The following is a 230,686-nucleotide window of genomic DNA, read 5'->3' on the forward strand; positions in this document are numbered from 1 at the left end:
GCCAGGTCAAAGCCATCGGCAACCATATCGCCAAGGCGATCGCGGCTGATCAGCTCAAGCTCAAGTTCCGGGTGTTCGGTCATGAAAGCACCCAACTGCGGCCCCAGCAACAGGCTGGAAAACAGCGGGTCGACATTAACCCGTAAGCGCCCGCGTACCGCCATCGCTCCTTGAGAGTCTTCGTCCTGCTGCCACCGGTTTTCGATCCGTCGCCGGACATGGCCGAAGCCCGCGCCACTATCGAAGCCCTGTATCAAGCCCTGCACGCCAGCCGACCGCAACGGGTGGTGTGCCTGTCGACCATAGGCGCCCAGGCCAGCCAGCCCAACCTGCTAAGTGCCCTGGGCCTGATGGAACAGCGCCTGGCTGAACTGCCGATGCCGGTGACCTTCCTGCGCGCAGCCTGGTTCATGGAAAACTTTCTCTGGGATGTCGCCAACGCCCGGGATGCCGGGGTGCTCTATAGCTATCTGCAACCGCTGGATCGCCCTGTGCCCATGATTGCCACGGCGGATATCGGCGCACTCGCCGCCGACTTGCTGCAAGAGACGGTGACGGCCAACCGCGTCGTCGAACTGGAAGGCCCCGAACATTGCAGCCCCAACCACGCCGCCTTCGCCTTCAGCCGCCTGCTTGGCCATACCGTTCAGGCCCAGGCCGTACCCCGGGCAACCTGGGAAGGCGCGTCCCTGGCCCAGGGCATGAAGAACCCGCTGCCACGGATGCAGATGCTCGATGGCTTCAATGAGGGCTGGATCTGCTTCGAAGGGCAGCCGCTGAAGGGCACGACGTCGTTGGAGACGGTGTTGCAGGAACTACTTACACGCGCTTGAAGCCATCCCGAGCACAGATTCACGCGACCGCTCCTACGGTATGGCGCGGTCCTACAGTATGTGGGTACGCAGGCATCTCCTCACCCAGCCAGCAACCCTCCCTTGAGCCAGCCATACAGACTCGCCCCCTCCCGCGACAACTCGCCATCCGCGCGCCGACACAGGTAATAGGCGCGGCCGTCATCCAGTTCATGCTCGAACAACCGAACCAGTTCCCCGCGTTTTTGCAGGCCAGTGATCAAGGGTTCGCGCATCAGCACGCAACCCAATCCATTCAGGGCCGCCGTTAAGGCAAGCTGGCCATCCTCGAACAGCAACCCCTGAAGTGCCCCCGGATGGTTGACCCCAAGGCTCTGCAGCCAATGGTTCCAGGTGCCGCGTTCCTCATCGTGGAGCAATGGCAGGCCCATCAGACTATGCGGCGAATCGATGGGGCCGTGGCGCTGAAGGAATTCGCGGCTGCACCACGCCGTGACCGCCCCTGAAATCAACAGCTCGCTGTGATACCCCGGCCAATGCCCGGTGCCAAAACGGATGGAAATATCCGCCGCATCGCTGGGGTAGCTGCGGTGGTTGGCGTAGGTGACGTTGACATCCACCCCCGGGTTCTCGCCCAGGAACTCACCCAGGCGCGGAATAAACAGGTTAATGCCGAACATGGGGATCAGGCTGATGGTGACCTGGCGCGTTGCGGTCTTTTCCCGAACATGCTCGGTGGCGCTGCGCAGGACGGCAAAGGCTGAGCGAATGGCCCGGTAATACTCGCGGCCGTCCTCGGTAAGGATCAGATTGCGCCCCTGGCGCGTGGTCAGGGCCTGGCCGAGAAACTCTTCCAGCAAGCGCAATTGATGGCTGATGGCCGAGGCTGAGATACCCAGCTCCCTGGCGGCCGCGTTAACACCACCATGGCGAGCGAAAGACTCAAAGGTGCGAACCGCGCGCAGTGGCGGATCGCTGTCAAACTGTTCTGTTTTATTCATGTATTGAGCTTAACCGCTGACCAAAAACTTGAAAAGTAGCCATTTAGCTCATTTATCGCGGAGATCCCCATCGACTTGTTGATATCCACTGGCAATTATTGATAAATACAGAACAAACAAGCGGCAGTCCTCAGTCATACCGACGGCAAGCCCTGCACATAACCGTGAATGAGAGGAATATCGAGATGAGCGCAGTCGAAGGCGAACTGGGCATCCTGGCCCGGCGGCGGATCGAAGCCGAGATTATCAAGCCGATCTACGAAATACTGGTGCGCGACTATGGCAAGGATAAGGCCCAGGCGGTGATCGGCGAGGCGGTCGCCGGAGCGGCGGTCAAGGCCGGCGAGTATTTCGCCGCCCGCGAGCCCAATGGCCCGGACCTGGCCGGCTTTGTTGCCCTGCAGGAGCTATGGGAAAAGGACGACGCCCTGAAAGTCGAGGTCATCGCCAGTGACGCCACCCACTTCGACTACGACGTGCACCGCTGCCGCTACGCGGAGATGTACCGTGAGATGGGCCTGGGCGAGATCGGTCATCTGCTGTCGTGCAACCGCGACGAGCTGTTTATTGTCGGTTACGACCCGCGCGTGCAACTGACCCGTACCCAGACCCTGATGGAAGGCGCCAGCCACTGCAACTTCCGCTATCAGGTCAAGGATGAGGCGTCGAAGCCATGACCCGCCCTGCCCGCGTCAACTCGGCCCGCCTGTGGGACTCGCTGATGGAAATGGCCCGGATCGGCGCCACGACCAAGGGCGGCGTGTCGCGCCTGGCCCTGAGCGAAGAAGACCGCCAGGGGCGCAATCTGTTCGTACGCTGGGCGCGCGAAGCCGGTTGCAGCATCCGCATCGACGCCATGGGCAATATCTTTGCCCGCCGCCCCGGTCGCGATAACAGCCTGGCGCCGGTGATGACCGGCTCCCATGGCGACTCGCAGCCCATGGGTGGCAAGTTCGACGGGATCTATGGGGTGCTGGCCGGTATCGAGGTGCTGCGCACCCTCAATGACCTGGATATCCAGACCGAACGCCCTGTCGAAGTGGTCAACTGGACCAACGAAGAAGGCTCGCGCTTTGCCCCGGCGATGATCGCTTCGGGCGTCTACACCGGGGTGTTTGACCTGGAATACGGCCTTTCGCGCACCGATGCCGAAGGCATTACGTTGGGCCAGGCATTGCAAGACATTGGCTACGCCGGGGACCAGGCCATGGGCGGCCAGCCGATCCATGCTGCCTTCGAGTTGCATATCGAACAGGGGCCGATCCTTGAAGCCGAAGACATCACCATTGGTGTGGTGACCGGCGCCCAAGGCCAGCGCTGGTACGAGATCGAACTGTTCGGCCGCAGCGCCCACGCCGGTACTACGCCGATGAAACATCGCCTCGACGCCCTGCTCGGTTTGTCCCGGGTGGTCGAAGCGGTCAATGAGCTGGGCCTGGCCCAGGGCGAGGAAGGCCGCGCCACAGTGGGTTGGGTCAATGTATTCCCCAATTCACGCAATGTGGTGCCGGGCCGGGTGCTGTTCAGCGTCGAATTCCGCCACCCTGATGAAGCCGTGCTGGAAACCCTTGATGGCCAACTGTGCAACGCCGTCAGCGAAATTGCCGAGGCCATCGGCCTGCAACACAGCCTCAAGCAGATCTTCCAATACGCGCCCATCGGTTTCGACCCGGACTGCATTGCCCAGGTAGAACAGGCCGCCATCACCCTTGGCTACAGCCACAAGCCGATGATCTCCGGCGCCGGTCACGATGCCTGCTACCTGAGCAAAGTGGCGCCCACCTCAATGATCTTCGTGCCCTGTGTCGAGGGGTTGAGCCATAACGAGGCCGAGCATATTCACCCGCACTGGGCTGAGGCTGGGGCGAATGTGTTGTTGTTGGCGATGTTGGCCAAGGCGAGCGTCTAAGCGGACAGCAGAATCCGTTGGAGCCGGGCTTGCCCGCGAATAGGCCATAACACCCGATACATGTTTATCGTTGGTAATACCTTATTCGCGGGCAAGCCTCGCTCCAACGGCTCGTCACCAAAACGAATATTAACTTATGCGTTTTATATCTTTTTCATCGCCAGACCCCTTCCCTAGACTCTTCGGCAATCAAGGACGTGCCGGAGCAGTACATGAGTGTTTTACCCAAGCAAACCCGTAAATGGTGGGCCCTGGCCGGGGTCAGTGTCGGCAGTTTTCTTGGCTGTGTGGACTTCACTATCGTCAACACAGCGCTGCCTGCGCTACAGGCGCAACTGAATGTATCCCTGGCCACCCTGCAGTGGGTGATCAATGGTTTCCTGCTGGCGATGTCGAGTTTTATGGTCCTGGCCGGGCGCCTGGCCGATCTGTTCGGGCGCAAACGCGTGCTCAACCTGGGCCTGGTGGTCTTTGGCCTGGCCTCCCTGATTGCGGGGCTGGCGCAAGGCATCGAGTGGCTGGTAGTGGCCAGGGTCGCCCAGGGACTGGCCTGTGCAGTGCTCTATACGGCGTCGGGCGCCATTGTCGGCCAGACGTTTTCGGCCCAGGAACAGGGCAAGGCCTTTGGCGTACTGTTCGGCGTCAACGGCATCGGCCTCGCGGTCGGCCCGGTGCTGGGCGGGCTGCTGACCCAGGCGTTTGGCTGGCCCTGGATCTTTTTGTTGAACGTCCCCTTGGTGCTGCTCAGCCTGATCCTGATTGCCGTGAACGTGGACGAATCCCGCTCTGACGAGCCGCAATCCCGACTGGATTGGCCGGGCGTGGCGCTGTTGCTGATCGGCCTGCCCAGTCTGGTACTGGTGATCGTCCAGGGCAGCCGTTGGGGTTGGGGCTCCTCGCTGAGCCTCGGCGTCCTGGCGTTGGCGATCATCGCCCTGGGGGTGTTCGCCTGGCAGGAACTGCGTACGCCCTCGCCTATCATCGATCTGCAGTTGTTCGTCAATCGACGCTTCACTGCCGCCGTACTGGCCAGCTTCAGCCTCGCGGTGTTCTATTGCATCGCTTTCTTTGTCATGCCGCTGTATCTGTCCCAGGTACGCGGCGCCGATAGTCAGACCAGTGGCCTGTTACTGCTGCCCACTACCCTGGGCGTCGCGTTGCTGTCGCCCTGGGTCGGCCGACTGGTGGACCGCAAGGGCGCGGCCTTGTTGATTCAGGCGGGATTGCTGCTATTTGCCGTGTCGGCCCTGCTCCAAATCGGTTTTGCCGCAGACACCTCATGGCTGTATGTGCTGAGCGCATTCGCGGTGATGGGCCTGGGCTGGGCCTGCCTGCTGGGGCCGTCGACAGTACTGGGGGTGAGTTCAGTGCCGCAACGCTTCGGCTCGGTGGCCGTGGGTTCCCTCATGACCCTGCATAACGTCGGGGGCGGACTTGGCCTGGCACTTGGGGCGGGTGTGCTGCGCTATCACGTGCAGCTTATGGACGGTTATCGGGCGGTGATGATTGGTCTGTTGGTGGCTATGTTACTGGCCTGGGTTGGCCAGCGTTGGTTGCTATCTGGTGGTAACAGTGGATCCGTTGGAGCGAGGCTTGCCCGCGAAGAATGATGACGCGGTGTGCCTGACACACCGCGCCAGCTGATTCGCGGGCAAGCCCGGCTCCAACGGGCTGGATTCTTCAGCCCTTCCAGTTGCCACCTTCGACGATCACATCTTCAGGCTTGGTGTCATCGCTCAGGGACTTGCGCACATACTGGTCATACAGCTTGAGCAGGTATTTGTCCTGACCCAGCTTGGCCAGTTCAGCGTTGACCCAGTCACGCAGTTCGATATTGCCCTTCTTCACCGCCGGGGCAATCGGTGCTTCGCCGCCGAGCTTTTCCGGCAGAACGCGGTAGCCGGGGTTTTGCTTGGACCAACTGAACAGCACCAGGTTGTCCTGGGCATAAGCGTCGCCACGACCATTGGCCAGGGCTTGCAGAGACTCGGAGTTTTTCTCGAACTTGAGGAGTTTCCAGTCCGGGTGTGTCTTGGTCAGCCACACGTCCGCCGTGGTGCCGGTGGTGACGATGATGGTCTTGTCGGCCAGGTCATCGAGCTTCTTCACCGCACTGGCGTCGGGCACCAAAGCCTGGACCGCCACTTTCAGGTTCGGGTTGGTGAACTCCACCGCCTCCTTGCGCTCCGGGGTAACGGTCATGTTGGCGAGGATGATGTCGACCTTGTCGCTCTGCAGGAACGGAATACGGCTGGCCGGCTCCACGGCGACGAACTCGACTTTGCTTTCATCGCCCAGCAGGTCCTTGGCAAATTGCCGACCGATATCGGTGTCGAAGCCAACGTACTTGCCCTTCTCATCGACAAAGCCGAATGGCGGCTTGTCGGTAAACACGCCGACCACCAGCTTGCCGCGAGCCTTGATCTTGTCCAGGTAGCTGGCAGCAGGCGCGGCGGCGCTGGCAGTGGCTGCGGGTTTGGCGGGTTGCTCGCCCTGGCCGCAACCGGCCAGCAGGCCGACTCCCAGCAGCGGTATCAGTAACAGCGATTTAGCGGTTTTCAACGAGGCAGTGTTCATAAGGTTTCCTTGTTTACGGTCTTTTTAGGCATGGTTTCTACATAAGAGAACTTCTCCAGAAACTGCTGCGCCCGTGCGCTCGCCGGATGGTTGAAGAAAGACTCGGGATGGCTTTGCTCAAGGATGCTGCCGGCATCCATGAACACGATGCGGTCGGCCACCGCCTTGGCGAAGGCCATTTCGTGGGTGACGATCAACATGGTCATGCCGCCCTGGGCCAGGTCGAGGATCACTTCCAGCACTTCCTTGACCATTTCCGGATCAAGGGCGGCGGTGACTTCGTCGAACAACATGACCTTGGGGTTCATGCACAGCGAGCGGACGATGGCGATGCGTTGCTGCTGGCCGCCGGAGAGCTGGCGCGGAAAGGCATCGCGCTTGTCCGCCAGACCGACCCTGGCCAGCAACTGCTCGGCCTGGGCCAGGGCTTCGGCCCGCGCGCGACGCTGCACTTTCAGCGGGCCGAGGAGAATATTGTCGAGCACGGTCATATGGGGAAACAGGTGGTAGCTCTGGAACACCATGCCGATGTCCTGGCGCACCTGGCGCCAGTCGGTCTTGCTGTCTAGCAGTTCGCGCCCGGCAAAGCGCAGATGGCCGCCATGGGCCTGCTCCAGGCCATTTAGGCAGCGCAGCAAGGTGCTCTTGCCGCAGCCGCTGGGGCCCAGCACCACGATCACTTCCCCAGGCTGAACACTGAGATCAACTGCCTTGAGCACCTGGTTGCTGCCGAAAAACTTGTCCAACCCCTGGAATTCGATCAACGCGCTCATGCCTGGCTCCAGCGCCGTTCAAGCACGCGGGACGCGGCCGACAGCGGATAACAGATAAAAAAGAAGAACAGAAACAGCGCGCCGTAGATCAATACCGACTCGTAGGTGCGCTCGATAATCTGCTGGCCGACCTTGATCACATCCACCACGCCGATCAGCACCGCCAGAGAACTGGTCTTGATGATCCGCGTGTAAATATTGATGGTCGGCGGGGTCATGCGCTTGAGGGCCTGGGGCAGCAGGACATAGCCGAACAGCTGCGGTTCGGACAGGCCGATGGACAGCCCGGCCTCACGTTGCCCACGGGGCAAGGACAGCAAGGCGCCGCGCACCACTTCCCCCACTTCGCTGGCGCCCCACAGCGACAGCACCAGTACCGCGCACCAGAAGCTGGGAATGCTGAGGGCGAAGAAAATCGGCAGGCCGAAGAACATCAGGTACAGCCAGACCAACACGGGAATGGCCCTGAACAGCTCCAAGTAGACCCGCAGCAACAGGTTTAGCCAGCCAATGCCCAGGGTACGCAGCGAGCCATACAACACGCCGCCCAGGGTGCTGAAAACGATGCTCAGCAGAGAAATCGACAGGGTCTGTGCAGCGCCGTCAGCCAGCATCGGCAACGACACCCACAGCAGATCAAGACCCGAACTGGCCATGTTGCAGCCTCCTTTCCAGACGGCTGAGCAACAGCGACAGCGGCAAGAACAACAGCACACAGATCAGCGTCAACACCGTGAGCATTTCGTAGGTCTTGTAGTACAGGGCGATATAACTCTTGGTGGTGTAGAGAATCTCCGGCACCGCCACGGCAGACACCACGGTGGTCTCCTTGAGCAGGAAAATGAAATTGGCGAACAACGCCGGCAGGCTTAGGATCCCGGCCTGGGGCAGGATCACATGGCGCAGCAACTGCCAGTCCGACAGGCCGATGGAGCGCCCGGACTCCAACTGCGCCGCAGGCACCGCCTCGACCCCAGCGCGCAGCACTTCTGTGAGGTAAGCGCCGCCGAGGAAGGTCATGGTGATGATCGCCGCAGCAAAACCCGAGACTTTCACTCCCAAAGTCGGCAAGGCGAAGTAGATGAAAAATAGCTGGATCAGCAGCGGCGTATTGCGTGCCAGTTCCACATACAGGCCAACCAGGCGATGCAGCACCGGGGTGCGGAACATGACGATGGCGGTGTTGATCAGCGCCACCAGCAGCGAGGTACAGATGGCGATCAGGCCGACTTGCAGGGTGACACCTATTGCTTTAATAAAGGCTGGCAAGGTACTGATGATAAAGGGGTAATCAAGGGTCATTGGATACGATTTCTTTTCAATGATGGGCGCCGTTGGAGCGAGGCTTGCCCGCGAAGAGGTCGTCATATCCGACACCCCTTCCGGGCATGAACAATTGCTTCGCGGGCAAGCCTCGCTCCAACGGATCGGGCCTGCCGGGAACTACCAGTTGTACGTCACCCGCCCGTAATAAAACGCCCCGCTATACCCGTACGGCGAAAAGGTGCTGTAGGCCAGGTTGCCGCCGCTCGACGCATAGGCATTGAGTTTCTCCGGATACTTGTCGGTGACGTTGTCGCCGCCTACGGTGAACACCCAGTTCTTCAGCTTGTAGTCCAGAGCCAGGTCCAGCAGCCAGGCGGCGCTGAAGGTCTGGTCGTTGATCTTGTCGGCCTGGTAACTGGTGAATTCGCCATAGCGCACCAGATTCGAATGCAGGGCCCAGCCGCCGTATTCAAAGTCGTTGGCCAGGCTCAGTTTGTGCTGCGGGGTGGTGTCGCCCAGCAGGCCGATGCGCTCGCGACGGTCGACCCGCAGCAGGTTGACGCCCAACTGATCGAGGATGGCCGGGTTGGCCTTCACGTCGGTGACTTTGGTGTGGTTGTAGTTGTAGCCGACCGTGCTGTTCCAGCGGATACCGTTATCCAGTTGGTAGCGGTAATTGGCCACCAGGTCGATGCCGTCGGTGCTGGTGTCGGTGGCGTTGGTGAAGTAGCGCGCCGTGGTGTAGTTGATATTGCCCACGCCATTGGCTTGCAGGTAGCTCACTGCGGCGGGGTTCAGCGCAAGGTTGGACGACAGTGAGATGCGGTCCTTGATATCGATGCGGTAGACATCGGCGGTCACCGTCAGATTATCCAGCGGTTCCAGTACCAGGCCGACGCTGTAGTTGTGCGACTTTTCCGCTTTCAGGTCATCGGCACCCAGCAACTGGGCCACCTTGCTATTGGCCGGGAAAGTCCCCGCCTCCTGAATGGTGTTGCCGATCAACTGCGACGAGGTATAGGTGAAGTTCTGCTGGGCCAGGGACGGCGCACGGAAGCCCGTAGAGACGCTGCCACGCAAGGCCACCTGCGGGGTGAAGTCATAACGCGCGGAGAACGAGCCGCTGACATTGGAGCCGAAGTCGCTGTAGTCCTCGTGACGTACCGCAGCGGATACCCCGAGCTTCTCGGTCAGATTGGTCTCGACGTCCAGGTACTGGGCGAAGTTGTGTCGCGAACTGCTGCCGGCATCGTCAGCGCGGAAACCGCCAAGGCCCGAGCTGCCGCTCTGATAGTAGGACTCCGGCTGCCCGGCCTGGATCTGATAGCCCTGGCGCAGATACTCGGCACCAAAGGCCACCGAGACTGGATACGGCAATACGCCAGTGTCGAACTCCCGGGACAGGTCCAGGCTCAGTTGCTTTTGATCGTTGACCAGGGTGCCGTTATCAAAGGAATGCGGCGTGGCCAGCCCCAGAGAGGTATTGATGGTCTTTGTGCCCAGCTCGTAGGAGTTGCGCCCGTAGTTGGCCGACAGATCGTAATGCCAACTGTCCGCCAGCTCGCCGCGCAGGCCGACCACCAGGGAAGTGTCTTCCAGCACACCATCGATCAACGGCAGGTAGCCATTGGGGAAGATCGTCGGATTGTTGTTCGAGGCATTGCTGGCCCGGTAGAAGGCCGCCGTCTCGCCCCGGCGCTTGCTGTAGCCGCCAAAGCCGTACAGCTCGGCGCCATCGTTGAAGCTGTAGGCCGAGTTGAACTGCACCTTGCCTTCATGGGTTTCTGGCTCGCCCTGGCGGAATACGTGCTGGCCATAGGTGGTGGAGCCGATGCTGGCCGTGCGGTAATCATCGCCTGCACGGTCGGTGTAGTCGTTGTTGGCGCCCTCCCCGGCAATGTCGAAGAAACCGTTGGAGCCAATGGCAAAGCCGCTATTGCCGGCGACCTGGCGCTGAATGCCGTCGCCTTTCTTGTACTCGCCGAACTGGGTCGAGATCGAGCCGCCATGGTCGGCGTGCTTGAGGATGATATTGATCACCCCGGCAATGGCATCGGAGCCGTAGCGGGCCGACGCGCCGTCGCGCAGCACTTCGATATGGTCGATGGACGACAACGGGATGGCATTCAGGTCCGCCGGCGCCGAACCGCGCCCCACGGCGCCACCGAGGTTGACGAAGGCCGAGGTGTGGCGGCGCTTGCCGTTGACCAGCACCAGCACCTGATCGGGCGACAGGCCACGCAGCTGCGCGGGCCGGGTCAGTTCGGCGCCGTCGACCAGGCTGGGCCGGGGAAAGTTGATCGATGGAATCAGCCGCGCCAATACCGTGCCCAGCTCATTGGAGCCGGAACTGCGCAGGCTGTCGCCGCTGATCACATCGATGGGTGACAGCGAGCCACTGGCGGTGCGTTCCTGCACCCGGGTGCCGGTGACGATCACCGTATCCAGGCTGGAAGTAGTCGGCGCCTCAGCGCTGTCGTCGCTGGTCGTGGCTGCGATGGCCAGGCCGCTGCTCAGCAGCTGGGCCGAGATGATCGCCGTAGCCAGACGATGTCGTGTGAAGCTCCTCATTCCCGCGTTCCTTTCTCTCTATACGGACCCAGGTCGACTGGTGCGGCAGTCAACGAACGATCCGTATGGCGAACGGTGGCGGTCATCCTTGTTTCATGAATAAGTCGGTGGCCCGATGCCATATACGATAACGAGATATGTAAAATTATTTAAATATCTATATGGAATAAGCAAAGTCATAAGCAGAAAACGCTTTCTAAGCTCGAAATGGAATTACCAAATGCCAACTCAGTATTTCTGGGTCTAACGCGAACGCGCTACCTTGGCTCCATTCACAACGCCATCGAGAGCGCATCATGCAAGCGACCGCCCATATCATCGACCTCACCCGCTATCGCCAACGCCGTCAGGCGCGCCGCAATGCCGAGCTGATGTGGGAAATGTACGCCGCTCGCGCCGGGCTGGCCGAGTGGACCGTGGCCCAGGTCAACAAGGCGCTTGAGTTACGCCAGGTCAAGCCATGACCCTGCTGCGTAGCGCTATCGTGCTCGATGAAACCGCGCCTCCCTCCAACGAACAGAGCCTCACCGATGACGACCTGATTGGTGATCGCGTCTCACAGAACCTGCAACGCCTGCGCAGCAAGCGCTACCTGTCCCTGGACGCCCTGGCCCGCCTGTGCGGCGTGAGCCGGGCGATGCTGGCGCAGATCGAGTCGGGGCGCAGCGTGCCGTCGATCAAGGTGCTGTGCAAGATCGCCAAAGGCTTGAAAGTGTCAGTGGCGGCGTTTCTCGATACCCGCACCTTTGAAGGCGTCGAGCTGCTGCCTGCGCAGCAGAGCAAACGCCTGGTCAGCGCCAACGGCGCCTTTGTCAGCCGCGCGCTGTTCCCCTTCGATCGCTCACGGCAGACCGAATTCTACGAAATCCGCCTCGGCGCCCTGGGTGAGGAAATTTCCGAAGGCCACGCTGCCGGGGTGCAGGAAAACCTGGTGGTGGCCCAAGGGGTACTGGAGATCAGCGTCAACGACGAACGCTACCTGCTGTCACCCGGCGACTCGATCCTGTTCTACGCAGACCAGCCCCACCGCTACCGCAACCCGGCGGACAGTGAAGCGATTGCTTACCTGGTGATTACCCATCCGGAGCAGTTGGATTGAGCCGGTATACACACTGTGGGAGCGAGGCTTGCCCGCGAAGAGGCCATTCCAGCCGATAAATTTCTTGATACAGGAAGAGCGCTTTCGCGGGCAAGCCCGGCTCCAACGGTCCAGGTTTCTCAAGTACACAAAAAAAGCCCCTGATCTCGCGATCAGGGGCTTTTTCGTTGAAGCCCGCAGGCCTGGTCAAGGCCTGGAACAGCCAGCTATCAGCAGGTGCAGCACATCATTGGCATGCCATTGCAGCTCATCATCATCGGCATGCTGCAGTCGTTCATCATTTTCATCATCAGCATGCAGCAGTTGTTCATCATGTCCATGGTCATGCCGGGCATTGGCATCATCTTGCACATCATGCAGTCGGCTTCAACCCTGCATTCCATGACGCATTTCATCATCGGCATCGGCATGCCCATCATCATCGGCATGTTGGTGGTGCCCATCATGTTCATCATGGCCATGCCGTCGGCGGTCATGCACATCATCGACATATTGGCGCAATGCATCATCATCGGCATGCCGCAGTTCATCATCATCGCCATCATATCGGCGTTGTTCTTGAACATGGCCATGTCCATGCCGGCCGCAGGCTTCATGGTGCACATCATGGCGTCGGCCATCATTTCGCATTCCATGGTCGCCATCATCATCGGCATGCCCATCATTGGCATCATCGGCATGGTCTGATTCATTGGCATCTGCATTGCATTCATCATGTTCGAAACTCCGTTATCGAATAGGCTGTGGTGTTGCTTGACGCCGATTCTAGGAGTTTGCGCAGGGGCTACAAGACGCTGGCATTGCGCCGTAAAAAGCCACCCGTAACGCAGTAAAGCTCAGGTTCACGACCTAAAAAGCTGTCATTGCATCTGAATAGGCGCAATCACATCCCTATCAGGGACAGGCACGTCGATATGACTGCGATGGATATCCCTTTGCGATCTATTGACCTTCGATTCATGCATAAACGATCTAACCGGTCAGGCATTTTCCGTAGCCCGACGCGCTGGAGCGGTGGTTTCCAGCAATTGGGTGATGGCGTTGAGTACCTGCTCGGGACGTTCCAGCATCAATTGATGGCCGCATTGCGCCAGAACCTGGAACTCGGCATTGGCCAGATGCCGGGCCAGCGCCTCGCCGCCACTGGCCGGAGTCAGGCCGTCCTGGTCGCCGGACACCACCGAGACCGGCAGTTGCAGGCTGTCCAGTTGCTCGCGGGTCGGCCAGAGCGCCTGGCGGCTCAGGGCCTTGAACACGTAGAGCGGGTTGTTCTCGGTGAGTTTTTCTTCGTAGTCGATCAGCGCCGGATCAGCCGCCGGGTGCCAGGCCCGCTCACGGAATCCCTTGGCCAGCCAGGGCCGCAGCAGGCGCAGGATCCACACCGGCAAGGACAGCACGCCGGGCTTCAATTGAGGCCGGTTCAGCACCGTGCCGAGCAGCACCAGCCCGTCGATGCCGGCGGCCTGTGCTTGCCGGGTCAATTGCACCAGGGCGCTGAGGGTCAGACCGGTGCCAAAGGAATGGGCGATCAGCAGGTTGTGTTCGCCGCGATAACGCCGCAGCACTTCCAGATAGTCCTCCACCAGTTCCTGCCAGGCATAGGCCGACTCGATATCGGGCTTTTCACTGGCACCATGGCCCAGCAGGTCCAGGGCGACCAGCGAGTAACCGGCGGCAGCCAGGGCCTGCCACTGAGCGCGCCACTGGTCCTTGTTGCCTCCGGCGCCATGGCAGAAGAACAGCACCGGAGCATCGGGGCGGCTGCCAGGCTGATAGGCCACATTGAGGCTGCGACCGGGGCGGATTTCAATCGCCTGGCCGACCACGACGGGGCCGAAGGCGGGGATTAGTGGGTCAGCCATGTGGTAGTTCCTTCCAATAAAGACGTCAATGATGCGGCTCGCTCGTTGGAGCGAGGCTTGCCCGCGAAGAGGCAGGTACATCCAGTACATCTTCTGAGTTTGAAATATCGCCTTCGCGGGCAAGCCTCGCTGCAACGGTTATATTCAGATGCTCACGCAGCGTACGCCCGGCGTACTGCCGTCGAAACAACCCGCGCTTCTGCAACTCCGGCACCACCTGTTCGACAAAATCCTCCAGCCCCCCGGCAAGGTACGGCGGCATGATATTGAAGCCATCGGCAGCGCCCTGGGTAAACCATTGCTCCAGGCGATCGGCAATGGTCTTTGCCGTGCCCACCACCACATGATGCCCCCGGGCAGCGGACATGCGCAGGTACAACTGGCGAATGCTCAGGCCTTCCTTGCGCGCGACGTCCAGCAACAGGTGCTGGCGGCTGACTCCGGAGTTGGTCGGTGGCAATTCGGGCAAGGAGCCGTCCACCGGGTAGGCGCCCAGGTCCAGACCGCCTGCGATGTCGGAGAGCAGCGACACCCCCACCACCGGCTCGACCAGTTCTTGAAGTTGTTGATACAGGTCCTCGGCCTGTTGTTCGGTGCGACCGACAATGGGCATGACACCGGGCATGATCTTCAGGCTATCGGGATGGCGGCCAAACCCGGCCATACGGCTTTTCACGTCGGCATAGAAGGCCTGGGCACCGGCCAGTTCGGGCTGGGCAGTAAACAGCACCTCGGCGTGGGCTGCCGCCAGTTCACGACCTTCAGCGGAAGCCCCGGCCAACACCTGCACCGGCGCCAGACCTGCCGTCTGCCATTGCTGGCGCACGTCGCGCAGAAAGCGGCGGGCCGACTCATAGCGATCGCCATGGCCGTAATGCTGCTCACGGCCGAAATTCAGGGATTCCCGGGCATTGCTCGAGGTCACCAGATTCCAGCCACTGCGCCCGCCGCTCAAACGTTCCAAAGAAGCAAAGCTGTCGACCAGGGTCCGCACACTGTTATAGGACGAGGTGGCTGTGGCGATCAGGCCAATGCGCCGGGTTACTGCGGCCAGGGCGGCGAGCAGGGTCAGGGGCTCGAAATGTTCGGTGCGAGCCATGCGTTGCAAGGCCTGGGTCTGGCCCGGCAGCATGGCCAGGGTGTCGGAAAGGAAAATCGCATCGAAGCAACCGCGCTCGGCGGTAGCGGCAAGCCGTTGGTAGTGGGCCAGGTCGAGGCCGCCCGCCGCATGGGCCTGGGGGTGGCGCCAACCGGCTATGTGATGTCCGGTCGCCATGAGAAAGGCGTTGAGGCTCATCTGACGCGTCATACGGGTACTCGCAATAAGGTCTCGGCGTCGCTGACCACCGGATTGACCGGCAGCGCAGCGAGCAGTGCCCGGGTATAGGCATGTTGCGGCTGGCCAAAGACCTGGGCGGTGGGCCCGGTTTCGACGATACGGCCGTGTTGCATCACGGCAATGCGGTCGCTCAGGCGTGCCGCCACATGCAGGTCATGGGTAATGAACACCAGACTGAGTTTCAGGCGCTGTTGCAGGTCCTCCAGCAGCTCGAGGATCTGCACCTGAATCAGCGCATCCAGGGCGGAAACGCATTCGTCGGCGATCAGCACGCGCGGCTGCAGGGCCAGGGCCCGGGCAATGCCGATACGCTGGCGCTGGCCGCCGGAAAACGCCTGGGGATAGCGGTCGAAGGCGGTGGCAGGCAGGCCGGTCAGTTGCAGCATGTCCAGGGCAATGGTGCGTGCCTGTTCAGGCGAGGCGCCGTGGACCAGCGGCCCGGTCATGATGATCTGGCCGACCCGCTGGCGCGGATTGAGCGAGGCGAATGGGTCCTGGAAGATCATCTGCACGTCGCTGCGCCGCTCGCGCAAGCGGGCTTCAGGCAGGCCTGCGACGTCGTCACCGAACCACTCGACCCGGCCACTATCGGGCCGTAGCAAGCGAATCAGATGCCTTCCCAGGGTCGATTTGCCGGAGCCGGATTCGCCGACAATACCCAGGGTCTCGCCTTCGCGCAGGCTCAGACTGACGTCGGCCAATGCCTGGGTCGTGCGCTTGCGCCCCCAGCCCAATGATGCGCGGAAAGACTTGTTCAAGGTCTCGGCATGCAGCAGTACCGGCGCATCGGTGGCCAGCGTACGCGAGTGGCCCTGGACCGGTGCCGATGCCTCGACCAGCCTGCGCGTATAAGCCTCACGCGGGCGGCGCAGGACCTCTTCAGCGCTGCCCTGCTCCACCAGATGGCCCTTTTCCAGAACCAACACCCGGTCGGCCACGGCCCGCACCACCGCGAAGTCATGGGTGATAAACAGCATGGCCATGCCCTTCTCGCGCTGGATGCGTTTGAGCAAGGCAATGATCTGCGCCTGGGTAGTAACGTCCAGAGCCGAGGTCGGCTCATCGGCAATCAGCAACAGGGGGTCGAAGGCCAGGGCCATGGCGATCACCACCCGCTGGCGCTGGCCGCCGGACAATTGGAACGGGTAGACCTGCTGCAAACGCGCAGGATCCGGCAGGCCCACATAGTCCAGCAGCTCGACCACACGCAGGCGTCGCTGCTGTTTGCTGGTCACGCCGTGGTCCAACAACACTTCCTCGATCTGCCGCCCGACACTCAACAGCGGATTAAGCGCGCTCATGGGTTCCTGGAAGACCATGCTGACCTGCCGCCCGCGATGCTGGCGCATCTGTTCTTCGCTGAGGTCGGCCAGGTCCTGCTGCTGGAAGCGGATCTGCCCGGCCTCCGGCGCCATGTCTGCAGGCAACAGGCGCAGGATCGCACTGGCGAGCATGGACTTGCCCGAACCGGACTCCCCCACCACGCACAGGCACTCCCCGGCATTGATATGCAGCGACAGGCCGTGCAGCGCATGGCTGCGGTCAGCCCCTTGGGGCAATGGGATACGCAGGTCACTGACCCGCAACAACGGCGGATTGGCGATTGTCATGGCCGCCCTCCTTGTCTGCCCAATGGCTCGAAAGCGATCCGCAGCCCCTCGCCGATTCGATTGACCGCCAGCACGCAGAACATGATCGCCAGCCCCGGCAGCAGGCTCATCCACCAGGCCTGGCGCAGCATATTGCGCGAGGCATTGATCATGTAGCCCCAGCTCATGGCATCAGGATCGCCCAGGCCGAGAAAGGCCAGGGCCGCTTCGGTCAGGATCGCCGTGCCCATGATGAACGACATGGTCACCAGCAAGGGCGACAAGGCATTGGGCAGGATCTGCCTGAAAATGATCGCCAGGGGTTTCTGCCCCAATACCTGGGCGGCCTGGACGAACTCGCGCTGACGCAGGGTCAGGAACTCGCTGCGCACCAGTCGCGCCACCGGCGGCCAGGCCACCAGGGCGATGCCGACTACCACGGAGGTCAGGGACGGTTCCAGTACCGCCACCAGAATCACCGCCAGCACCAGTTGCGGAATGATCTGGAAAAACTCGGCCAGGCGCATCAGGACTTCGTCGACCCAGCCACCGGCATAACCGGCCAGGCCGCCGATGATCAGGCCCACCAGCAGGGTCGCCAGCGTCGACAGCGCACCTACGGCCAGGGACATGCGCGCACCGTAGACCAGCCCGCTGACGATGTCGCGGCCGAGCATGTCGCTGCCCAGCCAGTGGCTGCTGTCGGCAAACGGCGGCAGCAATGGCTTGGCAGTCATGGACCACGGCGAGTCGATACCCAGCCACGGCGCCGCCACCGCCAGCACAGTCAGCAACAATAAAAACAGGCCGCCGAGCACGGCGCTGCGCTGACCCACGAAGCGGCGCAGTACCGATGGCTGCGCAAAGAATTCAGCTTGGCTCATCAGTTCAGCTCCCACTGCCGGTGCGCGGGTCGAGCCAGCGGCAAATCAGGTCAGTCAGTATGTTGAACGCCACCACCAGCACGGAAATGACCAGAAACACCCCGAGCAGCAAGGGGTAGTCGCGCTGGCTGAGGGCGTCATAGAGCAGGCGGCCGATGCCGGGCCAGGCGTAGACCACCTCGATCAGCAGCGAGCCGCTGGCCAGTTGGCCCAGTTGCAGACCGGCATAGGTCACCACCGGCAACAGTGCGTTGCGCAGGACATGGTCGCAGAGGATGCGCGCAGGTTTGAGGCCCTTGGCATGGGCGGTGCGCACGTATTCCTGGCTCATGGACTCCAGCACCGCCGCCCGGGTCAGCTGCACGTACAGCGCCAGGAACATGAAACTCAAGGACAGCGCCGGCAGCAACAAGTGGCTGGCATAGTCGCGAAACAGCGCCCAACCGTGCAGATCGCCGTCCACCGACGCCATGCCGAAGGCCGGCAACCAGTCCAGCAGCACCGAAAACAGTAGAATCAGCAGCAACGCCAGCCAGAACGACGGCGTCGCATACAGCACCATGGCGGTATGCGAGATCAGCCGGTCCAGATAGCCGCGATGACGCTGGCTGCGGGCTGCGAGCACGCCCAGGCCGACGCCGATCAGCGACGACAGAACAAACCCGGTGCCCATCAGCAACAAGGTCGCGGGCAGGCGTTCGGCGATCAGCGACCAGACGCTGGCCTGATTGCGATAGGAATAACCCAGATCCAGGCGAGCCGCATGGCCCAGATAGGTCAACAGCTGATGAGCCAGAGGCTGGTCCAGGCCCATGTCATGGCGCAACTGGGCAACGTAGCCCGCATCATCGACGCCCGCCTCCCCGGCCATGAGCATGGCCGGATCGCCGGGGGCCAGGCGCACCAACAGAAAACTCAGCACCAGCACCCCGACAATCACCCCCAGCCCGCGCCCCAGGCGACCGCCCAGGTAGGCGAAGAATCCGCTCATGGCGCGCTGCGCTCCAGGTACACGGTGTCGTAGCTTTCGTTCAGGCTGGTGGCGGTTTGCAGCAGGTTCTTGACCTGGGTGTGATAGAGCGTAGGGAAGCGCATCTCGAAGATCGGCGCCAGCGGCAGGTCATCGTTCAAGTGGTGCTCAAGCTCGCTATACAGCGCATTGCGCTCCGGCCCCGGTGCGATATCGGCGACTTTATTCCACAGGGCGTCGACCTGCGGGTTGCTGTAGCCGCCGACGTTATTGAAGGGTGTGCCCTTGACGATATTGTCCGAGCGATAGAGGTAGGACGTGGTCAGGTACGGGTCGCCAATCTGGAAGACGAAGTTGTAGCTCAGGTCGAAATCCCAGCTGCTGACGCGCTGATACCAGGTCGCCGCGTCAGAGGTCACTACATCGACCTTGAAACCCAGGGGTTGCAGGGACTGCTTGGTGTACTCCGCCAGACGCTCCCAGGCGCCGCCCTTCTCGCCATTGAGCAGGCGAATATGGGTCTTGCCGACATCCACCCCGGATTCGGCGATCAGCGCCTTGGCCTTGGCCAGGTCGTAGGTGTATTGCGGCAGCTGGGCATCATGGTACGGCGTGCCGGAAGCGAAAGGCCCTTGGGCGACTTTGCCGGCGCCGAAGAAAATGTTGTCGACGATAAAGGGGCGATTCAGCGCATAGAGGATCGCCTGGCGCACCTTGGCGTTATCCAGAGGTGGCTTGCGCAGGTTGATCTGCAAAAAGGCCAGGCCAGCGTACAGCTCATAGCCTTTGTCGCTGCTGGCCACGCCGGGCAAGGCGCTCAGGCGGGCCAGATCGGCGTAGTCGGCGTCACCGCTGCGCAGTACCTGCACGTCGTTACGCTCAAAGGCGGCGGCCCGTGACGAGGCATCGGGCAGCACATGGAAGACGATTTCGTCCAGGTACGGCAGGCCTTTCTTCCAGTAATCCGGGTTCTTCGCCAGCTTGATATAGGAACCGCGCTTCCACTCTTTGAACACGAACGGACCGGTGCCCACCGGCTTGAGGTTGTAGGGGTTACTGCGGTAGTCGGTGCCCTCGTAGAGGTGCTTGGGCGCAATGGGCCGCAAGCCGCTGCCAAGGGCCGAGAGCAATGGCGCGAAGGGTTTCTTCAAGTGAAACACCACTTGCAGCGGGCCGGTCTTGTCGATGGACGCCACATAGTCATTGAAGATATCGGCCAGGCGCTTGTCGGACTGCGGGTAGAACTCCTTGAAGCTGAACAGCACGTCATCGGCGCTGAACGGCTGGCCGTCATGCCAGCGCACACCGTCTTGCAGATCGAAGGTGTAGGTCAGGCCGTCCGGGGCAATGGTCCAGCTGCGCGCCAGCACCGGCTGCGGTTTGAGATCGGTGTCGAAGGTCAGCAGGCCTTGCAGGACCTTGCCGCTGACGTACTGGGTCGCTACGTGGGTGACCAGGCCGTGCATCAGCGACGGCGGCTCGGGCTGCGACACCAGGTTCAACACGCCACCGGCCTGCGGGTCGGCCCAGGCGGGGCTGGTGGTCAGGCAGGCGCTGGTCAGCAACGCGGCACCCAGGACGCGCAGGGTCTTGCGCCAACCTGATGAGCCGGAGGGCACGGGGCGGGGAAACAAAGTCGGCATGGGAACTCCAGGGCAGAAGGCAATACCTGGAGATAGCAAGGCCTGTGCCACGGGCTGCACGCCCCGCTGTGCAAGGCGTGGGCCTGATTTTGGCCGAGGTAAGTGTAGGAATTTGCACAGCTGTTTTTCCATGTTGTGGGAAAAGCAGCAGTGGCATGGGGTGATTTCTGTGGGACCGGCTTTAGCCGGGAAGGCGCATTCCCGGCTAAAGCCGGTCCCACAGGGATTCCTGCCAACCTTTGAACACTGGCACAACCCTTGCGACAACGCCCTCATCAAGATTGAGAGCACCCACATGACCTACGATTACCTGGGCAATCCCCTCGACAGCGAGCACCCCGCCACCGTCACCGCCATCGATGACTTCGTCGGCGGCTTCCTTGCCTATGAACCCCGCGCCCTGAATATCATCGCGGCCGCCGACGCCAACGCAGGGTCAGCACTGGCCAATGCCTTTGCCGGTTTGCTGATGATGTTCAGCGAATCCCCTGAAGGACCGCAACTGGCGGCGGTCTATCAACAACGCGCCGAAGCGGCCAAGCCCTCTGAAGCCAGCCGCGCCGGGCGGTATCTGCAATTGCTGCGCGCCTGGCGCCTGGATGATCTGCCTCGGGCAATCGCCATCAGCGAAAACCTGGTAACCACCTTTACCCGCGACCTGCTGGCGGTGAAGCTCGCCCAGTATTTCCACTTCAATAGCGGTAACTGGCCAGCGATGTTGCGGGTGGCCGTGCAGGCGGTGGAGCACGCGGCCGATATCGCCCATACCCACGGCATGCTGGCCTTCGCCTACGAACAATGCCATCTGCTCGACCAGGCCGAAACCGCCGCCCGCCAGGCCCTGCATTTGCTGCCCAGCGAACCCTGGGCCCAACATGCCCTGGCTCATGTGATGCTGACCCAGGGGCGCATCGAAGAGGGCACGGCGTTTTTCGAGGAGGTAAGCGAGGGCTGGGACGGTCTGAATTCCTTTATGTACACCCATAACTGGTGGCATCTGGCGCTGTTTCATCTGGCGCGTGGCCGCCACGCCCGGGTGCTGGAGATTTACGACCGGCATGTCTGGGGCATCTTCCCCGAGTACTCCCAGGACCAGATCGGCGCCGTATCGCTGCTGACCCGCATGGAGCTGTCGGGCATCGACGTCGGCGAACGCTGGCAGGCCGTCGGCCACTACCTGTTGGCGCGGGTCGGCGATACCGTGCAGCCGTTTCTCAGCCTGCAATACCTCTATGGCCTGGCCCGGGCCGGACACAAGGATGCAGCGGCGCAGCTGCTCCAGGCCCTCGACGCCCAGGCTGGAGCGGCGCCCGCCTACAGCCGTGATGTCTGGCGCGATATCACCCTGCCCGTCGCCCACGGCCTGCTGGCCCATGCCTATCAAGACGACTCAACCGCGGCCCGCTTGCTGGGCGACACCCTGCCCGCCTTGAACGCCATTGGTGGCAGCCACGCCCAGCGCGACCTGTTTGCCCTGATCGAACTGGACGCCCGGCTCAATGCCGGGGATTGGCAGGCAGCGCAGCAGACCCTGGAAGTGCGCCGTCGCTATGACCCGTGGGATGTTCCGACCAATCAGAGCCTGGAGCGGGTCTATACGGCGTTGCAGTTGCCGGGGGAAGCGCGACGGGCTGCGGGGCGGGTGGTACAGGCGTTGTCGGGGGTGATTCCGGCTTGACCGCGGCCGTCAGGGGCCGCCGAATAACACCACAACCTGATGATCTTTAATACGGCTCTTGTGGGAGCGAATTCATTCGCGAAAGCGGTATCGCTGGCAATAGAGATGTGTCGAACGTACCGGCCTCTTCGCGAATGAATTCGCTCCCACGAGATTGGCCCCCTGCCCCGGTTAGTGTTTGCTGCGTGACAGCGCGGCGTCCTAGACGGGGCGGGATCTCCCACAGAACACCTCACATTTTCAATATTTTCCTCGATAAACCCCGCGCGCAATCGCCCTGGCCACGCAATCCGCCGCTGCCGAGCCCAACCGCCCCACATCCACCTGGCGCCGTGGCCCGCTGGCAATCTCTTGCGCGCCGGAGGCCAGGGCGAACACTGTGTCGCCATCAAACGGCAGATGGGCCGGGCGTACGGCGCGGGCAATGCCGTCCTGGGCCATGATCGCCAGGCGTGTGCATTCGGCAGTGGTCAGCCGGGCATTGCAGGCCACCACCACCAGCGTGGTATTGGCTCCGGTCTGCAAGCGCCCCATTGCATCGAGGCGCGACAGTTCGGGAATCGGCTCGGCGACCTGCTGCTGAAAATCCGGACGATGGCCGCCGAATTCACCGTCCACTTCCCAAGGCCAGGCCCAGAAGGTTTCGCCGTCAGGCATATAGACCGAGCCGATGGGGTTGGCCACGGCCAGGGCGGCGACGATCAGGCCGTCGCCCAGATCCAGGGACGCCGACCCCAGGCCGCCCGGCAGGATCCCCGCCATGGCCCCTACCCCGGCACCCACCCGGCCTTCGGCAATTTCCTTGCCAGCAGCGTTCAAGGCGCTAAAACCCAGACGCCGATACGGCGGCTCCAACCCCCAGTGCTTGTTACCGGCATTGGCCAGGTCATGCAGCACCGCCGCCGGCACGATGGGGATCGCCGGAGCCCCGGCGTGCAATTGCAGACCGACGCCTTCGGCCGATAACGCTGCCGCCACCGCATCCGCCGCGCCCAGGCCAAAGACCGAGCCGCCGGAAAACACCAGGGCATGCAACTGGCCGACCATATTCTGCGGCTCCAGGGCCGCCGTCTCGCGCCCGCCGGGGCCACCGCCGCGGATATCCACCCCGGCGGTCCAGGCGCCAGCGGTGCGGATCACCGTCACCCCGGTCTGGGCGGCAGGATCCTCGGCATGGCCGACCAACAGGCCGGGAATATCGGTAAGCGAATTGCGGGGGCCGGGAAGCGGCATGGACATCTCCATCAACTGAATGCGATGCCTGGGCCAGAGCAAGCGCTGTGCCATGCGCCGATGCGGCGTATCCATGGGTTGGTGCTTGTGTTTATCCAGCAATGCACTGGCCAAAAACCAACAGCCTGATCCGCGACTGTTAAAAAAACACCAATGCACGCCAGCCATATAACGCAACCGACTAATAAATAAGGATTTTCTCGAATGGCACAGCGCTTGCTCTAGTGCAGTACCAGAGCTTGAGACCGCAAGGCCGTCCGATCGACGCGACAGCCCGGCAACAAGCCGTTACCCCACTTAACGCACGACTCTTACGCCTTGCTCCAGAGCAACGCGAGTCAGCCATCGAGGTGGCTCGGCAACCCAACAGGGTACCGACCGCAGACCCATTGGAGTTTCATCTACATGAGCAACATCGCTGCCGGTCCCGCCCGGTCTTCCCGCAAACTGTTCACCCATTCGCTACTATTCCTGGCCGTCTGCGAAGCCTCCGGCTACAGCGCCCTGGCCCTGGCCGCCGACAAGAGCGACAACCCCCTGGACACCGTGGTCGTGGTCGGTAACCGCGGCCAGGCCCGCACCCTGGCCGAAAGCCCGTCGCCGGTGGACGTGATTTCCGGCAGCCAGCTGCAGGCCACAGGGCAAGGCGACCTGACCCGCGCCCTGAGCCGGGTGCTGCCATCGCTGAACCTGCCCGCGTCCTCCGGTTTCGGCTCGACCTCGGTGGTACGGCCGATCACCCTGCGCGGCCTCAATGGCGATCAGGTGCTGGTGCTGGTCAACGGCAAGCGCCGTCACAACAGCGCGCTGCTCAACAACGCCACTTCGCTGAACTCCGGCTCGCAACCGGTGGACCTGGACATGATCCCCACCGCCCTGGTGGACCATGTCGAAGTCCTGCGTGATGGCGCGTCGGCGCAGTACGGCTCCGACGCCATCGGCGGCGTGATCAACGTGGTGCTCAAGCAACAGGATCATGGCGGCAGCCTGTCCACCACCTACGGCCAGAACTACGAAAATGGCGACGGCGAAACCGTGCGCCAGACCGGCAACGTCGGCCTCGCCCTGCCCAACGACGGTTTCATCAACCTGGGCCTGGACGTGAAGAAGCAGCGCGTCTCCGACCGTTCCGACGCGGCGCCCTACACCGACGCCGCCGGCAACACCAGCAGCCAGCACACTTACTACGGCACCGGCCTGCCGGAGGCGCGCAACTTCAGCCTGGGCTACAACGCCGAGCTGCCCATCGGCGACCAGACCCTGTACTCCAACGCCACCTATACCCGGCGCAACTCGGAAAAACCCCTGGCGTTCCACCAGCCATCGAGCTTCAACGGCATTGCCACGCCCTATCCGGAAGGCAAGGAAGACACCTTGCGTTTCATCGAAAACGACTTCCAGTTCACCTTCGGGGACAAGGGCCAGGCGGCGGGCTGGGACTACGACCTGTCGACCACCTACGGCCAGGACCACGCCGAAGCCACCCTGCGCGATACCTATAACCTGAGCTACGGCATCAACTCGCCAACCTCGGTGGACACCGGGGTGAAAACCTTCAGCCAGTGGACCAACAACATCGACCTGACCCGCGCCTTCGACCTCGGCCTGGCCAAGCCGACGCAGATTTCCTGGGGCCTGGAACAACGCTACGAAAGCTACAAGATCGGCAAGGGTGACTACGAGTCCTACGCCAGCGGCCCGTTCACCACGGGCACCAATGGCGCGCTGATCGCACCGGGGACCATCTCCGGCGCCGGTACCACCCCGGCCGACGCCGCCGAACGCGGGCGCACCAGCTACGCCGGTTATGGCGAGATCGGCCAGGACCTGACCGACAAATGGCATGTGGACCTGGCCGGGCGCTACGAGCACTACAACGACGGTTCCGGCGTGACCACCAATGGCAAGCTGTCGACCCGCTACCAGTTGACGCCGATCCTGGCGATTCGCGGCACCGCCAGCACCGGCTTCCGTGCGCCGTCCCTGGCCCAGCAGATCTACAGCTCGACGTCGCAGACCTCGGTCAACGGCAACCTGTTCGACTATCGCAACGTCGCCGTCGACTCCGACGTCGCCAAGGCCCTGGGCGCCTCGACCCTGAAACCGGAGAAATCCACCAACTACAGCCTCGGCCTCACCCTGCAACCCAGTGATGTCACCAGCCTTACGCTGGATGCCTACCAGATCAAGGTCCGCGACCGCATCGCCCAGACCGGCTACCTGGGCGGCACCCCGGCGATCCAGCAGATCCTCGCCAATGCCGGGCTGAATCCGAACCAGGCGGTGACCTACTTCACCAACGCCCTGGACACCACCACCCGTGGCGTCGATATCGTCGGCGACTACCGCCAGGACCTCGGTGCCTATGGCCGCCTGCGCTACACCCTGGGCTTTAACTGGAACACCACCGAGATCGACAGCATCCATGCCTCCAGCGTGGCCCAGGCGGCTCTCGGCCCGACCGGTGGCTACGATCGCCAGCGCCAGGGCAACCTCAAGCACGGCACGCCGGAGTCCCGCACCCTGCTGGGCGCGACCTGGGATATCGACAAGTACACCGTGGGCCTGAACCTGACTCGCTACGGCGAGTACACCGAATACGGCACCGCCGAGCAGTACGACATCACCCATGGCGCCGCCTGGATCACCGACCTCAACGTCGACTACCACCTGACCAGCAACATCACCCTCAATGCCGGGGCCAACAACCTGTTCAACAAGTACCCAGAGCGCACCAACCTGGCCAGCGCCTCCGGCGGCTTCCCCTACGGCACCTTCTCGCCGTACGGCACCACCGGCGGCTACTGGTACACCGGCGTGACCTACAACTTCTAACCCTGCCCGCCCTTGCCACCGCGCGGTGGCAAGGGCCTTTTTTCGAGGGAGACCTGTCATGAGTCGTCGTACCGACCAGATCAAACTGGGTGCATTTCTGGCCAATAGCGGCCATCACGTCGCCGCTTGGCGCCATCCCCTGGCCCAGGCCGATGCCAGCCAGGATTTCGAGCACTTCAAGCACATCGCCCAGACCGCCGAGCGCGGCAAGTTCGATGCGCTGTTTATCGCTGACGTCGTCGCGGTCTGGGGCCATCACCTCGATGCCCTGAGCCGCACCGCCCGGGCCGAGCATTTCGAGCCGCTGACGCTGATGTCGGCCCTGGCCTCGGTCACTAGCCATATCGGCCTGATCGCCACGGCCACCACCAGTTATAACGAGCCGTACCATATCGCCCGCAAGTTCGCCTCCCTGGATCACCTGTCCAAGGGCCGCGCGGCGTGGAACCTGGTGACCTCGGTGGTCAGCGACGAAGCGTGGAATTTCGGCCGTGAGGAGCATATCGACCACGGCGACCGCTATCAGCGCGCCGAGGAGTTCCACGACGTCGTGCAAGGCCTGTGGGACAGCTGGGAAGACGACGCCTTCATTCGCGACAAGGAAAGCGGCCTGTATTTCGATGAACAGAAGCTCCATGTGCTCAACCACAAGGGCACGCACTTTTCCGTACGCGGCCCGCTCAATGTGGCGCGCCCGCCTCAGGGTCATCCGGTGCTGGTGCAGGCGGGCGCTTCGGAGCCGGGCAAGCAACTGGCGGCCAGGGTCGCCGAAGTGATCTTTGCTGTCAGCCATGAAATTCCGCCGGCCCAGGCGTTCTACAGTGATATCAAGTCCCGCGCCGCTGCCCTGGGCCGTGATCCGGATGGCATCAAGATCCTGCCCGGCATCACCCCGTTCATTGGCGAAACCCGCGAGCAGGCCCAGGCCTTGTTCGAGGAATTCCAGGCCCTGATCGATCCGGTATTGGGCCTGCGCCTGCTGGCTGACACCCTGGGTGACGATATCGACTTGTCCGGCCATGACCTCGACGGCCCGCTGCCGCCCACCGAGCCGGGGCAACGCGGCAGCCGCCGGGACAAGGTGCTGGAACTGGCGCGCAGCAAGAACCTGAGCATTCGCCAGCTCTATCTGCATCTGGCGGCGGGCAACCCGGTGATCGGCACCGCCACCGATGTAGCCGATACCCTTGAAGCCTGGTTCGAAGCCCGGGCCTGTGACGGCTTCAACGTGTTCTTCCCGTATTTCCCCGGCGCCATCGAGCTGTTCGTTGATCAGGTCATCCCCGAACTGCAACGCCGTGGGCTGTTCCGCACTGAATACGAAGGCACCACCCTGCGGGAAAACCTCGGCCTGCCGCGTCCGGCCAACACCCTGTCGCAGCGAAGGAAAATCGCCGATGCGGTGGCTTCATGAAGTCACTGCCACTGGCCCTGATCGTCGCCGGGTGCCTGGGCAGCACCCCGGCCTTTGCCCTGAATATCCTGTTGGGCAATGACGATGGCTACGAGCACGCGAACATCCGCGCGCTGTACCAGGCGCTCAAGGCCCAGGGGCATACGGTCAAGATCGCCGCGCCCTTTACCGATCAAAGCGCACGGGGCGGCGCATTCTTTTTTGGCCGTGCCGTGGAAGTCGGCCAGGACAGCGACCCGGCCTTCCCGGATAGCTACTACCTGACCACCACTGAGCAAGGCGTCTGCGCCAGCGCCGAGTGCAATGGCAAAAACGTGGATATGCGCATCAGCGGCACGCCGGTCATGGCGATCCTGATGGGCCTGAAGAAGGTGATGCCCCATCCGGATCTGGTGATCATCGGCCCCAACCCCGGCAATAACCTGGGCGCAATCAACAGCGCCTCCGGCACCTTCAATGCCGCCAGCGTGGCGCTGCTCAACGGCGTACCAAGCCTGGCGGTCAGCACCGATCTGAAAGAAAACAATCCGCACCAAGTGGCCAGGCTGGTCGGGCAGATCGTCCACAGCCTCGACAGCCATCGCCAGGCCGATGGCGCTCTGTTGCCCAAGGGTGTGGGCCTGAATATCAATTTTCCGCCCCTGGCAGCAATCAAGGGCGCACGCCTGACCCGGATCGGCAGCTATGTGCCCTTAGAAGCCACCTACGCTGACGATATCGGCAAGCTGTTTCCCGCCGCAGCGGGCAAGCCGGGAATCACCTTTCAGTACACCCCGGCGGCGACTGCGGCGCAGCAGGACGATGAAGCGGTGTGGCTGGGCCAGGGGTTTGTGACCATCAGCCCGTTCGATGCGACAGTGCCTGCGCCCGAGGTGAGTACTGCGCTGAAACCCTTGTTGGCGTTACCCTTTCATCCATGAACCCGGCCAGCACGAAAAACGCAATCCCGTGGGAGCGAGGCTTGCCCGCGAAAAGGACCGTACACCCGGACCATTTTCTAAATTTGAAAATCGCCTTCGCGGGCAAGCCTCGCTCCCACGGGAGAGTGATCAGTCAGGAAGACCTTGATGCCCCTTGAATTCAGCTGGCAATTACCGCCCATGCAGGACGACACCCTCAGCCAGTGGCAGGCCCGGCCAGGCGACTGGATTCAGCTCGCCCTGGCCGTAGAATATGCCGGCCTTGACGGCCTGTGGATCGGCAACGGCCTCGGCCAGCCGGACAGCCTGGGCGTCGCTGCGGCCTTGTGCGCCCACACCCGCAAGCTGGCCCTGACCGTTAGCGTTGCCCCGCAGGTGATGCTCCCGGCGGCCTTGGCCAGCACCCTGCAAAGCCTGCAATCCATCAGTCAGCAGCGCATTCGCCTGCATCTGCCGGACAGCGGCCGCAACAGCGCTTATCGCGCCTTTGGCGAGTTTCTCAATCGTGACCAGCGCAATGAACGTATCGGCGAATATCTCGACCTGCTCGCTCGCCTGCTGGCGCCCCTCGACGAGCCGTTCGACCATGCCGGGCGCTATTTCCAGCTGGAAAGCGCCGGTATTGCCCGTCGCAACCTTGCCGCCCCGCCCTTGCTGCTCGACGCCAGCCAGGACCCAGAGCTGATGGGGCGGCATGCCGATCAGTGCCTGCTGAGCCTGGTCCCCCTGCCTGCGCTGGCTCAGCAAATCCAGCGCCTGCGAGATTCGGCCAAGGCCCATGACCGCGAGTTGAGCCTGGCCTGTCAGCTTGGCTTGATCCTTGGCGACAGCGAGGATCAGGCCTGGCAACAAGCCGAGCGGCATCTGGCAAGCCTGGGCGTGATGGCTCCCGAGGCCGACCCTCGAGTCAGCGATCTGGCCCGCCCCTTTGCCGAGACCCGGCGCCTGGAGATCCACCCCAACCTCTGGCAGCCTGAAGCGGGCGGCGCGGTGTTTCTCGTGGGCACGGCGCAGCAATGCGCGGCGCGCCTGCAAACCCTGCATGAACTGGGTATCCGCCATGTCGTCATGACTGCCGAACACCCGGTACGGGAAGTGCTGCGTTTTGCCGAACAGATTTTACCGCTGCTGCAAACCCGTGGCCTGCGCAAGGAGTCGCGACACCGTGCCTGATCAATCTGCCCTGGAGCTGAACTGGTTCCTGCCCACCAACGGCGACGGTCGTCACCTGACCAGCAGCGGCCTGCCGAAAATCGGCCTGTTTCAGGAAGGTGAGCGCTCGCCGACCCTGGACTACCTGCGTCAGGTGGTGCGCGCGGCCGAACAGGCGCGCTTCGATGCGATCATGGTGCCCACGGCCAGCGGTTTCGAAGATCCCTGGCTGATCACGGCGGTGTTGGCTCAGGAAGTGCGCCGCCTGAAATTCCTCCTCACCGTACGCCCCGGCCTGGAGCTGCCCGCCTACACTGCCCAGCGCGCGGCGACCCTGCAACTGCTCAGTGACAATCGTCTGGCCCTGCATGTGGTCAGCGGGTCCAGTCGCTTCGAGCAACGCTCCCTGGGGGACTTTCTCGAACACGATGACCGCTATGAGCGCAGCGCTGAGTTCCTTGACGTACTGCGGGCCACCTGGCGCGGCGAGGGTCATTTGCATCACGGGCGCTTTTATCGCGGCGGCCAGCCAGTCCCGGCCCAGCGACACGCGCAACTGCCACCGATTTATTTCGGCGGCGCCTCGGCAGCCGCGGAAAATGTCGCTGCCAGTCACGCGGAAACCTATCTGATGTGGGGCGAGCCACCAGCGATGGTCGCCGAGCGTATCCGCCTGATGAAAGACAAAGCCGCCGCCCAGGGCCGGACCCTGCGCTTCGGCCTGCGCCTGCATGTCTTCGCCCAAGCCACTGACGAAGCCGCCTGGGCCCACGTGGCCGGGCTGTTGCAGGAACTGCCACGGGACGCCATCGACCGCGCCCAGCAACAATTGGCCAACTACCAGTCCGTAGGCCAGACCCGGCAAAGCGAGCTGCTCAGCGGGCGCGGCCACGGGGTACGGGAACTGGAGGTTTCACCCAACCTGTGGGCCGGGGTCGGCCTGGTCCGGGGTGGCGCGGGCACGGCATTGGTGGGCAGTTATCAGCAGGTGGCCGAACGCATAGAGGAATACCGCGGACTGGGGGTCGACAGTTTTATCCTGTCGGGCTACCCACATCTGGAAGAGGCGATTCATCTGGGGGCGGAGTTATTGCCGTTGTTGCGGCGCAGTAGCTGAGGCCATGCGGATGTGTAGGAGCCGCCTTGGTGGCGATCGAGTGCGAAGCGCTCGCAATTGCATCAGTGACTGATCTGACGTCATCGCCAGCAAGCCGGCTCCCACATGATGTCATTCCAACTTTTGGGGCGCACTTCAAGTCCGCTCTCCCGGCTAAAGCCGGTCCTGTGGTCTGTGTATTCCGGCCTCAATCGTCAGCAGCAGACTTCACCCGGCCCTTGAGCATCCCATGATTGACCAGCAAGGTGCGCATGGCATTGCGGGTGATGCCCAGCAGCTCGGCGGTGCGCAATTGGTTGAAACTGCAATGGGCAAAGGACTCGCGCACGATCAGGTCCTCCAGATCGAATAGCAGCGTATCCCCCGGCACCTCGAACAGCCGCTGCAACTGCTCGCGGATAACCTCCTGAGGCACACGAGACATCCGCTCGGCGCTGGTGGCCGTCGACGACAGCCCGGCAGAAAATTTCAGGTGTTCGGGGCGCAGGATCTTGTCCCCCGCCACCAGCAGCGCCAGATGCACAACGTTCTCCAGCTCGCGGATATTTCCCGGCCATGGGTAGGCCAATAGCGCGCTGACCGCCGCTTCGCTGAGCATCGGCTCGGCGATCTTCAAGCGTTGGCTGTAGACGCTGCGAAAGTGTTCAACCAGCGGAATGACGTCCAGCGGGCGCTCCCGCAGTGGCAGCAACTGCACTTGCGCGACATTGATGCGATAGAACAGATCAAGCCGGAAGGTCGCGGCTTCCACCACCTGTTGCAGGTCGATATTGGTCGCGGTGACCAGACGAATATCGATCTTGATCGGCTTGCGCGAACCGACCCGGACGATCTCCTGCTCTTGCAGGGCGCGGAGCATCTTGACTTGCAAAGGCAGCGGCAAGTCGCCGATTTCATCGAGAAACAGGGTGCCGCCATCGGCTTCCTCGAACCAGCCGGCACGCCGACCTGTGGCGCCGGAGAAGGACCCGGCTTCATGCCCGAACAGTTCGCTTTCAGCCAGACTTTCACTGATGGCGCCGCAATTGACCGCGACAAAAGCCCCCTTGCGTCCGCTGGCGGTATGGATGAAGCGCGCCACCAGCTCCTTGCCGGTGCCGGTTTCACCGTTGATCAGCACGGGGGCTTCACTCGGCGCAATGCGCTTGAGGTAGTCCAGCAAGGCTTGTGAGCGCGGATCGGCAAAGACCAGCGCCTTGGCCCTTACGGACAGGGGGTTTTTCTCGCCTTGTGGCAGGGTCAGTAACGTCGCGGCGTTCCCAGGTCGTTCATTCATATCCAGGTATCCGGCAATCGATGGAGAGCCTCAACTCTCGTCAGAAAGCGAATGATCCGGAAAAACGAATATGACTGAAAGGAATTTATAACGATTTATATATTCATTTTAAGTATATGAATAAATAGCCGATTTCAGCCCGCCGCATCAACAGCCACATCGACGCGATTGCGTCCGGAACGTTTGGCCTGGTACAGCGCGGTATCCGCCGCGCCATAGGCATGATCGAAACTGGTCCCGGCCGGGCTGGCGCTGACGCCGAAGCTCGCGGTGATCGCACGGTTTACCGGGTGCTCGTAGACGTGCCCGGCTATCGCCGCGCGCAGCTCTTCGGCCAGGCGATAGCCCTCCTCCAGCGTGGCGCCCGGCATCAGTACCGTGAACTCTTCGCCGCCGACCCGACCGATCAGGCTGCCATCGCCCATGGTGCGATGCAGGCAGCCGACGATGCCCTGGATCACCGCATCACCCGCCGGGTGGCCGAACTCATCGTTGACCTGCTTGAAGTGGTCGATATCCAGAACGATCAGCGCCGCGCCACTTTTCTTCAGGGCGCCCACCGCCAGCTCGATGATCGCGCCGCGATTCAGTACCCCGGTCAGGGCATCGTGGGTGGCGCGGTATTCCAGTTGCCGGGCCAGGGTCTGCAACTGGGCGTTAAGCATGTTCATCTCACGCTCGGCACGGTCGCTGCGGCCGATCAGGCGCCGGGTTTCACGCATCAGGCGCTCGAAATGCGCGGTCATGTCGGCCAGGGACTGCCTGTACAGCGACGCATCAGCCTGGGGCAAGGCCAGGATCGAGCGGGCGTGCTCGATGGCGTCGGTTTCGCTCTTGAACAAGTCCGGAACGGGCTCACCCAGGATGCTGACAGAAGTTGCCGGAACAGGCATGACCGTTTTCCTTCTTAGCTGGCGATGGCGTGATCGTTGAAGATAATGGCGGTGAAGTCGGCTTTCAGCTCTTCGCCGAACTCAAAAATCGTCTCGTCTTCTTCATCGTGATACCAGTTCACTTCAACCCGGTTACCCATCTGGGCGGCCTGATCCAGAGCATCGAAAATGCTGAAGAGCATCTTGGTGCTGGAGCTGTTGAAGTAGGCCAGAGCGATATTGGCAGTGATCTGTGCGTCTTCGCGGCTGCCAAGGTACTCGCGCAATTGCTGGACGATGGGGGCGTAGAACGCTGCGGCGTTTTCCGGGTAGGACTCACCTTTCATAGCCAGCAGGTTCTGGTCGAAGCGAAAGTCGACTTCCGGTGATGTAGCGGTTGCTTCAATGTAAAAATTTTCCATGGCTCACAGGTCACTCTTATCAGGCGTGGCGTCTTAGATGGTGGCTTTGAGGCAGAACAGCGTCGTCTCCGGATCATCCGCGCGCGGGTGGAAGCTGAATTCCAGCGGCGCACTGGCGTCCCGGGCCATGGTCAGAAAACCCAGGCCGGCTCCTTTGCTGTCCGCCGGTGTTTCGGCACGCAAAGACACTTTGTAAGCCTGTTTTATTTCATCCAGAGACATGTGACATAGCGGTTCCAGTTTTTCGCGCAGGCGTTCGACATCACGGGTGGCGATCGGGTTGGCGCAAAGCATGGCATGACGCTCGCCTTCGGCACTGATGCACACCGCGCCCTGGCGCAGGTCGGGGGCCTGCTGCAGCAAATCCGACGAGTAATGAATGATGTTCTGCGACAGCTCGACGAAGGACGAGAACAGTTTGCGCCGGGTCGGCCCGTTGACCCCGGAGATTTCCAGCTGCAACTTCACCACTTCGGCCATGGCCGTGACGATGTGATGAGAGAAATACCCCATGTGATAGAAAATCACGTTTCGTTGTTGGGCCAGATCAAAAAAACTGTTTTCCTGACTGGCCGGATTGATCTTAATCATTCTTGTTCCTAAGACGGGCACAAAATAGGGTGAGGTCGTCGCGTCGAACCTGGTCTCCCTGCCATTCAGCCAGCGTGCGCTGGAGCTCCTTGCCAATGTCGATCGCCGGTTTGTTGCGGTGCTGCACGATGGTTTCAAAAGCCTTGCGCCGCCCGAAAGCGATTTTCTTCGGCCCGCCGATCTGGTCGGTCATGCCATCGGTGGCGATGAACACCAGACTGCCGGTACGCATCTGTACGGTACTGACGGCCCAGCGATAGTCATGATCGCTGTCGACATAGCCCACGCCCATGCGCTGCCCGGCAATGGTGTCCATTTCGTCGGCATCGGGTTGCAGCACATACAGCGACATCCGCGCGCCGGCGAAATTGAGGACATGATCGCGGTTGTCGACCCAAAAGAACGCGGCGTCCAGGCCGTCGTCGGACTCAGGGGTTTCGTCCACGCCCTTGACCTGCCCCAGCAGCTCCTTGACGCTGCGGTTTACCGCCGACAGCAACTGCGCAGGGTCCCGTGGCCCCAACTGGACCAGCGCCTGAGTCAGGGAGGACGAAGCGATCAGGGTCATGAAGGCGCCCGGCACACCGTGGCCGGTACAGTCGGCAATGGCACCGAACCAGCCATCGGGATAGGCGCAGAAATGATAGAAGTCGCCGCCGACCACGTCGCGCGGCTCCCAGACCAGGGCCGCATCATCCAGGGTCGACTTCAGCGCATCCCGGGAAGCGCGCAGCATGGCGCGCTGGATCACACTGGCGTATTCGATGCTCTGCATCATCTGGCGATTTTTCTCGGCCTGCATGGCAGCCACTACCGCCATCAGTTGCAGACCATTGCCCAGACCGACGAAGACGCCGTCGCGGGTCACGATAAAGCCGTCCGCCAAGGCCTTCTCGCCGTATTCAACGGTCTTGAAGGTCAGTTCTTCGATGCTCATCTGGGCATCGACGACCAAGGGTTCCTTGTCCATGAAGGCAATGCAGCTCTTGCGGTCGTACAACTCGCGGTGAAAGGGTTTGCTCATCTGCGACAGAAAGATATTGCGGTTGATCAGACCGATGGGCCGACCCTTCTCGACTACCGCCAGACACACCATGTCTTTCTGGGAAGTGAAGAACTCCATGACCAGGCTATTGGTGCTGTCGGAATCGATCGACGGCACTTCCTTGCACAAGTCACCGGCGCAACGGTGATCGCGTGGCAGTTTTGGACGCATGAAGGGGAAATGTTCGGCGTGCATGCTGGATCAGCCGGGCTGGGATGAAGGCAAAAGGCTATCCCTGAAATATGAAGCTTCCATGACAGTCGACGCATTAATGCAGAAATCTGCTTTGCGCGCACATAACGCGCGGTGATTTATCCGGTCAAATGAAAAACATGTTAACTGCACCATCATCAAACTTTAATAATTAAGCCTTCATGCTTATTGTGCTTCCCTGCAGATTTATTCCCGCCCCGGCGGGTTTTTTATTTATACCCCTACCTATTTATTCTCCATTGTGCAAGCAATAACCCGCCTCACCAGAACGGGGGATAATTACAGATTTCACCTATATAACCCCAGTGCAAAAAACAAGAATCATTTGCATGAAAATCAATCTGAACTTTTTCACGATAGCTCTAGAACAATGGTTACAGAGGATTAATCGTCATCAGTTTGTCATGTTAGAGCAATCAACCTATCACAATGACTCGCAATACTGCCGCTGCTTTCAACATCCCACGAGTTGCTATCTACCGCGCGCTTTTGTCGCAGTAGTTATCGGGACGATTATCGAGCTTTCTCGGCTATGGAGATTAATATGCAACGTGTTACCCAAATGACTGTGGCTGCCCTGTGCGGTGGTTTGTTAATGGCCGCGAGTGTTCCGGCCAACGCTGCAGTTGATGCAAAACTTCTTGAGATGCTCAAGGCCAACGGCTCGATCTCGCAAGCTCAATATGCGGAACTGCAGGCCGAGCTGAGCAAAGACCAGGCCGCTCAAGCGCAGCAACAGCAGGCCATCGCCGCTGCCAGCAGCAAGGCTTCGGACCTGAGCGCTTTCGAGCAGAAAGTGGCCTGGGCCGCCAAGACTCAGTTCAAGGGTGACGTACGCGTTCGTCAGGAAACCATCAAGATCGATGGCCAGAACAACTCCCAGGACAAGGATCGCCAGCGTATCCGTGCCCGTCTGGGTGCCTACACCGAAATCAACCCGCAGGTGAGCACCGGTATCCGTATCGCCACCGGCGGCAGCAACGATGCCCGCTCCACCAACCAGGACCTGGACGGCTACTTCGTCAAGAAAGACCTGTGGCTGGACCAGGGTTACATCGACTACCACCCGGACGCGATCAAGAACCTGCACATCATCGGCGGCAAGATGAACCAGCCGTGGGTGAGCATGGGCGACATCATCTGGGATAGCGACATCAACCCGGAAGGTCTGGCCGTTACCTACAGCCTGCCAATCAGCAAAGGCTTCGAGCTGTTCGGCAGCGCCGGTAACTACACCCTCAAGGACAACATCGACGGCGACGGCACCCAGTTCAAGAACGACCTGCGCCTGAACGCCGGCCAATTGGGTGTCAAGTTCGCACCGATCGACATGCTGAAATTCACCGCCGGCGGCAGTGTTTATCAGTACCAGAACGACAAGGACGCCGCAGCTCTGTCGGTCAACGGCAACAACACCAACCGCTTCCGCCTTCTGGAAGGCTTCGCGCAAATGGACATCAACGGCCTGGCCGTGCCTCTGGCCCTGTACGGCCAGTACGTGGTCAACAACGCCACTGACAGCGACGAAGACACTGGCTGGCTGACCGGCGTGAAAACCAAGGTGTTCGGTTTCAATCTGGACTACAACTACCGCGATACTCAACGTAACGCAGTGGTTGGCGCCTTCACCGACTCCGACTTCGCCAACGGCACCACAGGATCGCGCGGTCACAAGCTGAAAGTGGGCTACGACATCGACAAGAACTTCGCTGTCGGCGCGACCTACTTCCTGACCAAGGCTGACTTCGCCAACACCGCTCGCCGCGATGCTGACGCCAACACCCTGCAGCTGGACGTTGAAGCCAAGTTCTAAGAATGGCTGAGACCCTGCTGCACGCGTGAACCCGGCCTCTAGCCGTTTGCCAGTCATGGCAGGCGGCCAGAGGTTTTTTGTATCTAGACCTCCAGACACGGTCGGCAGCTCCTACACAAGCACCTTATTCCGGGCAGCGATGAATTATTTGATAGGCTTTGCGCTTTCTACGTCTTTATGAAAGATTTCGAATAACTCTTTCTTCCCGGGAGAAAGCATGGACCTGACCCAACTGGAGCTGTTCAAGGCCGTTGCCGAAGAAGGCAGCATCAGCGCTGCGGCCCAGCGCCTGCATCGCGTGCCGTCCAACCTCACCACCCGCATCAAGCAGCTTGAGCAGGAGCTGGGCGTGGATCTGTTTATCCGCGAGAAGCTACGCCTGCGCCTGTCCGCTACCGGCTGGACCTTCCTCACCTATACCCGGCGCATTCTCGATCTGGTGGAAGAGGCCCGCCAGGCCACCTCAGGCACCGAACCCCAAGGCATCTTCGCCCTCGGTTCGCTGGAAAGCACGGCGGCGGTACGCCTGCCCGCCCTGCTCGCCGACTTCCATCAACGCTACCCGAAAGTCGAACTGGACCTGTCCACCGGGCCGTCCGGCGACATGATCGACGGCGTGCTTTCCGGGCGCTTGAGCACTGCTCTGGTCGATGGGCCGCTGCATCACCCGGACCTTGAAGGCATTGAAGTCTTCAATGAAGAAATGCTGCTGATCACCGCTGCCAGCCATGCGCCCGTAGCCCGCGCCCAGGACGTTAACGGCAAGACTGTCTACGGCTTTCGCTCAAACTGCTCCTATCGTCGGCATTTCGAGGAGTGGTTCAAGGCCGACGAAGCGATGCCGGGCAAGATATTTGAAATGGAGTCCTACCACGGCATCCTTGCCTGCGTGACTGCCGGGGCCGGAGTGGCCATCGTGCCGCGCAGCATGCTGGAGAGCATGCCGGGCAGCCGTAACGTCAATGCCTATCCGCTCAATGAAGCCTTTCGCTACCGCACCATCTGGCTGATCTGGCGCCATGGTGCACGCTCGGCGAACCTGACGGCCTTTATCGACATGATCAAACAGCAGCACCCCGAGCCACTGGCCCGGACGGCCTGAACAATCTCAAGGCAGGCGGCGGTAGCGGTAGGCCTGAGTCTGGTAAGGAAAGGCGATGGTCTGCTGCTCGCGCAGGGCCGGATGACTGTGGATCAACTGGCGCAGTTGCCGGGCCACATCCTCGTTCTGCTCAGCGGGCAACGCAGCGATAAAACTCACCGACATGAAGCGCTTGATGATCACTTCTTCGGCCGTGCCAGTATGGCTATAACCGAAACAGCTCAGCTGCGGCTCGGCGAAGTAACGCCCGGTAAAGGCATCGCGCCATTTGCCATTGTGGAAGCGCGGCGTGTCGCCTTCATAAGGGGTGATGATCTCGGTGATCGCCGCCACCCAGTCCACCGATTCATCACGCACGTTCCAGATCAGCCCCAACTGCCCGTCGGGCTTGAGCACCCGATGGATCTCGGCCAGGGCCGCCTCGCTGGCAAACCAGTGAAAGGCCTGGGCGCAGGTCACTGCGTCGGCGGTCTGTGGGTCGCAGGGGATCTTATCGGCGGTGCCTTCGAGGATGCTCAGCTGCGGCAAGCTCTTGACGAACTCATCGCGCATGGCGGCCACCGGCTCGACGGCGAGGATATCGTGACTGACCGAGCTGAGCAGGCGGGTGAACTTGCCGGTGCCGGCACCAAGGTCGATCACAGTCGACTCGGCCTGGATGCCAAGCTCTTCAGCCAGCCAGGTCTTGAGGCCCTCCGGATAGTCAGGACGGCCCTGGGTGTACGTCGTGGCCTGGGTGGAAAAGCCTTTTTGCGCGGATTGGTGGACGCCGGTCATGGTTGCCTCCTGAATCGATTAGCGCGCCTTTCGCAGGAGCGGCTTCAGCCGCGAGGGCGCTCTCCCGGCTAAAGCCGGTCCTACAGGTCATCTGTTGACAGTCCCGTGTCAGCACCTATCCCTTGGATACAACGGCTGCGTTTATACACCTGCGACAAGTCCATTTGCAGGTGGACCATGATAGAACACGGCGTTAACCTGCTGCTTTTCATTTAATCATCTGCCCCTGCCCATCGAGACCGCTATGCCCCTGAATCTGGACACCGTCATCGACCGCCACGCCACCGGCAGCAAGAAGTGGAGCCAGTACCCCGCTGACGTCCTGCCAATGTGGGTGGCTGACATGGATTTCCCGGTCGCCCCGGTCATCATCGAAGCCCTGCAAAAACGCCTTGAGCACCCGATGCTCGGCTATTGCGTGGCCCAGGACAGCCTGCGCCAGACCTTGGTCGAGCATTTGTGGAGCGCTTATGGCTGGCGGGTCGAGCCTCAGGAACTGATCTTCCTGCCCGGCGTGATGCCCGGCGTCAATATGGCCCTCAACGCCCTGGTGCGTCCCGGCAAGCCGGTGATCGTGCAGACCCCCAACTACTCGCCCCTGCTGCTGTGTGCCGCCAACTGGAGTCTGCCTCGGGTTGACCTGCCGTTCAGCGCCGATGCCAATGGCGAGTACCACACCGATATCGCCGCCCTGAAGAAAGCCCTGCCCGGCGCCGGTGCCTTCGTCATGAGCAACCCGCACAACCCGCTGGGCAAAGTGTTCAGCCGCGAGGAGCTGCAACAGATCGGCGACGCCTGCCTGGCCAACGACACGCTGATCATCAGCGATGAAATCCATGCCGATATTCTGTTCGACGGACGCAAACACACGCCGATCGCCTCGCTGAGCCCGGAACTGGCGCGACGCACCATCACCCTGATGTCGGCGAGCAAGGCCTATAACATTGCGGGCCTCAAGACCGCCTTCGCCATCGTCCAGGACCCGGAGTTGCGTCACCGCTTCAACAGCGGTCGCCTGGACATGGTCGACAGCGTCAACGCCATGGGTCTGGAAGCCACGCAGGTGGCCTACGCTCAGGGCGGCGAATGGCTGGCCCAGGTGCAGGCCTATCTGCAGGCCAACCGTAATTATCTGGCTGACGCCCTGAAAACCCGCTTTCCGGGGATCCAGATGCATTTGCCGCAAAGCACCTATCTGGCCTGGCTGGATTGCTCGGGCCTGGGTCTGGTCAATCCGCAGAAGTTCTTTCTGGAAAAAGCCAAAGTCGCCCTGAGCGCCGGGCCTGAGTTCGGTGAGGACTGCAAACAGTACGTGCGCCTGAACTTCGGCTGCCCACGGCCATTGCTGGAAGAAGGTCTGGCGCGGATGGAGCGGAGTCTGCAGGGTCTGTGAGGGATTGAGGCGCAGAATTGAAATGGGATTCTGTGGGAGCGAGGCTTGCCCGCGAAATTAACAGCGCGACACGTCAGACACACCGCGTCATGGCCTTCGCGGGCAAGCCCGGCTCCAACGAATCATCCACCTCATCTGTAGAGGTGCACCATTCACACCCCCACATCATCCTCCACCGGCCGGCTCGCCCGGTAACTCCCCGGGTTCTCCCCGGTCCACTTCTTGAACGCCCGGTGAAATGCACTGGGCTCCTGAAAGCCCACCATCACGGCGATATCGCCAATGCTCAGCCGCGTCTGGCGCAATTTCTGCTGGGCGATGCCGCGGCGCACTTCGTCCTTGATCTCCTGGAAGGCACAGCCTTCGCGTTCCAGTCGGCGGCGGAAGGTCGTCTGGCTCAGGTGCAGTTCCCGGGCCATTTCCACCAGGGTCGGCCACTGCCCGTAATGGCTGTTGCGCAGCCGTTGATAGACCTGGGCGGCCAGGCCTTGCTGGTTGCGGAAGCGGATAATCAACCAGTGCGGCGCGGTGCGCAGGAAGGTCTTCAGGTTGGCCAGGCTCTGCACCACCGGCAGGCGCAGGTACTGGCTGGAGAACTCCACTTCAGTGCGATTGCCGCCAAACGTCAGGTTGAAGCCCCACAGCAACGAGTCATCGGCCATGCGCGGGCGGCCGTGCTGCAATTGCACCCGGTCCAGGGCGATGCGCCGCCCGCTGAGCCAGCACAGCAGGCTGACGATCAGCTGCAGGAAGGTTTCCACGCCAAAACGCAGGCGTTCATCGCCCTCGCCCCAACTGTCGACACAGATGATCGCGCGCTGGCCGCGAATCACCAGGCTGCCGCGAAAATCACGCAGGAACAGGGAGAAGTTGCCCAGGCACTGGCGCAAGGCCTTTTCCAGATTGGGCTCCTGAATCAGCCCACGGCAGATCAGCGCAAAGCTGCCCCTGGGCATGCCGTGGGAATCAAGGCAGAAAAACTCGTCGTCCAGCTCGCGCAGCAGAATCAGCCACAGTTGCGCAAAAGCGCTGACCGACACCCGCCCGTCCGGCTGCTGCAGCACGGCTTCGTCAATGCCTGCCTCGGCCAGCACGGCCTGGCGGCGCAACGGCTGTTCGCGCAAGGCGTAGGTCACGGTCTGCACGTAATAGACCGCGACTGAATCCTTTTCCTGCATGCCCGGTTTTTCCTTCTTATTTGCTCAGAGCCGACCTCTGAGGGTGCCAATGGTAAAGAACGCCAACGCATCTGGACAGTTTCGACATAGGCCCCGACAGGATGCGCGCCCTAGACTGCGCCGCCTGCCGTGAAAGCGTCTTTACTTTTTATTTTCAACAACAGTTCCAGGGAGTCGACATGAGCAATAACGAGGTTTATATCGTCAGTGCGCTGCGCACCGCCATCGGTGGTTTCGGCGGCTCGCTCAAGGACGTCTCGCCCATCGAACTGGGCACCCAGGTCAGCCGCGCCGCCCTGCAACAGTCCGGGCTTGAAGCCGGGCACATCGGCCATGTGGTCATGGGCCATGTCATCCCCACCGAAGTACGCGACGCCTACCTGTCGCGGGTGGTGGCCATCGAGGCCGGGCTGAGCAAGGACACTCCAGCGTTCAACGTCAATCGCCTGTGCGGCTCGGGCCTGCAGGCCATTGTTTCCGGGGCCCAGGCGCTGATGCTCGGCGATGCCCAAGCGGTATTGGCCGGCGGCAGCGAGTCCATGAGCCGTGGTGCCTACATCATGCCGCAAGCCCGCTGGGGTGCGCGCATGGGCAATATCCAGGCGCTGGACTATATGCTCGGCGCCCTGCATGACCCGTTCGCCAATATCCATATGGGCATCACGGCAGAAAACATCGCCGAACACTACGGCATTACCCGTCAGGATCAAGACGCCCTGGCCCTGGTCAGCCAGCAACGCGCCACCCGCGCCATTGCCGAAGGCCGTTTCACCGGTCAGATCGTGCCAGTGGAAATCGCTACCCGTAAAGGCACCGTGCAGTTCTCGGTGGACGAGCATGTGCGCAGCGATGTTAGCGAAGAACAATTGGCGAAAATGAAACCGGCGTTCAAGAAGGACGGTACGGTCACCGCAGGCAACGCCTCGGGGCTGAACGACGGTGCAGCGGCATTGGTCATGGCCACTGGTGCGATGGTTCGTGAACAGGGCCTCAAGCCCCTGGCCCGCCTGGTCGCCTACGCCCATGCCGGGGTTGAGCCATCGATGATGGGCCTGGGGCCAATTCCGGCGACGCGCACGGTCCTGGAGAAAGCCGGGCTGACCGTCGCTGATCTGGATGTCATCGAGTCCAACGAGGCTTTTGCCGCCCAGGCCTGCAGCGTCGCACGCGAGCTGGGCTTCGACCCGGACAAGGTCAACCCCAACGGCTCGGGCATTTCCCTCGGCCACCCGGTCGGCGCCACCGGCGCAATCATCGCCACCAAGGCCATCCACGAACTGCACCGGATCCAGGGCCGCTATGCTCTGGCGACCATGTGCATCGGCGGTGGCCAGGGTATCGCCGTACTGTTTGAACGGGTCTGAACGGAGAAATCATCATGAGTCTGCACAATATTGCCGTGATTGGCGCTGGCACCATGGGCAATGGTATTGCCCAGGTCTGCGCCACGTCCGGCCTGCCGGTCACCCTGCTGGATATCTCCGATGCCGCCCTCGAGCGTGGCATGGCGACGATTCGCAAGAACCTGGAGCGTCAGGTCAACAAGCAGGTGATCACTGAAGATGAGGCGGCCAGTGCGCTGCATCGCATCCACTGCACCACCGACTACGCCTCGCTGAACGACGCCGACTGGGTGATCGAGGCCGCCACGGAAAACCTCGAACTCAAACTGCGCCTGCTCAAGCAGATCGCCGAGCACGTCAGCGCTGACTGTGTGATTGCCTCCAACACTTCGTCGCTGTCGATCACTCAATTGGCGGCCAGTGTGGCCAATCCCGAGCGCTTCATCGGTCTGCACTTCTTCAATCCGGTGCCGATGATGGGCCTGATCGAGGTCATTCGTGGCCTGCAAACCAGCGATCTGACGCACTTCCAGGCCCTGGAAATGGCCGCACGCCTGAACAAGACCGCGATCACCGCCGGCAACCGCCCAGGCTTTGTGGTCAATCGCATTCTGGTGCCGATGATCAACGAAGCCATTCTGGTCTTCCAGGAAGGCCTGGCCAGCGCCCAGGACATCGATGACGGCATGCGCCTGGGCTGCAACCAGCCTATCGGCCCGCTGGCCCTGGCCGACCTGATCGGCCTGGACACCCTGCTGGCGATCATGCAGGCCTTCCATGAGGGCTTCAACGACAGCAAATACCGCCCCGCGCCACTGCTCAAGGAAATGGTCGCGGCCGGTTATCTGGGGCGCAAGACCGGGCGCGGCTTCCACACCTATAACTGACCGGTCTTGTTCTTGAGAATCTCCAGCACCGCATTGGCGGCGTTGGACAGCAATGAAGTCGGTCGGGCGATGACACTGATGCGTCGCTCGACCGGGATCGGCAGTTGCACATAATCAAAAGCGCCACCGGCCTCGGGCAACAGCGCCCTGGGCAAAATGCTCAGGCAATGGCCCTTGGCGACCAGATCGAGCAAGGTATCGACATTGCTCAGCTCACCGCGATGAATCAGGCGCAACGGCACCGAGGCCAACTGGCTGTGCAGGCGCTCGACGCCGGGGTGACGCCAGGACACATAGCGGATCGCCTGGACCAATTCGTGGAAGTTGCGGGTTTGCGGCCATTTGCTGCGCGCCGTGACCAGTACGTAGTCATCGCGCCAGTGATGGTGTTCGAGGTGATGGTCGTCCAGCGTAGTGCTGGGCATGATCAGGATATCGGCCGAGTCCTTGTGCAGGACCTCAAGCGAAGGATTCTGCTCGCTGCTGTGCACAACGCTCAGGTGCACTTCCGGGTAGCGCTGCGACAGCGACTCGATCGCCGCTTCCAGTGTGGTTTCCTGGATATGGGTGAAGTAGTGGACGCTGACACTGCCGCCTACGGCATTTTTTTTAGTTGTTCCAGGGTCGCCATGATCTGCCCCAGGGTCTGGTTGATCACCTGGCCTTCGGGAGTCAGGGTGCAACCACTGCGGCTACGTACGAACAAGCGCTTGTTGAAGAAGTCTTCGACTTCCTTGATGGCGTAGCTGATGTTGGACTGGCTGACGCCGAGGATGGCGGCGGCTTCGGAAAACGAACCTTGCAGCGCGACGGTCTGCACGACTTTAAAGAAGTGGGTTTTCATGGGGCGACTCTCACGGGAGCACGAAGGCAACCGCAGCGGCCACCGCACCCCGAACCGCATGGCGACGGATACACAGGAGCGAGGCGACCTGTCCGGGTTGCCGGATATTGTTCAGAACAGCGGTGGCACGCCCGGCGTCCGGGCGTGCCTTCAGGCATAGGGTCACGGATGGCAATCCGTGCCAACCATTACAGTGTTCTGGTTCCGCAACCCCGAAACCGTGCAGCCTGCATGGCTCAGTCGTTCTCGGTCCAGTCAAAATCCATTTGCAGCGCGGTACGCTCGGCCAACTCGCGGCTGTGCAGACGCTCGACCATATGCAGGCTCATGTCGATACCGGCGGAAATACCCGCCGACGTCACGAAGGCGCCCTCATCGACCCAGCGCAGGGTGCTGAGCACGTCCACTGACGGGAACATCTCCTTGAGGTCGTTGATATCTTCCCAGTGAGTGGTGACCTGCTTGCCCGCCAGCTTGCCGGTCTTGGCTACCAGGAAGGCGCCGGTGCAGACCGCCGCCACGACACGCTCGGGCACCGATTGATCGCTGATCCAGCGAATCACGTCGGGCTTTTCCAGCTCGCCGGTCACCACGCCACCGGGCACGATCAGGCAATCGATGTGCGGGTGATCGGAGATGGAGAAATCCGGGTCCACTTTCAGCCCGGCGCGGGCACGTACCGGCGCGGTGCTGCGCCCTACGGTAAAGACATTGAACAGCGCGCGGTCATCGCGGCTGTTGCGGGCATGCATGCGCGTCGCCGTCGTGAAGACTTCATAAGGTCCGGCAAAGTCGAGAACTTCAACGTCATCAAAAACGTAGATACCAATGTTGATCGACACGAGTGCACTCCTCGGCCTGCTTGCGCGGCCGCCATTCATAGATAATTTGAAATAACTGGATCTGTTGCTGACAGACCTCAGGTTAACGAGTACAACTACGGCCAACCACTGTCCCAAATGCCAATATCCGGTAACATCGCGCCATGAAAAATCATCTCGTCGTTGCGTTGATCTATAACCAGCTTTGCACCTTCGAATTTGGCTGCACGGTTGAAGTCTTTGCCCTGAAAAGGAAGGAACTCGGCGTGCCCTGGTACGAGTTCGCCACCTACCCGGTGGATGAGGGGCCGATCACCGCCGCCGGGGGCATTACCATCGTGCCGACGGGCGAAGTACTGCTGGAAAACGCCGACACCATCATCGTGCCGGGCTGGCGCGGGGTTGAATCAGAGGTGCCGCAAAAGCTGATCGAACAGCTGCAGGCGGCCCATGCCCGAGGCGCGCGGATCTGTTCGATCTGCACCGGCGCCTTTGTCCTCGCGGCCGCCGGGCTGCTCGAAGGTCAGCGCGTGACCACCCACTGGCGCTATACCGATCTGCTGGCCAGCATGTACCCCGGCCTGACCGTGCAGCCCAACGAGTTGTATGTCGATGAAGGCAATATCGTCACCGCAGCCGGCTCGGCGGCGGGCCTGGACATGATGCTGCACCTGGTGCGCAACGATCACGGCGCCAAGGTGGCGAACATGGTCGCTCAGCGCATGGTTATCCCGCCCCATCGCGACGGCGGCCAGTCGCAGTACGCCTCACGCCAACTGGTGTCGAGCGGTGATGGTCAGGTATCCAAGCTGATGGACTGGATCCGCAGCGACCTGCAACACCCCCACACCATCAAGGAAATGGCCGACCGTGCCGCCGTCAGCACCCGCACCCTGCACCGCAGCTTCATGGACAGCACGGGGCTTACGCCTTATGACTGGCTGTTGGGCGAGCGCATCGCCTATGCCAAGGAGCTGTTGGAGTCCTCGCACCGGCGTCTGACGGAGATTGTCGAAGCGGCGGGTTTCGGCTCGGAAGAGTCATTCCGCCGGCACTTCCGGAATCTGGTGGGGATCAGCCCGAGCAGTTATCGCAAGCAGTTTGCGCGAGCTTAGTACTGTTGGAGCGTGGCTTGCCCGCGAAGGCCTCGACACGGTATTTCTGATACTGCGCATCGCCTGATTCGCGGGCAAGCCACGCTCCAACGGGCCCAGTACCTCACCCATAAATCGCGGCTACCAACCCATCCGCCACCTCCCCCCAGGCCCCGGCGACTGCGGTGTTGGTCAGGCACACCAGGCTGATCCGCGCCTCTGGATCGACCCAGTAATGACAGCCATACAAGCCGCACCAGGACCAGGTCCCGGCGCCCTGCCGTTGCCCGGCCACTACCGGATCGGTCAATAACAGCGGCCCCAGGCCGAACTTCCAGCCCGGCCCGCGATGGCTGATTTCGTTATCGCCAATGGCATTGCCCAGCAATAGCGCAGTGCTGGCCGGTTGCAGCAAGGGCGCGCCACCCAGACGCAGGCATTCGAGCACACGCAGGTACTCATCAGCCGTACCCAGCAAACCCGCGCCAGCCGAGGGATAGCCCTGACGATCAGGCGTCAGCCGGGCCTGACACCCGTCGATTTCCAGCACCTCATCGACCGCCATGGGCAGCCCGCCGTCCTTGTAGGCCCGTGGCAGGATTTGACCGGTTTCCCGTTCGAACGAGGTCGCGGTCATACCCAGCGGCCCGGTGACCCAACGGGCGATGGCGTCCGGCAATGCCAGACCACCGGCAGCTTCGATCACCGCGCCAAGCACATCAGTGGCCAATGAGTAACGCCAGGCGCTGCCGGGTTCGAATAGCAGGGGCGCATCGGCCAGACGTCGCAGATTCTCGTCCATTCCGAACGCCACCTGATCCAGCCCATCCGACACCCCTGCCCGCTCATAGGGATTACCCGGCGGCATCTCGAAGCCGTAGCCCAGGCCTGCGGTATGGGACAGCAGATGGCGCAGGCAAATGACCGGCCCACGCCCATCGGCAAGCCGGGGCCGAAACCCCGGCAACCAACGGCCGACGGCCGCGTCGAGTTGCAGCAGCCCCAACTCGCACAGCCGCAAGACACAGACCGAGGTCAGCAACTTGCTCAAGGAGGCCAGGCGAAAGCGCGTTTGCCGGGTAATCCTTTGCCCGGCTTCACGATCCGCCCAACCAAGGGCACCGGCATAGCGCAACTTGCCTTCCTGAGCCACTAACAACACACCGCCGACAATTTGGCCGCGAGCAGTCACATCACGCCAATAGTCGCCAACACGCGCAATCGTGACAGACCCCAATCCTGTGGGCGCGAGGCTTGCCCGCGAAAGCAATGTTTCAGACGCAGGAGATACAGCGGATGTACCGGCCTCTTCGCGGGCAAGCCTCGCTCCCACGGGATGGGTGCGCTTATAAGGCACGCAAAAATATCTCGCTATACACCTGCGCCGAATGCCGAATCGGATTGGTATGGGAGCAACCATCGGCAAACGCCATGCGCCCCACCCGTTCGGCATCCCGATCGTCGATGCCCAGGGCGCTCAAGCGATGGGGAATGCCGATCTGTTCGCGCAGGCCCAGCAACCAGTCCATTACCCCGCTGAAACCGGCGCGAGGCAGGTCGAGGAAACGCGCCAGATCGTTCATCTGCGGCCCCAGCACGGCGGCGTTGGCCTCCAGCACATAGGGCAGCAGAATGGCGTTGAGCAAACCGTGATGGTGATCGTACAGCGCCCCAAGGGTCTGGGCGATGGCATGCACGCCGCCCAGACCGCGCTGGAACGCCGCCGCACCAAGGCTCGAAGCCACCAGCATCTGCTGTCGCGCGTCGAGATCGCTGCCATCGGCCACGGCCAGGGGCAAGTAGTGCTTGATCAACTGCATGCCCTTCACTGCCACGGCCTCGGCCATGGGGTGGTACATCGGCGAGCAATAGGCCTCCATGCAGTGGGTCAAGGCATCGACGCCGGTGGCAGCGGTCAAATGTGCGGGCAGTTCAAGGGTCAGGGTCGGGTCGAGAATCGCCACCCGCGGCATCATCCGCGCGTGCAGGATGGTGCGCTTGACCCGCGCCTCTTCGTCGGTAATGACCGAGGCGCGACCGACTTCCGAGCCGGTCCCGGCGGTGGTCGGCAAGGCCACAATCGGCGCGATGCCCAAAGGGTCAACGCGCAGATGGTTATCGCCGATATCCTCGAAATCCCACAGCGGACGGCTTTGCCCCGACATCAGCGCCACAGCCTTGGCCGCATCCAGGGCCGAGCCGCCACCAAAGGCGATTACACCGTCATGCTCGCCCCGCTGATAGGCCAGCAGCCCCTGGGCGACGTTATGGCCGGTGGGGTTGCCCTTGACCTGATCGAACAGCCCGCAGCTGCCAAGCGCGTCGGAGCAATCGGCAACGGCTGAACGAATCATCGTCGTGCTGCCGAGAAACTGATCGGTGATCAGCAAGGGCCGCGTAATACCCGCCACCCGGCAGGCGTCAGCCAGTTCGCGAACGCGGCCAGCACCCACGCGAATGGCGGTCGGGTAGTTCCAGTTAGCGTTATTCATGGGCTCAGCTCCAGGTGATCAGGCCGACCGGCAGCAGACCGATCAGCAGGCGAATACCGAAGGCGACCATGAACAGCCCGGTGACGATGTCGATAGTCTTTTTCATCCGCGCATAGCGCTGCTGCACCGAAGGAATGGAGAACAGCGTGGCCAGCAGGACGAACCAGGAGATCGCCAGCACGGCAATGATCGAGACCCCGGCGGTGCGCACCCACATCGGCATGCCTGGCGTGGTCACGGTAGTGAACACGCTGGTGTAGAACGCCAGCGCCTTGGGATTGGTCATGTTGGTCAGCAGACCGAAGCGGTAGGCGCGACCGAGGTTTTGAATCCCCAGGGAAGCGATATCCCGAGGCTTGGGCTGGCTGCCAGCATTGCGCAGGCTCTTGGTGCCCAGCCAGGTCAGGTAGGCGCCGCCAAGCAATTGCAGGCCCGGTTGCACCCACGGCAGTTGCTGGAATATCAGGCCCAGGCCGGTGGCGGCCAGCAAGGCCCAGATAATGCTGCCCGATGCGACTCCCAGACCCGCGCAGATTCCCTGTTGCCGGGACTGGCTATACGACAGTTGGGTAATGACCAGAAAGTTCGGACCGGGGCTGATGATCAGCACGATAAAGGCGCCGGCCAGGGCCGTGAGCAAAGTGATCTCGGACATAAGTAGTTTCCTTTCAAGTATGAAGTTGAGTGTTGGCGAAACGAATTAACCGGCCAGGGCGGGCAACACCCTGGCAACGCCCAGCGCCTCAAGGCACGACTGCACCGCTTCGCGCGCCTGCAGGGGCGCGCGGCATGTCGGGTCGAGGGTGGGCACGTAGTGGTTGTAGAAAAGGCAGCCTTCCACCGCCGGCCCCAGCACCCACAGGCGCTCATGCCGCGAGCCGTCGCTGCGCCGGGCGCGGTGATGTCGGTCGATGTCGAGACCATCGGCGGGATAGTCATGGGCAGCGCGCAGCTGGCCCTGACGCAGCAGGTCATCAAGCAGCGGGTGGCGCTGGCAGGACAAACCGCTATGGGCGTTGCGCGCCTGGATCAGGCTGTCCACGTCCACACTCATGAACGCAGGGCCGGACATGGGCTGCAATCGATAGCCCGTGGCCTGCTCGCTCACCCGCATCGGCGGCAGCACCTGCACCACCCCGGCGTCGATCAAGGCCAGCAAGTCCTCGTAGCGTTCCTTTTGCGGACCACCCACCAGGCGGTTGGATACCCCGGACCAGCAGCCGTAGAAATCCAGGGTCGAGTCTTCATCGAGGCCGTCGTGATCCACCGCCAGGCGCAGCAGATCGCGATAATCGCGCCAGACTTCCAGGGCTTGCTTGAGCGGGCTTTGCCGGGTGCCCAGGCGACTGAGGGCCAGATCGCTGTCGATCCACTGACGAAACCAGTCGGCGTAATCCCGGGCATCACCCTGCCAGCCTTCGCTGCTCATCCATTGGTAGGGGTCAAAGTCACCGTAGATCTCGGCCAATTGGCCGAATAGCGCCTCGCGCACCGGTTTCTCCATGGCGCCGCATAAACGAACCTGCAATTGCGCCAGGTGCTGTGCGCCGAATTGCCGGGCCTTGGCCTGGTAGAACCGCGCGCGCATTTCATCGGCGATCAGGGGCAGCAGGTCGCGACGGAAATCCAGACGCCGATCGCCGCAAGCCTTGCGCAAGGTGTCGATGGCTGCCGCAGTGAAATACAGGCGCGGGAGGCCCGGGCTCTTGCCTTCCTGCCACTGCGGCCGGGCATGAAACGGCAGGCCACTGCGAGAAAACAGAAACAGCTGCGGCTCACTCCCCGACGCCTGATAACGCCAACGCTGGCCATCACGCACATAACGCCCGCCCCGCCCCTGAGTCAGGGCGGCCAGAGTATCCATGGCAGTCAGGCCCAAACCCTCAATGGCCACGCGTTGACCGGTGACCGGCCCCCCTGCGGCCATCAGCGCGTCCTGTCCGGCAGTGTCATGGCCTGTCGTAAGAAACATCCCGTCCGCTTCGTAGGAATCGCCATGCTCGTCACGCAGCACATACCCCTCGCCACGGGGACGACAGGCGACGATACGTTCAGCGTGATGGCGAATCTCTATGTGCGCCGGGCACAGCTCCAATAGCAGCCGATAGCTGTCCTGCAGATAACGCCCCAACAGCTTGCGCGGGACAAAATCGCCGTAAGCCACAGGCCGTCCAGCGCTGCCCAGATGGCCGCGCTCATCCAGCACAATGCCCTGGGCATGACACCACTGGAGAAACCCCGGCATTGGCGCCGTGCTGACAGGAAAAGCCGTGGAAAACGCAGTCAACTGCCCTGCCATGGTATTGAGCATCAGGTAGTCCGGCTGCTCGGCCCAATGCAGGCCGCCGCCCGGCTCCTGCGGGTCGAAGATCTCGACCAGCAGACGCTGGCCGGGCCATTCCCGAGCCAGGCCCAACAGTTGTTCCAGCACGCTAAGGCCTCTGGAGCCCATGCCGACGATGGCGATTGTGTGCATGACGTGTTCCTTGTCCATGAAGCGTCCTCACCAACGGTTCGATTCAAAAAAGAACTGCGGCACCGGCAACGCGCTGCCTTCGGCCAGGGCCTGGCGATACAGGCGCTGCCCCACGGCGAGGTCGAGCACGCCGAGGCCGAAGGGCGAGAAGATCGTTGGCAGGTCCGGGTCGAGGGTCACCTCACCGAGCATCAGTTGCGCCAGAGTGCCGGTGATAAAGGCGCGGCTCTGATAGCGCTGCACCGCCAGGTCCGGCGAGGTATTGGCCTTGAGGCAGTGCTCGACGTCATCCAGCAGGTTATTGGCGCTGGCGATGATTTCCGGGCCGAGGTCGCGCAGGGAAATATTCAGCAGCAACTGATCGGCACGGAAACGCCGGTCTAGCACATAAGGGCTGGGCGCGGTGGTAGCGAACAACAGGACATCGGCGTCCAGCGCTTCTTCCAACTCGACCAGGCGGGTTTGCAGACGCCCTTGTCGCGCGCCGTGGGCCATCAGGGCCTGGGCGGATTCCAGGTGCTGGTCGTGGATCATCACCTCGCCCAGTTCCCAGCCATCACTGACGAACAGGTCGACAATGCTGCGGGCGATAAACCCGGCGCCAATCACTGCCAGGCGCCGAACCTGTTTGCGCTGCCCCAAAATCCAGCGCGCCGCCAGCACCGCCGAGGCCGCCGTACGCATAGCGCTGATTCGCGACGCTTCCAGGCAGGCATAGGCATAACCGGTGTCGGCATCGTTGAGGATCAGCACCGCCGATGCTCGCTGCAGCCCCGACTGGATATTGCCGGGGAAGCTGGAAATCCATTTGATCCCGCTCACCGCAGGCGTGCCGGACAGGCTGGCAGGCAGCGCGATAATCCGGTTGGCCGGGGCCTCGGGAAAGCGCAGAAAATAGCTGTCCGGGTTGATCGAGCGCCCGGCATGGTGCTCCAGATAGGCGTGACGCACGTCCTCGATACAGGCATTGGGGTGGGCCGCCAGCAGCCGCGCCACGGTTTGGCCATCGACCACATGAAAAGGCGCCTGCTGTTTTTCCGCGTGCAGCCAGGTGGTGCGGGTTTCATCGATGGGCATGTCGTCCAGGGTCATGCCCAGTACGCCTCGCCCAAAGCGCTGCTCGACCCAGTCATCGTCGTACAGCGTGTCGAGGTAGCGATCGCCCCAGTCCGGCGACAACGCCACCACCACCGAACCCGGCGCGATGCGCTCGCGCCAGGCATGCACCGCCGAAATCACCGTGGCCGTGGAGCCGCCGACCAACAAGCCCTTGTTCCTCGCCAGCAGCCGCGACATGGCCACCGTATGGGCTTCCGGAACCATTTCCAGGGCATGAATACCTTCGACATTGAAGATCGGCGGCCGCTGGCTGGTACCCAGGCCGGGAATGAAGCGCTTGCCCGCCGGGGTGCCGAAAGTCACCGAGCCGATGCTGTCCACGGCAATGATTCTGGTCTGGGGATGATGGCGCTGGAAATACTGTACGCAGCCCATCAGCGTGCCGGTGGTCCCAGCGCCGACGAACAGGTAATCGACATGACCGAATCGCTGACCGATTGAACGCGCCGTCGTGCGGGCATGGGCGCGGGGATTGGCAGCATTTTCGTACTGATTGAGCCACACATAGCGTGGATCAGCCATGATCTTGTCACGAATCAGCGCGATCCGCGTGCCGAGGAATCCGCCATTGGCATCGGCGGTTTCGACCTTGATCACCTCGGCGCCATAGCTGTGCATCATGCGAATGTTATGGGCCGAGCTATTGGGATCGACTACGCAGGTAAAGCGAATGCCGCGCTCGGCGCAGATCATCGCCAGGGCCACACCGAGGTTGCCGGACGACGACTCGATCAGCACGGTATCCGGCTTGATCAGGCCACGGCCTTGCAGGTCATCGACCAGGCCTACGGCGGTCTTCAGCTTGATGGAACCGGCCGGGTTGAGGGATTCCAGCTTGAGATAAAACTCATGGCCCAACCCGGCGACTTTCAGGAACGCCTGATCGTGAACGATATCGGAAAGTTTGTCGTACATGATCAGCGCCTCACTCGGCCAGGGCCGGCTGTGGCTGAGCGACCGACACCGCACGGCCAAGGGCATTGGCGATGCGCTCGGCGCGCAGGGCCATCAGGGAGAACGACTGGCTGTCGCTGATACCATGGCTGCGTTCGGACAAACCATTGACCCACACCTGCACATCGCACTCGCCCTGGGTCGCTACGTGGTAGTCGCGGTCGATGACCAGACCGCCGTCGATATCGGCCTGTAGCCAGGGTTGCAGGTTGCTCAGCAGCGGCGGAATCAGGTGCTGCTGAAAGCCGGTGCCCAGCACCACCACGTCCACTTCCACCACTTCACTGCGCTGGCTGAAGCTGTCAGTGAGGGTCACGCGGTAACCTTCGGCAATTTGCTCGATGGCGCTGATCGCCCGATAGGCATAGGTGCGCAGACGCTCGCGCCCGGTGATGCGGTCCTCGTAAATCAGGGAAAACAGCTTGCTGCTCTCATCCGGATCGATGCCCGCGTAATTGGTCGAGCGGCTCCAGTCGAGGAAGGTGTGGCGCTCGGCGTGGCTGAGGCTATGGAAGTAATCGACATGATCCGGAGCGAACACGCGATTGGGAAACTGGCCCAGTTGGGTGAGCTTGAAGCCCGCAGAACGGTGCACCGAATGCACTTCGATATCGCTGCGACGACTGAGCAATTCCAGCACCGACTCGCTGGCACTCTGCCCCGAACCCACCACCAGCCAGCGCTTGGGCAATTGTTCGCCGAACGCCTGCACGCGGCTCAGGAACTGCGAGGTATGAAACAGACGCGGCCCGAGCAGGCCCTGAAAAGCCTCCGGCACCCGAGGCACGCTGCCCGTGGACAGCACCAGATTGCGCGTTGTGAAGCGGCCCTGGGCGGTATCGACGCGCACCTGGCTCAGGCGGCCGTTACGAATGATCGGCAATACTTCACTGACCGGCGCCGAGAAATGGGTGTGGGCGTCAACCTGGCGGGAGACCCAGGCGACGTAATCCGACCACTCATGACGGCTGGCCGGACGCCCCAGCAGGCCGAAGTCGAACAGCCGGCCCTGGCTCTTCAGGTACATGGCGAAGGAAAAGCGGCTGCGCGGGTTGCGTGGCGTGACCAGATCACGAAAGACGTGGTGATTGATGTCGGTGCCGGTCAGCAGCAATTCGGGGTGCCACTGGGTCTCGGCCGCGCTCTCCAGGTAGCGCAGGGACAGGCGGGCCAACGGCGTGTTGTCGTCCCGGGCGTCCTCGAAAACGCAGGACAGGGCAATGCCGGCCGGGCCGAAGCCAATACAGATTGCATCAGAGTGTTGCGCTGATAAGTGTTCCATACAGAGGTCATCCATCGTGAAGTAATTGGCAAAACAACAGGTTCAATCGGCCACAGGCAGCAGCCCGTCAGGGGTCAGGTGCCAGACCCGATTGCAGGCGCCCCGGCATTCGCCCTGGTCGAAACCGACATCGCCCAGGGGCGTGCGCCAGGTCGAGTGATTCAGGGCATCCAGCAGGCGGGTACGGCGCAGCCCGCGTCCGGCCAACTGGCCGAGAACGTGGAACAGCAGCAGGCTTTCGCGGTAATAGGTCTGCGGCAGGCCATCGAATAGCGCCTGATGAAAGAGCGTCGCCGGGCAGGCAGCGGCGCCCTGCCCGGCCACGCCAAAGCCGATCACCCAAGTGTGCGGGTCGTCGCTGGCGGCAACGCCGAGATAAGGCGACGCAGCGTCATCGGTGAGGATCAGCGGCCGCTGGCTGCCTGCGGTCCGGCGCGCCTGCCAATGCTCGCGGCTGCTGCGCAGGCGTCCGGCAAAGATCTCGACCTCGGCCTGATCGCGCGTGGCAAGCTGCGCTAAACCCGTCTGACTGGCGGCAGCGGCAATTGCCTGGGCCAACGCCTGACCATGGGCGCTTTCGTCAGCATCGATATGCAGCGACTGCCAGCCGCGCTGACCGATAAAACGCAGCAGATCCTTGGCCAATTGCCGATCTGACGGGCAGAAACGGAAGACGTTGTGATGATCCAGGGTCAGGCGATCCAGGGTCGCGGCCGGGGTCAGCAAGGCAATCCCCGCCGCCCGATAGATCGGCACCGCCCCCAGGGCCGCATCAGAGGAGAAATGCCCGACGATCATATCCGCGCCCCACTGCACCATTTCCCGAGCCACCTCGGCGCCACGCTCACGATGAGCGCCATCGTCGAGAAAGTGCCACTGCACCTGAGCCAGCGCCGGGATGCTGTTGCGGGCCGTAGCCAGGGCGCGCATGAAGGTGCGGGCATGGGGCGTGTCGGCCGGATCGAACAGCGCCGATACGCCGACCTTGAGACGTACCCCGCTCATGGCTGCACCGCCGCGAATGCAGGGGCCGTCACGCCGACACGCTGCGGCGAAAACATTGACCAACTGCCGCTCCGGGGCCAGGCACCGGCCAGATGCTGTTGCACCTGCTCCAGGGCAATCTGCGCAACGCCGGGCGCAAACTTGAAACCCAGGCCGCACATGCCACTGGCGAGGAATACCGGGCTGTCTTCGCTGCAGAAGCCGATCAGTGGCCGACCGTTAAGGCTGTAGCTGTCGAAACCCGGTAGCACATCCAACACCGCCGGCTGAGCCGCAGCCCCCAGCAAGCCTTGAACCCTGCTGCGGGCATCTTCGTCATGACGCCGGTCCGACGCCGCCAGTTGCTCGGGATAACGCGCCTCATCGCGCAGGCCACAGCCGCTCTGGACAATGGCTGAGGTCAAGGGAATGGCATAAGACTGGCTCACCGCATCGATCAGCGGCACTGTGCAATGGACCGCCGTGCCAACCCGGGCCAGGGGTATCGAGCGGCTATGCAAGGGCAGATCAGGCAACAGCTGTCGCGTCCAGGCACCGGTAGCCACAACTACGGCGCGGCAGCGCAAGGTGGCCTGGCCCACTGCCAGGCGCACCTCATGTCGCGATACGCAGTCGATGGACTGGATCTCGCAGTGTTCCAACAGCAAACCTTGTTGACGCACTACGTTAGCCAAGGCGCTGCTGGCCTGACGCACGTTGCCGATGCTGGCGTGGGGTTCGTACAGATTGATCCGCTGGCTATCCGCGCTGTTACCCACGCCCATATCGACGACTTCCTGCGCCGACAGCAAACGCATCGGATAATCAGGCCGGGCGAAACTGCGGATTGCCCCGTCAATCGCCTCGGCCTGATCCATGGCCGCCCGATAAATCACCCCGGTACGGCGCAAGGCTTTGCCATAAGTCTCGGCAAACACACCCTCGGCCAGTTGGCCCAGGGACAGCGCCGTGAGCGCCATCAGTGCCGGGTCGGCGTCATACAGACGCAGCAGCCCGCCGGAGTAGCCGCTGGCCCCGCTTGCTCCGGCTGCGCCCCTGTCGATCAGCGCCACGGCAAGCCCGGCGCTGCACAGCCTGGCAGCGATACTGGCACCGATAATCCCGGCGCCGATCACCGCAACGTCATAGTCGATATACATGTACCGAGTCCGTTCAGATGGAGTATTCGGCCGCTGAGCCGCTCATGATGGTGGCCGTGATCCGTGCTTCGGGCAGCTCGAACGCTTCGATCAACCGTGCGGCCATGTCCGGAATCAGCGACTGCCCGGTAATGGCCATGAACGCGACGAAATGGCTGACCGGCCGCCCCTCGGCCAGCCGCGTGCGGGTAATGGCGATCACATCGAGCAACACCGCGGCCATGGCTTTCATGGAGAACCGCGCCGCTTCGCTGGCCGCGATCCATTGCAGGCGCAGGGCTTCCAGCAGCCCGGCATCGGCGCCGCACAGGCCGCTCCACCAGTCGCTGCCCTGCTGCCCGGCACTGTTCAGCAGCGCCGGGAAGAAAGTGCCGAACACCTCCTCGCGCCATTCAAGGAAATGCGCCAGGCGGAAATCGCCTTCGCTGTCTTCCGGCGCGATACTGGCCAGATACAGCCGCGCACTGTCGGCACAGGCCTGGCGCGCAAGGTCACCGACCCAGATCGCATGGTTGCGGCTGGTGGACAGGTTCAGGCCATCGAGCTTGAGGAACTGGTTGGGCACGAAACGCTGATCGACTTTCAGATGATCCAGCACCGCCAGCTGCGCCGGATAGACCACCGCATGACTGAACACGCAGTCGAAACCAAGAAAATGCACCAGAGTGCCCTGCCCCGACTGCCAGTACTGGCGAAACAGCTCCGGCTGGCCGATGCGGTCGGCATATTCGCGGAACGCTGCCATATAACCGGCCAGGCCCATGAACCAGGTATGCACCCGGCAGGAACCGTCTGCGGCCAGGTCCAGTCCGGCATCGCCCGGTCGGGTCACGCCCCAGTCATGCAGGTGTTCAAGGGTCTCGTGCAGCCAGCTGTCCAGGGGCTTGCGCCATTTGCGATTGAGCAAGGTGTCACGCAGATGGGGCTTGAACAGTTCAAGCTTGAGGAACGCCCGATTCGTGCTGCGCCATTGCGACAGCTCACGGCACAGCTTGCAGCGCAAGTCGCCCATCAGTTCGGCGTCCGGGGCCTGAGCGCAGTTTTCGCACTGGCTGGCATCGGATTCGGCGCCGCAGTAATTGCATAGGCCCCGGGCGAAGGCTTCGTAGCCCCAGCGGTCGCAATCCGGGCAATAGGGTTCCATGGAATCGCGGAATTCGATAAACCCAACCTTGTGCGCCTTTTCAAACACGTCGCGTACCGCATCGGCGAAGTACGGATTGCGATAAGGGCGCATCCAGTTATCCGGACGGATATTGATCGCCGCCAGGGACGCTTCGATACGATCGGTATTGCTGCGCGCCAGTTGCACTGGGTCCGTGCCGGTCTCCAGGCCCTTGCGCAGCATGTACGACTGGTAATCGTCGGAATAGGACAGCAACACGCAGTCATGACCGCGCTGGCGTTGTACCCGGGTGAATACATCTGCGCCGAGAAAGGGTCCGGCGATATGGCCGATATGCAGGTCGCCGTTGGGCGTTGGCGGGGTGATGGTGACGACGAACTTAGTCATTAAGGCACCCCGTTTTGTCGTTGTGCCCGGCAACGAAGGCATTGACGTAGGTCATGTCCCACCAGACCACGTAAAAGTGAAAGTCCTCGTCCGAGTCGTTGATCACGTAGTGGTTGGTGTGTTTCGGGATCGCCGCAATATCGCCGACCGCGAATTCCATTTCACGCTCCCCGACCACCAGCTTCGCCCGCCCCTTGATGGCGATGAATATTTCCTGGTCGATCTGGGTGTGGGCCTCGCTGGAGGTGCCTGGGCGCACGACGCACCAGCCTCCGGCAAATGGCATCGGATAGCCCTGCCAGGGCAATAAGCGACTGCCATCCAGTCCATACTCATGGACCAGCCCATCGAAGTTTGTTTTGCGATGTATCTCGAACTTTTGCATTTTCAAGCCCGTGCGCTGTTGGTGGGCTGGAGGATGCAAGTTGCTGATAGAAGGCGGCTATCCGATTAATAGTTATAAGTGATGATCAGCATCGAAATTTTAGATACACCCGCGCAGCACGTGGCCTGCGTGGCACACGCCCGGTTTTTTGTTATTGAACTTTCGGCAATGAATCAGGTACGCGCGGGTATCACTTCTGATGATGGCGCCTATCACTAAGCACCATTTCAGAAGTTGCCAGACAGCGGCCTAGAATTATCCCAACAGCGAAGAAACATGATCACTTCGCGCCTTGCCTGCCGCATTCGGTTGTATCGGAGAATCCCATGAAATACGTAATGTTTGCCGCCTTGTCGATGTTCAGTCTTTTTGCCGCTGCCGCCGAGGCGCCAGCCGCCGCAACCGCTCAGAGCGAGCAGTACAACTACTCGCAGAACCTGGATATCGCCAAGGTGATCAGCATCACCAGCAGCAACGCCAATCAGGCGGCCAGCAGCTGCGGCCCGGAAGAAGCGCATATGGTCTACGTCGACAGCAAAGGTGCGCGCCATGACCTGCAATACACACGCATGGGTGAGAATTGCGAACAGGGTTGAGTGAAGCCCGGAGTTAATTTGCAATGAAATTTTGTAGGAGCTGCCGAAGGCTGCGAACGGGTTTACCTGAGACACCGTCTTCGCAGGCATCGGCAGCTCCTACTGGTGCGTATTACTCATTCAAACCTTCACCGGATTCAACCGCGCCCACATCGCCCGACTGAAGATCCACAACATGGTCACGGTCGCCACCACCGCAATCACCAGGAACACGTCGTTATAGGCCAGGATATTCGCCTCCCGGGTCGCTGCTGTGGCAATCGAGCGCAACCCCGCCAGCTGCTGCGCGCCGGGGTCGGCCAGTACCTTTGCGTAGGCTGACGCCGCCTGCTGCACCCTTCCCACCACCAATGGCTCAGTGCTCGCCAGATGCTCTACCAACTGGCTGGAGTGAAACTTCTCTCGCACCGTCTGGAACGTCCCCAGCGCCGCCGAGCCGACCAGCCCGCCGATGTTCTGGGTCATGCTGAACAACACGGTAAAACTCACCAGATTGCGCGAATCGGCGATCACTCCGCCCAGGCCGGTGATCAGGGTCGGACCGAGGAAATAGGCGCCGCCGAAAGCCAGGAGAAACTGGCTGATATACATGTTCGAGGCACGGGTCAGGTTGGTGGCACTGCTGTCCATCCAGGCCCCCGCGGCCATCATCGCCAGGGAAATCACCAAAGGCTTCATCAAGTGCGCCGGGTCGATGGTCCAGGCACTGGTGACTAGCCCGGCAATACTGGCCAGCAGAATCACGGCAAACAGCGTCTGCAATTGATCGTTCTGCAAGTCAAACAACTGCAGGAAGCCCACGGCACCGATAGCCTGTTCCGACAACACCACGCGAATCAGGACTACCGCCAACGCCAGCTTGATGATATTGGCGCTGCCCAGCCATTGCAGATTGAGCATGGGCCGGGCCCGGTTGCGTTCGATTGCCAGCCCCGCGCAGATGCACAGGATCGAACCGGCACTCGCCACACCAATCCACGGCGCCTCGAACCACCAGTCGATCCGCCCCAGGGACAGCACCGCACAGAACAGCGCCGCGCCACTGGCCAGCAGGATAAAGGTGAGGAAATCCATTTTCTCGAACACCTTGCTGCGATCCCCCGGCGGCAGCTTGAGGGCGAACACGCACGCAAAAGACAACAGCGCCAGACCCAGTTCGAATACATACAGGCCGCGCCACTCATCGATCTGCAACAGGTTCATGGAGACCATGCGGGCAATGGGAATCGCCAGTTGCGATGAGCCAAAGCCCAGCACTACGGCACGCAGGCGCCATTTCCCCGGCCAGGCCTGAATCATGTAGAACAGCCCGAGCGAGGTCAGGGACGCGCCGACCATGCCATGTACCGCGCGCACAGCAATCGCTGAATCCAATGTATTGACGAACAGATGGGCAAAGGTCACCAACACGTACAGCAACAGGAACAGTTCGGTGAACAATTGCAGGCCGAACTGCTGGCGGAACCGCACCAGAATCAGATTCATCGACACATAGGTCATGTAATAGGCCGCAGGCAGCCAGGCAATCTGCGGCGTATCGGCGGACAGATATCCCTGCAGATAGGGCAGATTGACCGTGACCATGGCATTGCCTAGGCCGCCGGTAACCCCCAGCAGCACGCTGATGAAAGCAAAGGCAAAACGCTCAGGCAGGCTGTGCTCCGGGGTCGAGGGCGAGCCAGGGACGAAAGGTTTTTCCGAGGGTAGCCAGTGATGGGGCGCGTATTTGTCCAACGGCGTCGACTCCGCAGTAAATACGCCTTGATCCCATAGAAAACGCGACCGGTATTGCATCCTTGTGCGGGCTTCGAGGACGACGCCAATCCCTGCAGGAGCCGCCGAAGGCTGGGAAAGCGGTGTTACACATGTTCGCAGCCTTCGGCAGCGCCTGCAGAGCCGCGTATCACCTCAATCCGGTAGCGCCCTGCCCCCTTCATCGCTACTCTGGTCAGGTCTTCATTCATCAGCCTCAAGGATGCGCTCGCGTGAATCACTCGTCTCTTGCCGCACTGCTCGTCGATGCCTACCAGAACCGCCGCACCATCAGCCCGGAACAGATCCCCGCAGACAAACCGGCGTCTTACGCCGTGCAGCAGGAAGTCCTGCGCTTGCGCGGCGCTGAAGTCGGGGGCTGGAAACTCGGGTCGAAATCGTCCACGGGACCGATCCAGGGCGCGATGCTGCCAGCCGATTGCCTGTTGGCCAGTGGAGCTGAGCTTGAGTTCGCGGCCTACACCAAGCCGGCCATCGAGCTGGAAATCGCCTTTCGTCTGAACCGCGCCTTTACCCCGCGCGATGAGCCTTATAGCGATGCCGAGGTGCTGGGGGCCATCGGTTCCATGGGCACGACCATCGAGATCGTTGCCAGCCGGATCAACACCTGGCCGAAAGTCGAGCCGCTGCTGTCCCTGGCTGATCTGCTCAACCACGGCGCATTGATAGTGGGGGAATTCATCGATTACGACGCGGCGTTCCCGTTTATCGAGCCCGCGCTGAGCTTTACCTATGCCGGCGAAGACATCGTGCCCGGCGATGGCGTCAACCCGGCCGGCGATCCACGTCGCCTGCTGCCGTGGCTGGTCAATCACTACACCAGCCAGGGCCTGACCCTGACGCCGGATATCGTCCTCACCACGGGCTCCTACACGGGAATGCATTTCCCGACGGAGCCAGGTGTGGCGGTAGCCGAGATCAGAGGTCTGCCGGGTATCGGCTTCAGCTTTATCTAGTCCAACAGCGCCAGGCAGTCATTGCGACCGGCCTGGCGCGTACCGTCACATCAGAAGATGTTGATCGGGTAATCGGCAATCAGACGGAACTCATTGATATCGCCTTCAGCCTGGTCGGCATTGGCACGGTGCCAGGACTGACGCATACGCAATGCAAGATCCTTGACCGGGCCCGATTGCACGACATATTTGGCTTCCAGGTTAATCTCGTGATGTTTGCCATCATCGCCATATCCATAGTTGCGATATGGGCTGTTGGCCGCCATATGGCTGCCGTCGATATCATCACCGGTAATATAGCGAGTCATGAAACTAAGGCCAGGAACGCCATAAGTTGCCATGTTCAGGTCATAGCGAACCTGCCAGGATTTCTCACCCGGACCGTTGAAGTCAGAGTACTGCACGGAGTTGGCGAGGAAGATCGAATCGCCGGTATCGCCAGGGCCGTTATGGCCAAACGCTACATAGTCAAATGGCGTATCGCCATGAACTTTCTGGAACGCCAGGGTCACAGTATGGGCACTCAGGAAAGAGTAAGCCGCAGCCAGGGAAAAGGTGGTGTTGCTGATATCGCCAGCCTTGGCTGAACCGGTATCGTTGGTGCGATAGATGTTGAAATCGAAGTTCAACGATTGCAGATCGGAGATCGGCAAGGTCCAGTTGGTATTGGCGTAGTACTGATCCCAGATATCTTCGAGTTTCGAGCCGTACAGACTGACGGTCAGGTTGTCCGAGATCGCATATTTGCCACCGGCGTAGTCGATGCTCTTGGCCGCGACGTTGGCATAGGAGGCGTACAGCTCCTGATCGTGGTTGGTAGTGACCGGGCCATTACTGCTGGTGAAATGGCCACCATCGAGGTCAAGACCCGCGATCTCGCTGCTCAGCAGATTGAAGCCGGTCGCAGTCTGTGGAAACAGACGCGAACCACCGGCAGCGAAGACCGGCGCGGTAGGTTGCAGGTCGCCGTAGTGCAATTCGGTCTTGGAAATACGCACTTTTACCGAGCCGCCAGCGGTGCCGTACTGGTCTTCAGGCTCGCCGTTATTACGCACTGGCAGGTTACCGGTGCCGCTGGTGCCTGCGCCGCCATCGAGCTTGATGCCCCAGTAGCCGTAGGCATCAACGCCGACACCAACGGTGCCCTGGGTGAAACCGGAGCTGAAATTGCCCAGTACGCCCTGGGTCCAGTCCCTGCGATCGCCACCGCCATTCTTGCCGTCGCGATTGAAGTAGTAATTCTTGAGGTGGATATTGAGGCTGCTACCTTCGACAAAACCTGTGGCCGTCGACTGGTCACTGACCACAGCGGCCATGGCCATTTGACTCACGCCTAGAGAGACCGCGAGCGTGACGAGATTCCACTTCATGAACGTCATTGTTTTCCCCTGTTTCAAATGTGTACCTGTAGCCGTTAATGCCGAGAAACAGGGCTTGTCCCGCAACTCAGGCAACAACGAAATACGGGCAGAAGAACGACGGCAGATGAAAAAATTTTAATGTTGCCGTTATTGAAACGCCACGGCTATACCACAGGTCTTTGACCCGATTCTTATATTCGCTACGGTCGATCCGTATAGGGTTTGCTCACCCTTGCGACAATTTTGTAACATTTTCTATCCGATTTAATCTTGTCGAATTAGTGATAGTCACTATCGATCTTCGTAATAGTTTGATTCTGCACAGCGATGGTAACGTTGGCCCCGATGAATTCAGCAGCTCAATTGCTTTCTGTTATCCGCAGCAGATAAGCGGTTGAGCAGTTGCTCCACTTCATCATTCCTTTGGTAACGCCTTTATAGCCACCCCATTGCTCAGTGAGGTGGCTTTTTTTATGCCCGCAACTTGCGTCTACAGCCCGCCGACAAAGGCTTTGATGCGTTCACAGGCGCGCGCAAGATGGGCCTCGCTGAGGGTAAAGGACAGGCGCACAAAACCCTGGGCCGGCTCGCCAAAAGCCGCCGCGTCGAGCACCGAAACACCGCCTTCACGGTACAGTCGCCAGGCAAAATCCAGAGAGCCGAGACCCGTGCCGCGCACATCGACGAGCACGAACATCCCTGCATCAGGCTTGAGCACCTTCAACTGCGCACATGCTCCCAGGCTCTCCACCACCAGGTCGCGACGGCGCCGATAGACCTCGCACATGTCCCGAGTGACTTCGTCATGGGCCAGGACCGCCGCCAGGGCGCCTTCCATGACGAACCCCGGCAAGCCGTAAAGCATGCTCAGCGACAGGTTCTCGACGTGAGCCACCAACGCCGGCGCCGCCACCAGCCAGCCTATGCGCCAGCCGGTCATCGCATGAGACTTTGACAGGCTGCAGACAATAACGCAGCGCTCTTCCATGCCCGGCAGGCTGGCCAGGCTAACGTGTTCGCGCTCGTAACACAGGCTTTCGTAGACCTCGTCCACTACGACCCAAAGATTATGGGCAATGGCCAGTCGGGCGATGCCTTGCAACTCGTCGGCATTGAGAACGACACCGGTAGGATTGTTCGGGTTGGACAGGAATATCGCCTTCGTATGAGGGGTGATAGCCGCCTCCAGCCTTTGCAGGTCGGGGCGAAAGCCGCTGTCAGCATCGCAGGTCACCCGTACCAACGTCGCACCGGACGCCTTGAGGGTGGCTTCGTAGGTGACGTACATCGGATCGAGCACCAGCACCTCATCACCAGCCTGCAACAGACAAAGCGACGCGGTGAACAAGGCATTCTGCGCGCCTGCCAGGGTAATCACGCTGGCCGCCGACACTTCCCGCCCCAGACGCTTGCTGTAACGTCCGGCGATGGCCTGACGCAGGTCCGGGCGTCCGGCGATATCCGTGTAATGGGTATCCCCTGCCTGCAGGGCGCCCACAGCAGCCTCGGTAATGAAATCAGGCGTGGCGAAATCCGGATCGCCGACGCTGAGAATCAGCACATCACTGCCCTGTCGCTGGGCCTCAAAGGCTTCGTGGTGAATGTCCCAGGCTGCCACACCATACCCGGCGATTCGTTCAACTAAAGGGGAAAAGCGCATGCCAGAGCCTCTGCAGAGAAAAATCGATGGCCCCACGTTACACCTTACAACGCAAGCCCAAGAGACCAACATAGGCAACGATTCACGTTCGATCAATTGTAGGTAATGTCGAATCGATGGCGTTAATAGTTAAAAACAGTGAGCCGATCTTCACTTGACAGTGTAAAAGAGCGACAAAGTAATGGCTTAGTAGAATCACTCAATCCTCTCCCTGTCGTCCGGAAGTCCTCATGTCCAAACAACTTACAATCGCAAAAAGACTCGGGCTGGGTTTCGGTCTGGTCCTGGCGCTCATGATTGCGGTCGCCGCCATTGGCGTGCAGCGCGTCGGGCTGATCGAAAACACGCTGAACAACGTCAGCGAGGACGCCTCGATCAAGCAGCGCTATGCCATCAACTTCCGCGGCAGCGTACACGACCGCGCCATCGCCATCCGTGACGCCGTACTGGTACGCAGCGAAGACAATCTGGCCGTACACCTGCGTGATATCGAGCGGCTCAATGCCCTCTATCAAGCCTCGGCGACGCCCATGGATCAGATCTACCAGAGCAAGGGCGCCAGCAACGCAGAACGCAAGCTGCTGGACGATATCAAGGCCAGCGAACGCGCCGCCCTGGCGGCCACCGACACGCTGCTCAAGCTGCGCCAGCAAGGCGAGCAGGACAAGGCGCAAACGCTGCTGATGACCCAGGTATCCGGGCTGTACAAGGACTGGCTCAACCGTATCAACGCCCTGATCGACCATGAAGAAGCCTCGATCGGCAAAGACGTCGGCTTCGTCCGCGAAACCGCTTCGCATTTTGCCCTGCTGATTTCCCTGGCCACGGCCGTTGCGGTAATCATCGGTGTGATTGCCTCATTGATGATTATCACCAGCATCAAATCGACCCTGGGCGCCGAGCCCCACGAAGTGGCCCGGCTGATCCGCCGCCTGGCCAGTGGCGAGCTCAACGACACCATCGAAACCAAATACCCGGACAGCGTCATGGGTGCCCTGAAAGCCACCACCACGCACCTCTCCGCGACCATTACCCAGGTACGCTCGGTGGCCATGGAACTGATGGGTTCGTCGTCGCAACTGCGCTCGAGCTCGGACAGCAACAGCGAGCAGATGCGCCTGCAAACCAGCGAGACCGAGCGCATGGCGACCGCCATCTCGCAAATGAATGCCACCGTGCAAGAAGTGGCCGGTTATGCCAGCCAGGCGGCCAATGCGACGCAGAACGTCGATCTGGAAGTGGAAAAAGGCAAACAGGTGGTCGAAGGCACCGCCAGCGCCATGGGCGAACTGGCCCAGACCCTCGAAGCCGCAGCACAGTCGGTGGGTCAGGTGGCCCAGGACAGCCAGCAGATCGAAGGCATAGTCGATGTGATCAACTCCATTGCCGAACGCACCAACCTGTTGGCCCTTAACGCCGCCATCGAAGCCGCGCGGGCCGGTGAGGCAGGCCGTGGCTTTGCCGTGGTTGCCGATGAGGTGCGCTCCCTGGCGACCCGTACCCAGGACTCGACCCGGGAAATCCGCGAAATGGTCGGCCAGTTGCAGACAGGCGCTGGCAAGACCGCCGGGCTGATGCATGACAGCCGCCAGATGGCCCAGCGCACCGTGGAGCAGACCCGCCTGGCGCAAAGCGCCCTGATTCAGATTCGTCACGAAGTCAGTGCAATCAACGGCATGAACGCGCAGATCGCCACGGCTTCGGCACAGCAAGGTGTCGCCACTCAGGATGTCAGCCTGAATATCCACCGCATCCACGACTCGGCCATGGAGGCCGCAGTGGGTTCCAATCAGGTCGCACGCTCGAGCCTGGAGCTGTCGAACCTGGCGGATGTGCTGACGGATCGAGTGAGTTTCTTCAAGGTCTGAATTCGTTGGAGCGAGGCTTGCCCGCGAAGACCTTGACTCAGTATGCCTGGTGTACCGAGCCGTTCAATTCGCGGGCAAGCCTCGCTCCAACAAGCGACATCCATAAATATTTACAGATCTATTCGAATAAATCCTCCTTCTGCGGTGTTCACCATCAGACGCCACAGAGGGTTTCCCATGAACGACCTGCACTCCCCCGGCCATGAACGCTATGACCGCCTGACTCAATGGTTCCACTGGCTGACCGCCGCAACCGTGATCTTTCTGTTTGCCAGTGCCCATATCTGGGAAAACCTGGCCAAGGGCACCGACCTGCGCCGTGGTCTGCAATCGGTGCATATTTCCCTGGGGATCGCCCTGGCCGTGCTGATTGTGTTGCGGATCGTCTGGCGAGTGTTCGTCGGTACACACTTGCCCGCCCACGGCTCCCCCGCCACCCGCCTGCTGGCCATGCTCGGTCATCTGGCCCTGTACGGCCTGTTGCTCGCACAAATTGCACTAGGCTTTATGTTTCGCTGGGCTCAGGGTGAGCGCTTCGAATTTTTTGGCCTGTTTGCCATTCCTTCACCGCTGGCCACGGATCACGATTTCGCCCATGTGCTCGGCGGCCTGCACGACAAAGTGGCCTGGGTGATCATCATCCTCGCCGGTCTGCACGCCTGCGCCGCGCTGATTCATCACGCTGTTCTGAAGGACCCGACCCTGCGCCGGATGCTGCCTGTACCACGCCGCTGATTTTTTTTGCAGGGCCGATGAATAAAACCGCGAACAGGGGTGTTTACCTCAAGTGCACGCCCAACTCCTCAGGAGATACGCCGATGAATACTTCACTCTTCAACCGCACCCTGCTGCTGGCCGGCTGCCTCACCGCTGCCATGACAAGCTTCCAGGCCCAGGCTTCCGGCGATGAAGATTCGCCGCCCAAGCCTGACTGCCCGAAAGGCCAGGTTCGCGACAGCAAGACCAACAAATGCGTGCCGCAACTGAGCAAAGCGGCTTCCGACGCCGATCGCACCGACTACGCTTACCGCCTGGCCAAGGCCGAGCGCTACGAGGAAGCCCTGAGCCTGCTCGATACCCTGCAGGAGCCCAATACCGCCAAGGCCTTGAACTATCGCGGCTATGCCACGCGCAAATTGGGGCGTACTGATGAAGGCATCGGCTACTACCTGAAATCGGTGGCGCTGGATCCCAATTACGCCCAGGTCCGTGAATACCTCGGTGAAGCCTATGTGATCAAAGGCCGCATGGACCTGGCCCAGGAACAGCTGCAAACCATCAAGACCCTGTGCAGCACCAGCTGCGAGGAATACCGTGACCTGGCCGAAGCCATCGATAACGCTTCACGCACCTGAAGCCCGCCTGAAACCCTGCGCACCTGACCGGAGGTCGCCATCGCCAGCGATGCACAGCTCAGGACAGAACTGGGCCAATACCTGCCACGCCTGTGGCGCTATGGCATGCTGCTGTCACACCAGCGCCACGTCGCTGACGACCTGGTCCAGGCCACCTGTGTGCGCGCCCTGGAGCGTGCGGCACAGTATCGGCCCGACACCCGGTTAGACCGCTGGTTGCTGGCGATCCTGCACTCGATCTGGCTCAACGAGATCCGCTCACAGCGGGTACGCCAGGGCCAGGGTTTTGTCGAAATCGACGAAGCCCTGGCCGTCGATGGTGAACATATCGCTGAACAGCAGGTATTGGCGGGCCAGGTGATCCGCCAGGTCAACGCCCTGCCCGAGGCCCAGCGGGAAACGGTATTTCTCGCTTACGTAGAAGGTCTTTCCTACAAGGAAGTCGCCGAAGTGCTGCAAGTGCCCATAGGTACGGTGATGAGCCGACTGGCCAGCGCCCGCCTCAAGCTGGCGCAAGGCACGCGTGCCCATGCCTCCCTGGACAGCTCGCCGAGCGTATTGGCAGGAGAACGGCCATGAATGATCTGCCCCTCAATCCGGTCGCCGATGAAGATCTGGTGGCCTATATCGATGACGAACTGAGCCCGCAACAACGCGCCAGCGTCGATGCGGCCCTGCAACAGCAGCCGCAGCTTGCCGCACGACTTGAACTGTTACGCGGCAGCGAACTGCCATTTCGCCAGGCGTTCGACAGCCTGTTGGTCGAAGCGCCCCAGGAACGACTGCACGCCATGCTCGATAATCTGACACCGGCGAAACCTGCCGCTCCTGGTTTGAGTCGACGGCGCTTTTTTGCCGTTGCGGCCAGTTGCATGCTGGCCGGGGTACTGGCTGATCGTCTGTTTCTTGCTTCACGTACACCGCCACCGAACAGCCGCGGCTGGCGCGGTGTGGTGGCTGAATATATGGCGCTGTATACCGCGCAGACCCTGGAAAACCTCAATCCGGATACTGATGCGCAGAACCATCAGTTGGCCTTTGTCGGTCAACATCTGGGCCTGCCCCTGGATGCCGAACGGGTCAATCTGCCGCAGCCACAACTCAAGCGCGCGCAGATCCTCGAATACGACGGCGTGCCCATCGCCCAGATTACTTATCTGGACCCGCAATTCGGTCCCCTGGCCCTGTGTATCACCGCCAACGCGCAGGGCACGCCCACTCGCGGCAGCGAACAGCGACTGGGCATGAACGTGGAGTTCTGGTCCACCGACAGGCATGCCTTCATGCTCATCGGGCACAATCCGCCTGACGAGTTGCGCAGCCTCTCCGAACGCCTCCAGCAGCGGCTTCCTACGTGAAAAAGCGCTACCTGACTCTGGAGTCATGCGGCGCTTTCTGGTCTAGTAGCGCCCTTGTTTCTGCCCATTCGTTTTAAAAAGGTACCCGCATGTCTGCTCAACGCCTCAAGCACACCCTGGCTGCCCTGACCCTGTTCGCAACCCTGGCCGCCGCGCCATCAGTGTTCGCCCATGCGCATCTGGAAAGCCAACTGCCTGCCGCCGACAGCACCGTCCCCGCCGTCAAGGAACTGCGCCTGAACTTCTCCGAAGGCGTTGAAGAGAAATTCACCAAGATCAGCATCACCTCCACCGTCGGCGGCAAGACCGAAGTCGAGGGCACGGCCAATGTCAGCACTGACCCCAACGACAAGAAAGTCCTTATCGTCACCCCTGCCGCGCCCTTGGGTGCAGGTGAGTACAAGATCGAATGGCACGCCGTTTCGGTCGACACCCACAAGAGCGAAGGCAGCTACAGCTTTACCGTCGCCCCGTAAGCGCATCCATGCAAGACGCGCTGATCCTGTGCCGTTTCCTGCACTTTTGCGTGGTGCTGGTCCTGTTCGGGCTGTGTTTGTGTCGGCACGCGCTGTTCGCTGCGCTGCTGGGGCGTAACGGCATCGGACGAAACGATGCACAACTGCAGAAAGGTCTGCACTGGCTCGCTGCTGCAGGCCTGCTCAGTGGCATCGCCTGGCTATCGCTGACCGCCGCCAGCATGGGCGGTAACTGGCAGGATGGTCTCGATCCGCAGACCGTACTGCTGGTGCTGGGCAATACCTTCTTTGGTCATGTCTGGAGCTGGCATCTGGGGCTCAATGCGCTGTTGCTGATTGCCCTGCTGCGCCCGCTCGCAACATTCTGGCGATTGGCGCTGAGCACCCTGCTGCTGTTGACCCTGGCGCCGGTCGGCCATGGCGCCATGTTCGACGGTTTCGAAGGCTTGCTGCTGATCCTCAATCAGGCCGTGCATCTGCTGGCCGTCTCAACCTGGCTCGGCGGTCTGGTTCTGCTGGTGCTCCTGGCTGGCGCGCGCGACACCGACAAACGCGCCCTGCTCCTGCGCTTCAGCGGTGTCGGCTACTTTCTGGTAGCGGCGATCATCGTTACCGGGCTCATCAACGTCCGCGCCCTCAGCGGCGCACTCTGGCCCAGCCCGGCCTTCTCAGGCTTCGGCCTGATCCTGTCGATCAAACTGGCCATGGTCCTGTGCATGCTGGCCCTGGCCCTGTTCAATCGACTGGTTTTGCTCGACCCGCAGCGGCCCATCGGCATTCTCAAGCTGAGTATCGCCGTCGAATGCCTGCTCGGTTTTGCTGCTGTGGCTGCGGTATCACTGCTGGGGACCCTGCCGCCGGTGCTCGCAGGCTGATCAGCGCGCCAGATTGACCACCACCCGCCCACGCACCTTGCCCGCAAGAATCTGCGGAGCCACTTCCAGCACCTCACTCAAGCCGATCTCATGGCTGATCAGCGGCAGCAAGGATTGATCCAGATCCGAGGCCAGGCGTGCCCAGGCTTCCAGGCGGTCTTCCCGTGGCCGGTTGACACTGTCGATCCCGGCCAGAGTGACGCCGCGCAGAATAAAGGGCGCAACCGAGCCGGGGAACTCCATACCCTGAGCCAGACCACAGGCGGCGACGGTGCCGCGATAGCGAGTGCTGGCGCAGATATTGGCCAGGGTATGGCTGCCAACCGAATCGATGGCGCCGGCCCATCGTTCCTTGGCCAGCGGTCGCCCCGGCTCGGACAAGGTGGCGCGATCGATGATTTCGGCAGCGCCCAGTTGCTTGAGGTAATCACTCTCGGCCACACGACCGGTAGATGCCACCACTGCGTAGCCCAAGCGGGCCAGGAGCGCGATGGCAAAGCTGCCGACGCCGCCGTTGGCGCCGGTGACCAGAATCTCGCCCTTGTCCGGGGTGACGCCGTGCTTTTCCAGGGCAATCACACTGAGCATCGCGGTGTAGCCCGCCGTGCCGATGGCCATGGCCTGGGCAGGCGTAAACGCGCTCGGCAGTGGGATCAGCCAGCGGCCCTGCAGGCGTGCTTTCTGCGCCAGACCGCCCCAATGCACTTCGCCGACGCCCCAGCCATTGAGCAGCACCTGGTCGCCGACCTTGAACTCAGGGTCGCGGCTGTCCTGCACCGTGCCGACCAGATCAACCCCCGGCACCATGGGAAAGCTGCGTACCACGGGGCTGGCGCCAGTAATCGCCAGGCCGTCCTTGTAGTTCAGAGTGCTGTAGGAAACGTCCAGAGTGACATCACCTTCCGGCAGCGAATCTTCGCTGATATCTGTCAGCGCGGCGCGATAACCGCCGTCGTCTTTTTCGATCAAAATGCCTTTGAACATGAAGCCTCCGATAATTTAGACCGATCGTCTCTTAATAGGCCAAACAATTCATTGCGGCAACCCGCGCAGGAACCCCGCAATGAAGGTATTCAGGGGAACATCGCTTTTCACCAGCCGGGCGCGCAGTACCGCGCCTTCCCAGCCAATCCAGAAATAGGCGGCCAGCTCGATGCAATCGGCGCTCATGGCCAATTCGCCATGCGCCTGCGCTGCCTGCAGACACACCGTCAAACGTGCCTGCCAGTCGAGAAAAATCGCTTCCAGTCGCGGGCGAAAGACTTCCGGCAGGACACTGACTTCCTGACCCAGATTGCCGACCAGGCAACCGCGTCGATAATCGTAGCGAGCCATCCCGGCCTTGGCGTGTTGGACAAAACCCACCAACCGCTCCAGGGGCGTCAGGCTTTCATCCAGTAACCAGCGATCCAGCCTGCGGGCGAAGAATGCCGCGTAGTTTTCCAGCACGGCCTGGCCGAAGGCTTCTTTGCTGTCAAAGTAGTGATAGAACGAGCCCTTGGGCACGCCGACGCGCTTGAGGATGAAATCCAGGCCGGTGGCCATGAAACCCTGCTCAGTAAGCACCTCGGTGCCGCAGCGGATCAGCAGCTCACGGGTGTGCAGGTTGTCCCGGTCGACACGAGGCGGACGGCCGGGGCGTCGAGGCAGTGGTTGTGTCTGGAGGGCTTCTGTTGTCATATTTTGAATAATAGACTGATCGTCTCTTAATTCAAGTACGACTAAAGAATGCCACGCTGTTAACCTTGTGCCGCTGCTCAACCATCCCCCACGATCATGGAGAGAAGACAATGACTGCCTGGCCCGACACCCGCATCCTGACCCTGTTCGGCATTGAGCTGCCGATCCTCGAAGCGCCCATGGCCGGACCCTCCGGCTCGGCCCTGGCCATTGCGGTGGGCAATGCCGGGGGGCTGCCGTCCCTGCCCTGCGCGCTGCTGACCGAAGAACAGATTCGCAGTGAAGTCGCGCTGATCCGCCAAGGCACCCGCGCGCCGCTGAACCTGAACTTCTTCTGCCATCAGCCACCGGAGCCGGACGAGCACCGCGCCTTGCAATGGAAACTTGCGCTGCGCCCGTATTATCACGAACTCGGTGCCGATTTTGACGCGCCGACACCGGTCTCCAACCGCGCGCCTTTCGAGGAAAGCAGCTGTACCCTGGTAGAAGAGCTCAAGCCGGAAGTGGTCAGCTTCCATTTCGGCTTGCCGCCCAAGGCATTCATGGATCGGGTCAAGGCCACCGGCGCCAAGGTGATTGCCTCCGCGACCACGGTGGATGAAGCCATCTGGCTCGAAGAGCGCGGCTGCGATGCGATCATCGCTATGGGCTATGAAGCCGGTGGTCATCGCGGCATGTTTCTCAGCGATCGCCTGGAAACCCAGGTCGGCATCTTTGCCCTGATCCCGCAGATCGTCGATGCCGTGAGCGTGCCGGTGATCGCCGCAGGCGCCATCGCCGATGGCCGTGGGGTGGCTGCAGCCTTCATGCTCGGAGCTTCAGCCGTGCAGGTCGGCACCGCCTATATGTTCTGCCCGGAAGCAAAATTGACCGCGCCGCACCGCGTCGCTCTGGGCAAGGCCAAGGACAGCGAGACCGCCATTACCAATATGTTCACTGGTCGCCCGGCCCGCGGCATCATGAATCGGGTGATGAGTGAACTGGGCCCCATGAGCGATCTGGCGCCACGTTTCCCCCTGGCGGGCGGTGCCTTGATGCCACTGCGAGCCAAGTCGGAACCGACCGGCAGTGGCGACTTCATGAACCTGTGGGCGGGCCAGGCGCTGGGCATCAAGCATGAGCTGTCGGCAGAGGCGCTGACCCGGCAATTGGCCATATCTGCGCTGGAGAAGCTTTCGGGCCGTTAAAACCGGGCTTCCGCGAATCGTGCCAGCGCTATATATTCAGTTATATAGCCATATCCCGGCACGATTCCCCCCAAAACAACACCCTGGAGCTGTTCATGCGCTTGTCTACCCGTCTGTCCCTTGCTGCGGTCGTCGCCACCCTGGCGATGAATTCAGCCTTTGCCGATGAAGTCCAGGTGGCCGTTGCCGCCAACTTCACCGCGCCGATCCAGGCTATCGCCAAGGATTTCGAAGCAGACACCGGCCACAAACTGGTCGCCGCCTATGGCGCTACCGGGCAGTTCTACACCCAGATCAAGAATGGCGCGCCGTTCGAAGTGTTCCTCGCTGCCGATGACAGCACCCCGGCCAAGCTGGAGCAGGAAGGCGATACGGTCAAAGGCTCGCGCTTCACCTACGCCGTCGGCACCCTGGCGCTGTGGTCGGCCAAGGATGGCTACGTGGATGACAAAGGCGAAGTGCTGAAGAAAAACGCCTACCAACATCTGTCCATCGCCAACCCCAAGGCCGCACCTTATGGCCTGGCCGCCACCCAGACCCTGGCCAAACTGGGCCTGACCGACGCGACCCAGGCAAAAATCGTTGAAGGCCAGAACATCACCCAGGCTTATCAGTTCATCTCCACCGGCAATGCCGAGCTGGGCTTCGTCGCCCTGTCGCAGATCTACAAGGACGGCAAGGTCACCAGCGGTTCGGCGTGGATCGTTCCGGCCAACCTGTATGAACCGATCAAACAGGACGCGGTGATTCTCAACAAAGGCAAGGACAACGCCGCCGCCAAGGCCTTGGTCGAGTACCTGAAAGGTCCGAAAGCCGCTGCGGTGATCAAGTCCTATGGGTATCAGCTGTAAATGTTGAGCGGGGCCGACTTTGCGGCGATAGGACTGACCCTGAAACTGGCGTCCCTGACGACCCTGATTCTGTTGTTGGTCGGTACACCCATCGCCCTGTGGCTGGCCCATACCCGCTCTTGGCTCAAGGGGCCCGTCGGCGCAATCGTGGCCCTGCCACTGGTGTTGCCGCCGACGGTGATCGGCTTCTATTTATTACTGCTGCTGGGGCCTAACGGCGCCGTGGGCCAGTTCACCCAGGCCCTGGGCCTGGGCACCCTGACCTTCAGTTTCACCGGGCTAGTGATCGGTTCGGTGCTCTATTCCATGCCCTTTGTCGTGCAGCCGTTGCATAACGCCTTCGCGGCAATTGGCACACGTCCGCTGGAAGTGGCCGCGACCCTGCGCGCCAATCCGCTGGACACCTTTTTCACCGTCGTGCTGCCCCTGGCCCGACCGGGCTTTGTCACGGCGGCCATTCTCGGCTTCGCCCACACCGTCGGCGAATTCGGTGTGGTGCTGATGATTGGCGGCAATATTCCCAACAAGACCCGCGTGGTCTCGGTACAGATCTTCGATCATGTCGAGGCCATGGAGTACGCCCAGGCCCACTGGCTGGCGGCGGCCATGCTGGTCTTTTCATTTCTGGTGCTGCTGGTGCTGTATTCCAGCGGCACGCGCAAGGCCGGCTGGAGCTGATTCTTGACCTCTCCCATCGAAATCCGCCTGCGCGTGGCCTACCCCGAATTCAGCATCGATATCGACCTGAGCCTGCCCGGTCGCGGCGTTACTGCTTTGTACGGGCACTCCGGGTCGGGCAAGACCACCTGTCTGCGCTGCGTGGCCGGGCTGGAAAAAGCCGGGCACGGCTATATACGGATCAACGACGAAGTCTGGCAGGACAGTGACCGGGGGTTTTTCCTGGCACCGCACAAACGTGCACTGGGTTATGTGTTTCAAGAAGCCAGCCTGTTTCCCCATTTGTCGGTGCAGGGCAATCTGGAGTTCGGCCTGAAGCGCATCGCCGCCAGTGATCGACGCATCCAGTTGCATCAGGCCGCCGAACTGCTGGGCATCGACCACCTGCTGGCACGGCGCCCCGACAAGCTCTCCGGCGGTGAACGCCAGCGCGTCGGTATTGCCCGCGCCCTGCTCACCAGCCCACGTCTGCTGTTGCTCGATGAGCCGCTGGCGGCGCTGGATAGCTTGCGTAAAAACGAGATCCTACCGTATCTGGAGCGTCTGCATGATGAGCTGCAGATCCCCATGCTGTACGTCAGCCATTCCCAGGACGAGGTCGCACGGCTGGCTGATCATTTGGTGCTGCTTGAGCAGGGTCGGGCCATTGCCAGCGGAACCATCGGCGAGACACTGGCACGCCTGGACCTGCCCTTGGCCATGGGCGATGACGCTGGCGTGGTGATCAAGGGGGTGGTCAGCGCCTATGACGACAAGTACCAACTGGTGAGCGTGAATCTGCCGGGCAGTGCCCTGCAGATGCGCGTGGCCCACGCGGCGCTGGCGGTGGGCAAGGCTCTGCGCTGCAAGGTCCAGGCCCGGGATGTCAGCCTGAGTCTGCTGGGCGATGAACCCAGCAGCATCCTCAACCGCCTGCCGGTGACCGTGGTCAGCCAGATCGCCGCTGACAATGCCGCCCACGTCCTGCTGCGCCTGGACGCCGAGGGCACAGCGCTGCTGGCGCGGATTACCCGCTACTCGTTTGATCATTTGCAGATCTGTCCGGGCCAGCGCTTATGGGCGCAGATCAAGGCGGTGGCGGTGTTGGCATAAGCTCCACAGACCCTTTCAGCGCCTGGCAGTCTCCATCGCCACGGTAAACGCCCGTACCGCCATCTCCACCTCCTTGAGCAAGACATCCTGCGGGGTAATAACCGCCTCGGGATTGCGCACATCTTGATCCATGCGCTCGGTCAGCACATAGAGCACATCCACCCCGCCCCTCGCCAGCGCCACCAGATAGTCCGCCTTGGGCAAACGCTCACCACTTTCATACTTGCCCTGGGCATTGGCCGCCACACCGCCCATGGCGCCGAGCGCCTGCTGCGACAATCCCAGACGCTTGCGCTCTGCTCTCAATCGCGTACCTAGTTCTTTCATGGACCTGCCTGCTCCGTTGTCTTGGGCGCGCAAGTCTGGCAAAAAGCGTGGTAGCCGACCCCTATCCAGGCCACTCAGTCGGTTTTTCAGTAAAAACAAAGAGACTATTCCTACAAAAAACCGTCAGAACACAACAGCATTTGATACAAATCAGCCACATGACACTTATTGACTCCCGATGAAGGCCGCCAATGACTTCACAGCACGACGCCCCCGATGACGCCCTCCTTGCCAGCCCGATCAGCCGAGGCCTGGTCCGGGTGCGCGGCGCCCGTGAGCACAACCTGAAAAATGTCGACGTGGATATTCCCCGGGACGCCTTGGTGGTGTTCACCGGCGTGTCTGGCTCGGGCAAGTCATCACTGGCATTTTCCACCTTGTACGCCGAGGCCCAGCGGCGCTATTTCGAATCCGTGGCACCTTATGCGCGGCGCCTGATCGATCAGGTCGGCGTGCCGGATGTTGACTCGATCGAAGGCTTGCCGCCGGCCGTCGCCCTGCAACAGCAGCGCGGTACGCCGAGTACGCGCTCATCGGTGGGCAGCGTCACGACCCTGTCGAGCCTGATCCGCATGCTGTATTCCCGGGCCGGTCACTATCCGGCCGGGCAAACCATGCTGTATGCCGAAGACTTTTCGCCCAATACGCCACAGGGCGCCTGCCCGCAGTGCCACGGTCTGGGTCGGGTGTACGAAGTCACTGAAAAGACCATGGTCCCGGACGACTCTCTGACCATCCGCCAGCGCGCGGTAGCGTCATGGCCTACCGCCTGGCAGGGGCAAAACCTGCGCGACATCCTCGTCACGCTCGGTTATGACGTCGATATTCCGTGGCGCGACCTGCCCAAGGAGCAGCGCGACTGGATTCTGTTCACCGAAGAACAACCCACGGCGCCGGTGTATGCCGGTCTGACCCCGGCCCAGACCCGCGAAGCCCTCAAGCGCAAACTCGAGCCCAGCTACCAGGGCACCTTCACCGGCGCCCGGCGCTACATCCTGCATACCTTCACCCACTCACAAAGTGCGCTGATGAAGAAGCGGGTTTCGCAGTTCATGATCGGCAGCCCCTGCTCACTGTGTGACGGCAAACGCCTGACCCGTGCGGCACTGTCGGTCACGTTCGCCGGTTACGACATCGGCCAACTGGCACAGATGCCGCTGCTGCAACTGGCCGAAATTCTGCGTCCAGTGGCGCAACAGAGCACAGGCAACTCGGACTTGTCCGTGGAGAAACAGCTCGCCGCCCAACGCATCGCCCAGGACCTGCTGGCCAGGGTCAGTACCCTCACCGATCTTGGCCTGGGCTATCTGGCCCTGGAACGCAGTACACCAACCCTGTCTTCAGGGGAGCTGCAACGGCTGCGTCTGGCGACGCAACTGGGTTCGCAGCTGTTCGGCGTTATCTATGTACTGGATGAGCCGTCCGCCGGGCTGCATCCCGCCGACGGTGAAGCCCTATTCAACGCCCTGCAACGGCTCAAGGCCGCCGGTAACTCGCTGTTCGTCGTCGAGCACGATCTGGAAACGATGCGTCGTGCCGACTGGCTGATCGATGTCGGCCCCGCCGCAGGCGAGCATGGTGGCCAGGTGCTGTATAGCGGCCCGCCTGCAGGACTGGAGCAGGTGGAGGCCTCACGGACTCGCCTGCACCTGTTCGCTCAGCCCGATTCCCGTCAGCACACTCGACGCCAACCCAAGGACTGGCTGCGCCTGGAAGGCATCACTCGCAACAATCTGAACAACCTGAGCGCCGAGTTCCCGCTGGGCTGCTTTACCGCCGTGACCGGGATTTCCGGCTCGGGCAAATCTAGCCTGGTCAGCCACGCCTTGCTCGAACTGGTCGGCGAACATCTCGGCCAGACCCGCGCCAACAACGACAGCGAAGCACCGAGCCAGGAAGACGACGCCCCCCAGACCAGCAGTGGCCAGGTAGTGGCCGGACTGCAGGCGATTCGCCGTCTGGTCCAGGTCGATCAGAAACCCATCGGCCGCACGCCGCGTTCCAACCTGGCGACCTACACCGGGCTGTTCGATAACGTGCGCAAACTGTTCGCCGCTACAGCCGAGGCGCAGGCCCGGCAATACGACGCCGGGCAGTTCTCCTTCAACGTCGCCAAGGGCCGTTGCCCGAATTGCGAAGGCGAAGGTTTTGTCAGCGTCGAGCTGCTGTTCATGCCCAGCGTCTATGCGCCCTGCCCGACCTGCCACGGCAGCCGCTACAACGAAGAAACCCTGGCCATCCAATGGCAAGGCCTGAACATCGCCCAGGTGCTGCAACTGACCGTCGATGACGCCCTCCCCGTGTTCGCCGACGAGCCCGGTATCCTGCGTGCCCTGACTGTGCTGCGCGATATCGGCCTGGGCTATCTGCGCCTCGGCCAACCCGCTACCGAACTGTCCGGCGGCGAAGCGCAACGCATCAAACTCGCCACCGAACTGCAACGCAACCAGCGCGGCGCGACCCTCTATGTCCTCGACGAGCCCACCACGGGCCTGCACCCGAGCGACGTCGACCGCCTGCTCAAACAGCTCAACCAGTTGGTTGATGGCGGCCATACGGTGGTCGTGGTCGAACATGAAATGCGCGTCGTGGCCCAGAGCGACTGGGTCATCGATATCGGACCGGGGGCCGGGGATAAAGGCGGCAGGATTGTGGTGAGCGGCACGCCGGAGACGGTGGCGGGCAATAAGGAGAGTCGGACGGCGCCGTTTTTGCGTAAGGTATTGGGCTGAAACGTAAAAAGCCTTACGCTGAAACGACAAGGGCCTACGGAGGAAACCTCACGTAAGCCCTTGATCTTTATGTGGTGCCCCGAGCCGGGGTCGAACCGGCACGTCCAAAGGACGAGGGATTTTAAGTCCCTTGCGTCTACCAATTTCGCCATCGGGGCGGTAGCGCCAAGGCAGGGAATATATACATCCCTCCCCGGTGAAGCAAGCCAACTGGCCAGGAAAGTGCGACAAATTCTTGCATGAGCCTTCATATAAAAACGTTGAAAAATCATCTATCTACGCTGCATTTTTATGTTAACGACCTAACAGTCGCATAACGAACGCCGTTGCTTCCCATCCCCTGACGACGTCTTTAGACAAGAATGCTAAAGTGCGCGCACCGAAGCGTACGCGCAATCAAAACGCCACTATCGCCCAGATTCAGGCTTACACTGCACCACAGCTATCAATCACTCTTCATCGTATTCCCGAGGTTCATATCATGCGTTTGACATTCCCTGCCCTAGTTCTTGGATTGCTGGTCGCGCAAGGCGCACTGGCTGGCGAGGCTTCTACAGCCGTGGGTGGCGGTCTGGGCGGTGCGCTGGGCAATATCGTCGGCCAGAAAATGGGCGGCAGCACTGGTGCAGCACTGGGTGCCGGTGTTGGCGGCGCAGCAGGCAGCGCGGTCGGCGCCAAGAAAGGCACCAAGGTCAAGGCAGCCATCGGCGGTGGCCTGGGTTCGGCAGGCGGTTCGTTGCTGGGCAATAAGCTGGGCGGCAGCACCGGTGGGACGATCGGCGCAGGCCTCGGTGGCGCTGCTGGCGGCGCAATCGCTGGCAGCATGGGCGGTGACAAGAAGTCGCACAAAAGACACGATAACTGAGTAACCCAAAGGCTTTGCAGGCCTGGTCCTGCAAAGCCCATGACCGGGCTACTTGGGTGAAATAACAAGCAACAGCATCAGCAGCACAAGCAAGCCGCCGATCAACCAGTCCCCAACACCGCTTTTACGCCCCGCCCGCCGCAACACCCTGTGCTCCAGACACATCACCTCCTCGACGTACATCTTGATAAACAGCAGCTTTTCGTCCTCCGAGCAGGACGCGAGAAACGCCTGCAATTCCTCCATCTGCTGGTTCTCCAGGCGCAATACGTCTCCGCCCCGCTCATGCACGACTTTGCGCTCGGTGAAATCGCGCAACGCCCTGGCTCTGGCCCTGGTTCGATAAGTTCTTTTTTTAATAGCCATGTCACGCCCCTGACCCCCAAGACCTTTGGGGAGCAGGTGAAAGCTAGCAATTAGCTAGTGGTCATGGGAGGTTCAAGCACCAATCACAGAAACTTCCCACATAACAGAAAGAGAAGACTTACATGCGATCTTCTTTTTGAATTAATAATCCGTGCAAACTCTAGCCATTTGGATATCCCGCCATAACGCCTCAATGCACCGAGAAGCCCATATCAAAAAAGGGGTAGCAACGAGTTAACGCCCCCCGGGAGGCCCTGCAGGACGCAGACTTGCACTAAAAATGAATTCCATCGATGACGATAATTCATGAAAAAGATGTGATTTTTTTGTGAAAATATCGTTATTTAAGCGCCGGGCTGACAAAACGATCAGCCTTCCGGATGGAGCTTTTGACGTGCAATCCCCTTTTGAAGACCTGAAATCAGCATCATTGGGCTTGATCCTCAGGCTTGCCCTGGTTGGGTTGGCACTGACGATGATATGGCTCGACGTCGCGATCTTTCATACAGAAATTCTGGAAATCTCCTTCACCGAAATCAGTCAGGAACTGATGCTTTTTGGCTGTGCGCTGCTCTTCTGGTTTTCGCCGGGTGACGCTAGCCAGAAAGGCTTCAAAATATTGGCAGGCGGCTTTTTTGCCTGCCTGTTGATGCGCGAACTCGACGGCCTGTTCGACCCCATCAGCCACAGCGCCTGGTGCCTGCCCTTCTCCGTCATCGCCATCGTCTGCCTGGTCAAAGGCTTCAACGCCCAACACCGCGACAATACCTTTGCTGCCCTGTCCGCGTTCAGCCGCACACCGGCTTTCGGCACGCTTTCGACCGGGTTGGGTATCCTGGTGTTCTCCCGGGTATTTGGCATGGGCTCGCTGTGGCATATGATTCTTGGCGATGGCTACGCACGCCTGGCCAAGACCACGGTAGAAGAAGGAATCGAATTACTGACGTATTCAATGTGGCTGGCCGGGAGCGTCGATTATTATGTGCGACAGCGGGCATTGGTCGCAGGCAGCAAAAATAAGTTGTCGATGGAAAGCCTCGGGCGCCATGTCTATAGCCCGAGCAAGTGAATCATCGCGGCCTGATTAGTAACCGGGCCGCTATCTGACATGGTGATGCACAGTGATAGCGAGTTAGAATCACCGTCCTCCCCATGAAACGGAATTCCTCCATGTTGCTTCGCGCAGTCTTGATGCTGCTCGCCTTCGCCACCCTTGGCGGCTGCGCATTCGGCCATAAACTCGATTACCGACAATCCACTACCACCACGTCTGCACACACCTCCAAGCCTATCGCGATCAACGTGATCGATCAGCGCCCTTACGTTATCTCCGGCGACAAGAAACCGATCTACGTGGGGACATTACGGGCCCTGTATTACAACCCGTTCAATATCAATACCTTGACCGGCCTGCCGTTATCCTCGGACCTTGCTGAGGCGATACGAGTGTCCCTGGAACACGCGTCGATCAATGCCAAAGTGGTCTATTCCAACCTAGACGCAGAGCCCGGGCAAAAACTGCTGGTGCTGACCGTCCGTGAATGGAAAAGCGATGCCTACATGCGCATCCGCTTCGACTACGACATTACTGCAAGCGTAATTGATGGGGCCGGCAAAGAGTTGGCGAGCAAAAGTGTCAAGAGCACCCTCCAGATCAATAACTACATTCTTGCAGGCTCCAACGCCCTCCTTAACGTGCTGGACGACAAAGAGATTGTCGCGGCATTGTCTGCGGATCCGGTGGCAGCCGTCTCTGTCCCGGCTCCTGCGGCCAGCGCGCAGCGTCAATGAGTATGTATGACGAGGCTAGATAACCGGCCTACTGGAAGCCCACTATAAAGTGGGCTTCTTGGCGCTGCGGATCAGCTTCAGGTTCTTTGGCACCAGAAAGTCGATCACATCGTCAGTCACATAAAAATAGCCCTCAAATTCTGACTTATCCTTTCGCAAGAACACCGCGTGGCTGGTGTGCCTGGCGATATCTTCGACACCCATCAGCGATGCCGGATAGGCAGAATCAAACCCTGTTCCGCGATAAAAACTGATTAAGTAAGCAGCGATGGATTCGTACTCTTCGCGATTTTTTGACTGTATGGCTACTTCATAAAAGAGCCCGGCAAAAAGGCAGACTCGGGCACTGATCTGATCCTGTCCGGGAATAACGCCGTTTAAGTGACTGGCTTTACGGCAGTCCAGCGCAGGGCTGATCTGATCCGGCTTGAACGCTGCGGACATACCCGTCGCGACCTCTCCCAGCTTCAACCCGGCAAACGTGAACGCCGGATTGATTGTGCGTTTGAGGCGCAGATCAGCGACGTTCAGCTCAAACATTACGATCCCTCGTGATTTGACCGAAAGTTCGATCGACAGCCTTTGGGCCATGGTCAATGCACCTGCGAAGGCGACGCTTTTGACCGGAGCAAATTTTCCGGGTCGGGCATGATCGGGAACAATGTCGATGGTCTTCACCGTCCCCACATCGAACTGGACGGTCATGGTGCAATCGTCGGCACCGCAATGGAGTTCGTCGTTTTCCAGGCTAAACGTAACGTCAGAGTGTTGCCCACTCTGACTGCTGACCATCATTGCCAGGCTTACAGATTCGTCGTGGATGGCCTTTACTGTCTGTCTGGCGGTGACAGCCTGGCCCTTGAGATCCGGGTATTCCCAGCCCGATGACTGCGCCGGTACCGCGATAAATAGCGCACTCACCAACACCAATAATCTCAAAACCTTCATCCCTGGACCTTCATCTTTTGAGCTGCCAATTTAGCAGCATCTCGCATTTCTGTTCGGACACTCGTCAGAACAGATAACCAAAGACGTCTACAGACGTGTCGGCGAGATCGTAAAGCCGACCAAATAATCGCGGTATGCGGAACGCATTTGGTGATATGCGGAACACTTTCGACTTTTCTGCACCCAATAAAAAAACCCCGCAGACGTTAATCTGCGGGGTTCTTAGAGGTGGAGGCCGAGGTCGGAATCGAACCGGCGTAAGCGGATTTGCAATCCGCGGCATAACCATTTTGCTACTCGGCCCCAAACGTTCAGTGTCAAGACACAACACTCAACGCGTACAACTCTGAACTGGAAAATTCTTTTACCTATCTTCCAACTCTTTGAAATCTAAAGGTTTTTTCTATTCCCTGACTCGGGAATGGACGCAATTCTGTACGTCTTCGCTGGCCCTGTCAACCTTCAGAGGGAAAAAAGCTGTAATTCCCATCAGTTGCCTTGATAACGCAGCGCGTCCACCACCATGGAGAAGGCCAGGGAAGCGTGGCGGCGGTTGGGGTAGTACAGGTAGTAGCCGGGACTGGGGGCGCACCAGTCCTGCAGTACCGCGACCAGACGGTTGTCGGCCAGGTACGGCGCGGCGCTGTCTTCGGGCAGGTAGATCAGGCCCTGGCCGGCCAGGGCGGCGGTCAGGCGCAGGGCTGCGCTGTTGAAGGTCATCTGGCCTTCGACCTTGACCTTGACTTCGCGGCCGTCCTTTTCAAAGTCCCAGGCGTAGAGGCCGCCGTGGGTCGGGAAGCGGATATTGATGCAATTGTGTTCGGTGAGCTCCTGGGGCACTTGCGGGACGCGGCGGGTGGCGAAATAGCCCGGAGCGCCGACCACCAGCCAGCGGAAGTCCGGGGTGATGCGTACGGCGATCATGTCCTTTGCCACGCGCTCGCCCAAGCGCACACCTGCGTCGTAGCGTTGCGCGACGATGTCGGTCAGGCCGTAGTCGATATCCACCTCGACGTTGATCTGCGGGTAGCGCGGCAGCAGTTCAAGCAGCGCGGGCGTGAGGAATGCGCTGGCGGCGTGCTCACCGGCGGTAATACGCACGGTGCCCATGGGCTTCTCACGCTCTTCAGTCAGCAGCGCGAGTTCCGACTCGATCTCTTCGAAGCGTGGCCGCACCAGTTGCAGCAGGCGCTCCCCTGCCTCGGTCGGTGACACGCTGCGGGTGGTGCGGGTCAGCAGACGCAGGCCCAGGCGTTCTTCGAGGTTGCGAATAGTCTGGCTCAGTGCCGATTGGGAAACCCCCAGTCGCGCGGCGGCCTTGGTAAAGCTGCGTTCGCTGGCGACGATGGCGAAGGCCGAGAGGTCGTTGAAGTTTTCCTGGGCCATTCATTAGTCCGTCTTATGAGTATATGCGGACTCTGCCGTCTAATCACTGACAGCGTCCAGGGGTAAATTCTCAGCATCGCCCATTGCAACTCGAAGGAACCTTCATGACCCAAGCTCTCCCCAAGGTCGTCGTTATCACCGGTGCCAGCAGTGGCCTGGGTGCCGCAACCGCGCGCCTGCTATCTGCGCAAGGTGCAATTGTCGTGCTCGGTGCGCGGCGTCTCGATCGCATCCAGGCGCTCGCCGAAGCGCTGATCGGCAATGGCGCCCAGGCGCTGGCCGTGCAGACTGATGTCACCGATGCCGCACAAGTGCAGCATCTGGTTGATACGGCGGTACAGCAGTTTGGTCGCATCGACGTGATCCTCAATAACGCCGGGCTGATGCCTCATTCGCTGCTTGAACAACGCAAGATCGAGGACTGGGACCGCACCATCGACGTCAATCTCAAGGGTGTGTTGTACGGCATCGCCGCCGCCCTGCCCCACATGCAGGCGCAGAAAAGCGGCCATATCATCAACGTCTCGTCGGTGGCAGGCCATAAGGTGCGCCCGGCCAGCGCGGTTTATGCGGCGACCAAGACCGCCGTGCGGGTGATTTCCGAAGGGTTGCGCCAAGAGGTCAAGCCTTACAACATCCGCACTACGGTGATCTCACCCGGTGCTGTAGACACCGAGCTGCCCGCCAGTATCACCGACCCGACTATGGCCAAGAACGTTGCGCAGTTCTATGAGCAGTACGCCATTCCCGCCGACTCTTTCGCCCGCATGGTGGCGTTTGCCATGAGCCAGCCGGAAGACGTTGATATCAACGAAATCCTGTTCCGCCCCACCAGCCAGGAGCTTTAAGCGCGAAAGTGCCGCCCTTGATCGGGGCGGCATGCGATCACATCGTCATCAGTTTCTCTTTGCTGATCGGCAAGCTGCGGATGCGCTTGCCGGTGGCGTGATACACCGCATTGGCCACCGCCGCCGCCAGCCCCGTTACGCCGATCTCGCCCATGCCCCGGGCGCCGAACTCGTTGAAGTGATAGTCCGGGTAATCCAGCAGAATCACCTCGACCTCCGGCATATCGGCATGCACCGGCACCACGTACTCGGCGTAATTGTTATTGGCCGGCATGCCGTTGCGCGGATCGAACTCGCCCGCCTCGAACAGCGCCATGCCCAGGCCCATGATAATCGCGCCCTCGACCTGATTGCGCCCGGCCAGGGGGTTGACCACCTTGCCGACATCGATGGCGCTGACCACCCGTGCCACCCGCAGGCGCGAGATGCCCGGATCCCAGCGCACTTCGACAAAATGCACACCAAAGGAACGGAACGAGTGCTTGGCCCCGGCGGCCGGGCCGCTGAGGAATTTACCCTCGGCACGGGCCAGCTTTTGCGTCTGCAGGATCTCAGCGAAGCTGGCGCGACGGCCATTGAGTTGCAGCGCACCCTCCTCGACTTGCAGCGCCGCGACATTGCCCTCCGCAAACGGGCCGCTCTTCGCGACTGCGTATTGGCGCAAGCGGTCCAGAGCCTCCCGGGTCGCCCCGGCCACGGCAGGCATGACACTGGCCGTGGCCCAGGAACCGCCGGACACCGGCCCCGGTGGAAACGCCGAGCTACCCAGCTGCACTTCGACCCGATCAATGGGCAGGCCGGTCAACTGGCTGACCGTCTGGGCGACAATGGTGTAAGTGCCGGTGCCGATGTCCTGCAGGCCGCACTGGACCAGCGCCGAGCCATCGGCGCGCAGGGTCACTCGGGCCTCAGTTGGCACCTGATAGGCATCCCAATTACAGGCGCCGATGCCATAACCAATGATCTCGTCGCCCTCGCGCATGGAGCCGATCTTCGGGTTACGTTTACTCCAGCCAAAACGCTCGGCGGCCTGATCGAGGGCTTCGGGCAAGTGATTACTCGACCAGGGCAACTTCACACTTTCATCGGTGGTGGACAGGTTGAGCCGGCGGAATGCCAACGGGTCCATGCCCATCTTTTCCGCCATTTCGTCGATAGCCGACTCGAGGGCGAACAACCCCGGCGCCGCGCCCGGAGCACGCATGGAAGTCGGCGTGCCGCGATTGACCTGGCTGTATTTGTGGGAAACGCGGACATTGGGGCAGGAATAGAGGTTCTTGGTCACCACGCCGCAGGATTCGGTGTAGGGATCCACGGTGGAGGTGCTGTTGAACGAGTCATGGCGAATGGAGACCAGTTTGCCTGCTGCATCGGTGGCCATGCGCACGCGCTGGATTGTCTCGGGGCGATGACCGACCGTCGTAAACATCTGCGCCCGTGGCAGCACCAGTTGCACCGGGCGCCCGGTCACTTGCGAAGCAGCGCAGGCGGCGATGGAGTGCGGCCAGGGCCAGAGCTTGCCGCCAAAACCTGAGCCAATGAACGGCGCGCGCACTTCGACGCGATCCGGCGGCAGGTCGAAGACGTTGGCCAGCAGATTGCGGTGGTTAAGCACGCCCTGACTGCTTTCATAGACAAACAATCGACCGTCTTCCCACCAGGCGGTGGTGGCATGCATTTCCATGGGGTTATGCACTTCCACCGGCGTGGTGTAGGTCACGTCCAGGCGCGCAGCCGCTTCGTGCGCGCCATCGGGCTCACCGCGCACATGACCACGCCCGCCATCGCGGGCACCATGCAGCCGCATCCCCTCTTCAAGAGAACGCACCGGCGTCGTCGCCGCATATTCGACCTTGACCGCATGGGCCGCCGCCCGGGCCTGCTCGAAGCTGTCAGCCAGGACCAGCGCGACGAATTGCCCTGGGTAATGCACATCCGCATCTTCAAATGGCAGCCGATGCTCATCGGTCCGGCTGGCGATAAGGATGTCCTTGAAGAAGTTGATCGGGCCGTCGGGGGTACGGTGCAGCGTGGGCATATTGCCGTGATGAAGAATCTTCACCACGCCGGGCATGCGTTGCGCGGCCTGATCGTCGATGCGCACGATGCGGCCGCTGGCAACGGTGCTGTAGACGCCATAGGCATACAGCAGGTTTTTCACAGGATGATCGGCAGCGTACTTGGCCGCGCCGGTTACTTTCAGCCCGCCGTCGACACGGCGGTGGGCAACACCAATCACGGACTCGCTCATGCGCTGGCCTCCAGTGTCAGATCACGCAGGTTGCGCACAATCGCCTGCTGCCCCAACGGCACTTTAAAGGCGTTGTGCTCGGTCGTTACCGCACCGCGCAGCGCTACTTCGCCCGCGCGCTGGAACAACTCCAACGAAGGGTTCTGGCCAAGCAGCACACGTTCGGCTTCGACGGCCCGCCAGGGTTTGGTGCCGACGCCGCCCATGGCCAGTCGCACCTGGGCGATCTTGCCGCCGTCCAGGCGCACAATCACCGCGCTCGACGCCAGGGCAAACTGGTAGGAGGTGCGGTCGCGCAGCTTCAGGTACGCCGAACGACTGCCTGGCAGAGGCGCATCCAGGGTGATATGGGTGACCAGTTCGTGGGGCTGCAACGCATGCTCACGCCAGGGTGAATCACCGGGCAGCAGGTGGAAGTCGGCGAAGGCAATGTCCCGCGCGCCCTGGGCGCCCTGCACGGTGACCTGGGCACCAATCGCCGCCATGGCCACGCACATGTCTGAAGGATGGGTGGCGATGCAGTGCTCACTGGTGCCCAGCACCGCATGCACGCTGCGACTCAAGCCGCCGATAGCCGCACAGCCGGAGCCGGGCTGACGCTTGTTGCAGGCGGAAATACCGTCACGAAAGTAATTGCAGCGCACCCGCTGCATCAGGTTGCCGGCAGTGGTGGCCTTGTTGCGCAGCTGTGTCGAGGCGCCGGCCAGAATCGCCTGGGAGAGCACGGGATAGCGCTCCAGCACCAGCGGGTGGCTGGCCAATTGGGTATTGCTCACCAGAGCGCCGACGCGCAGGCGGCCATCGGGCAAGGTCTCGATTTGCTTGAGCGGCAGGCGGTTGATATCCACCACCTGCCCGACCTGCATGACATCGAGCTTGACCAGATCAAGCAGGGTCGTGCCTCCGGCGAGGAACACCTGAGTACCCTGGCTGGACGCGGCGGCGAAGGCCTGGTTCGAGCAGTCGGCACGCATATAGTCGAAAGTACGCATCAGCTGACGCCCTCCATCTTGCTCCGTGCCGCCTGAACAGCGGCGAGGATGTTCTTGTAGGCGCCACAGCGGCAGATATTGCCGCTCATGGCCTCACGCACACTGGCGTCATCGCGGCCCAGATGCGGGTCCTGCAGGATCGCCACGGCGCTCATGATCTGCCCCGAAGTACAGTAACCGCACTGATAGGCGTCATGATCCCAAAAGGCCTCTTGCACCGGATGCAGCTTGCCGTCCCGGGACAGACCCTCGATGGTGGTGATCTCGTCTTCGTCGTGCTGCACGGCGATCGACAGGCAGGAGTTGATCGCCACGCCATTGACCAACAGCGTGCAGGCGCCGCACTGGCCGTGGTCACAGCCCTTCTTGGTGCCCGTCAGTTGCAGGCGGTCACGCAACACATCCAGCAGGATCGCGTTGGTCGGCACATTGAGCACTTGCGGCACACCGTTGACCGTGAGGCGAACGCGTCGCTCACCGGTTTTCAGGGCCTGGCTGTCGTCGATGGTCGAAGTCAACGCTTGCGCCGCCAGTGCCGGCAAAGCGCCCGACAGGGTCACCGCTGCCGCGCCCGAAGCGCCGAACTTGAGAAAGTTGCGTCGGGAAGTCTGCACGCTGGATGTCGTGGCAATCAGGTTGCCTGACGAACTCTTGGGATCGGTCATGATGTTTCCCTGCATCTTGATGGAGATATAAGAAGCGGGATGCGCGTAACGGCTCAACACTCTAGAGGAGCATGAGACACATTCTCATTATTTCGACGCACACTACCCGCTCTAATGCTTGCGACTGGTCTGACGGGGAATAAATTCGACCACGCAGAGACTTTTTGTCAAAAGCCGCGATGGGCGTGAAAGGGTTGCAAAAGCTTTGAAGGCACTGGCCTGACGATGGTCAATAACCCGGACTCTCAAGATATCAGGGTCTTGCGCAAACCATTACTGCGACTTCGCTCATATGCCTTATTAGTTAGGCTAATCAATTAAATGATTAATGGATGTTTCAAGTTTAAATGACGCGCAATAACCACCGTGCCAATGTACCCGCCCACTGCCCGCAAAACGCTTTGAAACATGCGCGTAACAAGAACACACTGAGCGCCATTTCAGCAGCCTGACAGTGGTCCGGCCAAAAGGTGATCACCATGATGGACAGCCTGAGCGGCATCACAGCATTTATTCAGGTCGCCGAAACCCGCAGCTTCACCGAGGCCGGGCGACTGTTGGAGGTGTCCTCATCGGCCGTGGGCAAAAGCGTGTCGCGCATGGAAGAACGCTTGGGCGTACGGCTGTTTCACCGCAGCACCCGCAGTGTCACCCTGACTGTGGAAGGCGAGCTGTTTCTTGATCGCTGCAAACGCATCGTCAGTGAACTGGAAGCAGCGCAGATCGAGTTATTGCAGCTGTCCGCCACGCCACGGGGCAAGATCAGGCTCAGCGTGCCGATCCAGAGCAACCTGATCATGCCGTTGCTGGCCGGTTTTATTCGTGCGTATCCGGAGATCGAACTGGATGTCGATATGTCCGATCGCATGGTCGACGTAATTGAAGAAGGCTTTGACGCCGTGGTCCGTACCGGTACGCCCCAGGACTCACGACTGATGGCGCGAAAACTGGGCGAATACCGGCTGCAATTGGTCGCGTCTCCGGACTATCTGGCACGTCACGGCGAGCCGCAACACCCCGATGACCTGGCCCGTCACGCTTGCCTGCTGCACAAGTTTCCCGCCACCGGCATGATCGAGCGCTGGCCGTTGCAGGTCGACGAAGAGCCGGTTGATCTGGCGCTGTCGAAAACCATCACCTGCACCACCATGGATCCCCTCACCTATCTGGCTCTGGATGGTGTTGGCATTGCCTGCCTGCCCGATTTTTCGATCAGGGCGCCGCTCAAGGATGGCCGGCTGCAAGTGGTGCTGGCCGACTACACGGTGCATAGCGGCGACCTGTGGATGCTCTGGCCGTCGTCGAAACAGGCGGCGCCGAAGCTCAGGGCGCTGATTGATTATTTCAAGCAGCATATTTTGCAGGGGTGAAACCACCCTTTATCAGACACGACATAACCAGCTTAATCAAAATGGTTTTCTGTATGAACCAGCGCGGTGTCCCTGACACCACGCTGTCGCGCAATAAACATCTAACCGTAGGACCGGCTTTAGCCGGGAGAGCATCAGCTTCAACGACGCCCTCCCGGCTAAAGCCGGTCCTACAAAAGCCTATCCCCGCAGCTTTTCCAGCAACCGCGCATTCCCCAAGCCGAAGCTGAGCATCACCAGCAGCCCCAATACCCCCAGGACCGCACTGGACCATAGCGTCGCCGCCATGCCACCATGATCGACCACCAGTCCACCGAACAGTGAGCCCGAGGCGATAGCGGTCTGGAAGGTCATCACCAGCATGGCCGAACTGGCCTCGGGTAGACGTGGCGAGGTGTGTTGCATCCAGGTGCTCAGGCTCAGGGGAATCGCGCCGTAGGCCAGGCCCCAGCTCAATATGGCGACGATGACGGCCATGCTGCTGCCAGCCAGCCAAGGCAGGCTCAGCAAAGCGATGACCATCAGCACCACCATGCTCCCCAGAGAAAACGGCAGGTGGCGATTGACTGTGGTCGCCACGACAAAGTTACCCAGCATCCCGAGCAGGCCAAAACCGAGCAATACCAGGGTAATGGTGCCGCTGCCGAAGCCGGCCTCCTGCAGCAGAAACGGCGCGATATAGGTATAGGCGGTGAAATGCGCGGCAATGACCAGGCCCATCAGCAGGATGCTGCGTTGCGCAGTACCTCTGCCGACATAGCTCAGCAGTGCCTTGACCCGCAGCCCTTCACTGGATTCCAGCGATGGCAGGGTAAGAAACTGCGCCAACAGCGCAACCAGTGCCAGCAGCGCAGTGGCCAGGAATGACGCCCGCCAGGAGAACAAGGTGCTGATAAAAGTGCCAAAGGGCACGCCCAGTACCGTGGCGAAGGTAATACCGGCAAAGATGATTGCCGTGGCCTTGGCCGCTTTATCCGGCGCAACCAGGCGCCCCGCTGCGGCGATGGCCACGGCCCAGAAGCCGCCCAGGGACACGCCCAGCAGGCCGCGACCCAGCAGCATCGGCAGCAACCCCGACGCGGTGGCGCTGATCAGGTTGGAGAGCACCAGCAACAGCGCAAGGCCCAGCAGCAGATGTCGCCGATTAATGGTCCCGGCACCGATCATGATCGCCGGAGCCGATATCGCCGCCACGACTCCCGGCACCGTCACCATCAGGCCGGCCGTGCCATCGGTGATCGACAGCTCCTGGGCGATCTGCGGCAATACACCCACCGGCAAATACTCCGTGGTCACGAAGGCGAATGCACCCACGGCCACGGAAAAAACCGACAGCCACTGGCGCATGCTGGAATTAGCTGCGGGCGCTGTTTCAGCAGGATAGATATCTAATACACTTGCTTCAGGTTCACTCACGGTGATTATCCTCTGGACTGTCTGATAAGTTGCCAGCAAGACTAATTCACCGTTATCGTTATAAAAACCGCCTAGGTCTCCAGACACTTCGGACAAAACAGCGGCAATCGTCTATTCAAGACACTTATGTCCAGAGTGATTGGATCTGTGCACTCTTTTTCCCTTGAATAGGCCGATATAAGTTTGCAGTCGATTAATTCAATCCCTCAGGGAGACATCGATGTCGACTCAACTTAGCAGCGAACACAGCCAGGCCATTCCCCCTATCCGCGTGGGTATTGTCGGCGTTGGCAACTGGGCACGCCACGGCCACCTGCGCGTGCTCAGCCTGCTGCCGCAGTATCAGCTACAAGCGGTGTACAGCGAACGCCGTGAGCGCGCCGAGGCCGCCGCCGAGGAGTTCGGCTTCAAACAGGTGGCCGACAGTCTGACCGAACTGGTGGAAAACCCCGAAGTTGATCTGGTCGTGGTGCTCAATACCGCACCCCAGCATGAACAGAGCGTGCGTGCGGCCATTGCGGCGAACAAAGACGTTTATTGCGAATGGCCATTGACCACCCGCACCACAGACTCACAGGAATTGATCCGCCTCGCGGAGAAAGCCGGTGTGCGCCATATCGTCGGTCTGCAGCGTCGCCATGCCCCGCATAACCGTTATTTGCAGGACTTGCTGCAACAGGGTTATGTCGGCAAGCTGCGCTCAGTGCGTATTCATGTGAGCATGAATTACTTCCAGGCCCTGCGCGATAATGCCTTGCGTTGGACGATTCCCGAGGAGAACTTTTCCAGCGCGGTTTCCATTTATACCGGGCACTTTCTCGACATGTTATTTACCGCCACGGGCTGGCCAACCGCTATTTCCGGCGAACAGGTCAGTCAATTCGCCAAGGTCACGATCAAGGAAACCGGTGAAGTCTTCGACAGTACTGCCCCGGATCAATTGGTCCTGACCGGCAGCATGGAGGACGGCGCCGTGGCCTCGATCCAGATCGAAGGTGGCAAGCGCAACGGTTCAGGGGTGCAAATCGATATTACCGGCGACCAAGGTGATCTGCGCATCATCAATACCAATGCCTTTGGCGATGTGGGTGACGACTACCTGATCGAAGGCGCCCATGGCGACAATCTCGCCTTGCAACCCTTGCCCGTCCCCGCCAGCTACCTGCGCCTGCCCGCGTCGAACCTGCCCTCGGCGGTGCTGGAACTGGGCGAACTCTATTACGCCTATGCCCAGGATCTGGCCGACGGCACCCATGGCGCGGCAACCTTTGCCGATGCCGTGCGCATGCATCGCTTCCTTGATGCGGCCAAGGCCTCGTCTGACAGCGGCCAGCGGATCTATCTCGACTGAGAAACCTGGCCCACAGCTACGCGGGTCCAAACCGAGGCTTGTCAGGGCCGGGCATTTTCGCCAACAATAATAAGTAATAATTCTCAATTGCGATTAATCCCATGCCTGCCCCTGACTCCCCTGTGTTGCACAGGCTCTACAGCGAACACAATGGCTGGCTCAACGGCTGGCTGCGGGCGCGCCTGGGCAATTCGAGCGATGCGGCGGACCTTGCCCAAGATACCTTCGTGCGGGTGCTTACGGCCCGCAACGTCGAGGCCATCCGTGAACCGCGCACCTACCTCAGTGCCATCGCCCGGGCGTTGATGATCGACAAGTTCCGTCGTCGCGCTGTCGAACAGGCATACCTGCAGACCCTGGCATTGCGCCCCGAGCCGTTGGATATCTCCCCGGAAACCCGCCTGCTGATCCTGGAAACCCTGACCGCTGTCGACGCCATGCTCGATAACCTCGGCGAACGTACCCGCAGTATCTTCCTGATGCTGCAACTCGAAGGCCTGAGCTATATCGCTAGCGCAGAGCGCCTCGGTGTGTCGGTGACGACGGTGAAGAAACACATGATCCGGGCCATGACCCATTGCCTGTTACTGGTCGAGGACTGAAACCCATGGCCGCCGCCCTCGACCGAAAGGTGCTGGAAGCCGCCGCGACCTGGTACGTGCAGCTCCACGCCGCCGCGCCTGCCGAGCGTGAGCGGGAAACTCAAGCCTGGCATGCCTGGCTGAATGAAAACAGTGCCCATGCCCAGGCCTGGGCGCGGGTCGAAAAGCTGCAACGGCAACTGGGCGTGTTGCCCCAGGAACTGGCATTGCCAACCCTGGCCGGGGTCAGGGCCCGACGCCGTACCCTGGTCAAGCTCCTGGGGCTGCTGCTGACAGCGGGAGCAGCAGGCTGGGGAGCGTTGATGCTCGAACCTTTGCCCGCCAGGCTGGCGCAATACCGCACCGTTAAAGGCGAGCGACGACACCTGCAGTTGACCGATGGCAGCCAGCTGGAGCTGAACACCCACAGCGCCGTGGATATCGATTTCAACGTCAACGTCCGCCAGATTCGTCTGCATTACGGTGAGATCCTGATTCAGACCGCCTCCGACTTTGCCCGTCGACCGTTTATCGTTCATACCGCTGAAGGTAGCGTGCGTGCGCTGGGCACGCGTTTCGTCGTACGCAGCGAAGCAGACCACACCCAGGTGCAGGTGCTCGAACACGCCGTCGAATTGCGCCCAGCTCAGGACAATGGACAAGTGCTGCGCCTCGAGGCGGGGCAGCAGGCCGGATTCGACCGCCATCACCTCGGCACGCCGACGGCCCTGCCGGTCGGGGTCGATGCCTGGACCCAAGGCATGCTGATGGCCATCGACTGGCGTTTGGGCGATCTACTCAATGAAGTGGCCCGCTACCGTGTCGGTGTCGTGCAATGCAGTCCGGCCGTGGCGGACCTGCGCCTGTCTGGAACCTTCCGTCTGGACGACAGCAACACTTTCCTCGAAAACCTTGCCGCCTCCCTGCCCGTGCGCGTGCGCTTCTTGAGCCGTTATTGGGTACGAGTGGAAGCCGCCTGAATAAATAGTTCGGCTTGAGGTTGCTGATTTTCATTCTCATCCGGCCAAGCACTGAAGCGGCGATAACTGCCGCATTTTTTGCCACGCCACCGAAGGAAAGTTTCATGTCCCGTTTCTCCCTGCGAGCGGCCGCGCCCCTGGCCAGCGCCGTCCATTTGGCAATGCTGGGTCTGCTCGTTACACCGCTGGCCCTGTTACCAGGCCAGGCCAGCGCCCAGTCCGAAGTCCTCAGCTACAACATCGCCGCCGGTCCCCTGGCCACTGCCTTGAGTCAGTTTGCTGCCACGGCGCGAGTAACGCTCACGTTTGCCACTACCCAGACCCAGGGCCTCAATTCCCCCGGCCTGCAAGGCCCACACTCGGTCGAGGAAGGCCTGGACCGGCTGTTGGCTGACAGCGGTCTGCGCGCGCAGCATCAAAGTAACGGCGGCTACGTACTGGTCGCGGTCAAAGCGGCCGGCGACAGTGCGCTGGAACTGGGCGCAGTGAGCATTTCCGGCAAGGCACCAGGTTCCACCACCGAGGGCACGGGCTCCTACACCAGCGACTCGTCGAGCAGTTCGACGCGCCTTAATTTGTCCCTCAGGCAAACGCCGCAGTCGGTCACCGTACTGACCCGCCAGCGCCTGGACGATCAGAAACTCGACAACCTGACAGACGCCCTGGATGCCACCGCCGGGATCACAGTCATCCGCGAAAGCCTGGGCGCCGACAGCACGCCCTATCTGTCCCGGGGCTTTGCGATCCGTAACTTCGAGATCGACGGTGTACCCACTTCCGCGAGCATGGACAATTACACCCAGAACACGGCTATGTATGACCGCGTGGAAGTCGTGCGCGGCGCCACCGGCCTGATCAGCGGGCTGGGCAACCCATCGGCGACCATCAACCTGATCCGCAAGCGGCCGACCAGTGAACCCCAGGTGATCCTCACCGCCGAGGCCGGAAGCTGGGACCGCTATGGCCTGGGCGTGGATGTGGGCGGTGCACTGAACGACAGCGGCACCCTGCGCGCTCGCCTGGTGGCAGACAGCAAAGACCAGCACGCCTGGATCGACCGTTACAGCCAGGAGCTCTCGACGGTCTACGGCATTACCGAACTGGACCTGGACGACACGACCCTGCTGACCCTGGGCCTGAGTCACCAGACCACCCATAGCAACGCACCGATGCGTACCGGTTTCCCGTTGTTCACCACCGACGGCGACAAGACCGATATCAAACGTTCGTTCAACAGTTCGCCGGGCTGGAGCTATTACGACCGCCAGCAAAGCATGGTCTTCAGTTCCATCGAACATCAATTCGACAATGGCTGGAGTGGCAAGCTGGAGTACAGCCACGCGCGCAATGATTACGACACTGTGGTCAGCTACATGGATGGCACCATCGACAAGAGCACCGGAGCTGGCGCCTACATCATGCCGACCCGCTGGCAGGCCACGCCGCAACAGGACAATGTGGATGCCTACCTGACCGGCTCGTTCTCTCTGTTCGGCCGCGAACATGAGCTGATCGCGGGGACCACCCTGTCCCGCCTGGAGGAACGCGGCACGCCCAACTATGGCGGCTGGCAAAGGGCCAATTCGGGCTATATGGGCACCATCGCTGACATCTATAGCTGGGACGGCAGCGCGCCAAAACCAGTCTTCAACAAGATCGGTGAAAGTGACCTGACCGAAACCCAGAACGCCAGCTACCTGACCTCACGCTGGCGCCTGAGCGACGCCGCCAGCCTGATCCTCGGCGCCCGGGTGGTGGACTGGCAGCGTGACAGCAAAAGCTGGCTCTACGGCGGCACGAGCAGTAAGACCCGGCGCAGCGAAACCGGCATCGTCATTCCCTATGCCGGCTTCGTCTACGACCTGAGCGAGATCTGGACCGCTTACGCCAGTTACACCCAGATCTTCAACCCGCAGTCAGCGTCGATACGTGACGTCAACGGCACCCCGCTCGACCCGCAGGAAGGCACCGGTTATGAAGTGGGCCTGAAGGCCGGCTTCTACGAGGGACGACTCAATACCAGCGTGGCGCTGTTCCGGGTCGAGCAGGACAACCTGGCGGTCGCTGACGGCAACAAACTCGCCCCCAACGGTTATCAGGCCTACAAGGCGGAAAACGGCACCACCAGCGAAGGCGTCGAATTCGAGGTCAACGGCCAGCTCACTGAGGGTTGGCAGATCACCGGCGGGTACTCCTACAGCGTCAGCTTCAACGACGAGCACCGACGCATCGTCACCGAGATCCCGCGCAACAGCGTCAAGCTGTTCACCACCTACCGGCTGCCAGGCGAACTGGACAAGCTCACGGTCGGCGGCGGCCTGAACTGGCAGAGCGAAGCAGGTTATGACCTCAGTTACGCGACCACTCAGGGCAGCTACGCCCTGGCCAGCCTGATGGCCAGGTACCAGATCACCCCTGCGCTATCGGCTTCGGTCAACGTCAACAACCTGTTCGACAAGGAGTACTACACCACCACCGCCGCCGGTTTGTACGGTGCACCGCGCAATGTCATGACGACCCTGCGTTACGCGTACTGATGAACGGGATGCGGGCAGTTGAGGCTGTCCGTATCGCCTTTTGCACAGGCATGCAATCAAGCAAAACACCTCGCCGAAACATTTTCTTGCATATTGGGTTAGGGTTTTTCGATTCTCATTCGTCTTTGTTATTGAGGCAGGTCTTTTTTGGCCAGGCCGTGCCCTGCTCATTCGCAGGGCAACCCCATGCCCATGGGCTCAACTCCTCGTACAAAGACGCGTATTCAATGTCCAAGAAGTCCCGCTCGAAACTCTGGTTTCTCGTCCATAGCTGGCTGGCGCTGCCCATCTGGTTTTTCGTGCTGATCGTGTGCGTCACTGGCACCCTGGCAGTGGTCAGCCAGGAAATCGTCTGGCTGGCCAACCCCGATGTGCGAGCCAGCAAGCCCACCGAGGACGCCGTGGCCCTGAGCTACGATCAGGTCGTCGCGGCCATCCGAAAAGCCGAACCCGAGGCGCTGGTGCAGAACATTCGCACACCGCAAGAGCCCCATTTCGCCCTGCGGGTGAAAGTCGGCTACCCGGATGGCCGCTCGGTGTCTGTCTACGTCAATCAGTACACCGGGGTGATTCAGGGCATCAGCCCGAAATTCGACTTCCAGGGGTTTACCCGCGCCCTGCACGGTTGGTGGTTGGTGCCCTTTACCAGTGGTTATAGCTGGGGCTGGTATCTGGTCTCGCTGCTCGGCCTGCCCATGCTGGCATCACTGGTCACCGGGCTGGTGGTCTACAAGAAGTTCTGGAAAGGTTTCTTCAACCCGACCCTGCGCCTGCGCCAGGGCGCGCGGATCTTCTGGGGCGATTTCCATCGCCTGAGTGGTATCTGGTCGATCTGGTTCATTGCCGTGATCTCCATCACCGGCACCTGGTTCCTGATCCAGGCCATTCTGTCTGATAACCAGATCAGCATTTCAAGCGAACCGGTGGCGCCGGCCATCGCCCGGGAAAACGTGCCAACCTCCGCCGATGGCCACCCCGCACCGAGCATAGGCGTGGACCGTGCCATCGAGCTGACGACCCGGACCATCCCCGGCTTCGACGTCAGCTACGTCATCCTGCCCGGCAACGCCTACAGCTACCTGACCATCGGCGGCCGTGGCTGGTATCCGCTGATGAACCAGAGCGTCAGCATCAACCCTTACAGCGGCACCCTCGACAGCAGCCACTTGCTGTCCGACCGCAGCGGCCTGGAGTTTGTCACCGAGTCCATGCGGCCCCTGCACACCGGCGATTTCGGCGGCCTCTGGGTCAAGCTGATCTGGTTCTTCTTCGGCCTGCTGCTGAGCATGATGGTCCTCAGCGGCTTGCTGATCTGGAGCAAACGTACCGCCCTGGCCACCCTTGCCGCACTCAAGCGCAGCAACCACGCAACTCGACCGCCAGCGAAACGCGCGGCAGCGGGCAGCCAACCCGAAACCGTGGGGGGCACCATGTGAGCCAGGCCAATACGATTGTGAGCCCCTCCCCGCTGCGCCGCTTGTGGCACAAGTGGCGTTTCCACCTGAATATCCTGCTGCTGCTGATTCCCTTGGGCTTCATGCCGAAATACTTCGCCGATGTGGCGATGTTCCGAGGCGAAAGTGGCCTGGGTGCGCGGGACATCGGCGAAATCCAGGTCGGTCCCTGGAGCCTGCGCCTGGCCGAACTGCGTGACGAAGCGCCCCTGCTCAACGGTCCGGCCGGCTACATGAAGAGCTTCAATGCCGCGCTGTGCAAGGCCTGCGCCAATGAGGTCAAGGCCACGTATCTGCGCATCGGCAAGCCGCGCAGCCTGCGTACAGCAGGGGCGATCTTCTTTGGTACGCCGTATCGCGCGGGCACCAGCGTACCGATCCCCAAGCACGCTTCAACCGACGACGCCCTGTGGATCACCATGGAAGGCTGGGACGGTTCCATGCATCAAGCGTCGATTCCCCTGAGCCAGGCATCCCCGGCAACCGCCGCCTGGCTCGCCCAACAAGGAGGCAAACCATGATTGTTGCAACGGCCAGGCGCGCCGCCGCGCTCTTGTTGATCCTGTGTGCCGGGCTGAGCACCCAGGCCCTGGCCCATAACCCACTGTGCGAATGCAAGGAAATCGACGGTGAGCAGATTCGCTGCACCGGCGGCTTTTCCGACGGCAGCGGCGCCCCGGGAGTAACCCTGGACGTGATCGGCTATGACGAAAGCATTCTGGTGCCGGGCAAGCTGGGGCCAGATTCGACCCTGACCTTCAAGAAGCCTGCAGGTGAGTTCTATGTGCTGTTCGACGCCGGTCCCGGCCACGTCGTGGAAGTCGACCAAGGGGATATCCAGCCAAAATGACCGCGACCGTTACTACCCAAGTCATACGTCCGGCCGGTGCCGGTCATGAAACCCTGTATGTGTTGCTGTTTTGCCTGATCGTACTGGCGTGTGCCGGTTCGGTGGTGTTCTGGCATCGCGAGAGCCAGGACGTCACCGCCATCGAGACGTATCAGATTGATGCCCGGCGCGATCTGACCCCCGGTGAACAAGGCATCTACGCCGATCTGCGGGTGACCCTCGACGAGATTCGCCTGCTGCAAGAGGAACAACCTGCCCTGCCGGAGCCTGCTGCACTGGCTGGCGAAGGTTTCGCGCCGTTTGCCCGGGACGCCAGTTCGGTAAGCCGCGGTGGCCATGCCTGGCAGTTGCTCGAGCAACGCGCCTACCTGGGCCTGAGCCAGCAACCGGCAACGGCGGGCTCGTTCCTGCTGCGGGTCACTGGCGCCGGGCAAGCGGCGGATATCTGGCTGAACCGCGCCAAGTCCCTGAGTGCTCCGATTGATCTGGGTGATCAGGCCTTGATTGCGGCGGGCTGGCAGCAAGTGGTCGCGCAGTTCGATGCCGGGGTGACGCGTCAGCGCCAGCATCAGCATTGATAACCCAGTGGGAGCCGCCTTGGTGGCGATAGCGGCGGATCAGTCGCGGAAATTATTGCGAGCGCTTCGCACTCGATCGCCACCAAGGCGGCTCCCACACACAGCAATTTGTATTCCAAATCAATTTCCAGAATGAGAAGCCCCCTGCTCATGTCCCTGTCATCTGTTTTGCGTCAGCGCCGCCTGCTTCTGCTGGGCCTGTTGCTGTCACCCTTACTGGCCCTGTCCGCCCATGGCGATGAGGCCAAGCGTCTGCGTATCGGCATCACCCTGCATCCGTACTACAGCTATGTCGCCAATATCGTCGGCGACAAGGCCGAGGTGGTGCCGCTGATTCCTGCAGGGTTCAACCCCCATGCCTACGAGCCTCGCGCCGAAGACATCAAGCGTATCGGCAGCCTGGACGTGATCGTGCTCAATGGTGTGGGCCATGACGACTTCGCCGACCGCATGATTCAGGCCAGTGAAAAGCCTGATATCGCCATTATCGAAGCCAACGAAAACGTGCCATTGCTGGCCGCTACCGGCACGGCGGCACGGGGAGCGGGCAAAGTGGTCAACCCCCACACCTTCCTGTCCATCAGCGCCTCCATTGCCCAGGTCAATAACATCGCCCGGGAGCTGGGCAAGCTCGATCCGGTCAATGCCGCCACTTACACCAGCAATGCCCGGGCCTACGGCAAGCGCCTGCGCCAGATCCGTGCCGACGCCCTGGCCAAGCTGACCCAGGCGCCCAACGCCGACCTGCGCGTGGCCACGGTGCATGCGGCCTACGACTACCTGCTGCGCGAGTTCGGTCTGGAAGTCACGGCGGTGGTCGAGCCGGCCCATGGCATCGAGCCCAGCCCCAGCCAGCTGAAGAAGACCATCGACCAGCTGCGCGAGCTGGACGTCAAAGTGATCTTCTCGGAGATGGATTTCCCTTCCACGTATGTCGACACCATCCAGCGTGAGTCCGGCGTGCGTCTGTATCCGCTGTCGCATATTTCCTACGGCGAATACAGCGCCGACAAGTACGAAAAAGAAATGACCCACAACCTTGATACCGTGGTGCGAGCCATTCAGGAGTCCGGCGCATGACTATGGCCGAAAACCTGCGAATGAACGGCCCGGGCATCCATTTCGAGGGTGTGAAATTGACGCTGGGACGCACCATTATCCTCGACGACGTGAGTTTTCGGGTCAGCCCCGGCAGCGTCCACGCGTTGGTCGGCCCCAATGGTGGCGGCAAGAGTTCGCTGATCAAAACCCTGCTCGGGCAAATGCCGCATTCGGGACGCCTGAGCCTGGAGTGGTCGCAGCCCCCGGCCCAGGCCGCCGGGATTATTGGTTACGTGCCCCAGGCCTTGGAGTTCGACCGTGGCCTGCCCATGACCGTCGACGATTTCATGGCTGCCATGTGCCAGCGTCGGCCAGCTTTTCTCGGCCTGTCCAGGCATTACGCCACGGCCATCGGTGAAGCGCTGGAACGGGTCGGCATGCAGGACAAGCGCAAACGGCGCATGGGCGCGTTGTCCGGTGGCGAGCGTCAGCGCGTGCTGCTGGCCCAGGGCCTGATTCCGCAGCCGCAGTTGTTGGTCCTTGACGAGCCGATGTCAGCGCTGGACGAAGCCGGCATTCAGGTCTTCGAGCGCCTGCTCGGCGAGTGGAGCCGCAGCGGCGTGACAGTGCTATGGATCGAGCACGACCTGGCCGCCGTCAAACGCCTGGCCGAACGGGTCACCGGGCTTAATCGCCGGGTGCTGTTCGACGCACCGCCCGCGCTGGCCCTGACCCCGGAGCGACTATTGACGTTGTTTTCCACTCACCCCCGCGACAGCCACGGGAGCATCGGCCCATGAGTTATGAAGCCTTTCGCCTGTTGATTCAGGACGCCGCTGCCTCTGGCTACCTGCCCGCCGTACTGGCCTACGGTTTCGTGGTCAATGCGCTGCTGGCCGGGCTGTTGATCGGACCGGTCCTGGGCGGTCTCGGCACCCTTGTCGTGGTCAAGCGCTTTGCATTCTTTTCCGAGGCAGTCGGCCACGCAGCGCTCACTGGCGTAGCGGTGGGCATTCTATTGGGCGAGCCCTACACCGGTCCCTACGGCAGCCTGTTCGGTTACTGCCTGCTGTTCGGCGTGCTGCTCAATTACCTGCGCAACCGCACCGGCCTGGCGCCGGACACCCTGATCGGCGTGTTTCTCTCGGTGTCCCTGGCGCTGGGCGCGAGCCTGCTGCTGATGCTGGCGGGCAAGATCAACGTGCACATTCTCGAAAACGTACTGTTTGGTTCGGTGCTGACGGTCAATGGCAATGATCTGCTGGTGCTGGCGATTGTCGGCTCGCTGGTCATGGCCCTGGCCCTGCCACTGTACAACCGCATCATGCTCGCCAGCTTCAATCCGCAACTGGCGGCAGTGCGCGGCGTGGCCGTTAAGACTCTGGACTACCTCTTCGTGGTGCTGGTGACCCTGATTACCGTTGCGGCGGTAAAAGTCATCGGCGCGATTCTGGTGGGCGCTCTGTTGGTCATTCCGGCGGCGGCGGCACGCCTGCTCAGCCAGTCACTCAAGGGCTTCTTCTGGATCTCGGTGCTGATTGCCACTGTCAGCACCCTGTGCGGCATCCTCCTGCCCATCGTCTTCGACCTGCCGGTGCCTTCGGGCGCGGCAATCATCCTGGTCGCCGGTTGCGCCTTCGCCCTCGCAGCGATTGCCCGCGGCACCGTGCCCAGCCTGAAAGGGAATATTGGATAAATGCATCGCTCATTTCGTCACCTGCTTTTGGTTATGACCCTGTCCAGCCTGGCGCTGGCGGTCAACGCCGAGTCAAAAACCTCCGTCCGGGTACTGGCATCGCTGCCGGTGACCTTCGGCCTGAGCCAGTTGCTGCTGCAAGGCACCGACGTCGTATTGGAACGCGCTGCCCCGGCCAGCCTGCCCGGCTCGCGCCAGGCCGCCTATTTCAGCGGCCGGGGTGCGCCGGAGCTGGGCACACTGGCTGTCGGCGCTGACGCTGCCGTCGGCCTGCGTTCGATATGGCCGGATGATCCGCTGTACATCCATGCCCGGCGCAGCAACATCCGCATCGTCGAAATCGACGCCGCCCGCCCGGTGGACGGCGCCCTGCCCGGCATCGCCCTGCAGTCCGGGACAAGCGATGGCCTGAATAGCCAGCCCTGGCAGTCGAGCAATAACCTGGGGCGTATGGGTGATGTACTGGCGGCGGACCTGGTACGCCTGGCACCCAATGCCAAGGCAAAAATCGACAGCAACCTGGCCACCCTCAAGCAACGCCTGCTGAAGATCAGTGCCGAAGCCGAGGCGCAACTGGCCAAGGCCGACAACCTCAGCGTGGTCAGTCTCAGCGATCACCTGGGCTATCTGGTCAGCGGACTGAATCTGGAACTGCTGGAAACCGACGCCCGCCCCGACAACGAGTGGAGCGCCGAAGCCTTGAGCCAATTGCAAAAGAAGCTCAAGGACAACAGCGTGGCTCTGGTTATCCACCATCGCCAGCCTGCAGAGGCCGTAAAGGCAGCGATCAGCGCCGGGGGCAGTCGCTTACTGGTTCTGCGGGTGGACAGCGATGATCCGCTGGCGGAGTTGGAGGGCAATATCAAATTGGTAACCGAGGCGCTTGCCGCAAGCTCCTGACAAGCACCACCGTGTCGCGCCGGTGACCTATGGGGCCAGCGGCAAATGGCCGTAGCCAGCAAAGTTTCCAGGCACTTGCTGATACTCACGCGGCGTGCAGCCAAACTCGCGGCGAAACACCGTGTGCAGGTACTGCGCCGACTTGAAGCCGCACTTCTGGGCGATCTCGGCAATCGCCGAATCGCTGTGCTCCAGGCCATTGGCCGCTGCCGCCAGCTTAAAACGCAGGATCTCGTCATGCACGCTGCGGCCACGCTCCTTGCGAAAATGCAGTTCCAGCGAAGAGCGTGACACACCGACGTAGGCCGCCACCTGTGCGGTCTTAATGCCCTGGCAGGCGTACTGACGGATAAACAGCAACGCCTGCATCACGTAGGGATTACCCAAGGGTTGATGCAGGCTCGACGCCTGCACATTGATCGCGTCCGGCGGGACAAGAATCTGCGTGCCTGTGCAGGCTTTGCCGTGGAGCATCTGATGCAGCAGCGCCGCAGCCGTGCGGCCCATGGTCTCGGTGCCCTGAATCACCGAACTCAAGGGGACTCGCGTGAGGGTGCGGGTCAGCGGGTCATTGTCGATACCGATCAACGCAACTTGCTCCGGCACCGCGATACCGGCCGTGAGGCAAGCCTGCAGCAACTGCCGGGCACGGGCATCGGTGACGGCGATGATACCGACCGGCTTGGGCAGGCTGTGCAGCCAGGCAATTTGCTGCTCCACCGCGCTGTCCCACAGCGGTGCACTGGTACCCAGGCCGCGATAGATCTCGACATGCAGGCCATCACGTTGCAACAGCCGACGAAAGGCGTTTTCCCGCTCAAGGGCCCAACGGTTGGCCTGAGCCGGCGGCAGGCTGAAACAGGCAAAGCGGGTCAGCCCGGCCTCGATCAGGTGCTCGTAGGCCAGTTTCATCAATGCGTAGTTGTCGGTGGCCACATAGGGAATGCCATCAGGGTAGGCCCGTGCGTCCTCATAGGAGCCGCCCACCGCCACTACCGGCAACGTGCTTCCAGCCAGCGCCTCGCCAATCAGCGGATCGTCGAAGTCGGCAATGATGCCATCGCCGTGCCAGCGTTCGATACCACGCAGGCGGCAGAGAAAATCCTCTTCCAGGAACAGGTCCCAGGACGCGCGAGTGCTGCTCAGGTAATTGCCGATGCCGGTGATGATGCCGCGGTCGTAGATCTTGCTGCCGTTGAACAACAGGGCGATGCGGTGAACGGGCGGTAGGGTTTTCATTGTTTTTGTCCTCAGCCGATCAGCACAGACTAGGCCCACCTGCGCCAGAGCTCAATACGCAAAAACGCACTGTACCCTGGTGATTATCGTAATCGGCGGGCCAGGGGGCGTTGCTAGTATCGAGACACCGCCAAGAACAATAAGGAAAACGCCATGACGTACTTCCCCGATGTCGAGACCGTGCGCTTCGAAGGCCCCAGCAGCGATTCCCCCCTAGCCTTTCGCCATTACGACGCCAATAAGCTGATCCTCGGCAAGCCCATGCGTGAGCACCTGCGCATGGCGGCCTGCTACTGGCATACCTTCGTCTGGCCAGGTGCCGACATGTTTGGCGTCGGCACCTTCAAACGCCCGTGGCAACGCAGCGGCGACCCCATGGAACTGGCCATCGGCAAGGCCGAAGCCGCCTTTGAGTTTTTCTCCAAGCTGGGCATCGACTACTACAGCTTCCACGACACCGATGTCGCGCCCGAAGGCAGCTCGCTCAAGGAGTACCGCAACCACTTCGCGCAGATGGTCGACCACCTGGAACGCCATCAGGAACAGACCGGCATCCAGTTGCTGTGGGGCACCGCCAACTGTTTCAGCAACCCGCGTTTTGCCGCCGGTGCCGCCAGCAACCCGGACCCTGAAGTATTCGCCTACGCCGCCGCTCAGGTGTTCAGCGCGATGAACGCCACCCTGCGCCTCAAGGGTTCCAACTATGTGCTGTGGGGCGGCCGCGAAGGCTATGAAACCCTGCTCAATACCGATCTGAAACGCGAGCGCGAACAGCTCGGGCGCTTTATGCGCATGGTGGTGGAGCACAAGCACAAGATCGGCTTCAAGGGTGATCTGCTGATCGAACCCAAGCCCCAGGAGCCGACCAAGCACCAGTACGATTACGACAGCGCAACGGTGTTCGGCTTCCTCCACGAGTTTGGTCTGGAACACGAGATCAAGGTCAATATCGAGGCCAATCACGCGACCCTGGCCGGGCACAGTTTCCATCATGAAATCGCCACCGCCGTATCCCTGGGGATCTTCGGCAGCATCGATGCCAACCGTGGCGACCCGCAGAACGGCTGGGACACCGACCAGTTCCCTAACAGCGTCGAAGAAATGACCCTGGCCACCTATGAAATCCTCAAGGCCGGCGGATTCAAGAACGGCGGCTACAACTTCGACTCCAAAGTACGCCGCCAGAGCCTGGACCAGATCGACCTGTTCCACGGCCATGTTGCAGCCATGGACACCCTCGCCCTCGCACTGGAACGCGCGGCGGCGATGGTGCAGAACGACCGCTTGCAGCAGTTCAAGGATCAACGCTATGCCGGTTGGCAGCAGCCGTTGGGCCAGGCCGTGTTGGCGGGTGAATTCAGCCTCGAATCACTGGCCGAACATGCCTTCGCCCAAGAGTTGAACCCGCAAGCGGTGAGCGGTCGGCAAGAGATGCTCGAAGGGGTCGTGAATCGTTTTATTTACACCTGAGCCGTGGTGACAATCGCGCGACAAATCTCTGCGCGCGAAGGTCACTACAGGCTCTACAGTTCTACCCGCATCACGCTGTGTCTTTTCCAACAACAATAAAAGGACGCAACACCATGAATAGACTCGAACGCACCCTGCTCGCCAGTGCCCTGGCTCTGCTCGCCCTGCCAGTGATGGCCGATTCTGCCCACCCGAAAATCGGCTTTTCCATCGATGATCTGCGCCTGGAGCGCTGGTCCCGGGATCGGGATTACTTCGTCGCAGCGGCGGAGAAACTCGACGCCAAGGTCTTTGTGCAGTCAGCCGATGCCAATGAGCAAAAGCAGATTTCCCAAATCGAAAACCTTATCTCGCGCGGCGTCGATGTGATCGTTATCGTGCCGTTCAACGCCACGGTGCTGACCAATGCTGTCGCCGAAGCGAAGAAGGCCAATATCAAAGTGGTCTCTTATGACCGGCTGATCCTCAACGCCGATATCGACGCGTATATTTCCTTCGATAACGAAAAGGTCGGCGAAATGCAGGCCAACGGCGTGCTGCATGCGGCGCCCAAGGGCAACTATTTCCTGCTCGGCGGCGCGCCGACGGATAACAACGCCAAGGTGCTGCGCGAAGGCCAGATGAAGGTGCTGCAACCGGCCATCGACAAGGGCGATATCAAGGTTGTCGGCCAGCAGTGGGTCAAAGAATGGAACCCCACCGAAGCCCTGAGCATCGTCGAAAACGCCCTGACCCGCAACAGTAACAAGATCGACGCCATCGTTGCCTCCAACGATGCCACCGCCGGTGGGGCGATTCAGGCCCTGGCCGCGCAGAAGCTGGCGGGCAAGGTGCCGATCTCCGGCCAGGACGCCGACCTCGCTGCCGTCAAGCGCGTGATCGATGGCACCCAGACCATGACGGTCTACAAGCCGCTCAAACTAATTGCATCGGAAGCCGCCAAGCTCTCGGTGCAACTGGCGCGCAACGAAAAGCCTGCATACAGCTCGCAATACGATAACGGCAGCAAGAAGGTCGACACCATCCTGCTCACTCCAACCCCGCTGACCAAGGCCAATATCGATCTGTTGGAGAAGGATGGTTTCTATAGCAAAGAGCAGATGGGGCTGTAGGCACTGCGCTGTCGCGCAACAAACCGTGCCCGTTGGAGCGAGGCTTGCCCGCGAATGCCTCGCGCCAACGACAGGACAACCGCCCCCATCGGTCTTTCGTGTGAGCCATTGCTATGTCGCACTATCTGCTGCAAATGAATGGCATCGTCAAAAGCTTTGGCGGTGTCAACGCGCTGAACGGCATCGATATCAAAGTGCGGCCGGGGGAATGCCTCGGCCTGTGCGGCGAGAACGGTGCCGGTAAATCCACTTTGATGAAGGTGCTGTCGGCGGTCTATCCGTACGGCACCTGGGAGGGCGAAATACTCTGGGACGGGCAGCCGCTCAAGGCCCAGTCCATCAGCGATACCGAAGCTGCCGGCATCGTCATCATTCATCAGGAGTTGACCCTGGTGCCCGACCTGTCGGTGGCCGAGAATATTTTCATGGGCCACGAACTGACGCTCCCCGGCGGGCGCATGAATTACCCGGCGATGATCCACCGCGCCGAAGCGCTGATGCGTGAGCTCAAGGTGCCGGACATGAACGTCGCCCTGCCGGTGTCGCAGTACGGCGGCGGTCATCAGCAACTGGTGGAAATCGCCAAGGCCCTGAACAAACAGGCGCGACTGCTGATCCTCGATGAGCCCTCCTCGGCCCTGACCCGCGCGGAAATAGAGGTGCTGCTCGATATCATCCGTGACCTCAAGGCCAAGGGCGTGGCCTGCGTGTACATTTCCCACAAGCTCGATGAAGTGGCCGCCGTGTGCGACACCATTTCAGTCATTCGCGACGGCAAACACATCGCGACCACCGCCATGGCCGATATGGATATCGCGCAGATCATCACGCAGATGGTCGGTCGAGAGATGAGCAACCTTTATCCCACCGAACCCCATGACATCGGCGACGTTATTTTCGAGGCGCGCCACGTCACCTGCTATGACGTGGACAACCCCAGGCGCAAGCGCGTCGACGATATTTCCTTCGTGCTCAAGCGCGGGGAAATCCTCGGCATTGCCGGTCTGGTCGGTGCCGGGCGCACGGAGCTGGTGTCGGCGCTGTTTGGTGCCTACCCCGGCCGCTATAGCGCCGAAGTCTGGCTGGAAGGCCAACTGATCGACACCCGTACGCCACTCAAATCCATTCGCGCCGGGCTGTGCATGGTGCCCGAAGACCGCAAGCGCCAAGGCATCATCCCCGATCTGGGTGTGGGTCAGAACATCACCCTGGCAGTGCTCGATACCTACGCCCATATGAGCCGGATCGATGCCGAAGCCGAACTGGGCAGCATTGACCGGCAAATCGCCCGCATGCACCTGAAGACGTCCAGCCCGTTTCTGCCGATTACCAGCCTCTCCGGTGGCAATCAGCAAAAAGCCGTGCTGGCGAAAATGCTCATGGCCAAACCGAAAGTGCTGATCCTCGATGAGCCCACACGCGGCGTGGACGTCGGCGCCAAGTATGAGATCTACAAGCTGATGGGCGCGCTGGCGGCCGAGGGCGTGGCGATCATCATGGTCTCCTCGGAGCTGGCCGAAGTGCTGGGCGTTTCCAACCGCGTGCTGGTGATCGGCGACGGCCAGTTGCGCGGCGACTTCATCAACCAGGGGCTCACCCAGGAACAGGTCATGGCCGCCGCGCTCAGCCAAAACAATAACAATCGGAAAACCGCGTAGATGAATCAGGTCAAACACCTTTTTACCCGCTACAAAATGCTCGCCCTGGTGATTGCCGTGGCGGTGATCTGGCTGTTTTTCAGCTGGCAGACCGAGGGCGGCTTCCTGACCCCGCGTAACCTCTCCAACCTGCTGCGGCAGATGTCGATTACCGGAATACTGGCGTGCGGCATGGTGCTGGTTATTATCAGCGGCGAGATCGATCTGTCGGTGGGCTCGTTGCTCGGATTGCTCGGCGGGCTCGCGGCGATTCTGGATGTGGTCTATCACATACCGTTGCTGGCAAACCTCAGCCTGGTGGCGTTGTGCGGTTTGATGATCGGGCTGGCCAACGGCTATATGACCGCCTACCTGCGCATCCCGTCGTTCATTGTCGGCCTGGGCGGCATGCTGGCGTTTCGCGGGATCCTGTTGGGGATTACCGGCGGCACAACCATTGCGCCGGTCTCGCCGTCACTGGTGTATGTGGGCCAGGGCTATCTGCCCCATGCCGTGGGTCTGGGGCTCGGTATCCTGCTGTTTGCCCTGACCCTGTTCCTGACCTGGAAACAGCGACGCAACCGGGCGCTGCATGGTTTGGCCGCGCATTCATTGGTGCGCGACGTATTGCGCGTGGTGTTGATCGGCGCCGTACTCGCCGGTTTCGTCACGACCCTGAACAGCTACGACGGCATCCCCGTACCGGTGCTGTTGTTGCTGGTGCTGCTCGGCGTGTTCAGCTACGTCACCAGCCAGACCGTGTTCGGCCGCCGCGTTTATGCAGTTGGCAGCAACATGGAAGCCACGCGCCTGTCGGGTATCAACGTACAGGCAGTGAAACTGTGGATCTTCGGCATCATGGGGGTGATGTGCGCACTGGCCGGCATGGTCAACACCGCCCGCCTCGCCGCAGGCTCCCCCTCGGCGGGCAACATGGGCGAACTCGACGCCATCGCCGCCTGCTTTATCGGCGGCACCTCGATGCGCGGCGGCTCCGGCACGGTCTACGGCGCTTTGCTGGGGGCGTTGGTGATCACCAGCCTGGATAACGGCATGTCGATGCTGGACGTGGACAGTTACTGGCAGATGATTGTGAAGGGCAGCATTCTGGTGCTGGCGGTATGGGTGGACGTGAGCACCCGGACTGGGCGGCGCTGATTATCCTATTAGCGTCGCGAGCTGAAAAATCACACATTTGTGGAAGCGAATTCATTCGCGAAAGGGGCGGTACAGACGCAGCAGGTTTGTCGTGTGAACTACCGCCTTCGCGAATGAGTTCGCTCCCACACGTTGCAGCAACAGATTTGCACCCACAAAAACAGCGCCCACAAAAAAAGGACCCGAAGGTCCTTTTTTCTTGCCTCGTGAAGTTCAAATGAACGTCACAAAGCCATGTTTGGAGCGGGAAACGAGACTCGAACTCGCGACCCCGACCTTGGCAAGGTCGTGCTCTACCAACTGAGCTATTCCCGCGTCTTGGTGATGGCCGCTATTCTAGCGTTTCAAATTATTACGTCAACCCTTTGTTTTAAAAACTTATTTTTTTTCTGTGGTGGTTTTCAGATGCGGCCACGCAGCGCGCATGTATTGCACCATCGACCAAAGGGTCAGGCCGGCGGCGATCATCAACAGGATATAGCCCAGCACCACCCAGAAGGTCACGGCGGGCGGATTGGCCAGCAGGATGACCAGGGCCAGCATCTGTGCCGCCGTCTTCCACTTGCCCAGGTTGGATACCGCCACTTGGGCACGAGCGCCCAGTTCGGCCATCCATTCACGCAAGGCGGAAATGACGATCTCGCGACCGATGATCACCGCGGCAGGCAGGGTCAGCCAGAAGTTGGCGTGGGCCTGGACCAGCAAGACCAGCGCCACGGCGACCATCAGTTTGTCCGCGACCGGGTCGAGAAACGCGCCGAACGGCGTGCTCTGCTCCAGGCGGCGGGCCAGATAACCATCGAGCCAGTCAGTGGCGGCGGCCACGGCAAATACCGTACTGGCAGCGGTGTAGCTCCAGTGGTACGGCAAATAGAACAGCAGGATAAAGATCGGAATCAGGAGTACGCGAATTACGGTGATCAGATTAGGGATATTCATCGGCACAACTGGCTGCGAGGTGAGCGGGCATTTGACTCAGAAAGATATCTGACGAGACCTGTTGCCACATTCTACGGGCTTCATTCGGATCGTGTCTAAAAAAGTTCCAAGACTCCTGCCCTCGATCTGTGCCCTCAGGTGTCAGCGAAATGGGCAACGGCGGCATCGATGAAGCGCCTGAGTTTGGCGGTCATCTGCCGATCGCCACGATAAAGCAGGTGCATCGGACGACTGGGGCCGTTATAACCGGGCAAGAGCCTGACCAAATGCCCCGCTGTCAGTGAGGGTTGAAGAAAGTCGGCGGGGCCAAGGACAATACCGAAACCATCCAGCGCGGCAGACAACAGCGCCTTGGTTTCATTGACCTGCAAACGACTGCGCGCGCTGACGCTGTAGGTCTGCGCCCCCTGGCTGAACTGCCAATGATTGTCGGCAGGCCGCGACCAGTACACATAACCCAGGCAGTCATGTGCGGATAAATCAGCGGGCACCCGGGGAATGCCACGCTCAGCGATGTAGGACGGCGCCGCGCAGGCAATCAATCGATAAGGCGCCAAGGGTCTTGCGATCAGGCTGTCGTTGACGATCGGGCCGATACGAAATACCGCTTCATAGCCCTCCTCCACCAGATCGACGGCGCGGTCGGTCAGGTTCAGGTCAATCTCCACTTCCGGATACTGGCGCAGGAACGCGGTAACAAATGGCATCAGACTATGAGAACCAAAGGTGACTGGTGCACCGATGCGCAAGCGGCCTCGGGGCGTCGCGCTCATGACCTGGGCCAAGGCATCGGCCTCCCAGGCTTCGGCGAGGATATGTTTGCAGCGCTGATAATAGGCAGTGCCCAGTTCGGTGAGGCTTTGCCGCCGGGTGGTGCGATTGAGCAAGCGAGCACCAAGGCGCGATTCCAGAGCCGCAACATGCTTGGCGACCATCTGCGCCGACATGCCCAGACGTAACGCGGCACCGGCGTAGGAGCCTGCCTCGGCCGCCACGACAAAGGCTTCCATACTGGTCAGCCGATCGATCATTGCCTACTCCTGGTAATTAATCTAACGCCGGAACGCACATTTATCGTCGATCCGAACTGAATCATTCTAGACCTCTAATCAATGCGAGGAGTACAGAACATGCGCGTAGGCATTATCGGAGCAGGTTTTATCGGGCGCGCCGTGGCGCAATTGCTGCTGGCGGCCGGACACGAGGCAATGCTCAGCAACTCAAGGGGGCCCAAGACACTGACCAGCGTGGCCGCCGACATTCGCGGCAGCCAGATCGGCACCGTCGAGCAGGCCGCAGCCTTTGGCGACATAGTGCTGGTGGCGATCCCTTTTACCCACTATCGCGATCTTCCTGCGCCTCTGCTGGCGGGCAAAATAGTCCTCGATGCCAATAACTACTACCCCGACCGCGACGGCCGTATCACCGAATTGGACAATTTCGAAACCACCACCAGCCAAATGATTGCCGCGCATCTGCATGGCGCGCGGCTGGTCAAGGTGTTCAATGCCATTCTGGCCCAGGATCTGTTGGACGACGGGCGCCCGGCAGGTGATTCTCAAAGACGTGCGCTGCCCATCGCCGGGGACGATCAAGCGGCGAAAGAGCGGGTGACCCGCCTGCTCGACGATATCGGTTTCGACACGGTGGACGGCGGCGAACTGAAAGACAGCTGGCGATTCGAGCGGGCCAAGCCGGCCTATTGCATCCCGTTAAAACGGGCCGAACTCATTGCCGCACTGGCTGCGGCCGAGCGTGAGGTTGAACTGCCCCACGGCTCCTGGCGCCATTGAGAGACGCTGAGTTATTCGCTATGCAGATTGGCGTAGATCGACTCGGCGAGTTTCTTGCTGATGCCCGGCGCCTTGGCGATTTCCTCGATGCTGGCCCGGGACAGCTCCTGCAAGCCGCCAAAGTGCTTTAGCAGGTCGCGGCGCCGGGTCGGCCCGACACCGGCGACGCCTTCGAGAGTCGAGGTGCGACGGGTCTTGCCGCGGCGGGCGCGGTGGCCGGTAATGGCGAAGCGGTGCGCCTCGTCGCGAATCTGCTGGATCAGGTGCAGGGCCGGTGAATCACCCGGCAAGGTGAACTCATGGGCCGCGTCATTAAGGTAGAGCGTTTCGAAGCCGGCCTTGCGCGTCGTGCCCTTGGCCACACCGAGCAGGATCAGGTCAGGCACCGCCAGTTCGTTCAACACATCCCGGGCCATATTCAACTGGCCCTTGCCGCCGTCCACCAGCAGGATGTCCGGCAACTTGCCCTCGCCCGCCTTGAGTCGACTGAAGCGCCGGGTCAAGGCCTGGTGCATGGCGGCGTAGTCGTCGCCTGCTGTCACGCCTTCGATGTTGTAACGGCGGTAATCAGCCTTGATCGGGCCTTCCGGGCCGAAAACCACGCAGGATGCCACCGTCGCCTCGCCACTTGAATGACTGATGTCGTAGCACTCAAGGCGCAGCGGCGGCTCGTCGAGGTTGAGCACGTCGGCCAAGGCCTCAAAGCGCGCGGCCACATGCAGGCGGTTGGCCAGCCTGGCGGACAGCGCCTGCTCGGCATTGGTCACCGCCAATTGCTGCCAGCGCGCCCGGGTGCCACGCACCCGATGGCTGATGGTCATGTCCTTGCCACGGGAAGCTTCAATGGCCTCGATCAGGGCCGGAAAGTCGTCGTGAACCACGTTAACGATCACTTCGCCGGGCAGTTCGCGATCGACACCACCGAGGAAGTACTGCGCCAGGAACGCCGACATGACCTCGCCGACCTCTTCCTCTATACCCACCTGGGGGAAGAAATTCTTGCTGCCCAGCACTCGCCCGCCGCGCACGCTGATCAGATGCACACAAGCGCCGCCGGGGTTGACGAAGGCCGCCACCACATCGACGTCGCCGCTACCGCCTTCCATGCTTTGCTGGTCCTGGACCCGACGCAGCAACGAAATCTGGTCGCGTACCTGGGCTGCGTGCTCGAAGTCCAGGCTCATAGCGGCCTTTTCCATTTCGGCATTGAGTTCATCAGTCAGGGCATTGCTGCGGCCTTCGAGAAACATCACCGAGTGGCGTACATCCTCGGCGTACACCTCGGGCTCGACCAGGCCGACACAAGGCCCTTTGCAGCGCTTGATCTGGTATTGCAGGCAAGGTCGGGTGCGGTTCTTGTAGTAGCTGTCTTCGCACTGACGAACCAGAAAGGTTTTCTGCAGCAGGCTGAGACTCTCACGAATCGCCCCGGCGCTCGGATAAGGCCCGAAATACCGGCCCTTGGCCTTTTTGGCCCCGCGATGAATGCTCAGCCGGGGAAAGGCGCCATCGGAGAGAAACACGTAAGGGTAGGATTTATCGTCACGCAGCAGAATGTTATACGGCGGCCGCCATTCCTTGATCAGGGTCTGTTCGAGCAGCAGGGCTTCGGTTTCGTTGGCCGTGATGGTGGTTTCTATCTGCGCGATGCGCGCGACCAGGGCGCTGGTCTTGGGCGCATGGCCGGTCTTGCGAAAGTAGCTGGCCAGACGCTTCTTGAGGTCTTTGGCCTTGCCCACGTACAGCAGTTTTTCCTCGGCATCGAACATCCGATAAACGCCGGGGCGGCCGCTGCAGGTAGAGAGAAAGGCACTTGGATCGAACGCTGTCATCATTTCAGGCGCTGGCATCGACCATGCCGTGACGTACTGCCAACAAAGCCAGCTCGACATCGCTGCCGATCGAGAGCTTTTCGAAAATGCGGTAGCGGTAGGTATTCACGGTCTTGGGTGAAAGACATAACTTGTCAGAGATCGACTGGACCTTCTGGCAGCCGACGATCATCAGGGCAATCTGGATTTCCCGCTCGGAGAGCAGATCGAACGGCGAGTTATTGACCTGTGGCTGAAAGGACTTGAGCGCCAGTTGCTGGGCAATCTGCGGGCTGATATAGCGCTGGCCGGCAAATACCAGGCGAATCGCCTGGACCATCTCGGCCAGCCCTGCACCCTTGGTCATATAGCCTGCCGCTCCGGCCTGCAGCAGCCGGGTCGGAAACGGATCTTCCTCGCAGACAGTCACAGCCACCACCTTCATATCGGGGTGGCTGCGCATCAGTTTACGGGTAGCTTCGAGGCCGCCGATACCGGGCATCTTGACGTCCATCAGGACCACGTCGGGCTTGAGCTCCCGAGCCTTCTTCAACGACTCCTCACCCGACTCGGCCTGACCCACAACCTGCAAGCCGTCGATATCGGCGAGCATGCGCGTGATGCCCGTCCGAACAAGATCGTGATCGTCGACAACCAGCACCTTAATCAAGCAGATACCTCACGAAACAGTCATACAAATGCCAATCACCTTAGCAAAAACGATGAGCCAGACCTAGCACCTGACCGGATCCGGAACACAGCGATTTTCAAAAGCGCTGTGGGCACGCTATCACCATTGCTTCGTGTTGCCGAAAAATCTTTTTACAGACAGGCGTTTCCGCACTCAGCTGCTTTCCGTTTTCTGCCTGCCCTTCACTGCATATGAGCCTGAAAGCTCGGCCATGGTAACGGTCAGGCGCCGAATGGCGTCCTGGTCCTCCTGGCCAAGACTGCGATAGCTGCCCAGCACCTTTTCTTCGACAGCGCTGAGGTTATCCACCGAGGTAGGGGTTCTGACCCCTGTAATCACGAATAATACGTCCACTCCCTGGGCTGCGACGGCGGCCAGATAGTCGGCCTTTGGCGCGCGACCGCCGTTTTCATATTTGCCCTGAGCATTTGCCTCGACACCGCCGATTTCGCCGAATGCTTTCTGAGACAAACCCAGGCGCTCTCTTTCCTGTCTTAATCGAAAACCGATTCCACTCATTTGAATGCGTAATCCTGTTGACCCAATCCTTACGAATGTTAGAATTGAGACGAAGCTAAACTGATTTGAACGGTTTTGAACTATGCCCGGAATACGTACCGCTGCACAAGCCAAGGCCTGGCTCGAACAACAGGGGAAATCTGTTCAAGAGTTTGCGCGGGAAAACAAAATTGACCCTGCCACCACCTACCAGGTGCTGTCCGGGCGCAAGAAAGGCCGTCGCGGCGAAGCCCATAAAGTAGCGGTGCTGCTGGGAATGAAAATCGGCATCATCCCCGGCGAAACACCCGTTGAGCCGGAGCAATAACGCCCCGACCCGATCGGTCTTAATCGGCCAGGTTGACCGTGCGCGCAGACCAGCCCCGGGCATCGCGCTCGACGAGCAGCAACAGATCACCCGCCCCCTTCGCCGCTCCCACCAGCGCGCCATCCTGTGCCCAGAAGGCGCTACGCCCCGCCGACTGCCAGCCGCCCGTGGCCCCGCCATGGTTGGCCATCAACACCGCCATGCCGTGCTCTGCGGCATAACCGCGCAGGATCCGGCTATCGGTGGCATAACCGCCTTCGCTGATCAACACACTGGCCATATAGAAGTTCGCCCCGCAGGCCGCAGCCTGTCGTGGGTGCTCCGCCTGGCTGAAATCGGCACACACGGCCATGGCCAGGCGCTCGTCACCCAGGGTCAACAGCGGCCCACCCTGCCCCGGCGTAAACGTCAGCTCTTCGCCAGAATGCAGATGTTGCTTGCTATAGATGCTGACATGGCCTGCGCCATCAATGATCAAGGCGCCGATCAGAATCCCGCCATCGGCAGTATTCAGCGGCGCGCCCACCACCGTGACCATGCCGCTTTGCGCCGCCAGTTCACGTAACGGAAGCAGACGCGCATCGTCGCTGTCGATGGCTACTTCCCGGGCCAGGGACGCTTCGTAGCCACTCAATGACAACTCCGGAAACACCAGGAATTGCACGCCCTCATCGATAGCCGTCTGCATGAACTGCAGATGACGTTGTACATTCGCCTGGATATCACCGGCAATGGAGGTGGATTGCGCAGCGGCAATTTTCAAGGCTGCGTTTTTTTCAGAGGAAAACACTGCAAGCTCCAGGGCACTGACCGAAGCGACGATGTTAAGGACGAACATCGACTCGTGCCAGCCCCCAGTCGCCCCGACTCAATCGAGACGATTGAAATTTCCAATTGAATCAAGGCATCGGCCTGAAGTAAGCTCAGCGCCATTCAACGGAGACACATGATGTTGCACACACTCCCATCACAGCTGCTTCACCCTGCCGACGCTCAGCGTTCGGTCGTGGCGGCTGCCTGGAAAACTGCGCAACCCGCTCCTGTTACCAGCTTTTATTTTGGGTATTGGTTTAGCCACTGGCGCGCCTGATACCTGAAACGGCGCCCATAACCAAGGGGACGCCAACCAGAGAAAATCTCTACCCCCGGTCGGCTACCCGACCGGGGGTTTTGTTTTTTCAGGCTCCCGAAAAACGCATTGAACTGAATCGAATCGAGGAACACGACATGAACTACGCCACTTATTACCGCAACGACATCAGCTACGCCTGGCGATTTAGCAACCTCCGTTCGGGACAGCCAGCCGCCTCCGATCGGTCACTGCCAGGTGGCAACTCACTTACAGCCAATGTGGCCAATTGTCGAACACCCCAGTAGGGCCTGAGCGGGAAGCACCCGCCAGCCCAGGAAGCCAGAACATGAATTCGTCCGTCGCCGTAAAACCATCGTCCGATCTGACCGCGCATAACGTCACCCTGCTCGACAGCCTGCCGGCCCCGCAGCGCCTGCCCAGCACCTTGCAACTCAAGACCCAGTTACCCCTGGACGCCGCCCTGAGCGAGCAAGTCGCCGCCCATCGCCGCGCCGTACGCGCCATCCTCAACGGAGAAGACTCCCGTCTGTTGGTCGTCGTCGGCCCCTGCTCCATCCATGACCCGCAATCAGCCCTTGAGTACGCCGACCGCCTGGCCGAACTGGCCGCCGAAGTCAGCGACCAGATGCTTCTGGTCATGCGCGCCTACATTGAAAAACCCCGCACCACCGTAGGCTGGAAAGGCTTGGCTTACGATCCACAGCTCGATGGCAGCGATGACATGGTCGGCGGCCTGACCCTGTCCCGCCAATTGATGCGCGAAATGCTCCGTCGCGGCCTGCCGATTGCCACTGAACTGCTGCAACCCATGGCGGCCGGCTACTTCGATGACCTGCTCAGTTGGGTCGCCATCGGCGCCCGCACCACCGAATCGCAGATCCACCGGGAAATGGCCAGCGGCCTGGCCATGCCGGTCGGCTTCAAGAACGGCACCGACGGCGGCGTCAGCGTGGCCAGTGACGCCATGCGCTCGGCGGCTCACCCGCACCGGCATTTCGGCGTCGACCGCCAGGGGCATCCGGCGATCATCGAAACGGCGGGTAACCCGGACACCCATATTGTCCTGCGCGGCGGCCACAGCGGCCCGAACTACGACCGCCAGAGCGTTGCCCAGGTGCGTGCCGGGCTGGAAAAGCACCGCATCGCCTCGCGGATCATGGTCGACTGCAGCCACGCCAACAGCGGCAAAGACCCGCTGCGCCAGCCACATGTTTTCAATGAAGTGCTGGCCCAGCGTCTTGAAGGTGACAACTCGTTGATCGGCATGATGCTGGAAAGCCATCTGTTCGAAGGCTGCCAGCCATTGAGCAATTCCCTGCAATACGGCGTTTCGGTGACCGATGGTTGCCTGGGCTGGGAAGGCACGGAACAGCTGCTGCGCCAGGCCGTGGACAAGCTGCGCTACAGGTAATCCATGCACTTAAAACAGGAAAAGCCTGCCCTTATCCGGTAGGCTGTTTCTTTTTTTTGATAAGGAGATTTTCCCATGGCTAAAGCCACTGCCCGCCACATCCTCGTTTCCTCGGAAGACAAGTGCAACGAGCTCAAGGCTCAGATCGAAGGCGGCGCTGATTTTGCCGAGGTTGCCAAGGCAAACTCCAGCTGCCCGTCCAGCCGTCAGGGCGGCGATCTGGGCTCTTTCGGTCCAGGCCAGATGGTCAAGGAATTTGACACCGTGGTCTTCAGCGCGCCGATCAACGTCGTGCAAGGCCCGGTCAAGACCCAGTTCGGTTATCACCTGCTGGAAGTGACCAGCCGTCAGGACTGATTCACAGCCTGGCAACAGTGAAACACCCACAAAACGGCTCGCCTTCAGGCGGGCCGTTTGCATTTGCGCGGCAGTATTTGCGGGTCAGGGGCGATTCAGGCAAGCAAATTGCTGAGAATTGCCCAATTCGCTGTTTGTGCTACTGCCAGGACCCTGCCATCTTGATGCTCCATCATCCACACGCAGCATGCGGTTACAAATGTACCCAGCTTCCGGTACCTTGGCAGCACAGGTAATGACAACCAGACATTGGCAGTCGCAAAGCGTTTCTTTATTGGCCCCATACCCCTGATACCCGCGTACGGCTATCAGTCAGGATTCGAGTAATGCGTTTTGTTTTTTCATCGCTGATCGCTGTAACACTGACTCTGGCTTCGGCTTTTCAATCCTTGTCTGCCGCCCCGCAACATGCCCTGACCGTCTACGGTGAAGCGCCACGCTACCCGGCGGACTTCAAGCACTTCGATTACGTGAACCCCGATGCGCCAAAAGGCGGCACGATGCGTCGTTCGGCACAGGAAATCGGTCAGTTCGACCACCTGATGCCCTATACCGACAAAGGCACGGGCGTGGCCCAGATCAGCGGCATGGTCTATTCCCCCCTGGCCGTGCGCTCCCTTGATGAGCCTTACACGGTCTACGGCCTGGTCGCCGAGAAAATGGAACGCGGTGCCGATGGCCTGTCCCTGCGCTTCTATATCAATCCCAAGGCGCGCTTTGCCGATGGTACGCCCATCACCGCCGAAGACGTGCGCTACACCTACGATCTGCTGATGACCCAGGGCAGCATGCAGTACCGCACCGAGTTCGAGGCAGTGAAGAACGTCGAAGTCGAATCGCCTTCGCAGATCCGCTTTGATTTCAAGAGCAGCGAGAACCGCACCCTGCCCCTGGACCTGGCGTCCTTGCCGGTATTCCCTGAGCACTGGTGGAAAACCCGTGACTTTGCCGGCGGTGGCGGATTCGAGATTCCCCTGGGCAGCGGCCCGTACAAGGTGGTCAAGGTCGATCCCGGCCGCACCATCACCTTTGCCCGCGACCCGGACTGGTGGGGCAAGGACCTGCCGGTCAACCGCGGCTTTTATAACTTCAACGAATTCAGCGTCGAGTACTTCGGCGATACCGACGTCGCCCGCCAATTGCTCAAGGGCGGCGCCTACGACTACAACCGCGAATATTCGGCCACCGGCTATTCGATTCGCTACGACGGCCCGGCCCTGAGTGAAGGCAAGCTGCAGAAAGCCCACCTGGCCAAGGGCGCGGTGCAAAGCTCCCAGGGCTTCGTGTTCAACCTCGATCGTCCAATGTTTCAGGACCGTCGCGTGCGCGAGGCGCTGTCCCTGCTCTGGGACTTCGAATGGACCAATCGGCAGATGATGCGCAATATGTACATCCGCCAGAACAGCTACTTCTCCAACTCGCCACTGGCGGCCAGCGAACTGCCGACTCCCGCCGAACTGGCGATCCTCGAGCCCCTGCGTGGCAGCGTGCCGCCCGAGGTGTTCACCAAGGTGTTCCATATTTCCAAGACCGATGGCAGCGGCCTGATTCGCGGCAAACAGTTGCAAGCCTTGGGCCTGCTGGAAGAAGCCGGCTGGATGCCCAAGGGCGATGAACTGGTCAACGACAAAGGCGAAGCACTGAGCTTTACCTTCCTCAACGGTCAGGCCGGCTTCGAGCGCCTGTTGCTGCCATACAAACGCACCCTGGCGCAGATCGGCATCCATTTCGACATTCGCCGCATCGACGCCGCGCAATACCTCAACCGGGTCATGGCCCGGGACTACGACATGATCGTCACCGGCTACTCGGTGTCGTCCTCCCCCGGTTCCGAGCTGTTCAATAATTTTGGCTCGAAAGTCGCCCGCGACCCCGGCTCCAGCAACTACATGGTCTTGCAGGACCCGGCCGTGGACAGCCTGATCAGCGGTCTGGTCAAGGCCGACAACAAGAACGAGATGGTCAACTACGCCCATTGTCTGGATCGCGTGCTGCAATGGGGCTACTACTGGATTCCCAACTACTACCCGCCCGGCTCCTCGACCGTGTGGTGGAACCGATTCGGCATTCCGAAGATCCAGGCCGCCAATGGCGAGGCCATCGACACCTGGTGGGAGGTCAGCCCGACCCCGCTGACCAATGAAGAGTTCGCCGCCAGGCGCGGCGCTTCGGCCCTTGTTTCGGAGATGCAGTGATGCTCGGTTATCTATTGCGCAGGCTGCTGCTGATCATCCCTACCCTGCTGGCGATCCTGCTGGTCAACTTCTTTATCGTCCAGGCTGCACCTGGCGGCCCGGTGGAGCAGGCCATTGCCCGTATGCAAGGGATTGGCGGGACCATGGCCCCCGGCGCCGCACCGGCCGAGTCCGTGAACACCCAGTCCCGCGCCTCCCGAGGCCTGGACCCCAAGCTGATCAAGGAAATCGAGCACCAGTACGGCTTCGACAAGCCCCTGCACGAACGTCTGTGGCTGATGTTGAAGAACTATGCGCAACTGGATTTCGGTAACAGCTTCTTTCGCGGCGCCAAGGTCACTGACCTGATCAAGCAGAAAATGCCAGTGTCCATCTCCCTCGGGCTATGGGCCACCCTGCTCACTTATCTTGTGTCGATCCCGCTGGGGATCCGCAAGGCGGTCAAGCACGGCAGCCATTTCGATATCTGGAGCAGCACGGCAATCATCATCGGCTACGCCATGCCCGCCTTCCTGTTCGCCATGCTGCTGATCGTGGTCTTTGCCGGTGGCACTTGGCTGAACTGGTTTCCGGTGCGCGGGCTGGTCTCGGAAAACTTCGACACCCTGTCCACCACCGGCAAGGTCGCCGACTATTTCTGGCATCTGGTGCTGCCAGTTTCGGCCCTGGTGATCGGTGGTTTCGCCACCCTGACCATCCTGACCAAGAACTCCTTTCTCAATGAAATCACCCGCCAGTACGTCGTCACCGCTCGAGCAAAGGGCATGACCGAGCGCCGGGTGCTGTATGGCCATGTGTTCCGCAACGCCATGTTGCTGGTGGTTTCCGGGATTCCCCAGGCCTTTATCAGCGTGTTCTTCGCCGGTTCGCTGCTGATCGAAGTGATTTTTTCCCTCGATGGACTTGGCCGCATGAGCTACGAAGCCGCCGTTTCCCGGGATTATCCCGTGGTGTTCGGTTCGCTGTTTATCTTCACTCTGTTCGGCCTGCTGATAAAACTGGTGGGCGATATCTGTTACACCCTGGTCGACCCGCGAATCGACTTCAGCGCGAGGAACGCCTGATGTCCGAATTGTCTCCGCTGGCCCGTCGCCGCTTCGAACGCTTTCGCAATAACCGCCGTGGCTGGTGGTCGCTGTGGCTGTTCTGCATCCTGTTTGTACTGAGCCTGGGCGGTGAGTTGATCGCCAATGACAAGCCCCTGGTGGTGAGTTACCACGGCTCCCTGTACTTCCCGGCGCTCAAGCGCTACACCGAGCAGGAATTCGGCGGCCAACTGCCCTTTCAGCCCGACTACCGCAGCGACTACGTGCACCAATTGATCACCAAGGACGGCGGCTGGATGCTGTTCCCGCCGATTCCATTCAGTGACGACACGCCCAACTACGACCTCTCCGGCCCGGCGCCAAGCCCGCCCACCACCACCAACTGGCTTGGCACCGACGATCAGGCCCGCGACGTGCTGGCCCGGGTGATCTTCGGCGCGCGGGTGTCGATCCTGTTCGCCCTGGCCCTGACCGCAATCAGCGCCCTGATCGGTATCGCCGCCGGGGCTCTGCAAGGTTATTACGGTGGCTGGGTCGACCTGATAGGCCAACGTTTGCTGGAGGTCTGGTCCGGATTGCCGGTGCTCTACCTGCTGATCATTCTATCGGGCTTCGTCGAACCGAACTTCTGGTGGCTGCTGGGCATCATGGCGCTGTTCTCCTGGCTGGCTCTGGTCGACGTGGTACGCGCCGAGTTCCTCCGTGGCCGCAACCTGGAATACGTCAAGGCTGCCCGGGCCCTGGGCCTGGATGACCGCAAGGTGATCCTGCGGCACATCCTGCCCAACGCCATGAACGCGACCCTGAGCTACCTGCCGTTTATCCTTACCGGCGCCATTTCCACCCTCACCGCCCTGGATTTCCTTGGCTTCGGCATGCCTGCGGGCAGCGCGTCCCTGGGCGAATTGATCGGCCAGGGTAAACAGAACCTGCAGGCGCCCTGGCTGGGCCTGACCGCGTTCTTCACCCTGGCGCTGATCCTGTCGCTGCTGGTTTTCATTGGCGAGGCGCTCCGTGACGCCTTTGATCCGAGGTCCTGAATGTCGGACGACATGAACGAAAACGCAGAAAACCTGATCGAGATCCGCAACCTCAGCGTCGCCTTCAGCGGGCAGACCGTGGTCAAGGACCTATGTCTGGACATCCGCGCCGGCGAGTGCCTGGCCCTGGTTGGCGAGTCCGGCTCCGGCAAGTCGGTGACTGCCCATTCGATCCTGCAACTGCTGCCCCAGAACGGCACCGTCAGCACCGGCAGCATCCGCTATCGCGACCAACAACTTCTGGGAGCCGACGCCCGGACCCTCCGTGAGTTGCGTGGCAACCGCATAGCAATGATCTTTCAGGAGCCGATGACTTCCCTGAACCCGCTGCATACGGTGTCCAAGCAGATCGGCGAAACCCTGCTGCTGCACCGTGGCCTGAGCGGCAAGGCAGCGCAAAAGCGTATCATCGAGCTGCTCGAACTGGTGGGCATCCAGCATCCGCAGAAACGTCTCAAGGCTTACCCTCACGAGCTGTCCGGCGGCCAGCGGCAACGGGTGATGATCGCCATGGCCCTGGCCTGCGAGCCTGAACTGTTGATCGCCGATGAGCCGACCACGGCCCTGGACGTCACCGTGCAGCGCAAGATCCTGCTGCTGCTCAAGGAACTGCAACAGCGCCTTAACATGTCCCTGCTGCTCATCAGCCATGACCTCAACCTGGTGCACAGCGTGGCGCAGCGGGTCTGCGTGATGCGCGCCGGGGAAATCGTCGAGCAATCCAATTGCCATCTGCTCTTCAAGCAGCCGCAACACCCCTACAGCCGCCTGTTGCTGGACGCCGAACCGGCGGGCGAACCGCTGCCACGGGACAGCCGCGAGAAGGTTCTGGAAGTGGACAATCTGCGGGTCTGGTTCTCCCTGGGCGGCGGCATCCTGCGGCGGCACAAGGAATACCTCAAGGCCGTCGACGACATCAGCCTGAGCATCGAACGCGGCAAAACCCTGGGCATCGTCGGCGAATCCGGCTCCGGTAAATCGACACTTGGTCAGGCAATCCTGCGCCTGCTGGCCTCGCGTGGCAGTATTCGCTTTCAGGGTCAGCCTCTGGACTGCCTCAACCAGAAGCAGATGCGGCCCTGGCGCAAGCAGATGCAAGTGGTGTTTCAGGACCCTTACGGCAGCCTCAGCCCACGCATGTCCGTGGCGCAAATCATCAGCGAAGGTCTGGAAGTCCATAGCCAGCTGACACCGGGGCAGTGCGAGATCGAGGTGATTCGCGTTCTCGAGGAGGTCGGCATCGACCCGCAAAGCCGTCACCGTTATCCCCATGAATTCTCCGGGGGCCAGCGCCAGCGGATTGCCATTGCCCGTGCCCTGGTGCTCAAACCGGCGCTGATCCTGCTGGACGAGCCGACCTCGGCCCTGGATCGCACCGTACAGAAGCAAGTCGTAGCGCTTTTGCGCCAGCTTCAGGAAAAGCACGGCCTGACGTACCTGTTTATCAGCCATGACCTGGCGGTAGTCCGCGCCCTGGCCCACGACCTGATCGTGGTCAAGGACGGTAAAGTGGTTGAACGCGGTGCCAGTCACGACGTCTTCGACTCACCGCAACACCCCTACACCAAGGAGCTGCTGGCCGCCGCGCATCCGGGTTTCAACTAGCCCCGGGGGACCTGACGCCAGGTAACGGAAGACCTTATGAACGACGACAACCTCAAGGACTATCGCCGGGTACGGCAGCTGGCGATACGTTCATTGTTCGAGATCATCGAGCAATCCAGCGAAGGCACGGTCATCGTCGATAAAGACGCACGGATTGTCTGGATCAACGAGCGCTATGCCCGGCGTTTCGGCCTGCAAGACGCTTCTCTGGCGGTGGGCCAGCCCTGTGAAAAGGTCATTCCCGGCAGCCTGCTGCGTCAGGTGGTGAACGAAGGCCGACCGATCCTGCTGGACATGATGGACACCGCCAAGGACCCGCTGGTGGTCATGCGTCTGCCGATCCAGGACGCTGCCGGCGCGGTGATCGGTGCCATCGGCTTTGCCCTGTTCGATGAGCTGCACGCGCTGTCACCGCTACTCAAGCGCTTCCAGAGCATGCAACAGGAACTGGCCTCGACCCGTTCCCTGCTGCGTGCCCGCCAGGCCAAGTACAGCTTTGCGCACTTTATCGGTACCAGTGCTGCCAGCCTGGAGGTCAAGCGTCGGGCCCGCCGCAGCGCCAGTGCCGAGTCGCCAGTGTTGCTGCTCGGCGAAACCGGCACCGGCAAGGAACTGCTCGCCCACGCTATCCACAGCGCCTCGCCCCGTGCGCACAGGGCGTTTGTCAGCATCAACAGCGCGGCCATCCCGGAAGCGCTGCTTGAGGCTGAGTTCTTCGGCACTGCCCCCGGCGCCTTTACCGGTGCCGAGCGCAAGGCCAAGCCAGGCAAACTGCAACTGGCCCAGGGCGGTACGTTGTTCCTCGACGAAATCGGCGACATGCCCCTGCCCCTGCAAAGCAAGTTGCTGCGGGTCTTGCAGGAAAAGGAATACGAGGCCGTAGGCTCCAATGAACTGGTACAGAGCGATATACGGGTGATCGCCGCCACCTCCATTGATCTGGAAGCAGCCATCAAGCGCGGTGCGTTCCGAGCCGACCTGTATTACCGCTTGAGCGTCCTGCCAATCCAGGTGCCGCCCCTGCGCGAACGCCTGGAGGATTTGCCCGCCCTCAGCGAAGCCATTCTCGAAGAACTGCGCAGCCAGCATGAGCTGCATCCCGCCGCCCTGGCCCTGCTGGCGCAGCATGCCTGGCCTGGCAATATCCGCGAATTGCGCAATGTTCTGGAACGGGCCGCGCTGCTCAGCGATGAGCCGATACTCGATGTGCGCGCCATCCGCACCGCGATCGGCCACCTGAGCCCGCTGGCGGCATCGCCGGAGCAAGCCATACCGCAGAGCTTCGAAACCTTCAGCCAGGCCCGGCAACGCTTCGATCGGCAATTGATCGAGACCACCTTGCTGCAATGCGCGGGAAATGTCGGCCAGGCCGCCAGCCAGCTCGGGCTGGGCCGCTCGACGTTGTACAAGAAGATGGCGGCGCTGGGGATGGCCTAGTCTCAATAAAGAGACTCAATTCTACAAGTTGAGACAGTGCTTCTTTGGCTTCCCGTAATTGTGGGAGCGAGGCTTGCCCGCGAAGACATTGGTACATCCTCTTGATTTTTGGAGCCTGATCCACCCTTCGCGGGCAAGCCACGCTCCCACAGGGCTCGTGCAAGTCTCTATTTTGAGAAAGGCTTTTTAGCAAGGAACAATATTTCCTTAAAGATCAATCAGTTAACAACTTGGCACAAAACCCGCTATACCCAGTGTGCGGTCTACCCGCGACCAAAAAACAATAACAACACTGGAGATACCCCCGATGAGTGTCATCATCGCCCTGGCAGCCCTGGCCCTGCTCATGTTGGCGGCCTACCGTGGTTACAGCGTCATCCTGTTTGCCCCCATCGCCGCTCTCGGCGCGGTCCTGTTGACCGATCCGGGCGCTGTCGCTCCCGCGTTCACCGGGGTGTTCATGGACAAGATGGTCGGTTTCATCAAGCTGTACTTTCCTGTGTTCCTGCTCGGCGCCGTGTTCGGCAAGCTGATCGAGCTTTCCGGCTTTTCTCGCTCCATCGTTGCTGCGGCCATCCGCCTGCTCGGCACTCGCCAGGCAATGCTGGTGATCGTGCTGGTCTGTGCGTTGCTGACCTACGGCGGCGTGTCGCTGTTTGTCGTGGTCTTTGCGGTCTACCCCTTTGCTGCCGAGATGTTCCGTCAGAGCGATATCCCCAAGCGCCTGATCCCGGCGACCATCGCCCTGGGCGCATTTTCCTTCACCATGGACGCCCTGCCCGGCACCCCGCAGATCCAGAACATCATCCCCACCACCTTCTTCAACACCACGGCCTGGGCCGCGCCCTGGCTGGGCCTGATCGGCACGCTGTTCGTGGTCTGTGCCGGCTTGCTGTACCTGCAGCGTCAGCGCAACAAGGCCCAGCGCGCCGGCGAAGGCTATGGCACCGAGCTGCGCAACGAGCCGGAAACCGCTGAAGACATTAAGCTGCCCAACCCGTGGATAGCGCTGTCGCCGCTGGTACTGGTCGGGGTAATGAACCTGTTGTTCACCCAGTGGATTCCCCAGTGGTACGGCAAGACCCACACCCTGGCCCTGCCAGGCATGGCAGCGCCGATTCAGACCGAGGTCGGCAAGGTCACGGCGATCTGGGCCGTGGAAGCAGCGTTGCTGGTGGGGATACTGATGGTGCTGGCCTTCGGCTTCTCGGCGATCCGCAGCAAGCTTGCCGAGGGCACCAAGAGCGCGGTCGGCGGTGCACTGCTGGCGGCGATGAATACCGCCTCGGAATACGGTTTCGGCGCGGTCATCGCCTCGCTGCCGGGCTTTCTGGTACTGGCCGATGCGCTGAAAAGCATTCCCAACCCGCTGGTCAACGAAGCAATCACCGTCACCTTGCTGGCCGGGATCACCGGTTCCGCTTCCGGCGGCATGAGCATCGCCTTGGCGGCCATGTCCGACAGTTTCATCAGCGCCGCCCACGCGGCCAATATCCCCATGGAAGTGCTGCACCGGGTCGCCGCCATGGCCAGCGGCGGCATGGACACCCTGCCGCACAACGGCGCGGTGATCACCCTGCTGGCCGTCACCGGCCTGACCCACCGCGAGGCTTATCGCGACATTTTCAGCATCACCATCATCAAGACCCTGGCCGTTTTCGTGGTCATCGGCACCTTCTACGCCACCGGCATTGTTTGAGGAATTGCATATGAGTCTGCACGGCAAAACCGCACTGGTTACCGGCTCCACCAGCGGCATCGGCCTGGGCATTGCCCTGAGCCTGGCCAAGGCCGGCGCCAACCTGATTCTCAACGGCTTTGGCGATGCTTCGGCCGCACTGGCGCAAGTGCAGGCCTTCGGCGTCAAGGCCGGTCATCACGCGGCGGATGTCAGCAAGGCCGAGCAGATTGCCGAGATGATCGCCTACGCCGAAAGCGAGTTCGGCGGCGTGGATATTCTGGTCAATAACGCCGGTATCCAGCATGTCGACGCGGTCGAGGACTTCCCCGTGGAGCGCTGGGATTCGATCATCGCGATCAATCTGTCCTCGGTGTTCCACAGCACGCGTCTTTGCCTGCCCGGCATGCGCAGCAAGAACTGGGGACGGATCATCAATATTGCCTCGGTGCACGGCCTCGTGGGCTCTACGGGTAAGGCCGCCTATGTCGCGGCCAAGCACGGGGTCATCGGCTTGACCAAAGTAGTCGGCCTGGAAACCGCAACTACGCCCATTACTTGCAACGCCATCTGCCCCGGCTGGGTGCTGACCCCGCTGGTGCAGCAACAGATCGACGCCCGGGGCGCGGCCACGGGGGATCTGGAACAGGCGAAAAATGAATTGTTGGCCGAGAAGCAACCGTCACTGGAGTTTGTTACGCCTTCGCAGCTGGGCGAACTGGTGCTGTTTCTGGCCAGCGAAGCCGGCAGCCAGGTACGCGGCGCGGCGTGGAATGTGGATGGGGGGTGGTTGGCGCGATGACGCTACACGCGCCCTTTGTGGGAGCGGATTCATCCGCGAAAGCGATGGCTCAGACGCTAAAAATGTGTCGGGAGTGCAGACCTCTTCGCGAATGAATTCGCTCCCACAAAACTGCTCCCAGAGCGCTCACATCTTGCACTGATGCCCCTACCTCTCCAACCCATCATTCTCCCCCACCAACCCCCAATCCGCTGAATTGATATTGGTCGCCCCACGGGGCGCGCGAGGCGCGGCGGTCATGGTCGGTTTCACCCCGCCTTCGGTGTGCAGTTTCAGGCGCAGGCGCACGTTGTTGGCCGAATCGGCGTTCTTCAGCGCCTCTTCCTCACTGATCGCGCCCTCGACCACCAGGTCGAACAGCGCACTGTCAAAGGTCTGCATGCCCATGATCGACGACTTTTCCATCAAGGCCTTGAGCTCGCCGAATTCGTTACGCTGAATGAAGTCGCGCACCGTCGGCGTGCCCATCATCACTTCCACGGCAGCCCGGCGCGACCCGTCATGGGTCTTGACCAGCCGCTGCGAGACGAACGCCTTGAGGTTGTTGCCCAAGTCATGCAGCAACTGCGGGCGGCGCTCTTCCGGGAAGAAGTTGATGATGCGGTCCAGCGCCTGGTTGGCGTTGTTGGCGTGCAGGGTGGAAATCGCCAGGTGACCGGTATCGGCAAACGCCAGCGCGTGCTCCATGGTTTCCCGGTCACGGATCTCGCCGATCAGGATCACATCCGGCGCCTGGCGCAGGGTATTTTTCAGCGCTGCATGGAAACTGCGGGTATCCACGCCGACTTCGCGCTGATTGATGATGGATTTCTTGTGCCGATGGATATATTCGACCGGGTCCTCGATGGTGATGATGTGGCCGCTGGCGTGACGGTTGCGGTAGTCGATCAGCGACGCCAGGGAAGTCGACTTACCCGAACCGGTGGCGCCGACGAACAGCACCAGACCGTGCTTTTCCATGATCACATCAAGCAGGATCGGTGGCAGGTGCAGGTCTTCAAAGCGCGGAATATCAAGCTTGATATTGCGCGCGACAATCGACACTTCGTTGCGCTGCATGAAGATATTGATGCGGAACCGGCCGATACCGGCCAGGGACACGGCCAGGTTCATTTCCAGCTCGCGGTGGAATTCGGCCCGCTGCTCTTCATCCATGAGGTTATCGGCAACGATGGCCACTTCACCGGGCTTGAGCTTGTCAGTGCCGACCGGGCGCAGAACGCCATTGAACTTTGCGCAGGGCGGTGCGCCGGTGGAAAGATAGAGGTCCGATCCATCCTGGCTGGCCAGAACCTTCAATAACGCCGGAAAATCCATAAACAACACCACAGAGATAAATGAGAAAGTCTTTGATCGCTACACTACCCACGGACGCGCCTCGGCGTGACATCCGGCATAATGGCAGCCTTTTTTGACTGGCGATATTACGAAATGAAAGCCCAGGCTAGACACATTCTGGTGAAGACCGCAGAAGAGGCGGAACAGCTCAAGCAACGCATCGCCAAAGGTGAGGCTTTTGACGTGCTGGCAAAAAAATACTCCACCTGCCCCTCCGGCAAACGCGGCGGGGATCTGGGTGAAGTACGCCCCGGCCAGATGGTCGGCGCCATCGATCAGGTGATTTTCAAAAAGCCCCTGCGCACCGTGCACGGGCCGGTCAAAAGCAAGTTTGGCTATCACCTGGTTCAGGTTTTTTATCGGGATTGATCCAACACCACAATATCTTTTGACTCAAACGCACGTTGTGGGAGCGAATTCATTCGCGAATCAGGCAGCACGTCCGACGCATTTCTATCGTCTGAAATACTGCTTTCGCGAATGAATTCGCTCCCACAGATTCCTCCCTCACCCAACTCGACAGCGTCAAATCACGAACTTCGACACCATCACGTTGAGATCCACCGCCAGGCGCGAAAGCTCATGGCTGGCCGCGCTGGTCTGGTTGGCCCCCGCCGCCGACTGCGCCGCCAGATCACGGATATTGACCAGGTTACGGTCTACCTCGCGAGACACTTGAGCCTGCTCCTCAGAGGCGCTGGCGATGACCAGGTTACGTTCGTTGATCTGGGAAATCGCGTCGGTGATCTGCTCCAGTGCTTCACCGGCGGCCCGGGCCAGGGACAGGGTGGCCTGGGTACGCTGGGTGCTGCTGGCCATGGAGTCCACCGCCCCACCGGTGCCGGTCTGGATGCCGGCAACCATTTGTTCGATTTCCCGGGTCGATTGCGCCGTGCGATGAGCCAGGGCGCGTACTTCGTCCGCTACCACGGCAAAGCCGCGGCCCGCCTCGCCTGCCCGCGCGGCCTCAATGGCCGCGTTCAGGGCCAGCAGGTTGGTCTGCTCGGCGATGGAGCGAATCACGTCCAGCACCTTGCCGATGTCCCGCCCTTGTGTAGCCAGGCCTTCTACAAGCCCGGAGGTCGCGTGGATATCCTGAGCCATGGACTGAATCGACTTGACCGTCTCAAGCACCTTGTCGCGGCCCTGGCGGGCGGTCTGGTTGGATTGTTGCGACGCCTCGGAAGTCGATACCGCGTTGCGCGCCACTTCCTCGACCGCTGCGGTCATTTCGTTGACCGCCGTGGCCGCCTGCTCGATTTCATCGTTCTGCTGTTGCAGCCCGCGTGAAGACTCTTCCGTCACCGCGCTGAGTTCAGTGGCGGCCGACGCCAGTTGCGTGGCCGAACCGGAGATCTGCTCGATGGTTTGACGAAGGTTGCCTTGCATGACGGTCAACGCAGCGAGCAGGCGCGCAGGTTCATCGCCGCCGTCAACCTCGATTGGCCGGGTCAGATTGCCTTCGGAAATTGCCTGGGCGGCGCGTAAGGCCCGCTCCAGCGGCACGACAATGCTGCGGGTGAGAATCCATGCCAGCAATACCGTCAGCAATACCGCCAAGGCACAGACGCCGATAATCGCCAGGTTGGCCCGATCATAGTTGCCCCCGGCTAAAGCGGATGCCTGTTTGGCGCCGTCCTTATTAATGGCAACGAGTTTATTAAGTTGCTCGCCGAGCAAGTCGGTGTGCTCTTTGAGACGCGTATTGATTAGAGTTCGCATTTCCTCGAGCTTGTCCTGATGGGACAAATCCAGGACCTGTTGCTGAATCAACATATAGCTTTTCAGGGTCGCATCGAATTGAAGGGTGACTTGTTTTTCCTCACCATCGGAAGGCAAGGCCTCATAACTTTCCGTGGCCTTCTGCAACTTGCCGATCAATTCACGGATGCGCTCATCGGTTTGCCGCAGCGCTTCCGGCTCGCGATTGATCAGCGTGCGAAAAGCGGTGATACGCAGGCGCAGAGCGTTCTCAGTCATGTCACCGAGAAAGCCGATGCTGGGCAGCATGTTGGTCTCCATATCGGTGGTGGCCTGGCGGATGACGGACATCCGGTTGACGGCAAAAAGCCCCAGAGCAATGACCAGCAAGGCAATAAAGGCAAACCCCAGGAATGCACGCGGCGCGATATTCATATTGCGTATCGACATGGCATCGGTCTCTTCATAAATTCAGCAGAGAGCATCCGTGCAACAACCAGAGTGGAGGACCTCAAGGTCCTTTCGATCATGCGAGCGCGACTATTAACAGAGTCCCCGGCGCTGTAATAACCTTATCGGTCATTCTTTAAACTTCCTCCAGTCAAAAACCAAATATATTTTTTGACGTCAATTAATTCCGGTAACACCCTGCAACAAGCATTAATGCTTAGGCAGTCATTAGTTAAGCAACTTTTGATTGGCAAGTGGGCAAATGGGCGCGCAAACGATCAACCTGGAAAAGCTCCTCTTGAGCCCGGCAAAGCCACTGGCCAAGCGCCATCTCCCCGGCTAGAACGCAAAGAATCTTTGCCTGCGCAATTAAATAACCATCAGGAATATAGGAGTTGATGCGCGTCAAAAAATGAGAATTTTTTCCATTGAACCCAGGGAATTCTTTCTGATATACCTTTTACAGTGCTACGTTTAGTTTCCATCCGGTCTGATCAGATTCGCGCTTTGGCCAAGGGCCAGGTGGGGTGTCTGGCAGATCGCGCCTTTCGTTATTGGAGCTCGTAAATTGTTCGATTGAATTCAGAAGGTGGGCCCATGAATAGAGCCATGAGTAAAGTCACGTTCCCCAACGCCTGTCAGCTGATGCGCTGGTATTTCCATCCGGTGGGCTTCGAGGCCAACATGGATGCTCCCAGTAGCATGGTGGCGCGACTTTTTGATCGTGCCAGCGGCGAGACCCTCATAGCCATTGCCGGCCTGCCCTGTTCAACCGTAATGAATGCCTCCGATGTCGAAGTCATTATCGAAGCCATAGAGGCCGAACTGGAACTCTTTCCCTCACAAAGCGCCCGACTCTCCTGAACCATCGGGCTAACCAATAAGGGCGTCAGGCGACGCCCTTGCTCTGCGCATTGTTGCGCAAGTCCTCGAAAAACGCCCTGTCCGTCGCGATCCGGTCCGAAGCCTTGGCCACGTTCGCCGCGTCACCGCCTGCGCTATCGATAAACCAGTAGCAATGACGTACTGCACGGGTAATCGCGACGTAGGCCAGACGCAGGACTTCATCCTGCTGCGCCTTGTCGTAGGGCTCAGCCTCCCCTGCAGCGCCTAGCCCGGCCAGGCGATAGACCTGATTCTTGTAGGGCGAGCGCGTCAGGTGCTGACAGTCACCCAACAGGAACACCGCATCGGCCTGCAAGCCTTTGGAGCTGTGGTAGCTCAGTTGCTTGAAGCGCCGCAGCTGCGGCGCCTGCCCCTGGTCGAAGTCGATCAGCGCCTGCAACTCGGGGCTGAACGAAGCCTTCTCGCTGTTCTTGCGATACAGCAGCAGGATGGAATCGCCGTCGTGGTAATGCTCGAGCACGCGCTGGCTTAACACCTGATCATCCCGATCCAGCACCGTGACCGGCAGCAGTTCCTGTGCAGCGCCCGCCGCCTTGGCTTTTTTCCCGGCAATGGCCGGCGCCGCGCGGACGATATGCTCGGCAGCATCGATGATGTGCTGATGGCTGCGGTAGTTGTCGCTGAGCATGACCCTGGTCGTGGCCGGGGAGGAAAACGCCTTGGGGAACTCCATGAAGTATTTCGGCGAGCTGCCGCGCCAGCCGTAGATCGACTGCCAGTCGTCGCCCACGCACAGCAGCGACGAGCGTTGCGCCGTACGCCCAACGTGCGTGGCCGGACCACGACTACGGATTTCCCGCAGGCTGGCGCGCAGCCATGAGACGATCTGCGGTGACACGTCCTGGAACTCGTCGATCATCAAATGGGCCAGCGGACGCAATACCTCATTGCTCACCAGTTTGAGGTTCTCCGGCGTGTTTTCACCGAACAGGGCGAACATGCGGTTATAGGTCATCACCGGCGGGGACTGATCCAGCAGGTGATCCTCGAAAGCTTTCCAGAACAGGCTCAGGGCCTCAAAGAAAAACCGGTCGGGGTCGTCACTGGCAAAACTCATCTCGGCGACGGCTGCCGGTACATCCAGACCGAGGTTCTCGATAAAGCTGGCGGCGGCGACAAAACAGTCAAGCAATGGCGCCGCACTCAACTCGCCCTTGAGCTTGTAATCAAACCCAGGCCCGGCCACCGCCTGTTCGGCCAGCGCGGCGGGCAGGCGCTTGATATCTTGATACTTATCCAACCATATCAATGGTTTATCGCAGAAAGCTTGAAACAGGGTACGCTTTATCACCCATTCTGCCCAGACCGGCAATTTAGCTCCGGAACGCTTCATTTGCTGGTCTTCAGTACCATCAAAACCCAACACAACCCAGGCATCCAGCTCTTCTAGATAGCCATGAACACAGAATGAAAATCCATTTATTTCAAATACTTGCCGCTTAGACTTAATGCCTTTTATCGGCCAACAACCCGCACGGAACCACAAGTCTTCGACGATATCGCACAACTCTTCATCCCGTTTCGAGGATAGCTCGGTGACCGCCATGCGCTTCTGCACATCAGGGTGGTCCCTTTCCAGGGCCTTGAGCTGTAAGGCATGGCGATACAGGGGCAGCATGACTTCGCGAAAACGCTGATTTTGCGCGTACAGATCCCGATAGCACAGATTCATCTGCTGGCGCTGGGCGTCGTTGATGCGCAGGTCAAATGGATTGCTGTCAGCGAGCGCTTCGTTGCTGCTGCCGAGGTTCTCGAAGGCGTGCAGTTGGGCGAAACCCGGCAGGCTGCGCACCAGGGGCAAGATGCGCGAATGGAAGGTCCTGACCAGCTCACGGGCCTGACGCGGGTCCAGACTATGCCCCCACAGGGCCATCACTTCGATCAGCTTGTTGATGAAGTCTCGGCGCGACTCGCGGGTAAAGGTCACCACCGTCATGGAGTCCAGTTCGAACCCCAGATAGTGGTGCAGCAACATGATGCGCAGCACCAGCGAGGTCGACTTGCCCGCACCCGCCCCGGCAATCACGTAGGTAGACGGCGTATCACTGAAGATCATCTTCCATTGCGCGGCGCTGGGTTGGGCGTGAGGGGGCAGCTTGAGCGCAACGTCGGCCTTGATCTGCTTGCGCAATTCCGGGGTCAGGGCCAGGCGCCAGTCGTCGAACAGGTGATCGTCGACCTTGGGCCCGCGATGCACGTCAGGCCGGGTATCGCGAATCAGCAACACCTGGCGCCCTTCCTCGATACCATCCCGGCGCCCTTCGGCATACCCCTCGTCCATGCCTTCCAGATGACCATCGAGGTAGCCATCGGCACGCCCCTGACGCCAGGACGGTACGTGCTGGGCGCGCAGGCCATTGAGACCGCGCCCGACCAACCGGGCCAGCAGGCGTTTGAACAGTGGCAGGCGCTGGGGCGGGGTCAGTTCGGGTTCCAGCAGGGACGGTGAATCAGACGGGGTATCGACAGGCACGCAGGCTCCGGGAATGGCTCATGGGCGAAGGGGCCTATGGTCGCCCTATTTGCCGGTCAGCTCCAGCTAAATGCTTGATTGTCAGTGCGTTAGCTGGTTCCAACGCCCTTCCCTTGAATGCGTTGGAGCGAGGCTTGCCCGCGAATCGGGCGATGCGGTGCGTCAGAGGCACCGCATTATCGTTATTCACGGGCAAGCGTCGCTCCAGCGAAGAACCATTAAAAACATCTAATATATCGATTGTTATCAAGCATAATTTACTCTTTTATTAGATCAATGACCACCGCAGAATGGCTCCATCAACCATGTTCAGCAGGCCCCGGACACCCTCCGGCAGCCCTGCTCTGGAGGCCACAATGCTGCAATTACGACCTTTCAATTCTCTGGGCGGCGCCGACCACGGCTGGCTGAACGCTCATCACCATTTCTCGTTCGCCGAGTACTACGACCCGCAACGCATGAGCTGGGGCAATTTGCGGGTCTGGAACGACGACGTGATCCAGTCCGGCACCGGGTTTCCGAAACACCCGCACCGCGACATGGAAATCATCACCTACGTCCGGGAAGGCGCTATCACCCACGAAGACAACCTGGGCAACAAGGGCCGTACCGAGGCTGGCGATGTGCAAGTCATGAGCGCGGGCACCGGAATCGCCCACAGCGAGTACAACCTGGAAAACCAAGCGACCAAGATCTTCCAGATCTGGATCATGCCCGACGAAACCGGCGCGCCACCGTCCTGGGGCGCCAAGCCATTTCCCAAGGATAGTCGTGAAGGCTTCGTGACCCTGGCCAGCGGCAAGCACGGTGATGATCAGACCCTGCGGATCCGCGCCAACGCTCGCCTGGTGGCTGCCAACCTGAAAGCCGGAGAAAGCGCCGAGTACCATCTGGATTCGGGTCGCCGCGCTTATCTGGTGCCTGCCACCGGCATCATTGAGGTCAATGGCGTGACGGCCAATGCCCGTGACGGCGTGGCCGTCCAGGACGAGCGTGTGCTGCGGGTAACCGCGATCAATGACAGTGAAATCGTCTTGGTCGACGTGGCCTGAGGCCTGTAACGAAATGTGGGACCGGCTTTAGCCGGGAAAGCGTCGGATGAAGGCAACAAATATCGGCTGCCTTTAATGACGTCTTCCCGGCTAAAGCCGGTCCCACAAGATTGCGCTGAATCTATTCATGCGGACGGTATGAGAATTGCCGGAGCTGGCTGCAGCCGGCCCCACGCAGTCAACCGCACAGCTTATTTCGGCGCAATCGCCCCATCCACCAATACCTGCGCCTCAGCCACCAGACGCTTGAGATGGTCATCGCCAATGAAACTCTCGGCATAGATCTTGTAGATATCCTCGGTGCCCGATGGCCGTGCGGCAAACCAGCCGTTGGCGGTCATCACTTTCAGACCGCCAAAGGCCTGGTCGTTGCCCGGCGCGCGGCTGAGAATGCTCTGGATCGGCTCCCCCGCCAGCTCGGTGGAAGTCACTTGCTCTGGCGACAACTTGCTCAGCAGCGCTTTCTGCGCCGGGCTGGCCTTGGCATCGACCCGTATCGAACGCGGCTCACCCAGTTCTTCAGTCAATGCGTTGTAGATCTCGCTCGGGTCACGGCCTTTGCGCGCGGTGATTTCAGCTGCCAGCAGCGCTGGAATCAGACCGTCCTTGTCGGTGGTCCAGACCGAACCGTCCTTGCGCAGGAACGATGCCCCGGCGCTTTCTTCACCGCCAAAGCCCAGCGAACCTTCAAACAGGCCTTGAGCGAAGTACTTGAAGCCCACCGGCACTTCGTACAGACGACGCCCCAGGCGCGCGGCCACACGATCAATCAGGCCGCTGCTGACCACAGTCTTGCCCACGGCGGCATCGGCGCGCCATTGCGGGCGGTTCTGGAACAGGTAGTCGATGGACACTGCCAGGTAGTTGTTCGGCGCCAGCAGGCCACCGGTCGGGGTGACGATGCCGTGGCGATCGTGATCCGGGTCACAGGCGAAAGCCACCTGAAAGCGGTCTTTGAGGCCGATAAGGCCCTGCATGGCGTGGCTGGAGGACGGATCCATGCGGATGCGGCCGTCCCAGTCGACGGTCATGAAGCGGAACGTCGGATCGACGAACTTGTTCACCACTTCAAGATTGAGCTTGTAGTGCTCGGCGATGGCCGACCAGTAATTGACCCCCGCCCCGCCCAGTGGGTCCACGCCCAGACGCAGACCCGCGCCGCGAATGGCATCCATATCGATGACATTTTCCAGGTCAGCGACATAGGTATTGAGGTAGTCGTGGCGATGGGTAGTGTCGGCACGCAGGGCCTGTTCGTAGCTGACGCGCTGCACACCCGCCAGTTTCGCCGCCAACAGCTCGTTGGCCTTGGTTTCGATCCACTTGGTGACGTCACTTTCCGCCGGGCCACCGTTAGGCGGGTTGTACTTGAAGCCGCCGCTTTCCGGCGGGTTGTGCGACGGCGTGATCAGGATGCCGTCAGCCAGGCCCTTGGTGCGGCCCCGGTTGTAGCAAATGATCGCGTGGGACACCGCAGGCGTCGGGGTGTATTCGTCGTTCTCGGCGATCATCACCTGTACGCCATTGGCGGCCAGCACCTCCAGCGCACTGGCACTGGCCGGGGTCGACAAGGCATGAGTATCGGCGCCGAGGAACAGCGGGCCGTCAATGCCATTGGCCTGACGATACAGGCAGATGGCCTGAGTAATTGCCAGTACATGCCATTCGTTGAAGCCCAAATCGAAGGAGGTGCCGCGATGACCAGAGGTGCCGAAAGCTACCCGTTGGGTTGCCACTGAGGCGTCAGGCTGGCCGGTGTAATAGGCCGTCACCAGTCGCGGAATATCGACCAGCAGTTGTGCCGGAGCCAGCTTGCCGGCGAGTGGACTGAGACTCATACGAAACCTCCATGGACAGACAGGGAAATTTAAATAGGCAGTGTAGGAAAAGTAGCCACAAACGTGATGGGCGACAGTTTACTGGCAGTTTGACCACCCTGCTCGCCTATCGATCCCTAAACCCTTGAGTCTTTTAGAGCTGCCACCAGGCCGGTAACAGGTTGAGCACCTTGCGCTCAGCAAAACGATCATCGATCAGCATTACCACACCGCGATCCTGCTGAGTACGAATCACCCTGCCTGCCGCCTGCACCACTTTCTGCACGCCCGGGAACAGATAGGTGTAGTCGTAACCGGCGGCGCCATAGAGCGCAGTCATGCGCTGCTTGAGCTGTTCGTTGACCGGGTTGAACTGGGCCAGGCCCAACGTGGCGATAAAGGCCCCGATCAGCCGCGCACCCGGCAAGTCGATCCCTTCGCCGAAAGCCCCGCCCAAAACAGCAAAACCAATGCCCTGACTCTGCGGCGTGAAGCGTTCGAGAAAGGCCTGCCGCTCGCCCTCGCTCATGCCCCGGGCCTGGGACCACAACGGCACCTGCGGATGGTTGCGCTGCATCAGCTCAAACACCTGTTGCAGGTAATCGAAGCTGCTGAAGAACGCCAGGTAGTTGCCCGGTCGTGCCTGGAACTGCTCGGCCATCAGCTCGACGATGGGCGCCAGGGACGCCTGGCGGTGGGTATAGCGCGTCGAGATGCGGCTGATGATTTGCACATCCAGCTGTTGCCGATTGAACGGTGACTCGACGTCGATCCACGCAGTGTCCGCAGGCAAACCCAGCAGATCAGCATAATAGTGGCGCGGGCTGAGGGTCGCGGAAAACAACACGGTACTGCGCGCCGCCTTCAGTCGCGGGCCGATAAAGGCCGCCGGCACTACATTGCGCAGACAGAGCCGCGACAGCTCGCGTCGGCCTGCCTCGCGCTTGCTGATATCGAAAATGAAGTGCTCGTCGAACAGCTCGGCGATGCGCATGAACTGAATCAGCTCAAAATAGAAACTTTGCAGCGGCCCTTCCAGCGCCTGGGGATGGTCGTTGAAGTAATCGCCCAGGGCGGTAACGCACTGGCTCAAGCTATTGATGAACTTGTCCGGTGGCGTGGCATAGGCCTGATAGTCCGGTACTTGGTCCTTGTGCAGGCTGTTCCATGCCCGGTGCAGCTTCTGCAGGGGCTTTTTCAGTAGTTCCACAGCGCTGTCGCGCAAATTGTCGAGGCTGCGCTGGTCAAGGCTGGCGCTGTACATCTGCCGGCAGCGTTCGACCATGTTGTGCGCCTCGTCTACCAGCGCCGCCACCCGCCACTGGTTGAGCTGGGCCAGGCCGAAGAGCAAGGCACTCAAGTCGAAGTAATAGTTGTAGTCGGCGATGACCACATCGGCCCAGCGCGCCATTTCCTGACTGAGGTAGTAAGGGCAGACCTCATGCTGCAAAGCGACGTCCCGCAGCCCGGCCTGATCCAGCCAGGGCGCATTGACCGCCGCCTGCCGCGCCGCAGGCAAGCGATCATAGAAGCCCCTGGCAAGAGGGCACGACTGGCCGTGACAGGCTTTGTCCGGATGCTCGCAGGCCTTGTCCCGCGCCACCAACTCCAACACACGTACCGGCAGTTCGGGGTCGCGTTCACGCAACACCTCAAGCGCATCCAGAGCCAGCTTGCGCCCCGGAGTCTTGGCGGTGAGAAAGATAACCTTGTCCAGCTGCCGGGTTGGCATCGCCTTGAGCATGGGAAACAGTGTGCCCAGGGTCTTGCCGATGCCGGTGGGCGCCTGGGCCATCAGGCAACGGCCGCTGCTGACCGCCTTGTACACCGTTTCGGCGAGGCTGCGCTGGCCGTGGCGGAACTCGGCGTGGGGAAATTTCAGCGCGTTCAGTAGCTGATTGCGCTGTCCGACGTGGGCCATTTCCTGACGGGCCCAACCAAGAAAGACCTCGCACTGGGCGTCGAAGAACACCCGCAGCGACTCGGCATCGTGGCGCTCGCGCAGCACGGTTTCCTTTTCGCTGACGATATTGAAATACACCAGGGCCAGGGTCACATCGGCACGTTGCTCGCGCTGGCATATCAGCCAGCCATAGACCTTCAATTGCGCCCAGTGCAACTGTCGATGATTGGCCGGGATCGCATCGAAATCGCCACGATAAGTCTTCACCTCCTCCAGTTGATGGCTCTCGGGATCGTAGCCATCAGCGCGGCCCTTGACCTGCAACTCCCGGTACTGGCCTTGCAGAGTTACCTCGGCCTGATAGGCAATATTGCGTCGGGAAGCCACCGTGCGATGTCCGGCGATGCCTTCCTGGGCTGTGGGAGCGGGGGTGAAACGCAGATCCAGATCGCCGGTCTTGGCGGTGAACTCGCACAAGGCACGCACCGCGACCCGATAAACAGCTTCCTCGACTGCCGGCACAGGAGCCGGCTCGATAATCGGAAGTAAGGGAGACTGAAGGGTCACTGCGCGCTGCAAACCTGGATGGATGACACTGGATGGGCGTACAGATAGCAGGTACGAGGCGAGTCTGGCAAATCCTATTGGATCGGCGGCCCCTGCCTGAGTCAGTGACACCGTGCCTGATGCAACGCCTCGCCCAGGGTGTCGACGGCCGCCACCACGTCCTCACTCCAATCGATGGCATAGCTGATGCGCAGGTGCTGCCGGTAACGCCCTTGCAGGCTGAACAACTGACCCGGCGCAATGACGATGCGCCGTTGCAACAAGAGTCTGAACACCTGTTGCATATCCACCGACTGCACGCTATTGGCCCAGATCACCGCGCCGCCCCTGGGCATCTCAAAATGCAAAGTCTGGCCCAAGCGATGCTCAAGCAAGTTCGCCAGACTGAGCATCTTGCGCTCCAGTATTGGCCGTAACTGCGCCAGGTGCTGATCCACTGTGCCATTGCCGTACAACCGGGCCAGGGCCTTTTGCCGCAGCACCGGCAAGGCAAAGGCGCGTAACAGCAATTGCTGCTGACACTGTCGCGCCCAGTGCTGGCACAGCAAATAGCCGAACGGCGCCTCGGAGCCGAGCATTTGGGCAAACGTGCCGATAATGATCAGGCGCTCGGGATCGATCAGATGGCGCAGATGCTGCTCAGGTAGCTCGTAGGTCAGCTCGCCATGGCTGTCATCTTCCAGAACCCAGACCCGGTAGCGATTGAGCAGCTCCGCCAGACCCTGCTGATTGTGCAACGGCAGGCAACTGCCCTGAGCACAATTGAGCAACGACGGCACCAGGACCAGCCCCACCGGCTCACTGAGCAGGGCCTGGTCCAGTGCGGGCAGATTCACCGCGCCGCCTGTTTCGAGGGGGACCTCAAGCACGCGGATGGCGAATGCCTGCAATAACCGCAACACCCGCCACGAACAGGGCGCCATCACCAGCACCGTCGCCCCGCGCAATTGCAGGGCTTCGAGGACGATGCTCAACATGCCGCACAGATCGGCACCGATATAGACGTTTTCCGGCAGCCAACAGCGCTGGGTCGACACCGTATAGCGCGCCGCCAGAGCCGTGCGCAGTTCGATATCGCCAAACGGCTGAAACGCCGGATCGAAAGGCCGTGGACAATGGCGCAACAACTCACGCTCCATCGCCAACAACGAGGCATCCATGGACTTGAGCAACCAAGGCTCGTCATGGCCCCACAGCAACATGCCCGAACGCCGGGCAGCGCAATACAGTGACTCAAGCAAGTCCGCGTTGCCGCTATCGAGGCCGACATCGACATCCATGGCAGCGGCCAGGGCGAAATACCCGGATTTGGCCACCGAGCGCACTCGCCCCTCCTTTTCCAGCAAGGTGTAGGCGCTCTGCACCGTCGAGATCGATACACGCAGGCGCTTGGCCAGCTGACGCAGGGAAGGCAAACGGGTGGTGCTATCGCCCGGTTGTTCGTTGATCAGGCGCAACAGATAGCGATATACCGCCTGATAGGCGAAATCCATTTTGTTGTTCATCGACGGCAATCCGCCCTGGATGAAAGATCCAAGGCTCAAGATAAATAGAGGGGGCATCGAACCGCAGGACTGAAGGTCAGCGTCCCGAAAGCAGCGTGGACACGGCCTCGCCGGTAATGGCATCGATGGTTTGAATCTGGCGCTTGTCCGGATCACTGGCCCGGACCCTGGCAATCAACGAACCCTGATCGGCAAAATCGATTCGCTGCCTGGCGTACAGGCTCTGCAGGCCCTTGAGGTTCAAGCCACTGACGTCGATCAGCCATTGCACCACTTGGTCCGGCGCCGACAAACCGGACAAGGCCTTATGCAAATCAGGCAAAGCCACGAGCATGCCCGGATGACAGCTGCGCAGAAATCCTTCAAGCCCCTGCCCCTCACCGACAAAGGGCGCAAACAACAGACACACCAGTTGCGCTTCGTTAAGTCCGAAGCCCTCCAGGGCGTAGGCGGCGGCCAGGGTACGCCGCTCTTCGAGGCGCTCCTGCCCCTCGTAAGCGGCCATGGCCTGATTGATCAGCCGTACCGGCATGCATTTGCTGCGCATCAATTTTGCCGCCAGCTGCAGATATTCAGCGATGCCATCGGCGTAGTCACGATCCTGCAGATACTGACTGCGCAAGCCATGCATGTGCGCCATGAGCAAGGGATTGGCGCAGTCCGACTCGCTGAAACTGAAAGCCAGGTCGACGAAGCGAAAACCCAGGAAATCAGTCAGCAGCCCCCAGTGCTCATCGGCACGGCCACTGACCAGATCCGCCAGAGAGATAAACAGCGGCGACACGGATTGTGGCGGGCAGGCAAACAGTCGGGTTACCTGACCACTGTCCTGGGGCGCGTCGCCGTACAGTTCGCGGTAATAGGTCTGACCGACGCTGCCGATGTTTCGGAGCACACTGGCGAAGTTTTGCTGGCGCCAGGTGCCCGCCCCCTGCCCCATGTGCTGCACCAGGCGCATGATCCGCGTGGCGTACTGCTTCTGCTCCTTGCGCGACTCACCGCTGACAATGGCGTCGACACCATTGCCCCAAGTGCTCACCCGCCCCAGGAAATCCGCGACATTCAGATAGCAACTGTTGCAAAAGGTGGTACGGCTGTCGCCACCGCTCAAGTGGCCGCTGAGCAACATATCCGAGCGGTTCTTTTCCCGGGCCGAAGCGGAAAACGGCAGGTCGGGCTCGAAGGCATAGATATGCTGCTGATCCACCGCCAGCAGCTCCACCCGTGGATCGTCGTAGAGAAACAGTGCCGAATAGGTACGATGAATATTGTCCATGACCGCCGGCGTCATGCCGATATGGCGCATATTGGCCACACGCAGATTGAAAGTGCCCGGGGCGCGGCCAGCGATGCTCAGTTGCGCGGCGCGCAGGAAGGCTACGGTGTACGCGCTGTCTTTGCCGCCACTGAAGGCAATCATGACCTTGAAACTGGAAATGTGCTCCACGCCGCCCGCGGCCACGATCAGGCGCTGAATAAGCAATTGCAGGGCGGTGCGTTCAGCGCGGGTGAAATAACTCAACAAGCGCTGCAGGACTTGCTGATAGACGTAGTTCATTGCCTGTTCGTGGATGGCACTCATCATGGCTTGCGCACCCACTTGCCTGCTCCGCACACGCTACCAACGCCGTATTGAACAACCGACTGATCACCGACCATGGCTCATTCCTTGAGTAATAATTAACGAGCCATTATCAATCGCCTCACCACAATTACAAGGGACAGACACGCGGGTAAATACAGCGCAGCTCAATGCATACTAAACAATGTCTGTTTAAATAACTTTGTTTAAACATTCTCATTGAAAGTCAGGCTTTCACGCCGTGGGCACGGGGAAAAACGGCAAAAAAACCAATCCATCAGCCTGCCAGACAGGCGCTCCCCCGGAACCCAGCACAACGCTTGCCGCGGCACTAAAAGTTCATCTTTTCCACTAAAAATTCAACAACAACAAACACCAACCTCCACACACGCCTCATTATTCTTAGACAACTTTGTTTATCCACTTTCGGGATTAGGGTCACACCCTTACAAGGTCCGGTTAAAAACGGACAAATCCAGCAACAGTGGAAACAAACCGTCATATGTTTTTCGGCCGTAATACGCCGCAACGGCTGCGGCGATCAGCGGGTTTCCGCCTATCGAATAACGTACATGAGCGGATTTTCGCCCACCCACGTCAACCGAGCCGCTCTGGCGCGCCATGGGCAGACTTGGCATGGGTGCTGCACTTCAAGGTGCAGGCGCAGCCCCCGCGGACAGTCGCCCCATAATAAATCCAATAAAGGAAACACGATGGCCCCCTCCCCGACCTTTTCTGCGGGCGTGCAGCCGCCTGCAAAAATGACCTCGCCTGGTTTTGCTTTTTCCCACCTGCCCGTCAGCAAAAAACTGGTCATTGCCTTCGGCTCGATCCTGGCCCTGACCCTGCTGGTGATGTTCACCGGCCTGCGCAGCACCGATCGCATGGTCGACAACGCCGACGACAGCTATCGCCTCAGCCATCTGGAAATGCTCCTGCTCGATGCCCAGGCCCAGCTTGAGCGCTTTATCGCCAGCGGTGCTCCCGATCAGGCGAAAAGCCTGGAGGCGCAAATCGACCAGATGCAGGCCCAACTTGATGACAACCTGCATTCCCTGCAGGACGCCCGTCAGCAGCAGGGCCTGACGCAGATCCAGCAGGCGCTGCAAAGCTATCGTGCAGCCTTCAGCCAACTCACCCAGGCCCAGGCACGGCGCGACAGCGCGAGGGGCCAACTGGTTAGCGCCGGCAATGCCACGGTCGCCGCCTTCGATGCGCTGCAGAAAGCGGCCTTCGCCAAGCTGGCCGGCACTTCACAGGATCCGACACAGGTACAGCGCGTTCAGTTGGCCAGTCAGTTGAATCAAAAGCTGCTGAATATCCGTTACCTGGTACGGGGCTATATCTTTCAGCAGACCGATGACGCAGACAAAGCGGCCAGCGGCGCGCTCAAGGATCTGGCCGACGGCTTTGCCGGGCTGCTCGACAAGGCGCCGGAGGACGAACAGGCGACTCTGCATACCGCAGGCGATTCGCTGAGCCAGTACCAGGCCGGTTATGGCCTGTTCCGCCAAGGCATGCGCGACAGCAAGGCCGCTGCCCAGAGCCTGGCCGAGCAAGGCCAGGTCATGCGTTCGGTGAGCGGCGAGCTTTACCGTCACCAGCTCGAAGCCCGGGCTGATGCCGTCTCACGGGCCCGGCTGTCCCTGCTTGGGATCAGCGCTTTCGCCGTGTTGCTAGGGATTCTTGCCGCGTGGCTGATCAGCAGACAGATCGTTCGCCCGCTGCGCAAGCTGTTGGCGACCTCCGCACGTATCGCAGCCGGGGACCTGCGCCCGGTCAAGGTCGAGCATCGTCAGGATGAACTGGGGCAGCTGGAGCGCAGTATCGATGCCATGGCCCAGAACCTGCGGCAACTGATCGGCTTCATCGCCCAGGGCGTGGTACAGATCAGCGACGCCGCCGAGCAACTGTCGGTCGCCACCCACGCCGCCAGTGCGGGCGTGGATCGCCAGCGTATCGAGACCGATCAGGTCGCTACAGCCATGAATCAAATGACGGCAACCGTTCACGACGTGGCGCGTAATGCCGAGGATGCGTCCATGGCTGCCACCGAAACCGATCGTGAAGCCCAGAGCGGCGATCAAAAGGTCGGTCAGGCTGTGCGGGCGCTGGAACATCTCAACGGCGAAGTGTCGCGCAGTGCCGATGCGGTGCTGGATCTTGAGGGTGAATGCCGGCAGATCAGCGGCGTGCTGGAGGTAATCAAGTCCGTCGCCGAGCAGACCAACCTGCTGGCCCTCAATGCCGCCATCGAAGCAGCCCGTGCCGGAGAAGCCGGGCGTGGTTTTGCGGTGGTGGCTGATGAAGTGCGGGCGCTGGCATCGCGGACCCAGGGCTCGGCCACGCAAATCGATGGTCTGGTCGAGCGCTTGCTCAAGGGCGCAGGGACCGCCGCACAGTTCATGCAGGCCAGTCGCTCGCTGACGGCCAGTACTCTCGATCTGGGACGTGAGGCAGGCGACTCGCTGGGCAAGATCACCCAGGCAGTGTCGACGATTCAGGCGATGAATTTGCAGATTGCCGCTGCGGCGGAACAACAGACAGCGGTTGCCGAACAGATCAACCGCAGCATCGTGCAAGTGCGAACGGCTGCAGAACAAACGGCCAGTTCCAGCGCCAACACCGCACAATCCAGCGCTGTGTTGGTGGAACTGGGCGTGCACCTACAAGCTAAAGTCCGCCATTTCCAGCTGTAGGAAGTGGCTGTCGCATAACGCTTCGACAGTAGTAGGCCGCTGTCGAAGCGGCTGAGGATGAAGGCTCAGCGCCGAATAAAAGGACTCAGGCAGGCTCGACTTCGAGCACTGCGCGGCCGCCGATCGGGCAACCATCCATGTAGCGGTGCGCTTCGACGACATTGTCGAACGGGAACACCTGGATTTTCAGAGGCAGCAACACGCGGTCTGCCGTCAACTGATTGATGTCGCGCAACGCCCGTTGCAGGGCCGCTTCATCCTGGGTGATACCCAGTTCCGGCTTGCCGGTGAAGTTACCCAGGCAGTGCACAAAGAACTGAATGTTCTTCTGGAACGCCGCACAGGCCGGGAATGGAGTCTGGTTGCCGCCCTGCAGACCATAAAGGATCAGGCTGCCACGCGGTGCCAGAACATCACCCATGATCGACATCTGCGGGCCGCCCAAGCCATCGAGCACCACATCCACGCCACGGTTATCGGTGAACTTGTTGACCGCCATCAGCAGGTCCTGTTCTTCGGTAACCACCACCTTCTCGGCGCCCAGCGACAGGAGATAGTCACGCGCATCGGAGTTCTTGGTCGCGGCGATAACCCGCACACCCAGGGCCTTGCCCAGTTGCACCATGCAAGGACCTGCACAGTGGCCGGCATCGGTAATCAGGGCCACTTGCCCCGGTTTGATCCGCGCCAGGTCCATATAGGCAAAGTAAGCCACCAGCAGCGGCGTGTAGTGCACGCTGGCCTGCAATGGGGTCAGCACGTCAGGGTAACGGGTCAGAGCCGTGCGCGGCAGGACGATCAGCTCGCCATAGACCGGATGCTGGTTCGGATCAGCCGAAGGAAAGCTGGCAACCTTGTCGCCCACCTTGAAATCCTCGACGCCCTCACCCACCGCCGTCACTACACCGGCCATTTCGTGGCCCATGCCGGACGGCAGGCGTGCCTGAGAGGAAGCCAGGTTTTGCCGCCACAGCACGTCATACCAGCTGATACCGATTGCCTGAACACGCACCTGCACCTCTCCCGGCGCAGGCAACGCGGCCGGATGCTCTTCTACCTTGAGCACCTCGGCAGGGCCAAACTGATGAAAACGAATCGTGCGGGACATTTCGAACCTCGCCTTATAAACCTTGATGCCATGAACTCTATCCGGGCTTTGCCGGTAACACTATCAGTGGCTATTAATAGTCGACATGCCTGTCATCGATTCTGCAAGGGTAATGACAGACCACAAAGAACGCCTGACCAGGGTCAAACGCCTGAACATTCATGGGCGGCCATTGTTGGCATGTACACGCGACAATGCAAGCCGCCGGGTCGTTTCCTGACCGCCAACACCCATTACGACTCGCCCGGGCCGCCAGAGTGCCGTGTTTTCGGTGTACGGTCCGGGCATGCAAAAGGCTATTTCTCACCTGCAAAATGAGAGGTCGCGGGCAAATCAATGATATGTCGCTGAATTTATCCATGCGCAATCCCCCCGTTTGCTCGTACTATTCGCGTCTGAGCTGAACGGTAGGACGTTTCCCCATACGGGCGTCGGCTACTGCATCGACTAACGGCACGAGATATTCACGTCATGAATCGCAACGACCTGCGTCGCGTCGACCTCAATCTGCTCATCGTCTTCGAAACCCTGATGCACGAACGCAGCGTAACCCGCGCTGCGGAAAAACTGTTCCTCGGCCAACCGGCGATCAGCGCCGCGTTGTCGCGCCTGCGCGGGCTGTTCGATGATCCGCTATTCGTGCGCACCGGGCGCAGCATGGAACCCACGGCACGGGCCACGGAAATCTTCGGCCTGCTGTCCCCGGCGCTGGACTCGATTTCCACCGCCGTCAGCCGCGCGGCCGAGTTCGACCCGGCTACCAGCACTGCGGTGTTCCGTATTGGCCTGTCCGACGAAGTCGAATTCGCCCTGCTCCCGGCCCTGCTCAAGCGCCTGCGCTCGGAAGCTCCCGGCATCGTCCTGGTGATTCGCCGCGTCAACTACCTGCTGATGCCGGGCCTGCTGTCATCCGGAGAAATCTCCATCGGCGTCAGTTACACCGACGACCTGCCGGCCAATGCCAAACGCAAGGTGCTGCGCAAGAGCCGCGCCAAACTCCTGCGCGCCGACAGCATGCCCGGTGCCCTGAGCCTGGACGACTTCTGCGCACGGCCCCATGCACTGGTGTCCTTCGCTGGTGACCTGAGCGGCTTTATCGACGAAAACCTCGAAAAACTCGGACGCAAGCGCCATGTCGTGCTCGCTGTACCGCAGTTCAACGGCCTCGCCACCCTGCTCACCGGCACCGACATCGTCGCCACCGTGCCCGACTACGCCGCCGCCGTACTCACCGCTGCCGGTGGTGTACGCGCCGAAGAACTGCCGATCGAGACACGCACTTTCGAACTGCATATGGCCTGGCGCGGGTCCCAGGACAACGATCCGGGGGAGCGTTGGTTAAGGTCGCGGATTCAGATGTTCTTTGGGGATCCGGATAGCCTTTAAAGCCAGGTGTCCACAACAGTTCGTGGGCCTGGCTTCAACCGGGAAAACGCCGTCCCGGCTGAAGCCGGGTCTATAGTGTCAATCGCTGCCGAAACGCTCTACATACGAATATCCGGCAACCACTGCGCCTCGCTACTCCCCAACACCGGTGTTGTCCCAAACCAGCGGCAAGGCGTCTCGGACATCTTTAATACCGGCCCCAGGGTCTTCAGGTCGCCGTAGGACGTGCCATCTGCGCACACCGCCATTTGCTCGAACTCCTGCGCCGTCAACCTTCCCGGCATGTCCTGAAAGCCATCGATCAGCCCTTGGCGTTGCAGGAACATGGCCGACTGACAGAGTGAAACTTGCACCCGGTAGCTGCCCCCTTCCCTCGCCCGACGCGCCAGGGCCACCATCGCGCCGAAGGTCGCCAGGAATCCGGTGAGGAAATCGCACATAAATACCGGGGTCAGCCGCGGCTGGTCGCTGCCGGTCAGGGCGCCCTGGGTATGGCAGATGCCGGTCACGGCCTGGGCGACTTGATCCCAGCCGGCGCGGTCGGCGAATGGGCCGCCCGAGCCGTAGCAATTGACTGATACATGAACCAGCCCTGGCTTCATGGCGATCAGGCGTTCAGCGCCAAAACCATGGGCGCTCAGGCGATTGGGTCGGTAGCCGTCGATGAACACATCGGCGTCCTTGACCAACTCATATAGGCGCTCGGCCTCAGCGGGCACATTGACGTCGAGGAAACAACTGCGTTTGCCATAGCTGGTATCGCGCACGAACGACGGAACTTGTGGCAGGCCGGGGGCAGTGACCATCAACACATCGGCGCCATGCTCGGCCATGCCCAGACCCGCAGTCGGTCCGGCGAGGATGCGGGTCAGGTCCAGCACCCGGATCCCCGAACACGGCTGCAATCCCGGCGGCAGCGGCACCGGATCGCTGTCGGCGATTTTGCTGATTTCCACCACCGGCCTGCTGGCCAGATAGCGGCCATGAGGGTGGCGCAACCACTCTTCCGGCGAACGCACAGTGCCGCCACAGGCCAGGGCGTCGGCGATGGCATCTTCCAGCTCATCAACCCGCCAACGACTGATCCCTTCTTTTATTGAGGTAATGCTGCTGTCGGCGCCGATGACATCCAGCACCCGGCGTTCCAGGTGCGGCAGATTGGTATGGGGCAGGAACCATTTGCCGTCAGCTGCCTGCCAAGGCTGGGTCAGGGAGACCATATGCTTCATGGCATCCGAGTAGGGAATGGGCTGGTAATGGCCCTGCGCATCCTTGCGCAGAGTCATGTCGCCGCCGTACAGGGAAGTGGCCGCCGCCGCGCGGACATCGACGCTGATCTTCTGGCGATAGCCGTTGCGCAACTCCCACAAATCGTTCGCCGCAACGCCCCTGGCGGCAAGGGCGGCAGCGGCGGTCTCGCCGATCAAGAACGGCGAATCATAAAAAGGATCGGCGCCGGTAATTGCAACTTCATCGACCGGCAATGGAGCACCTGCGCGGATGGCCATGAGTTCTTCAAACGCCCCGCTATTTTTTACATCACGCATGACACCACCTCGGGCTTGATTAACTTCAGGAGATTCGTACTTGAGCGACCGACGCTTTACTGCCATCCAGTAGCGATACCGCTACGCACACAATAAAGGCCAGGGGTACGGTAATAATTGCAGGCGGATCGATAGTGAACAGCGGCGCGGCGAAACCGAATACCTTGACCCACACCGACGGCCCCATAATGGTCAGTGCGACCGAAGATACCAGGCCGGCACTTCCGCCCCAGACAGCACCACGGGCCGTCAGGTTCGCCCAATAGATCGCCAGGATGAGTACAGGAAAGGTCGAGGAGCAGGAAATGGAAAACGCCAGGCTGATCATGTAGGCGATATTCTGCCCCTTGAATAACAACCCCAGCACGACCGCCAGTACACCCAAGACTACTACGGAGACTTTCATGATATTCATTTCAGTCTTTTCGGTACTTTCACCCTTGCCGAACAAGCTGCCATATATATCGTGACTGACCGCCGAGGCGCCGGAAATGGTCAGCCCGGCAACAACTGCCAGAATGGTGGCAAAAGCCACGGCCGAGAGGAAACCAAAGAACGGATCACCGCCCAGCGCATAGGCAAGATGCAAAGCCGCAGTATTGCCACCACCGAGCAAAACACCCTTGCCATCGAAGAAAGTCGGGGACTGGCGCAGGATATACAGCGCCCCGAAGCCGATAATGAAAATCATCGCGTAGAAACTGTTCATGATCAGGGTCGCCCACAGCACCGAGCTACGCGCGGCGCGGGCATCCGGCACAGTGAAGAAGCGCATCAGCACATGAGGCAAACCTGCGGTGCCGAGCATCAGGGCAATACCCAGGGAAAAACCGGACAGCGGGTCCTTGGGCAAGGACGTCGGCTCCAGGATCTTCGCCGCCGCCGGATGAACGCCAACGGCACCGGCCAGCAAGCGGCTGAAGCTGAAACCAACAGTCTGCATGACCAATACGCACATCAGCAGACAGGCGCTGATCATCAACACCGCCTTGACGATCTGCACCCAGGTGGTGGCCATCATGCCGCCAAAAGCCACGTACAGAATCATCAGGGCCCCCACCAGCATGATGGCGTAGGCATAGTCGATACCGAACAACACCTGAATCAACTGTCCTGCACCGACCATCTGCGCAACCAGATAGAACAGCACGATCACCAACGAGGCAAAGGCCGAAAATACCCGTATTGGCGTGCCTGCCAGGCGCGAGCAGACCACGTCGATAAAGGTGAACTTGCCCAGCTTGCGCATCTTCCCGGCCATCAGGAATACGACAATGGGCAATCCGGTGGTGTAGCCAACGGCGTAGACCAGCCCGTCAAACCCGGAGCTGAACACCAGTGCGGTCAAGCCGAGCAAGGCCCCGGCCGACATGGCATCACCGGCGATTGCCAGGCCATTCTGGAAACCTGAGATTTGTCCGCCCGCTGTGTAATAATCACTGGCCGACCTGGTTCTGCGCGCCGCCCAGTAGGTGATGGCCAGGGTCACGGCAATCACTAACAGGAAAAGCGCTACCGAAACACCGCTTACACCTCGACCATCGGCGGCAAATACCGGGGTAGCGCTCAACAGTATTGCCATGGCCACCAAGGGACACTTCATATTATTCAGTCTCCGCACGATTGGTGACCAACACATAAATGGTCGTCAGGGCCGCACCGCATACAATCACCAGCAGTCCGACAATAAATGACCAGGGAATCCCCATATCAAAAGGATCCGCGGCCAGGGAAGTCGCATGAAATGCGCAGAGATAGATAAAGCCGAAAAACACCAGCACCTGAATAAGCGTCAGAATGATGCCCAACGATAAGTTCTCTTCACCGTCAACCAAGTCAACTTCTATATTCATCTTTGCCCCCTGTTTCGCTACGCTGTTACACCGCATCAAGCTCTAATATAAAGTGCGGTAGTTGATTATCATGATGCAGGGCACATACCAGACGGCTGACTGTTCACCTTTGTAGATAGCACCTATCACAAAGAGTGATAGCGCAGTTGATATGGAAGCTAATTACATTCTGCATTCCAGAAAATTCCAGTTAAATTCGTATAGCCGACGGCACTGCGCGCAAACAAAAGCACCACAAAGTCACACTCGCGTATATAACGCACTTTTTCAGGGCGCACTCATGCCAAGTATTAGCCGTCATCGCTTTGAATATTGGCTGGCATGATGGTTGCTCAAGTATCTACTCATATATTTCCCGCTTTTTATAAGAGGCAACCATGGACTCTGGAGATCTGGTGTTCTTCGCCGCGGTGGCTAAATTCGGCAGCATCAGCAAGGCAGCTTCGCTGCTCGATACGGTGCAGTCCAACGTCACCCAGCGCATCAGGCGTCTGGAAAACGAGCTGGGTGTGCCACTGTTCTATCGCAACGGCCGCGGCGTGACTCTGACACCTGCCGGAGTGCAGTTGCTGCCCTATGCCAGTCAGATCGACCAGATGATGGACGAAGCCCGGCGGGTAGTCGCCAACGAGGCCTCACCAGTCGGCCAGTTGCGCATTGGATCCATGGAAACCACGGCAGCGATTCGCATGCCCGAAGTGCTGGTCAACTATGCCGCCGAATACCCCAATGTCGATGTCACGTTCCAGACCGGCACCACCCAAGGCTTGATCGACGAGGTCAAGGAACGGCGCCTGGAAGCGGCTTTGGTTGCAGGCCCGGTGGACGATATCGATCTGGTCAGCGAGGCCGTACTGACTGAGGAATTGGTCGTGGTCACCGCGCCCTGGTTCGTACGCCCCATAGACGATCGCCCCGCCTGGGTAACGTCGCCCAAGGAAGTGAAAATTGTGGTATTCCGCAATGGCTGCTCATACCGGGAGCGCCTGGAAAGCCTGCTGATCCGCCAAGGCGTGCGCGGCATCAAGCGCATGGAGATCGGCACCCTGGACGGCCTGCTTGGCTGTGTTCGCGCGGGTATTGCCATCAGCCTGCTGCCCCGGGTCGTGGTCGAGCCCTGGGCACACGCCGACAAGATCGCTATTCACCCACTGCCCAAGGGACAGGGGCTGGTCGATACCGTGCTTATTCGCCGCCGTGACGGGTTCGTCTCCACGGCGCTGAATTGTTTCATCGAGAAGCTACAGAACCAATCGAACCCTAGCGACGAGGACGTGGCGGTCAGCGTTAACATTCACTAACCCATCGCGGCGTTGCCTCAGGCCGTTTTCTCAACCAGGGTCAGCGCCACCGGCGGGCGTTTCTGGCTCAGGTAGCGAATGCAGCTGACCCGCAGAAAAGAGGCGAAATTCACCACTTCCCCACGGTAATTCATCACTTCCTGATGCAGCTGCGTTATCAGTTGATTGGTGCTGAGCCCATCGCTGGCGGCAATTTCGACCAATACATCCCAGAACTGGTTTTCCAGACGCAACGTGGTGACGACCCCGTTGATACGCAACGAACGGGTGCGCGACTCGCACAGTATGGGGTCGGCCTTGACGTAGAGTTCACACATGAATGGCGCTCCTGTCTCTGAATGAATAGCCAACCCATGCTAGTCGGTTTGCCGATGACGCGGGTAACAGAAGGCTATTACGTGGGAATGGCCGGCGACTCAGCTCACGCGAACATAATAGCCGTCTATTACCTCATGGGTTTTACCCAGGCGTATGGTTTGAATGAAGCCGTCAACGGCCTCATCACCACCAGAACGATAACGGGTTCTACTATGCTTAAGTTCATTCACTCAATGATTCGTGTATCAGACCTGACACGTTCATTGCGCTTTTATCAGGACGCATTAGGCCTGCAAGAGTCCCACCGCCTTGAGTTCGATGATTTCTCCCTGGTCTATTTGCGTGATCCCCACAGCGGTATTGAAATTGAATTGACCTGGAATAAAGGCGTCCACGCCTACGACCTGGGCAATGGCTATGGTCACGTCGCCTTCGTCACGCCTGAGCTTGATGCGTGTCATGCCAGGATGACCGAGCTAGAGGTGTCGCCGCAGCCCATCAAGGAGTTCAAGCGCGATGGCGAACTGCTTGCGAGGTTCTTTTTCATCCAGGATCCCGACGGCTACAAGATCGAAATCCTGCAACAAGGAGGTCATTACCAATAAATCAGCGCTTTTCTGAGTTTGATTAGCCGATCCAACTCAATCATTCAGTCGTAACACCGTGGCTTCTCATAAAAATAACAAGGAGACACCCATGAACGACCTCAAGGTCAATAGACGCCGTTTTCTGCAAGGCAGTGGCGGCCTGTTATTAGGCACACTGTTATTTACTTCCGGCCCCATCGCACTGCTTGCCCCCGGCCAGAGCTGGGCGCTGGAAATGTCCACCCTCAGCAGTGATCTGGGCAGCAAATTGCTGTTGCTGATCCGCCGTATCTACCCCCACGACAGTATGGAAGATGCCGTCTACGCCTTCGCGGTCAAGGCGCTGGATACCCGGGCAGCGACCGACCCTTCCGTTGTTCCCATGCTCAATCAAGGCTTCGCGCAACTGGATCAGTTGGCGGGCAAGAGCTGGGCATCCCTGGACGAGTCGCACCAGGTCGAACTGCTGGAGAAAATCCAGCACTCGGACTTTTTCAGTCTGGTCAGGAGCGTGTCCGTCACTTCGCTGTACAGCAACGAACTGGCCTACACGCATTTTGGTTATGAGGGCGCGTCCTTTGCCAAAGGCGGCTATCTGATGCGCGGCTTCAACGACCTCAAATGGCTACCTGCGCCTCCCGCAGATGCCAGCCCTGCCGCAATGTCCTGAGGAATTATCAACATGACCACTTACAGTTATGACGATCAGTCCGTGGTAGTCGTTATCGGCTCCGGCGCAGGCGGCGGCACATTGGCCAACGAGCTGTGCCAGAAAGGCATCCCGGTGGTACTGCTGGAAGCCGGCAAGCGGCAATCCACGGCCACCTTCATCAATGATGAATGGCCCTCTTTCGAACAACTGTCCTGGGGCGATACCCGCACCACTTCAGGGACCTGGCAGATTGCCCAGGACTTTCCCAACCTGCCCGCCTGGATCTGCAAGACCGTGGGCGGCACGACCACTCACTGGGCCGGTGCCAGCCTGCGCTTTCAGGAGCACGAATTTCGCGCCCGCCAGACCTATGGCGAGGTGAAGGATGCGGCCCTGCTCGATTGGCCCCTGACCCTGGCCGAACTCGAGCCATTTTATGCCCGCGCCGAAGAGAAGATGGGCGTCACCCGCACCAATAATATTCCCGGGCTGCCGGGCAACAATAACTTCAAAGTCATGTACAACGGCGCCATGAAGCTGGGCTACAAGGAGTGTTCCACCGGCCATATGGCCATTAACAGCCGCGCCCGCGATGGTCGTGCCCAGTGCATGCAGTTGGGCTTCTGCTTTCAGGGCTGCAAAATGGGCGCGAAATGGTCGACCTTGTATACCGAGATTCCCGCCGCCGAGGCCACGGGCAAGCTTGAGCTGCGTGCCGAAGCCCACGCCGTGCGCATTGAACATGATGCCAAGGGGCGCGCCACCGCAGTGGTGTATGCCGACGCCAGCGGTCAGTTGCACCGCCAGCAGGCACGCCTGGTGGCCGTAGCGGGCAATGCCATCGAAACCCCGCGCTTGTTGCTCAACTCCGCCAGCACACTGTTCCCCCATGGCCTGGGCAATGGCGCGGGCAACGTCGGCAAGCATTACATGCGCCACACCACCGGCTCGGTATTCGCCGAGTTCAAGGAACCGGTGCACTTCTATCGCGGCAATATCATGGCCGGGCTGATCGGCGACGAAGCGCGCTTCGATCCTGCCCGGGGTTTTGTCGGCGGTTATGAAATGGAAACCATCTCACTGGGGCCATCGTTCATGGCCGCCTTCCTCAAACCCGGCGCGTGGGGCCGTGGTTTCGCCAGTGTCATGGACAACTACGCCAACCTCGCTGGCATGTGGCTGGTGGGTGAGGACATGCCTCGGGAGACCAATCAGGTCAGCATCAGCGCCAGCGTCAAGGATCGCTTCGGCATACCTGTGGCCAACGTCCACTACGATGACCACCCCAACGACATCGCCATGCGCGAACATGCCTACAAGCAGGGTACGGCGCTCTATGAAGCGGTTGGCGCCTTGAAAACCCACCGGGTTCCGCCATACCCCTCGACCCATAACATGGGTACCTGCCGCATGAGCCTCAAGGAGGCCGACGGTGTCTGCAACAAGCACGGGCAAAGCCATGAGGTGCCGAACCTGTTCATCTCCGATGGCAGCCAGTTCACTACCAGTGCTGCGGAAAACCCTACGTTGACCATCGTCAGCCTGGCCATCCGGCAGGCCGAACACATCGCTCAGTCGCTGAAAACCAACGCGGCCTGATCCTCGCCAACCTGCCAGGGCTGCCAGTCATTACGCTGGCAGCCCTGTTGGTCGACGGCTGCGGAGCGTCGTCCGGCACGGGCGTCGCAATCATATTGCTGCTTGCATGATATGTTTCTTTATTGAGATCATATAAACATTGTATATCTCACATAGAGAACGATTATGGATCTGGCTACCCTCGAAATCTTCCAGGTTGTCGTCGCCGAAATGAGCGTGACCAAGGCCGCAGCGCGGCTGGGGCGGGTGCAGTCCAACGTCTCCACTCGCATCCAGCAATTGGAGGAAGAACTGGGCACCGCCCTGTTCGTGCGCGAAGGCAAGCGCTTGCGCCTGACCGAACGTGGCGCGGTGTTTCTCGACTATGCCAAGCGCCTGCTGGCCCTGGCCGACGAAGCCCGGCAAGCCATGCATCCGACCCAGCCGGGAGGCACCCTGCGTATTGGTGCGATGGAAAGCACGGCGGCGACACGTCTGCCTGCTGTGGTCAGCGCCTTCCATCAACAATGGCCCGCCGTTGATTTGAAGGTCAGCACGGGGCATTCACAGGGACTGATGGCCGCCCTGAATGATGACATGCTCGACTGCGCACTGCTTGCCCTGCCGCCCCATGAACCAGGTTCGGCTGAGGCGCTGCTGGCCTCGCAAAACCTGGTCGGCCGAGCGGTGTTCCATGAACAGATCATGCTACTGGTCGCTGCCAGTCACCCTTTTGCCCTGGCGCCGGATGACAGCTCGCTGCGCCTGGCGGCGTTCAAGTCGGGGTGCAGCTACCGCGCCTTGGGGCAGCGCTGGCTCGCCGAGCACTGGCCGAAGACCGCCAACAGTATGGAAATCCAGGATATCGCCTCGTATGACGAGATGATCGCCCGGGTCGCGGCCGGGCAATGCGCGAGCTTTGTGCCTCGCAGCGTACTGGAGCGCAATGCGCCATTGCCGGGTATCCGCGTGACTCATGCGCTGGACGCCGATACCTGGCTGGTGACACGCGTGGGCTTCAAGACGGCCGCGTTCGAGCGGTTCAGCGCCCTCACCGGCCAGTCCGCTGATCAGGGAGCCATGTCATGACCGGTTACGTTGCAGCACCCTCGGCAACATCCTCGCAGCGTATGTCTGCGCTTGCCGCTGCTTTAGTGATGGCTGTAGGCATGGGTTTCGGCCGCTTTGCCTTTACCGGGCTCTATCCATTGATGGTGCATGAAGGCCTGCTGACCGTCAGCGACGGCACCCTCGCCGCTTCGGCCAACTATGCCGGTTACCTGCTCGGCGCTCTGCTTGCCGCGCGTCTGACACCGGCACGGGCGCGCTTCTGGTCGATTGCCGCGGTGCTGATGACCTGTCTGTGTCTGGCGGCTCTGGCGGTGTTGCATCAACCCTGGATGATAGTCGTGGTAAGGGGCGTCGCCGGGCTGTTCAGTGCCTTGTCCATGGTTTCGGCATCGTTGTGGCTGCTGCAACATCGCGCCCAGGCCCACAGTGCGCCGCTGCTCTATGCGGGCGTCGGTATTGGCATTCTGCTGTCCGCTGAACTGCTGGCCTTGGGCGAAGCCTTTGGCCTGCAAAGCCCGGGGCTGTGGCTGGGCCTGGCGCTGGCTGCATTGCTTATCGGCGTCGCCGGTATTGTCGGGCTGGATCCGGCACCGGCCACGAGCAACAAGACACACCCGCAGCATGACAGCTGGCACACCCTGCCCATGGGCGCCTGGTGCCTGATCCTGATCTACGGCCTCGCCGGCTTTGGCTATATAGTCACCGCGACCTACCTGCCGTTGCTGGTCAAGAACGTGCTGGGGCCGGTCAATCCCATTCACGTCTGGGCAATCTTCGGCCTCGGCGCCGCGCCCTCCTGCTATCTATGGCACAAGCTGCATCGGGTACTGGGAACGCACAAGGCCCTGCGCCTGAACCTGCTGACCCAGGCCCTCGGTGTCGTGCTGCCCGTCCTCAGCCCCAATGCCTTCGGCTATATGGGCAGCGCCCTGATCGTTGGCGGCACCTTCGTCGGCACGGTGACCATCGCCATGCCCGCCGCGCGCCGCGTCGCCCATACTCTGAAAGTGAATATGCTCGCAGCCATGACCGCCGCCTATGGCGTGGGGCAGATCGTCGGGCCGCTGGTGGCCAGTTATCTGTATGCGGCGAGCGGCGCGTTTACCTCGTCCTTGATAGCGGCGGCGCTTGCCTTGGGGGTTGGCGCGGTTTTGACGGTCGAGCTCAATACAGGCAATTGAATTTATTCTTGTTTGTGGGAGCGAGGCTTGCCCGCGAAGGCGATTCGCAAGGCGCAAATGATGTATCGGATGTACCAACCTCTTCGCGGGCAAGCCTCGCTCCAACGGTGTCGGAATGCTGCATTGGCGCCTTTCTTGCCTATGGGAATCCATGCACCACGCGAATCGGAGCCCCACATGCAAGACCCACAACTGCCCGCCACTCTGCGTTTCATGCTCGCCGCCAGTCGCTGCGAGAAGCAGGGCCTGGATGCGCTGTCCCGCACCTGCACCCTGGTCACGTTGCTGAGCAATCTGGTGCATGCCATGCAGCGCGAACGCGGTTTTTCCAATCTGTATCTCGGCCAGCCTCAGCCACGCTTGCTGGCAACTCTTGATCAGATCAGCGACGAAACGCGCCTGTGCGAGCAGGCGGTGCGCGGTTATCTGGACCAGATGGATATCGAAGGCGCCGATCGTGCGCGCCTCTGCCACCGCCTCGCCTACATGTTGCACAGCCTCGACGACCTCCCGCCGCTGCGCCGCAAGGTCCGTGATGTCAACGTCACGGTGGTCGACTCCACCGAGAATTTCAGCCGCCTGATTGCCAGTCTGCTGGCCGTGGTGTTCGAAGCCGCTGACACCGCCATCGACCCGCAGATCACCCGGGCACTGGTGGCCATGTTCAACTTCATGCAGTGCAAGGAGCTTTCCGGCCAGGAGCGCGCCTGCGGGGCGGTCGGCTTTTCCAACGGTTACTTCGACCCGGCGCGCCACGAACAGATGGAACATTTGCGTTGCAGCCAACTGCGCTGCAGCGAGGTGTTCAGTCAGTACGCCGATGCGGCTGCACAGCAACGCTGGGAGCAGATCGAGGCCGACGCCGGACAGTTGCAACAACTACGGCAAATGGCCCGCCGCACCAGCGCCGAACAAACCGTGGACCCAGGCCTGGCCGAGCTGTGGTTTGACCTGTGCAGCCAGCGTATCGACGCCATGCACAGTGTTGAAGGGCTGCTCGCCGATGGCCTGCGCCAGCTCTGTCAGGAACGTCTCGACCGCGCAGCCAAGGAACTGGACAACCATCGCACGCTGCTCAGTCGACTGGCCACCCGCGCCGCCGATCCTCAACCGCTGCTGTTCAGCGTACAGGGGCGCAGCCTTGATCAGGCCAGCGCTGAAGACCCGCTGCAACACTCGCTGCTGGAGCTGCTGCAGAAGCAGTCACGGCATATGCACCGCCTCAGCGACGAGCTCAAGTCCGCCCGCAGCGCCCTGGCCGAGCGCAAAACCATCGAGCAGGCCAAGCGCCTTTTGATGAGCCGTTTCCAGCTGGACGAACCGGCCGCGCATAAGCATATGCAACAGGCCGCCATGAATAATGGCGTACGCCTGATCGACATGGCCGAACGCTTTTTGGCCCAGGCCCAGGAGTGAAATCGCAGCACCATCACGGAGCGCGACGCCCCAGCGCGGGGCAATAACGGACCTGTATCACCTCGACACCCTCTTCAACACCCCGGTTTTCGTCGCGTCCGGCACCTTGGCACAAACCCTGCTTAGTCACTCCTGTCGCTGCCCAGAACAAGCAGCCTCTCTATTTGGCAAAGGCGCCCGAGACCGAAAGGTCTGGGGCGCTTTTTTTTGCGCGTCTGAAAACCAGATCAAAGCCTGACCGGGGGGAATACCCATGAACGCACTCACTCATTCCACTGAACGACCTGTCCTGATCGTGATCGGCAACGGCATGGTCGGCCACCATTGCGTCGAACAACTGATTGCCAATGGCGCCCTGGAACAGTACCAGGTGCTGGTCTTCGGTGAGGAACGCCAGCGCGCCTATGACCGCGTGCACCTGTCCGAATACTTCAGCGGCAGCGACTGCGAAGCCTTGGCCATGAGCGATGCCGAGCTGTATCAACAGCCGGGCCTGAGCCTGCACCTGGGCACGCCGGTGCTGGCAATCGACCGCGCAACCAAGCAAATCACTACAACGCTGGGGGCCTTTGCCTACGACCGACTGGTCCTGGCCACCGGTTCCTACCCGTTCGTGCCGCCGGTTGAAGGCGCCGAAGGGGCATCGCGCCTGGTCTATCGCACCCTCGATGATCTCGACGCCATCCGCGCCGCCGCTGAAGGCAAGCGCCGGGGCGTAGTGGTCGGCGGTGGCCTGCTCGGCCTGGAAGCGGCCAATGCCCTGAAGTCTCTCGGCCTGGAAGCCCATGTGGTGGAGTTCGCGCCACGGCTGATGCCCGTACAGCTGGATGACTTCGGTGGTGCGGCGCTGAAAAAGCGTATCGAGGATCTCGGCGTCGGCGTGCACCTGTCCAAGGCCACCCAGTCCATCACAGCGGGCGAGGACTATCGCTACCGGATGAATTTCGCCGGTGATACTCACCTGGAAACCGACATCATCGTGTTTTCCGCCGGCATCCGCCCCCAGGACGCCCTGGCCCGCAGCAGCGAGCTGCAACTGGGCGAGCGCGGTGGCGTGGCAATTGACGGCCAGTGTCTGACCAGCGACCCGGCCATCCATGCCATCGGCGAATGCGCGGCCTGGAATGGCAGTATTTTCGGCCTGGTCGCGCCGGGCTATCAGATGGCCCGCAGTGTGGCCGCGCAATTGTGCGGTGACGAAGGCGCGTCATTCCAGGGCGCGGACATGTCGACCAAACTCAAGCTGCTCGGCGTCGATGTCGGTTCCATCGGTGATGCCCATGGCGCCCTGCCCGGCTCGCGCAGCTATCGCTACATCGACGAACTCACCGGCAGCTACCGGCGCCTGGTGGTCAGCGCTGACGGCAAGCACGTCCTCGGCGCCGTATTGGTAGGCGATAACAGCTACTACGACACCCTGCTGCAATACGCACAGAACGGCATCACCCTGCCCGCCGACCCTGCGGCGCTGATCATGCCCGCAGGTGAAGGCGCGCCGGTACTGGGCGCCGCCGCCCTGCCCGACACCGCCACCCTCTGCTCTTGCCATAACGTCAGCAAGGGCCAGGTCTGTGCCGCCATTGACGGCGGCTGCAGCGACGTGGCCTCGGTCAAGGCCTGCACCAAGGCCGCTACCGGTTGCGGCGGCTGCCAGGCGCTGATCAAACAGGTGGTCGAGCATGAACTGAGCGCCCGTGGCGTCGCCGTGGACAAGAGCCTGTGCGAACACTTCGCCCATACCCGTCAGGAGCTGTACCACTTCGTGCGGGTCGAAGGCATTCGTACGTTCGAAGCCTTGCTCGAGCGCCACGGCAAGGGCCATATCGGTTGCGATATCTGCAAGCCTGCGGTGGGTTCGATCCTCGCTTCGTGCTGGAACGAGCAGATCACTGCCAAGGCCCTGATTCCCCTGCAAGACACCAACGACACCTTCATGGCCAACATGCAGAAAAACGGCACCTACTCGGTGGTGCCGCGCATTCCCGGCGGTGAAATCACCCCACAGGGCCTGATCGCGATTGGCGCAGTGGCGCAGAAATACGACCTCTACACCAAGATCACCGGCGGCCAGCGCATCGACCTGTTCGGCGCGCAGCTGCACGAACTGCCGGATATCTGGAGCGAACTGATCGCCGCCGGCTTCGAGACCGGTCACGCCTACGGCAAGTCCCTGCGCACCGTGAAATCCTGCGTCGGCAGCACCTGGTGCCGTTACGGCGTGCAAGACAGCGTGGCCATGGCCCTGCGCCTGGAGAATCGCTACAAAGGCCTGCGCAGCCCGCACAAGATCAAGTTCGCCGTCAGCGGCTGCACCCGCGAATGCGCCGAAGCCCAGAGCAAGGACATCGGCGTCATCGCCACCGAGCACGGCTGGAACCTCTATGTCTGCGGCAACGGCGGCATGCGCCCGCGCCACGCCGAGCTGTTCGCCACCGACCTGGATGACGAGAGCCTGATCCGCACCATCGACCGCGTCCTGATGTTCTACATCAGCACCGCCGACAAACTGCAACGCACCTCGGTCTGGCGCGAATCCCTGGAAGGCGGCCTGGATTACCTCAAGGACGTCATCCTCGAAGACAGCCTGGGCCTGGGCGACGAGCTGGAGGCGCAGATGCAACAGGTGGTCGACACCTACGAATGCGAATGGGCCAACACCCTGCAGGACGAGGAAAAACTCAAACGCTTCCGCACGTTCGTCAACCAGAAAGGCGGCGACCCGGCCGTGCAATTCGTCCGCGAACGCGGCCAGCGCCGCCCGGCCCGCAGCGAAGAACTGCAATTGATCGCCCGCGCTACCGAGGAGAACCTGGCATGAGCATCCACCCATCAATCACCTGGCAAGCGTTGTGTCAGCACGGCGATCTGGTCGCCAACTCCGGCGTCGTCGCGCTGCTGAACGACGAACAGATCGCCCTGTTCTACCTGCCCGAGACCGAACAGCAAGTGTTCGCCATCGACAACCGCGACCCCAAGTCCGAGGCCAATGTGATTGGTCGCGGCCTGCTCGGCCAGTTGGCCGGTGAACTGGTGATTGCCTCGCCTCTATATAAGCAGCACTTTCGCCTGAGCGACGGGCAGTGCCTGGAGTATCCGGAGCAGCAGTTGAAGGTGTGGCCGGTGCGGCTTAATGGCAGCATCGTGGAGATTGGTTTATAGCCCTGGATGTATTCCATGTGGGAGCCGGCTTGCTGGCGATGGCGGCTTAACAGGCAACTCTGCGTTGAATGTACGGCCCCAATCGCCAGCAAGCCGGCTCCCACAAATACTCATCGCCGCATGTGGGTATCTGCAATAATCCGAGAAATTGTTGGACGATACATGCCGTTACCTGCCTAAAATCAGCCAGGGTGAATAAACACCCTCTCAAACGGATGGGCATGGCGATCAGACAGACCAGAACCGCCGTTCAGGCGCTGCGACAGATGTGCGTGCACAGCCTGTTGCTGCACTGCCTCACTGCACTCAACTGCGTTACCGCACAGGCCGCCCCCCAGGTCCTGGTCATCGCCACCAACGAAGCCCCGCCCTACATCAGCGAAAACCCACAGAACAGCTTCCTCACCGACCTGCTCGGCCACGTCGCCAAGGAAATGGGCGTGACCTTCGAGTTCCGTTTCATGCCCTGGCCCCGCTGCGAACTGGCCGTCGACAACCTGCAAGTATGGGCGACCATGCCCTACGTACCGACACCCGAGCGCAACAGCAAATTCCTGTTCTCGCACTCGTTGTTTGCCAAGCAAACCCTGCTGTTTTACTACAACCCCAATGGCGCGAATTTCCCCAAGACCTTCCAGCGCCTGAGCGAACTCAAGCCCTACCGCATGGGTGGCGTGCGCAGTTATTTCTACGAGACGCTGTTCGCCCAGGCCGGGCTGTCCCTGGACCTGGCCAACACCGAAGAACTGAGTTTTCTCAAGCTGCACGCCGGCCGCGTCGACATGGTCCCCGCCGTCGACAATACCGGCTGGGACATCATCCGCAAGAACTTCCCTGTACAAGAACAGGCCTATTTCCATACGCTGGAAACGCCACTGGCGGTGGGCAATAACTACCTGATGACCTCGCCGCGCTACCCAGAGGCACAAGCGCTTATGGAAAGGTTCAACGACGCGTTGGCTGAGGTACGGCGGGAGGGAATTTACAAGGATGTGGCGCAGCAACATGGGTTGATTGTGCAGGATTGAACGAAGCAGCAACGTCCGAAGATAAGGGGCCAGACTTCGTCAACTGTCAAAACTCCACGGTGATATCACGGGCTTGATGCAGGATCCGAAGAATGACAGTTGCTTGCTCCGAACTCTCGAAAAAAATCTGATAGCGTCCGTAGGTACTGGACCTTATCGCATCACCCAGCTCGGGTCGGCGGCGATAAGCGAAAGGCTTTTGCGCGATCTTTCGGCAATGTTGACGTAACTCACCGATAAAACTGAGCGCTCGCCGAGGATTGTCCTGCGCAATGTAGAGGCCGATTTTGTCCATGTCCTGGACAGCTTGTGGCGTGATCAGTAACTGCATGCGTTATCGCTGGCCCTTGCTCAACTCAAGAAATTTGGCCTCGAGCTGATCGAAGGCATCCTCTGCCAGCAATGGTTTGCCACTATTTCTGCCTTCCGCCAGTGCGGCCTTGAGCTCCAGCGTCCTGGCGACAAATTGCTGTTGCTGCTCTTCCAAGAGACGCAACCCTGCACGAATCACTTCACTGGTGTTATTGAAGCGACCTGACGCCAATTGGTCTTTGATAAAAGCTTCGAAATGAGGGCTTAAAGCGACACTAGTGGCCATGGACACTCTCCAGAAAATATTTTTGGATACCAATAGATAATATTCCGCCGCTCACCTTAGAGGCAAGGCTCAGAAATCGTCTGACCTAAAACAGAATTCCGCGTCAACCAAGGGAACGGCAGTAGCGAACTTGCTCGCGAGGCGACATCCCTGGCACACCGCGTCAATTCTCTCGCCACAAACTGGCTCCTAGCTCTGTCGGCCCTTCCTGCGCCCTGCCACCCACAGCACAAACTGATACCCCAGCAACAACACCCCGGCAATCGCCAGCGTCCACTGCACACTCAGCGCCGCCGCCAGCAACCCGGCCATCAAGCCGCCAATCGCTTCGAAGCCGAAGCGCATGGCGATATAGAAGGCGATCACTCGCCCGCGCAGGGCTTCGGGGGCGGCGCTTTGCAGGGTCATGTTGGTGCTGACGTTGCTGACGGTGATGCCGAAACCCAGGCCTGCCAAGGCAAGCAGGGGCAGCGGTAGATTGGCAGCCACAGCGCAGAGCGACAGCGCGCGGGTGATGGTCCCTCCGACGATGACCCGTTGCAGGTTGGACGGGCTGCCTGCGACAGCCGCGAGTACGCCCTCCCGGCTGAAGCCGGTCCTACAATACAGCGCAGTCCTTGATACCGCACAGTCGCCCAGCAAACACTGAACGTGGGCCGGCTTGCCGGCGGTCGAGTGCGAAGCGCTCGCAACGATATCAGTATCTGATTCGACGCTATCACCAGCAAGCCAGGCCTACAAAACGCATGTCAATCAAGACCCGTAGCGCACTAGCATGGGGTGCCAGGGGTCGAGTGGCGGGCAAGCCCGGCCGGACATTTCAGAATCCCACGCGGCAAACGCCGAACCCATGTAGGACCGGCTTTAGCCGGGAGAGCGCCGTTGAATCGGATGACGCCCTCCCGGCTAAAGCCGGTCCTACGTAGTTCGCAGTGCAACTCAGATATTCAGCCAATACAGACACACCGCCAACGTCCCCAACGAACACAGCGTCGACAGCAGAATACTGCGCGACACCACCCCCGCTTCGCGTTCGTAGTACTCCGCCAGCATAAATGGCCCGGTGCCGGTGGGCAGTGCGCTGAGCAGCAAGGCGGCCTGGGCCCAAAGGGTCGGCAGGTGAAATACTTCGAATGCCAGATAACCGGTGAGTAATGGCTGGCCCACCAGTTTGATCACCACCAGCGGCCAGGCGCCGCTTTGTCGGCCTTGCTGTTTCTGCGCCAGGAACAGACCCAGGGAGATCAGTGCGCAGGGCGTCGTTGCGGTGGCGAGCATATCGAGAAAATGCATCACCGGCTGCGCCAGGCCGAGGCCGGTCGAGGCCCAGCAGGCGCCTGCTATTGGCGAGACCACCAAGGGGTTTTTCGCCAAAGCCTTGAGCACCGTCCACATAGCCCGGCCAAAGTGTTTTTCGTCCTGCAGGCCGATCTCGATGCACACCACCGCCACGGCAAACAGCACGCAGACCACCACCAAAGAAGAAATCAGTGCCGGTTCCAGGCCCGACTGGCCGAACACCAACAGGCACAGCGGGATGCCGATATAGCCGGTGTTGGCGTAGGCCGCGCTCAAGCCGTCGATACTGGCATCTACCAGGCTATAGCGCTGATACAGGCGCCAGGCCAGGGTCGCGAAAAACACCAGCATGCACCCGGCGGCGAAGGCCATGACAAACCCCGGCTGCCAGATTTGCTCCCAGGTACTGGTGGCGGTCACTTTGAACAGCAGCGCCGGCAGGCACAGCCAGACCACCATGCGATTGATCTCGGAAGCAGCCCTCTCCCCCAGGCGATCGGTCTTGCGGCACAGGTAACCGAGCAGAATCAGCGCAAAGATCGGTAACACGACAACAAACACGGTATGCATGGCATGCTCGGCAAACGGACAAGCCCGCGAGCTTAAGACCGGTAGTCCCTTGCTGTCCATTGCTTAGGGAGCTACCGATCCAGATTTCATTCTTTAGTCAGAACGTCAGGCGTCCTGCAGGATCAGGTCGGCGCCCTTCTCCGCGACCATCAGCACCGCCGCATGGGTATTGCCGGAGGTGACGTTGGGGAAGATCGACGCATCGACAATCCGTAGCCCGTCCAGGCCATGAACTTTCAGGCGCTTGTCCACCACCGAGACCTGGGTATCGGCGCCCATGGCGCAGGAGCCGCACAGGTGGTAGATAGAGCCGCTGTTATCGCGGAAGTACTGCAACATCTGTTCGTCGCTTTGCGTGGCTGGGCCGGGCAGTACTTCTTCCACGGTAATGCTCTTGAGCGCCGGGGCCTGCATGATCTTGCGCATCAGGCGGCTGCCCTGGATGACTTCGTCGATATCCTTTTGCGTGCTCAGATAGTTGGGGTCAATCAACGCCGCGTCCCGGGGATTGTTCGAGGCGATCTCGATCTGCCCGCGACTGGTCGGGCGGCACGGGTTGAAGCACAACAGAAAACCGGAATACGGCTCGGGCTTGAGGCTGGCTTTGTTGTTTTTCGGGATCTGATACGACAGCGGGTTGAAATACAGCTGCAGGTTGGGATTGGCCTGCTGCTCGTTACCGCGAAAGAACCCGCCGGCCTGGTTGACGCTCATGGCCAAGGCGCCCTTGCGGGCGAACAGGTACTTGAGGCCCAGCTTAAACTGGCCGAACAGCGAACTGAGCTCGTCATTGAGGGTCGCAATATTGGCCTTGTAATAATAGCTGGCGCACAGGTGATCCTGCAGGTTCTGGCCTACGGCAGGCAGGTGCTTGACCAGGGGGATCTGGTGTTTGGCCAGCAGGGCCTGATCAGCCACGCCGGACAGTTGCAAAAGCTTGGGCGTATCCACCGCCCCGGCGCACAGAATCACTTCCTTGCTCGCGCTAAAGCTGCGCTCGACGCCGTGCTGGGTAATGGCAACCCCAATGGCGCGTTGCCTGGCCGCATCGAACAACACCCGATCGACCAGGGCGTAATGCTCGACGGTCAGGTTGCTGCGCCCCAGGGCCGGATGCAGGTGGGCAAAGCTGCTGGAGCAGCGCTCGCCATTGCGCGTATTGACGTCGTAGATGCCCGAGCCTTCGAAGCGCGGACCGTTGAAGTCATCGCTATGGGGATAGCCCAGTTCGTCGCAGCCCTTGAGAAAGACGTCGCAGATCGGATGAGTCTGGCCCTTCATCGGCGTGATGCTGATGGGGCCGCTGCCACCGTGGTATTCGCTGTCGCCCAAGGGATGGCTTTCCAGCTTACGGAAATATGGCAGCACATCCTTGAAGCCCCAGCCGTCGTTGCCATTGGCCGCCCAGTCGTCGAAGTCATGGGCCTGGCCACGCACGTAGATCATCGCGTTGATCGAACCCGAGCCACCCTGGACCTTGCCCCTTGGTGCATAGATTTCCCGATTGTTCAGTTGCTTTTGCGGGCGGCTGTAGTACATCCAGTTGAAGGTCGGGTTGTAGTACATCTTGGCAAAGCCAACCGGGATCCTGAACCACAGGGAGCTGTCCTTGCCCCCGGCTTCGAGCAACAGCACGCTATGCCGGCCCGAAGCGGAAAGACGGTTGGCGAGCACGCAGCCTGCGGCACCTGCGCCAACGATGATGTAGTCATAAGTCATTCACGGTTACCGCGTTAGTCGTTATTCAAATAAACCTGGGAGTTGCTGCCGTGGCCCTGACACCACGCGTAGACGGTAGGACCGGCTTTAACCGAGAGGACGCCCTCGCGGCCGAAGCCGCTCCTACTGACAACGGTTTTCGTTCAGCCCTTGGCCGGTGAGGTGTCTTTAACGTCGGCCGGGGACTGGGCCATTTGCAGGTGCAGGCGCTGGCCGGTGTAGGGTGAATGCTTGCGGACCACGTCCATATCCAGTTCCACCCCCAGGCCCGGCTCGGTGGACGGGATGATGTAGCCGTCCTCCCATTGCAGCGGCCTGGTCAGGACTTCGGCATGGAAGCCGCCCCAGGTCATGATGCTTTCCTGGATCAGGAAGTTCGGCGTGCAGGTGGCCAACTGGAAGCTGGCGGCGGCGCCAATCGGCCCGTTGTACAGATGCGGGGCAATCTGCGCGTAGTAGGCCTCGGCCATGCTGGCGATCTTCTTGGCTTCGAGCAGGCCGCCGCAGCGCGCCACGTTCATTTGCAGGATCGACGCACCGCCGGCCTGCAACAGCTTGAAGAATTCGTACTTGGTGGTCAGGCGCTCGCCGGTGGCAATGGGGATGCTGGTCTTGGCCGCGACCTGGGCCATGGCCTCTTCCTGACCCGGTGGCACGGGTTCTTCAAACCACAGCGGGTCGTATTTCTCCAGGCGCTTGGCCAGGCGAATTGCCGACGACGGCACCATTTGCCCGTGGGTACCGAACAGCAGGTCGCACTTGTCGCCCACCGCTTCGCGGATCTTGCGGCAGAAGGTCTCGCAGCGCTCCAGCACTTCCAGGGAAATCTGGTGCCCGGAATAGGCGGTGTAAGGCCCGGCCGGGTCGAACTTCACAGCGGTGAAGCCCTTGTTCATGTTCTCGATGGCGCACTCGGCGGCCAGGTCCGGGTCGTCGTAGTCGTACTCGCCCTTGCTGTTGACCGGGTACAGGTAGGTGTAGGAGCGCAGGCGCTCATTGACCTTGCCGCCCAACAGTTCATAGACCGGTTTGTTCGCCGCCTTGCCGATGATGTCCCAGCAGGCCATTTCCAGGCCGCTGACCACGCCCATCATGGTCAGGTCCGGGCGCTGGGTGAAACCGCTGGAATAGGCCTGACGGAAGAAGCGCTCGATATGGTGCGGGTCGTGGTTGAGCAGGTAGCGCTCGAACACGTCCTCGATGATCGGCAGCATGGCCTTAGGGCCGAAGGTCGCGGCGTAAATCTCGCCCACGCCTTCGATGCCGCAAGCGGTCCGGAGTTTGACGAACAGCCAGTACATACCGCCGACATGGGGTGGCGGTACGGCGACGACATGGGTTTCAAGGGCGATGATTTTCATCTCAGGCACCTGCTTTATTCAAGGATTGACGTTTGACGCGCGCGCGCAGGGCCAAGGCCGCCAGGGTCCCGAGCAGGCCGACGCAGGCGATGTAGCCGAAATACAGCTGGTAACCAAAGGCGCCGGGGAAATGCTCGGTGAGGTAGCCGTTGATCAGGGGGATAAAGGTGTCCGGCAGGTAACCCACCACCGACACGATGCCGATGGCCAGGCCGGTGATCCGCAGCGGAATGTTGCAGGTGTCGAGGATCGCCCAGTACAGGCCGCGAATGGCGTAGGTCATCAGGCCGATAAAGATCACCGTGCTGATCAGCAGGCTCAGGCTGTTCAGCGCCGGGAACACAATCAGGCCGATCATCGCCAGGCTGGCAAGGAACAGCGCCACCACCAGTACCGAGATATTAGAAAACTTGTCACCCAGCCAGCCGCCGCCCATGCCGCCGACCGGCCGCATCCACAGTTTGATGGTGGTGATGGTCCCGGCCATGACTGCGGTCATGCCGCCCCCCTGCAGGTAATCGGAGAAGCTGTAAGTAGCCCAGAAGATGTGATAGCCGCAGAAAACGATGGCGGTGACCAGCCACAGCTCGGGGATTTTCACCAGGGTGGTCAGGTCCGCCAGCAGGTTGAAACCGCCCTGCTCTTGCCGGGCGGCATCGGCCGCAGGTTTCGGGTCCTTGAGCAGCACCAGCACGCAGCCGATGGCGATACAGGTGAAGGCGTACAGATAGACCACATGCTTGAAGCCTTCGGCCGCCGACTCGCCGCGCGTCTGCGTGGAATAGGCGAACAGGCCCAGGGCGACAGTGGCCAGCAGCGCTTCGACCAGCCCGCGACCGCCATCAAGGATGCCGAAGAAACGCCCCTGCTCGCTGTGTTGGGCGATCATTTTCACGCGCTTGAGCACCGAAGCCCAGAAGGTCAGCCCGGTGGTCAGCCCCCAACTGGCAAAGATAATCATCAGCCCGCTCAAGGACGGCGCCGTGGAATACCACAGGCCCAGGGCGCCGGTGGCGATCAGCGAAAAGAAAATCAGGAAGCGCGGCGCAATACGGTCCGCCAGCCAGCCGCTGGGCAGGTAACTGAGCAAAAAAATCGTGCCCAGCATCGAGTACAGATAGCCCAGCTCGCTGTGGTTGATATGAAACACCTCGAGCATGGTGGTCTGGTAGACCTGGCGCAGGTACAGGATCGGGTAGATCGCACCGGCGGCGAGCACCAGCAACATCAACTGGAAATAACGACTGGCCTTGTCACTTTTACTGAATGAATCCGCATTCGAACCCTGAACTGCGGTGGCGGAAGAGGCATGTTTGGACATCGTAATGACCTTCGGCGCCTCGCTATTGCGAGCGTCCTGATAATTGTTTTTATAGGTTGGGCTGGGTGCTTCGGGCTATGAGCTTCGAGCGAAAAGCTTAAAACCACCACAGATCGCTTTTGCTTTTGCTTTGCTCGCAGCTCCCATCAATACTTCATGACAACAAGACGGGTCTGGGTAAATTCCAACATGCCATGCTTGCCATCATCACCGCCCAGGCCCGAGCGTTTCCAGCCGGCGTGGTAGCCCTGGTATGGATCGGCCGGGGTGCGGTTGACGTACAGCTCGCCGGCCTCGATAGCGGCGGCGACTTTCATGGTGGTGCGGTAGTTCTCGGTATACAGCACCGACGACAAACCGAACTGATGGTCGTTGGCCATGGCCAGGGCTTCGTCTATATCGCGGTACTTGAGTACCGGCAGGACCGGGCCGAAGATTTCTTCCTGGATGATTTCCATATCCTGGCGGCAGCCGCTGAGCAGGGTTGGCGGATAGAAATGGCCTTTGCCTTGCGGCAACACCCCGCCGCTTTCCAGCACGGCACCGTCGGCAATGGCGCGCTCGACCATGGCATGGATGTCCTGTCGGGCACGGGCATTGACCAGCGGGCCCATCAGGCTGGCGTCATCGGCGCGGTCACCGATCCGCACGGCGCTGATCTTCTCCTTGAGCAGCGTAAGGAAGCAGTCGTACACGCTTTCCTGCACATAGACCCGCTCCACCGCCGTGCACAACTGGCCGCAATGGGTAGTCTTGGAGGCGACGATGGCGCTGGCCGCCAGTTCCAGGTCGGCATCGGCCTCGATAATAGCCGGGGTCTTGCCGCCAAGTTCCAAGGACGGTTTGGCAATATTCGCCTTGCAGTAATCCAGCACGATGCGCCCGGCGTTGACGCTGCCGGTCAACGTGATCGAGCCCACGGCTTTATGGGTGCAGACGGCCGCAGCCGTGGCGTGGTCCATGGTCAGGATATTCACTACACCGACCGGTAGACCGGCCTGCTGCACAGCCCTGGCGATCTCGAAGGCTGAGGTCGGGGTGTTATTGCTCGGCCGCACGACCACGGTATTACCGGCGATCAGTGCCGGCGCGATCTTGCGCAGCAGGGTGTAGACCGGGTAATTGAACGGAATCAGGCACGCCACCACGCCAATGGGCTCGCGGTGCAGGAACAGCTTTTCGTCCGGAGTGTCGCTGGGAATGATCTCGCCTTCGATGCGTCGCGCCCATTCGGCGTGGTAGCGGGTGATCTGCGCGGCATAGCGGGCTTCGTTGCTGGCGTCTGCCAGGCTCTTGCCGGACTCGGCCGCCAGGGCAGCACCGATCTGTTCGGCGCGGGCTTCCAGGGCATCGGCCAGGGTACGCAGATAGTCACCGCGCTTGATACTGGTCAGGCGGCCCCATACTTTTTGTGCTGCTGCGGCAGCGTCCACTGCAGCCGTGGCCTCGGCGGCCGTGGCGGCAGACACCTGGCCCACCAGCGCTTCAGTAGCCGGGTTATAGACCGCGATCAACTCGGCACTGGCGGGCTCGATAAACTGACCGTTAACAAAATTTCGCTCGAATTGCATGCGTATCGCCCATCGTTGTTTTTATCCAATAGCCGCAGTCTTGGCATCTGCCGGACGTAGAACAAACGATTTATTGAGCGAGGTAACATGCGAAAAATGCAGGTTATTCTGGAAATGATTGTGTGCCGTCTTAAAGCAAACAAGGAACTGTAGGACCGGCTTTAGCCGGAGGGCGTTTTGGCAACTGATGACGCTCTCCCGGCTAAAGCCGGTCCTACGGTTGAGGGGTTGCCGCGCGACAACGCGGCGGCTGGGGCTTGAGCGTTAGTTCGCAGCGGTAGACGGTTCCAACTGCCGCTGCGCCAGCCAGATTTCTTCCTGCAACCACTCGCTGAACAGCTGCAACTGCGGCATCAGGGTCTGTTCCGGGCGGGTCACCAGCCAGTAGGACTGATGCCCGTCCACATGCACATTCAGCACCTGGGTCAACTGCCCGTTGGCCAGTTCCGAGGCGACCATATGCCAGTCGGCGATGGTGATGCCCAGGCCGTCGATGGCGGCGCGCACGGCCAGGTCGAGCAGATCGAATTCGTAACCGCCCTGGGTATCGACACCGGTGATGCGCGCGGCGTCCAGCCAGTGTTTCCAGGTCAGGTAGCGTTGGTCTTCCTTGGCCAGCACATGCAGTAACGTCAAGCGATTGAGGTCGATGCCTTCGCTCCATTCCCGGGCGTAAAGACTCGGCGCGCATACGGCGATATGTCGCTCCTGAATCAACAATGAGCTGTCCAGGCCATCCCATTCGCCGTCGCCAAAACGGATCGCGCAATCCAGGGTACTGGTTTCCGCCAGGCTGTCCTGCAGGCGCGTGGTGATGCTCAGTTCCAACTCCGGGTGCTTCTCGCGCAGGCGACCCAGGCGCGGCATTAGCCAGCGATTGGTAAAGGTCGGCGGCGCGTTGATATGCAAACGATTGGAGTGGGTTTTCTGTTGGATGCTGCGCACCGTCAGCTCGATTTTATCGAATGATTGATGCAGAGCCCGCAGCAGGACCCGACCGGCACTGGTGAGTTCGAGGTAATGATGACGCCGCTCCAGCAGGTTCTCACCCAGCTGTTCTTCGAGCTGGCGAACCTGGCGGCTGACCGCGCTCTGGGTGACATTGAGCAGCTCGGCGGCGCGGGTAAAGCTGCCGGTGCTGCCTGCGACTTCAAAGGCCTTGAGCGCATTGAGCGCGGGCATTTTGCGTTTCATGAATGTTACTCGGGCCAAACGAACAGGTGGCAAGCATCCCATGAGTTGTCGGGGTTTTCATATCGACAGACGCAGATAGTTGTGTGGGAGTGAGGCTTGCCCGCGAAGACTGACTGCTTGTCGTTGAATATCCCTCGGATGTACTGGCCTCTTCGCAAGCAAGCTTGCTCCCAAAAATCATTCCAATCCAAAAGCCAGGGAGCCGCCGCTCCGGCAATCAGACACGTCTAGTTCATGGCTGCGCCTGACAACATGCGTTTATCGAATGTTTTCCCGATAAATTTATCGTTTGTCGATCCGGGCCCGGATGACAAGACTGCGGCCATCTCAAATAAAAACAACATGAGAGCAGCCCCATGTCTTATCCCGCTTCCTACCTCCTGATTTCTTTGCGCCTGCCGGTTTCACGTCTGTTTTGCCTGCGCCATCGCGGCGCCCGCCACTGACGGTTTCGATTCATCGAACAGCGACCGCGTCTGCCACCTGCCCCATGGGCGGCCAGTCGAAAAACGCATACTTGCAAGTATCGGAGAGGCTTATGAAAGACTTAGTCACCCTGGACGGCGCCCAGCCGCATCCGGCCGTCAGCGACCTGTGCACCCAGGTTCGCAGTGGCGAGATCAACCGCCGACAATTCCTGCGCACCGCCACCCTGCTGGGCATCACCGCCGCCAGCGCCAGTAGCTTTATCGGCTCCGCCCTGCTCGGTGATTCGGCCCAGGCCGCCGATGCCGTGGCGCCGCGCCAGGGTGGCAGCCTGCGTTTTGCCTGCGCCATCCAGGAAATCCAAGACCCGATGCTGATCACCTGGATCGAAGCCTCGAACCTGCTGCGCAACTCCCTGGAATTTCTCACCTGGGTCGATGCCGACAACATCACTCACCCGTACCTGGCCGAGAGCTGGAGCCCCTCCGAAGACCTCATAACCTGGACCTTCAACCTGCGCCAGGACGTAAAGTGGAGCAACGGCGACAGCTTCAACGCCGACGACGTGCAGCACAATATCCAGCGCTGGATCGCCGCCGACTCCAAGTCGGTCAACCGCACCGCCTTTCAAGACATCAGCGCCTTCGAGAAAATCAGCGAATTCCAGTTCCGCCTGGTGCTCAAGCGCGCGATCCTGGCCATCCCGGAAATGCTGGCCGCCTTCACCTGCACCCTGGTCCATCGCAGCTTCAAGAACGGTGATGACTGGAGCAAGAACCCCATCGGCACCGGGCCCTTCAAGCTGGTGTCCTTTGCCGTCAACAAGCAGGCGACCTTCGCCAAGCGCGCCGATTACTGGCGCAAGCCGGCCAACCTCGACGAGCTGCGCTATGTCGATATGGGCACCGATATCTCCACCCACCTGGCCGCCCTGCAGGCCGGGCAAGTGGATGTGCTGTACAGGGTGACCGTGGCCGAACTCGACCTGGCCAAACGTCTGCCCGGTGCACAATTGCTCAGTTGCAAGTCGGCGCAGACCGTGGTCATGCGCATGGCTTGCGACCAGAAGCCTTTTGACGACCTGCGTATCCGCAAGGCCGTGGTGCTCTGCGCCGATAATGAGCAGATGCTCAAGATTGCCTATCGCGGCATGGGCACGCCCGGGGAAGACCACCATGTGGCGCCGTCCCACCCGGAGTATTTTCCCCTTCCCAAGCGCGCCAGAGATGTGACGGCGGCAAAAAAACTGCTGGCCGATGCCGGGCATCCCAATGGCATCGACATCGACCTGATCGTCGGCAATACCCAGGGCCGCTACGAGCAGGACTGCGCGCAGATCCTGCAACAGAATTGCGCCGAAGCCGGTATCCGCATCAACCTCAAGGTGATCCCGGCCACGCAATACTGGCCGATCTGGGACAAGGCGGCATTCAGCCTGACCTATTGGGCACACCGCCCGCTGGGCGTGATGTCCCTGGAACTGGCCTATCGCAGCGGCGGCGCCTGGAACGAAAGTCACTACAGCGACCCGGCCTTTGACGCCGCCCTGGACAAGGCCATGGCGATTATCGACCCGAAACAACGGGCCCAGGCCATGCAGAACGTCGAGCAGATCCTGCAGGACGCCTGCGTCATGGTGCAGCCGTTCTGGGCCGACAAGTTCACCGCTGCGAGCAAGAAGGTGCAGGGCTTCAAGGTCCACCCTTCGGACTTCTACCCGATGGATGAGGTGTGGTTGAGCGCCTGACTCGATCACTCGAACGCTGCTCGCCCACTGCACGGGCGAGCTTTCATCCCTTGTTAGCCGGAGCGTGCCCGCATGGCTGATTTTCTCTTGCGCAAATTACTGGCACTGGCGGCAACCCTGCTGTCGGTCTCGGTGATCGTGTTCCTGGCCCTGGAACTGAATATCGAAGACGTCGCCACCAACGTCCTGGGCCCCTACTCCGCCCCGGACCAGCGCGCGGCGTGGCTGACTGAACATGGCTACAACCAACCGTTCGTGTGGCGCTACGTGGTGTGGCTGAAAGACTTTGTCAGCGGCGACTGGGGCACGTCGGTGCACTTCCGTGCGCCGGTGATCGATCTGCTGCTGCCCAACCTGGAACAGACCCTGACGCTGGCCGGCCTGGCCTTGCTGGTGATGGTCCCGGTGGCCTTGACCCTGGGCATCCTCGCGGGTATTCGCCAGGGCTCGCTGGTGGACCGATTGGTGTCATTCCTGTCGATCGTCACTACCTCGATCCCGGACTTCGCCAGCGCGGTGTTCGTCTCGGCGATCTTCGTCTTCTGGCTGAACTGGCTGCCGGGCGTGAGCAGCATGAGCGACGGCTTCAATATCGCTGAGCTGATCCTGCCGCTCATGGTGCTGTGCCTGTTCGGCATCGGCTATCTGGCGCGGATCACCCGGGCGTCCATGGTCGAAGTGATGCAGGCGCCGTATATCCGCACTGCCCGCCTTAAGGGCGCGTCGACTTCGCGCATCGTGCTGCGCCATGCCCTGCGCAATGTGCTGATCGCGCCGATCACCGTGATCATGCTGTACATCCCGTGGCTGCTGTCCAACGTCATCGTCGTTGAGGTGTTCTTTGCCTACAAGGGCTTCGGCTCACTGCTCTACACCGCATCGCTGAACCATGACGTCTACCTGATCGAAGCCTGCGCCATGATCAGCGGCGTGGTGGTCGGCGCGACGAAGATCTTCTCGGACCTGGCCTACACCTGGCTCAACCCGCGCATCACCCTGCGCGGTCTCGGCGGAGGTGGCCAATGAGCTTCCTGCATTCGTTCAAACACCCCTTGGCCCTGCTCGGCCTGCTGCTGGTCGGCGGTTGGGTCCTGCTGGCGCTGTTCGCGCCGTGGCTGGCACCCCATGACCCGCTGGAAAGCTTTACTCCGTTGCTGACCCCGATGACGCCCGACGGCACCGGCCAGGACTTCCTGCTGGGCACCGATATGATCGGCCGCGACATTCTTTCGCGGCTGATCTGGGGCACCCGCACCGTGCTGTTCTGGTCGATCCTGGCCACCCTCACCGCCTTTGCCGTAGGCATCGCCATGGGCCTGTGCGCCGGTTATTTCAGCGGCAAGATAGACGCGCTGCTGTCCTATGTCGCCGATACCGTACTGTCGTTTCCGGTACTGGTCTTGTACATCGTGATCATCGTTGCCCTGGGCGCTTCGGCGCTGAATATCCTCATCGCGGTGACCTTTACCAGTGCTCCGGCGATCTTTCGCATCATGCGCGCCCTGACCATCGATATCCGCTCCCGGGACTACGTACTCAGCGCCATCACCCAGGGCGAGGGCTCGCTGCGCATCATGCTGGTGGAAATCCTGCCCAACTGCGGCGGCCCGCTGATCGTCGATTTCTGCCTGCGCATCGGCTACACCGCGATCATGATCGGTGCCCTGGGTTTTCTTGGCCTGGGCCTGCCACCACCGACCCCGGACTGGGGCGGCATGATCAATGAAGGCCGCAGCATGGCCATCGCTTTCCCGCACCTGGTGATTTTCCCGTGCATTGCCATCTCCACCCTGATGCTGGGCCTGAGCCTGCTGGCGGATGGCCTGGACGAGAACGCCCAGAAAGCCGCAAGGAGCTGAGCATGAGCCAAGCCAATAACAGCAAACAGCAAGTACTGCGCGTAGAAAACCTGTCCATCGAGCTGCCGGCCGGTGCCGACCGCAGCTATGCGGTCAAGGGCCTGAGCCTGGATGTACGCAAGGGCGAGATTCTTTGCGTAATCGGCGAATCTGGCTCGGGCAAGTCGGTGCTGTCGGCGGCGATCATGGGTGATTACGCCCGTGGCCTGCGCCATAGCGAAGGGGTGATCGACTTTCTTGGCGAGGATATCTGCCGCATGGGCGAAGACGCCCTGCGCCAGTTGCGCGGCAACCGCATCGCGATGATTTTCCAGGAGCCCATGGCGGCGCTGAACCCGGCGATCCGCATCGGTCAGCAGGTCGAGGAAATCTTCGATATCCATGCCCCGGACATGCCTGCCAGCGAACGTCGTGAACGCATGCTCGCCCTACTCGACTCCACCCACTTGCCCGATCCACCACGGATCGCCAACAGTTTTCCCCACCAACTCTCCGGTGGCCAGTGCCAGCGCGTGGTGATTGCCATGGCACTGGCGATGAATCCGGATCTGTTGATCGCCGACGAACCGACCACAGCCCTGGACGTTACCACCCAGGCGCAAGTCCTGAAACTGGTGCGCGATCTGCGCGGGCGCGGTCAACACGGCATTCTGTTCATCACCCACGACTTCGGCGTGGTGGCGGAAATAGCCGATCGCATTGCGGTCATGGAAGGCGGCGTGCTGGTGGAAATCGGTGAGCGCGACCAGGTGCTCAACGCCCCGGCGCACCCGTATACACGCAAGCTCATCGCGGCGGTCCCGGCGCTGCATCCCGAGCTGCATGTGCCCAGCGCCGACGGTGAACTGGCACTGCGCATCGAGCACCTGACCAAGACCTACAAGGTCGGCGACCGCTCGGTTGCAGCACTCAAGGACGTGTCGCTGCAACTGCCCCTGGGCAAGACCCTGGCCATTGTCGGCGAATCCGGCTCGGGCAAGAGCACCCTGGTCAAGGCCGCCATTCGCCTGGTGGACAGTGACAGCGGTCACGTCTGGATCGGCGAAACCGACTTCCTCGCCCTCAAGGGTTCGGCCCTGGCGGCCAACCGGCGGCGCATCCAGATGATTTTCCAGGACCCGTACGGCTCGCTCAATCCGCGCCACCGGGTCGGCGACATCATCGCCCGGGCCGCGCAATTGCGTGGACTGTCCGCCCGGGATGCCTGGACCGAAGCCGGCGATCTGCTGGAGCAGGTCGGCCTCAAGCGCGACGCCCTCAAGCGCAAGCCCCGGCAGTTCTCCGGCGGCCAGCGCCAGCGCATCGGCATTGCCCGGGCCCTGGCCATGCGCCCGGAAGTTCTGATTGCCGACGAGAGCGTGTCGGCCCTGGATGTCTCGGTGCAGAAGCAGGTCCTGGAGTTGCTCGCCGAACTGCAACAGCGCCTGAACCTGAGCATCCTGTTCATCACCCACGACCTGCGCGTGGCGGCGCAGATCAGCGATTACATCGCGGTGATGCGCCAGGGTGAAGTGGTGGAGTACGGCACCGCCGAGCAGGTTCTACTGCGCCCACAGAACAGCTACACCCAGACTCTGCTGGCGGCGGCCCCCGGCGCTTCGGCCATTGCCCCGCCGCCCCCGGCCCCCGCCACTTCGCCACCCCTGAGACTGATTCGCCCCCAGGCGAACTGAGGTCACCCCTGGTTTATCCCTTGCTGCGGCGCTTGCCGTGGCAGGGACTGCTGTTGCCTGTCAAAACTATAAATGCGGAGCACAACCATGCGCACACTCAAACCAAAGGCTATAGGTTCCATCATCCTGATCCCGGTACTCGGTGCCCTTGCTGCACCGTCCATGGCGATTCAGGTCACCGACAACCTGGACCTCGGCGGCGCCATCCGTGCCCGCTGGGACTATGACCCGGATCGCGATATCCAGAAGTTCAACTTCGACACCGCGTTCCTCACCGCCAAATACACCTCCGACACCTGGATCGGCGCCGCCAAGTATCGCTTCTACGGGCGCGCCTATCCCTACAAGTACACCAATAACGTCGGTGATATTCAGTTCGCCGAGTCGGCGTGGATCGGCTACAAGTTCAACCCGGACCAGCAGATCCAGGTCGGCCTGAACCAGGTACCGTTCGGCCTGCAGCCGTACTTCGGCAGCACCTTCTATGAAACCCTGGGCAACGTGGTCGGCCTGGAAGACGTGGAAGAAATCGGTACCAAGTACATCCAGCAAAGCGGCGACTGGAACATCCAGGCCGGTTACTACGTACGCCCCGCGTGGCAGGGCAAGGGCACCAGCAAGGGCCGCACCTACTCCAGCGTGGTTTCCGAAGCCGACAGCTACGTCGCTGATGGCAGCAATAACCAGGAGCGCAACACCGTGGTCCTGCGGGTGGCCAAGGCCCTCGACCTGGGACCGTGGAAGTCGGAAATCGGCCTGTCTGGCCTGACCTCCAGCCTGGAGAACAAGGACACTAACGACAATGGCCGCCGCAACGCCATGGCCGTGCACTACATCGGCAAGAATGGCCCATGGGGCGTGCAACTGCAGGCGGCGCGCCAGCAGATGTCGCCGCGCAACCCCGGCAGCGACGAACTGGTGACCCTGGGCGGCTACGACGGTACCTATAACGTCGCCAGCCGCGCCAACCTGTATGTTGCCGATATCAGCTACGACGTCAGCGGCAAGTTCCTTTTCGACCAGATCAGCGGCGTGAAGCTGTATGCCAACTACAGCGCCTTCGACAAATCCGCCGACGACTTCAAGACCTCGCAACGGATGATCCTCGGCACCTCGTTCTCGGTGAGCAAGCTGTGGATCGCCACCGAATGGCTGATGGGCAAGAACGACCCTTACATTGGCGGCAGCAGCTATACCCAGAGCCTGGGCGCTGGCGGGACCAATCAGTGGGAGAATCAGCTGTATATGAACATTGGTTATTACTTCTGATCGAGATTCTGCGGCGCCCTTGCGGGCGCCGTGATTCTTCGGTAGGAGCGGATTCTGTGGGAGCGAATTCATTCGCGAATGCGATATTAAAACGCATTCCAAATGTTCATGTTTACCACTCTATTCGCCGATGAATCAGCCCCCACATGCCTCGTTTCATGCCAAACGCCAGGATCCACCTCCATGCGCCAACTCCCCTCCCTCAATATGCTGCGGGTCTTCGAAGAGGTCGCGCGGCATCGCAGTTTCAACCAGGCTGCCGTCGGCCTGAACGTGACTCAGGGCGCGGTCAGCCGGCAGATCAAGCAGTTCGAAGACTACCTGGGTGTTGCGCTCTTTATACGCACGCCCCAGGGCCTGTCCCTGACCGAGGCCGGCACGGCCCTCTTCCCTCATCTGAGCGATGCCTTCGATCAGGTAGAGCGTGCCCTGCAGGCCGTGCGCGTGCCCAATCTGCGCCAGCGCCTGCGCATCGTTGCACCACCGACCTGGGCCACCCGTTGGTTGTCGGCGCATTTGCGCGCGTTCTGCCAGCGCTACCCGGATATCAGCCTGAGCGTCACCCACCAGGCCAACCACGACAATCTGGCAGAAATCGACTGCCATATCCGCTTCGGCCTTGCTGCCGCCAGCCATTGCGACAGTCAGCTACTGGTCATGGAGCGGCATATCGCCGTGGCCAGTCCTGAGTTGTTTGTCGAGGACCAACCGCCGGACCTCAAGCGCTTTCCCCTGCTGCATATCCTCCACGACGGCAAGCGCCTCAAGGTCTGGGAAAACTGGCTGGCGGCCATGGGCCGGGACGATATCGATGCCGCCCACGGGCTGGAATTCAGCACCCTGGACCAGGTGATCCATACGGCACTGGCTGGCGGCGGCCTGGCGGTGATCGATCGGCAGATGATCGAGAAGGAACTGGCCAATGGCAGCCTGCTGCCAATCACTCCCGTGGAAGTGCTCGGCCCTTACGGCTATTGGCTGGATGTGGCGAATGACAAGCAGGGCTTGTCAAAGGTGCGGTTATTTACCGATTGGCTGGAGTGGGTAAGTAATCCCTAAAGATTATAATTGCCAGAATGAATGTGATTCCCTGTAGGACCGGCTTTAGCCGGGAAGATGCTCTCGCGGCTAAAGCCGCTCCTACAGGTGGTCACGGTCATCTGTAGGACCGGCTTTAGCCGGGAGGGCACTCGCGGCTAAAGCCGCTCCTACAGAGAACCATTTTTACTCAGCGAGGTTACAGCCCACCCATCAGCATATATTTGATCTCCAGATAGTCCTCCAGCCCATACTTCGAACCCTCCCGGCCCAGGCCCGACTCCTTGATACCGCCGAAAGGTGCGACCTCCGTGGAGATGATCCCTTCGTTGATGCCGACAATCCCCACTTCCAGGCCTTCGGCAACGCGCCAGACACGGCCAATATCGCGGCTGTAGAAATACGCCGACAGACCATAAGGCGTGTCATTGGCCCGTTGCAGCACCTCGGCTTCATTGCTGAAACGGAAGCAGGCTGCCACCGGGCCGAAGGTTTCGTCCTGAGCAATCAGCATGTCGCCATTGGCTTCGGTGATGATGGTTGGCTCGTAGAAGGTGCCGCCCAGGCCATGGCGGCGACCGCCGCATAGCAGCTTGCCGCCCTTCTCCAGGGCATCGCCTACGTGCAGTTCGACCTTGGCCAGGGCCGCGGCGTTGATCAGCGGGCCTTGCTCGGTTTCACCGTCCAGGGCACTGCCAACCCGCAAGGCGGCAACGGCTTCGGCCAGCTTGCCGGTAAAGGCTTCGTAGACGCCGTCCTGAATAAAGAAGCGGTTCACACAAACGCAGGTCTGCCCGGTATTGCGGAACTTGGAGGCCATGGCGCCTTTGACGGCAGCATCCAGGTCAGCGTCCTCAAAGACGATAAAGGGGGCATTGCCGCCCAATTCCAGGGAAACCTTTTTCAAGGTATCGGCCGCCTGACGCATTAGCAGCTTGCCGGTGCGGGTCGAGCCAGTGAACGACAGCTTGCGCACCACACTGGAGGCTTGCAGCGCGCCGCCAATGGCCACGGCATCACCGGAGACGATATTGAAGACACCGGCCGGAATCCCGGCCTGTTCGGCCAGTACGCCCAGGGCGAAGGCCGACAGCGGGGTCTCTTCCGACGGTTTAAGGATCATGGTGCAACCGGCCGCCAACGCCGGGCCGACCTTGCGGGTGACCATGGCCAGGGGGAAATTCCACGGGGTGATCGCCGCGACTACGCCTATGGCTTCCTTGGTCACGATGACCCGTGCATCAGCCTTGGGGCTTGGGATTACGTCGCCGTAGACGCGCTTGGCCTCTTCGCCGAACCACTCAAGGAAACTGGCGGCGTAGACCACTTCGCCCATGGCTTCGGCCAGAGGCTTGCCCTGCTCGCGGCTGAGCAAGGTGGCCAGATCCTTCTGGTTGCTCAGCATCAATTCGCTCCAGCGCTTGAGGCGCTGGCTGCGCTCCTTGGCGGTGAGCTTGCGCCAGGCGGGCAAGGCACGGCTGGCGGCGTCGATGGCACGGTTGGTGTCCTCGGCGCCAGCCTTTTGCACCTCGGCAATCAGTTCGCCATTGGCCGGGTTGAGCACCGGGTACGTGGCGCCACCGCTGGACCATTGGCCGTCGATGAAATTGCCGTTGCGGATCAGTGCGCTCATGCCACGGCCTCGCTCAGGGTGAAGCGTTCGAGGGACGGACGGGCCGAGCGCAGGATACGTTTACCGGCGGTGTAGTCGTTGATTACATCGCACGGCGTGTAGTTGCGCTCCAGTTCGTGCAGCTCTTCGGCGTCCAGTCTGGTTTCTAATGCTGCCAGGGCGCTGTCGAATTGCGCGGTGGTGTCGGCACCCACCAGCATGCAGTCGACACCGGCATGATTGACCACCCATGCCTGGGCGATCTGCGCATTGGATACGCCACGAGCGCGCGCCACGCGCTGTACCGAATGGGCAATTTCGAAGGAGGCTTCGTCGCTGTACATCTGCGGGGTGAAGAAGTCGGTCTGGTTGCGGGTCGACTGCACGTCACCGGTCAACAGCCCCCGGGCCAGCGGGCTGAATACCGAGACGCCCAGGCCCTGGTCAGTGCAGAACGGGATCATCTCGCGCTCTTCTTCGCGGTAGGCGCAGTTCAGTTGCAGCTGCATGTTGATCGGCTTGACCCAGCCATTGCGCTCGCAAACCATGAGGATCTTGGCCAGTTGCCCGGTGAGCATGGTCGAGACGCCGATATAACGGGCCTTGCCGGAACGCACGATGTCATTCAGTGCGCCCATGGTTTCTTCCACAGGGGTGTTCACATCGAAGTAATGCAGCATGAACACATCGACATAATCCATATTCAGGCGCTTCAGGGAGGCATCGATGCTGTCCATGATGTGCTTGCGCGAATGGCCGCTGGCGTTAATACCGCTGCGGGTGCCGTAGCCGACCTTGGTGGTGATGACCAGATCTTCGCGGCGGACCAGGCGCTTGACGATGCGCCCTACCACTTCTTCGCCGACGCCTGCGGAATAGAAATCCGCCAGGTCGATGAAGTTGACGCCGTTGTCCAGAGCGTGGGCGACGATGGGTTCGCTCTGCTTTTCATCGAAGATCCACGGCTTCCAGTCCGGTGTGCCCATATTCATGGTGCCCAGGCACAGGCGTGAGACTTCGAGGCCGGAGTTGCCCAAACGAATGTATTGCATGGCGCGGACCTCAGCCTTTTGGTGTGTAGAAAGGGTTGCTGATCTGGTTGACCACATCGGCCAGTTGCGCAGTTTCCGGTTTACCGGTGAGGGCGGCACGGATCGCCGTGCGGCAGGCGTTGTAGTTGTTCAGATAGACCGCATCAAGGTCGTCGCAGGACGGGTTGACCCAGCTGGCGGTGACGATGGCCCACTCGTTTTCGGCTTCCGGCGGCAAAGTGCCATCAAGCAGGGCTTCGAGCACCGCCTTGGCGATGCCGGCCTGAGAGGCGCCCCAGGTAGCGTTGCCATGCAATTCGCTGCCGATGGCGGCCTTGTTGACGTAAAGGGTCATGGGCTTGACCGGGATATTCGGCTGGGCGATGACCATGAACGGGCAATGCCCCTGGCTTGGCGAAGCAAGGCTATTGGCAAAGGCCTGGCCGGCCGGACCGTTGCGCGGGCCGATGAGGATATTGATGTGGGCGGCATTGACGCCGGGGCCTTCGAAACCTTCGCCGATGTACAGATCGAGTTCTTTCATGGGTGCAAACGCTCGTTATTGTTGAGGGTGATGAGCCGGTTTGCGATTTTTAACACTGGCATAATCGGCGCCTGTAACCATTAAAAGTCATTGGGGTATGAGGCCAGCTCATATCCCCTGCACAGCCCTCTCTGACCATTGACTGACCCTGTCAGATCGATATGGCATTCCATTGATGGCTCATATCATTCCGAATGATATTTACCTTTGCTTCATTCGATTCGTGCAATACCAGCCGCCAGAACAGAATCCGCCCCATCTCAACAAAATCGGCGGAATTTCCCATGTCTCAGTCATTCAATCATTTGCGCTATCCCCTTGCCGCCCTGGCCCTGGTCGTGATCAGCGCCTGCGGTCGGGCGCCTGAGGCGACCGGCCCGGCCCCGGCGGCGGCCAAGGTCAACGTGGCCAAGGTCCTGGAACAACCGATCAACGAGTGGGACGAGTTCACCGGTCGCCTGGAAGCACCGGAAACCGTGGAAGTCCGTCCTCGCGTTTCGGGTCAGATTGATGAAGTAGCGTTCACCGACGGTGCCCTGGTCAAGAAAGGCGACCTGCTGTTCCAGATCGACCCACGCCCATTCCAGTCGGAAGTGCGTCGTCTGGAAGCGCAACTGCAACAGGCTCGCGCCGCCGCGACCCGCAGTGACAACGAAGCCCAGCGTGGTGAGCGTCTGCGCACCAACAACGCCATTTCCGCCGAACTGGCTGATTCGCGTACCACCACCGCCCAGGAATCCCGCGCCGCAGTTGCCGGTATCCAGGCGCAACTGGATCTGGCCAAGCTCAACCTGAGCTTCACCCGCGTCACGTCGCCGATCACCGGCCGCGTCAGCCGCGCGGAAATCACCGCCGGCAACATCGTCACCGCCGATACCACCGCCCTGACCAGTGTCGTTTCCACCGACAAGGTCTACGCCTACTTCGACGCCGACGAGCGTGTGTTCCTCAAGTACAACCAGTTGGCGCGCGACGGCAAACGCGGCCAGACCACGCCGGTGTACATGGGCCTGTCCAACGAAAGCGACAACCCGCACCAGGGTCAGATGAACTTTGTCGATAACCAGGTCAACGCCAAGACCGGCACGATTCGTGGTCGCGCCGTGTTCGACAACAGCAAGGGTGAATACACCCCTGGCCTGTACGCCCGCCTGAAATTGGTCGGCAGCGCCACCTACTCCGCCGTGCTGATCAAGGACGACGCCGTAGGCACCGACCTGGGCAAGAAATTCGTGCTGGTGGTGGACAAGGACAACAAGGCGAACTACCGCAACGTCGAGCTGGGCCCGAAACTCGAAGGCCTGCGCATCGTTCGCAGCGGTCTGCAGAAGGATGACCGCATCGTCATCTCCGGTCTGCAGCGCGTACGTCCAGGCTCCCCGGTGGACCCGCAGGACACGCCAATGGCCAGCAAGGAAACCCTCGCCGCCCTGCTCCAACAACGTCAAGCACTTGAAGCCAGCAACCTGCCGAAGGTCCAGCCAAAACTGGACAACAAAGTCGCCAGTGTTGCTGCGCCACGCGGTTAAGGGACAACTTAGATGAATTTTTCTCAATTCTTTATCTCGCGGCCGATCTTCGCAGCGGTACTTTCGCTGCTGATCCTGATCGCCGGTGCTATCTCGCTGTTCCAGTTGCCGATCAGTGAATACCCGGAAGTGGTGCCGCCGACCGTGGTCGTGCGTGCCAACTTCCCTGGCGCCAACCCGAAAGTGATCGGTGAAACCGTGGCAGCTCCCCTGGAGCAGGCCATCACCGGCGTCGAGAACATGCTGTACATGTCCTCGCAGGCCACTTCCGACGGCAAGCTGACCCTGACCATCACCTTCGCCCTGGGTACCAACCTGGACACCGCGCAGGTACAGGTACAGAACCGTGTTACCCGCACCGAGCCGAAACTGCCGGAAGAAGTGACCCGTATCGGTATCACCGTGGACAAGGCATCGCCCGACCTGACCATGGTGGTCCACCTGACCTCCCCTGATCAGCGTTACGACATGCTGTACCTGTCCAACTACGCGGTACTCAACATCAAGGATGAGCTGGCTCGTCTCGGTGGTGTGGGTGACGTGCAGTTGTTCGGTATGGGTGACTACTCCCTGCGTGTCTGGCTGGACCCGAACAAAACCGCTTCGCGCAATATCACGGCCACCGACGTGGTCAACGCCATTCGCGAGCAGAACCGCCAGGTAGCCGCCGGTCAACTGGGCGCCCCGCCCTCGCCGAGCGCCACCAGCTTCCAGATGTCGATCAACACTCAGGGCCGTCTGGTCACTGAAGAAGAGTTCGAAAACGTCATCGTTCGCGCAGGCGACAATGGCGAAATCACTCGTGTCAGAGACATTGCCCGGGTCGAGTTGGGCTCCAGCCAGTACGCCCTGCGTTCCTTGCTGAACAACCAGCCGGCCGTAGCGATCCCGATCTTCCAGCGCCCAGGCTCCAACGCCATCGACATTTCCAACGAAGTGCGCGGCGAAATGGAACTGCTGAAGAAAAGCTTCCCTGAAGGCATGGACTACAGCATCGTCTACGACCCAACCATCTTCGTGCGCGGTTCCATCGAGGCAGTGGTGCACACCTTGTTCGAAGCGCTGATCCTGGTGGTATTGGTCGTCATCCTGTTCCTGCAGACCTGGCGTGCCTCGATCATCCCGCTGGTTGCCGTACCGGTGTCGCTGATCGGTACCTTCGCCGTGATGCACCTGTTTGGCTTCTCGCTCAACGCCCTGTCGCTGTTCGGCCTGGTACTGGCCATCGGCATCGTGGTGGACGACGCCATCGTGGTGGTGGAGAACGTCGAGCGTAATATCGAACTCGGTCATGAACCGTTCGAAGCCACCAAGATCGCCATGCGTGAAGTGACCGGCCCGATCATCGCCACGGCCCTGGTGCTCTGTGCGGTATTCGTCCCGGCGGCCTTCATCTCCGGCCTGACCGGTCAGTTCTACAAGCAGTTCGCCCTGACCATCGCCATTTCGACGGTGATCTCGGCCTTCAACTCCCTGACCCTGTCCCCTGCCCTGGCAGCGGTATTGCTCAAGGCCCACGGCGCGCCGAAGGACGGCTTCTCCAGGTTCCTCGACAAGCTGTTGGGTGGCTGGCTGTTCCGTCCGTTCAACCGCTTCTTCGTCAAGGCCAGTAACGGCTACGTCAACTCGGTTGGCCGGGTCATCCGCTTCAGCGCCATCGCCGTCGTGGTGTATCTGGGCCTGATCGTCATGACCTGGCTGGGTTTCACCACCACGCCAACCGGCTTCGTACCGCCGCAGGACAAACAGTATCTGGTTGCCTTCGCGCAACTGCCGGATGCCGCCAGCCTGGACCGTACCGAAGACGTGATCAAACGCATGTCCGAGATCGCCCTCAAGCAGCCGGGCGTGGAAGCGGCGGTGGCCTTCCCCGGCCTGTCGATCAACGGTTTCACCAACAGCCCGAACTCCGGCATCGTCTTCGTGACCTTGAAGCCGTTCGAGGAGCGCAAGCTCGCCAGTGAATCAGCCGGCGCCATTGCCGGTCAGCTCAACGGCAAGTACGCGGCGATCCAGGAAGCCTACATGGCGATCTTCCCACCGCCGCCGGTACAGGGCCTGGGCACCATTGGCGGCTTCCGCCTGCAGATCGAAGACCGTGGCAACCTGGGTTACGACGAGCTGTATAAAGAAACGATGAACATCATCGGCAAGAGCCGCAGCGTGCCGGAACTGGCTGCCCTGTTCACCAGTTACACCGTGAACGTGCCGCAAGTCGACGCCGCCATCGACCGTGAAAAAGCCAAGACCCTGGGCGTGCCGATCAGCGACATCTTCGACACCCTGCAGGTCTACCTGGGCTCGCTGTATGCCAACGACTTCAACCGTTTCGGTCGCACCTATCAGGTCAATATCCAGGCTGAACAACAGTTCCGTCAGGAAGCCGACCAGATTGGCCAGCTGAAAGTGCGCAACAACCGGGGCGAGATGATCCCTCTGGCGACACTGCTCAAGGTCACCGATACCTCCGGCCCTGACCGCGTCATGCACTACAACGGCTTCATCACCGCTGAAATCAACGGTGCCGCAGGTCCAGGCTACAGCTCGGGTCAGGCTCAGGCTGCGATGGAGAAACTGCTCAAGCAGGAACTGCCCAACGGCATGACCTACGAGTGGACCGACCTGACCTACCAACAGATCCTGTCGGGCAACACCGCACTGCTGGTCTTCCCGCTCTGCGTACTGCTGGCCTTCCTGGTACTGGCTGCCCTGTATGAAAGCTGGAGCCTGCCACTGGCGGTGATCCTGATCGTACCGATGACCCTGCTGTCGGCCATCGCCGGTGTGATCATTGCCGGTAGCGACAACAACATCTTCACCCAGATCGGCCTGATCGTACTGGTGGGCCTGGCCTGTAAGAACGCGATTCTGATCGTCGAGTTCGCCAAGGACGAGCAAAGCAAGGGCAAGACTCCGCTGGAAGCCGTACTGGAAGCCTGCCGCCTGCGTCTGCGGCCGATCCTGATGACTTCCTTCGCCTTCATCATGGGTGTTGTGCCACTGGTCATGTCCAGCGGTGCCGGTGCTGAAATGCGTCATGCCATGGGTGTAGCGGTGTTCTCCGGGATGCTCGGGGTGACCTTCTTCGGCCTGTTGCTGACCCCGGTGTTCTTTGTCCTGATCCGCAACCACGTCGAACGCAAGGAAGCCCGCAAGGCGGCCAAGGCGCAAAGACTGCAAACCCTGAATCCGGAGGCGCATTAATGAGCGCGTTGAAACTCTTCCTCCCGAGCCTGTTGGTTCTGGCGCTGGCGGCCTGTGCCGTCGGCCCGGACTACAAGGCCCCGGACACGGCGCCGGCCAAGGTTGCCGCCGCCGCCCCGGGTAATTTTGACCGCAGTCACGTCGATACCATCTGGTGGCAGCAATTCGACGATCCGACCCTGAACAAGCTGGTTGCCCAGTCGCTCAACGGTAACCGCGAACTGCGCGTGGCCTTCGCCCGCCTGAAAGCAGCCCGGGCCATCCGCGATGACGTCAGCAATGACGCCATGCCGGTGGTCACCAGCCGGGTCAGCAGCGATCAGGGCAAGGGGCAGCAACCCGGCGTGACCGAGCGCCGCGTGCACAGCGAACGTTACGATCTGGGCCTGGACATGGCCTGGGAAGTCGATCTGTTCGGCCGCATCCAGCGCGAGCTGGAAGCCGCCGACGCCGATCAGCAGGTCGCCGAGGCCAACCTGTATCAACTGCAGGTGACCCTCACGGCCGAAGTGGTCGATGCCTATGGCCAACTGCGCGGCGCGCAACTGCGCGAATCCATTGCCCGGGACAACCTGAAAAACCAGCAGGACTCCCGTGGCGTGACCGCGCAACTGCGTGATGCCGGTGTCGGTAACGAACTGGACGTCGTGCGTGCCGATGCCCGCCTCGCTGCCGTCGAAGCCACTGTGCCGCAGCTGCAGGCCGAACAGGTTCGTCAGCGCAACCGTATCGCGACTCTGCTGGGCGAGCGTCCGGAAACCCTGTCGATCGACCTGAGCCCGGCGAAACTGCCGGCCATCTCGAAAAACCTGTCCATCGGTGATCCGACCCAGGTACTGCGTCATCGTCCGGACATCATGTCGGCCGAACGCCAGCTGGCCGCTTCCACCGCACGGATTGGCGTCGCCACCGCCGACCTGTTCCCACGGGTCAGCCTCAGCGGCTTCCTCGGCTTCACCGCCGGGCGTGGCTCGCAGATCGGCTCGTCGGCAGCCAGGGCCTGGACCCTGGGCCCGAGCATCACCTGGGCCGCCTTCGACCTGGGCAGCGTGCGGGCCCGCCTGCGCGGCGCCAACGCCGATGCCGAAGGCTCCCTGGCGAACTACGAGCAGCAAGTGCTGCTGGCCCTTGAAGAGTCGGAAAACGCTTTCAGCGACTACGACAAACGCCAGCAACGTCTGCTCTCGCTGATTCGCCAGAGCGAAGCGAGCCGCTCCGCCGCCAACCTGGCGTCGGTGCAGTATCGCGAAGGTACGGCTGACTTCCTGGTGCTGCTGGATGCCGAGCGCGAGCGCCTGGCCGCCGAAGACTCCCAGGCCTTGGCCGAAATCGACCTGTATCGCGGCATTGTCTCGATCTACAAGGCCCTGGGCGGCGGCTGGTCGCCACAGGCCTGACGTTTACCCCGCTGCAACAGCCCCGCGCCCCCTCAGGGTCGCGGGGCTTTTTTTGTCTGCACAACAGCGGTTGAGCTCGAACTGTTGGGCCGAATTCTGTGATTGCGAATTCCGTGGTTGCGAATTCTGTGGGAGCGAATTCATTCGCGAAGAGGTCAGTACATCCACCGCATCTGCATCGCTTGGAATACCGCTTTCGCGAATGAATTCGCTCCTACAAGATTCGGCTCCCACATTAAGTGGCATTACTACCCAATATTTCCTGTTGTTTGGCCAGTGCCGTTTGACACACGCCGGACACTCCCCGAAGCTGCATGACGTCAAAGATGTGGATACCGGTATGCCCCAACTGCCCTCGCAAGGCTTCCTCGCTGATCCCAAGACCCGTCGCCGGACAATCGTCATCGCACTGGCCGTGCTATTGATCGCGATTGTCCTCGGCCTGTGGTGGGGCCGCAGCCGCCCTGCTCCGGCCATTGTCCAGCCGGTGCTCAGCCATACCTATACCGAGGCGCTGGAAATGGCCCATGGCGGCAAGCCGGGCGCCGCACGAGTGCTCTATCAACAGCTGGCCCGAACAGATCTTTCCGACATTCGCCGCGCCAGCCTGCTCAGCGAGCTGCCCAATTACGCCGGCCCCCAGTCCATGAAGCTGCTCGGCGCCGACCTGCGCCATTCATCGCCCATGATTCGCCAGGCAGCCATCGAGGCCGGGGCACGCCTTACCGACGGTGCCCCACGCAGCCTGCTGCTCGGCCCCTGTCTCGACGACGCCGAGCCAAGCGTGCGTTTCGCCGCAGCACGCGCCCTGCTGGACCTGTCGCCAGATGACCTGGGCTTGTATTACGAGGCGCTGCAAAAGGTTGTCGAACAGAATCAGCAAGCCTTGGCCGCCCAACCACCCAACGGTCAGAGCCTGCTGCAACTGGCCAGACTCTACGTGCATAACGAGGCTTATGCGCAGGCAAACAAGACCTTGCAACAGGCCCTGAGCCTGGAGCCGAACAATGTCCAGGCCGGTATCGCCCTGATCAATCTGGCCGATCGCCAGGGCCAGACCGAGCCGGCCCGCCAGCTCCTGAGCCAGTGGCTGGAACGCCATCCGCAGTCGCCGCAGCTGCAGCATGCGCTGGGGATGTGGCTGCTGCGTCATGGCCAGAACGAATATGCCCTGCTGGCCCTGACCAAGGCGCTGGAACTGGACCCGGAGAACAATGCCTATCGCTATGATCTGGCCGTGGCCCTGCACGATCAGGATCAGCTGGAGGCGGCGCAGAAGCAGCTGGCGGAAATCCTTCAGCGTCAGCCGGCCGACCGCCGTGCCCGGGTGCTGCTCATCGGCTACTGGAAAGAAAACGGCCAGTTACAGAAAGTGCAGGTGTTACTCGCCGAGTTAGAGCAGCAGAACCCCGACGACCCTGCCCTGCAACAGGGACTATAGTGCCAATCTAGAGCACGGCCAGACCCCCTGTTATCAGAAATAACTTACAAGCGACTTCCTCTGACAACACCCTTTTGCGTAGGAAGTCGCGTTCATGTTTTTTATTTCATAAAGCCAATTGCATACAGAGTGTTTTCTAACTCGAAAAAAACGTGCATGATTTACCTGCAACCGATTACAACTACCCCTCTTGAGCTGTTGCGATACTGGAAGTGACCCTTTAGTTTCAGTGACAGGTCAACGCGTATTGATACCCGGGTAGCGAACCAATGAGCGAATCGGCCGGAACTTCTAGTCTTATCGCTTTGCCAGGCTGGTCACAGCCACCCCATTGCCGGAGTATTTTATTTGTCCAGACTTGCCGAATTTCGAGCAGCAGAAAAAGCCCTTCAGGAGCAGCTGGCGCAGCTGGAGTCCTTGAAGAATGACGTCGGGCTGAAGAAGGAAATTGAATTCGAACAGAAGCTCCAGGAGCTGATGAAGAGCTACGACAAGGGTCTGCGCGACATCATCGCTATCCTCGACCCGAATACCGCATCCATCAGCGCTGTAGCGCCAGGCCCGAAACGCCGCCGCGCACGCGTGGTCAAGGTCTATCAGAACCCGCATACCGGCGAGCTGATCGAGACCAAGGGCGGTAATCATCGCGGCTTGAAGTCGTGGAAAGAGCAATACGGCGTCGACACAGTAGATTCCTGGTTGCGTGCCTGATCCCGCGCTGTAATCTGAAAAGCCCTGTTAATTCAGGGCTTTTTATTATCCGTCAAGACCCCTTCCGCGAATCCTCAAATACGTTCAGCAAAGCGACAGCTATACAGCGTCGGCAACCGTATAATTTCGTTCATTTCTTGCAGCTGCAAACTGATACCGCGATCACTCAGACATTTCTTACAACTAAAGTGTTATCTCTTTTTCGCGCAAGCGCTAGAAAAATGACGTCAATAAAGTTCTATCACACTGTTATTAGCAAGCGTTCTTGACAGAACAAAGACGTCTAACTCAGATCCGTAACTCCGCCGAAATAAATACCCGTCGCTTCCAATTAGCTTGTAGGAATCTTCCTTTTAACGAGAGGAATTGGTCTAGACCGGCGTAGTCCTTCACATTTTTTTCACATCAATTCTTACAGGATGAAAGCAGCTAAAGGATTAGCACCCCATGCCCGCTTCGGCGGGCTTCTTTATGCCTGTCGTTTTTACCTGCCCTCCTGACGGCTACTGCCGAGCCTTCCTCTAAGGGTCGACATTCAGACGCAAGCCGTCGCGAATACGCAGCACCTCTTCCTTATTGGCTTCGTAGCCCTGCGCAGAACCTGCGTAGGACAGTGACCAGGCCATTTCCCTGCTGGCTGCGGCAACCAGGGTCTGGGTCATGACATGGCCGCCGTTCTGGGTGATGGTGCAGGTGGTTTCCAACGAGGCAACACCACTGAGGGTGCCGGGCTTCACCTGGGTACAGACGCTCTGGAAGCCGCTGCGGACAAAATTGATCTGCACCGCCTTGCGCATCTCCAGCAGCACGCCCTGGACATTGACCTCATGGCCCGCCTGCAGGCGCGACTGGCTCAACTCTACGACCATTGCCGGATTACCGGCCTGATCCTTTTTCACTGCACGCTGTCTCATTTGCAGCGACGACTGTGCATCGGCTACAGGTAACGACTCCACTTCCCAGTCCGCCGGCCAGACAACCAGGGTGTCGGCGGCGTTGACGGCCCCCGAGGCAAGCGTAATAAACAGGGCCAGGAATGAGTGACGGTATTGCAGGCAGATCATGGTGGGCGCTACCAGAACAAAGAGGCGGAAATTCTGAGCCCCCGCCCTGCCCACAGGCAAGGACTTATATCGATGTACAGGTTTGCACCACCTGTCTTGCGCCGTATCATTCGCCCATCTTTTCACCCTCTCAACGGAGACATCCATGAGCCTGCATGAACTCAACACCTTCCCGGGCGTGACCGCTGAACCTGAAGCCGCCACCCGCCAGTTCGTGTTCAACCACACCATGCTGCGGGTCAAGGACGCCACCGCCTCCCTGGACTTCTACACACGCATCCTGGGCTTCAGCCTGGTGGAAAAGCGTGATTTCCCGGAAGCGGAATTCAGCCTGTATTTCCTCGCCCTGGTCGACAAGGCGCAAATCCCTGCCGATGACGCGGCCCGCACGCAATGGATGAAGTCGATTCCTGGCATCCTCGAACTGACCCACAACCACGGCACGGAAAACGATCCGGCGTTCAGCTACCACGACGGCAACACCGACCCGCGCGGTTTCGGCCATATCTGTATCTCGGTACCGGACGTGCAAAGCGCCTGCGCGCGCTTCGAAGCGCTGAACGTGCCCTTCCAGAAACGCCTGAGCGACGGCCGCATGAAAAGCCTGGCCTTCATCAAGGACCCGGACGGCTACTGGGTAGAGATCATTCAGCCTGCGCCGATGTAACGCCTTACCGACCTCGTGCGAGTAACGTAGGACCGGCTTCAGCCGGGAGGGCGCCCTCGCGGCTAAAGCCGCTCCTACGGTCGATAAACGCCCACAAAAAAACCCTGCCTGTGCAAACATGGCAGGGTTTTTTATGGCTTGCGAAGCGATCAGGACTCTACAGACGACCGGATCAGATGGTCAAAAGCACTCAGCGAAGCCTTGGCACCTTCGCCCAGGGCGATGATGATCTGCTTGTACGGCACGGTGGTCACGTCACCGGCGCCGAACACGCCAGGGATCGAGGTTTCACCGCGGGCATCGACAATGATCTCGCCGCGTGGCGACAGCTCGATGGCGCCCTTGAGCCATTCGGTATTCGGCAACAGGCCGATTTGCACGAAGATACCTTCCAGCGCGACATCAATCACTTCGTCGTTCAGGCGGTTCTTGTAGCGCAGACCGTTGACCTTCTGACCGTCACCGGTGACTTCGGATGTCTGGGCGTTGGTGATCACGGTGACGTTGGGCAGGCTGTTGAGCTTGCGCTGCAACACCGCATCGGCACGCAACTGCACGTCGAACTCCAGCAGGGTCACATGGGAGACGATACCGGCCAGGTCGATGGCTGCTTCGACACCTGAGTTACCGCCACCGATCACCGCCACACGCTTGCCTTTGAACAGCGGGCCGTCACAGTGCGGGCAGTACGCCACGCCCTTGTTGCGGTATTGCTGCTCGCCCGGCACGTTCATTTCGCGCCAGCGGGCACCGGTGGCCAGGATCACGGTGCGGGACTTGAGGGTCGCGCCGTTGGCGAATTTCACGGTGTGCAGCTCGCCTTCCTTGCCGGGAATCAGCTGGGAAGCGCGTTGCAGGTTCATGATGTCGACTTCGTACTGCTTGACGTGTTCTTCAAGCGCCACGGCCAGTTTCGGCCCTTCGGTGTGCTGTACCGAGATGAAGTTCTCGATGGCCATGGTGTCCAGCACCTGGCCGCCAAAACGCTCGGCGGCAACGCCGGTATGGATGCCTTTACGGGCGGCATAGATAGCGGCTGCGGAACCGGCCGGGCCACCACCGATCACCAGTACGTCAAAGGCGGCCTTGGCGTTGAGCTTCTCGGCCTGGCGATCACCGGCACTGGTGTCGATCTTGGCGAGGATTTCTTCCAGGCCCATGCGGCCCTGGCCGAACAGTTCGCCGTTGAGGTAAATGCTCGGCACCGACATGATCTGGCGCTCGGTCACTTCTTCCTGGAACGCGCCGCCTTCGATGGCGACGTGCTGCACATTAGGGTTGAGCACGGCCAGCAAGTTCAGCGCCTGGACCACGTCCGGGCAGTTCTGGCAGGTCAGGGAGAAATAGGTTTCAAATTTGAACTCACCGGTCAGGCCACGGGCCTGAGCGATGGTGTCTTCACTGGCCTTGGACGGGTAGCCGCCAACTTGCAGCAGCGCCAGTACCAGCGAGGTGAATTCGTGACCCATGGGCAGGCCGGCAAAGCGCAGGCTGATGTTTTCGCCTGGGCTGTTCAGAGCAAACGATGGTTTACGGGCATCGTTGCCGTCGGTATTCAGGGTGATCTTGTCGGAACTGCTGACGATTTCGTTGAGCAGCTCGAGGGTTTCGCGAGACTTGGCGCCGTCATCAAGGGACGCGACGATCTCGATGGGGCGAGTAACCCGCTCCAGGTACGATTTCAACTGGGCTTTAAGATTGGCGTCCAACATGCTGCGGCTTCCTTTTACTGGAGTAGAAAAAACAACGCCCAGGCGATTACCGCCCGGGCGTTTTTTGGGGCGATGCGGTTTACGTGCTCAAGAGCTCAGCGCCCCTAGCCGATTCAAACGACTCAGATCTTGCCGACCAGGTCCAGGGACGGAGCCAGAGTGGCCTCGCCTTCCTGCCATTTGGCTGGGCAAACTTCGCCTGGGTGAGCAGCGACGTACTGAGCAGCCTTGATTTTGCGCAGCAGCTCAGAAGCGTCACGGCCAACACCGCCGTCGTTCAGTTCAACGATTTTGATCTGGCCTTCTGGGTTGATCACGAAAGTACCGCGGTCAGCCAGACCTGCTTCTTCGATCAGCACGTCGAAGTTGCGGGAGATGGTCAGGGTTGGGTCGCCGATCATGGTGTACTGGATTTTGCCGATGGCTGGCGAAGTGTTGTGCCAGGCAGCGTGGGCAAAGTGGGTGTCGGTCGACACGCTGTAGATTTCAACGCCCAGCTTCTGGAATGCGTCGTAGTTGTCAGCCAGGTCTTCCAGTTCAGTCGGGCAAACGAAGGTGAAGTCAGCTGGGTAGAAGAACACCACGGACCACTTGCCTTTCAGGTCGGCATCCGAAACGTCGACAAAAGCGCCATTTTTGAAGGCAGTCGCTTTGAACGGTTTTACTTGGCTGTTGATGATAGGCATCGGTGAATCTCCTGATGGGTTGTGAATTCGATGGAGTGAAGCTTACGCACAATCGTCGGCAAGGGCTCATTGGCAAACCTGATGCCGCTGATTGGTTTTCACTATAAGAGATGTTTATTAATAGATGAAATCTTCATATCCGCTGTTGGCGCTGCCAGACCCGTGAAGGGCGTGGCCTCGATGTAGCGCAAAGCCGATTTCATGTCCTTCCAGCCGACATAGCTCATCAGCGACTTGAGATCCCAGCCGTTACGCTGGGCCCAGGTCGCAAAGCCTCGCCGTAGCGAGTGGCTGGTGTACAGCTCGGCGGCAATACCGGCCCGCTCGAGCATCTGACGCAACATGGGGATGATGCTGCTGGCATGCAACCCCTCCTCGCCCAGATTGCCCCAACGGTCGATGCTGCGAAACACCGGGCCATGGCTCAAACCCGCGCAATCAACCCAGTCGATATAGGCCTGCACCGGGCAAAGCCGTTGCAGGGCCGGCGCCTGATAAGTGCGGCCCAGGTTGCCGCGATCGCTCTTGCTGCGCGGCAAGTACAACTCAATCCCCATGCCCGCCCGCGCCTGGACGTGCTCGACTTGCACGCGGCACAGCTCATCACTGCGAAAGCCGCGCCAGAACCCCAGCAGGACCAGCGCTGCATCGCGACGACAGCGCAATAGCGTGCCGCGATCCTGACAGGCAATGGCGCGCACAGCTTCCTGCTCCAGCCGGCCGATCAACTGCTCCAGATCCTGCAACTGCAAGGGCTCGGCCTGTTTTTCCCGGGCCGGATGCAACGCACGAATCCCCTTGAGTACCTGGCGCACCAATGGCGCCTTGGTCGGATCGGCAAAGCCCTGGCTGCTGTGCCATTGCGCCAATGCCGACAGGCGCAGCTTCAGGGTGTTGACCGACAGGGTCGGCGCATAAGCCGCCAGATAGCGCGCCACCGAATCCGCCGTGGCGGGCAGAAAACCGCCCCAGGTCACTTCAAAGTGCTCGATTGCCGCCCGATAGCTGCGCCGCGTGTTGTCGCGGGTGGCCGCGTCGAGATAGCGGTCCAGTTCGCTCATGGACAAAAAATCTCTCCAGATCCAATCGGGTACTTCGTTGGAGCGAGGCGTGCCCGCGAAGGCATTGGTGCTGATAGAACGCTTTCGCGGGCAAGCCTCGCTCCCACAGACCAGAATAATTCATCACACGGGATAATACGCCAATATCCCGTTTGTTATTCAACGAATAAAAGCTTAGATTTAGACGATATCGTAGTATGTATTTACATAGTACGTACCACAGTACGAAATCGTAGGAGCAAGCATGGCACGGGGCGGTGTAAATAAGGCGGTGGTGCACAAAGCGCGGCAGGCGCTACTGGCCCGTGGTGAGCACCCAAGCATCGATGCAGTACGCATCGAAATGGGTAATACCGGCTCGAAAACCACGATTCATCGCTACCTGAAGGAGCTGGACAGCGATCATCCAGGGCACGACAGCCCGCAAATCAGCGTGGATGATGAACTGTTGCAAGTGGTCAGCCATCTCAGCCAGCGCATCCAGGAACAGGGGCAGGCACGCATAGATGAAGCCCTGAGCAGGCTGGAAGCTCGCGAACGCTTGATGCGCGAAGCGGTAGCCCAGGCCGAACGCCAGCTGGAGGAATTGACGACGCAGCACAGCCGCCAGACCGCGGAACTGCAACAGCAAGGCAGCGCCCTCCTCGCCACCAGCAACGCCCTGCATGCCCAACAGACCGAGAATGCTCGCCTTAGCCAAGCCTGCCAGGACCTGGATACACGCCTGCAAGACCGGGACGCACAGATTCGCTCCCTGGAAGAAAAGCACCTGCATGCCCGCGATGCTCTGGAGCACTACCGCAGTGCGGTCAAGGAACAGCGCGAACAGGAGCAACGCCGCCATGAAGGCCAGGTGCAGCAACTGCAGATGGAGCTGCGCCAGGCACAGCAAAGCGCATCGATACGCCAGGATGAAATCACCCAGCTCAATCGCGACAATGAAAGGTTATTGATCGAAGCTCGAAATACCCGCCGCGAGCACGACGAGCTGGGGGATCAGCTGCAGAAGTCTGAGATCAGGATTGGCCAGCTCAGCGAGCGCAGTCAGCAGGCCCACCAACAGTGCGCTTTGATGGAGGTGCGCCTGAGTACCAGCCAGCGGGAAAATGATCAGCTGGGGCAGCAACTTACTGAGCAACGCCAACAGAATCGCCTGCTGGAGCTGTTATTGGCCAAGGCTGAAGTGACCATGGAGAATTTGCGGGTGAGTCAGGTTAACGATACGCCGAAGCCGGAGAGCTAACCCAAAGGTATACGCAACCCGTAGGACCGGCTTTAGCCGGGAGGACGCAAGCCCGGCCGACACACCCTCTACAACCGCGCCCATCGACCAGACTGCCCCATCAGCCCGCCTCAATCATCTGACGCACCCGCTGCGCCAGCTCTTCGACGGTAAACGGCTTGGTCAGCATATCCATGCCCGGCTCGAGGAAATCCCCGCGAACCTGGGCATTGCGCGCATACCCGGTCATGAACAGAACCCGCAGACCAGGCCGGTGCTGCCGGGCGATCTCCGCCAGCTGTCGACCATTGAGCCCCGGCAGGCCGACATCACTGACCAGCAGATCGATACGCTCGCCACTTTGCAGGAGCGGCAACGCGCTTTTGCTGTCAGCCGCCTCCAGTGTCGAATAGCCCAGCTCACGCAACACATCCACCACCAGCATGCGTACGGCGGCTTCATCCTCCACCACCAATACCCGCTCACCCTGAATGGCCCGCGGCGGGCTCAGCAGATCGACAGCTTCCACAGGCCCTTGCCCGGCGTTGAGATGGCGCGGCAGGTATAGATGAATCTGGGTGCCCTGGCTTTCAACGCTATCCAGTTGCACATGGCCGCCGCTTTGATTAATGAAGCCGTAGACCATCGACAGACCCAATCCGGTGCCCTGGCCAATCGGCTTGGTGGTGAAAAACGGATCGAACACCTGCCCGATCACATCCGCCGAGATCCCGCTGCCGGTGTCTTCCACGCTGAGCTGTATGTACTGCCCCGCCGGCAAACCGTCCTGAGCCACGACAATCGTGGCCAAACGACTGCGAATCGACAGTCGCCCGCCATCGGGCATGGCATCCCGGGCATTGATCACCAGATTCAACAAGGCATTTTCCAGCTGATGCTCATCGGTATGGGTCATCGGCAGTTGTGCCGCCAGGTCAATTTTCAGCTCGATGCTTTCACCAATGGTCCGGCGCAGCAGCTCCTCCATGGACACCACCATGCGATTGACATCTACCGGGCCAGCATTGAGCGACTGACGCCGGGCAAACGCCAACAGGCGATGGGTCAGGGCCGCCGCGCGGTTGGCCGAGGTTACGGCAGCATTGATATAGCGATCGATCTCGCCCACCCGCCCCGCCGCCACCCGGCGCTGAATAAGATCCAGGGCACCGAGCACGCCGGTCAGCATATTGTTGAAATCGTGGGCGATGCCGCCAGTCAACTGGCCGATGGCATCCATTTTCTGCGCATGACGCAGCGCCTCTTCGGCCTGTGCCCGTTCAGCCATCTCGACTTGCAGCAGACGGTTGATATCAGCCAGCTCACGGGTGCGTTCGGCAACCCGCAATTCCAGGCTTTCGTTGAGCTCGCGCAGAGCCTCTTCGGCATTGACCTGAGCGGTGATATCCGTGTGCGTGCCGAGCCAGTGGGTGATATGACCCTGCTCATCACGAATCGGCAAGGCCCGGGACAGAAACCAGCAGAAGCGACCATCCTTGCTGCGCAGTGGAAAGGTGTCTTCCCAGATCGAGCCGGTAGCGAAGCAATGCCGCAACCGCGCCATGACCCGCTCGCCATGCTCGGGATGATGCACCGCGCCCCATCCCAGCGCCTGCATGGACTCCATGGTCGCACCGGTATAGTCATACCAGCGGCCGTTGTACCAATGGATATGCCCGGCGGGATCGGCCGTCCAGGCCAGCTGACTCATGTTGTCGGCCAGCGTACGAAACTGTCGCTCGCTCTCCCACAGGGCATCGATCTGACGCATAGGTTCCAAATCTTCACGCTCAACGGGGTGCAATGGCATGCTTGCCGGGGTAATAGCGCTTCTCACGGTGGGTCCATCCTGTCGATCCAGACAACCCGGGTTTCATCCTGAATCCCGGGTAACAGCAATTACGGTGAAGCTCTAGCGGGCTACGGGGCTGCGCATGGTGACGAATTCCTCGGCGGCCGTCGGATGGACGCCAATGGTGTCGTCGAAAATGCGCTTGGTCGCGCCAGCCTTCAGCGCGATGGCCAGACTCTGGACGATCTCGCCGGCATCCGGACCGACCATATGGCAACCCAGCACCACATCGGTCTTGGCATCCACTACCAGTTTCATCAGGGTGCGTTCCTGATTGTCGGTGAGGCTGAGCTTCATCGGCCGGAAACGGCTTTCGAAAATCTGCACCTCATGCCCGGCCTTGATCGCCTCTTCCTCGGTCAACCCGACAGTGCCGATATTGGGCAAGCTGAACACCGCAGTGGGAATGTGCCGGTAATCGACCGGACGATACTGCTCCAGCTTGAACAGGCGACGGGCAATGGCCATGCCCTCGGCCAGGGCCACCGGCGTCAGCTGTACGCCACCAATGACATCACCCAGAGCCAGAATCGATGGCTCGCTGGTCTGGTAGTGCTCATCAACGGCGATGGAGCCATCCTTGTTCAGCTTGATGTCGACGGTTTCCAGGCCGAGGTTATCGAGCATCGGCCGACGACCGGTGGCGTAGAACACCGAGTCGGTTTCCAGCGTGCTGCCATCCTTGAGGGTGACAAGCAGGCTGCCATCTGCCTGCTTGTCGATGCGCTCGACATCGCTATTGAAACGGATGTCCAGGCCATGCTTGACCAGTTCTTCGTGCAGATGCTTACGCACGCTGCCGTCAAAGCCACGCAGGAACAGCTCGCCGCGATACAACTGGGTAACGTGCGCGCCCAGGCCGTTGAAGATCGAGGCAAACTCCACGGCGATATAACCGCCGCCGACCACCACTATGCGCTTGGGCAGCTGCGGCAGGAAAAACGCCTCATTAGAGGTGATGGCGTGTTCGCTACCAGGGAATTGCGGCACCTGCGGCCAGCCACCAGTGGCAATGAGGATATGTTCGGCGCTGTAGGTCTGGCCATTGACCTCAACCTTATTCGGCCCCAGCAGGCGGCCATGGCCTTCGAGCAAGGTCACGCCGCTATTAACCAGCAGATTGCGGTAAATACCGTTGAGTCGCTCGATTTCCTGGTTCTTGTTGGCAATCAGAGTGGCCCAGTCAAACTCGGCCTCCCCTGGTGTCCAGCCGAAACTCTTGGCCTGCTCGAACTCTTCAGCGAAGTGTGCGCCGTAGACCAGCAGCTTCTTGGGTACGCAACCGACGTTGACGCAGGTCCCGCCCAGGTAACGGCTTTCGACTACCGCAACGCGAGCACCAAAGCCCGCAGCAAAACGCGCAGCACGAACGCCCCCGGAACCGGCACCGATAACAAACAAGTCAAAGTCGTAGGCCATTTCTGTCTCCCTAATCAGACGGCTAGCATAACCGTGTAAGACAGAAACGACAAAGCCACCCGAAAGTGGCTTTGCCCTACAACACTATTAATCAGCCGTTAAACATCACGACTAAAATCGTGCTTATTCAAGACCTGCGATGTGATTCACCTTACCGGTCTTGTAAATGTTCTCGAAGCAGAAGTTGGTTGCCTCGATGTAGCCTTCAGCACCACCGCAGTCGAAACGCTGGCCCTTGAATTTGTAAGCCAGCACGTTGCCTTCGGCAGCCTGCTTCATCAGGGCGTCGGTGATCTGGATTTCGCCGCCTTTGCCTGGCTCGGTCTGTTCGATTTTCTCGAAGATATCCGGGGTCAGGATGTAACGGCCGATGATCGCCAAGTTCGACGGTGCATCTTCCGGCTTTGGCTTCTCGACCATGTCGGTGACGCGGAACAGGCCCGGCTTGATTTCTTCGCCGGCAATGACGCCGTACTTGTTGGTTTCCTGCGGATCGACTTCTTGAATGGCGACGATCGAGCAACCGTAGTGCTTGTGCAGCTTGACCATCTGCGCGAGCACACCATCGCCTTCCAGGTTGACGCAAAGGTCATCGGCCAGGACTACAGCGAAAGCTTCGTTGCCGATCAGTGGGCGGCCGCTGAGGATTGCGTGGCCCAGGCCTTTCATTTCAGTCTGGCGAGTGTAGGAAAAGCTGCACTCGTCGATCAGTTTACGGATACCGACCAGGTACTTTTCTTTATCAGTGCCCTTGATCTGGTGTTCCAGCTCGTAGCTGATATCGAAATGGTCTTCCAGTGCACGCTTGCCACGACCCGTCACGATGGAAATTTCAGTCAGTCCAGCAGCAAGGGCTTCTTCCACACCGTATTGGATCAGTGGCTTGTTGACCACCGGCAGCATTTCCTTGGGCATGGCTTTGGTCGCTGGCAAAAAGCGAGTGCCGTAACCGGCTGCAGGGAACAAGCATTTCTTGATCATAAAAGTCCTTGATAAGGGCTGTGGGTGTTAGCGGCGCAGTCTAATCACGCAGCGGTCACCTTACAATGGCCCGCTACTGGCCGTCCGATGCCATGGTAGAGGAATCCCAGGCCAGATAGTTCAACGCAATCGTAGATATTGCGACCGTCGAACAGTACGGGCATTCGCATTACACCCCTGACTCGGGTGAAATCGGGCTGGCGAAACTGCTTCCACTCGGTCAACAGAACGACCGCATCTGCGCCCTCTGCGCAGCTGTACAACGACTCGGACAAGCGTAGCTGACCGCTTTCAATCGCGTGGGAATAATGCTTGGCCACCGCAGACATTGCCGCAGGGTCTGTGGCCTGAATCCTTGCGCCAGCCGCCAATAGGGCGTCAATCAGTACCAGGCTCGGCGCTTCCCGCAGATCATCGGTGCCCGGCTTGAACGCCAACCCCCAGAGCGCCACCACTCGCCCCTGCAGATAACCGCCAAAGTGCTGGACCAGGGCCTCGAACAGCAGCGTCTTCTGTTTCGCATTGCGCGCCTGCACTGCGCGCAGAATTTGCGGATCGAAGCCTTGCTGTTCGGCGGTATTGATCAGCGCCCGCACATCCTTGGGGAAACACGAACCGCCGTAACCGCAACCGGCATAAATAAAGTGCGTGCCGATACGCTTGTCGGCACCGATGGCGTGGCGTACCTGTTCGATATCCACATCCAGGTGCGCGCACAACCCGGCCATTTCGTTGATGAAGGAGATCTTCGTCGCCAGAAAGGCATTGGCCGCGTATTTGCTGAACTCCGCCGCACGCACGCCCATGACCATGGCGCGCTCCCGATTGCGCAGGAACGGGCTATACAGGCGATGCAGCAGCTCGGCCGATTCATCATCCGGGCAGCCGAGAACGATGCGGTCCGGACGCATGAAGTCCTCGATGGCGGAGCCTTCCTTGAGAAATTCGGGGTTGCTGGCAACCTTGACCCGGCCCAGGACATCACGCCGGGCCAAGTGCCGATTAATTCGCTCCTGCACCTGCTCGGCGGTGCCAACCGGGACCGTCGACTTGTCCACCACCACGCACGACCGGTCCAGGCATTGTCCCAGTTCGTCGGCCACCTTGAGCACATGGGACAGATCGGCCGAGCCATCTTCATTGCTCGGCGTACCCACTGCGATAAAGACCACCTCGGCACGCCCGACACCCTGAGCCAACCGATCGGTAAAGCTGAGCTGCCCACTGGCCAATTGCGCCTTGATGATCGCTTCCAGGCCAGGTTCGTAGATCGGGCATTCTCCCCGGCACAACGCGGCGACACGCCGCGCATCGCGCTCCACGCAGACAACACGGTTGCCCATTTCGGCAAAACACGCCGCCGTGACCAGTCCTACATACCCAGCACCGATTACGCAAATTTGCATGGTGGAACTCCCACATAATTTGTGGCAATTCCACCGCACTACAATTGCAGGCAGATGACGTCCGGGCGACAGCATGATGACAACAGCCTTATCATGCCGCGCCGCCGCTCAATTCAGTTTGATTCGATGAGAAATGTGCAGAAAATGCCGGAACGATGGCATACCGCCACAGTCGAAGTCTTTCAGTTGCACAGGCGTTCTTCACCCCTCCACACACGCGAAAAAAATCATGATCAGATTGTTATGCATTGCAGCGATATTGGGCCTGGTCGGCTGCGCGACCGCCTCCAACACCACGTTGAAAAACGGCCGTCAGGGCCTGAGCATCGACTGCTCCGGCGAAGCCATGTCCTGGGCCAGTTGCTATCAAAAAGCCAGTGATTCTTGCGCGGGTACCGGCTATGAAATCGTTGGCACCGACGGCACCCCGCAACCCAAGGAAAGCGACAAGACCCTGGGCGTGGACGTAGGCAACTACAAAGGCCGCAGCGTTACCGTAGTCTGCAAGTAACGCCTTCAGTCATCAGCCGGAAATACACGCGGTTGCGGCCCGCTGCACATCCTTGGGTCGCAGCGGCACATTGGACAGGCGCTCATAAACTTTGATCGAGCTGCCGCTGGAACGGTTTTCAATATTGAGGATAGCCGCAGGGTCAGCGCTGAACTTCTGCGCCACGATGATCTGCAAGCCCTCGTGATGCGCCTCGACCAAAGGCGGCTTGCGGCTATCGGCGATCTTGCCCAGGAAGCAGTCTGCATACTCACGCGGGCTTTTGCCCGACATCACGCTCATGGTCGCTGGTGTGTGCTCGATGTCCTCGACAGTGGCGCAACCGGTCATCGCCAAGGCCAGGATTACAACGGCCAGTTTCATACAATCCCTCCAGATAAAAATAATACGCCTGCTGCGGTTTCGGCGGCCGCGGGAAAAATTGCGGCAGGCCGTACGACAAGCAGGGGCGCGATTAGATCCCGATCCAGACACATTTAGCGAGAAAGTCTGCAAGAAAACTGCAATCGACCATAAATACCGGGACGCTGCGTGCTATCGTTTCGGTTTTTTGCAAAAGCGCGCCAAAAGCGCGTCTCCGGAGCCCCCATGAAATTCGTCCACCAGCGCGAGCACCTCAACGAAGACGATCTGGTCGTCATCGAGTGCTCCCAGCTCTGCAATATCCGTCTGATGAACGATGCCAACTTCCGCAGCTTCAAGAATGGCGGTCGTCACACTTACCACGGCGGCGCATTCGACAAATTCCCGGCCAAGATTACCGTGCCCAGCACCGGCTTCTGGAACATCACCCTGGATACCACGGGGCGCAAGACCGACAGCAACGGTGGACGCAAAACCGCCTTCACCCACTCGATCAAGATCGTGCGTCGCTCGACGTCGCGCCTGAGCTGAAGGAGTTTCCATGAGTCAGCCTACCCCAACGACCAAATACGCGGTCAGCTATAAGCTGAACGGTGAACGCCGCTTCGAGTTTGCCCAGCTGCAATCAAACTCGGTCGACAAAGCCAGGGCCGCCCTGGAAAAAATGCATGGCGCCAGCGACGACCACATCACCGACGTCAAGGTCAGTAAGGCGTTGTAAGCGATGGCCTGAGCACAATCACCTGAATCTGTAGGAGCGGCTTTAGCCGCGAGAGCGCCCTCCCGGAAAAAGCCGGTCCTACTCGTTCAAGCCGCAGCGGATCCCCAGCCGATCATCTCATGCGACACGAAACCGAAACTCCCGCCACCCTCGACCTGTTCGCCGACGATCAACCCCAACTCACCGGCACCGAACGGATCGGCCCGCAATCCGTCATTCTGCGCGGCTTCGCCCTGCCCCTGAGCGAAAGCCTGCTGCCCGCCTTGCGTACGGTCGTGCGGCAAGCACCATTCCGGCATCTGGTCACGCCCGGCGGCTTTACCATGTCGGCAGCAATGACCTGTTGCGGCAGTGTCGGCTGGACCTCGTCACGCCAAGGCTATCGCTACAGCCCCCAGGATCCGCACACCGGTTCGCCCTGGCCGCAGATTCCCGAAGAACTCGTGACCCTGGCCCAAGCTGCCGCTGAAGTGGGCGGCTTTCCCGGTTTCGTCCCCGACGCCTGCCTGATCAACCGCTATGTGCCGGGGGCGAAGATGTCCCTGCATCAGGATAAGGATGAAACCGATCACCGCTGGCCGGTGGTTTCCATTTCCCTGGGGATTGCCGCGATCTTCGAATTCGGCGGCTTCGAGCGCAGCGACAGGCCGCAACGACTGTCGCTGTTTCATGGTGATGTGGTGGTCTGGGGCGGCGTTGACCGCCTGCGCTTTCATGGTGTGCAGCCGATCAGGCAAGCCAGTCATCCGCTACTGGGGGAGCAGCGGATTAACCTGACTTTGCGCAAGGCGTTGTAGGGCGAACGCACATTTCAGGCAGGAGGTAATTGTGGGAGCCGTCCCGCCGCTAACGCTAACCGGGGCAAGGGGCAAATCTTGTGGGAGCGAATTCATTCGCGAAGAGGCCGGTACATACGATGCATCTTCATCGCCTGGAACACCGCTTTCGCGAATAAATTCGCTCCCACAATTCGCTTCCACAGAATTCGCCCGACAACTCCTGTCTTTTTAGCTAGGCCTCACTCCGACTCTTGGCCGGGCACTCGACCCGATGCAGGTTCAACGCGGTATTGATAATGCCGATATGGCTGAACGCCTGCGGGAAGTTGCCCAGCATGCGCTGGCTGCGCGAGTCGTACTGCTCGGACAGCAGGCCGACATCGTTGCACAGCCCGCACAGCCGGTCGAACAGCTGCCGCGCCTCGGCCTCGCGCCCCAGCAACACGTAGACATCGGCCAGCCAGAACGAACAGACCAGGAAGGTGCCCTCATGACCCGAGACGCCGTCGTCACTGCGCTCACTGTCATAGCGCAGCAACAGGCCGTTCTGCATCAGCTTGCGTTCTATATGCGCCACAGTGCCAATCACCCGCGGATCGTTGGCAGGCAGGAAGCCGGTCAGGGCGATTTGCAACAGGCTGGCGTCCAGCTCCTTGCCGCCGTAGGTCTGCACGAAGCTGCCCATTTGCGCATCGAAGCCGTGCTCGCAGACATCGGCGTGAATCTGGTCGGCCACGCCACGGTAATGCCGGGCCAGCTCACGCTCTTCTGCGGTCTTGGCAGACTGCTCGATCAGGCTGGCATTGCGGTCAAACGCGACCCAGGCCATGACTTTGGAATGGGTAAAATGCCGGGGCTCGGAGCGGATCTCCCAGATACCCTGATCCGGCTTGTGCCACACCTCTTCGAGAAACGGCATGATCACCTTGGAAATCGCCACACTGCGCGGCGGTCGTGGCAGGCCGCCCTTGACCGCCTGAATCATCGCATCGGCAACTTCGCCGTATACATCCAGTTGCATCTGGGTCGCCGCGCCATTGCCGATCCGCACTGGGCCTGAGCCTTCATAGCCCTTGAGCCAGGACAGTTCCAGCTCGGGCAGGCGCCGCTCGCCGCCCAGGCCATACATGATCTGGATCTGCTCCGGATTACCCGCCACCGAGCGCATCAACCAGGCGCGCCAGGCATTGGCTTCCTCAAAATAACCGAGGTTCATGAAGGCCAGCAGGGTCATGGTCGCATCCCGCAGCCAGCAAAACCGGTAATCCCAGTTGCGCTCACCGCCAATCTGCTCGGGCAGGGATGTGGTCACCGCCGCAACAATCCCGCCGGTGGGCAGGTATGTCATGGCCTTGAGGGTGATCAGCGAGCGCTTGACCTGTTCGGTCCATGGCCCGACATCGGGGCAGCGATTAGAGAACTCCAGCCAAAAGGCTTCGGCCTCCTTAAGTGCGCCTTCACCGTCCAATGCCTCGGCAATCGGCTCGTTGGAGGGCTGATGGCTGAGGGTAAAGACCCGCCGCTGGCCGCTTTCGACGCGAAAATGGCTGGTCGTATGATGGTCCATGGCCTCGAGTGCCGATGGCGTACGCAGCACCAGCATCTCCGGCCCGGCCACCGCCGTGAGGGTGTGGGGATCGTGCTTTTCCACCCAGGGCACGGAGCTGCCGTAATCGAAGCGGATAGTCAGGTCCATGGCGAACTTCACCTCGCCTTCCAGACCCTCGACGATGCGCACTACATGGTTGCCGGCACCCATGGGCATGAACTCGATCAGGCGGGCACGGCCGGTGTCAGTCTCGAATTGCGTCTGCAGGATCAGGGTGCCGTCCAGATAGCGCCGCTGGACATGCCGAACCTCCTGACTGGGGGCAATCTTCCAGCGACCATTATCGGTTTCGCCGAGCAAGGCAGCAAAACAGGCCGGCGAATCGAAACGCGGGAAACACAACCAGTCCAGCGAACCATCCCGCGCCACCAGGGCAGCGGTCTTGCAATTGCCCAACAGGGCATAGTCTTCAATCAGTGCAGCCATAAAACCTTGTCCACCCGAGGTCATGCAGCGCAATGCCACTCAATGCGGCAGGATGTATTGCTCGATTGCCATGGCTACGCCGTCCTGCAGATTGCTGCCGGTGACATGGTCAGCCTGGCTGCGTACGGCCTCCTCGGCCTGGCCCATGGCAATGGACAGACCGGCGCGGCGGAACATGGCAACGTCGTTGCCGCCATCGCCGATGGCCGCACTCTGCGCCAGCGGTACGCCCAGCAACTCGGCCAGTGAGGCCAGCGCCGAGCCCTTGTTGGCGTCCAGGGCGGTGACATCCAGATAGTAATCCTGAGAGCGCGCAGCGTGTGCCGTGCCTTCTATCAGCGGGTTGAGCTCGCCCTCAAGGCGCTTGAGCAATTCAAAGTCCTTGCTGGCGGCGACAATCTTGTCAGCCCGGTCCAGATAAGGCGCGAAGCTCTCTACCAGCACCGGGCCGTAACCCAGGGTGTGCTGCTCATGGGCGACATAATCGCCGTCGGGATCGAGCAGATACCATTGATCATCGGCAAACAGCCAGGCGGAGACTGGATGCCGGGCAAACAACTCGAGCGTGGTACGAGCGGCCGCCGGATCGATGCGATGGGCCAGCAACAGGCTGCCGTCGGGATTGATCAGGTTGCCGCCATTGAAGGCCACCGTGGGCAAATCGATGCCCAGGGCCTCGATCTGCTGACGCATGGCCCTCGGCGGGCGGCTGCTGGCCAGGGTGAAATGAATGCCTGCTGCGCGCAAACGGGCAATGGCGTCGATATTGGCCTGGCTCAGGCTGTGATCAGGGCGCAACAGCGTGCCATCGATATCGGAGAGCAGGAAACGGATGAGGGGTTGCGTCGAATCGCTCATCCGATGCTGTGCCATTCGCGGCCGTCGCGGGAAAGCAACTCATCGGCTGCTTCGGGGCCATCCTCACCGGCCTTGTACAGCTCGACCTTGGGATGCGCGGCCCAGGCATCGAGGAACGGTTGCACGGCGCGCCAGCCGTTTTCGATATTGTCGGCGCGCTGAAACAGCGTCTGATCGCCGGTCATGCAGTCATAGATCAGCGTTTCATAGCCGGTCGAAGGCTGCATTTCAAAGAAGTCCTTATAGGCAAAGCCCAACTCGATGTTCTGCAATTCCAGGGTCGGCCCCGGGCGCTTGGCCTGCAGGTCAAAAGACATGCCTTCATTGGGCTGGATCTGGATGCGCAGGTAGTTGGGCTTGAGCCGCTCGATATCGGTATCGCGGAACTGCGCGTAGGGCGCGTGCTTGAAACAGATAGCGATCTCGGTATCGCGCACGCTCATGCGCTTGCCGGTACGCAGGTAGAACGGCACGCCGACCCAGCGCCAGTTATCGATCATCACCTTGATAGCCGCAAAGGTCTCGGTATTGCTGGCGGGATCGACGCGATCCTCCTCGCGATAGCCCGGCACGGCCTTGTCACCCTTACCGCCGGCAGCGTATTGACCGCGCACCGAGTTGGCCAGGGCCTCTTTTTCGCTCCAGGGCCGAATCGCGCCGACGACCTTGGCTTTTTCCCCGCGTACGGCATCAGCGCCGAACGCCGCGGGAGGCTCCATGGCGACCATGGCCAGAAGCTGGAATAAGTGATTGGGCACCATGTCACGCAGGGCGCCGGTGGTTTCGTAAAAGCTGCCACGGGTTTCGACGCCGACGGTTTCCGCCGCCGTAATCTGTACGTGGTCGATGTAATGGTTGTTCCAGAAGGATTCGAACAGGCCGTTGGAGAAACGGCTGACCAGAATATTCTGCACCGTTTCCTTGCCCAGATAATGATCGATCCGATAGATCTGCTTTTCGTTCATGACCTTGAGCAGGCAGGCATTCAACGCCTGAGCGCTGGCCAGGTCGGAACCGAAGGGTTTTTCGATGACGACTCGCCGGAAGTACTCATCGCCCTCTTCCAGCAAGCCGCTTTTACCCAGGCGGGTGGCGACTTCACTGAAGAAGCGCGCCGCCGTAGCCAGGTAGAACACCGCATTGTCGGTGCCGTTACTCTTGATTCGGGCGGTGATGTCGCTGTACGTCGAATCGTCAAGAAAATCACCCTGTATGTAGCTAATGCGTCCGGCCAGATCGGCCCAGATCTTCGGATCCAGGACTTCGGCGCCTTCACTGCCTTTCTTTGCCGCCTCCTGGCGGATGAAATCCTCCAGTTTCTTGGCAAAATCGGCGTCGCTGATCGCATTGTGATCGACGCCGACGATGTGCAGCCCCTTGTCCACCAGACCATCTCGGGTCAGGTTGTACAGTGCCGGCATCAACAGTCGCTTGACCAGATCGCCATGGGCACCGAACAGAAACAAGGTCGTCGGTGGAGCTACTTCAGGTGTCTTCTTGCGGGATTCGTGCGTACGCGACAGCCCCATCGTTTATTTCCCTTCTTTATGACCACCAAAACCGAAGCGCATGGCGGACAACAATTTGTCGCCATACGTACTTTGTTGACGCGAGCGGAAACGGGCAAACAGTGCGCTGGACAGCACCGGAACCGGTACAGCCTGTTCCATGGCGGCTTCGATGGTCCAGCGACCTTCGCCGCTGTCAGCCACGGCGCCGGAATAGGCATCCAGTTTCGGATCGGTTGCCAGGGCGTCGGCGGTCAGGTCCAGCAGCCAGGACGAAACCACGCTGCCACGACGCCAGACTTCGGCGATGTCGGCCATGTTCAGGTCGAAACGCTGTTCCGGCGGCAGGTTTTCCGAGTTTTTCTGCTTGAGAATGTCGAAGCCTTCGGCAAACGCCTGCATCATTCCGTATTCGATGCCGTTGTGGATCATCTTGACGAAGTGACCCGATCCGGCGGGACCGGCATGGATATAACCGCGCTCGGCACGATCATCCGTGGAGTTGCGGTCCTTGGTGCGCGGCACGTCGCCGATACCCGGAGCCAGGGTGGCGAACAGCGGGTCAAGGCGCTCGACCACCGAGGCATTGCCACCGATCATCATGCAAAAACCGCGTTCCAGCCCCCAGACGCCGCCGGAAGTACCGACGTCGACATAGTGCAGGCCCTTCTGTTCGAGGGTCTTGGCCCGACGTACGTCGTCCTTATAGAAGGTGTTGCCGCCGTCGATGATCACATCGCCAGCTTCGAGCAATTGGCCGAGGGTCTCGATCGTGTCCTCGGTAGGCGCACCGGCGGGCAGCATGACCCAGATGGCACGGGGCTTTTCCAGGGCGGCGACCATGCCTGGCAGGTCGTTCACGGCGGTAGAGCCTTCACCGGCCAGGGTCTTGCGCGAGGCTTCGTCGCGGTCATAGACCACAGTCGTATGGCCATCGAGCATCAAACGCCGTGCAATATTGCCGCCCATGCGGCCCAGTCCAATAATCCCGAGTTGCATGTAGAGGTGCTCCTTGATTCATGAAAAGAAGTGCCTCTCTTTATAGCCCGGCACGCTCGATTCCGATGCGTGAAGGGTTAGTCCGGAGAGATTGGGTATCGGTTCCCTGAAAAGGGAATGCTAGACAGAAGCGTGCCTGATAATGCGTATTTTCGCGATCAGGAACGGTTCGTGACAATTAAAAATAAAAAAGTTCCATTCCAGCCCAAAAGAAATCAGAATCAGCGCCGATAGAGAGACACGCAACGACGATTTGTCAGGGCGCCAGGTCTTTCAGGTTGAATCCCGCCATTTGCGAGGTGAGCAATGGGCACAGTACTACCAGCAATCGCACCACAAACCCTGTATGTCACAGTCCGTCGCGACGAGCTGCGCAAGCTCAAGGAAGAACGCGAACAACTGCAGAACAAGGTCGCGCATCTGACACTGATGCTGCAACAGGCACAGCTGAGCAACACTGCAGCCCTGAACGCCTGATCCTTCTTCTCTTCGCGCCCTCCCCGCGGCAAGCCCAATCGGCGGCTTGCCCCACGTAACACCCTTTCGAACGCCAACGTCTTTTGTTGTCCGACCAGACATCTATTGTAACGCTCCCGACAGCACTTGGCCGCAGCGACTTCACCTCTGTGACACTTTTTTCACAACCCGATCGCGATACTGCGGCCTCTTTGTCACCTCGTCCGTGAGGATGGCGTGCGCAAGCGACTGAAATAGGCTGGAGTGCTTGATGTCTACAGTGAAACGGGGCGCTACGACCTCGAAAGGTTTTGACTGGGCCGGCGTGGCCTGGCTGTTCGTATTCTTCTGGTACTTCTCCGGTATCACCCAACTGCTGATTGTCTCCACCGGCACCTCCGGCTTCTCGGGCTTTCGCCAGGCCTTCGTGATGAGCGGCATCTGGCTGGCGCCGATGTTGCTGTTCCCGAACAAGACCCGTGCCATGGCAGCAGTCATCGGTGTCGTGCTGTGGGCGTGCTCCATGGCCAGCCTGGGCTACTTCTTCATCTATCAGCAGGAATTCTCGCAAAGCGTCATCTTCATCATGTTCGAGTCGAACATTTCTGAAGCGGGCGAATACATGACCCAGTATTTCGCCTGGTGGATCGTCCTGGCGTTCATTGCCCACACCCTGTTCTCGGTGTTCCTGTGGACTCGCCTGCGCCCTGTGTACATGCCCAGGGGCCGCGCAATGGTCGTCGCGGCGACCCTGCTGGTGGCGATTATCGGCTACCCCCTGGCCAAGCAACTGGCTCGCCATGACGACGTCGCCGGCGGCATCGAAGCCTTTGAGACGCGTATCGAGCCAGCCGTGCCGTGGCAGATGCTTGTGGCCTACCACCGCTACACCCAGCAACTGGACAACATGCAGGACATGCTGTCGAGCAGCAGCAAGGTCGCGCCGCTGAAAAACCTCAAGCAAGAACAGCCCGACGCGCCCAAAACACTGGTTCTGGTCATTGGCGAATCCACCAACCGCCAACGCATGCATCTATATGGCTATCCACGGCAGACTACCCCCAACCTGGACCAGCTCAAGGACCAGCTGCAGGTCTTCACTAACGTGATCACCCCGCGCCCCTACACCATCGAGGCGCTGCAACAGGTCCTGACCTTTGCTGACGAAGAGAACCCGGACCTGTACCTGAAGACACCGTCCATTGTCGGCGTGATGAAACAGGCGGGCTACAAGACGTTCTGGATCACCAACCAGCAGACCATGACCAAGCGCAACACCATGTTGACGACGTTCTCGGAACAAGCGGATGAACAGACCTATCTGAACAACAACCGCAATCAGAACGCCCGCCAGTACGACGGTGACGCCATCGAGCCGTTTGCCAAGGCCCTGAACGATCCAGCCCCGCGCAAACTCATCGTGGTCCACCTGCTCGGCACCCACATGAGCTACCAGTACCGCTATCCGCCGACTTTCGAGCAGTTTACCGACCGCAAGGGTGTGCCTGACGGCATCAGCGACAGCCAGCTGGAGCTGTATAACAGCTACGACAACGCCGTGCTGTACAACGACTTCGTGGTGTCCAGCCTGATCAAGGAATACGCCAAGGCCGACCCGAACGGCTTCCTGCTGTACCTCTCCGACCACGGCGAAGATGTCTATGACTCGCCGGGCCACAAGGTCCTGGGCCGTAACGAAGCTGCGCCGACCGTGCCGATGTACACCGTGCCGTTCATGGTCTATGCCTCGCCGAAGTGGCAGCAGACCCATAACTGGGACTTCAGCAGCATCAAGAGCCGCCCGTACACCAGTTCCCAGCTGATCCACACCTGGGCGCAACTGGTCGGCCTGAGCTTCGACGAACTGGACCCGACCCGCAGCCTGGTCAGCCTGGACTTCAAGGAACGCCCACGCATGATCGGCGATCCGTATACGAAGAATCTGCGGGACTTCACCCAGATTCAGTCGACCCAGCCAGCGCCTGTCGTGCCTACGCCTGAAGTCGCGAAGAAATAGCGCGGCCGAAACGGCCTGTAGGCGCTGCCGAAGGCTGCGAATGGGGTTCAGACCTCGTTCGCAGCCTTCGGCAGCGCCTACAGGTCAGCGTTCACAACATAACTTTCGCTCGCGCCTCAGAGCGCCTTCTGCCAGAACATCGCCTCGCCCATCTCCGGGTCCAGCGCATAACCGCCAAACCCCATCTTGCGATATGCACCCTGGGCCGCCACGTTGCCTTGCAATACTTCCAGGGTCAGCTTGCAGCAACCGCGCTGACGGGCGATTTCCTCGACCTTGGCCAGCATCTTCTGGCTGATGCCCTTGCCCCGCCACTGCGCGATCACCGCCACGTCATGGATATTGACCAGCGGACGACAGGCGAACGTGGAGAAGCCCTCGAAGCAATTGATCAGACCGACCGGCTGACCCGCCACGAATGCCAGTACGCTGAAAGCATGGGGCCGCTTGGCCAATTCACCGGCCAGTTGCTGCAGCGTATCGGCAGGCAGTGACTTGCCCCCGCCCATGACATCCTCTGCGTAGTGATTGAGCACAAAACCAATGGCATCGGCATGCACCGGGTTGCTGTAGCTCGCCTGTAATACCAGCACCTCTGGGGCTTCCATTTACAACCTCATTCTCAACATTCAATACAGATGGCCCTGACTGGATCGTACTTGCCGAGCCAGCCCTGCGGACGTCGATTCTATCGTGCCGCGCGCCAAAATGTTCCGAGCAGATCGTAGGAAATGTCTCTAACTGCGCAATGATCGTGCTTCGCCTGCACCGCGAAGCAGCGCAAAAGGCAATCAAGCAGATTCAGTGGCTGAAATCGGGCAGCGATATAGCGCTTTTGCGCTCTGCCTGGGCGCATTGTCAAACAATCCGACGACCGGTCATCCAGCCGTTTCGGCTCTGTTTCGACGCCCCAAAAAGGCGCAAAGGCGTGATTGCAGGCCTGGGCATTCTGCGGCTTGAGCCCTACAGACCAGCCGCCAATCCGTATGCCAGACATTTCCGAGAAAAAAAGTCGAAACTTCTGAATACGCCCCCGGTCAGCTAGTTAGAGCGCCTATGCTAATGGCTGGGCCTTGGTATTGGCGCCTTTTACCCCTGCACTGTCATCACACATACATTAAATGGGTATTGATCTTGCGTAGGGCTTTTGTGCCCGGCCACAGGAAGTGGCCACATAAGAACTCAATGTGCTGCACCGACACTGAATCAAATGGGAGAAATCGATGATAAGCGCCGCTGTCAAAACCCAACAGGGAGAGAGTTTTAATCAGCCGGCCAGCGAGCTGACTCATCTGCCGGTCTTCGCAACGACAAGCGTTCCACTGCTGCAACTGCCTACTTCACAGCCAACGATTTCGCAGATCAACAGGCGCAAAATCCTGTTCGTGACCTCCGAGTTGGCTGACCTGGTGAAAACCGGGGGCCTGGGCGATGTATCTGCTGCTCTGCCGCGAGCCATGCGTCACCTGCACGACGTCCGTGTGCTGATCCCCGGCTACCCGCAAGTCCTCAATAGTGGCAACCCGATCCATGTGATCAGTGAACTGGGTGGTTATGCCGCACTGCCGCCGTGCAAGATCGGCCGCATGGACATGAAGGACGGCCTGGTCATCTATGTATTGATCTGCCCGGAACTGTACGAACGCGAAGGTACGCCCTACGGCGACAACCACGGCCGTGACTGGGCCGACAACCATATTCGCTTTGCCCGCCTGGGCCTGGCCGCCGCTGACTTCGCCGCCGGCGCCGTCAAGACCCAATGGTGTCCTGAACTGGTTCACGCCCATGACTGGCCGGCTGGCCTGGCGCCCGCCTACATGCGCTGGCGCGGCCAGACCACGCCGAGCATCTTCACCATCCATAACCTGGCATACCAGGGCACCGTCAGCACTCATTCGAGCCGCGAGCTGGGGATTCCCGACGAAGCCCTGAGCAGTGAAGGCATGGAGTTCTACGGCAAGCTGTCCTTTATCAAGGCCGGCATGGCCTATGCCAGCCACATCACTACGGTCAGTGCGACCTACGCCAAGGAAATCGCTACGCCTGACTTCGGTTGCGGCCTGGAAGGCTTCCTGCAGAGCAAGGCGCAGAAAGGCCTGCTCAGCGGTATTCCCAATGGCATCGATTCGAGCTGGGATGCGGCCACCGACGAACACCTGATCTGCCGTTTTGCGCCCAATGAATGGCAGCGCAAGGAAATAAACGCCGACCATGTGCGCGAGCTGTTCGAGCTGGAACCGTCCAGCGGCCCGCTGTTTGCCGTGGTGTCGCGTCTGGTCTACCAAAAAGGCCTGGACCTGACCATCGGTGTCGCCGAGTACATCGTCAGCCAGGGCGGCCAGATTGCCGTGATCGGTCGCGGCGAACCGGAAGAAGAAGACGCCATGCGTGAACTGGCAGCGCGTTATCCCGGCCAGATTGGCGTGCGTGTCGGCTTCAATGAAACCGATGCCCGGCGCATGTTTGCCGGCAGCGATTTCCTGCTGATGCCATCGCGCTACGAACCTTGCGGCCTGAGCCAAATGTATGCCCAGCGCTTCGGTTCACTGCCGGTGGCACGCAATACCGGCGGGCTGGCCGACACCATCGAGGATGGCGTCACGGGCTTCCTGTTCAATGAATCCAGCGTGGAAAGCTACACCGAAGCCCTGAGCCGCGCGTTCAAGGTCTTCGCCAACCCTGCCCTGCTCAACGCCATGCGCTGCCGGGCAATGGCTGCACCCTTCAACTGGCATCAAGCGGTCGAACCCTATGCCGAGCTGTATCAGGATCTGTTGAAGAAAAACGCAGGTGTGACACTACATTACTGAAATAAGGGGACAATGGATGCCTCTGCGTACGGACGAGAGCTGGCGCCACGGCGCCGTGTTGCTGGATCCCGAGCATGTGCGGTTCGCCCTCTGGGCACCGGATGCCTATTACGTCAGTGTTGAAATAGAAGACGGCCGCTCTTTGGCCATGTTGCCGCAGAACGACGGCTGGTTTGTCCTTGAGACGCAATGCAAGGCCGGCAGCCGCTACCGCTACAACATCGATGGTGAACTGGAAGTGCCCGACCCGGCCTCCCGCGCACAAGTCGACGATGCGCACTCGCAAAGCATTGTCGTCGACCCGCTGGCCTATCACTGGCAGCACAGTGCCTGGCAGGGTCGCCCCTGGCATGAAGCGGTCATCTACGAGCTGCATGTGGGCAGCCTCGGCGGCTATACCGGGGTCGAGCTGCACCTGGCCCGCCTGGTCGAGCTGGGGGTGACGGCCATCGAGCTGATGCCCCTGGCGCAGTTCCCTGGCGAGCGCAACTGGGGTTACGACGGGGTCCTGCCCTACGCACCGCAGTCGTCATACGGCACGCCGGAACAACTCAAGCACCTGATCGATACCGCCCACGGCCTTGGCCTGATGGTCATTCTTGATGTGGTCTACAACCACTTCGGCCCCGACGGCAATTACCTGGGCAGCTACGCCAAGGGCTTTTTCCGCAGCGATATCAAGACGCCATGGGGCGACGCCATCGACTTCCGCCGCCGCGAAGTGCGCGACTACTACATCGATAACGCCCTGATGTGGCTGCTCGAATACCGCTTCGACGGCCTGCGCCTGGATGCCGTGCACGCCATCGACGATCCGACTTTCCTGCAGGAATTCGCCCAGCGCGTCAGGCGACAAATCGATGCGCCAAGGCATGTCTGGCTGATGCTGGAAAACGAACTGAATCAGGCCAGCCTGCTCGAACGCGGCTTCGATGCCCAGTGGAACGACGATGCCCACAACACCCTGCATGTGTTGCTGACCGGGGAAACCGACGCCTACTACACCGACTTCGCCAAGGAGCCTACGCAGAAGCTGGCACGCCTGCTCAGCCAGGGTTTCGTCTATCAGGGCGAGCCAACCCGTCACGGTCATACGCGAGGCGAGCCAAGCGGCCATCTGCCGCCCAGCGCTTTCATTATTTTCCTGCAAAACCATGATCAGGTCGGCAATCGCGCCTTTGGCGAACGGCTTTCCCAGCTGTGCCAGGGTCCGGCGCTGCGTGCCGCCACCGCCCTGCTCCTGCTGTCGCCAATGATCCCGCTGTTATTCATGGGTGAAGAATGGGCGGCCAGCGAGCCGTTTCTGTTTTTCACCGATCACCACGACGAACTCGCCGATGCGGTACGCGAAGGACGTCGGGCCGAGTTCGCCGAGTTCGCCGCCTTTGCCGATGAACAGCAGCGCGAGCGGATCCCCGACCCCAACGCCCTGCAGACCTTCGAACACTCGCGCCCGGCCCTGGATGCCCTGTATCTGGAAACCGACAAGGGTCAGGACCATCGCAGCTGGCAGACGCTGTACCAGCATCTGCTGGACCTGCGCCACCGTCATATCATCCCGCGCCTGCCGGGGGCTCAGGCTCTGGGGGCCGATATCCTCGGCGATGGCGCACTGTGCGCCCGCTGGCGCATGGGTGACGGACAGATCCTGCGCATCGACCTGAACCTCAGCGCCCATGGCGTTGACGCGGCAAAACTGGCCGAGGCCAACGTGCTGTTCCAGTCGGCCCCCGATTCAGTCGAACTTTCCCGCCGCGGCACCCTCAATGCCTACACGGCCATTGTCAGCCTGATAGCAAGTGATGTTCTGGAGGAACAGGATGAACAATGAGCAATTGCAGACCCTGGCCCATGAGGCCGGTCTGGCGGTCAATTGGATTGATGCCAACGGTCGGCCTCAGACCGTCAGCGACCCGGTGCTATGCAAGGTTCTCGAAAGCCTCGGCCACCCCGCCCATGACGACGCCGCCATCGACCAAAGCCTGCAACAGCTGCAGGCCGCGCGCTTGAGTCGCGGCGCCCCGCCGCTGCTGACTGTCGACCATGGCAGTGCGCTGGACCTGTCCGCCTGGTTCACGCCACACACCCCCTTCGTCCTGCATCAGGAAGACGGCTCCACACTGGAAGCGCAACTGACCGCCCAGGCCGAGTTGCCTGCCCTGGCCGCCGTAGGCTATCAACAGTTGGCGATTGCCGGGCAACACCTGACCATCGCCGTCGCCCCGGCCACTTGCTATAGCCTGGCCATGGCCACCGATCAGCGCGTACCCAGGGCATGGGGCCTGACGGTGCAGCTGTACTCGTTGCGTCGCGAAGACGATGGCGGCTTCGGCGATACCCAGGCCCTCGAAACCCTGGTGCGCGCTGCCGGTGAGCGCGGCGCCGATGCCGTGGCCATCAGCCCGCTGCATGCCATGTTCGCCAGCGATACCCAGCGTTTCAGCCCTTACTCACCGTCCAGCCGCCTGTTTCTCAACAGCCTGTATTGCTCCCCCGGCATCATCCTTGGCGAACGCGCCCTGCGTGCCGCCATCGAACGCACCGGCCTGGCCGATGAACTCAAGCGCCTGAGCGAACTGCCTCTGGTCGACTGGCCCGTTGCCGCACACACCAAATGGCTGTTGCTGCGCGCGCTGTTCGAAGACTTCAGCGGCGGTGAACATCCGCTGCACGAAGACTTCAACAGCTTCCGCCACAGCGGCGGCGAGGCGCTGGAAAACCACTGCCGTTTTGAAGCCCTGCGCGATGCCAGTGCCAGCCTTGGCATCAGCGACAATTGGCACGAATGGCCCGTCCCGTTCAAGGATCCACGCAGCGAAGCCATTGCCGAATTCGCCAACGAAAATAGTGTGCAGATCCGCTTCCATGCCTTCGCCCAATGGCTGATCGCCCGCGGGCTTGAGCGCGTACAGCATGCAGCGCGCAGCGCCGGTATGAGCGTCGGGTTAATCGCAGACCTCGCGGTGGGCGCCGATGGCGCCGGCAGTCAGGCCTGGAGCCGTCAGGATGAATTGCTCTCGGCCCTGACCGTGGGCGCGCCGCCAGACATTCTCAATCGCAGCGGGCAAAGCTGGGGCATCTCCGCGTTTTCTCCCGAGGGTTTGCAGCGCAACGGCTTCCGCGCCTTTATCGAAATGCTGCGGGCCAATTTCGCCCATGCCGGCGGCCTGCGCATCGACCATGTCATGGGTCTGCAACGCCTGTGGGTGGTGCCCCTCGGTTCGCCGCCCAGCGAAGGTGCCTACCTGAATTACCCGCTGGACGATATGCTGCGCCTGCTTAGCCTGGAGTCCTGGCGGCACAAGGCGATCGTGCTCGGCGAAGACCTCGGCACAGTCCCCGAAGGTCTGCACGACAAGCTTTCGGCTCGCGCCATCCTGGGCATGCGCGTGTTGTTGTTCGAACAGCACAACGCCCACTTCAAGCCTATCCTCGACTGGTCCGCCGACGCATTGGCCACCACCAGCACCCATGATCTGCCGACCCTGGCCGGTTGGCTCAGCGAGCTGGATATCGAGTGGAACAGCCGCCTTGGGCACGTCGACGCCCTGAGCGAGAAGCACTGGCGCGAAGGTCGCGAGCACGAAATCAAGGGCCTGCGCCGGGCACTGGCGCAGAACAATCATGATTTCGACGCCGCGAACGCCGACGACGCCCAGATCATCGACGCCAGTATCCGCTACCTGGGTCATACCCGCGCGCCATTGGTGTTGTTGCCCATAGAAGACGCCATGGGCGTGCTGGAGCAAGCCAACCTGCCCGGCACCATCGACACCCACCCCAACTGGCGACGTCGACTGGCGGGGGACTGTGCGCGTCTGCTGGACAACGAAGACGCCGCGCGTCGCCTGGAAATACTTTCCCAGTCCCGTCTGCAAGCGGGGGATCGTGATCGATGAGTGTCATTGCGCCCCTGCGCGCTACCCAGCGCCTGCAATTCCATAAAGACTTCACCCTGGATGACGCCATCCCTCTGGTGCCGTACTTCGCCAGACTCGGCATCAGCCATATCTACGCCTCACCTCTGTTGCAGGCCCGGGCCGGGTCCATGCACGGTTACGACGTGGTCGACCCACGGCTGATCAACCCGGAACTGGGTGGCGAAGACGCCCTACGCCGCCTCGTCGCTGCTCTGCGCGAACAAGGCATGGGCCTGATCCTCGATATCGTCTCCAACCATATGGCGGTGGGCGGCTCGGACAATCCCTGGTGGCTGGACCTGCTGGAATGGGGCCGCAGCAGCCCGTACAAGGACTTTTTCGATATCCAGTGGCACTCCCCCGACCCGTTGCTCAAGGGCCAACTGCTGCTGCCGTTCCTCAGCACCGATTACGGCACCGTGCTCCAGGCCGGCGAAATTCCCCTGCGCTTCGATGCCGCCCAGGGCACCTTTCATATCGAGCACTATCAGCACCATTTCCCCATCAACCCGATTACCTATGGCGACCTGCTGCAAGGCAGCGACGAGCCGCGCCTGCAGGAGATCGGCCAGCGCTTTACTGCGCTGGACCAGTACCCCCAGGCCTACGAACGGGCGCGCCAGGCCAAGACCGAACTGGCAGCACTGGCCAGGGATCCGGCAGTGGCCAAGGCCATCGAGGCGATCCTCGAACATTACGACTCGCGCAACGAAGCCGGCTTCCAGCGCCTGCACGCGTTGCTCGAAGCCCAGCACTATCGCCTGGCCAGTTGGCGCACCGCGGGTGATGACATCAACTGGCGGCGTTTCTTCGATATCAACGAGCTGGGCGGTTTGCGGGTCGAGCGGGCCAATGTCTTCGAAGCCACCCATGGCAAGATATTTCAGCTGATCAGCGAAGGTCTGGTCGATGGTTTGCGCATCGACCATATCGACGGCCTCGCCGACCCACGGGGCTACTGCCGCAAGCTGCGTCGTCGGGTCAACGCCCTGTTGAGTCAACGCCCTGCCGCTACGCAACTGCAACACCTGCCGATCTTCGTCGAGAAAATCCTCGGCGCCGATGAAGAGCTGCGCCGGGACTGGGGTGTGGATGGCACCACTGGCTACGAGTTCATGAACCAGGTCTCGCTGCTGCAACACGCCCCAAAGGGCCAGCCTGCCCTGGCCAGCCTGTGGAGCCGCATCAGCGAGCGCACTGCCGACTTCGATCAGGAAGTGCTGGTCGCCCGTGACCTGGTGCTGCATGCCACCCTGGCCGGGGATTTCGAAAGTGTCGCCCAGGCCCTGCTGCAAGTAGCGCGCAGCGACCTGATGAGCCGCGACCTGACTCTCGGCGCCATCCGCCGCGCCCTGCTGGCCCTGATCGTCAACTTCCCGATCTACCGCACCTATATCAGCGCCTGTGGCCGCTCGACTCTCGATGACCTGTTTTTCCAACAGGCCATGGACGGCGCGCGCAATACCCTCAGCGAAGCCGACTGGCCGGTGCTCGACTACCTGCAACGCTGGCTCGGTGGCATCGCCTGGCGTGATTTGCCGGTGGGCCGTCTGCGCAAGCTGTATCGCCATGCTTGCGTGCGCTTTCAGCAACTGACGTCGCCGGTAGCCGCCAAATCGGTAGAAGACACCTCGTTCTATCGCTCGGCGGTGCTGCTGTCGCGCAATGACGTCGGCTTCCACCCGCAGCACTTCAGTGCCGAGCCCGAGGCGTTTCATCAGGCCTGCATCGCCCGTCATGAATACTTCCCCGACAACCTGCTGGCCACGGCGACCCACGACCACAAGCGTGGCGAAGACAGCCGCACGCGTCTGGCGGTACTGAGCGAATGTGCTGATTGGTATGGCGAACAGGTCGAGCGCTGGCGGCAACTGGCGACGCCTTTGCGTGGCGACGGCGCAAGTATCAGCCCAGGGGATGAGCTGATGCTGTATCAGGCCTTGCTTGGCAGTTGGCCGCTGGATCTGACTAGCGAAGCAGACTACAAGGCCTATGCTGAGAGGTTGACACGTTGGCAGGAAAAGGCCTTGCGCGAAGCCAAGCTACAAAGCAGCTGGAGTGCACCCAACGAAGCCTATGAAAGTGCTTGCCGTGGCTTTCTCAATGGCCTGCTGCTGGAACCCGAAGGCTTGGCCCTGCGTCAGTCCATCGGCGCCACGGCCAACCGTATCGCCGCGACCGGAGCCTTGAACAGCTTGGCGCAAACCTTGCTTCGTATGACAGTACCCGGTGTACCGGATCTGTATCAGGGCTGCGAGTTCTGGGACTTCAGCCTGGTCGACCCGGACAACCGGCGGCCAGTGGACTATGCCCGGCGCCAGGCAGCCTTGAGCGAAACCAGCGACGTGGCTGAACTGCTGAATCATTGGCAAGACGGTCGCATCAAACAACAACTGATTGCCCGAGTGCTCACGCTTCGGGCCGAACATCCGGCGTTGTTCCGTCATGGGGGGTATCAGGCCCTGCAAGTGACAGGCAGCCAAGCCGGGCAAGTCATGGCATTCGCTCGAATCCACGAGGGTGAGCGGGCCATTGTTGTAGTGCCACGCTTGATCCATGAACTATTGGGCACTGCCCAAACTCCATTGATTACTGCCGACAGTTGGGGCGACACACGAGTCATCTTGCCGTTCGCTGATTCGAATCAAAGTTGGAAGGGACTTTTCTCTGAGACCGTAGTCACAACTGACAAGGCGCTGTTGCTCAGCGCAGCGTTCAAGAACTTTTCTGCCAATTTGCTAATTCAATCTTTGTAATACCTGGGAGTGTCGAGATGAGTGCCGACGAAAAAAGAATCCGCGAATTCGCGTATCAAATCTGGAAATCCGAGGGCGAGCCTCACGGCCAGGATGCACGCCACTGGGAAATGGCGCGCAAGCTTGCAGAAGCCGAAGCCCTGGCGCCGGACAAGTCCACCACACGCAAGGCCGCCAAGCCAAAACTGCCCAAGGTCGACGGAGTGACCGAGCCCAAGACAGCTGCCAAAGCCCCGGCCAAAGCGGCACCCAAGCCTGCCCCGGCCAAGCCGAAAGCGGCGCCTGCGGCGGCCAAACCAGCGCCTGCTGCGGCAAAACCTGCTCCGGCGCCAGCCAAACCGGCCGCCCCTGCGGCAAAACCGGCAGCGCCGGCCGCCGCGAAACCGGCACCTGCCGCAAAAAAACCGGCACCTGCCAAGAAACCTGCAGCCAAACCACCCGCGCCATGACTCACAGCGGGGTAACCGCTGTTCAATAGCCCGGCGAGCATCCTCCATGCTTGCCGGGCTGAATCCACTTTGACCCAGATTTTGTTGAAGCGCCCGCGCTTCGATATCGGCTTCGGCCGCCCTCGGAAAAGCTTTTGACGTCAGGAACGATTATGAGTACTCGAAACGCCAGCACCGCAAAAAAGGACACCCACAAAAGCAGTTCCAGCACCGCTGAGCCGACCGCTACAACGTCGCGCATCCGCGAAGGCCTGCCCTTCCCTCTGGGCGCCAATTGGGACGGTCTGGGCGTCAACTTCGCGCTGTTCTCCGCCAACGCCACCAAGGTCGAACTGTGCCTGTTCGATTCCACCGGTGAAGTCGAGCTGGAACGTATCGAGCTGCCGGAATACACCGATGAAATCTTCCACGGTTACCTGCCGGACGCCCACCCGGGTCTGATCTACGGCTATCGGGTCTACGGCCCGTATGACCCGAAGAACGGTCATCGCTTCAACCACAACAAACTGCTGATTGACCCCTACGCCAAGCAACTGGTCGGCAGCCTGAAATGGTCCGAAGCGCTGTTCGGCTACACCATCGGCCACCCCGATGGCGACCTCAGTTTCGATGAGCGCGACAGCGCGCCGTTCGTACCCAAAAGCAAGGTCATCGACCCGGCCTACACTTGGGGCCGCGACCAGCGGGTCAGCGTGCCCTGGGACCGTACCGTGCTCTACGAGACCCATGTACGCGGTTACACTATGCGTCACCCGTCCGTTCCAGACGAGCTCAAGGGCACCTTTTCCGGGCTGATGGTCGAGGATGTGATTCAGCATATTCGCAAGCTGGGCGTGTCTTCGGTGGAGCTGCTACCAATCCATGCCTTCGTCAATGACCAGCACCTGCTGCAAAAAGGCATGACCAACTATTGGGGCTACAACAGCATCGCCTTCTTCGCCCCGGACCCGCGCTACCTGGCCCATGGCAAGATCGCCGAGTTCAAGGAAATGGTTGCGCACATGCACCATGCCGGGCTCGAGGTGATTCTCGATGTGGTCTACAACCACACCGCCGAAGGCAACGAACTGGGCCCGACCCTGTCTATGCGCGGCATCGACAACTCCTCGTACTACCGCCTCAATGCCGATGACAAGCGCTACTACATCAACGATTCCGGCACCGGCAACACCCTGGACCTGAGCCATCCGTGCGTGCTGCAACTGGTCACCGACTCGCTGCGCTACTGGGCCACGGAGATGCACGTGGACGGCTTCCGCTTCGACCTGGCAACCATCCTCGGCCGCTACCGCGACGGCTTTGACGAGCGCCACAGTTTCCTCGTCGCCTGCCGTCAGGACCCGGTGCTGCGCCAGGTCAAACTGATTGCCGAACCTTGGGACTGCGGCCCGGGCGGCTATCAGGTGGGGCGTTTCGCACCGGGCTGGGCCGAGTGGAACGACAAGTTCCGCGACACCGTACGGGCCTTCTGGAAAGGCGACGAAGGCCAGTTGGCCGACTTTGCCGCACGCATGACCGCTTCGGGCAACCTGTTCAACCATCGCGGGCGCCGGCCTTATGTCTCGGTGAACTTCGTCACCGCTCACGACGGCTTTACCCTGCATGACCTGGTGTCCTACAACGATAAACACAACGAAGACAACGACGAGAACAACCAGGACGGCAGCAATAACAACCTGTCGTGGAACCATGGTGTCGAAGGGCCTACCGACAACAAGGAGATCAACGAGCTGCGCCTGCGCCAGATGCGCAACTTCTTCGCCACGTTGCTGTTCGCCCAGGGCACGCCAATGATGGTCGCCGGTGACGAATTTGCCCGCACCCAGCACGGCAATAACAACGCCTATTGCCAGGACAGCGAAATCGGTTGGGTCAACTGGGATCTGGATGAGGACGGCAAGTCTTTGCTGGACTTCGTCAAGCGCGCGACCAAGCTGCGCCAGACCTACCCGATCCTGCGCCGTAACCGCTTTCTGGTAGGCGACTACAACGAGGCCATCGGGGTCAAGGACGTCACCTGGCTGGCGCCGGATGGCAAGGAAATGGGCATCGAGCAGTGGGAAGACCGCAATGCCCGTTGCATGGGCATGCTGATGGACGGCCGCGCCCAGGAAACCGGTATCCGTCGCCCAGGTGGCGATGCGACCCTGCTACTGGTGGTCAACTCCCATCACGACGGCGTCAACTTCACCCTGCCGCCGGTGCCAGAAGGCAAGGACTGGAAGTGCCTGCTCGACACCAACCGCCCGGATATCCACGGCCAGGAGAGCTTCGAGTTCGATAGCCACTACACGGTAACGGCGCGCTCGCTGCTGCTGTTTGAGTTGCAGCACAAGAACGCCTGATAAATCACGAGCGGCACTTTGTTGGATGCGCCCTGATTGTCTGAATCAGGGCGCTTTCTGTGGGACCGGCTTTAGCCGGGAAGTCGTAGGCATGATCGATACATTTCTATCGTCGGCCATAATGTCTTCCCGGCTAAAGCGGTCAGTTGGCCCGCGCCAACTCCAACCGATGCAGTCGGCCCATGCTCAGGAACGCCAGCGCCCCGAGCAGCGCATGCCCCGCCACCACATACAGCGCCCCTTCAAAGGAGCCTGTCGCCTGAACGATGTAGCCGATGATGATCGGCGTGAAGATCCCGGAAATATTGCCGAACATATTGAACAGCCCACCCGCCATGCCGGTGATCTGTTTCGGCGCCGTGTCCGAGACCAGGGTCCAGTCCACCGCCACCACGCCCTTGCCGAAAATGGCCATGGACATCAGCAGCGTCACCACCCACACCGAATCAGTGAAGTTGCACAACACCAGGGTCGCGCCCATGCTCATGCCGCACACCAGGGGGATCTTGCGCGCCACGGTCAGGGACACCCCGCGCCGTAGCAGCACGTCACAGATGGTCCCGCCGCACAACGCCCCCAACAGCCCGCAGATACCGGGAATCGCCGCAATGGCCCCGGCTTCCATGATGTTCAGGCCACGGCCCTTGACCAGATAGATCGGGAACCAGGTCAGGAAGAAATACTGCAACGAGGTATCGCAGTATTTGCCCAGATAAATCGACCACATCATCGGGCTCTTGAGCAGTACTTTCAGGTCGGAGAACTTCGGCCGAAACGCATCCTTGGCCTTGGGTTTATCCATATCGACGTCGGCCCCGCCACTGCGGATGTGTTCCAGCTCCGCGGCATTGACCAATGGATGCTCAGTCGGGCCCTTGACCAGCTTGAACCAGATCAGGCTCACCACAATACCCAGCCCGCCCATGAACCAATACACATGCTCCCAACCGTAGGTGTGGGCGATAAAGCCCATCAACGGCGCCAGCATGACCACCGACAGGTACATCGACGAGTTGTAGATCACCGTCGCCAGACCACGCTCCTGCAACGGGAACCAAGCGGCAACGATACGGTTATTGGCCGGGT

General features: G+C 60.7%; 196 protein-coding genes, 3 tRNA genes and 6 pseudogenes (2 of these 205 only partly in view). 108 read left to right on the forward strand and 97 right to left on the reverse strand.

Annotated features, from left to right (window positions below):
- A protein-coding gene (locus M2401_RS11665; protein WP_259102853.1) for a substrate binding domain-containing protein crosses the window boundary here: on the reverse strand, nucleotides 1-164 show its start. Its footprint begins 463 nt before the window's first position; 164 of the gene's 627 nt are visible here — the first part of the coding sequence; the start codon lies at nucleotides 162-164; the stop codon falls past the left edge of the window.
- Between the two features lie 6 nt (nucleotides 165-170).
- On the opposite strand from M2401_RS11665, the gene M2401_RS11670 reads away from it, so the two are divergent.
- Nucleotides 171-833 carry an NmrA family NAD(P)-binding protein gene (locus tag M2401_RS11670; RefSeq protein WP_259102854.1) on the forward strand — a complete coding sequence of 221 codons (663 nt, stop codon included), beginning with the start codon at nucleotides 171-173 and terminating at the stop codon, nucleotides 831-833.
- An 80-nt stretch (nucleotides 834-913) separates the two neighbouring features.
- Here M2401_RS11670 and M2401_RS11675 read toward each other — a convergent pair whose 3' ends face one another.
- The gene (locus M2401_RS11675; protein WP_259102855.1) at nucleotides 914-1,813 is read right to left on the reverse strand and encodes a LysR substrate-binding domain-containing protein; all 900 of its coding nucleotides are present in this window, start codon (nucleotides 1,811-1,813) and stop codon (nucleotides 914-916) included.
- Between the two features lie 185 nt (nucleotides 1,814-1,998).
- Between M2401_RS11675 and M2401_RS11680 the strand changes: the two genes are divergently transcribed.
- From M2401_RS11680 to M2401_RS11690, 3 genes are all read left to right on the forward strand, one after another.
- Entirely contained in the window at nucleotides 1,999-2,490 is a 492-nt protein-coding gene (locus tag M2401_RS11680) for an L-2-amino-thiazoline-4-carboxylic acid hydrolase (RefSeq protein ID WP_259102856.1), read from the forward strand.
- The gene (locus M2401_RS11685; protein ID WP_259102858.1) at nucleotides 2,487-3,722 is read left to right on the forward strand and encodes a Zn-dependent hydrolase; all 1,236 of its coding nucleotides are present in this window, start codon (nucleotides 2,487-2,489) and stop codon (nucleotides 3,720-3,722) included. The genes M2401_RS11680 and M2401_RS11685 overlap by 4 nt, the downstream gene beginning before the upstream one ends.
- Before the next feature lie 212 nt (nucleotides 3,723-3,934).
- Entirely contained in the window at nucleotides 3,935-5,332 is a 1,398-nt protein-coding gene (locus tag M2401_RS11690) for an MFS transporter (protein WP_259102859.1), read from the forward strand.
- Nucleotides 5,333-5,402: 70 nt separating this feature from the next.
- Here M2401_RS11690 and M2401_RS11695 read toward each other — a convergent pair whose 3' ends face one another.
- From M2401_RS11695 to M2401_RS11715, 5 genes are all read right to left on the reverse strand, one after another.
- Nucleotides 5,403-6,284, reverse strand: a complete 882-nt coding sequence (locus M2401_RS11695; RefSeq protein WP_259103287.1) for a transporter substrate-binding domain-containing protein — start codon at nucleotides 6,282-6,284, stop codon at nucleotides 5,403-5,405.
- 11 nt (nucleotides 6,285-6,295) lie between these two features.
- A complete protein-coding gene (locus M2401_RS11700; protein ID WP_259102860.1) occupies nucleotides 6,296-7,072 on the reverse strand; it encodes an amino acid ABC transporter ATP-binding protein in 777 nt (258 codons plus the stop codon).
- Nucleotides 7,069-7,728, reverse strand: coding sequence for an amino acid ABC transporter permease (locus M2401_RS11705; RefSeq protein ID WP_259102861.1), 660 nt, complete (start codon nucleotides 7,726-7,728; stop codon nucleotides 7,069-7,071). The genes M2401_RS11700 and M2401_RS11705 overlap by 4 nt, the downstream gene beginning before the upstream one ends.
- Nucleotides 7,709-8,374 carry an amino acid ABC transporter permease gene (locus M2401_RS11710; RefSeq protein ID WP_259102862.1) on the reverse strand — a complete coding sequence of 222 codons (666 nt, stop codon included), beginning with the start codon at nucleotides 8,372-8,374 and terminating at the stop codon, nucleotides 7,709-7,711. The genes M2401_RS11705 and M2401_RS11710 overlap by 20 nt, the downstream gene beginning before the upstream one ends.
- Nucleotides 8,375-8,515: 141 nt before the next feature.
- Nucleotides 8,516-10,909, reverse strand: a complete 2,394-nt coding sequence (locus tag M2401_RS11715) for a TonB-dependent siderophore receptor (protein WP_259102863.1) — start codon at nucleotides 10,907-10,909, stop codon at nucleotides 8,516-8,518.
- A 296-nt stretch (nucleotides 10,910-11,205) separates the two neighbouring features.
- On the opposite strand from M2401_RS11715, the gene M2401_RS11720 reads away from it, so the two are divergent.
- From M2401_RS11720 to M2401_RS34330, 3 genes and pseudogenes are all read left to right on the forward strand, one after another.
- Nucleotides 11,206-11,373 carry a hypothetical protein gene (locus M2401_RS11720; protein ID WP_259102864.1) on the forward strand — a complete coding sequence of 56 codons (168 nt, stop codon included), beginning with the start codon at nucleotides 11,206-11,208 and terminating at the stop codon, nucleotides 11,371-11,373.
- Nucleotides 11,370-12,008: a helix-turn-helix domain-containing protein gene (locus tag M2401_RS11725; protein ID WP_259102865.1), complete on the forward strand. Its 639-nt coding sequence runs from the start codon at nucleotides 11,370-11,372 to the stop codon at nucleotides 12,006-12,008. Before M2401_RS11720 ends, M2401_RS11725 begins: the two co-directional genes overlap by 4 nt.
- 216 nt (nucleotides 12,009-12,224) lie before the next feature.
- Nucleotides 12,225-12,692: pseudogene (locus M2401_RS34330) on the forward strand (hypothetical protein); the annotation flags it as partial.
- A 296-nt stretch (nucleotides 12,693-12,988) separates the two neighbouring features.
- Here M2401_RS34330 and M2401_RS11735 read toward each other — a convergent pair.
- Genes M2401_RS11735 through M2401_RS11760 form a run of 6 tightly spaced genes read right to left on the reverse strand, consistent with a single transcriptional unit; the run spans nucleotide 12,989 to nucleotide 20,295 of the window.
- Nucleotides 12,989-13,870 carry an alpha/beta fold hydrolase gene (locus M2401_RS11735; RefSeq protein ID WP_259102867.1) on the reverse strand — a complete coding sequence of 294 codons (882 nt, stop codon included), beginning with the start codon at nucleotides 13,868-13,870 and terminating at the stop codon, nucleotides 12,989-12,991.
- 25 nt (nucleotides 13,871-13,895) lie between these two features.
- Entirely contained in the window at nucleotides 13,896-15,179 is a 1,284-nt protein-coding gene (locus M2401_RS11740) for an LLM class flavin-dependent oxidoreductase (RefSeq protein ID WP_259102868.1), read from the reverse strand.
- Complete coding sequence (locus M2401_RS11745; protein WP_259102869.1) at nucleotides 15,176-16,819, reverse strand: ABC transporter ATP-binding protein; 1,644 nt, start codon at nucleotides 16,817-16,819, stop codon at nucleotides 15,176-15,178. The genes M2401_RS11740 and M2401_RS11745 overlap by 4 nt, the downstream gene beginning before the upstream one ends.
- Nucleotides 16,816-17,682, reverse strand: coding sequence for an ABC transporter permease (locus M2401_RS11750; protein ID WP_259102871.1), 867 nt, complete (start codon nucleotides 17,680-17,682; stop codon nucleotides 16,816-16,818). Before M2401_RS11750 ends, M2401_RS11745 begins: the two co-directional genes overlap by 4 nt.
- A gap of 4 nt (nucleotides 17,683-17,686) precedes the next feature.
- Nucleotides 17,687-18,673, reverse strand: a complete 987-nt coding sequence (locus tag M2401_RS11755; RefSeq protein ID WP_259102874.1) for an ABC transporter permease — start codon at nucleotides 18,671-18,673, stop codon at nucleotides 17,687-17,689.
- Nucleotides 18,670-20,295, reverse strand: a complete 1,626-nt coding sequence (locus M2401_RS11760; protein WP_259102875.1) for an ABC transporter substrate-binding protein — start codon at nucleotides 20,293-20,295, stop codon at nucleotides 18,670-18,672. The genes M2401_RS11755 and M2401_RS11760 overlap by 4 nt, the downstream gene beginning before the upstream one ends.
- 295 nt (nucleotides 20,296-20,590) lie before the next feature.
- On the opposite strand from M2401_RS11760, the gene M2401_RS11765 reads away from it, so the two are divergent.
- Nucleotides 20,591-21,973 carry a tetratricopeptide repeat protein gene (locus M2401_RS11765; RefSeq protein WP_259102877.1) on the forward strand — a complete coding sequence of 461 codons (1,383 nt, stop codon included), beginning with the start codon at nucleotides 20,591-20,593 and terminating at the stop codon, nucleotides 21,971-21,973.
- Nucleotides 21,974-22,213: 240 nt separating this feature from the next.
- Here the strand turns inward: M2401_RS11765 and M2401_RS11770 are convergent, their stop codons facing one another.
- Nucleotides 22,214-23,320, reverse strand: coding sequence for a P1 family peptidase (locus M2401_RS11770; protein ID WP_259102878.1), 1,107 nt, complete (start codon nucleotides 23,318-23,320; stop codon nucleotides 22,214-22,216).
- 291 nt (nucleotides 23,321-23,611) lie between these two features.
- On the opposite strand from M2401_RS11770, the gene M2401_RS11775 reads away from it, so the two are divergent.
- The 5 genes from M2401_RS11775 to M2401_RS11795 all read left to right on the forward strand — a co-directional run bounded on the left by M2401_RS11775 (nucleotide 23,612) and on the right by M2401_RS11795 (nucleotide 30,644).
- Nucleotides 23,612-26,041 (forward strand): TonB-dependent siderophore receptor, encoded by a 2,430-nt coding sequence (locus tag M2401_RS11775; protein WP_259102879.1) that lies wholly within the window; start codon nucleotides 23,612-23,614, stop codon nucleotides 26,039-26,041.
- Between the two features lie 58 nt (nucleotides 26,042-26,099).
- Nucleotides 26,100-27,455, forward strand: coding sequence for an LLM class flavin-dependent oxidoreductase (locus tag M2401_RS11780; RefSeq protein WP_259102881.1), 1,356 nt, complete (start codon nucleotides 26,100-26,102; stop codon nucleotides 27,453-27,455).
- Entirely contained in the window at nucleotides 27,452-28,375 is a 924-nt protein-coding gene (locus tag M2401_RS11785) for a 5'/3'-nucleotidase SurE (protein WP_259102882.1), read from the forward strand. The genes M2401_RS11780 and M2401_RS11785 overlap by 4 nt, the downstream gene beginning before the upstream one ends.
- A gap of 147 nt (nucleotides 28,376-28,522) precedes the next feature.
- A complete protein-coding gene (locus M2401_RS11790) occupies nucleotides 28,523-29,548 on the forward strand; it encodes an LLM class flavin-dependent oxidoreductase (protein ID WP_259102884.1) in 1,026 nt (341 codons plus the stop codon).
- Nucleotides 29,541-30,644 carry an LLM class flavin-dependent oxidoreductase gene (locus tag M2401_RS11795; RefSeq protein WP_259102886.1) on the forward strand — a complete coding sequence of 368 codons (1,104 nt, stop codon included), beginning with the start codon at nucleotides 29,541-29,543 and terminating at the stop codon, nucleotides 30,642-30,644. Before M2401_RS11790 ends, M2401_RS11795 begins: the two co-directional genes overlap by 8 nt.
- Before the next feature lie 187 nt (nucleotides 30,645-30,831).
- Here M2401_RS11795 and M2401_RS11800 read toward each other — a convergent pair whose 3' ends face one another.
- From M2401_RS11800 to M2401_RS11820, 5 genes are all read right to left on the reverse strand, one after another.
- Complete coding sequence (locus tag M2401_RS11800; protein WP_259102887.1) at nucleotides 30,832-31,920, reverse strand: sigma-54-dependent Fis family transcriptional regulator; 1,089 nt, start codon at nucleotides 31,918-31,920, stop codon at nucleotides 30,832-30,834.
- Between the two features lie 134 nt (nucleotides 31,921-32,054).
- The gene (locus M2401_RS11805) at nucleotides 32,055-32,813 is read right to left on the reverse strand and encodes a GGDEF domain-containing protein (RefSeq protein ID WP_259102890.1); all 759 of its coding nucleotides are present in this window, start codon (nucleotides 32,811-32,813) and stop codon (nucleotides 32,055-32,057) included.
- A 14-nt stretch (nucleotides 32,814-32,827) separates the two neighbouring features.
- Entirely contained in the window at nucleotides 32,828-33,214 is a 387-nt protein-coding gene (locus M2401_RS11810; RefSeq protein WP_259102892.1) for a DUF1987 domain-containing protein, read from the reverse strand.
- A 33-nt stretch (nucleotides 33,215-33,247) separates the two neighbouring features.
- A complete protein-coding gene (locus M2401_RS11815) occupies nucleotides 33,248-33,805 on the reverse strand; it encodes a SiaB family protein kinase (RefSeq protein ID WP_259102893.1) in 558 nt (185 codons plus the stop codon).
- Nucleotides 33,798-35,045, reverse strand: a complete 1,248-nt coding sequence (locus M2401_RS11820; protein WP_409033914.1) for a SpoIIE family protein phosphatase — start codon at nucleotides 35,043-35,045, stop codon at nucleotides 33,798-33,800. The genes M2401_RS11815 and M2401_RS11820 overlap by 8 nt, the downstream gene beginning before the upstream one ends.
- Nucleotides 35,046-35,607: 562 nt before the next feature.
- On the opposite strand from M2401_RS11820, the gene M2401_RS11825 reads away from it, so the two are divergent.
- Nucleotides 35,608-36,876 carry a putative porin gene (locus tag M2401_RS11825; protein ID WP_259102895.1) on the forward strand — a complete coding sequence of 423 codons (1,269 nt, stop codon included), beginning with the start codon at nucleotides 35,608-35,610 and terminating at the stop codon, nucleotides 36,874-36,876.
- A gap of 217 nt (nucleotides 36,877-37,093) precedes the next feature.
- Complete coding sequence (ptrR, locus tag M2401_RS11830; protein WP_259102896.1) at nucleotides 37,094-37,978, forward strand: putrescine utilization regulator PtrR; 885 nt, start codon at nucleotides 37,094-37,096, stop codon at nucleotides 37,976-37,978.
- A 6-nt stretch (nucleotides 37,979-37,984) separates the two neighbouring features.
- Here ptrR and M2401_RS11835 read toward each other — a convergent pair whose 3' ends face one another.
- A complete protein-coding gene (locus M2401_RS11835) occupies nucleotides 37,985-38,755 on the reverse strand; it encodes a class I SAM-dependent methyltransferase (RefSeq protein WP_259102898.1) in 771 nt (256 codons plus the stop codon).
- A gap of 244 nt (nucleotides 38,756-38,999) precedes the next feature.
- Between M2401_RS11835 and M2401_RS11840 the strand changes: the two genes are divergently transcribed.
- A complete protein-coding gene (locus M2401_RS11840) occupies nucleotides 39,000-40,148 on the forward strand; it encodes a MalY/PatB family protein (protein ID WP_259102900.1) in 1,149 nt (382 codons plus the stop codon).
- Between the two features lie 152 nt (nucleotides 40,149-40,300).
- Here M2401_RS11840 and M2401_RS11845 read toward each other — a convergent pair whose 3' ends face one another.
- Nucleotides 40,301-41,326, reverse strand: coding sequence for an AraC family transcriptional regulator (locus M2401_RS11845; protein WP_259102901.1), 1,026 nt, complete (start codon nucleotides 41,324-41,326; stop codon nucleotides 40,301-40,303).
- Nucleotides 41,327-41,505: 179 nt separating this feature from the next.
- Between M2401_RS11845 and M2401_RS11850 the strand changes: the two genes are divergently transcribed.
- Nucleotides 41,506-42,690 (forward strand): acetyl-CoA C-acyltransferase family protein, encoded by a 1,185-nt coding sequence (locus M2401_RS11850; protein WP_259102903.1) that lies wholly within the window; start codon nucleotides 41,506-41,508, stop codon nucleotides 42,688-42,690.
- 14 nt (nucleotides 42,691-42,704) lie between these two features.
- On the forward strand, nucleotides 42,705-43,556 hold the full coding sequence (locus M2401_RS11855; RefSeq protein WP_259102904.1) for a 3-hydroxybutyryl-CoA dehydrogenase: 852 nt from the start codon (nucleotides 42,705-42,707) through the stop codon (nucleotides 43,554-43,556).
- Here M2401_RS11855 and M2401_RS11860 read toward each other — a convergent pair.
- The 3 genes from M2401_RS11860 to M2401_RS11870 form a co-directional block, all read right to left on the reverse strand.
- Nucleotides 43,547-44,104 (reverse strand): substrate-binding domain-containing protein, encoded by a 558-nt coding sequence (locus tag M2401_RS11860; RefSeq protein ID WP_259103292.1) that lies wholly within the window; start codon nucleotides 44,102-44,104, stop codon nucleotides 43,547-43,549. The genes M2401_RS11855 and M2401_RS11860 overlap by 10 nt on opposite strands.
- Nucleotides 44,105-44,151: 47 nt before the next feature.
- Nucleotides 44,152-44,400, reverse strand: coding sequence for a LysR family transcriptional regulator (locus M2401_RS11865; RefSeq protein WP_259102906.1), 249 nt, complete (start codon nucleotides 44,398-44,400; stop codon nucleotides 44,152-44,154).
- A gap of 236 nt (nucleotides 44,401-44,636) precedes the next feature.
- Nucleotides 44,637-45,242 carry a DJ-1/PfpI family protein gene (locus M2401_RS11870; protein ID WP_259102907.1) on the reverse strand — a complete coding sequence of 202 codons (606 nt, stop codon included), beginning with the start codon at nucleotides 45,240-45,242 and terminating at the stop codon, nucleotides 44,637-44,639.
- A gap of 143 nt (nucleotides 45,243-45,385) precedes the next feature.
- Between M2401_RS11870 and ftrA the strand changes: the two genes are divergently transcribed.
- The gene (ftrA, locus tag M2401_RS11875; RefSeq protein ID WP_259102909.1) at nucleotides 45,386-46,336 is read left to right on the forward strand and encodes a transcriptional regulator FtrA; all 951 of its coding nucleotides are present in this window, start codon (nucleotides 45,386-45,388) and stop codon (nucleotides 46,334-46,336) included.
- Between the two features lie 103 nt (nucleotides 46,337-46,439).
- Here the strand turns inward: ftrA and M2401_RS11880 are convergent, their stop codons facing one another.
- The 10 genes from M2401_RS11880 to M2401_RS11925 all read right to left on the reverse strand — a co-directional run bounded on the left by M2401_RS11880 (nucleotide 46,440) and on the right by M2401_RS11925 (nucleotide 58,680).
- Complete coding sequence (locus M2401_RS11880; RefSeq protein WP_409033915.1) at nucleotides 46,440-47,552, reverse strand: serine hydrolase domain-containing protein; 1,113 nt, start codon at nucleotides 47,550-47,552, stop codon at nucleotides 46,440-46,442.
- Between the two features lie 109 nt (nucleotides 47,553-47,661).
- A complete protein-coding gene (locus M2401_RS11885; protein ID WP_259102912.1) occupies nucleotides 47,662-48,807 on the reverse strand; it encodes an iron-containing alcohol dehydrogenase in 1,146 nt (381 codons plus the stop codon).
- Nucleotides 48,808-48,811: 4 nt separating this feature from the next.
- Nucleotides 48,812-49,462, reverse strand: coding sequence for a LysE family transporter (locus M2401_RS11890; RefSeq protein ID WP_259102913.1), 651 nt, complete (start codon nucleotides 49,460-49,462; stop codon nucleotides 48,812-48,814).
- A 45-nt stretch (nucleotides 49,463-49,507) separates the two neighbouring features.
- Complete coding sequence (locus M2401_RS11895; RefSeq protein WP_259102914.1) at nucleotides 49,508-51,283, reverse strand: FAD/NAD(P)-binding protein; 1,776 nt, start codon at nucleotides 51,281-51,283, stop codon at nucleotides 49,508-49,510.
- 27 nt (nucleotides 51,284-51,310) lie between these two features.
- On the reverse strand, nucleotides 51,311-53,317 hold the full coding sequence (gene sbnB / locus M2401_RS11900; protein ID WP_259102915.1) for a 2,3-diaminopropionate biosynthesis protein SbnB: 2,007 nt from the start codon (nucleotides 53,315-53,317) through the stop codon (nucleotides 51,311-51,313).
- Between the two features lie 10 nt (nucleotides 53,318-53,327).
- Nucleotides 53,328-54,638, reverse strand: coding sequence for a SidA/IucD/PvdA family monooxygenase (locus M2401_RS11905; protein ID WP_259102917.1), 1,311 nt, complete (start codon nucleotides 54,636-54,638; stop codon nucleotides 53,328-53,330).
- Between the two features lie 42 nt (nucleotides 54,639-54,680).
- Nucleotides 54,681-55,643 (reverse strand): ABC transporter substrate-binding protein, encoded by a 963-nt coding sequence (locus M2401_RS11910; RefSeq protein ID WP_259102918.1) that lies wholly within the window; start codon nucleotides 55,641-55,643, stop codon nucleotides 54,681-54,683.
- Nucleotides 55,640-56,782, reverse strand: a complete 1,143-nt coding sequence (locus tag M2401_RS11915) for an FAD-binding oxidoreductase (RefSeq protein WP_259102919.1) — start codon at nucleotides 56,780-56,782, stop codon at nucleotides 55,640-55,642. The genes M2401_RS11910 and M2401_RS11915 overlap by 4 nt, the downstream gene beginning before the upstream one ends.
- Before the next feature lie 13 nt (nucleotides 56,783-56,795).
- Nucleotides 56,796-58,295 (reverse strand): methionine--tRNA ligase, encoded by a 1,500-nt coding sequence (locus M2401_RS11920; RefSeq protein WP_259102921.1) that lies wholly within the window; start codon nucleotides 58,293-58,295, stop codon nucleotides 56,796-56,798.
- Nucleotides 58,288-58,680, reverse strand: a complete 393-nt coding sequence (locus tag M2401_RS11925) for a cupin domain-containing protein (protein ID WP_259102922.1) — start codon at nucleotides 58,678-58,680, stop codon at nucleotides 58,288-58,290. Before M2401_RS11925 ends, M2401_RS11920 begins: the two co-directional genes overlap by 8 nt.
- Before the next feature lie 81 nt (nucleotides 58,681-58,761).
- Here M2401_RS11925 and M2401_RS11930 point away from each other — a divergent pair, with 81 nt between their 5' ends.
- Together M2401_RS11930 and M2401_RS11935 are read left to right on the forward strand one after the other, a co-directional pair.
- Nucleotides 58,762-58,899 carry a hypothetical protein gene (locus M2401_RS11930; RefSeq protein ID WP_259102924.1) on the forward strand — a complete coding sequence of 46 codons (138 nt, stop codon included), beginning with the start codon at nucleotides 58,762-58,764 and terminating at the stop codon, nucleotides 58,897-58,899.
- 107 nt (nucleotides 58,900-59,006) lie between these two features.
- The gene (locus M2401_RS11935; RefSeq protein ID WP_259102926.1) at nucleotides 59,007-59,276 is read left to right on the forward strand and encodes a DUF2790 domain-containing protein; all 270 of its coding nucleotides are present in this window, start codon (nucleotides 59,007-59,009) and stop codon (nucleotides 59,274-59,276) included.
- A gap of 120 nt (nucleotides 59,277-59,396) precedes the next feature.
- Here the strand turns inward: M2401_RS11935 and M2401_RS11940 are convergent, their stop codons facing one another.
- The gene (locus tag M2401_RS11940; protein ID WP_259102927.1) at nucleotides 59,397-61,010 is read right to left on the reverse strand and encodes an MFS transporter; all 1,614 of its coding nucleotides are present in this window, start codon (nucleotides 61,008-61,010) and stop codon (nucleotides 59,397-59,399) included.
- Between the two features lie 251 nt (nucleotides 61,011-61,261).
- Here M2401_RS11940 and M2401_RS11945 point away from each other — a divergent pair, with 251 nt between their 5' ends.
- The gene (locus M2401_RS11945) at nucleotides 61,262-62,005 is read left to right on the forward strand and encodes a 2-keto-4-pentenoate hydratase (protein WP_259102928.1); all 744 of its coding nucleotides are present in this window, start codon (nucleotides 61,262-61,264) and stop codon (nucleotides 62,003-62,005) included.
- A 50-nt stretch (nucleotides 62,006-62,055) separates the two neighbouring features.
- On the opposite strand, the gene M2401_RS11950 is transcribed toward M2401_RS11945, so the two are convergent.
- Nucleotides 62,056-63,384: an OprD family porin gene (locus M2401_RS11950; RefSeq protein WP_259102929.1), complete on the reverse strand. Its 1,329-nt coding sequence runs from the start codon at nucleotides 63,382-63,384 to the stop codon at nucleotides 62,056-62,058.
- Nucleotides 63,385-63,868: 484 nt separating this feature from the next.
- Nucleotides 63,869-65,026 (reverse strand): annotated as a pseudogene (locus tag M2401_RS11955) (pyridoxal phosphate-dependent aminotransferase); the annotation flags it as partial.
- Between the two features lie 230 nt (nucleotides 65,027-65,256).
- On the opposite strand from M2401_RS11955, the pseudogene M2401_RS34475 reads away from it, so the two are divergent.
- The 8 genes and pseudogenes from M2401_RS34475 to copD form a co-directional block, all read left to right on the forward strand.
- Nucleotides 65,257-65,766 (forward strand): annotated as a pseudogene (locus M2401_RS34475) (MCP four helix bundle domain-containing protein); the annotation flags it as partial.
- Nucleotides 65,767-66,306: 540 nt separating this feature from the next.
- The gene (locus tag M2401_RS34480) at nucleotides 66,307-66,894 is read left to right on the forward strand and encodes a methyl-accepting chemotaxis protein (protein WP_409033920.1); all 588 of its coding nucleotides are present in this window, start codon (nucleotides 66,307-66,309) and stop codon (nucleotides 66,892-66,894) included.
- Nucleotides 66,895-67,071: 177 nt separating this feature from the next.
- Complete coding sequence (locus tag M2401_RS11965) at nucleotides 67,072-67,629, forward strand: cytochrome b (protein WP_259102931.1); 558 nt, start codon at nucleotides 67,072-67,074, stop codon at nucleotides 67,627-67,629.
- Between the two features lie 140 nt (nucleotides 67,630-67,769).
- Nucleotides 67,770-68,249: a tetratricopeptide repeat protein gene (locus tag M2401_RS11970; RefSeq protein WP_409033921.1), complete on the forward strand. Its 480-nt coding sequence runs from the start codon at nucleotides 67,770-67,772 to the stop codon at nucleotides 68,247-68,249.
- A gap of 105 nt (nucleotides 68,250-68,354) precedes the next feature.
- Nucleotides 68,355-68,828, forward strand: coding sequence for an RNA polymerase sigma factor (locus M2401_RS11975; RefSeq protein ID WP_409033916.1), 474 nt, complete (start codon nucleotides 68,355-68,357; stop codon nucleotides 68,826-68,828).
- Nucleotides 68,825-69,607 (forward strand): anti-sigma factor, encoded by a 783-nt coding sequence (locus tag M2401_RS11980; RefSeq protein WP_259102933.1) that lies wholly within the window; start codon nucleotides 68,825-68,827, stop codon nucleotides 69,605-69,607. The genes M2401_RS11975 and M2401_RS11980 overlap by 4 nt, the downstream gene beginning before the upstream one ends.
- Before the next feature lie 89 nt (nucleotides 69,608-69,696).
- Nucleotides 69,697-70,083 (forward strand): copper homeostasis periplasmic binding protein CopC, encoded by a 387-nt coding sequence (copC, locus tag M2401_RS11985; protein ID WP_259102934.1) that lies wholly within the window; start codon nucleotides 69,697-69,699, stop codon nucleotides 70,081-70,083.
- 8 nt (nucleotides 70,084-70,091) lie between these two features.
- Entirely contained in the window at nucleotides 70,092-70,958 is an 867-nt protein-coding gene (copD, locus tag M2401_RS11990; protein ID WP_259102935.1) for a copper homeostasis membrane protein CopD, read from the forward strand.
- Here copD and M2401_RS11995 read toward each other — a convergent pair whose 3' ends face one another.
- Both M2401_RS11995 and M2401_RS12000 read right to left on the reverse strand, forming a co-directional pair.
- A complete protein-coding gene (locus tag M2401_RS11995; RefSeq protein WP_259102936.1) occupies nucleotides 70,959-71,942 on the reverse strand; it encodes an MDR family oxidoreductase in 984 nt (327 codons plus the stop codon).
- 48 nt (nucleotides 71,943-71,990) lie between these two features.
- Complete coding sequence (locus M2401_RS12000; RefSeq protein ID WP_259102938.1) at nucleotides 71,991-72,638, reverse strand: TetR/AcrR family transcriptional regulator; 648 nt, start codon at nucleotides 72,636-72,638, stop codon at nucleotides 71,991-71,993.
- 110 nt (nucleotides 72,639-72,748) lie between these two features.
- Here M2401_RS12000 and M2401_RS12005 point away from each other — a divergent pair, with 110 nt between their 5' ends.
- The 4 genes from M2401_RS12005 to modC all read left to right on the forward strand — a co-directional run bounded on the left by M2401_RS12005 (nucleotide 72,749) and on the right by modC (nucleotide 76,446).
- Nucleotides 72,749-73,825 carry a nitronate monooxygenase family protein gene (locus M2401_RS12005; RefSeq protein ID WP_259102939.1) on the forward strand — a complete coding sequence of 359 codons (1,077 nt, stop codon included), beginning with the start codon at nucleotides 72,749-72,751 and terminating at the stop codon, nucleotides 73,823-73,825.
- 101 nt (nucleotides 73,826-73,926) lie between these two features.
- On the forward strand, nucleotides 73,927-74,676 hold the full coding sequence (gene modA, locus M2401_RS12010; RefSeq protein WP_259103295.1) for a molybdate ABC transporter substrate-binding protein: 750 nt from the start codon (nucleotides 73,927-73,929) through the stop codon (nucleotides 74,674-74,676).
- Nucleotides 74,677-75,354 (forward strand): molybdate ABC transporter permease subunit, encoded by a 678-nt coding sequence (modB, locus tag M2401_RS12015; protein WP_259102940.1) that lies wholly within the window; start codon nucleotides 74,677-74,679, stop codon nucleotides 75,352-75,354.
- Nucleotides 75,355-75,357: 3 nt separating this feature from the next.
- Nucleotides 75,358-76,446, forward strand: coding sequence for a molybdenum ABC transporter ATP-binding protein (gene modC, locus M2401_RS12020; RefSeq protein ID WP_259102941.1), 1,089 nt, complete (start codon nucleotides 75,358-75,360; stop codon nucleotides 76,444-76,446).
- Nucleotides 76,447-76,461: 15 nt separating this feature from the next.
- Here modC and M2401_RS12025 read toward each other — a convergent pair whose 3' ends face one another.
- Entirely contained in the window at nucleotides 76,462-76,773 is a 312-nt protein-coding gene (locus M2401_RS12025) for a helix-turn-helix domain-containing protein (RefSeq protein WP_259102942.1), read from the reverse strand.
- A 191-nt stretch (nucleotides 76,774-76,964) separates the two neighbouring features.
- Here M2401_RS12025 and M2401_RS12030 point away from each other — a divergent pair, with 191 nt between their 5' ends.
- Entirely contained in the window at nucleotides 76,965-79,505 is a 2,541-nt protein-coding gene (locus M2401_RS12030; protein WP_259102943.1) for an excinuclease ABC subunit UvrA, read from the forward strand.
- Between the two features lie 72 nt (nucleotides 79,506-79,577).
- Here the strand turns inward: M2401_RS12030 and M2401_RS12035 are convergent.
- Nucleotides 79,578-79,663 (reverse strand) — tRNA-Leu (locus M2401_RS12035).
- 323 nt (nucleotides 79,664-79,986) lie between these two features.
- Between M2401_RS12035 and M2401_RS12040 the strand changes: the two genes are divergently transcribed.
- A complete protein-coding gene (locus M2401_RS12040) occupies nucleotides 79,987-80,370 on the forward strand; it encodes a bacteriocin (RefSeq protein WP_259102944.1) in 384 nt (127 codons plus the stop codon).
- Between the two features lie 48 nt (nucleotides 80,371-80,418).
- Here M2401_RS12040 and M2401_RS12045 read toward each other — a convergent pair whose 3' ends face one another.
- Nucleotides 80,419-80,736, reverse strand: coding sequence for a hypothetical protein (locus tag M2401_RS12045; protein WP_259102945.1), 318 nt, complete (start codon nucleotides 80,734-80,736; stop codon nucleotides 80,419-80,421).
- Nucleotides 80,737-81,064: 328 nt separating this feature from the next.
- Here M2401_RS12045 and M2401_RS12050 point away from each other — a divergent pair, with 328 nt between their 5' ends.
- Nucleotides 81,065-81,805 carry a hypothetical protein gene (locus tag M2401_RS12050; protein WP_259102946.1) on the forward strand — a complete coding sequence of 247 codons (741 nt, stop codon included), beginning with the start codon at nucleotides 81,065-81,067 and terminating at the stop codon, nucleotides 81,803-81,805.
- 101 nt (nucleotides 81,806-81,906) lie between these two features.
- Complete coding sequence (locus M2401_RS12055) at nucleotides 81,907-82,527, forward strand: hypothetical protein (RefSeq protein ID WP_259102947.1); 621 nt, start codon at nucleotides 81,907-81,909, stop codon at nucleotides 82,525-82,527.
- Nucleotides 82,528-82,569: 42 nt separating this feature from the next.
- On the opposite strand, the gene M2401_RS12060 is transcribed toward M2401_RS12055, so the two are convergent.
- The 3 genes from M2401_RS12060 to M2401_RS12070 all read right to left on the reverse strand — a co-directional run bounded on the left by M2401_RS12060 (nucleotide 82,570) and on the right by M2401_RS12070 (nucleotide 84,861).
- A complete protein-coding gene (locus M2401_RS12060; RefSeq protein ID WP_259102948.1) occupies nucleotides 82,570-83,475 on the reverse strand; it encodes a hypothetical protein in 906 nt (301 codons plus the stop codon).
- Nucleotides 83,476-83,704: 229 nt separating this feature from the next.
- A tRNA-Cys gene (locus tag M2401_RS12065) sits at nucleotides 83,705-83,778 on the reverse strand.
- A 186-nt stretch (nucleotides 83,779-83,964) separates the two neighbouring features.
- Complete coding sequence (locus M2401_RS12070; RefSeq protein ID WP_259102949.1) at nucleotides 83,965-84,861, reverse strand: LysR family transcriptional regulator; 897 nt, start codon at nucleotides 84,859-84,861, stop codon at nucleotides 83,965-83,967.
- A 104-nt stretch (nucleotides 84,862-84,965) separates the two neighbouring features.
- Here M2401_RS12070 and M2401_RS12075 point away from each other — a divergent pair, with 104 nt between their 5' ends.
- Nucleotides 84,966-85,709, forward strand: a complete 744-nt coding sequence (locus M2401_RS12075; protein WP_259102950.1) for an SDR family oxidoreductase — start codon at nucleotides 84,966-84,968, stop codon at nucleotides 85,707-85,709.
- A 37-nt stretch (nucleotides 85,710-85,746) separates the two neighbouring features.
- Here the strand turns inward: M2401_RS12075 and M2401_RS12080 are convergent, their stop codons facing one another.
- The 3 genes from M2401_RS12080 to M2401_RS12090 are packed head-to-tail and all read right to left on the reverse strand — an operon-like array spanning nucleotide 85,747 to nucleotide 89,617.
- Nucleotides 85,747-87,960: a xanthine dehydrogenase family protein molybdopterin-binding subunit gene (locus M2401_RS12080; RefSeq protein ID WP_259102951.1), complete on the reverse strand. Its 2,214-nt coding sequence runs from the start codon at nucleotides 87,958-87,960 to the stop codon at nucleotides 85,747-85,749.
- A complete protein-coding gene (locus M2401_RS12085) occupies nucleotides 87,957-88,952 on the reverse strand; it encodes a xanthine dehydrogenase family protein subunit M (protein ID WP_259102952.1) in 996 nt (331 codons plus the stop codon). The genes M2401_RS12080 and M2401_RS12085 overlap by 4 nt, the downstream gene beginning before the upstream one ends.
- Nucleotides 88,952-89,617, reverse strand: a complete 666-nt coding sequence (locus tag M2401_RS12090) for a (2Fe-2S)-binding protein (protein WP_259102954.1) — start codon at nucleotides 89,615-89,617, stop codon at nucleotides 88,952-88,954. The genes M2401_RS12085 and M2401_RS12090 overlap by 1 nt, the downstream gene beginning before the upstream one ends.
- 482 nt (nucleotides 89,618-90,099) lie before the next feature.
- Between M2401_RS12090 and M2401_RS12095 the strand changes: the two genes are divergently transcribed.
- Entirely contained in the window at nucleotides 90,100-90,987 is an 888-nt protein-coding gene (locus tag M2401_RS12095; RefSeq protein WP_259103296.1) for a LysR family transcriptional regulator, read from the forward strand.
- Between the two features lie 180 nt (nucleotides 90,988-91,167).
- Here M2401_RS12095 and M2401_RS12100 read toward each other — a convergent pair whose 3' ends face one another.
- Nucleotides 91,168-92,403: an MFS transporter gene (locus M2401_RS12100; protein ID WP_259102955.1), complete on the reverse strand. Its 1,236-nt coding sequence runs from the start codon at nucleotides 92,401-92,403 to the stop codon at nucleotides 91,168-91,170.
- 220 nt (nucleotides 92,404-92,623) lie between these two features.
- Here M2401_RS12100 and M2401_RS12105 point away from each other — a divergent pair, with 220 nt between their 5' ends.
- The 12 genes from M2401_RS12105 (at nucleotide 92,624) to M2401_RS12160 (ending at nucleotide 104,371) form a co-directional block, all read left to right on the forward strand.
- A complete protein-coding gene (locus M2401_RS12105) occupies nucleotides 92,624-93,754 on the forward strand; it encodes a Gfo/Idh/MocA family protein (RefSeq protein WP_259102957.1) in 1,131 nt (376 codons plus the stop codon).
- A 101-nt stretch (nucleotides 93,755-93,855) separates the two neighbouring features.
- Entirely contained in the window at nucleotides 93,856-94,356 is a 501-nt protein-coding gene (locus M2401_RS12110) for a sigma-70 family RNA polymerase sigma factor (RefSeq protein ID WP_259102958.1), read from the forward strand.
- Between the two features lie 5 nt (nucleotides 94,357-94,361).
- Nucleotides 94,362-95,315: a FecR domain-containing protein gene (locus M2401_RS12115; RefSeq protein WP_259102959.1), complete on the forward strand. Its 954-nt coding sequence runs from the start codon at nucleotides 94,362-94,364 to the stop codon at nucleotides 95,313-95,315.
- Nucleotides 95,316-95,419: 104 nt separating this feature from the next.
- A complete protein-coding gene (locus M2401_RS12120) occupies nucleotides 95,420-97,852 on the forward strand; it encodes a TonB-dependent receptor (RefSeq protein ID WP_259102960.1) in 2,433 nt (810 codons plus the stop codon).
- 227 nt (nucleotides 97,853-98,079) lie between these two features.
- Nucleotides 98,080-99,288 carry a PepSY domain-containing protein gene (locus M2401_RS12125; protein WP_259102961.1) on the forward strand — a complete coding sequence of 403 codons (1,209 nt, stop codon included), beginning with the start codon at nucleotides 98,080-98,082 and terminating at the stop codon, nucleotides 99,286-99,288.
- Entirely contained in the window at nucleotides 99,285-99,827 is a 543-nt protein-coding gene (locus M2401_RS12130) for a thiamine pyrophosphate-binding protein (protein WP_259102962.1), read from the forward strand. The genes M2401_RS12125 and M2401_RS12130 overlap by 4 nt, the downstream gene beginning before the upstream one ends.
- Nucleotides 99,824-100,156 (forward strand): hypothetical protein, encoded by a 333-nt coding sequence (locus M2401_RS12135; protein WP_259102963.1) that lies wholly within the window; start codon nucleotides 99,824-99,826, stop codon nucleotides 100,154-100,156. Before M2401_RS12130 ends, M2401_RS12135 begins: the two co-directional genes overlap by 4 nt.
- Entirely contained in the window at nucleotides 100,153-100,734 is a 582-nt protein-coding gene (locus tag M2401_RS12140; RefSeq protein WP_259102964.1) for a DUF6162 family protein, read from the forward strand. The genes M2401_RS12135 and M2401_RS12140 overlap by 4 nt, the downstream gene beginning before the upstream one ends.
- A gap of 150 nt (nucleotides 100,735-100,884) precedes the next feature.
- The gene (locus M2401_RS12145) at nucleotides 100,885-101,814 is read left to right on the forward strand and encodes a metal ABC transporter solute-binding protein, Zn/Mn family (RefSeq protein ID WP_259102966.1); all 930 of its coding nucleotides are present in this window, start codon (nucleotides 100,885-100,887) and stop codon (nucleotides 101,812-101,814) included.
- Nucleotides 101,811-102,575: a metal ABC transporter ATP-binding protein gene (locus M2401_RS12150; RefSeq protein ID WP_259102967.1), complete on the forward strand. Its 765-nt coding sequence runs from the start codon at nucleotides 101,811-101,813 to the stop codon at nucleotides 102,573-102,575. The genes M2401_RS12145 and M2401_RS12150 overlap by 4 nt, the downstream gene beginning before the upstream one ends.
- A complete protein-coding gene (locus tag M2401_RS12155) occupies nucleotides 102,572-103,471 on the forward strand; it encodes a metal ABC transporter permease (RefSeq protein ID WP_259102968.1) in 900 nt (299 codons plus the stop codon). Before M2401_RS12150 ends, M2401_RS12155 begins: the two co-directional genes overlap by 4 nt.
- A 33-nt stretch (nucleotides 103,472-103,504) precedes the next feature.
- Nucleotides 103,505-104,371, forward strand: a complete 867-nt coding sequence (locus M2401_RS12160; RefSeq protein WP_409033922.1) for a metal ABC transporter solute-binding protein, Zn/Mn family — start codon at nucleotides 103,505-103,507, stop codon at nucleotides 104,369-104,371.
- Nucleotides 104,372-104,398: 27 nt separating this feature from the next.
- On the opposite strand, the gene M2401_RS12165 is transcribed toward M2401_RS12160, so the two are convergent.
- Complete coding sequence (locus M2401_RS12165) at nucleotides 104,399-105,610, reverse strand: XylR family transcriptional regulator (protein ID WP_259102970.1); 1,212 nt, start codon at nucleotides 105,608-105,610, stop codon at nucleotides 104,399-104,401.
- A gap of 153 nt (nucleotides 105,611-105,763) precedes the next feature.
- On the opposite strand from M2401_RS12165, the gene xylA reads away from it, so the two are divergent.
- From xylA to M2401_RS12185, 4 genes are all read left to right on the forward strand, one after another.
- The gene (xylA, locus tag M2401_RS12170; protein WP_259102971.1) at nucleotides 105,764-107,080 is read left to right on the forward strand and encodes a xylose isomerase; all 1,317 of its coding nucleotides are present in this window, start codon (nucleotides 105,764-105,766) and stop codon (nucleotides 107,078-107,080) included.
- Between the two features lie 113 nt (nucleotides 107,081-107,193).
- Complete coding sequence (gene xylF, locus M2401_RS12175; protein WP_259102972.1) at nucleotides 107,194-108,192, forward strand: D-xylose ABC transporter substrate-binding protein; 999 nt, start codon at nucleotides 107,194-107,196, stop codon at nucleotides 108,190-108,192.
- A 113-nt stretch (nucleotides 108,193-108,305) separates the two neighbouring features.
- On the forward strand, nucleotides 108,306-109,850 hold the full coding sequence (xylG, locus tag M2401_RS12180; protein ID WP_259102977.1) for a D-xylose ABC transporter ATP-binding protein: 1,545 nt from the start codon (nucleotides 108,306-108,308) through the stop codon (nucleotides 109,848-109,850).
- On the forward strand, nucleotides 109,851-110,987 hold the full coding sequence (locus M2401_RS12185; protein ID WP_259102980.1) for a sugar ABC transporter permease: 1,137 nt from the start codon (nucleotides 109,851-109,853) through the stop codon (nucleotides 110,985-110,987).
- Nucleotides 110,988-111,226: 239 nt separating this feature from the next.
- Here M2401_RS12185 and M2401_RS12190 read toward each other — a convergent pair.
- The 3 genes from M2401_RS12190 to M2401_RS12200 form a co-directional block, all read right to left on the reverse strand.
- Nucleotides 111,227-111,302 (reverse strand) — tRNA-Gly (locus tag M2401_RS12190).
- Between the two features lie 63 nt (nucleotides 111,303-111,365).
- Entirely contained in the window at nucleotides 111,366-111,926 is a 561-nt protein-coding gene (gene pgsA, locus M2401_RS12195) for a CDP-diacylglycerol--glycerol-3-phosphate 3-phosphatidyltransferase (RefSeq protein WP_259102981.1), read from the reverse strand.
- Nucleotides 111,927-112,060: 134 nt separating this feature from the next.
- On the reverse strand, nucleotides 112,061-112,957 hold the full coding sequence (locus M2401_RS12200; RefSeq protein WP_259102983.1) for a LysR family transcriptional regulator: 897 nt from the start codon (nucleotides 112,955-112,957) through the stop codon (nucleotides 112,061-112,063).
- An 81-nt stretch (nucleotides 112,958-113,038) separates the two neighbouring features.
- Between M2401_RS12200 and M2401_RS12205 the strand changes: the two genes are divergently transcribed.
- A complete protein-coding gene (locus tag M2401_RS12205) occupies nucleotides 113,039-113,719 on the forward strand; it encodes an NADPH-dependent F420 reductase (protein WP_409033917.1) in 681 nt (226 codons plus the stop codon).
- An 11-nt stretch (nucleotides 113,720-113,730) separates the two neighbouring features.
- Here the strand turns inward: M2401_RS12205 and uvrC are convergent, their stop codons facing one another.
- The 3 genes from uvrC to M2401_RS12220 form a co-directional block, all read right to left on the reverse strand.
- Nucleotides 113,731-115,554, reverse strand: coding sequence for an excinuclease ABC subunit UvrC (gene uvrC, locus M2401_RS12210; RefSeq protein WP_259103297.1), 1,824 nt, complete (start codon nucleotides 115,552-115,554; stop codon nucleotides 113,731-113,733).
- Between the two features lies 1 nt (nucleotide 115,555).
- Nucleotides 115,556-116,200 carry a UvrY/SirA/GacA family response regulator transcription factor gene (gene uvrY / locus M2401_RS12215; RefSeq protein WP_259102986.1) on the reverse strand — a complete coding sequence of 215 codons (645 nt, stop codon included), beginning with the start codon at nucleotides 116,198-116,200 and terminating at the stop codon, nucleotides 115,556-115,558.
- Between the two features lie 174 nt (nucleotides 116,201-116,374).
- The gene (locus tag M2401_RS12220; protein WP_259102989.1) at nucleotides 116,375-116,740 is read right to left on the reverse strand and encodes a helix-turn-helix domain-containing protein; all 366 of its coding nucleotides are present in this window, start codon (nucleotides 116,738-116,740) and stop codon (nucleotides 116,375-116,377) included.
- A gap of 82 nt (nucleotides 116,741-116,822) precedes the next feature.
- On the opposite strand from M2401_RS12220, the gene M2401_RS12225 reads away from it, so the two are divergent.
- Nucleotides 116,823-117,047: a DNA-binding protein gene (locus tag M2401_RS12225; RefSeq protein WP_259102990.1), complete on the forward strand. Its 225-nt coding sequence runs from the start codon at nucleotides 116,823-116,825 to the stop codon at nucleotides 117,045-117,047.
- 19 nt (nucleotides 117,048-117,066) lie between these two features.
- Here M2401_RS12225 and M2401_RS12230 read toward each other — a convergent pair whose 3' ends face one another.
- Nucleotides 117,067-117,885 (reverse strand): carbon-nitrogen hydrolase family protein, encoded by an 819-nt coding sequence (locus M2401_RS12230; RefSeq protein ID WP_259102991.1) that lies wholly within the window; start codon nucleotides 117,883-117,885, stop codon nucleotides 117,067-117,069.
- Between the two features lie 580 nt (nucleotides 117,886-118,465).
- Between M2401_RS12230 and M2401_RS12235 the strand changes: the two genes are divergently transcribed.
- The 9 genes from M2401_RS12235 to M2401_RS12275 all read left to right on the forward strand — a co-directional run bounded on the left by M2401_RS12235 (nucleotide 118,466) and on the right by M2401_RS12275 (nucleotide 129,711).
- Complete coding sequence (locus tag M2401_RS12235) at nucleotides 118,466-119,551, forward strand: 3-deoxy-7-phosphoheptulonate synthase (RefSeq protein ID WP_259102992.1); 1,086 nt, start codon at nucleotides 118,466-118,468, stop codon at nucleotides 119,549-119,551.
- Between the two features lie 75 nt (nucleotides 119,552-119,626).
- The gene (locus tag M2401_RS12240; protein WP_039758565.1) at nucleotides 119,627-119,908 is read left to right on the forward strand and encodes a peptidylprolyl isomerase; all 282 of its coding nucleotides are present in this window, start codon (nucleotides 119,627-119,629) and stop codon (nucleotides 119,906-119,908) included.
- A 326-nt stretch (nucleotides 119,909-120,234) separates the two neighbouring features.
- Nucleotides 120,235-122,103, forward strand: coding sequence for an extracellular solute-binding protein (locus M2401_RS12245; RefSeq protein WP_259102993.1), 1,869 nt, complete (start codon nucleotides 120,235-120,237; stop codon nucleotides 122,101-122,103).
- Nucleotides 122,103-123,167, forward strand: coding sequence for a microcin C ABC transporter permease YejB (locus M2401_RS12250; protein ID WP_259102995.1), 1,065 nt, complete (start codon nucleotides 122,103-122,105; stop codon nucleotides 123,165-123,167). The genes M2401_RS12245 and M2401_RS12250 overlap by 1 nt, the downstream gene beginning before the upstream one ends.
- On the forward strand, nucleotides 123,167-124,189 hold the full coding sequence (locus M2401_RS12255) for an ABC transporter permease (RefSeq protein WP_259102996.1): 1,023 nt from the start codon (nucleotides 123,167-123,169) through the stop codon (nucleotides 124,187-124,189). Before M2401_RS12250 ends, M2401_RS12255 begins: the two co-directional genes overlap by 1 nt.
- A gap of 12 nt (nucleotides 124,190-124,201) precedes the next feature.
- Complete coding sequence (locus M2401_RS12260) at nucleotides 124,202-125,794, forward strand: ABC transporter ATP-binding protein (RefSeq protein ID WP_259102998.1); 1,593 nt, start codon at nucleotides 124,202-124,204, stop codon at nucleotides 125,792-125,794.
- A 36-nt stretch (nucleotides 125,795-125,830) separates the two neighbouring features.
- A complete protein-coding gene (locus tag M2401_RS12265) occupies nucleotides 125,831-127,231 on the forward strand; it encodes a sigma-54-dependent Fis family transcriptional regulator (protein WP_259103004.1) in 1,401 nt (466 codons plus the stop codon).
- A 307-nt stretch (nucleotides 127,232-127,538) separates the two neighbouring features.
- Nucleotides 127,539-128,930, forward strand: coding sequence for a GntP family permease (locus M2401_RS12270; protein ID WP_259103006.1), 1,392 nt, complete (start codon nucleotides 127,539-127,541; stop codon nucleotides 128,928-128,930).
- A 10-nt stretch (nucleotides 128,931-128,940) separates the two neighbouring features.
- On the forward strand, nucleotides 128,941-129,711 hold the full coding sequence (locus M2401_RS12275) for a 3-hydroxybutyrate dehydrogenase (RefSeq protein WP_259103007.1): 771 nt from the start codon (nucleotides 128,941-128,943) through the stop codon (nucleotides 129,709-129,711).
- A gap of 147 nt (nucleotides 129,712-129,858) precedes the next feature.
- Here the strand turns inward: M2401_RS12275 and M2401_RS12280 are convergent, their stop codons facing one another.
- Nucleotides 129,859-131,028 carry a PilT/PilU family type 4a pilus ATPase gene (locus M2401_RS12280; protein WP_259103009.1) on the reverse strand — a complete coding sequence of 390 codons (1,170 nt, stop codon included), beginning with the start codon at nucleotides 131,026-131,028 and terminating at the stop codon, nucleotides 129,859-129,861.
- 114 nt (nucleotides 131,029-131,142) lie between these two features.
- Here M2401_RS12280 and M2401_RS12285 point away from each other — a divergent pair, with 114 nt between their 5' ends.
- Nucleotides 131,143-131,418 (forward strand): peptidylprolyl isomerase, encoded by a 276-nt coding sequence (locus M2401_RS12285; protein WP_037009819.1) that lies wholly within the window; start codon nucleotides 131,143-131,145, stop codon nucleotides 131,416-131,418.
- A gap of 156 nt (nucleotides 131,419-131,574) precedes the next feature.
- Here the strand turns inward: M2401_RS12285 and M2401_RS12290 are convergent, their stop codons facing one another.
- A complete protein-coding gene (locus M2401_RS12290; RefSeq protein ID WP_259103020.1) occupies nucleotides 131,575-133,200 on the reverse strand; it encodes a methyl-accepting chemotaxis protein in 1,626 nt (541 codons plus the stop codon).
- 609 nt (nucleotides 133,201-133,809) lie between these two features.
- Between M2401_RS12290 and M2401_RS12295 the strand changes: the two genes are divergently transcribed.
- Complete coding sequence (locus M2401_RS12295; RefSeq protein WP_259103022.1) at nucleotides 133,810-134,064, forward strand: DUF1652 domain-containing protein; 255 nt, start codon at nucleotides 133,810-133,812, stop codon at nucleotides 134,062-134,064.
- A 25-nt stretch (nucleotides 134,065-134,089) separates the two neighbouring features.
- Here M2401_RS12295 and M2401_RS12300 read toward each other — a convergent pair whose 3' ends face one another.
- On the reverse strand, nucleotides 134,090-136,579 hold the full coding sequence (locus tag M2401_RS12300) for a UvrD-helicase domain-containing protein (RefSeq protein ID WP_259103023.1): 2,490 nt from the start codon (nucleotides 136,577-136,579) through the stop codon (nucleotides 134,090-134,092).
- A 356-nt stretch (nucleotides 136,580-136,935) separates the two neighbouring features.
- On the opposite strand from M2401_RS12300, the gene M2401_RS12305 reads away from it, so the two are divergent.
- The gene (locus M2401_RS12305) at nucleotides 136,936-137,631 is read left to right on the forward strand and encodes a pirin family protein (RefSeq protein WP_259103026.1); all 696 of its coding nucleotides are present in this window, start codon (nucleotides 136,936-136,938) and stop codon (nucleotides 137,629-137,631) included.
- Between the two features lie 191 nt (nucleotides 137,632-137,822).
- On the opposite strand, the gene pgm is transcribed toward M2401_RS12305, so the two are convergent.
- From pgm to M2401_RS12330, 5 genes are all read right to left on the reverse strand, one after another.
- Nucleotides 137,823-139,469: a phosphoglucomutase (alpha-D-glucose-1,6-bisphosphate-dependent) gene (gene pgm, locus M2401_RS12310; protein ID WP_259103029.1), complete on the reverse strand. Its 1,647-nt coding sequence runs from the start codon at nucleotides 139,467-139,469 to the stop codon at nucleotides 137,823-137,825.
- A 133-nt stretch (nucleotides 139,470-139,602) separates the two neighbouring features.
- Nucleotides 139,603-141,873, reverse strand: coding sequence for an ATP-dependent DNA helicase (locus M2401_RS12315; protein ID WP_259103031.1), 2,271 nt, complete (start codon nucleotides 141,871-141,873; stop codon nucleotides 139,603-139,605).
- Nucleotides 141,874-142,019: 146 nt separating this feature from the next.
- On the reverse strand, nucleotides 142,020-143,423 hold the full coding sequence (locus M2401_RS12320; RefSeq protein WP_259103034.1) for a PLP-dependent aminotransferase family protein: 1,404 nt from the start codon (nucleotides 143,421-143,423) through the stop codon (nucleotides 142,020-142,022).
- A 76-nt stretch (nucleotides 143,424-143,499) separates the two neighbouring features.
- A complete protein-coding gene (locus M2401_RS12325; RefSeq protein WP_259103298.1) occupies nucleotides 143,500-145,005 on the reverse strand; it encodes a hypothetical protein in 1,506 nt (501 codons plus the stop codon).
- A gap of 446 nt (nucleotides 145,006-145,451) precedes the next feature.
- Nucleotides 145,452-145,643 (reverse strand): hypothetical protein, encoded by a 192-nt coding sequence (locus M2401_RS12330; RefSeq protein ID WP_259103038.1) that lies wholly within the window; start codon nucleotides 145,641-145,643, stop codon nucleotides 145,452-145,454.
- A 123-nt stretch (nucleotides 145,644-145,766) separates the two neighbouring features.
- On the opposite strand from M2401_RS12330, the pseudogene M2401_RS34485 reads away from it, so the two are divergent.
- Nucleotides 145,767-146,849, forward strand: a pseudogene (locus tag M2401_RS34485) (methyl-accepting chemotaxis protein); the annotation flags it as partial.
- A gap of 261 nt (nucleotides 146,850-147,110) precedes the next feature.
- Nucleotides 147,111-147,704: pseudogene (locus M2401_RS34490) on the forward strand (methyl-accepting chemotaxis protein); the annotation flags it as partial.
- An 85-nt stretch (nucleotides 147,705-147,789) separates the two neighbouring features.
- Here the strand turns inward: M2401_RS34490 and M2401_RS12340 are convergent.
- A complete protein-coding gene (locus M2401_RS12340; protein ID WP_259103042.1) occupies nucleotides 147,790-148,812 on the reverse strand; it encodes a zinc-dependent alcohol dehydrogenase family protein in 1,023 nt (340 codons plus the stop codon).
- 471 nt (nucleotides 148,813-149,283) lie between these two features.
- Here M2401_RS12340 and M2401_RS12345 point away from each other — a divergent pair, with 471 nt between their 5' ends.
- Nucleotides 149,284-150,198, forward strand: coding sequence for a LysR substrate-binding domain-containing protein (locus M2401_RS12345; protein WP_259103044.1), 915 nt, complete (start codon nucleotides 149,284-149,286; stop codon nucleotides 150,196-150,198).
- Nucleotides 150,199-150,296: 98 nt separating this feature from the next.
- Here the strand turns inward: M2401_RS12345 and M2401_RS12350 are convergent, their stop codons facing one another.
- From M2401_RS12350 to M2401_RS12360, 3 genes are read right to left on the reverse strand one after another with little or no spacing between them, the layout of a single operon-like run.
- On the reverse strand, nucleotides 150,297-151,745 hold the full coding sequence (locus M2401_RS12350) for a CoA transferase (protein ID WP_259103045.1): 1,449 nt from the start codon (nucleotides 151,743-151,745) through the stop codon (nucleotides 150,297-150,299).
- 25 nt (nucleotides 151,746-151,770) lie between these two features.
- The gene (locus tag M2401_RS12355; RefSeq protein ID WP_259103047.1) at nucleotides 151,771-153,348 is read right to left on the reverse strand and encodes a sodium:solute symporter family transporter; all 1,578 of its coding nucleotides are present in this window, start codon (nucleotides 153,346-153,348) and stop codon (nucleotides 151,771-151,773) included.
- A 1-nt stretch (nucleotide 153,349) separates the two neighbouring features.
- Entirely contained in the window at nucleotides 153,350-153,598 is a 249-nt protein-coding gene (locus M2401_RS12360; RefSeq protein ID WP_259103048.1) for a DUF485 domain-containing protein, read from the reverse strand.
- Nucleotides 153,599-153,975: 377 nt separating this feature from the next.
- Between M2401_RS12360 and M2401_RS12365 the strand changes: the two genes are divergently transcribed.
- Complete coding sequence (locus tag M2401_RS12365) at nucleotides 153,976-154,899, forward strand: LysR family transcriptional regulator (protein ID WP_259103050.1); 924 nt, start codon at nucleotides 153,976-153,978, stop codon at nucleotides 154,897-154,899.
- Between the two features lie 17 nt (nucleotides 154,900-154,916).
- Here the strand turns inward: M2401_RS12365 and M2401_RS12370 are convergent, their stop codons facing one another.
- On the reverse strand, nucleotides 154,917-155,216 hold the full coding sequence (locus M2401_RS12370) for a ribbon-helix-helix domain-containing protein (protein ID WP_259103057.1): 300 nt from the start codon (nucleotides 155,214-155,216) through the stop codon (nucleotides 154,917-154,919).
- A gap of 36 nt (nucleotides 155,217-155,252) precedes the next feature.
- Here M2401_RS12370 and M2401_RS12375 point away from each other — a divergent pair, with 36 nt between their 5' ends.
- The 9 genes from M2401_RS12375 to M2401_RS12415 all read left to right on the forward strand — a co-directional run bounded on the left by M2401_RS12375 (nucleotide 155,253) and on the right by M2401_RS12415 (nucleotide 165,889).
- Nucleotides 155,253-155,822, forward strand: coding sequence for a VOC family protein (locus tag M2401_RS12375; RefSeq protein ID WP_259103062.1), 570 nt, complete (start codon nucleotides 155,253-155,255; stop codon nucleotides 155,820-155,822).
- 91 nt (nucleotides 155,823-155,913) lie between these two features.
- Nucleotides 155,914-156,474: a gluconate 2-dehydrogenase subunit 3 family protein gene (locus M2401_RS12380; RefSeq protein ID WP_259103067.1), complete on the forward strand. Its 561-nt coding sequence runs from the start codon at nucleotides 155,914-155,916 to the stop codon at nucleotides 156,472-156,474.
- A 12-nt stretch (nucleotides 156,475-156,486) separates the two neighbouring features.
- Nucleotides 156,487-158,055, forward strand: coding sequence for a GMC family oxidoreductase (locus M2401_RS12385; protein WP_259103068.1), 1,569 nt, complete (start codon nucleotides 156,487-156,489; stop codon nucleotides 158,053-158,055).
- A 165-nt stretch (nucleotides 158,056-158,220) separates the two neighbouring features.
- Nucleotides 158,221-159,123 carry a LysR substrate-binding domain-containing protein gene (locus M2401_RS12390; protein WP_259103070.1) on the forward strand — a complete coding sequence of 301 codons (903 nt, stop codon included), beginning with the start codon at nucleotides 158,221-158,223 and terminating at the stop codon, nucleotides 159,121-159,123.
- On the forward strand, nucleotides 159,120-160,286 hold the full coding sequence (locus tag M2401_RS12395; RefSeq protein ID WP_259103072.1) for a YbfB/YjiJ family MFS transporter: 1,167 nt from the start codon (nucleotides 159,120-159,122) through the stop codon (nucleotides 160,284-160,286). Before M2401_RS12390 ends, M2401_RS12395 begins: the two co-directional genes overlap by 4 nt.
- Before the next feature lie 177 nt (nucleotides 160,287-160,463).
- Complete coding sequence (locus M2401_RS12400; RefSeq protein WP_259103073.1) at nucleotides 160,464-161,702, forward strand: nitrate regulatory protein; 1,239 nt, start codon at nucleotides 160,464-160,466, stop codon at nucleotides 161,700-161,702.
- A 253-nt stretch (nucleotides 161,703-161,955) separates the two neighbouring features.
- Nucleotides 161,956-164,520, forward strand: a complete 2,565-nt coding sequence (gene nirB / locus M2401_RS12405) for a nitrite reductase large subunit NirB (RefSeq protein ID WP_259103074.1) — start codon at nucleotides 161,956-161,958, stop codon at nucleotides 164,518-164,520.
- Nucleotides 164,517-164,861 carry a nitrite reductase small subunit NirD gene (gene nirD / locus M2401_RS12410; protein ID WP_259103075.1) on the forward strand — a complete coding sequence of 115 codons (345 nt, stop codon included), beginning with the start codon at nucleotides 164,517-164,519 and terminating at the stop codon, nucleotides 164,859-164,861. Before nirB ends, nirD begins: the two co-directional genes overlap by 4 nt.
- Nucleotides 164,862-165,082: 221 nt before the next feature.
- Nucleotides 165,083-165,889, forward strand: a complete 807-nt coding sequence (locus M2401_RS12415; protein WP_259103076.1) for an ABC transporter substrate-binding protein — start codon at nucleotides 165,083-165,085, stop codon at nucleotides 165,887-165,889.
- Between the two features lie 46 nt (nucleotides 165,890-165,935).
- Here M2401_RS12415 and M2401_RS12420 read toward each other — a convergent pair whose 3' ends face one another.
- From M2401_RS12420 to M2401_RS12460, 9 genes are all read right to left on the reverse strand, one after another.
- The gene (locus M2401_RS12420) at nucleotides 165,936-166,220 is read right to left on the reverse strand and encodes a type II toxin-antitoxin system RelE/ParE family toxin (RefSeq protein ID WP_259103077.1); all 285 of its coding nucleotides are present in this window, start codon (nucleotides 166,218-166,220) and stop codon (nucleotides 165,936-165,938) included.
- A gap of 3 nt (nucleotides 166,221-166,223) precedes the next feature.
- Nucleotides 166,224-166,487, reverse strand: coding sequence for a type II toxin-antitoxin system ParD family antitoxin (locus M2401_RS12425; RefSeq protein WP_259103078.1), 264 nt, complete (start codon nucleotides 166,485-166,487; stop codon nucleotides 166,224-166,226).
- A gap of 189 nt (nucleotides 166,488-166,676) precedes the next feature.
- A complete protein-coding gene (locus M2401_RS12430) occupies nucleotides 166,677-167,129 on the reverse strand; it encodes an MFS transporter (protein ID WP_259103079.1) in 453 nt (150 codons plus the stop codon).
- Nucleotides 167,130-167,426: 297 nt separating this feature from the next.
- Complete coding sequence (locus M2401_RS12435) at nucleotides 167,427-168,356, reverse strand: AEC family transporter (RefSeq protein WP_259103080.1); 930 nt, start codon at nucleotides 168,354-168,356, stop codon at nucleotides 167,427-167,429.
- 105 nt (nucleotides 168,357-168,461) lie between these two features.
- Complete coding sequence (locus M2401_RS12440; RefSeq protein ID WP_259103082.1) at nucleotides 168,462-170,075, reverse strand: GMC family oxidoreductase; 1,614 nt, start codon at nucleotides 170,073-170,075, stop codon at nucleotides 168,462-168,464.
- 143 nt (nucleotides 170,076-170,218) lie between these two features.
- Nucleotides 170,219-171,436: a mandelate racemase/muconate lactonizing enzyme family protein gene (locus M2401_RS12445; protein ID WP_259103085.1), complete on the reverse strand. Its 1,218-nt coding sequence runs from the start codon at nucleotides 171,434-171,436 to the stop codon at nucleotides 170,219-170,221.
- A gap of 1 nt (nucleotide 171,437) precedes the next feature.
- Nucleotides 171,438-172,757 carry a nitrate/nitrite transporter gene (locus M2401_RS12450; RefSeq protein ID WP_259103087.1) on the reverse strand — a complete coding sequence of 440 codons (1,320 nt, stop codon included), beginning with the start codon at nucleotides 172,755-172,757 and terminating at the stop codon, nucleotides 171,438-171,440.
- A gap of 146 nt (nucleotides 172,758-172,903) precedes the next feature.
- The gene (gene aldA / locus M2401_RS12455) at nucleotides 172,904-174,328 is read right to left on the reverse strand and encodes an aldehyde dehydrogenase (RefSeq protein ID WP_259103088.1); all 1,425 of its coding nucleotides are present in this window, start codon (nucleotides 174,326-174,328) and stop codon (nucleotides 172,904-172,906) included.
- A 264-nt stretch (nucleotides 174,329-174,592) separates the two neighbouring features.
- Nucleotides 174,593-175,522 (reverse strand): LysR substrate-binding domain-containing protein, encoded by a 930-nt coding sequence (locus tag M2401_RS12460; protein ID WP_259103089.1) that lies wholly within the window; start codon nucleotides 175,520-175,522, stop codon nucleotides 174,593-174,595.
- A 538-nt stretch (nucleotides 175,523-176,060) separates the two neighbouring features.
- Between M2401_RS12460 and M2401_RS12465 the strand changes: the two genes are divergently transcribed.
- The 6 genes from M2401_RS12465 to M2401_RS12490 all read left to right on the forward strand — a co-directional run bounded on the left by M2401_RS12465 (nucleotide 176,061) and on the right by M2401_RS12490 (nucleotide 183,555).
- The gene (locus M2401_RS12465; RefSeq protein WP_259103090.1) at nucleotides 176,061-177,695 is read left to right on the forward strand and encodes an ABC transporter substrate-binding protein; all 1,635 of its coding nucleotides are present in this window, start codon (nucleotides 176,061-176,063) and stop codon (nucleotides 177,693-177,695) included.
- Nucleotides 177,696-177,767: 72 nt separating this feature from the next.
- On the forward strand, nucleotides 177,768-178,721 hold the full coding sequence (locus tag M2401_RS12470) for an ABC transporter permease (protein WP_259103091.1): 954 nt from the start codon (nucleotides 177,768-177,770) through the stop codon (nucleotides 178,719-178,721).
- Complete coding sequence (locus tag M2401_RS12475) at nucleotides 178,718-179,554, forward strand: ABC transporter permease (RefSeq protein WP_259103092.1); 837 nt, start codon at nucleotides 178,718-178,720, stop codon at nucleotides 179,552-179,554. Before M2401_RS12470 ends, M2401_RS12475 begins: the two co-directional genes overlap by 4 nt.
- A 2-nt stretch (nucleotides 179,555-179,556) precedes the next feature.
- The gene (locus M2401_RS12480; protein ID WP_259103094.1) at nucleotides 179,557-181,227 is read left to right on the forward strand and encodes an ABC transporter ATP-binding protein; all 1,671 of its coding nucleotides are present in this window, start codon (nucleotides 179,557-179,559) and stop codon (nucleotides 181,225-181,227) included.
- 87 nt (nucleotides 181,228-181,314) lie between these two features.
- The gene (locus M2401_RS12485) at nucleotides 181,315-182,496 is read left to right on the forward strand and encodes a hypothetical protein (RefSeq protein ID WP_259103096.1); all 1,182 of its coding nucleotides are present in this window, start codon (nucleotides 181,315-181,317) and stop codon (nucleotides 182,494-182,496) included.
- Nucleotides 182,497-182,679: 183 nt separating this feature from the next.
- On the forward strand, nucleotides 182,680-183,555 hold the full coding sequence (locus M2401_RS12490; RefSeq protein ID WP_259103097.1) for a LysR substrate-binding domain-containing protein: 876 nt from the start codon (nucleotides 182,680-182,682) through the stop codon (nucleotides 183,553-183,555).
- 178 nt (nucleotides 183,556-183,733) lie between these two features.
- On the opposite strand, the gene M2401_RS12495 is transcribed toward M2401_RS12490, so the two are convergent.
- From M2401_RS12495 to fae, 3 genes are read right to left on the reverse strand one after another with little or no spacing between them, the layout of a single operon-like run.
- Complete coding sequence (locus tag M2401_RS12495; protein ID WP_259103099.1) at nucleotides 183,734-185,167, reverse strand: NAD-dependent succinate-semialdehyde dehydrogenase; 1,434 nt, start codon at nucleotides 185,165-185,167, stop codon at nucleotides 183,734-183,736.
- Nucleotides 185,164-186,198 carry an aldo/keto reductase gene (locus tag M2401_RS12500; RefSeq protein ID WP_259103101.1) on the reverse strand — a complete coding sequence of 345 codons (1,035 nt, stop codon included), beginning with the start codon at nucleotides 186,196-186,198 and terminating at the stop codon, nucleotides 185,164-185,166. Before M2401_RS12500 ends, M2401_RS12495 begins: the two co-directional genes overlap by 4 nt.
- A gap of 10 nt (nucleotides 186,199-186,208) precedes the next feature.
- Nucleotides 186,209-186,721: a formaldehyde-activating enzyme gene (fae, locus tag M2401_RS12505; RefSeq protein ID WP_259103102.1), complete on the reverse strand. Its 513-nt coding sequence runs from the start codon at nucleotides 186,719-186,721 to the stop codon at nucleotides 186,209-186,211.
- A gap of 284 nt (nucleotides 186,722-187,005) precedes the next feature.
- Here fae and mexE point away from each other — a divergent pair, with 284 nt between their 5' ends.
- The 5 genes from mexE to M2401_RS12530 all read left to right on the forward strand — a co-directional run bounded on the left by mexE (nucleotide 187,006) and on the right by M2401_RS12530 (nucleotide 195,003).
- Complete coding sequence (mexE, locus tag M2401_RS12510) at nucleotides 187,006-188,250, forward strand: multidrug efflux RND transporter periplasmic adaptor subunit MexE (RefSeq protein WP_259103104.1); 1,245 nt, start codon at nucleotides 187,006-187,008, stop codon at nucleotides 188,248-188,250.
- Between the two features lie 12 nt (nucleotides 188,251-188,262).
- Nucleotides 188,263-191,454 carry an efflux RND transporter permease subunit gene (locus tag M2401_RS12515; RefSeq protein WP_259103105.1) on the forward strand — a complete coding sequence of 1,064 codons (3,192 nt, stop codon included), beginning with the start codon at nucleotides 188,263-188,265 and terminating at the stop codon, nucleotides 191,452-191,454.
- Complete coding sequence (locus M2401_RS12520; protein ID WP_259103107.1) at nucleotides 191,454-192,851, forward strand: efflux transporter outer membrane subunit; 1,398 nt, start codon at nucleotides 191,454-191,456, stop codon at nucleotides 192,849-192,851. Before M2401_RS12515 ends, M2401_RS12520 begins: the two co-directional genes overlap by 1 nt.
- 340 nt (nucleotides 192,852-193,191) lie before the next feature.
- Entirely contained in the window at nucleotides 193,192-194,292 is a 1,101-nt protein-coding gene (locus M2401_RS12525; RefSeq protein ID WP_259103108.1) for a tetratricopeptide repeat protein, read from the forward strand.
- Between the two features lie 348 nt (nucleotides 194,293-194,640).
- A complete protein-coding gene (locus tag M2401_RS12530) occupies nucleotides 194,641-195,003 on the forward strand; it encodes a histone-like nucleoid-structuring protein, MvaT/MvaU family (RefSeq protein WP_259103110.1) in 363 nt (120 codons plus the stop codon).
- Between the two features lie 521 nt (nucleotides 195,004-195,524).
- On the opposite strand, the gene M2401_RS12535 is transcribed toward M2401_RS12530, so the two are convergent.
- On the reverse strand, nucleotides 195,525-196,067 hold the full coding sequence (locus M2401_RS12535) for a DUF4946 domain-containing protein (protein WP_259103111.1): 543 nt from the start codon (nucleotides 196,065-196,067) through the stop codon (nucleotides 195,525-195,527).
- 145 nt (nucleotides 196,068-196,212) lie between these two features.
- Between M2401_RS12535 and gloA the strand changes: the two genes are divergently transcribed.
- Nucleotides 196,213-196,734: a lactoylglutathione lyase gene (gloA, locus tag M2401_RS12540; protein ID WP_259103117.1), complete on the forward strand. Its 522-nt coding sequence runs from the start codon at nucleotides 196,213-196,215 to the stop codon at nucleotides 196,732-196,734.
- A gap of 149 nt (nucleotides 196,735-196,883) precedes the next feature.
- On the opposite strand, the gene ahpF is transcribed toward gloA, so the two are convergent.
- From ahpF to M2401_RS12555, 3 genes are all read right to left on the reverse strand, one after another.
- Nucleotides 196,884-198,446: an alkyl hydroperoxide reductase subunit F gene (gene ahpF, locus M2401_RS12545; protein ID WP_259103119.1), complete on the reverse strand. Its 1,563-nt coding sequence runs from the start codon at nucleotides 198,444-198,446 to the stop codon at nucleotides 196,884-196,886.
- Between the two features lie 122 nt (nucleotides 198,447-198,568).
- On the reverse strand, nucleotides 198,569-199,132 hold the full coding sequence (gene ahpC, locus M2401_RS12550; RefSeq protein WP_259103120.1) for an alkyl hydroperoxide reductase subunit C: 564 nt from the start codon (nucleotides 199,130-199,132) through the stop codon (nucleotides 198,569-198,571).
- A gap of 101 nt (nucleotides 199,133-199,233) precedes the next feature.
- Nucleotides 199,234-200,193, reverse strand: coding sequence for a site-specific integrase (locus tag M2401_RS12555; RefSeq protein ID WP_259103122.1), 960 nt, complete (start codon nucleotides 200,191-200,193; stop codon nucleotides 199,234-199,236).
- A gap of 244 nt (nucleotides 200,194-200,437) precedes the next feature.
- Between M2401_RS12555 and M2401_RS12560 the strand changes: the two genes are divergently transcribed.
- Nucleotides 200,438-201,436 (forward strand): DNA-binding protein, encoded by a 999-nt coding sequence (locus M2401_RS12560; protein ID WP_259103123.1) that lies wholly within the window; start codon nucleotides 200,438-200,440, stop codon nucleotides 201,434-201,436.
- A gap of 100 nt (nucleotides 201,437-201,536) precedes the next feature.
- Here M2401_RS12560 and M2401_RS12565 read toward each other — a convergent pair.
- The 4 genes and pseudogenes from M2401_RS12565 to M2401_RS12580 form a co-directional block, all read right to left on the reverse strand.
- A pseudogene (locus tag M2401_RS12565) lies at nucleotides 201,537-203,192 on the reverse strand (ATP-binding protein); the annotation flags it as partial.
- Nucleotides 203,193-203,327: 135 nt separating this feature from the next.
- The gene (gene gorA, locus M2401_RS12570) at nucleotides 203,328-204,686 is read right to left on the reverse strand and encodes a glutathione-disulfide reductase (protein WP_259103125.1); all 1,359 of its coding nucleotides are present in this window, start codon (nucleotides 204,684-204,686) and stop codon (nucleotides 203,328-203,330) included.
- Between the two features lie 123 nt (nucleotides 204,687-204,809).
- Entirely contained in the window at nucleotides 204,810-205,667 is an 858-nt protein-coding gene (gene galU, locus M2401_RS12575; RefSeq protein WP_259103126.1) for a UTP--glucose-1-phosphate uridylyltransferase GalU, read from the reverse strand.
- 44 nt (nucleotides 205,668-205,711) lie between these two features.
- Nucleotides 205,712-207,073, reverse strand: a complete 1,362-nt coding sequence (locus M2401_RS12580) for a UDP-glucose/GDP-mannose dehydrogenase family protein (protein WP_259103128.1) — start codon at nucleotides 207,071-207,073, stop codon at nucleotides 205,712-205,714.
- A gap of 229 nt (nucleotides 207,074-207,302) precedes the next feature.
- Here M2401_RS12580 and M2401_RS12585 point away from each other — a divergent pair, with 229 nt between their 5' ends.
- Entirely contained in the window at nucleotides 207,303-207,584 is a 282-nt protein-coding gene (locus M2401_RS12585) for a hypothetical protein (protein ID WP_259103129.1), read from the forward strand.
- A 12-nt stretch (nucleotides 207,585-207,596) separates the two neighbouring features.
- On the opposite strand, the gene M2401_RS12590 is transcribed toward M2401_RS12585, so the two are convergent.
- Nucleotides 207,597-207,947, reverse strand: coding sequence for a cytochrome P450 (locus M2401_RS12590; RefSeq protein WP_259103131.1), 351 nt, complete (start codon nucleotides 207,945-207,947; stop codon nucleotides 207,597-207,599).
- Nucleotides 207,948-208,172: 225 nt separating this feature from the next.
- Here M2401_RS12590 and M2401_RS12595 point away from each other — a divergent pair, with 225 nt between their 5' ends.
- The 3 genes from M2401_RS12595 to alkB all read left to right on the forward strand — a co-directional run bounded on the left by M2401_RS12595 (nucleotide 208,173) and on the right by alkB (nucleotide 209,465).
- Nucleotides 208,173-208,478, forward strand: a complete 306-nt coding sequence (locus M2401_RS12595) for a DUF1883 domain-containing protein (RefSeq protein WP_259103133.1) — start codon at nucleotides 208,173-208,175, stop codon at nucleotides 208,476-208,478.
- A 10-nt stretch (nucleotides 208,479-208,488) separates the two neighbouring features.
- A complete protein-coding gene (locus M2401_RS12600) occupies nucleotides 208,489-208,668 on the forward strand; it encodes a hypothetical protein (RefSeq protein ID WP_259103135.1) in 180 nt (59 codons plus the stop codon).
- 119 nt (nucleotides 208,669-208,787) lie between these two features.
- Nucleotides 208,788-209,465, forward strand: coding sequence for a DNA oxidative demethylase AlkB (alkB, locus tag M2401_RS12605; protein ID WP_259103136.1), 678 nt, complete (start codon nucleotides 208,788-208,790; stop codon nucleotides 209,463-209,465).
- Between the two features lie 214 nt (nucleotides 209,466-209,679).
- Here alkB and M2401_RS12610 read toward each other — a convergent pair whose 3' ends face one another.
- From M2401_RS12610 to gnd, 4 genes are read right to left on the reverse strand one after another with little or no spacing between them, the layout of a single operon-like run.
- Nucleotides 209,680-211,482, reverse strand: a complete 1,803-nt coding sequence (locus tag M2401_RS12610) for a glycoside hydrolase family 15 protein (protein ID WP_259103138.1) — start codon at nucleotides 211,480-211,482, stop codon at nucleotides 209,680-209,682.
- A 39-nt stretch (nucleotides 211,483-211,521) separates the two neighbouring features.
- The gene (locus M2401_RS12615) at nucleotides 211,522-212,340 is read right to left on the reverse strand and encodes an HAD family hydrolase (RefSeq protein WP_259103143.1); all 819 of its coding nucleotides are present in this window, start codon (nucleotides 212,338-212,340) and stop codon (nucleotides 211,522-211,524) included.
- Complete coding sequence (zwf, locus tag M2401_RS12620; protein ID WP_259103145.1) at nucleotides 212,337-213,869, reverse strand: glucose-6-phosphate dehydrogenase; 1,533 nt, start codon at nucleotides 213,867-213,869, stop codon at nucleotides 212,337-212,339. The genes M2401_RS12615 and zwf overlap by 4 nt, the downstream gene beginning before the upstream one ends.
- A 3-nt stretch (nucleotides 213,870-213,872) precedes the next feature.
- Nucleotides 213,873-214,847, reverse strand: coding sequence for a phosphogluconate dehydrogenase (NAD(+)-dependent, decarboxylating) (gnd, locus tag M2401_RS12625; protein WP_259103146.1), 975 nt, complete (start codon nucleotides 214,845-214,847; stop codon nucleotides 213,873-213,875).
- Between the two features lie 306 nt (nucleotides 214,848-215,153).
- Between gnd and M2401_RS12630 the strand changes: the two genes are divergently transcribed.
- Together M2401_RS12630 and M2401_RS12635 are read left to right on the forward strand one after the other, a co-directional pair.
- Nucleotides 215,154-215,324, forward strand: a complete 171-nt coding sequence (locus M2401_RS12630) for a DUF6026 family protein (protein WP_259103147.1) — start codon at nucleotides 215,154-215,156, stop codon at nucleotides 215,322-215,324.
- A gap of 250 nt (nucleotides 215,325-215,574) precedes the next feature.
- Nucleotides 215,575-217,320, forward strand: a complete 1,746-nt coding sequence (locus tag M2401_RS12635; protein ID WP_259103149.1) for a phosphoethanolamine transferase CptA — start codon at nucleotides 215,575-215,577, stop codon at nucleotides 217,318-217,320.
- A gap of 116 nt (nucleotides 217,321-217,436) precedes the next feature.
- Here M2401_RS12635 and M2401_RS12640 read toward each other — a convergent pair whose 3' ends face one another.
- A complete protein-coding gene (locus tag M2401_RS12640; protein WP_259103151.1) occupies nucleotides 217,437-217,928 on the reverse strand; it encodes an N-acetyltransferase in 492 nt (163 codons plus the stop codon).
- Nucleotides 217,929-218,543: 615 nt separating this feature from the next.
- Between M2401_RS12640 and glgA the strand changes: the two genes are divergently transcribed.
- The 6 genes from glgA to glgX all read left to right on the forward strand — a co-directional run bounded on the left by glgA (nucleotide 218,544) and on the right by glgX (nucleotide 229,600).
- Entirely contained in the window at nucleotides 218,544-220,130 is a 1,587-nt protein-coding gene (gene glgA, locus M2401_RS12645; RefSeq protein WP_259103153.1) for a glycogen synthase GlgA, read from the forward strand.
- Between the two features lie 16 nt (nucleotides 220,131-220,146).
- Nucleotides 220,147-221,961, forward strand: coding sequence for a malto-oligosyltrehalose trehalohydrolase (treZ, locus tag M2401_RS12650; RefSeq protein WP_259103154.1), 1,815 nt, complete (start codon nucleotides 220,147-220,149; stop codon nucleotides 221,959-221,961).
- Complete coding sequence (gene malQ, locus M2401_RS12655) at nucleotides 221,951-224,029, forward strand: 4-alpha-glucanotransferase (protein ID WP_259103155.1); 2,079 nt, start codon at nucleotides 221,951-221,953, stop codon at nucleotides 224,027-224,029. The genes treZ and malQ overlap by 11 nt, the downstream gene beginning before the upstream one ends.
- Nucleotides 224,026-226,806, forward strand: coding sequence for a malto-oligosyltrehalose synthase (locus M2401_RS12660; RefSeq protein ID WP_259103157.1), 2,781 nt, complete (start codon nucleotides 224,026-224,028; stop codon nucleotides 226,804-226,806). The genes malQ and M2401_RS12660 overlap by 4 nt, the downstream gene beginning before the upstream one ends.
- Nucleotides 226,807-226,823: 17 nt before the next feature.
- Nucleotides 226,824-227,255, forward strand: a complete 432-nt coding sequence (locus M2401_RS12665) for a DUF2934 domain-containing protein (protein ID WP_259103160.1) — start codon at nucleotides 226,824-226,826, stop codon at nucleotides 227,253-227,255.
- Between the two features lie 152 nt (nucleotides 227,256-227,407).
- Nucleotides 227,408-229,600, forward strand: a complete 2,193-nt coding sequence (gene glgX / locus M2401_RS12670; protein ID WP_259103161.1) for a glycogen debranching protein GlgX — start codon at nucleotides 227,408-227,410, stop codon at nucleotides 229,598-229,600.
- A 142-nt stretch (nucleotides 229,601-229,742) separates the two neighbouring features.
- Here the strand turns inward: glgX and M2401_RS12675 are convergent, their stop codons facing one another.
- Nucleotides 229,743-230,686, reverse strand: partial view of an MFS transporter gene (locus tag M2401_RS12675; protein ID WP_409033918.1) — the 3' portion only. It continues 412 nt past the right edge of the window; 944 of the gene's 1,356 nt are visible here — the last part of the coding sequence; its start codon lies beyond the right edge, outside the window; its stop codon occupies nucleotides 229,743-229,745.

Origin of the sequence: Pseudomonas sp. JUb42, assembly GCF_024807945.1 — a bacterium.
Classification (GTDB): Bacteria; Pseudomonadota; Gammaproteobacteria; order Pseudomonadales; family Pseudomonadaceae; genus Aquipseudomonas.

Bases quoted from the DNA above. Each gene is read 5' to 3' on its own strand.
- M2401_RS12220 (WP_259102989.1), bottom strand. From the start codon at position 116,740: ATGAGTGGAATCGGTTTTCGATTAAGACAGGAAAGAGAGCGCCTGGGT.
- M2401_RS11845 (WP_259102901.1), bottom strand. From the start codon at position 41,326: ATGCAGGAAAAGGATTCAGTCGCGGTCTATTACGTGCAGACCGTGACC.
- M2401_RS12345 (WP_259103044.1), top strand. From the start codon at position 149,284: ATGAATCGCAACGACCTGCGTCGCGTCGACCTCAATCTGCTCATCGTC.
- M2401_RS11855 (WP_259102904.1), top strand. From the start codon at position 42,705: ATGAGTCTGCACAATATTGCCGTGATTGGCGCTGGCACCATGGGCAAT.
- M2401_RS11720 (WP_259102864.1), top strand. From the start codon at position 11,206: ATGCAAGCGACCGCCCATATCATCGACCTCACCCGCTATCGCCAACGC.
- M2401_RS11890 (WP_259102913.1), bottom strand. From the start codon at position 49,462: ATGTCCGAGATCACTTTGCTCACGGCCCTGGCCGGCGCCTTTATCGTG.
- M2401_RS11805 (WP_259102890.1), bottom strand. From the start codon at position 32,813: ATGCCTGTTCCGGCAACTTCTGTCAGCATCCTGGGTGAGCCCGTTCCG.
- M2401_RS12285 (WP_037009819.1), top strand. From the start codon at position 131,143: ATGAAAGCCCAGGCTAGACACATTCTGGTGAAGACCGCAGAAGAGGCG.
- M2401_RS12595 (WP_259103133.1), top strand. From the start codon at position 208,173: ATGAAATTCGTCCACCAGCGCGAGCACCTCAACGAAGACGATCTGGTC.
- M2401_RS12470 (WP_259103091.1), top strand. From the start codon at position 177,768: ATGGCTGATTTTCTCTTGCGCAAATTACTGGCACTGGCGGCAACCCTG.
- M2401_RS12225 (WP_259102990.1), top strand. From the start codon at position 116,823: ATGCCCGGAATACGTACCGCTGCACAAGCCAAGGCCTGGCTCGAACAA.
- M2401_RS11910 (WP_259102918.1), bottom strand. From the start codon at position 55,643: ATGAGCGGGGTACGTCTCAAGGTCGGCGTATCGGCGCTGTTCGATCCG.
- M2401_RS11885 (WP_259102912.1), bottom strand. From the start codon at position 48,807: ATGAATAACGCTAACTGGAACTACCCGACCGCCATTCGCGTGGGTGCT.
- malQ (WP_259103155.1), top strand. From the start codon at position 221,951: ATGAACAATGAGCAATTGCAGACCCTGGCCCATGAGGCCGGTCTGGCG.
- M2401_RS11850 (WP_259102903.1), top strand. From the start codon at position 41,506: ATGAGCAATAACGAGGTTTATATCGTCAGTGCGCTGCGCACCGCCATC.
- nirB (WP_259103074.1), top strand. From the start codon at position 161,956: ATGAACGCACTCACTCATTCCACTGAACGACCTGTCCTGATCGTGATC.
- M2401_RS12145 (WP_259102966.1), top strand. From the start codon at position 100,885: ATGTCCCTGTCATCTGTTTTGCGTCAGCGCCGCCTGCTTCTGCTGGGC.
- M2401_RS12435 (WP_259103080.1), bottom strand. From the start codon at position 168,356: ATGCATACCGTGTTTGTTGTCGTGTTACCGATCTTTGCGCTGATTCTG.
- M2401_RS12610 (WP_259103138.1), bottom strand. From the start codon at position 211,482: ATGGCTGCACTGATTGAAGACTATGCCCTGTTGGGCAATTGCAAGACC.
- M2401_RS12495 (WP_259103099.1), bottom strand. From the start codon at position 185,167: ATGAGCGCACTGATCCGCAACGGCAATTTCATCGACGGCCAATGGTCC.
- gnd (WP_259103146.1), bottom strand. From the start codon at position 214,847: ATGCAACTCGGGATTATTGGACTGGGCCGCATGGGCGGCAATATTGCA.
- M2401_RS12480 (WP_259103094.1), top strand. From the start codon at position 179,557: ATGAGCCAAGCCAATAACAGCAAACAGCAAGTACTGCGCGTAGAAAAC.
- M2401_RS12485 (WP_259103096.1), top strand. From the start codon at position 181,315: ATGCGCACACTCAAACCAAAGGCTATAGGTTCCATCATCCTGATCCCG.
- M2401_RS12160 (WP_409033922.1), top strand. From the start codon at position 103,505: ATGACCCTGTCCAGCCTGGCGCTGGCGGTCAACGCCGAGTCAAAAACC.
- uvrC (WP_259103297.1), bottom strand. From the start codon at position 115,554: ATGATGACAGCGTTCGATCCAAGTGCCTTTCTCTCTACCTGCAGCGGC.
- M2401_RS11925 (WP_259102922.1), bottom strand. From the start codon at position 58,680: ATGCAAAAGTTCGAGATACATCGCAAAACAAACTTCGATGGGCTGGTC.
- M2401_RS11785 (WP_259102882.1), top strand. From the start codon at position 27,452: ATGAAGTCACTGCCACTGGCCCTGATCGTCGCCGGGTGCCTGGGCAGC.
- M2401_RS12420 (WP_259103077.1), bottom strand. From the start codon at position 166,220: ATGCAGTTACTGATCACGCCACAAGCTGTCCAGGACATGGACAAAATC.
- M2401_RS12230 (WP_259102991.1), bottom strand. From the start codon at position 117,885: ATGTTCGTCCTTAACATCGTCGCTTCGGTCAGTGCCCTGGAGCTTGCA.
- M2401_RS12205 (WP_409033917.1), top strand. From the start codon at position 113,039: ATGCGAGGAGTACAGAACATGCGCGTAGGCATTATCGGAGCAGGTTTT.
- alkB (WP_259103136.1), top strand. From the start codon at position 208,788: ATGCGACACGAAACCGAAACTCCCGCCACCCTCGACCTGTTCGCCGAC.
- M2401_RS11810 (WP_259102892.1), bottom strand. From the start codon at position 33,214: ATGGAAAATTTTTACATTGAAGCAACCGCTACATCACCGGAAGTCGAC.
- ptrR (WP_259102896.1), top strand. From the start codon at position 37,094: ATGGACCTGACCCAACTGGAGCTGTTCAAGGCCGTTGCCGAAGAAGGC.
- M2401_RS11760 (WP_259102875.1), bottom strand. From the start codon at position 20,295: ATGCCGACTTTGTTTCCCCGCCCCGTGCCCTCCGGCTCATCAGGTTGG.
- xylF (WP_259102972.1), top strand. From the start codon at position 107,194: ATGAATAGACTCGAACGCACCCTGCTCGCCAGTGCCCTGGCTCTGCTC.
- M2401_RS12125 (WP_259102961.1), top strand. From the start codon at position 98,080: ATGTCCAAGAAGTCCCGCTCGAAACTCTGGTTTCTCGTCCATAGCTGG.
- M2401_RS11705 (WP_259102861.1), bottom strand. From the start codon at position 7,728: ATGGCCAGTTCGGGTCTTGATCTGCTGTGGGTGTCGTTGCCGATGCTG.
- M2401_RS11825 (WP_259102895.1), top strand. From the start codon at position 35,608: ATGCAACGTGTTACCCAAATGACTGTGGCTGCCCTGTGCGGTGGTTTG.
- M2401_RS12460 (WP_259103089.1), bottom strand. From the start codon at position 175,522: ATGAAACGCAAAATGCCCGCGCTCAATGCGCTCAAGGCCTTTGAAGTC.
- M2401_RS11740 (WP_259102868.1), bottom strand. From the start codon at position 15,179: ATGACGCGTCAGATGAGCCTCAACGCCTTTCTCATGGCGACCGGACAT.
- M2401_RS12105 (WP_259102957.1), top strand. From the start codon at position 92,624: ATGTCGACTCAACTTAGCAGCGAACACAGCCAGGCCATTCCCCCTATC.
- copC (WP_259102934.1), top strand. From the start codon at position 69,697: ATGTCTGCTCAACGCCTCAAGCACACCCTGGCTGCCCTGACCCTGTTC.
- modB (WP_259102940.1), top strand. From the start codon at position 74,677: ATGTTGAGCGGGGCCGACTTTGCGGCGATAGGACTGACCCTGAAACTG.
- M2401_RS12275 (WP_259103007.1), top strand. From the start codon at position 128,941: ATGAGTCTGCACGGCAAAACCGCACTGGTTACCGGCTCCACCAGCGGC.
- M2401_RS11835 (WP_259102898.1), bottom strand. From the start codon at position 38,755: ATGACCGGCGTCCACCAATCCGCGCAAAAAGGCTTTTCCACCCAGGCC.
- M2401_RS11975 (WP_409033916.1), top strand. From the start codon at position 68,355: ATGCTGCTGTCACACCAGCGCCACGTCGCTGACGACCTGGTCCAGGCC.
- M2401_RS11815 (WP_259102893.1), bottom strand. From the start codon at position 33,805: ATGATTAAGATCAATCCGGCCAGTCAGGAAAACAGTTTTTTTGATCTG.
- M2401_RS12040 (WP_259102944.1), top strand. From the start codon at position 79,987: ATGCGTTTGACATTCCCTGCCCTAGTTCTTGGATTGCTGGTCGCGCAA.
- ahpC (WP_259103120.1), bottom strand. From the start codon at position 199,132: ATGCCTATCATCAACAGCCAAGTAAAACCGTTCAAAGCGACTGCCTTC.
- mexE (WP_259103104.1), top strand. From the start codon at position 187,006: ATGTCTCAGTCATTCAATCATTTGCGCTATCCCCTTGCCGCCCTGGCC.
- M2401_RS11920 (WP_259102921.1), bottom strand. From the start codon at position 58,295: ATGACTAAGTTCGTCGTCACCATCACCCCGCCAACGCCCAACGGCGAC.
- M2401_RS12490 (WP_259103097.1), top strand. From the start codon at position 182,680: ATGCGCCAACTCCCCTCCCTCAATATGCTGCGGGTCTTCGAAGAGGTC.
- M2401_RS12185 (WP_259102980.1), top strand. From the start codon at position 109,851: ATGAATCAGGTCAAACACCTTTTTACCCGCTACAAAATGCTCGCCCTG.
- galU (WP_259103126.1), bottom strand. From the start codon at position 205,667: ATGATCAAGAAATGCTTGTTCCCTGCAGCCGGTTACGGCACTCGCTTT.
- M2401_RS11675 (WP_259102855.1), bottom strand. From the start codon at position 1,813: ATGAATAAAACAGAACAGTTTGACAGCGATCCGCCACTGCGCGCGGTT.
- M2401_RS12360 (WP_259103048.1), bottom strand. From the start codon at position 153,598: ATGAATATAGAAGTTGACTTGGTTGACGGTGAAGAGAACTTATCGTTG.
- M2401_RS12640 (WP_259103151.1), bottom strand. From the start codon at position 217,928: ATGGAAGCCCCAGAGGTGCTGGTATTACAGGCGAGCTACAGCAACCCG.
- glgA (WP_259103153.1), top strand. From the start codon at position 218,544: ATGATAAGCGCCGCTGTCAAAACCCAACAGGGAGAGAGTTTTAATCAG.
- M2401_RS11895 (WP_259102914.1), bottom strand. From the start codon at position 51,283: ATGCACACAATCGCCATCGTCGGCATGGGCTCCAGAGGCCTTAGCGTG.
- M2401_RS12320 (WP_259103034.1), bottom strand. From the start codon at position 143,423: ATGAACAACAAAATGGATTTCGCCTATCAGGCGGTATATCGCTATCTG.
- fae (WP_259103102.1), bottom strand. From the start codon at position 186,721: ATGAAAGAACTCGATCTGTACATCGGCGAAGGTTTCGAAGGCCCCGGC.
- gloA (WP_259103117.1), top strand. From the start codon at position 196,213: ATGAGCCTGCATGAACTCAACACCTTCCCGGGCGTGACCGCTGAACCT.
- M2401_RS12535 (WP_259103111.1), bottom strand. From the start codon at position 196,067: ATGATCTGCCTGCAATACCGTCACTCATTCCTGGCCCTGTTTATTACG.
- M2401_RS12305 (WP_259103026.1), top strand. From the start codon at position 136,936: ATGCTGCAATTACGACCTTTCAATTCTCTGGGCGGCGCCGACCACGGC.
- M2401_RS12555 (WP_259103122.1), bottom strand. From the start codon at position 200,193: ATGAGCGAACTGGACCGCTATCTCGACGCGGCCACCCGCGACAACACG.
- M2401_RS12520 (WP_259103107.1), top strand. From the start codon at position 191,454: ATGAGCGCGTTGAAACTCTTCCTCCCGAGCCTGTTGGTTCTGGCGCTG.
- M2401_RS11735 (WP_259102867.1), bottom strand. From the start codon at position 13,870: ATGGCTGACCCACTAATCCCCGCCTTCGGCCCCGTCGTGGTCGGCCAG.
- M2401_RS12330 (WP_259103038.1), bottom strand. From the start codon at position 145,643: ATGCCAAGTCTGCCCATGGCGCGCCAGAGCGGCTCGGTTGACGTGGGT.
- M2401_RS12135 (WP_259102963.1), top strand. From the start codon at position 99,824: ATGATTGTTGCAACGGCCAGGCGCGCCGCCGCGCTCTTGTTGATCCTG.
- M2401_RS12090 (WP_259102954.1), bottom strand. From the start codon at position 89,617: ATGACCGATCCCAAGAGTTCGTCAGGCAACCTGATTGCCACGACATCC.
- ahpF (WP_259103119.1), bottom strand. From the start codon at position 198,446: ATGTTGGACGCCAATCTTAAAGCCCAGTTGAAATCGTACCTGGAGCGG.
- M2401_RS12005 (WP_259102939.1), top strand. From the start codon at position 72,749: ATGACTGCCTGGCCCGACACCCGCATCCTGACCCTGTTCGGCATTGAG.
- M2401_RS12465 (WP_259103090.1), top strand. From the start codon at position 176,061: ATGAAAGACTTAGTCACCCTGGACGGCGCCCAGCCGCATCCGGCCGTC.
- M2401_RS11820 (WP_409033914.1), bottom strand. From the start codon at position 35,045: ATGCACGCCGAACATTTCCCCTTCATGCGTCCAAAACTGCCACGCGAT.
- pgsA (WP_259102981.1), bottom strand. From the start codon at position 111,926: ATGAATATCCCTAATCTGATCACCGTAATTCGCGTACTCCTGATTCCG.
- M2401_RS12380 (WP_259103067.1), top strand. From the start codon at position 155,914: ATGAACGACCTCAAGGTCAATAGACGCCGTTTTCTGCAAGGCAGTGGC.
- ftrA (WP_259102909.1), top strand. From the start codon at position 45,386: ATGAAAAATCATCTCGTCGTTGCGTTGATCTATAACCAGCTTTGCACC.
- M2401_RS12450 (WP_259103087.1), bottom strand. From the start codon at position 172,757: ATGTCCAAACATGCCTCTTCCGCCACCGCAGTTCAGGGTTCGAATGCG.
- M2401_RS12385 (WP_259103068.1), top strand. From the start codon at position 156,487: ATGACCACTTACAGTTATGACGATCAGTCCGTGGTAGTCGTTATCGGC.
- M2401_RS12340 (WP_259103042.1), bottom strand. From the start codon at position 148,812: ATGTCCCGCACGATTCGTTTTCATCAGTTTGGCCCTGCCGAGGTGCTC.
- M2401_RS12155 (WP_259102968.1), top strand. From the start codon at position 102,572: ATGAGTTATGAAGCCTTTCGCCTGTTGATTCAGGACGCCGCTGCCTCT.
- treZ (WP_259103154.1), top strand. From the start codon at position 220,147: ATGCCTCTGCGTACGGACGAGAGCTGGCGCCACGGCGCCGTGTTGCTG.
- M2401_RS12390 (WP_259103070.1), top strand. From the start codon at position 158,221: ATGGATCTGGCTACCCTCGAAATCTTCCAGGTTGTCGTCGCCGAAATG.
- M2401_RS11935 (WP_259102926.1), top strand. From the start codon at position 59,007: ATGAAATACGTAATGTTTGCCGCCTTGTCGATGTTCAGTCTTTTTGCC.
- M2401_RS12560 (WP_259103123.1), top strand. From the start codon at position 200,438: ATGGCACGGGGCGGTGTAAATAAGGCGGTGGTGCACAAAGCGCGGCAG.
- M2401_RS11865 (WP_259102906.1), bottom strand. From the start codon at position 44,400: ATGAAAACCCACTTCTTTAAAGTCGTGCAGACCGTCGCGCTGCAAGGT.
- M2401_RS11685 (WP_259102858.1), top strand. From the start codon at position 2,487: ATGACCCGCCCTGCCCGCGTCAACTCGGCCCGCCTGTGGGACTCGCTG.
- M2401_RS12525 (WP_259103108.1), top strand. From the start codon at position 193,192: ATGCCCCAACTGCCCTCGCAAGGCTTCCTCGCTGATCCCAAGACCCGT.
- M2401_RS12630 (WP_259103147.1), top strand. From the start codon at position 215,154: ATGGGCACAGTACTACCAGCAATCGCACCACAAACCCTGTATGTCACA.
- M2401_RS11980 (WP_259102933.1), top strand. From the start codon at position 68,825: ATGAATGATCTGCCCCTCAATCCGGTCGCCGATGAAGATCTGGTGGCC.
- M2401_RS11745 (WP_259102869.1), bottom strand. From the start codon at position 16,819: ATGACAATCGCCAATCCGCCGTTGTTGCGGGTCAGTGACCTGCGTATC.
- M2401_RS11680 (WP_259102856.1), top strand. From the start codon at position 1,999: ATGAGCGCAGTCGAAGGCGAACTGGGCATCCTGGCCCGGCGGCGGATC.
- M2401_RS12635 (WP_259103149.1), top strand. From the start codon at position 215,575: ATGTCTACAGTGAAACGGGGCGCTACGACCTCGAAAGGTTTTGACTGG.
- M2401_RS11765 (WP_259102877.1), top strand. From the start codon at position 20,591: ATGACCTACGATTACCTGGGCAATCCCCTCGACAGCGAGCACCCCGCC.
- M2401_RS12475 (WP_259103092.1), top strand. From the start codon at position 178,718: ATGAGCTTCCTGCATTCGTTCAAACACCCCTTGGCCCTGCTCGGCCTG.
- M2401_RS12245 (WP_259102993.1), top strand. From the start codon at position 120,235: ATGCGTTTTGTTTTTTCATCGCTGATCGCTGTAACACTGACTCTGGCT.
- M2401_RS12055 (WP_259102947.1), top strand. From the start codon at position 81,907: ATGTTGCTTCGCGCAGTCTTGATGCTGCTCGCCTTCGCCACCCTTGGC.
- M2401_RS12260 (WP_259102998.1), top strand. From the start codon at position 124,202: ATGAACGAAAACGCAGAAAACCTGATCGAGATCCGCAACCTCAGCGTC.
- glgX (WP_259103161.1), top strand. From the start codon at position 227,408: ATGAGTACTCGAAACGCCAGCACCGCAAAAAAGGACACCCACAAAAGC.
- M2401_RS11750 (WP_259102871.1), bottom strand. From the start codon at position 17,682: ATGAGCCAAGCTGAATTCTTTGCGCAGCCATCGGTACTGCGCCGCTTC.
- M2401_RS12365 (WP_259103050.1), top strand. From the start codon at position 153,976: ATGGACTCTGGAGATCTGGTGTTCTTCGCCGCGGTGGCTAAATTCGGC.
- gorA (WP_259103125.1), bottom strand. From the start codon at position 204,686: ATGGCCTACGACTTTGACTTGTTTGTTATCGGTGCCGGTTCCGGGGGC.
- M2401_RS12350 (WP_259103045.1), bottom strand. From the start codon at position 151,745: ATGCGTGATGTAAAAAATAGCGGGGCGTTTGAAGAACTCATGGCCATC.
- M2401_RS12240 (WP_039758565.1), top strand. From the start codon at position 119,627: ATGGCTAAAGCCACTGCCCGCCACATCCTCGTTTCCTCGGAAGACAAG.
- M2401_RS12165 (WP_259102970.1), bottom strand. From the start codon at position 105,610: ATGAAAACCCTACCGCCCGTTCACCGCATCGCCCTGTTGTTCAACGGC.
- M2401_RS12255 (WP_259102996.1), top strand. From the start codon at position 123,167: ATGTCCGAATTGTCTCCGCTGGCCCGTCGCCGCTTCGAACGCTTTCGC.
- M2401_RS12070 (WP_259102949.1), bottom strand. From the start codon at position 84,861: ATGGCCCAGGAAAACTTCAACGACCTCTCGGCCTTCGCCATCGTCGCC.
- zwf (WP_259103145.1), bottom strand. From the start codon at position 213,869: ATGGGGCTGTCGCGTACGCACGAATCCCGCAAGAAGACACCTGAAGTA.
- M2401_RS12140 (WP_259102964.1), top strand. From the start codon at position 100,153: ATGACCGCGACCGTTACTACCCAAGTCATACGTCCGGCCGGTGCCGGT.
- M2401_RS11930 (WP_259102924.1), top strand. From the start codon at position 58,762: ATGATCAGCATCGAAATTTTAGATACACCCGCGCAGCACGTGGCCTGC.
- M2401_RS12600 (WP_259103135.1), top strand. From the start codon at position 208,489: ATGAGTCAGCCTACCCCAACGACCAAATACGCGGTCAGCTATAAGCTG.
- M2401_RS11690 (WP_259102859.1), top strand. From the start codon at position 3,935: ATGAGTGTTTTACCCAAGCAAACCCGTAAATGGTGGGCCCTGGCCGGG.
- pgm (WP_259103029.1), bottom strand. From the start codon at position 139,469: ATGAGTCTCAGTCCACTCGCCGGCAAGCTGGCTCCGGCACAACTGCTG.
- nirD (WP_259103075.1), top strand. From the start codon at position 164,517: ATGAGCATCCACCCATCAATCACCTGGCAAGCGTTGTGTCAGCACGGC.
- M2401_RS12500 (WP_259103101.1), bottom strand. From the start codon at position 186,198: ATGCAATACATTCGTTTGGGCAACTCCGGCCTCGAAGTCTCACGCCTG.
- M2401_RS12585 (WP_259103129.1), top strand. From the start codon at position 207,303: ATGATCAGATTGTTATGCATTGCAGCGATATTGGGCCTGGTCGGCTGC.
- M2401_RS12270 (WP_259103006.1), top strand. From the start codon at position 127,539: ATGAGTGTCATCATCGCCCTGGCAGCCCTGGCCCTGCTCATGTTGGCG.
- M2401_RS12515 (WP_259103105.1), top strand. From the start codon at position 188,263: ATGAATTTTTCTCAATTCTTTATCTCGCGGCCGATCTTCGCAGCGGTA.
- M2401_RS12580 (WP_259103128.1), bottom strand. From the start codon at position 207,073: ATGCAAATTTGCGTAATCGGTGCTGGGTATGTAGGACTGGTCACGGCG.
- M2401_RS11715 (WP_259102863.1), bottom strand. From the start codon at position 10,909: ATGAGGAGCTTCACACGACATCGTCTGGCTACGGCGATCATCTCGGCC.
- M2401_RS12115 (WP_259102959.1), top strand. From the start codon at position 94,362: ATGGCCGCCGCCCTCGACCGAAAGGTGCTGGAAGCCGCCGCGACCTGG.
- M2401_RS12665 (WP_259103160.1), top strand. From the start codon at position 226,824: ATGAGTGCCGACGAAAAAAGAATCCGCGAATTCGCGTATCAAATCTGG.
- xylA (WP_259102971.1), top strand. From the start codon at position 105,764: ATGACGTACTTCCCCGATGTCGAGACCGTGCGCTTCGAAGGCCCCAGC.
- M2401_RS11965 (WP_259102931.1), top strand. From the start codon at position 67,072: ATGAACGACCTGCACTCCCCCGGCCATGAACGCTATGACCGCCTGACT.
- M2401_RS12030 (WP_259102943.1), top strand. From the start codon at position 76,965: ATGACTTCACAGCACGACGCCCCCGATGACGCCCTCCTTGCCAGCCCG.
- M2401_RS12355 (WP_259103047.1), bottom strand. From the start codon at position 153,348: ATGAAGTGTCCCTTGGTGGCCATGGCAATACTGTTGAGCGCTACCCCG.
- M2401_RS12265 (WP_259103004.1), top strand. From the start codon at position 125,831: ATGAACGACGACAACCTCAAGGACTATCGCCGGGTACGGCAGCTGGCG.
- M2401_RS11995 (WP_259102936.1), bottom strand. From the start codon at position 71,942: ATGTTCAAAGGCATTTTGATCGAAAAAGACGACGGCGGTTATCGCGCC.
- M2401_RS34480 (WP_409033920.1), top strand. From the start codon at position 66,307: ATGGGCGAACTGGCCCAGACCCTCGAAGCCGCAGCACAGTCGGTGGGT.
- M2401_RS12110 (WP_259102958.1), top strand. From the start codon at position 93,856: ATGCCTGCCCCTGACTCCCCTGTGTTGCACAGGCTCTACAGCGAACAC.
- M2401_RS11700 (WP_259102860.1), bottom strand. From the start codon at position 7,072: ATGAGCGCGTTGATCGAATTCCAGGGGTTGGACAAGTTTTTCGGCAGC.
- M2401_RS12150 (WP_259102967.1), top strand. From the start codon at position 101,811: ATGACTATGGCCGAAAACCTGCGAATGAACGGCCCGGGCATCCATTTC.
- M2401_RS12295 (WP_259103022.1), top strand. From the start codon at position 133,810: ATGAGTAAAGTCACGTTCCCCAACGCCTGTCAGCTGATGCGCTGGTAT.
- M2401_RS12370 (WP_259103057.1), bottom strand. From the start codon at position 155,216: ATGTGTGAACTCTACGTCAAGGCCGACCCCATACTGTGCGAGTCGCGC.
- M2401_RS12095 (WP_259103296.1), top strand. From the start codon at position 90,100: ATGGACAGCCTGAGCGGCATCACAGCATTTATTCAGGTCGCCGAAACC.
- M2401_RS11780 (WP_259102881.1), top strand. From the start codon at position 26,100: ATGAGTCGTCGTACCGACCAGATCAAACTGGGTGCATTTCTGGCCAAT.
- M2401_RS12615 (WP_259103143.1), bottom strand. From the start codon at position 212,340: ATGAGCGATTCGACGCAACCCCTCATCCGTTTCCTGCTCTCCGATATC.
- M2401_RS12235 (WP_259102992.1), top strand. From the start codon at position 118,466: ATGAATTCGTCCGTCGCCGTAAAACCATCGTCCGATCTGACCGCGCAT.
- M2401_RS12120 (WP_259102960.1), top strand. From the start codon at position 95,420: ATGTCCCGTTTCTCCCTGCGAGCGGCCGCGCCCCTGGCCAGCGCCGTC.
- M2401_RS12375 (WP_259103062.1), top strand. From the start codon at position 155,253: ATGCTAGTCGGTTTGCCGATGACGCGGGTAACAGAAGGCTATTACGTG.
- M2401_RS12415 (WP_259103076.1), top strand. From the start codon at position 165,083: ATGGCGATCAGACAGACCAGAACCGCCGTTCAGGCGCTGCGACAGATG.
- M2401_RS12440 (WP_259103082.1), bottom strand. From the start codon at position 170,075: ATGACTTATGACTACATCATCGTTGGCGCAGGTGCCGCAGGCTGCGTG.
- aldA (WP_259103088.1), bottom strand. From the start codon at position 174,328: ATGCAATTCGAGCGAAATTTTGTTAACGGTCAGTTTATCGAGCCCGCC.
- M2401_RS11790 (WP_259102884.1), top strand. From the start codon at position 28,523: ATGCCCCTTGAATTCAGCTGGCAATTACCGCCCATGCAGGACGACACC.
- M2401_RS11755 (WP_259102874.1), bottom strand. From the start codon at position 18,673: ATGAGCGGATTCTTCGCCTACCTGGGCGGTCGCCTGGGGCGCGGGCTG.
- copD (WP_259102935.1), top strand. From the start codon at position 70,092: ATGCAAGACGCGCTGATCCTGTGCCGTTTCCTGCACTTTTGCGTGGTG.
- M2401_RS12250 (WP_259102995.1), top strand. From the start codon at position 122,103: ATGCTCGGTTATCTATTGCGCAGGCTGCTGCTGATCATCCCTACCCTG.
- M2401_RS11950 (WP_259102929.1), bottom strand. From the start codon at position 63,384: ATGACGTTCATGAAGTGGAATCTCGTCACGCTCGCGGTCTCTCTAGGC.
- M2401_RS11905 (WP_259102917.1), bottom strand. From the start codon at position 54,638: ATGGAACACTTATCAGCGCAACACTCTGATGCAATCTGTATTGGCTTC.
- M2401_RS12200 (WP_259102983.1), bottom strand. From the start codon at position 112,957: ATGATCGATCGGCTGACCAGTATGGAAGCCTTTGTCGTGGCGGCCGAG.
- M2401_RS12660 (WP_259103157.1), top strand. From the start codon at position 224,026: ATGAGTGTCATTGCGCCCCTGCGCGCTACCCAGCGCCTGCAATTCCAT.
- M2401_RS12425 (WP_259103078.1), bottom strand. From the start codon at position 166,487: ATGGCCACTAGTGTCGCTTTAAGCCCTCATTTCGAAGCTTTTATCAAA.
- M2401_RS11710 (WP_259102862.1), bottom strand. From the start codon at position 8,374: ATGACCCTTGATTACCCCTTTATCATCAGTACCTTGCCAGCCTTTATT.
- M2401_RS12290 (WP_259103020.1), bottom strand. From the start codon at position 133,200: ATGTCGATACGCAATATGAATATCGCGCCGCGTGCATTCCTGGGGTTT.
- M2401_RS12080 (WP_259102951.1), bottom strand. From the start codon at position 87,960: ATGAGCGAGTCCGTGATTGGTGTTGCCCACCGCCGTGTCGACGGCGGG.
- M2401_RS12025 (WP_259102942.1), bottom strand. From the start codon at position 76,773: ATGAAAGAACTAGGTACGCGATTGAGAGCAGAGCGCAAGCGTCTGGGA.
- M2401_RS12445 (WP_259103085.1), bottom strand. From the start codon at position 171,436: ATGAAAATCATCGCCCTTGAAACCCATGTCGTCGCCGTACCGCCACCC.
- M2401_RS12000 (WP_259102938.1), bottom strand. From the start codon at position 72,638: ATGACAACAGAAGCCCTCCAGACACAACCACTGCCTCGACGCCCCGGC.
- M2401_RS12060 (WP_259102948.1), bottom strand. From the start codon at position 83,475: ATGAAGGTTTTGAGATTATTGGTGTTGGTGAGTGCGCTATTTATCGCG.
- M2401_RS11800 (WP_259102887.1), bottom strand. From the start codon at position 31,920: ATGAATGAACGACCTGGGAACGCCGCGACGTTACTGACCCTGCCACAA.
- xylG (WP_259102977.1), top strand. From the start codon at position 108,306: ATGTCGCACTATCTGCTGCAAATGAATGGCATCGTCAAAAGCTTTGGC.
- M2401_RS12590 (WP_259103131.1), bottom strand. From the start codon at position 207,947: ATGAAACTGGCCGTTGTAATCCTGGCCTTGGCGATGACCGGTTGCGCC.
- M2401_RS12085 (WP_259102952.1), bottom strand. From the start codon at position 88,952: ATGCGTACTTTCGACTATATGCGTGCCGACTGCTCGAACCAGGCCTTC.
- M2401_RS12400 (WP_259103073.1), top strand. From the start codon at position 160,464: ATGCAAGACCCACAACTGCCCGCCACTCTGCGTTTCATGCTCGCCGCC.
- M2401_RS12075 (WP_259102950.1), top strand. From the start codon at position 84,966: ATGACCCAAGCTCTCCCCAAGGTCGTCGTTATCACCGGTGCCAGCAGT.
- M2401_RS11775 (WP_259102879.1), top strand. From the start codon at position 23,612: ATGAGCAACATCGCTGCCGGTCCCGCCCGGTCTTCCCGCAAACTGTTC.
- M2401_RS11970 (WP_409033921.1), top strand. From the start codon at position 67,770: ATGACAAGCTTCCAGGCCCAGGCTTCCGGCGATGAAGATTCGCCGCCC.
- M2401_RS12395 (WP_259103072.1), top strand. From the start codon at position 159,120: ATGACCGGTTACGTTGCAGCACCCTCGGCAACATCCTCGCAGCGTATG.
- sbnB (WP_259102915.1), bottom strand. From the start codon at position 53,317: ATGTACGACAAACTTTCCGATATCGTTCACGATCAGGCGTTCCTGAAA.
- M2401_RS12045 (WP_259102945.1), bottom strand. From the start codon at position 80,736: ATGGCTATTAAAAAAAGAACTTATCGAACCAGGGCCAGAGCCAGGGCG.
- M2401_RS11840 (WP_259102900.1), top strand. From the start codon at position 39,000: ATGCCCCTGAATCTGGACACCGTCATCGACCGCCACGCCACCGGCAGC.
- M2401_RS11915 (WP_259102919.1), bottom strand. From the start codon at position 56,782: ATGTATATCGACTATGACGTTGCGGTGATCGGCGCCGGGATTATCGGT.
- M2401_RS11725 (WP_259102865.1), top strand. From the start codon at position 11,370: ATGACCCTGCTGCGTAGCGCTATCGTGCTCGATGAAACCGCGCCTCCC.
- M2401_RS12280 (WP_259103009.1), bottom strand. From the start codon at position 131,028: ATGGATTTTCCGGCGTTATTGAAGGTTCTGGCCAGCCAGGATGGATCG.
- M2401_RS12325 (WP_259103298.1), bottom strand. From the start codon at position 145,005: ATGAGTGCCATCCACGAACAGGCAATGAACTACGTCTATCAGCAAGTC.